This window comes from Dyella soli (genome assembly GCF_054482295.1).
Genome location: NZ_JBTFFU010000001.1, coordinates 1,691,571 through 1,919,744, shown reverse-complemented (window position 1 = coordinate 1,919,744; position 228,174 = coordinate 1,691,571). Strand labels below are relative to the sequence as shown.

Genomic DNA, 228,174 nt, shown 5'->3' with positions numbered 1-228,174 from the left:
GACATAATTGTTGGTCACGATGCGCTGCATCTCGGCCATGCTCTTGGCGGGCGCCAGCAGCTTGCCGTCCTGCATGGCCTGCGCGTACTTGTTGGCAGCGGCGGTGAAGCTGATCGGGCCGCTCAGCTTCTGCCAGCCGGCGGTGAGCGTGCACACTACCAGCCAGGTCGCCGGGATGCCGGGTACCAGCACGTAACGCTCGCGCTTGAGCTTGACCGTGACCACGGTGGCCAGCATCAGCGCCACCGCCGCCAGCATCTGGTTGGCGATGCCGAACAAGGGCCACAAGGTGTTGATGCCGCCCAGTGGATCGACCGCGCCCTGGTACAGGAAGTAACCCCACAGGCCCACGCAAATGGCCGTGGCGAGCAGGTTGCCGGTCCATGATTCGGTGTGTTGCAGCGGCTTGTACACCAGGCCCGCGATCTCCTGGATCATGAAGCGGCCCACGCGCGTGCCGGCATCCACCGTGGTCAGGATGAACAGGGCCTCGAACAGGATCGCGTAGTGGTACCAGAACGCCATCATGCCTTCGCCCGGGATGATGCCGTGCAGCAGCTGGGCCATGCCCACCGCCAGCGTCGGCGCACCACCGGCACGGCTGAGCACGCTCTTCTCGCCAATGTCCCTGGCGGTGTTGAGCAGGTCGTCCGGCGTCACCACGAAGCCCCACTGGCTGATGGTGGTGGCCGCCTGTTCCGCGGTGGTGCCGATCAGCGCGGCGGGCGAGTTCATGGCGAAGTACACGCCGGGATGCAGCGACGCGGCGGCGACCAGCGCCATGATGGCGACGAATGCCTCCATCAGCATGCCGCCGTAGCCGATCATGCGTGCCTCCGCTTCGCTGCTGATCAGCTTGGGCGTGGTGCCCGAGGCGATGATCGAATGCCAGCCCGACACCGCACCGCAGGCGATGGTGATGAACAGGAACGGGAACAGGTTGCCCTGGAACACCGGGCCGGTGCCGTCGATGAAGCGGGTCACCGCCGGCATCTGCAGGGTCGGCGCGGCCAGGAAGATGGCCAGCGCCAGCAGCATGATGGTGCCGATCTTGAGGAAGGTGGACAGGTAGTCGCGCGGTGCCAGCAGCAGCCACACCGGCAGCACCGAGGCGCAGAAGCCGTAGGCGATCAGCAACCAGGCCAGCGCCCGGGCATCGAAATCGAACACCACCGACCAGGTCGGCGACGCGGCGACGGCCGCACCGAACCAGATCGACGCCAGCAGCAGCACCAGGCCGATAATGGAGACCTCGAGGATCTTGCCGGGACGCAGCCAGCGCAGGTAGATGCCCATCAGCAGGGCGATCGGGATGGTGCAGGCCACGGTGAAGGTGCCCCATGGGCTGTGCGTCAGGGCCTTGACCACCACCAGGGCCAGCACGGCCAGCACGATCATCATCAGTACCAGCACGCCGAACATGGCGACCACGCCGGCGACCGGGCCCAGTTCGTCGCGCAGCATGTTGCCCAGCGAGCGGCCATCGCGGCGCACCGAGAGACCAAGGATCATGAAGTCCTGCACCGCGCCGGCGAACACCACGCCAAACAGGATCCACAAGGTGCCCGGCAGGTAACCCATCTGGGCGGCCAGCACCGGTCCCACCAGCGGGCCGGCGCCGGCGATCGCGGCGAAGTGGTGTCCGAACACCACCCAGCGGTCGGTGGGCACGTAGTCGAGGCCGTCGTTGCGCAGCACGGCCGGCGTGGCCCGGCTCGGGTCCATGCGCAGCACGTTGTCATTGATGAACTTGCCGTAGAAGCGGTAGCCGATCACGAAGACGGCGATGGCTGCAGCGACCAGCCAGATGGCATTGATGGGTTCGCCGCGGCGCAGGGCGACCACGCCCAGGCACCAGGCCCCCACGATGGCGATCACTGCCCACAGGATTTTTCCTGCCGGGCTCGGTTTGACGGCGACGGTATGCATGCGCATTGGCTCCTGGACAGTCCCCCGCAAGGGTCGTCCCGGCCGTCCCGGGGGTCAATGCCATTATGCGCCCGCCACTATTAGCCTTTGGTCGAATGCCGGCCCGCCACGACTGCGCGTGCGTGGGGTCTGGCGCGTAAACTGACCGCCCCGGCGGATGGTCACCGGCGACCGGCGAACTGGCGAAAGGAGAAGCTTCGATGATCCGCGAGATCCTCAAGATGGGTGATCCCCGGCTGTTGCGGGTGGCGCCACCGGTGCCTGACGCGATGATCGGCAGTGCGGGCCTGGATGCGCTGATCACCGACATGTTCGACACCATGCACGACGCCGGCGGCGTGGGCCTGGCGGCGCCGCAGATCGGCATCGACCTGCAACTGGTGATCTTCGGATTCGACAGCTCCGAGCGTTACCCGGACGCGCCCGCGGTGCCGCGCACCGTGCTGCTCAACCCGTTGATCACGCCGCTCTCGCAGGACATGGAAGAAGGCTGGGAGGGTTGCCTCTCGGTGCCGGGCCTGCGCGGGGCGGTCAGTCGCTACACCCTGATCCGTTACCAGGGCCTGGACCCCAAGGGCGAGCGCATCGACCGCAATGCCGAGGGCTTCCACGCACGGGTCGTGCAGCACGAGTGCGACCACCTGATCGGGCGCCTGTACCCGTCGCGCATCACCGACTTCAGCAAGTTCGGCTATACCGACGTGCTGTTCCCGGGCCAGGACCCGGGCGCGGACGAGTGAGCGCTTTCCCTCCCCTTCGGGTCGCCCGGAGGGAGAGGGAGCCAAAAAGCCTTGCGTCATCCCCAAAATGTGGCAAACCTACGCGCTGGCCCGCCGCTGGCGGCGGGCACGGCATTCACGTCGCCCGCGGGCGGCCACCAGGGGAACACCAACATGACGGGTAGACTTTCGTGAGCGGCAATCATCCAGGCACCGAGTCGCGCAAGGAACTGACCGTCCGGGGTCTCATCCTCGGCGTCCTGATCACGGTGGTGTTCACCGCGGCCAACGTGTTCTTCGGCCTCAAGGCAGGCCTCACGTTTGCCACCTCGATTCCCGCCGCCGTGCTCTCCATGGCGCTGCTGCGCGGGTTCAAGGACTCGACCATCCAGGAAAACAACATCGTGCAGACGATCGCCTCGGCGGCCGGCACGTTGTCCTCCATCATCTTCGTGCTGCCGGGCATGATCATGATCGGCTGGTGGACCGGCTTTCCGTTCTGGATCTCGTTCGCGATCTGCGCGCTGGGCGGCATCCTGGGCGTGATGTATTCGATCCCGCTGCGCCGCGCACTGGTGACCACCTCGGACCTGCCGTACCCGGAAGGCCTGGCCTGCGCCGAGGTGCTCAAAGTGGGCAGCGGCGACGAGGCGAATGCCGACAGCGTGGAAGAGGGCCGCGCCGGCCTGCTCGCCGTGTTGTGGGGCTCGATCGTCTCGGCGGTGTTTGCCGTCGTGGTGGCCACCCAGGTGTTTGCCAGCGACGTGGTGCAGTACTTCCGCGTCGGCAACAAGGGCGCGGTGAGCGGCTACGACTTCAACCTGTCGTTTGCTCTGTTCGCCATCGGCCACCTGGTGGGCCTGTCGGTCGGCATCGCCATGCTCATCGGCGCCCTGATCGGTTGGGGCTGGGGCGTGCCGCATTACTCGTTGCTGGCGCAGGCCTCCGGTACGGTGGCGGACCTGGCCCAGGGCACCTGGAGCCACAAGGTGCGCTTCGTCGGCGCCGGCGCCATCGGCGTCTCGGCGATCTGGACGCTGGCCAAACTGGTCAAGCCGGTGATCAGCGGCCTCACGTCGGCCATGGCCGCTTCGAAAGTGCGCAAGGCCGGCAAGGCCGATTCGCTGCCGCGCACCGAGCGCGACATTCCGATCGGCATCGTGGGCCTGATCACGCTGGCCTGCTTCCTGCCGATCGGCTGGCTGCTCGGCTATTTCGGCACCACCAGCGGCCTGGGTGACCACGTGGCGGTGCTGGCCATCGGCGGCGTGGCGTTCGTCGTGCTGATGGGCTTCTTCGTGTCGACGGTGTGCGGCTACATGGCCGGCCTGATCGGCTCGTCCAACAGCCCGCTGTCGGGCGTGGGCATCCTGGTGGTGATCGCCGCCTCGCTGCTGCTGGTGGCGTTCGTCCAGCCGCATGTGGCTCCGGAGGCGGGCAAGGCGCTGGTGGCGTTCGCGCTGTTCATCACCTCGGTGGTGTTCACGGTGGCGGCCATCGCCAACAACAACCTGCAGGACCTCAAGACCGGCCAGCTGGTCGACGCCACGCCGTGGCGGCAGCAGGTGGCGCTGGTGATCGGCGTGGTGGCCGGCGCCGCGGTGATTCCGCCGGTGCTCGACCTGCTCAACAAGGCCTATGGTTTTGTCGGCGTAGCGGGCGTCGGTGCGCATGCGCTGCCGGCGCCGCAAGCCGGGCTTATTTCGGCGCTGGCAAACGGTGTAATCACCGGCAACATCGACTGGAGCCTGATCGTCACCGGCATCTGGATCGGCGTGGCGATCATCATCGTCGACGAGATCCTGGCGCGTACCACCAAGCACATGCGCATCCCGCCGCTGGCGGTGGGCCTGGGCATCTACCTGCCTACGGTCAGCACGCTGATGGTGGTGGTGGGCTCGGTGGTCGGCTGGTATTTCGACCGTCGCGCGGACCGTGCCGCCAAACCGGAAGCCACCAAGCAGCTGGGCGTGCTGCTGGCCTCGGGCCTGATCGTGGGCGAGAGTGTGATCGGCGTCGTGATCGCCTTCATAGTCGGCCTGTCCGGCAAGGGTGCCCCGCTGGCCCTGGTCGGCGAGGGTTTCGCCGGCGCGGCGCAATGGATCGGCGGCATCGCCTTCGCGGCGATCGTCTTCGTGCTCTATCGCTGGGTCGCCCGGATGGCCAGCGGGTCGAATAGAAAGGCCTGAGCCGAACGGTCGCGGCCTACCTGAAGGGGCCGCGACCAGATGTCATCCACCCATGGCACGATCGAACAGGAATGCGCCTTGACCGGCTATCCTAGGCGGTCGCAGCGAAGTCTTGCGCGATGGTCGATGTGGAGGCGGTAAACGCGTGGTGGAGCAGACAGGGGTGGATGCCCCGCAAACCGGGGACACGCTGGTTCGACCTGGCCTGATGGCCAGGCTGCGTCGGCTCGCCGGTCCGCTGCTTTCGGTGGCGATGCTGTGCCTGGCGCTGTGGGCGCTGCACCGGCTGGCCAGCGAGGTGAGCTACCGCGAAGTCGCCCGCTACGTCCACGGCCTGGAGAACTACCGTGTCGCCCTGGCCGTGCTGCTCACGGCGGGCAGCTACGGGGTGATGATCCTGTACGACTGGTTCGGCCTGGCGCATATCGGCAAGCGCCTGCCGGGCCCGCAGGTCAGCCTGATTTCCTTCATCAGCTATGCCTTCAGCAACGCGCTGGGCATGGCGCTGCTCATCTCCGGTTCGATCCGCTACCGCTTCTACATCCAGGCGGGCCTTTCCACCGCCGAGGTGGCAAGGGTCGTGCTGTACTGCACGCTGAGCTTCTGGCTTGGCCTGTGTGCGCTGACCGGCGTGACCTTGCTGCTGGTGCCGGTGCCGCCGTCGATACCGCTGTCGAACTGGCGGCTGCCGGTGGCGGCGGTGCTCACGCTGATTCCGCTGCTGTGGCTGCTGGGCAACCTCCTGCTGCGCCGGCCGCTGCGCGTGTGGCGCTGGCGCCTGAGCATGCCCTCCACGCAGACGGCGGCAAAGCAGATCATCACCGGTGCGGTGGACTGGGGCCTGGCCGCCTACGTGCTGTACCTGCTGATGCCCAACGACGTCGATACCGGCTTCGGGCATTTCCTGGCGATCTTCGTGCTGGCGCAGATCGCGGGCCTGGTCAGCCACGTGCCGGGCGGGCTGGGTGTGTTCGAGGCAGTGATGCTGGCGGGCTTCGGCGCCACCGGCAACCAGGGCCTGGAGGCGCCGATCCTCGGCGCGCTGGCCGCGTATCGCCTGATCTACTACTTCCTGCCGTTGTTCGCCGCCACCGTGGTGGTGCTGTGGCGCGAAGCGCGCGGCCTGCGCCAGAAGGCGCTGCTCGCGCCATGGTTCACCGGCCTGCTGCCGCCGTTCTTCGCCGGCCTGACGCTGGTGTCGGGCGCCGTGCTGCTGTTCTCGAGCGCAACCTCGGCCTTGCCCACGCGCATGGCGATCCTGCGCGACGTGTTGCCGCTGGCGGTGCTGGAAGTCTCCCATTTCCTCAGCAGCGTGGTCGGCATGATGCTGCTGATCCTGGCGCGCGGCCTGCAGCGCCGGCTGGATGCGGCCTACGTACTCACCCTGGTGTTGCTGGTGCTGGGTGCGGTGCTGTCGCTGCTGAAGGGCATCGACTATGAGGAAGCGATCCTGCTGGCGCTGCTCGCGCTGGCGCTGGCGCCCGCGCACGAGCTGTTCTATCGCCGTGCCTCGCTGTTCAGTGCGAGCTTTTCGTGGGGATGGATCATCGCCATCCTGGCCGTGCTCGGCTGCGCCGGCTGGCTGGTCGGCTTCAGCTACAAGCATGTGGAATACAGCAACAACCTGTGGTGGGAATTCAGCTTCTATCACGGCGGCGCGCCGCGCGCGCTGCGTGCGCTGGTCGGTGCCGCCGCCGCCGGCCTGCTGTTCGCGCTGGCCAACCTGATCCGGCCGGCGCGGCCCGACCTGCAACTGCCGGGCGAGGCCGATCTGCAGCGCGCGCTGCCGCTGATCAAGAACTATTCGTCGGCGCAGGCGCATCTCGCGCTGATGGCCGACAAGACGCTGCTGTTCGACCCGGAAGGCAAGGCCTTCATCATGTACGACGTCGAAGGCCGCAGCTGGGTCGCCATGGGTGACCCGGTCGGCGAGTCGGAGGAAGCGCGGCGCGAGCTGGTGTGGACCTTCCGCGACCAGTGCGAACGCGCTGGCGGCTGGCCGCTGTTCTACCAGGTGCGCCCGGAAGACCTGGACCTGTATCTCGAAACGGGCATGAACCTGCTCAAGATCGGCGAGGAAGCGCGCGTGCCGCTGGCCAGCTTCAACCTCGACGGCAAATCGAAGAAGGTGTTGCGCAACACCATCAACAAGCTGACGCGCGAAGGCCTGCGGATGGAGGTCATTCCGGCCGAGGCAGTGCACCCGCTGCTGCCGCGCCTGAAGCGCATTTCCGATGCGTGGATGCGCGACAAGCGCGTGCGCGAGAAGGGCTTCTCGCTGGGCACGTTCGATCCCCATTACCTGGTACGTACGCCCATGGCGCTGGTGTGGCAGGGCGAGGAGCTGGTGGCGTTCGCCAACCTGTTCCTCACCGACAGCAAGGAAGAGGCTTCGCTCGACCTGATGCGCCACCTGCCCGACAGCAGCTCCGGCATCATGGATTTCCTGTTCGTGGAACTCATGACCTGGGCCAGGCTGCAGGGCTACCAGTGGTTCAACCTCGGCATGGCGCCGCTGTCGGGCCTGCAGAACCGCCGCAGCGCGCCCTTGTGGAGCCGCCTGGGCGCGATGTTGTTCGGTCGCGGCGAGCGCTTCTACAACTTCCGCGGCCTGCACAAGTACAAGGACAAATTCGACCCGGTGTGGGAGCCCCGCTATCTGGCGGTGCCCAACGGGATCGCCTTACCACTGGTCTTCGCCAACCTGGCGAGCCTTATCTCGGGTGGACTCTCAGGCATGGTGCGCCGTTGAAACGATTCTGGAAGTGGGCCGTGCCGGTCCTGGTAGTCGCCGCGGCGGCAGGCATGTGGGCGTGGCAACCATGGCATCACGCCAGCATGGACGAGTCGATGGTGACGGTGCCGGCCAAGGCCGGCGTCACGCCGCTGCCCGGGCGCGAGGACGTGGTGGCGATCTTCTATTCCGGCGATGGCGGCTGGCGCGACCTGGACCAGTCGCTGGGCAAGATCATTGCCTCGCATGGCATCCCGGTGGTCGGGGTCAGCCTGCTGCAGTACTACTGGCGCGAGCGTTCGGCGGCCGACTCGGCGGCTGACCTCGATGCACTGATCGCGCGCACCGTGGCGCAGGGCGGCAAGCAGCGCATCTGGCTGATCGGCTTCTCGTTTGGCGCCGATGTGCTGCCTTCGATCGTCGACCAGCTGAGCCCGGAAGGGCGCGCCCGCATCGCGCAGATCGTGATGCTGTCTCCCAGCAAGGACGTCAGCTTCGAGATCGAAATGGAAGGCTATATGCGCGAGGGCTGGTGGAAGACCCATACGCAGGACTTCTTCCAGTGGGTCAACCCGGTGCATCACTCCGGCGCCAAGGCGCCGCTGCTGGCCTTGGATGGCCGTCCGCCGGTGGTGTGCTACTACGGGCTGGACGACAAGGACGACACCGTCTGCGCCGAGCCGAACCTTCCCGACTGGATCACCGTCTACGCGAAGAAGGGCGACCACCACTTCGACTACAACTACGAAGGACTGGCGCAACAGATGATTCACGACCTGCCGGCCGCGCGCTGACAGGCATGCGCCCGATGTCGGCGGCCGGCTGCGGGGCGCCACCGCGATGCCGGTGCCCGGGCAGGTAGTGCCCTAGGTCACCATCGGCGACCGTCAGCGGAAACGATTGATGGTGTCGCGCAGTTCGATCGCCGCCAGGCGTGCGGCCTGCGCAAAATCCTCGCCGCTGCCGGCGTAGAGAATGGCGCGCGAGGAGCTGATCATCAGCCCGGTGCCATCAGCACCGCGGCCGTGCTTCAGCACCGCTTCGACGTCGCCGCCCTGCGCACCGATGCCCGGCACCAGCAAGGGCATCTCGCCGACGACGGCGCGGACCTTGCCCAGTTCTTCCGGCCAGGTGGCACCGGTCACCAGGGCGCAGTTGCCGTTGGCATTCCAGTCGCGCGCGATGGTTTCGGCGACGCGCAGGTATAGCGGCTGGCCGCCGCAGTCGAGCGCCTGGAAATCCGCGCCGCCCGGATTGGACGTGCGGCACAACAGGATCACGCCCTTGTCGGCACGGTCGAGGAACGGCTGGATCGAGTCGCGGCCGAGATACGGATTGAGCGTCACCGCATCCGCGCCAAAACGATCGAACGCTTCGGTGACGTAATGCTGCGCCGTGCTGCCAATGTCGCCGCGCTTGGCGTCGAGGATCACCGGCACGCCGGGATGCCGGTCGTGGATATGCGCGATCAGCCGTTCCAGTGCATCTTCCGCGCGCAACGCGGCGAAGTGGGCGATCTGCGGCTTGTACGTGCAGACCACGTCGGCGGTGGCATCGACGATGGCACGGCAGAATTCGAACACCGCGTCCGGGTGGCCCTTGAGGTGCGCGGGGAATTTTGCCGGCTCGGGATCGAGACCGACGCAGACGAGAGAGTCATGGTCAGCCCATGCCTGTTGCAGGGATTGCATGAAGTGCATCGGGTTCTCCTCGCTGCTCGGTTCCCTCTCCCCTCCGGGGAGAGGGTAGGGTGAGGGGACAATCTTGCGGTATCGCTGATCTGAATCGCGTTCTTTTGGGGGTTGGGGCCAACCGTGGCCCCTCACCCCAGCCCTCTCCCCGCAGGGGAGAGGGAGCAACGGCGCGCTTACGCCAGCTTCTTGTACTTCACGCGATGCGGGCCGGCCGCCTCGTCGCCCAGGCGGCGCTTCTTGTCGGCTTCGTACTCGTTGTAGTTGCCGGGGAAGAACTCGACATGCGAGTCGCCTTCGAACGCGATGATGTGCGTGGCAATGCGGTCCAGGAACCAGCGGTCATGCGAGATCACCATCGCGCAGCCGGGGAACTCCAGCATCGCGTCTTCCAGCGCGCGCAGCGTTTCGACGTCGAGGTCGTTCGACGGTTCGTCGAGCAGCAGCACGTTGCCGCCCTGCATCAGGGTCTTGGCCAGGTGCAGTCGACCGCGCTCACCGCCCGACAGGCTGCCGACCATCTTCTGCTGGTCGGTGCCCTTGAAGTTGAAGCGGCCGATATAGGCGCGCGACTGCAACTCGTAGCGGCCGATGGTGATGATGTCGGCGCCGTCGGAGATTTCCTGCCACACGTTCTTGTTCGGGTCGAGGCTGTCGCGCGACTGGTCCACGTAGGCCAGCTGGACGGTGTGGCCCAGCTTCACTTCGCCGGCGTCCGCCGTTTCTTGGCCGGTGATCAGCTTGAACAGGGTGGACTTGCCGGCGCCATTGGGGCCGATCACGCCGACGATGGCGCCGGGCGGCACCTTGAAGCTCAGGTCGTCGATCAGCAGGCGGTCGCCGAACGACTTCGACACGCCCTTGAACTCAATCACTTCCTGGCCCAGGCGCTCGCCCGGCGGAATGTAGAGCTCGTTCGTTTCGTTGCGCTTCTGGTACTCGACCGAGTTCAGCTCTTCAAAGCGGTTGATACGCGCCTTGCCCTTGGACTGACGGCCCTTGGCCGCCGAACGCACCCACTCGAGCTCGCGCGCGAGGGCCTTCTGGCGACCCTTTTCGGCCGCTTCTTCGCGGGCCAGGCGCTCGCTCTTCTGCTCGAGCCAGTCGGTGTAGTTGCCCTTCCACGGAATGCCGCGGCCGCGATCGAGCTCGAGGATCCACTCGGCCGCGTGCTCGAGGAAGTAGCGGTCATGGGTGACCGCCACCACGGTGCCGGGGTAGTTCTGCAGGAACTGCTCCAGCCAGTCCACCGACTCGGCGTCCAGATGGTTGGTGGGCTCGTCGAGCAACAGCATGTCGGGCTTGGACAGCAGCAGGCGACACAGCGCCACGCGACGCTTTTCGCCACCGGACAGCGGGCCGATCTTGGCGTCCCACGGCGGCAGGCGCAGTGCGTCGGCGGCCACTTCGAGCTGGCGCTCCAGTGCGTGGGCGTCGTTCACCGCCAGTATGTTTTCCAGCTCCTGCTGTTCCTTGGCCAGTTTGTCGAAGTCGGCGCCTTCCTCGGCATAGGCGGCGTAGACCTCGTCGAGGCGCTTCTGCGCATCGAGGATCACCGACACGCCTTCCTCGACCGCTTCGCGCACGGTCTTCTCCGGATCGAGCTGCGGCTCCTGCGCCAGGTAGCCGACCTTGATGCCCGGCTGCGGACGGGCCTCGCCCTGGAAGTCCTTGTCCACGCCCGCCATGATCTTCAGCACCGTGGACTTGCCCGCACCGTTCAGGCCCAGCAGGCCGATCTTGGCGCCCGGGAAGAAGCTCAGCGAGATGTCCTTGATGATCTGGCGCTTGGGCGGAACGATCTTGCTGACACCGTTCATGGTGTAGATGTATTGCATGGAGCCTCCGGCGGCGTGCACGACGCCGGCCGCAGGGGGCTGGCGGTGCGAACTTCAGTGGATAACAAACCGCGCATTATAGCGGCTTGTGGAGCGCTGCCGGTGACATCGGGGCGGCGGAGGGCGGTTGCCGCCCTACCGCCCGCAGCAGGTCAGCGCTCGCTGTCCAGCGAAGCCATGCCCTGGCTGTTGTAGCGCTCGCCGGCAGCGGCGCCGGGCGGTACGGCCCGCTCGATGGCGGCCAGATCGTCCGCATCCAGGTCCACGTCAATCGCCACCAGGGCCTCCTGCAGGCGCGCCCGGCTGCGGGCACCGACCAGCGGGACGATGTCCTCGCCCCGGGCCAGCACCCAGGCGATGGCCAGCTGCGCCACGCTGATGCCGCGCGCGTCGGCCAGTTGGCGCAGCGCGTCGACCAGGCTGAGGTTGTGGGTCAGGTTGCCGCCCTGGAAGCGCGGGCTGTGCGTGCGGAAGTCGCGGGCGTCGGTGCCGCGATCCGCCGACCAGTGCCCGCTGATCAGGCCGCGCGAGAGCACGCCATAGGCGGTGATGCCGAGGCCCAGCGCGCGGCAGGCGGGCAGGATCGACGGCTCGATGCCGCGCGAAATCAGCGAATACTCGATCTGCAGGTCGGCCACCGGCAGCACGGCGTTGGCGCGGCGTATCGTCTCGGCCCCCACCTCGGACAGGCCCAGATGGCGTACGTAGCCGGCCTTCACCAGGTCAGCGACGGCACCCACGGTGTCCTCGATCGGCACGTTGGGATCGAGCCGGGCCGGGCGGTAGATGTCGATGTAGTCGACCCGCAGGCGCTGCAGCGTATAGGCCAGCGCGGTCTTCACCGCTGCCGGACGGGCGTCGTAGCCCAGCCAGTCGCCGGCGGGGCCGCGCTGGGCGCCGAACTTCACGCTGAGCTGGTAGCTGTCGCGTGGCCGCCCGGCCAGGGCGTCACCGATCAGCAACTTGTTATGGCCCATGCCGTAGAAGTCGCCGGTGTCGAGCAGGGTGACGCCGGCGTCGAGCGCGGCGTGGATGGTGGCGATGCTTTCGCCGCGGTCGGCCGCGCCGTACATGCCGGACATGCCCATGCAGCCGAGGCCGAGGGCGGAAACCTTGGGGCCGTGCCGGCCGAGGCTGCGGTACCTCATGGGGATCACTCCGTCGGGTTATCCCCGTATGCTGCGCCCGGGGCCGGGCTGCCGGCATGTGCCGCTACCGGGTTCAGGAACGGCCGGCGGCACAAGATCTGCGGGAATCGGGCGGATATGGCCCCAAGGGGCTGGGGGCGGTACACTTTCTCGTTCAAACCCGCAAGCTTTCCCACGAGGTCAGGATGTTTCCGAAGCACGAGACGATCGCCGGTTATGACAATGAACTGGCCCAGGCCATGGCCGACGAAGCCCGTCGCCAGGAAGACCACGTCGAACTCATTGCCTCGGAGAACTACGCCAGTCCGCGCGTGATGGAAGCGCAGGGCAGCGTGCTGACCAACAAGTACGCCGAGGGTTACCCGGGCAAGCGCTACTACGGTGGCTGCGAGTTCGTGGATGTGGCCGAACGCCTCGCCATCGAGCGCCTCAAGCAGCTGTTCGGCGCCACCTATGCCAACGTGCAGCCGCACTCCGGCTCGCAGGCCAACCAGGCTGTGTATCTCGCGCTGCTGCAGCCGGGCGACACCATCCTGGGCATGAGCCTGGCGCACGGCGGCCATCTCACCCACGGCGCCAAGGTCAATATCTCCGGCAAGCTGTTCAACGCCGTGCAGTACGGCGTGAACGAGATGGGCCTGGTCGACTATGACGAGGTCGAGCGCCTCGCCGTCGAGCACAAGCCGAAGATGATCGTGGCCGGCTTCAGCGCCTATTCGCAGGTGATGGACTGGGCACGTTTCCGCGCCATCGCCGACAAGGTGGGCGCCTACCTGTTCGTCGACATGGCCCACGTCGCCGGCCTGATCGCCGCTGGCGTGTACCCGAGCCCGGTGCCGCATGCGCACGTCGTCACCTCCACCACGCACAAGACCCTGCGCGGCCCGCGCGGCGGCATCATCGTCGCCAAGGACGCCGGCGAAGAGATCGAGAAGAAGCTGCAGTCGATCGTGTTCCCCGGCATCCAGGGCGGCCCGCTGATGCACGTGATCGCCGCCAAGGCGGTGGCCTTCAAGGAAGCGCTGGAGCCTTCGTTCAAGGCTTACCAGGAGCAAGTGGTGAAGAACGCCAAGGCGATGGCCAAGACCTTCATCGAGCGCGGCTACAAGATCGTTTCCGGCGGCACCGAGAACCATCTGATGCTGGTGGACATGATCGGTCGCGACATCACCGGCAAGGACGCGGAGGAGGCGCTGGGCAAGGCGCATATCACCGTCAACAAGAACGCCGTGCCGAACGATCCGCGCAAGCCTTTCGTCACCTCGGGCCTGCGCGTGGGCACGCCGGCCATCACCACCCGCGGCTACCGGGAAGCGGACGTGGTCGAGCTGACCCACTGGATCTGCGACGTGCTGGATGCGCCGACGGACGAGGCCGTGCTGGCCAAGGTCCGCGACAAGGTGACGGCGCAGTGCCACAAGTTCCCGGTGTACGGCTGAGAGCAATCAACGAGTGAAGAGGAGTGGGTCGTGAGTAACCAGGCATCGTCCCGTTTCTCGCTGCTCATTCCGCACTCCTAGACCCATGCATTGCCCCTTCTGCCAGCACGAAGACACCCGCGTGATCGATTCACGCCTTGCCGAGGACGGCGCCACCGTGCGTCGCCGTCGCGAGTGTCCCCACTGCGGCGAGCGCTTCAACACGTTCGAGACGGCGGAACTCAAGCTTCCCACCATCGTGAAGAGCGGCGAGCGCCGCGAGCCCTTCGACGAACGCAAGTTGCGCGTGAGTTTCGAGCGCGCGCTGCAGAAGCGGCCGGTGCCGACCCACTCGGTGGACGCGGCCGTGCGCGAGATCGTCAATGACCTGCGCCGCAGCGGCGAGCGGGAAATTCCCTCGCGCCAGCTCGGCGAGCTGGTGATGCGCGAGCTCAAGCAGCTGGACCAGGTGGCTTACGTGCGTTTCGCCTCGGTCTACCGCAAGTTCGAGGACGTGCAGGCCTTCCGCGAGGAAATCGAGAAGCTCGAACGCGACCTGCCGGAACTGGAGGCGCTGCAGCTGTCGCTGCTGGGCGAGAGCGTGGCACGGCGCAAGAAGTCCTGAGCCGTGACCCCTCTCCCTTTGGGAGAGGGGTTGGGGTGAGGGTGCGGGGCTTGCGTAGTCTTCCAATCCCGCGCTCCGCCCGAACCCTCATCCGCCTGCGACCAAAGGGAGTCCCCGTGGGACCGGCACCTTCTCCCGGAGGGAGAAGGGTTGCTTCGATCGATGTTGCTTTTGCCCCTCTCCCGCGGCGACCCGAAGGTGGTCCCTGTGGGAGAGAGGGGTTGGGGGGAGGGTACGGTCCCGCGAAGACGTCCAGTCAAAGCGGGCTCTTCTGCTAGCCTCCCGCCAGCACCCACCCCTCACCTTAGTCCCCTCCCCGGAGCGGAGAGGAAGCCAGAGTCGAGCCATGACGCACGCCTTCACTGCCCTCGATCACGCCCACATGGCGCATGCCTTGCGCCTGGCCGGGCGCGGCCTGTACACCACCCAGCCCAACCCGCGCGTCGGTTGCGTCATCGCCCATGGCGATCAGGTGGTGGGGACCGGATTCCACCAGCGCGCAGGCGAGCCGCACGCCGAAGTGTTCGCGCTGCGCGAGGCGGCTGAGCGGGCGCGCGGTGCCACCGCGTACGTGACGCTCGAACCGTGCGCCCACCATGGCCGCACGCCGCCGTGTGCCGATGCGCTGGTCGCCGCCGGCGTGGCACGCGTGGTGGTCGCCACGGAAGACCCGTTCCCGCAGGTCGCCGGTCGCGGCATTGGCAGGCTGCGCGACGCCGGCATCACGGTGGATACCGGCCTCATGCGCGAGCCGGCACGCGAGCTCAATATCGGCTTTTTCAGTCGCATCGAACGCGGGCGGCCCTGGGTGCGCGTCAAACTCGCGATGAGCCTGGACGGGCGCACGGCGCTCGCCGATGGCCAGTCGAAGTGGATCACGGGCGAGGCCGCGCGTACCGACGTGCAGCGCTGGCGCGCCCGCAGTTCGGCCATTCTCACGGGCTACGGCACGATCGCCGCGGACGATCCTCGACTCACGGTACGCCTGCCCGACGGCGAAGCCTTCGCGCCGCCCCTGCGCGTTCTGCTCGACAGCCGGCTGCGCACGCCGCCGGACAGCCATGTGCTGGATGGCGAGGCGCCTACGCTGATCCTGCACGATGTCCAGGCGACGCCGCATGACGAGCGCCTGCGCAAGGCCGAGCTGGCCGCCGTGGGCATGCGCGACGGCGCCATCGACCTGATGGCCGCGATGAAGGAGCTGGCCCGCCGCCATTGCAACGAAGTGCACGTAGAGGCGGGCCCGACCCTCTGTGGCGCCTTGTTCGCCGCCGGGCTGGTCGATGAATTGTTGATCTACGTCGCACCCTTGTTGCTCGGCGACAGCGGACGGCCGCTGCTGTGCCTTCCGCCACTGGCAGACATGGCGGACCGCTGGAAACTGCGCACCGTTGATCGCCGTACCATCGGTGACGACATGCGCCTGCTCATGCGTCCCGTCGCCTGAGGCGCGCCACCCGCCATCGACACCACAGGTACCAGGCATGACCCAGCCGCAGCCCATGCAGACGAGCGTATTGACCGACGCGGAGCGCGCGCTCTTCCGCGAACAGGGCTACCTGGTGCGCAAGATCCTCGACGACGCACAGGTGGCTCGCTATGTCGCGGCCGTGGACGACGCGCGTCGGGCGCGCGGCGATGCGCAACGGATGAGCAACCTGCAATTCCTGCAGCCGGGCAAGGCGATCCGCGGCATCCAGGACATCATCTGCAATGCCGATATCCTGGCGGCGTGCCGGGACCTGCTCGGTGACGGCATCGTGATCGACGGCGCCTCCCTGTTCTACGGCGAGGCCGGCATCGACTATCGGCAGGGCTGGCACCGCGACGTGCTGCAGGTGCCGGACGAGCAGATCGACACGGCCTGGTTCAGTGACGACTACGCGTACAACTACGTGCAGATGAACATGCCGCTGACCGTGGACGGTTGCCTCTGGATCGTGCCGGGCAGTCACCGCCGGCAGCTCAACGCCGAAGAGCGCGCGGTGTTCGGCAACACCGAAAAGATGGCGCCGGTCGATGCGCCGGAGCTGAGCGGCGGCAGGCAGCTCGTGCTGCAGCCCGGCGAGGCGGTGTTCTACAACAACTATGCCGTGCATCGCGGCTATGGCGGCGTGCTCCAGGACCGACGCATCACGATCCACCTCGGGTTTCATTCGCGCATGCGCCCGCCGACCCTGCACTTCGGCGTGCTCGATCACACCGAGTACACGCTGGACTACCTGTCCTCATTGGCACCGGACGTGCGCGAAGCCTTGCGCGCCCACCTGGTCGAGCGTGCCAAGCATCCCGAAGTGAACGTGTTTCACGCCTATCACCAGCAGTTCCTCGGCAAGGAGTTCAAGACCACATGACAGGCGAGACGGCCATTCGCTGGGGCATCATCGGTTGCGGCAACGTCACCGAAGTGAAGAGTGGGCCGGCCTTCGGCAAGGTGCCCGGTTCATCGCTCGTCGCCGTCATGCGCCGCGATGGCGACAAGGCGCGCGACTATGCGCAGCGCCACGGCGTGCCCCGCTGGTACGACGATGCGGCCAGGCTGATCGATGATCCCGAGGTCAACGCGGTTTACGTGGCCACGCCGCCATCGACGCACAAACCATACGCGCTGATGAGCATCGCCGCGGGCAAGCCGGTGTACGTGGAAAAGCCGATGGCGATGGATCACGCCGAGTGCGAGGCGATCATCCGCGCCGGCCGCGACGCGAAGGTGCCGGTGTTCGTCGCCTATTACCGCCGCCGCTTGCCGCGTTTCCTCAAGGTGCGCGAACTGATCCATGACGACCGCGTGATCGGCACGCCGCGCATCGTCAACACGGTGCTGCACGAGCCGCACCACCCGCGCTATCACGATCCGGCGAATCTGCCGTGGCATGTGCGACCGGAAATTTCCGGCGGCGGCGTATTCATGGACATCGGCTGCCATACGCTGGACATCTTGGACTGGCTGTTCGGGCCCATCGCCTCGGCCAGTGGCCAGGCCAGCAACCAGCTGGCCGCGTATCCGGTCGAAGACACTGTCGCGATGTCGTTTGCGTTCGGCAACGGCGTGCTCGGTACCGGCCTGTGGCACTTCGGCAGCTACGGGCATCACGACCAGATCGAAGTGGTGGGCGACCGCGGCCGCATCTCGTTCGCCACCTTCGGCGATGGCCCGATTCGCGTCGAAAACGCCGAGGGCGTGCAGGCATACCGCGTCGCCAATCCGCTGCACATCCAGCAACCGCTGATCGAGACCATCGTGGCCGAGTTGACCGGGCACAAGGGCGCCTGCCCCTCGACGGCCGAGAGCGGGGCGCGGACCAGTTGGGTGATGGACCAGGTGCTGCGCGACTATCGGCGGGCGACCGGGCAGGCGATGGGCCTGTAACCCCTGGCCGCCAGAGCGGCACTCACGCGAGGGGCGACACATTGTTCTCCGCGGCGGACACTGGCCGAACGGCCGCGGCCCGGGAAGGTGTTAAACTCACCCCGCTGGTTCGCCGGCACAACGACAACGACGTCTTCAGGGCGGGGTGTGATTCCCCACCGGCGGTAGGCACCTTCGGGTGTGAGCCCGCGAGCGCTTCCGGTGTTCCCGGAAGGTCAGCAGATCCGGTCCGATGCCGGAGCCGACGGTTGGAAGCTGGCGACAGCCTCCAGATAGTCCGGATGAGAGAAGACGGTATGGTGCACGCCCTCGTGGGCGCGCGCCTGCCAGACGCCTTGGGGCGTTTTTCGCATGCTCACTACGCGGGAAACGTTTCATGTCCAAGCATCGTCACAGCCAATTCGCCACCTTCGGCCGGGAGGTGCGCTGATGTTTACCGGCATCATCCAGAGCGTGGGTCGCATCGCGCGGCTCGAACCCCGTGGCGGCGACGTGCGCCTGCACGTGGACACCGCCGACCTCGATCTCGCCGACGTCCAGCTGGGCGACAGCATTGCCGTCTCCGGCGTATGCCTGACCGCCGTGACGCTGGAGCCACGCGGATTCAGCGCGGATGTCTCCAACGAAACGCTGTCGCTGACCACGCTGGGCAAGCACAAGGCGGGCGATCCGGTGAACCTGGAAAAGGCCCTGCGCCTGGCCGACCGCCTGGGCGGCCATCTCGTCTCCGGCCATGTCGATGGCGTGGGCAAAGTGGTGTCGATCACCCCGGACGGCCGCTCGCTGCGCTGGGTGTTCGAGGTGCCGGCGGCCTTGTCGCGCTATATCGCGGCCAAGGGCTCGATCTGCATCGATGGCACCAGCCTTACCGTCAACGAAGTGGCCGGGCATCGCTTCGGGGTGAACCTTATTCCCCACACGGTGGAACACACGGCCTTCCATGCACGCCGGGCCGGTGACGCGGTGAACCTCGAAGTGGACGTGGTGGCGCGCTACATCGAGCGGCTGATCGCCAGTGGCGATGCGCCGCGTATGGACGAGGCGTTCCTCAAGCAGCACGGCTTCGCCTGACACCCTCTCCCTGCGGGCGAGGGTGCGGCGCTTGCGTGAGCCTGCACATGGCGCTCCGCCCGCACCCTCATCCGCCCTTCGGGCACCTTCTCCCGAGGGGAGAAGGAAAAACCACACGGAATCCGACTCATGAGCTTCAACACCATCCCCGAAATCCTCGAAGACATCCGCGCCGGCCGCATGGTCGTCATCCTCGATGACGAGGACCGCGAGAACGAGGGTGACCTGATCATGGCTGCGCAGATGGTGCGGCCGGAAGACATCAACTTCATGGTGCGCGAGGCGCGCGGCCTGGTCTGCCTGACCCTGACCGAGCAGCGTACGCGCCAGCTGGGCCTCCGGCCCATGGTGGTCGACAACACCTCGCCGTACCAGACCAATTTCACCGTCTCCATCGAGGCGGCCGAGGGCGTCACCACCGGCATCTCGGCCCACGACCGCGCGCGCACCATCCAGGTGGCGGTCAAGTCCGACGCGAAGCCGCAGGATCTCTCGCAGCCGGGTCACATTTTTCCGCTCACGGCGCAACCGGGTGGGGTGCTCACCCGCGCGGGGCATACGGAAGCAGGCTGCGATCTTGCCGCGCTGGCGGGGCTGGAGCCGTCGGCCGTGCTGATCGAGATCCTGCACGAGGACGGTTCGATGGCGCGCCGTCCCGAGCTGGAGGTCTTTGCGAAGAAGCACGGTCTGAAGATCGGCAGCATCGCCGACCTCATCCGCTACCGCCTCGAAACCGAGAAGACCGTGCAGCGGGTGCATGAGGAGGACGTGCAGACCGAGTTCGGCCCGTTCCGCCTGGTTGCCTATCGCGATGCCATCCGCCATGGGCTGCATTTCGCGCTGGTGCGCGGCACGGTGAGGGGCGGCGCGCCGGTGCTGACCCGCGTGCATGTGCGCAACACGCTGTCCGACGTGCTGCATCTGCAGCGCGATGACCTCGGCCTTACCGTGACCTCGGCCCTGCGCCGCATCGCCGACGAAGGCAGCGGCGCCTTGCTGGTGCTCTCCGGCGAAGACACCGCCGATGCGCTGCTGCGACGGCTCAACCGGCAGCCGTCCGCGCAGGCGCCGGAAGAAGCCCAGCAGCAGGAGTGGCGCCAGCTTGGCTTGGGCGCGCAGATCCTTGCCGACCTCGGCATCCGCCAGCTGCGCGTGCTCGGCACGCCGCGCAAGATGGTGGGCCTGGGCGGGTTCGGGCTGGAAGTGGTCGAGTACGTTTGAGCGGGCCGATGGCAGGCAGCTCCGGGCGGCGAGGGGTCTGGCCCTATCCCGCCCCACGGGCGCCATGTTTCCATCGGCATACTCCACGACGTCCCATCACGCGCTGACACCATGACCCGAATCCGCCTGATTGCCCCCTCCGGTTACCCGCACGACCGCGACGCCATGACGCGTGGCATCGCGCGCCTGCAAGCCGCCGGCTGCAGCGTGGACGGGCAGGAGGTGCTCGACCGGGTCGAGCATCGTTACGCCGGCACGGACGCCGAGCGCGTGGCCGACCTCAACCGGCTGGCCATCGCGCCGCACTTGCCGGACATCGCGCTGGCGGTGCGCGGCGGCTACGGCGCCACGCGACTGCTCGAGCACATCCATTACGGCGCGTTGCGCGAGCGGCTGACCGGCAGCTCCACCCTGCTGGTCGGGCACAGCGACTTCACGGCGATCCAGATGGCGCTGCATGCCCGGAGCGGCCTGGTGACCTTTGGCGGGCCGATGCTCGGTGCCGATTTCGGGGCGCCCGAGCTGAACCCGCTGATGTGGGAACACTTCTGGCGCGCCGCCGGTGAGCCCGAAGCCACTGCCAGCTGGGTCTCGCCCGCGGCCGCCGACCTGGACGTCGAAGGACCGCTGTGGGGCGGCAACCTCGCCCTGGTGTGCAGCCTGCTTGGCACGCCGTATTTCCCCAACATCGAGGGCGGCATCCTGTTCGTCGAGGACGTCGGCGAGCCGCCGTACCGCATCGAGCGGCTGCTGTACCAGCTGCACCTTGCCGGTGTGCTCGATCGCCAGCGCGCGCTGGTGCTGGGGCATTTCACCCACTGCCGGCCGCACGGCTACGACAACGGCTACGACATCGACGCGGCGTTCGCGCACATCAGCGCGGTGGCGCACGTACCTGTGGTGCGCGGCATGCCCTTCGGCCACGAGCCGGACAAGTTCACCCTGCCGTTTGGCGTGCCGGCCCGGCTGCGCGTGGCCGCCGGGCAGGCCAGCCTGGCGTTTCGCGGCCATCCGCACCTTTCCGGGGCGGTTTCCCGGCCCGATCCGGGCAAGTTGCCCCAAATCCCGTAAAATATCCGGCCCGCATGGGCCACCGAGCCCTCAGGAAGCGCATACCCATGAAGATCATCGAAGGCGATTTCGCCACGCCCAAAGGCCGTTTTGCCATCGTCGCCGGCCGTTTCAACGGTTTCGTGGTCGAGCCCCTGGTGGCCGGCGCGCGCGACGTGCTGGTCCGCCATGGCGTGAAGGACGAGGCGATCGAGCTGATCCGCGTGCCTGGCGCCTGGGAAATCGCACTGGCCGCGCACAAGGTCGCCAACTCCGGCAAGTACGACGCGGTCATTGCGCTGGGCGCCGTGATCCGCGGTTCGACCCCGCATTTCGACTTCGTGGCCGGCGAGTGCGCCAAGGGCCTGGCCCAGGCGGCTTATGCCTCCGGCGTGCCGGTGGCGTTCGGCGTGCTGACCACCGACAGCATCGAGCAGGCCATCGAGCGCTCGGGCACCAAGGCCGGCAACAAGGGCGCCGATGCGGCCATGGCCGCGCTCGAGATGGTCAATCTGTACGGAAAGCTGTGATGAACCAACGTCCGGAAGGCATCGATCTGGCCGCACGCTCGCGTGCCCGCCGCCGCGCGCTGCAGGCGTTGTACGCCTGGCAGCTCAGCGGCAGCCACATGAATGCGGTGATCGACCAGTTCCGCCACGAGCAGGACATGGAAGTGGCCGACCTCGAGTACTTCGAGGATCTGCTGCACGGCGTGGAAAAGCACATCGACGCCATCGACGAGAGCCTCAAGCCGTACGTGGACCGCGAGGTCGGCCAGATCGACCCGATCGAGCGCGCTGCCCTGCGCCTGGCCGCGTACGAGCTGAAGTACCGCCCGGACGTGCCGTACCGCGTGATCATCAACGAGGCCATCGAAGTGACCAAGCGCTTCGGCGCCGACCACGGCCACAGCTACGTCAACGGCGTGCTGGACAAGCTGGCCGGCGTGTTGCGCACCACGGAAAAGCGCGGCTGATGCCCGGCGACCACGGGCGCGTGGACGAGGGGCTGGTACCCGTCATCGAGACCGGACGCTTGCGCCTGCGCGCACATCGTGCCGATGACCATGCCGCCTGCGTGGCGATCTGGTCCGATCCGGAGGTCACGCGCTATATCGGTGGTCGCCCATTCACCGGCGAGGAAGTGTGGAAGCGCCTGCTGCAGTACCTCGGCCTGTGGAGCCTGCTCGGTTACGGTTACTGGGCGGTCGAGGAAAAGCACAGCGGCCGCTACATCGGCGACATCGGCTTTGCCGACTTCTGGCGCGACATGCAGCCTTCGCTCGAGGGCATGCTGGAATTCGGCTGGGTGCTGGCGCCGCATGCGCACGGCCAGGGTTACGCGAGCGAGGCGGTCGGTGCCGTCGTCGCCTGGAGCGAGCAGCACCTGGCGGCGCGCCGTGCCGTGTGCATCATCGCCCCGGAAAACCTGCCGTCGATCCGCGTGGCCGAGAAGGCAGGTTTTCGCCTGTGGCTGGAAACCACTTATCACGGCAGTCCCACGCTGGTCTTCAGCCGTTAACCGCGGCAGCAGCGCCTGCCGCTCCATACAGGTCGCAAGCCATGGAATTTCGCCTGATCGACCGCATCCGCGAACGCACCGCCCAGGGGCGCGAGGATGTGAAGCTTGGCATCGGCGACGACGCCGCGCTGGTCGCGCCGCCCGCGGGGCAGGAGATCGCCATCGCCATCGACACCATGGTCGAGGGCGTGCATTTCCCGCGGGGCACGGCGCCAGCCGACCTTGGCTGGAAGTCGCTCGCGGTCAATCTTTCCGACCTGGCCGCGATGGGCGCCAGCCCGGCGTGGGCCTTGCTGGCACTGACCCTGCCATCCGCATCGAGTGAAGGCATCGAGCAATTCATCGATGGCTTCGCCGAGGGTTTTGCGCAGCTCGCCCAGCCGCATCGGCTGGCCCTGATCGGTGGCGATACCACGCGGGGCACGTTGACGGTGAGCGTGGCCGTGCACGGCTTCGTGCCGCCCGGCCAGGCCCTGGCCCGTGGCGGTGCGCGTAGCGGCGACGTGGTGCTGGTCACCGGCACGCTCGGCGATGCGGCCGCCGGCCTGCAGTTGTTGCAGCGGGGCGCGCGGGTGGACGAGGGGGACGGTCGCGCCGCCTTCCTGATCGAGCGCCTCCATCGCCCGACGCCACGACTGGCCGCCGGCCTCGCCCTGCGTGGCCGCGCGACGGCCTGCATCGACATCTCCGATGGCCTGGTCGCCGACCTGGGCCATGTCTGCGCGGCGAGCGGCCTGGGCGCGGAGATCGATGCGCCGCTGTTGCCGCGTTCGTCGATGCTGCTTGGCGCCTTCGATGAAGCCGCCGCGCGCGACTTCGCGCTCAGCGGCGGCGATGATTACGAGCTTTGCTTCACCGTGCCCGCCGCCAGGGTCGCCGATGTGCAGACCGACCTGGCGCGCCTGGGTTGTGGCGCCACGCGGATCGGCCGCATGGTCGATACGCCAGGTGTGCGCGTTCGCGACGAGCACGGGCGCTGGCTGGAAATCACCCGCCACGGCTGGGATCATTTCGCGCCATGAGCGACAAGAAAACGCTGACCCCCGCGCAACGCTCCCTGCTGCTCGCCACGCCCGCAGGCTGGCTGGCCTGCGGCCTGGGCTCGGGACTCGCGCCGGTCGCGCAGGGGACGTTCGGCTCGCTGGCTGCCGTGCTGCCGTGGCTGCTGCTGCGCACGTTGCCGCTGCAGCTCTACGTGTTCACCGTGGTGGTGGCGTTCGTGCTTGGCGTGTGGGCGTGTGGCGTGGCCGGCCGTGCGGTGGGCGTGGACGATCACCGCAGCATCGTGTGGGACGAATTCGTCGGCCTGTGGATCGCGCTGGTTCCCGCGCTATACGCGCCGTGGTGGAGCGTGGTGGTGGGCTTCGCCCTGTTTCGCCTGTTCGACGTGTGGAAGCCCTGGCCGATCGGCTGGCTCGATCGTCGCCTCAAGGGCGGGCTGGGCGTGATGATGGACGACGTCGTGGCCGGTGTGTTCGCGGCCTGTCTGCTCGGCGCGCTGCTGCACCTGTTGTAGCCACACGCGTTCGTTGCCGCGGCCGCCGCTGATCGCAAGTTGCTGCGACTGAAGGCGGTGCCCGGCAGCCCTTCGTTGCCTGGCCGAGCCACCGTCGGCGCGACGCGCCTTGCGCGTTCCGTCGGGCTTTGTGCATGATCATGCCGCAGCGTTTCGTTGCTGCAGCGGGGTGGCACGGCACGCGCCGGTGCAGCCCCGACTGCACGGCCTGCTCGACCACGCAACAGCAGTTTGCACCCAGGGGGAAGTCAATGAATGTCGTTGCAAAGAGCCTGTTGGCTCTATGTGCAGTAGCGCCCATGGCAGGCGCGACCGTTGCGCAGGCTGCGGAAGTTTCGGGCAGCGCCCAGGCGGTTTCCGTCGGCACGGCGCTGCACGACAAGGAAGCCTATATGAACCAGCAGTACTCGCCTGACACGCTGCCCAAGAACGTGCTTGACCTGGTGCAGCGCAGCGGTGCGAAGCCGTCGAACTTCAAGCGCATTGCCATCGACTCGAAGATCGTGATCGACAAAGTCGGCGCGGCCGTGCCGATGTCGTCGGAAAACGACAGCCTGTATCTGAATGCCGGCCATGGCCTGGTGAAGCACCTGAGCGTGTCCAAGTTGAACGGCTTCGAGCAGGCGACGGTGTTCGCGCTGAGCTATCGGGGCTTCATCGACCTGCGGTCGCAGTCGGTGCTGGTGGGTGCGGCGACCATGCCGGCTTTTTCGGAGACGACCAACATCTCCCATTTCGACGCGGCGATGGAAGCTGCCCATTCGACCTACTCGGCAACCCAGGCGTACAGCACGCCCGGATCGGCCCCGGTGGGCGTCCAGTACGAATGCACCGCGGGCAACCCCTATCCGGCCTCGCAGCTCAACCCTGACATTGCCGGCTCCGCGCACGATGTCGATTGCCAGTCGCTCAACGTCAACGGCATCGTCACGGGCACCGTCCGCTACAGCTACCTGGAGCAGTACGGGCTCGCCATCATCCTGCACACCAAGTCGGTCAACATGGAGACCAGCAAGACGGTCACCAGCTTCAAGGCGGAGTAACGCCTTCGCAAGCGAGCGAAGCCTGCAACAGCGCACGGCGTGGCGGCAGCACGACGCCGCCACGCGTCTCCCACGGCGCAGCGGCCCCGCCATCGCACGGCACGCCGCGGGGCGAGTCGGCTGACGTTATAGTGTCGCCCCGGCCGCGCCGATGCCTGCGTCGCCGTACCTGCGCACACAACAAGCCAAAGGGAATTCGATGAGCCGCCTTCCGGGACTGGATCTGCTGCGCGCCATCGCCATCGTGTGGGTGATGATTTTCCACTCCTACATCATCGGTGGCTGGGGTCATTTCGGCGGGGTGGAAAGCTACGGCTGGATGGGCGTGGACCTGTTCTTCGTGCTCAGCGGCTACCTGATCGGTTCGCAGCTGCTCAAGCCGCTGGCGGAGGGCCACACGCTTTCGTTCACCGATTTCTACCTGCGCCGCGCCTTTCGCATCCTGCCCGTGTATCTGCTGGTGGTGGCGGTTTATTTCCTGTGGCCGGCTTTCCGCGAGGCGCCGGGGATCCAGCCGCTGTGGCAGTTCCTCACCTTTTCGGTGAACCTGCTGATCGACGCGCAGCACCGGCTGGCGTTCTCGCATGTGTGGTCGCTGTGCGTGGAAGAGCATTTCTACCTGGTGTTTCCGCTGCTGGCCTGGTGGCTGACGCGCCGGCCGTCGGTCACCGTGTTCGCGATCGCGTGTGCGGTCGTAGTGGCTTCGGGCATGGTCGTGCGTGGCTACGTCTGGCTGCATGACATGGCGCCGCTGCGGGCGAGCGGCGACGAGGTGACGTTCGGACGCTACTTTCTCGAACGCATCTACTACCCGACCTGGTCGCGCCTCGATGGCCTGCTCGCCGGTGTGGTGCTCGCCGTCATCAAGGTCTACCGGCCCTCGATGTGGGCACGCTGGCAGCTTCGCGCCAACAGGGTGCTGGTGGCCGGCCTGCTGGTGATCGCGGCGTCGATCGGCCTGTTCCAGGACCGCGTCGGCCTGGCAGCCACCCTGCTGGGATACCCGCTGCTGTCGCTGGGGTTTGGCCTGCTGGTGTTCAGCGGGGCAGGCGAGCACGGCATGCTCGGCCGGCTGAGGATTCCCGGCGCCGGCTGGCTCGCACTCGCCTCCTACAGCCTGTACCTCTCGCACAAGGGCATCTTCCATCTGGTGCAGGCCACGTTTGGCCCGTCGCTGGATGGACACGGCGTGCTGAGCTTTGCCGGCTACGCCGTGGCGGTGCTGGCGTCGGGGGCCTTGCTCCACTACGGCATCGAGCGGCCCTGCCTGCGCCTGCGTGACCGTTGCCTGCAGGCGCCCGCCAGCACCCCGCGGGAGGTTCCCGTGGGTGGGGCCACGGATGCGGCGTAGGGCGGCCAGCCGTCCGTCGGTGCAGGCGGCTCCCCCGGATGCCCGCTGTTTGGACGTCCATCCCGCGTGACCGATGGTGTCATTTGCAACCATGAGGGCACCTGGCCAGCGCTGTACCTAAGCACAATTCCTATAGCCAGCGCCGGCCGGCTAGGGCAGTGTTATGGCCGGTCGAGTCCACCGGCGGGACGCCAGTCCATGGCCTCGGCATGCCGATCTTCGCAGGCCGCGCATAGCCTTCTGCTGATCGGCGCGCTGCTCACCATGGTGCCGGGCGTCCCCTCCTGCGGCTGCGTTGGCGCTGCCTGAGGCCCTCGCTTGCAAGTCGGTGGATTTCTGGCGTGGGCTGTCGCCCGATGCCGGCTCCGGCGTGTGCTGAACGCGCCGGTGGCACCCGTCAGGGGTTCCATGTCTCAACGAGTTGAGGGCTCTGGCCCTACAGGGGGTTCCCATGCGCAGGCTTCTTCAGGTTGCAGGTCTGATTGCGTTGTTCCTGCTCGTGCCGCTGTCGGTATCGGCGGCTGGTGCACCGCAGGGACCATGCCGGCTGATCGACCCGTCGACGTGTCCCAGCGCCAGCGAGCTGGTGCGGGCACAGGGTTTCGTGTCCGCGCTGGGGCACTTCACGGGGGCGGCGAAGGTCAGCTACTTCAAGTCCGGACGCTCGCTCAGCGAACAGGCACTGTACGGCCTGGGCGGCGAGTCGCAGAACGTCGTGCAGCTGTCGGACAAGCGCTATCTGTTCGCCGCCTGCCCGTCACGCGATTGCGGCGGCATTGCCGCGGCCATCGTCGTCAACGAGTTCGGGCAGATCCAGGCCGTGGGTTTTTCCAGCTTCCACTGCGAGTCGGCGTGTGACGATTACCGCCATCTGGACTTCTATTTCCGCAAGGGGGGCGAGGACGACACCGTCCTTGCGGCGCTGAAGGCCTGGGGTACCAGCGAGCAGCTGCGCCGCACGCTGCGGCGGCCGGAGGCGGACGAGGGCATCGAAAGCCGAATGGACGTCCATTACCTGCCGTAATCGCATGGACGGCGCTGGCGACGGATGTCGCCAGCGCCGTCAGCGCGTTCAGGCGCCCTTGGCCTCGAGCACGATCCGGTAGCGCGCCTTGCCGTCTTCAAGGTGCCTGAGTGCCTCGTTGACCTGGTCCATCGGGAACAGCTCGATCTGCGGGCGCACATCGTGGCGCGCGGCGAACGCGAGCAGGGTGGCGATGTCGACCGGCGAACCGGTCGGCGAACCCGAGACCTCGCGCTCGGTCATGATGAGCGAGAACGCCGGCACCGGAATGGGTTCGAGCACGGCGCCGACCACATGCATGCGGCCGCGGGGAGCGAGCGTGTTGAGCAGCGCGTTCCAGTCCAGTGGCACGTTCACGGTCACCAGCAGCAGATCGAGCGAGCCGGCGATGGCGCTGATGGCGTTGGCATCACGACTGGCCACCACGTGCTGCGCGCCGAAGCTGCGCGCTTCGTCTGCCTTGGCCGGGGTGGAGGTGAAGGCCGTGACGTCGCAGCCCCAGGCGCGGGCGAATTTCACCGCCATGTGGCCCAGGCCACCAATGCCGACGACGCCGACGCGCGCACTCGGGCTGATGCCGTACGCAAGGAATGGCTTGAGCACCGTGATGCCGCCGCACAGCAGCGGACCGGCGCTGGCCAGGTCGATACCGTCCGGCAGCGGGATCGTCCACGCCCAGTGGGCGCGCAGCTTGTCGGCGAAGCCGCCATGGTGGCCGCCGATGGTCGGCACTGCCGCAGCACAAAGGTTCTGGTGGCCGGACAGGCACTGGCGGCAGTGCATGCAGCTCTCCGCGTTCCAGCCGATACCCACCCGCTGGCCAAGCGTGAGGCCTTTCGCCTGCGGTCCCAGGGCCGTGACGCGCCCGATCACTTCATGTCCGGGCACGAACGGAAAGCGCGACATGCCCCACTCGTTGGCGATCATCGAGACGTCGGAATGGCAGATGCCGCAGTAATCCACCGCCACCTCGACTTCCTCGGCGCCGAGCGGTCCGAGATCGAACGAGGAGAGGACCAGCGGCTGGCCCGCCTGCTGAACCGCCCAACCCTGCATATGTGACATGGCGAGACTCCGTTGGCGTGGGTGCTGCAGTGGCAAGCGGGTGAGCTTAGGTCGGCGCGCGTCGGCGCCGCGTATAGGCTTGGCCGGCGTCCCGGCGATGGACGAAGGCCACGCGCTCTTGGCATGCTGGTCCATCCCCACGAAACCGGAGCACCCCCGTGCAATATCGACGTCTTGGAAAATCCGGGCTGCAACTCTCCGCCCTGTCGTTCGGCGCCTGGGTGACGTTCGGCAAGCAGGTGGGGCGCTCGCTGGCGCGCGACCTGCTGGCGATGGCCTACGACCACGGCATCAACTTCTTCGATAACGCCGAGACCTACAACAACGGCGTCGCCGAAACCCTGATGGGCGACGTGCTGGCCGATCTGCGCTTTCCACGCGACAGCTATTGCGTGTCGAGCAAGGTGTTCTTCGGCGCGGTCGACAGTCCGCGGCCGACCCAGCGCGGTCTGTCGCGCAAGCATGTGATCGAGGCCTGCCACCAGGCGCTGGAACGCCTGCGCGTGGAACACCTCGACCTGTATTTCTGCCACCGCCCCGATCCGGATGCGCCGATCGAGGAAACCGTCGCTGCGATGGATACGCTCGTGCGACAGGGCAAGGTGCTGTACTGGGGCACCAGCGAATGGCCGGCCGAGGCGATTGCCGAGGCGCATCGCGTGGCGCGCGAGAACTATCTGTTTGCGCCGGTGATGGAGCAGCCGCAGTACAACTTGCTGCATCGCGAACGCGTGGAGCAGGAATATGCGCCGCTCTACGACACCTACGGCATGGGTACCACGATCTGGTCGCCGCTGGCGTCGGGCCTGTTGAGCGGCAAGTACAACGACGGCCTGCCTGCCGATGCGCGTCTCGCGCAGCCGGGCTACGAATGGTTGCGCGAGGCCGTACTGGAGAGCGGTGGCGACCGGCTCGACAAGGTACGCCGGCTGGTACCGATCGCCGCCGACCTGGGTGTGTCGATGGCGCAGTTGTCCATCGCGTGGTGCCTGGCCAATCCGCACGTTTCCACCGTGATGCTGGGGGCCAGCCGGCTGGAGCAGCTGGAGCAGAACCTGGGCGCGCTCGAGGTGGTGGGCAAGCTGGACGCGGGCGTGCTCCGGAGAATCGAGCAGGCGGTGGCCTGAGTCGCGGCAGGGGGCTGGCAGCGCACGCGCTGCCCGCCAAGTGCCATGGGTCGCCCGCGTTCCGCCCGCGGGTGGCCGTTCGGTGGGCCAGGGCTGCATCGATGCTGGGTCGCTGCCACTGCCTCCTGGAGGGACCCCACGCATGAAGCCTTTGATCCGTTGCATGGTTTTCGCTTGCCTCGGCGCCGTCGCGGTTGCCGCGGCGCACGCCGAGCCTGCCGCGTGGAGCCAGCCGCAGAAACCCTTCCGCATCCACGGCAACACCTACTACGTCGGTACGCGTGGCCTCAGCGCGATCCTCATCGCTTCGCCGCAGGGGCTGGTGCTGATCGACGGTCCGCTCGCGCGCAATACCGCGCAGATCGAGGCCAGCATCAAGGCGCTTGGCTTCCGCCTGACGGACATCCGGGTGATCCTCAACACGCATGCCCATGGCGATCACGCCGGCGCCGTGGCCGCGCTGGCACGCGACAGCGGCGCCCGCGTGCAGGCGAGCGTGGCGGGAGCGAAGGCGCTGATGCTGGGCGGCAATGATCCGGACGATCCGCAATTCGGCGATGCGCCGACCTTTGCGCCGGTGGCGTCGGTGATGACGGTGCCTGATGGCGGCAGCGTGCGCGTGGGTGACACCGTACTCACCGCGCACTACACGCCGGGCCACACGCCAGGCAGCACCACCTGGACATGGCAGTCATGCGAGGCCGGTCGCTGCCTGTCCATGGTCTACGCCGACAGCCTCAGTGCGGTGAGTGCGGATGGCTATCGCTTCACCGACGATGCCGCGCATCCGCGGCGCGTGGAGGAGTTCCGCCACAGCATCGATGCCATCGCTGCGCTGCCGTGCGACCTCCTCATCACACCCCATCCGGACCAGAGCGCCTTCCTGGAAAAAGTGGCGCGCCGCGACGCCGGGGTAGCGCCTGATCCCGTGGTCGACGCCGGTGCCTGCCGGGCCTATGCCGCGGCAGGCCGCGCCGCCCTGGAGGCGCGCCTGGCCAGGGAGCGGGCCGCGGCGCCCGGTCCAGGCCAGGCCGGACACTGAATCGCGGGCACGCGCGGCGCCGCAGGCAGTTGACACTCAAATGAGAATTATTATCATCTGATCGTCACTTCCAGATGCGGAGCATCACCATGTCGACGAGCGTGCTTTCCCTGCCGACGGGCGCGAATGCGCCAGGCCATGCGCTGCCCGTGCCCGGCCTCAAGCCGGCGACCATCGCCGGCCTCGGCGCCGTGCGGCGCGTCTCCAGCCAGCTGCTGCTCAAGGGCGAGCGCGAACTGGTCATCCAGCACCAGGGCAACGAGTACCACCTGCGACTCACCCGCAACGACAAGCTGATCCTCACCAAGTAACCCGGTTCCCTCGAGGACAGTTGCACGGGCAGGGATGCCCATCCGCCTGCGCCCGATCTTGCGGCCGGGCATCACCCAAGGCCTATCGCCACGCCGTTCCTGCGGAACGCCAGCCGGGTCGCTCCCACCGGAGAATGACGATGTTTGGCTGGCTCGCACACACGCTCGCACCCTTCTGTCCCGACCACGGCACGGCGGCCTGGCCGGTCAGCCGCTGCGCGGTGTGGATGTCGGGGCCCGAGTTGATGGCCCGCCTGCCGCTGCTGGGCGCGGTGCTGTACCTGCGCGCCGGCCCGCTGTAGCACCATGCGTTGCCCGCGCCGGTCGGCTGGCTGGTGGCGCGGCGCGAACTGGCACCTCTGTTGCGCACCCGGCAGCTTGTCGCCTGCAGCCTGATCGGCCGCGATGGCCCGCGCGAATGGATCGACTGCATCGATGCCAGCGGTCGCCCCTGCGCACGCCTGCACCTGCTGCCCGACACCGACTACCTTGCCTGGGACGCCTTGCTCGTGCAGGGGCAGGCGCTGCCGCCGGCCTCGTTGCAGCACGAGCGGCTGTCGTGGCGCGCGGCCGGCGCCGAGCTGCTGTCGTTCCGGCGTCGTCGGCTTGGTGCGCTGCAGCTGCTGGAGGCGGAACCCTTGCCCCGGGTCTCGCCGCTCGGTCGGAGTATTGCCCGTGACGTGGCGCGCGCCGCGGCGGTGGAGCTCGAGCCGGCCCCGGGGTGACCGTCCGGGGCCGGCCTGTCCGCCTGTCCGTGCTTCTGTCCGCGGACAACTGTCCGCGCCGCCGGGTGTCCCGTAACAGATTGATAGTACAGCCATAAATCATCGCCTGGCGCTTGGCACGCCGCTTGCTGACAAGGGTCAGGGGCCGCGCTGTCCGTGGCCAGGGACACATCGATGATTCGTGACACCTCCGCCCAAGACCGGCTGGTCGAGGTCAAACCCAATCGCAAGCGTCGCTTGCTGCTGATCGGCGGTGGCGTGGCCGTGCTCGCGTTGCTGGCCGTGTTTGGCCCGCGCATCGGTCGCCTGTTCTCGGCCGACGCCTCGGTGAGCAGCTCGCGCCTGGCCTTCGCCACGGTGGAGCGCGGCCCGTTCGTGCGCGACATCGCCGCCGAGGGCAAGGTGGTGGCGGCGGTGAGTCCCACGATGTACGCGACCTACGGCGGCGCCGTCACCATGAAGGTGCACGCGGGCGACGCGGTGAAGAAGGGGCAGGTGCTCGCCACCATCGACAGCCCCGAGCTGACCAACAAGCTGGCGCAGGAGCAGAGCGCCGCCGATGCCATGCAGGTCGACTACATGCGCGCGCAGATCGACGCCCGCAAGAAGCGCGGCGAACTGCAGAAGGCCTACGACAACGCGCAGATCGACCAGCAGAGCGCCGAGCGCGACCTGGCGCGCTACCAGAAGGCGTTCACGCAGGGCGCGGTGCCAAGCATGAACGTGGACAAGGCCAAGGACGAGCTGCAGAAGTCCAGGATCACGCTGGCCCATGCCAGGGCCGACCTCGGCACCGACAACGACAGCCTCAACTTCGACATCCAGTCCAAGAAGCTCGCGCACGATCGCCAGCTGCTGCTGGTAAAGGACCTGCAGCGCCAGGTGGACGACCTCAACGTGAAGTCGCCGGTGGACGGCCAGGTCGGCCAGCTGTTCATCGCCGAGCGCGCCACCGTGGCCAAGGACGCGCAGCTGCTGAGCGTCATCGACCTGTCCGCGCTCGAAGTGGAAATGAAGGTGCCGGAAAGCTTCGCGCGCGACCTCGGCATTGGCATGGGCGGCGAGATCAGCGGCAACGGCAGCACCTGGAAGGGCCTGGTCAGCGCCATTTCGCCCGAAGTGGTCAATGGCGAAGTGGCCGCGCGGCTGCGCTTCGACGGCGCCACGCCCAAGCAGCTGCGCCAGAACCAGCGCCTGTCGGTGCGCATCCTGCTGGACAAGCGCGACAACGTGCTCACCGTGCAGCGCGGCTCGTTCGTGGACGAATCGGGCGGCAGCTACGCCTACCTCGTGCGCGACGGCATCGCCGAAAAGCATCCCATCCGCGTCGGTGCCAGCAGCATCGACAAGGTGGAAATCCTCGATGGCCTGAAGGTAGGCGACAGCATCGTGATTTCCGGCACCGACAGCTTCAAGGGCGCGGCCCGCGTCGCCATCAGCAACTAACCACCACCGAAGGACGTAACCATGCTCAAGATGACTCACCTGTCCAAGGTCTACCGCACCGAAGTGGTGGAGACCTACGCGCTGCGCGATTTCAACATCAACGTGAACGAAGGCGAGTTCGTTGCCGTGACCGGTCCCTCCGGCTCGGGCAAGACCACCTTCCTCACCATCGCCGGCCTGCTGGAAACCTTCACGGGCGGCCAATACCACCTGGACGGCGTCGAGGTCAGCAACCTCAACGACAACGAGCGCTCGAAGATCCGCAACGAGAAGATCGGCTTCATCTTCCAGGCGTTCAACCTGATCCCCGACCTCAACGTGTTCGACAACGTCGAAGTGCCGCTGCGCTACCGCGGCATGAAGGCGGCCGAGCGCAAGCAGCGCATCATGGACTCGCTCGAGCGCGTGGGCCTGGCCTCGCGCGCCAAGCACTACCCGGCGGAACTGTCCGGCGGCCAGCAACAGCGCGTGGCCATTGCGCGCGCGCTTGCCGGTTCCCCGCGCCTGCTGCTGGCGGACGAACCGACCGGCAACCTCGATACGCAGATGGCGCGTGGCGTGATGGAGCTGCTGGAAGAGATCCATCGCGAGGGCGCCACCATCGTGATGGTGACGCATGACCCGGAACTGGCGGCCCGCGCGCAGCGCAACGTGCACATCATCGACGGCCAGGTGGTCGATCTGGCGGAAGACCCGCGCTTCCACCAGGCCGTGCACTCGGCACGCGCCAACTCGCCGGCCTGACGCAACCGCCACCACCACGCCTCCCGCCACGGCGGGAGGCGGCTTCCCCCTTGTGAAGGACGACCATGTTCGCCTACTACCTCCAGCTTGGTTTGCGCAGCCTCAGGAAGAACCCGCTCTTGACCCTGCTGATGGTGCTGGCGATCGGCTGCGGCGTGGCGGCGTCGATGACCACCTACTCGGTGTTCCGCGCCACCTCCAACAACCCGATCCCGCAGAAGTCCGCGCAGCTGTTCGTGCCCCAGATCGACAACTGGGGGCCGGATGCGCTGAAGGACAACAAGGGCGAGCCGCCCAACGCGATGACCTACACCGACGCCATCAACCTGATGCGCGACAAGCGCGCCACGCGGCAGACGGCCTTGTTCCCCGTGGCGATGGCGATCGTGCCGGCGGATCCTTCCATGCTGCCGTTCCGCGAAACCAGCTACGCGTGGTATGCCGACGCGTTTCCGATGTTCGACATTCCGTTCCTTTACGGGCATGGCTGGACGGCCGACGAGGATGCGTCGCACGCCGCGGTGGCGGTGATCGGCAAGGCGCTCAACGAAAAGCTGTTCAATGGCGCCAACAGCGTGGGCCGGAACATCAGCCTCAACGGTCGCGACTACCGCATCGTGGGCGTGACGGCCAAGTGGAACCCCGAGCCGGTGTTCTACGACGTGACCAATACCAATGGCTTTGATGATCCGATCGAAGTCTTTGTCCCGTTCACGCGCGCCGTGGAGCTGCAGTCGCCGAGCAACGGCAACAACAACTGCAGCAAGGATCCGGGCAAGGGTTGGGATGCATGGATCAAGTCCGAATGCGTCTGGCTGGGCTTCTGGGCGGAACTGCCCACGACTGCACAGGCCGATGCCTATCGCCAGTACCTCAATGGCTACGCCGCCGAGCAGCAGCGCGCCGGCCGTTTCAACTGGGCGCCCAACACGCGCCTGCGCAACGTGACGGAGTGGCTGGATAACCAGAAAGTCGTGCCGCAGGAGGCCAAGGTCTCGCTGCTGGTGTCGCTCGGCTTCCTGCTGATCTGCCTGGTGAACACGGTCGGCCTGCTGCTGGCCAAGTTCATGAAGCGCGCGTCGGAAATCGGTGTGCGGCGTGCCCTGGGAGCGACGCGCAAGGAGATCTACCTGCAGTTTCTGATCGAGGCCGCCGCGGTCGGCCTGGCCGGCGGCGTGGTGGGCCTGGTGCTCACGGGTGTGGGAGTGATGGGCATCTCCCTGGTGTTCGAACCGGACATTGCCAAGCTCGCCACGCTCGATGCCTCGCTGGTGCTGCTCACCATGCTGCTTGCCGTGCTGGCCACGGTGCTGGCGGCCTTCTATCCCACGTGGCGCGCCGCACAGGTGCAGCCGGCGTGGCAGCTGAAATCCAACTGAGGCGACGACCATGCTGCAGATCAAGCCCATACTCGCCGCGCTCAAGCGCCACAAGGCAGGCACTGTCCTCATCGCCATGCAGATCGCCCTGACCCTGGCGATCGTCTGCAATGCGATCTTCATCATCCATCAGCGACTGGATCGCGTGCAGCGCCCCACCGGCATGGTGGAAAGCGATCTCATGGCCATCCAGAGCCGCTTTGTCGGCACCGAGGAAAACAAGGCCTCGCCGCTGATCAAGGCCGACCTCCAGGCACTGCGCCAGCTGCCGGGCGTGCAGGACGCGGTATCGCTGAACTCCTATCCGCTGCGCGGCGGTGGCTGGTCCACCGGCGTGCGCACCGACCCGGATGCGAAGAATTCCAAGGCGCATACCACGCAGTACTTCGGTGACCAGCACGCCTTGCCGACCATGGCGCTCAAGCTCATCGCCGGACGCAACTTCCGCCCCGACGAGATCGTGGAAGCCGATCCGCAGGCGGTGCCCGATCCGGCCGTGATCATCGTGAGCAAGGCGCTGGCCGAGAAGATGTATCCGGAAGGTTCGGCGCTGGGCAAGGTGATCTACATCGGCGACTCCAAGTCGCCCAGCACCATCGTGGGCATCGTGGAGCGCCTGCAGGTGCCGTGGAATGGCACCTGGTCGGACTCGTTCTACGAGAACTCGCTGATCCAGCCCGTGCAGCTCACCAGCTCGTTCACCAACTACCTGATCCGCACCAGGCCCGGCCAGCTGGCCGACGTGCTGAAGGCGGCGCCGGCGGCGCTGGTGAAGGCGAACCGCATGCGGGTGATTCCCTCCGAGCGCGGCGTGCGCAGCTTCGCCCAGGTGCGTGAATACGCGTACAAGGGCGACCGCGGCATGGCCATCCTGATGGGCGTGGTGTGCCTGGTGCTGCTGGGCATCACGGCCGCGGGCATCGTCGGCCTGACCAGCTTCTGGGTCGGCCAGCGTCGCAAGCAGATCGGCGTGCGGCGCGCGCTGGGTGCAACCAAGCACGACATTGTCAGCTACTTCCTCACCGAGAACCTGCTGATCGGCATGGCCGGCGTCGTGATTGGGGCCGTGCTCGCGATCGGCATGAACCTGTGGCTGGTGACGCAGTTCGAGATGGCGCGGTTGTCGGTCGTCTACGTGGTGGTGGGCGTGGTGACGCTGTTGCTGCTGGGGCAGGGCGCCACGCTGGCGCCGGCCATGCGCGCCTCGCGGGTGTCGCCGGTGGAAGCCACGCGCTCGGTCTGACCGGCGCGTGGTGAAGCAAGACACAGATCTGGAAGGCCTGGCGGGAAACATGAGGTAACGATGAGCGGCATGTTTGTGCACAACTTGCGACTGGGCGTGGCGAGCCTGCGCCGCAATCCGTTGCTGACGGCGCTGATGATCATGTCGATCGGCTTCGGCGTGGCGGCATCGATGGTGACGTATGCCGTGTTCCGCGCGGTGTCGGGCGACCCGATACCGCAGAAGTCGTCGCAGCTGTTCGTGCCGCAGATCGACAACCGCGGTCCCCAGTACAACCGCCACGGCGAGCCGCCGGATGCGCTGAACTACACCGACGCGATGGCCCTCATGCGTGCCCACAAGGCACCTCGCCAGACCTTGCTGTTCCAGGTGGGCCTGTCGGTGATGCCGGAAAACGCGCACAAGATGCCGTTCAAGGCCACCGGCTATGCGACCTATGGCGATTTCTTCCCGATGTTCGACGTGCCGTTCCAGTACGGCACCGGCTGGGGTGTCTCCGAAGACGATGCGCGCGAACCGGTTGCGGTGATCAGCCGCAGCCTCAACCAGAAGCTGTTCGGTGGCGAGAACAGCGTCGGCCGGCGCATCACGCTGGACGATCGCCAGTACCGCATCGTGGGCGTGACCGAGAACTGGGACCCCAAGCCGCGCTTCTTCGACATGTTCAGCGGCAATGCCTTCGCCGACCCGTCGCAGATCTATATTCCGTTTACCCACGCGGTCGAACAGAAGATCGATACCTACGGCAACAACAGTTGCGGCAGCGACGGCAAGCGCGGTGACGACTGGGACAGCTGGCTGCGCGGCGAGTGCGTGTGGATCAGCCCGTGGGTGCAGCTGGATACGGCCGCGCAGGTCCAGGCCTACCAGCAGTTCCTGCAGGGCTACGCGGAGGAACAGCGGCGCGCGGGCCGCTTCAACTGGGCGCCCAACAATCGCCTGCGCGACGTGCATGCCTGGCTCGACTACGAACACGCGGTGCCGCCGGAGAGCCGCATCTCGCTGTCGCTGGCGCTGGGCTTCCTGGTGATCTGCCTGGTGAACACGATCGGCTTGCTGCTGGCCAAGTTCATGCGGCGCGCCCCGGAGATCGGCGTGCGCCGCGCGCTGGGGGCGTCGCGTGGGGCCATCTACCGGCAGTTCCTCGCCGAGGCGGCGATGGTCGGCCTCGCCGGCGGCCTGCTGGGGATGCTGCTGACGGGTGCCGGGATCATGGGCATCGGCCTGGTGTTCGAGCCGCAGATCGCGCGGCTGGCGCACCTGGACCTTTCGCTGGTCGCGCTGACCCTGCTGCTGGCGATCGCGGCGACGGTGCTGGCGGCGTTCTATCCCACCTGGCGGGCGGCGCAAGTGCAGCCTGCCTGGCAACTGAAGTCCAACTGAGGCGAGGAGCGAACCGTGCAGATCAAGCCGATTCTTTCCGCGCTGCGTCGACACAAGGCGGGCACCTTCCTGATCGCGATGCAGATCGCGCTGACGCTCGCCATCGTCTGCAATGCGCTCTTCATCATCCAGCAGCGCGTGTCGCACCTGTCCGAGCCGAGCGGCCTGGACGAGGCCAACATCTTCATAGTGCAGAACGAGTGGGTGGGCTCGTACACGTCCGAACAGGCCGATGCCAAGATTCGCGAGGACCTTGCGGTGATGCGCCAGATTCCCGGCGTGGCCGAGGTGACGCCGAGCAATTCCTACCCGCTGCGTGGCGGCGGCTGGGACGACAGCGTGAAGCTCAAGCCCGACCAGTTGCAGGACACCTCGGGGGCGACGATCTACTTCGCCGATGACCACTTCATCGATACCCTGCGCCTGAAGCTCATCGCCGGCCGCAACTTCCGTGCGGAGGAAATCACCCGCATGGACATGCGCGATCGCCTGAGTCCGCCGGTCGTGATCGTGACCCGGGCGCTGGCGGAGAAGCTGTTCCCCGGTGGCGAGGCGGTAGGCAAGACGATCTACCTGATCGGCGGTCCGGCCACCATCGTCGGCGTGGTGGAGCTGCTGCAGGCGCAAAGCGTGGAACGCTGGGCATCGGGCTTCGCCTATCGCTCGGTGCTGATCCCCAAGCGCCTGGCGGTATCGCTCGGCACGTTCTACATCGTGCGCACGCAACCGGGCCAGCTCGACGCGGCGATGCGCGCCACGCCCAAGGCCCTGTTCGAGCACAACCCGCGCCGCATCATCAATGACGAGGATGGTGTGCTGAGCTTTGCGCAGGTGCGTGCCAAGGCCTATGAGCGCGATCGCGGCATGGCCATCCTGATGGGCGTGATCTGCATCGCGCTGCTCGCCATCACGGCGGCGGGCATCGTGGGCCTGACCAGTTTCTGGGTGGGCCAGCGGCGCAAGCAGATCGGCGTGCGCCGCGCGCTGGGCGCGACGCAGCAGGACATCCTGCACTACTTCATGACCGAGAACCTGCTGATCAGTTCCGGCGGCGTGCTGGTGGGCGCACTGCTGGCCGTGGCGATCAACCTGTGGCTGGTCACGCGTTTCGAGATGCACCGCCTGTCGCTGCTGTACCTGCTGATGGGCGTGGTGATCCTGTTGTTGCTGGGACAAGGGGCGGTACTGGCGCCGGCGCTGCGCGCCTCGCGAGTGCCGCCGGTGGAAGCCACGCGGTCGGTGTGACCGCGGGGCAACGGAGAGGGGAAACGTATGTTCGGCTATTACCTGGACCTGGCGCTGCGCAGCCTCAAGCGCAACAAGATACTGACGGCGCTGATGGTGCTGGCCATTGCGCTGGGCATTGGAGCCAGCATGACCACGCTCACCGTGCTGCATGTGCTGTCGGGCGATCCGCTGCCCGGCAGCAGCGGCACGCTGTTCTATCCACAGCTTGATCCGCGCGACATGGATGGCTACGAGCCCGCCAAGCCGCCGCCGGAACAGGTGACCTGGATCGACGGCATGAACCTGCTGCGGTCCAAGCGCGCCGACCGGCAGGCACTCATGACCGGCGGCGCGGTGCCGGTGCAACCGGCGCAGTCGAGCCTGGATCCGTTCTACAGCGATGCGCGCTACACCAGCAGCGACTTCTTCGCGATGTTCCAGGTGCCGTTCCTGTACGGGCGCGGCTGGAGCGAGGCGGACGACAACAGCAAATCGCGCGTGGTGGTGATCTCGCGCACGCTCAACGACAAGCTGTTTGGCGGCAAGGACAGCACGGGCCAGACGCTGCGCATGAAGGACACCGCCTTCCGCATCGTCGGCGTGCTCGACAGCTGGCGCCCCAATCCCCATTTCTACGACCTGAACATGGGCAATTATTCGGCGTCCGAGGATGTCTTCGTGCCGCTGAGCACGTCGCGCGACGTGCGCTTCGAACACAACGGTTCCACCGACTGCTGGGGCACGGGCGGCGGTTCCGACGAGCACGCCGAAACGCAGCCGTGCGTGTGGCTGCAGTTCTGGGTGCAGTTGGACAGCGCGACCAAGGTGGCCGCATACAAGGAATACCTGACCCACTACGCGCAGGAGCAGAAGACGCTGGGGCGCTTCGAGCGTCCGGTCAACGTGCGCCTGCCGGGGCTGATGGCCTGGCTGGACATCAACAAGGTCGTGCCCGGCGACGTGCGCCTGCAGACCTGGCTGGCCTTCGGTTTCCTGCTGGTGTGCCTGGTCAACACGGTGGGCCTGATGCTGGCCAAGTTCCTGCGCCGCTCGGGGGAACTGGGCGTGCGGCGTGCGCTGGGTGCCTCCAAGCGCGAAGTGTTCTCGCAGTTGCTGGTCGAGTCCGGCGTGATCGGCCTGGCGGGCGGCTTCGGTGGCCTGCTGCTGGCATTCCTCGGGCTGTGGCTGGTGCGACGCCAGCCGTCCGACTACGCCGCGCTGGCGCACCTCGATGCGTCGATGCTGCTGATCACCTTCCTCCTGGCGCTGGGTTCGAGCCTGCTGGCGGGCCTGCTGCCCGCCTGGCGCGCCTGCCAGATCACTCCCGCGCTCCAACTGAAGAGCCAGTAAGGACGACGCCATGGACATCCTTCCCATTCTTTCCACGCTCCGCCGCCACAAGATCACCGCGTTCCTGGTGATCATCGAGATCGCGCTGACCTGCGCCATCGTGTGCAACGCGGTGTTCATCATCAGCCAACGCCTCGAACGCATGAACATGCAGAGCGGCGTGGACGAGCACCGCCTGGTGCATATCGCGCTGGCCGACATCGGCGCCAGCAAGGACCAGAAGGCGCGCGCGCTGGAAGACCTGGCCGCGCTGCGGCAGATTCCCGGGGTCTCCGACGTGGCCTCGGTCAACGAGGTGCCGTTCGGCCGCTCGTCGTCGAACGGCGGCATCAAGCTCGACCCCAAGCAGCGCCTGTCCACGCTCAACGCCACCATGTATTCGGGCGAGAACATCGTGCAGGCGCTGGGCGCCCAACTGGTGGCCGGCCGCGACCTGAGGTCGGACGAATACAAGGATTTCGACGATGTGGTGAAGGCGGCCGAAACCAAGGACGCCAAGTCGATTCCCCACGTGATCCTGATCACGCAGAAGATGGCCGAGCGCCTGTGGCCGGGCCAGCAGGCGCTGGGCAAGCAGATCTATCTTTCCGACTATCCGCTGACCGTGGTGGGCGTGGTGAAGGAGCTGGTGCGGCCGTCGATCTGGGACGACGCGGCCGCGAGCTACAGCATGATCCTGCCGATGCGCATATCCAACGGCGAGTTCGTGATCCGCACGGTTGCGCCACAGGACCGCGAGCGCGTGCTGGCCGCCGCGCTGGCCAAGCTCAAGCAGATCAACCCGCACCGGGTCGTGCTCAAGAAGCATGTGTTCGACGACATGCGCCATGAGTTCTTCCAGAATGACCGTGCCATGGCCGGCCTGCTGGTGGGCGTGTGCGTGGCGCTGCTGATCGTGACGGCGCTGGGTATCGTCGGCCTCGGCAGTTTCTGGGTGGCGCAGCGTCGTCGGCAGATCGGCGTGCGTCGTGCGCTGGGGGCCACCCGTCGCAATATCCTGCATTACTTCCAGACCGAGAATTTCCTGCTCGCCACCATCGGCATCGTGCTCGGCATGGTGCTCGCCTACGGCATCAACCTGCTGCTGATGGTGCACTACGAGCTGCCCCGCCTGCCGGCGATCTATTTCCCGGTCGGGGCCCTGTTGCTGTGGGCCATCGGCCAGCTGGCCGTGCTGGGCCCGGCCATGCGGGCGGCGGCGGTACCGCCGGTGGTGGCCACCCGGTCGGTATAGTCTGACCGGCAACCAACGTGCCGAACCATGCGGTTCGGCACGGGTTGTGCCATCGCGGGCCATGGACAATAGGCCCATCTCAACCCCAGAGGTGCATGCATGAAGATCGGACCGCGAATGATGTTGGCGGGTGTGTTGATGACGGTCGCCTGTGCGACTGCCGTGCAGGCCGCTCCGGCGGACGTTCCCACGCGCGTCAAGGCGCTCAACGACCTGCTTGCCGAGCAGTGGCAGCACACGCTGGAAACCGCGCCGGAGTTCGCGACGATCCTGGGCGACCTGCGCTACAACGACCGCTGGAGCAATGCATCGCTGGCGCAGCAGCAGGCCGAGTACGCCAAGACGAAGGACTTCCTCAAGCGCTTCCAGGCCATCGATACCAGCGGCTTTTCCGATGAGGACAAGCTCAACCAGCAGCTGATGGTTCGCCAGCTGCAGGACGCGCTCAAGGCGCATGAACTGAAGATCGACGAGATGCCACTGGAACAGATGAGCGGCGTGCACCTGCGACTGGCCGGCTTCGTCAGCTCCATTCCGTTCGACGACGCCAAGGAGTACGAGGACTACCTCGCGCGCCTGAAGGCGGTGCCCGCGCTGTTCGATCAGGTGATCGACGTGGCGCGCCAGGGCCAGAAGGACGGCATGATGCCGCCGAAGTACCTGCTGGAAAAAGTCGTCACGCAGATCGACAGCATCGGCAAGCCGGCCGGCATGGACAGCGTGTTCGCCGAGCCGCTGAAGCATTTCCCCAAGTCGGTCTCGGCCGCCGACCAGAAGCGCCTGCACGACGCAATCCTGGCTGCCATCGACCAGCAGGTGCGTCCTGCCTATACCAAACTCGGCCAGTTCGTGGCCAAGGATTACGCACCGCACGGTCGCACCCAGCCGGGCGTGTGGCAGTTGCCGAACGGTGACGCGATCTATCGCTTCCAGGTGGAGCAGATGACCACCACCAAGGAGAGCCCCGAGCGCATCCATGAGCTTGGCCTGTCCGAGGTCAAGCGCATCGAAGACGAGATGACGGTGATCGGCAAGTCGCAGGGTTTCAATGACCTGGCCAGCTTCCGTGCCTCGCTCAAGACCAACCCCAAGACGCACCCGACCTCGCGCGAGGACATCCTCGACCACTACCGCACCTACATTGCAGGCATGCAGCCGCAGCTGCCCAAGCTGTTCGGCCTGTTGCCCAAGACCAAGGTGGAAGTGGTGCCGGTGGAGGCCTTCCGCGAGAAGGAGGCCGCCGGCGCCGAATACCAGCAGGGTACGCCGGACGGTTCGCGGCCGGGCAAGGTGTTCGTCAACACCAGCGACTTCGCCAACCGCAGCCTGCTGACCATCGAGTCCACCGCCTATCACGAAGGCGTCCCCGGCCATCACATGCAGATCGCCATTGCGCAGACGCTGCCCGGCCTGCCGCCGTTCCGCCAGCAGGCCGGCTACAACGCCTACATCGAGGGCTGGGCGCTGTATGCCGAGCGCCTGGGCAAGGACATCGGCTTCTACAAGGACCCGCTGTCCGACTACGGCCGCCTGTCCGACGAACTGTTGCGTGCCGATCGCCTCGTGCTGGACACCGGCGTGCACTACAAGCACTGGACGCGCCAGCAGATGGTCGATTTCTTCCATACCCACTCCAGCCAGGACGAGCCGGACGTGCAGGCCGAAACCGACCGCTACATCACCTGGCCGGGCCAGGCGCTGGCGTACAAGATGGGCCAGCTGAAGATCCTGGAGCTGCGTGATCGCGCGAAGAAGGAACTGGGTGACAAGTTCGACATCCGCGCCTTCCACGACGAGATCCTCGGCGGCGGCGCGCTGCCGCTGGACGTGCTCGAGGCGCGCGTCGACGCCTGGATTGCCTCGGTGAAGGCCGGCAAGGCGCCGGCGCACGCGGCCAAGGGCTGAGGCTCGCCCTGCGTCCTCTCCCCGCCGGGGAGAGGACGGAGGTGAGGGGCGGGTGCTTGCGATGACGCCTGGTCGAAGCGCGCTCCGATCAAGCATTCTCGCCAGATTGACCCCTCACCCCGACCCTCTCCCCGGAGGGGAGAGGGAGGTGCCCCGGCGACGAATTGTTCCGAACGTGTCAACCTTTTGGCGTGGAGCTGCATCCACGTCTACATGTGCAAGCGACGAATGCGAACCGTACTGATCATCGACGACAACCCGGCCGTGGGTGAGGCGCTTTCGCTGGCGCTCTCCCTGCACGAGATCCGCCCGCTGATCGCGCTGACGCCCGAGCAGGGCCTGGCGATGCTGGAGAGCGAGCGGATCGATGTCGTGATCCAGGACATGAACTTCACCGCCGACACCACCTCGGGCGAGGAGGGCATCGCGCTGTTCCGCGCCATCCGCCAGCGCCACACCGACCTGCCGGTGATCCTGCTGACCGCATGGACGCATCTGGAAACCGCGGTGGAACTGGTCAAGGCAGGCGCCGCCGACTATCTCGCCAAGCCCTGGGACGACGCCAAGCTGCTGGCCACGGTGGAGAACCTGCTCGAGCTTTCCGAATCCACGCGGGAAGTCGCTCGCGCGCGCAACGAACGCCGTCGCCGACGCGAAGACCTGCAGCGTCGCTACGACCTGGACGGCATCGTGTTCGCTTCCGAGGCAATGGCGCGCACGCTGGAGCTGGCTTGCCAGGTCGCGCGCTCGGAAGTGCCGGTCTTGATCACCGGCCCCAATGGCGCGGGCAAGGAGCGCATCGCCGCGATCGTGCACGCCAATTCGGGCGCCCGGCGCGGCGCCTTCATCGCGGTGAACTGCGGCGCGCTGCCCGGTGAGCTGATCGAAGCGGAGTTGTTCGGTGCCGAAGCGGGCGCCTATACCGGCGCCAACAAGGCACGCGAAGGCCGCTTCGAACTCGCCGACGGCGGCACCCTGTTCCTGGACGAAATCGGCAACCTGTCGCTGTCCGGCCAGGTGAAGCTGTTGCGCGTGCTGGAGACCGGCCAGTTCGAGCGGCTCGGTTCGGGGCGCACGCGCCACGTGAAAGTCCGCGTGCTGAGCGCGACCAATGCCGACCTCAAGGCGATGATCCGCGCGGGCACCTTCCGCGAGGACCTCTACTACCGCCTCAACGTGATCGAAGTGAACCTGCCCCCGCTGGCCGAGCGCATTGACGACATCCTGCCGCTGGCCGAATTCTTCCTCGACGGCCGCGCCGAGCTGGGCGATGCTGCGCGCGACGCGCTGCTGTCCTATCCGTGGCCCGGCAACGTGCGTGAGCTCAAGAACGCCATCGAGCGCGCCGCCCTGCTGGCCCATGATGGCCGCATTGCGCCCGAACAGCTGAACCTGCCGCAGCTTGGCCCGTCCGTCGTGCGCAACCTCGACGAGCCCAGCCGCGAATCGGTCGAGGCCGCGCTGGAAAAGGCCGGTGGCGTGGTCAGCCGCGCGGCCCAGGCCCTTGGCCTGTCGCGCCAGGCGCTGTACCGGCGCATGGAGCGCTACGGGCTGGCCCAGGCCTGAGCATGGGCCTGCCCAACGGCAACGCGCGCGTGGCATGGACGCCGGGCCGTGGCGCGGCCGTCCGCGCTTGCCCGGCAGGGCCGGCAGTCACGATTGCCGGCGACCGCGATGGCGAGGATGATGTCGGCTGTGCCGATGGAGTCCGCCATGCGCTGTCGCCACCTGATGCTGATGACCAGCCTGCTGTGCGCCAGCGCCGCAGCGCAGGGCGTCGTGCCACCGGCAGGGCAGGCCAGCGACCACTGGAACGCGCCGGCGCCAGCCACCACCGCTGCAGGTGCCTATCGCGACGCGCTGAGCGCGGCTGCGGCCGATGCCGGGCGCTTCAAATTCAGCAGCCAGCCGCCCAGGGACAATGCGCCGCCCGACCAGACGCCGATCCGCGTGATCATCAACAATGGCCACGGTCCCCATGTGAATTGCGTGCCGATGGGAGCTTACGGCGCGTGCCATTGAGTCCGCTTCACCTCACCGGAATGCCTGCATGCTGCGCGGCCTGAGTTCGCTCGAGTCGCGCATGGTGCTTCTGCTTGGCCTGGCCGCCGTGTCCGGCGCGCTGGTGTACGCCGGCGTCACCCAATGGCCGTTGCCGCAGGTGCTGGCGTGGATGCACCAGGACCTGGGCGTCAATCTCGGGGCGCCCGGGCGATTCGGTTTCTATGGCGGCCTGCTGGTTTCGGTGGTGCTGCTGCTGCCCTTGTCGCTCTGGCTGGGGCACCGCGTGATCTCGCCGATCACCAAGTTGCTGCGCGCGCTGGAAGGCGCCGTGGCGAGCTATCGCGACGGCGATTTCAGCTTTTCCATCGTGTCGTCACGTCGCGACGAACTGGGTGAGCTGATCCGCATGCACAACGCACTGGGGCAGACCCTGCGCGAACAGCGCCAGCACCTCGCGCAGCGCGAACTGCTGCTCGACACGGTGGTGCAGAACACGCCGGTGGCGCTGGTGCTCACCGATGCGAGCGGACGTGTCACCTACGCCAATATCGCGGCGCGCCACCTGTTCAACGAAGGCCGCACGCTGCACGGCCTGGACTTCATGGACCTGCTCAGCGGCGCCCCCGAAGCGCTGCGCCGGGCGGTCGCCGGCGGCGAGGATGCGCTGCTCAGCGTGGAAATGGATGGCGGCGAGGAAACCTTCCATCTGTCGCAACGCAGTTTCCGCCTGCAGGGCAGGCCCCACCGCCTGCAGCTGTTCCGCCGCATGACGCGCGAGTTGTCGCGACAGGAAGTGGCCACGTGGAAGCGCGTCATCCGCGTGATCAGCCATGAGCTGAACAACTCGCTGGCGCCGATTTCGTCACTGGCGCACTCGGGCGCGGAACTGGCAAGGCGTGGCGACACCTCGCGCCTACCGGGCGTGTTCGCCACCATCGGCGAGCGCGCGCGCCACCTGCACGGTTTCATTGCCGGCTATGCGAGCTTCGCCAAGCTGCCGGCGCCGCAGCCGTCGACCATCGTGTGGCAGGCATTCCTCGACGGGCTGTCGCTGCATTGCCGGTTCCAGTTGCGCGGCAGCATGCCCGAGCAGCCGGGCTGGTTCGATGCGGCGCAGATCGAGCAAGTGCTGATCAACCTGATCAAGAACGCGCATGAATCGGGCAGCGCCGCCGACGAGGTGAGCCTGTCGCTGGCGGTGATTGCCCGCGACCTGCGCATCGAAGTGGCCGACCACGGGCCCGGCATGAGCGAAACGGTGCTGGCGCAGGCACTGCTGCCGTTCTATTCCACCAAGCGCTCGGGCACCGGCCTGGGCCTGGCCCTGGCGCGCGAGATCGTGGAAGCCCACGGCGGCCGCATCGCCCTGGCCAACCGCGAAGAGGGCGGCCTGCGCGTCAGCCTGCTCCTGCCGCTGGGGCCGAAGTAGGCCGTTATCGCGGAAGCGGGCACTCACCTATACTCCGGCCATCTTTCATGGATGTGGGGATCGGGCAATGGGTCAGCTGTTCGCGTTGGTGATAGTCGTCGTGGCGGTGATCGTGCTGGCGAAACTGGTCCGCATCGTGCCGCAGGGTTACGAATGGACGGTGGAGACCTTCGGGCGCTACACGCGCACGCTCAGCCCGGGCCTGCATTTCCTCATCCCGGTCTACCAGACGGTCGGACGCCGGATGAACATGATGGAGCAGGTGCTCGACGTGCCCTCGCAGGACGTCATCACCAAGGACAACGCCGTGGTGCGCGTGGACGGCGTGGTGTTCTACCAGGTGCTGGACGCCGCCAAGGCCGCCTATGAAGTGGCCAATCTCGAACAGGCGGCGCTGGCGCTGGTGATGACCAATATCCGCACCGTGCTCGGCTCGATGGACCTGGACGAATCGCTCAGCCAGCGCGATGCCATCAACGCCAAGCTGCTGCGCGTGGTGGACGAGGCGACCCACCCATGGGGCGTCAAGGTCAACCGCATCGAGATCAAGGACATCGCGCCGCCGCGCGACCTGATCGATTCGATGGCGCGCCAGATGAAGGCCGAGCGCGAGAAGCGCGCCAACATCCTCGATGCCGAGGGCTTCCGGCAGGCGGCGATCCTCAAGGCCGAAGGCGAGAAGCAGTCGGTGATCCTCGCCGCCGAGGGCGAGAAAGAGGCCGCCTTCCGTGCGGCCGAGGCCCGCGAGCGTTCGGCCGAGGCGGAAGCGAAGGCAACCTCGATGGTCTCCGAAGCGATCGCCAACGGCAACGTCAACGCGCTCAATTACTTCGTCGCCAACAAGTACGTCGAGGCGTTGAAGGAAATGGCCAACTCGCCCAACCAGAAGATGCTGTTGCTGCCGATCGAAGCCACCGGCATCCTCGGTTCGCTCGCGGGCATCGCCGAACTGGCGAAGGAATCGATGAGCCAGCAGCAGGCCGGCGGCGCCCGTCGCGTGCCGCCGGCGATGGGCTGAGCGGGGCACGATGATGGAAGACCTTGCCCTGCATTACTGGTGGTGGATCCTCGCGCTGGTGTTGATCGGCGTGGAGGTCGTGCTGCCTGGTTACTTCATGCTGTGGATCGGCATCGCCGCCGGCGTCACCGGCCTGGCGGTGCTGCTGGCGCCCGGGCTGTCCATGCTGGGCCAGGCCTTGATCTTCGTCGCGCTGGCCTTCGTGTCGTGCGCCGTCTATTGGTACGCCGTGCGCCCGAAGCTGATGCGCCACGAGCCGGGCGACGCGCGACTCAATCGCCGTGGCGAACAGAGCATCGGCCAGCGTTACGTGCTGGCCGAGGCCATCGTCAACGGGCGTGGCAAGGCGAAGGTCGGCGACGGCTTGTGGCTGGTCACCGGGCCAGATCTGCCGGCAGGCAGCACGGTGGAGGTCGTGGGTGTCGACGGCACCACGTTGCGGGTGAGGGCGGCGCCGTAAGGCGCGCCCTCCATGGCCACGCCGGCGTGTTCCGGTGAAGGACGACACTGACAACCGCCATGCCAATCAGTTCTACTAACGGCATGTCGAACGCCTTCCTCATTCCCGACGTTTCGTCGCCGCGCGCGGCGGCCTGCCGGCGGTCGTGCGTGCCATGACCCATCCCGCCGTCGTCACGCCGCCGGTGCTTGCGCCGCTCCATACGCGCATTGCCTTCCTGCTGGAACTGGCCCGTCGCCTGCACCAGTACGGAACCGCGGCGCCACGCCTCGAAAGCGCGATCGCCGGCGCGGCGCAGCGCCTGGGGCTGGTCGCGGACGTCTGGTCCAGCCCTACGGCAATCATCATTTCCTTCACCGACCTGGCCCAGGGCGAGCAGGACGTGGCGCAGGTCACGCAGGTGATGCGGCTGGCGCCGGGCGACGTGAACCTGGCGCGGCTGTGCGACGCCGATGCGATCGCCGACAAGGTCATCGCCGGCGATCTCGAGTTGCGCGAAGGCTTTCGCCTGCTGCGCGACCTCGGGCGCCCCGAAACGCGCCGGGCGCAGGCAGGCGTGACCGCCAGCTATGGCCTGGCCGCGGCGGCGGTGGTGGCGCTGCTGCTGCACAGTTCCTGGGCCGACCTGCTGACCTCGGCCCTGATCGGCCTGATCATCGGCTCGATTACCGTGCTGTCCGCGACGCGTCCCCGCCTGGCCGTCGCCAGCGAGGCGATCAGCGCGCTGGTGGCCGCGGTCATCGCCATCATGGTCAGCCAGTTCGTGGTGCCGCTGGCGATCAAGTCGGTGATCCTGGCCGGCTTGATCGTGCTGATGCCGGGCATGGCGCTCACCACTGCCGTGCGCGAGATCTCCAGCCAGCACCTGGTGGCCGGTGTCGCCCGCATGGGTGGTGCGATTGCCACGCTGATCAAGCTCACCTTCGGCACTGTGGCGGGTACCCAGCTCTGCCATGCGTTTGGTGTCGAAGGCCGTGACTACGCGCTGCCGCCGCTGCCCGCCTGGACCGACTATCCGGCCTTGCTGATCGGCGCCTTCGCGTTCGCCATTTCCTTTCGCGCCGCACGCCGCGACTGGCTGGTGGTAATGGCCGCGGTGGTGCTCGGTTACCTGGCCACGCGCTGGGGCGGTGCGTTGGCGGGCAAGATTCCGGCGGCGCCGTTCGGCGTTTTCCTGGGCGGCCTGACGCTGAGCGGACTGGCCAATGCCTATGCGCGTTTCGTGCAGCGGCCGGGGGCCATCATTCGCGAGCCCGGGATTATCCTGCTGGTGCCGGGCAGCGTCGGTTTTCGCAGCGTGTCCTATTTGCTGGAGCGCGATACCACGCTGGGCATGGATACCAGCCTGTTGCTCATGACGCTGCTGATAGCGCTGGTGGCAGGGCTGTTGTTCGGCGACCTGTTGATAGCGCCGCGCCGTTCACTCTGATGCGCATGCCCCAATGAAAAACGCCGGCAGCTTGCCGGCGTTTTTTCATGGGTGGACCGATGGCGATCAGATCGCCAGGTCTTTTTCCTTCTTGCCGGCCTTCAGCGCGTCATTGAACCAGCGCGGGCGCTTGCCGCGGCCGGACCAGGTCTGTTCCGGATCGGCCGGGTTGCGGTATTTCGGTGCCACGGTAACGCCGGTACGACGCACCTTGGCGCGGCCGTGGCCGAAGATGTCCTCAAACGTATAGCCCTCGGCCTTGATCAGCGCGTGGATCTTCTCGCGCAGCTTGCCCACCTTTTCCTTGCGCAGTTCGTTCTGGCGCAGCTGGGCCTTGTTGATCAGGTCATTGAGCTGATTGTGATTGAGGTTCTTGATATCGACTGCCATGGGCAACTCCCGGGGAGTGGGTATTTGGCTGCGTGATCAGGCACTGCGATGCGTGCAATGCCTCCATTAAGAGCTTTTGATTCTCACCGATATATATTCCCAATGCAAAGCGGGATCTGCCATTGGGCCAGGCGGGTAAATCCCATAATGGTGGCCCTGATGGGGAGTGGTCGGCCATTCCGGCATGCTGCAGTTAATCGGTAAATGCCGGGGAGCGGGTTAATGCGGCGCATCGCGACGGCTGCGGCGAGGCAATGGCGAAAATGGAAACGGCCGCTTGCGCGGCCGTTTCAACGGGTGATTTCCGATTATCTCAGCCCAGCAATGCGAACAGCTCGTCCTGGGTAATGGCGCGCGCTTCCGCCTCGTCACGGGCACGGTATTCCAGCGTACCAGCCGCCAGGCCGCGTTCGCTGATGACCACGCGATGCGGAATGCCGATCAGCTCCATGTCGGCGAACATGGCGCCGGGGCGCAGGCCGCGGTCATCCAGCACGGTTTCGACGCCGCGCTGGGTCAGTTGCTGGTAGAGCGCGTCGGCGGCCTGGGCGACTTCCGGCGAGTTCTTGGGGTTGATCACGCAGACCGCCACGCGCCACGGCGCCATCGCCTCCGGCCAGATCACGCCGGCGTCGTCGTGGCGCTGCTCGATGGCGGCCGCGACGATGCGGCTGACGCCGATGCCGTAGCAGCCCATCAGCATGACCTGGGCCTTGCCGTTCTCGTCGAGCACGGTGGCCTTCAACGCCTCGGCGTACTTGCTGCCGAGCTGGAACACGTGGCCGACCTCGATGCCGCGGGCCATGCGCAGCGTGCCCTTGCCGTCCGGCGAGGGATCGCCCTCGACCACCTTGCGGATGTCTTCCACGCGGACCACGCGCGCGTCGCGGTCCCAGTTGGCGCCCGTGTAGTGGGTACCGTCCTGGTTGCCGCCGCAGACGAAGTCGGCGAGCACGGCCGCGCTGCGGTCGACGATCACCGGAATCCCGGCCGGGAGGCCCACCGGTCCGATGAAGCCCGGGCGCGTGCCGGTGAGGGCGAGGATTTCCTCCTCGGTGGCCAGCACGGATTCGCCCGGCATCTCGGCCAGCTTGCCGGCCTTCACTTCATTGACCTCGTGGTCGCCGCGCACGCACAGGGCGACCAGGCCATCGGTGCCGCGCACGATGATGGTCTTGACGCACTGCTGCGGCGCGACCTTGAGGAAGGCCGCCACGTCGTCGATGGTCTTCTGCGTCGGCGTGTCCACGCGCTGCAAGGCCGCGGCCGGGGCAGGGCGCGCGTCGGCGGGTGCCAACGCCTCGGCCTTCTCGATGTTGGCGGCGTAGTCGGAGCCGTCGGAGAACGCGATGGCGTCTTCGCCCGATTCGGCCAGCACCTGGAACTCGTGGCTGGCGTTGCCGCCGATGGCGCCCGTATCGGCCTGCACGGCGCGGAACTTCAGGCCCAGGCGGGTGAAGATGCGCGCGTAGGCCTGGTACATCGCGTCATAGGTCTGCTGCAGCGATTCCTGCGAGAGGTGGAAGGAGTAGGCGTCCTTCATCAGGAACTCGCGTGCGCGCATCACGCCGAAGCGCGGGCGGATCTCGTCGCGGAACTTGGTCTGGATCTGGTAGAAGTTGACCGGCAGCTGCTTGTAGCTCTTGAGTTCGTTGCGCGCGAAGTCGGTGACCACTTCCTCGGCCGTGGGCGCGTAGCAGAACTCCTGCTCCTTGCGATCCTTGATCTTCAGCAGCTGCGGACCGAACTTGGCCCAGCGGCCGCTTTCCTCCCACAGTTCCTTGGGCTGGATGGTCGGCATCAGCATTTCGACGGCGCCGGCACGGTCCATTTCCTCGCGCACCACGGTTTCCACCTTGCGCAGCACGCGCAGGCCCAGCGGCGACCAGTTGTACAGGCCGGCGGCGAGCTTGCGAATCATGCCGGCGCGCAGCATCAGCCGGTGGCTGGCGATTTCGGCGTCGGCGGGGACTTCCTTGACGGTGGCCAGGTGGAATTGGCTAAGGCGCATGCGAGCGGATCCGGCGGAGAAAGAGGCCGATTATAACGATCCGCGGCGCTTACTCCGCAGGCGGGGCCATCATCGGTGGCCCCGCCCGAGCCCGGGCCTGGCCGGGCGGTTCAGCCGCCGGAGCAGTACTGCTGGTATTGCGCCTCGGCAGTGGACTGCTGCTGCTTGCGCTGGTCGGCGCTCATCACCTTCTGCTGGCCACCGTCCTGCATGATCACCGGGCCGCTGGCCTTCAGCGTCTCCATATTGGCCTTGAGCGAGGCGCACAGCTTGGTGCGGTTCTCCGGGGTATCGGCCATCGGCTCGGTGTTTCGCTTCGGCACGACCTCGGAGCCACCCTCGGCACCGGCCTCGTTGTTGGCGGCGGGAGCCGGCGCCACCAGCGGTTCCACCGTGCCGGTGGTGGTCACCTTGCTGTACTTGGTGCCTTGCGGCGGGGGCGCGTCGGAGTAGTGCACGGTGCCGTTGGCATCGGTCCATTTGTACGCCTGGGCGACGACCAGGGGCGCTGCGAGGAGCAATACAGCGGCGATCAGCGGGCGACGCATGGTGTTCTCCAGGGCTTGAGACAGGGTGCGCATTAGTTAACACCCCCTCTGTCAGGACTCAAGCGGCGGATGGTTTACACTGCGCGCATTCCGTCACGGATTGATTCATGAGCGACAGTACGCCAGTCCGCGTCCCGCGGCACCGGGGCATTTACCTGCTCCCGAACCTGTTCACCACCGGTGCGATGTTCGCGGGCTTCTACGCGATCATCGTGAGCATTGCGGGAGATTTCAGCGCGGCGGCCATTGCCGTGTTCGTGGCCGCCTTGCTGGACGGCATGGATGGCCGGGTGGCCAGGCTGACCGGCACCCAGACCGAGTTCGGCGTGCAGTACGACTCGTTGTCCGACCTGGTCAGTTTCGGCCTGGCGCCGTCGCTGGTGATGTACACCTGGTCGCTGTCCGCGCTGCGTGACTTCGGTCCGACCTGGGGCAAGATCGGCTGGGCCGCCGCATTCATCTACGCGGCCTGCGCCGCGCTGCGCCTGGCGCGCTTCAACACCCAGGTGGGCGTGATCGACAAGCGCTATTTCCAGGGCCTGGCCAGCCCGGCCGCGGCCGCGGTGTGCATGTCCTTCGTGTGGAGCATGGACAAGTTCGGCATCCTCGGCGAGGAACTGTGTTTCGTCACGCCGGTGATCGCGATCGTCGTGGGCCTGCTGATGGTCAGCCGCTTCCGTTACTACAGCTTCAAGTCGCTGCCGATGGGCGATGGCCGGGTGCCGTTCCTGTGGATCATCGTCGGCGTGCTGGTGCTGGTGCCGTTCTTCATCGATCCGCCGCGCGTGCTGTTCGTGGTGTTCACGCTCTACCTGTTGTCCGGCCCGGTGATGACCCTGTGGGGTCGCGCCACCCGCCGCCGGCGCCGCGGGGCCGCCTGACCATGGCCGCGCTCGCGCAAGCCTCGCCGGCCCACCGTGAGCGCCTGCTGCGCGCCCTGGGCGTCACGCCCTGGGTGCGACGGGTACCGGCCGTGCCTGTCGTGGCCGGCGAGCCTGCGGCCGCAGCCGTCGCCAGCGGGGCTCCGGGCGATTGCGCGGTGCTGCTTCCGGCCGGCTGTTCCGCGCGTGAGCTGGATCTGGTGGGTCGCGCCCTGATGGCCTTTGGTCCCGCCGTGGCGCGGGCGCCGCGCTTCGAAGTGACCCAGGGCCAGTTGCCGGCCGTGCCCGAGGTGCGGGCCTATCTGGTGTTTGGCGAGGCCCAGGCACATGCGCTGGGCCGGGAACTGCCCGCCGCGGCCCTGGCCCGCGCCCATATCGTGCTGGCCGACGAGCCGGCTGGCGTACTGGCCTCCGGAGCCGGCAAGCGCCGTCTGTGGAATGCGCTGCGCAGTCTGCGGCGCGCCTTGGCCCTGCCGGTGGAGTAACCCTGCATGGTCGCCGTGCCCCGTCCTGTCGCCGAGATCCGCGCCATGCGCCGCGAGGACCTGCCGGTCGTCGCCCAGATGGAGGCCGCGTCCTACGAATTTCCCTGGACGCAGGGCATCTTCGGCGACTGCCTGAAGGCCGGCCATCCATGTTGGGTGATGTGGGTGGAAGGCGAGATCGCCGGCTATGGCGTGCTGTCGGTGGCCGCCGGCGAGGCGCACGTGCTCAATGTCTGCGTCGGCCCTGCCCATCGTGGGCTGGGCCTGGGGCGGCTGCTGATGCGCCGCCTGATCGATATCGCCCGCTGGAATGGCGCGACGCGCGTGTTCCTCGAGGTGCGGCCGTCCAATCCGGTGGCGCAGCAGCTTTACGCGGCCATGGGCTTTGGCGAGATCGGCCGGCGACCGAAATACTACCCGGCCAGGGACGGGCGCGAAGACGCCATCGTGATGGCGCTGGATCTGTTGCCGGCGTAGCGCTGCGCTAGCCCCTTCTACCCTTTGGGGGAGAAGGTCGGGATGAGGGGGCGGGTGGTCGTGGTGGCTTGGATCGGCGGTGATCGGGTGGCCCTTTCTTTCGCTTCGTTCCCAAGCCGTGTCGCCAGTGTGCCGCCTACGCGGCGGGCGTTTCGACCTCCTGCCGGAGGCCGAGTCACTTTTCTTTGCTGGCCCACGGACGCGCAGGAGCGCGGGCGAACGGCGAAGCCGGCCCGAAGGGCGGAGGGCAGGATGCCCGGAGTCAGAGAAAAGCAACCCAAAGAAATGGCCTGACGAGCTCGTGGCAAAGGGTTGGATACAGGCCCGAACGGTCTTCGGGCCCCGACGCGGGACGCCTCCGCCTCTGCGCAGCCGCTTCACTGCAACGCGCCATGGCGTTGAGGACTTGAAGCGGAGAGCTGCGCTTTTGCTCCCTCTCCCCGCCGGGGAGAGGGAGTAAATCGCTACTTAGCCAAGCTTCTGCGCCTGCTCGCGCAAGGCGTTGAGCTGGACGCCCCAGTCGGCGATGCGCTGGCGTTCCTGCGCCACCACCTCGGCTGGCGCGTTGGCCACGAAGTTGGCATTGCCCAGCTTGCCTTCGCACTTCCTGATCTCGCCCTCGATGCGGGCGATTTCCTTGCCCAGCCGCGTCTTCTCGGCGCCCAGGTCGATCAGGCCGGCCAGCGGAATCAGCACGCGCATCGAACCGACCACCGCCGCGGCGGCAGCCGGTTCGTCGGCGCCGGCTTCGATCCACTGCGGCGCCTCGACGCGGGCCAGGAAGCTGATCTGCGCGGCGAACTTGGCGGCGCGCGCGCGATCCGTGGCATCGCCGTCGGCCAGCAGCAGGGGGATGGTCTTGCCCGGGGCGATGTTCATTTCCGCGCGGATGCGGCGGATGCCGCTCAGCACGTTCTTGAACCACTCGATCTCGGCGGTGGCCGCGTCGTCCGCAGTGATCTCGTCGGCGCGCGGCCACGGCCGCTGCATCAGGCCCTCTTCGGTGAGGGCCAGCTTCGGCGCCACCGACTGCCAGATCTCCTCGCTGATGAACGGCACGATCGGGTGCAGCGCGCGCAGGATGGTCTCGAGCACGACCAGCAGGGTGTGGCGCGTGGAAGCCGCAGCGACGGCGTCATCGCCGTTCAAGGCCGGCTTGGACAGCTCCAGGAACCAGTCGCAGAACTCGTTCCAGGTGAACTCGTACAGCTCCTGCGCGAGCAGGTCGAAGCGGTAGCTGGCGAAGTGCTGCTCGACGTCGATCAGCGTCTGCTTGAGGCGCGTGAGGATCCAGCGCTCCGCTTCCGTCACCGGCTGTGAGCCCCTCTCCCCCCGGGAGAGGGGTTGGGGTGAGGGTACGGCAGTGCCGGAAGCTTGCGCGCTGGCCGAACCCTCTCCCGATGGGAGTGGGGATTCAAGGTTCATCAGCACGAAGCGCGCCGCGTTCCACAGCTTGTTGCAGAACGCCTTGTAGCCTTCGGCGCGCTTGATGTCGAAGTTGATGGTGCGGCTGTAGCTGGCCAGCGCGGCGAAGGTGAAGCGCAGCGCATCGGTGCCGATGGCGGGAATACCGGCCGGGTAATCCTTGCGGATGCGCTTCTCGACCTTTTCGCGCACCTGCGGGATCAGCAACGACCTGGTCGACTTGGCGACCAGGGGTTCCAGCTCGATGCCGTCGATCAGGTCCAGCGGGTCCAGCGTATTGCCCTTGGACTTGGACATCTTCTGGCCTTCCGCATCACGCACGATGGCGTTGATGTAGACCTCGCGGAACGGCACCTTGCCGGTGAAGTACTTGGTCGCCATCACCATGCGTGCGACCCAGAAGAAGATGATGTCGAAGCCGGTGACCAGCACGGCGCTGGGCAGGAAGATCTGGTCGTTTGCCCAATTGGCGACGACTTCGCCACGCTCGTTCTTCACCGGGCCATCGGCCGGCCAGCCGAGCGTGGAGAATGGCCACAGCGCCGAGCTGAACCAGGTGTCGAGCACGTCGTCGTCCTGGCGCAGCGCGCCGACCGGCGCGACCGTGGCATGCGCACGCGCGTCGGCCTCGTCCTCGCCCACGAAGATGTTGCCGGCCTCGTCATACCAGGCCGGGATGCGATGGCCCCACCACAGCTGGCGGCTGATGCACCAGTCCTGGATGTTGTCCAGCCACTGTGTGTAGGTGGTGCTCCAGTTCTCCGGAACGAACTTGATCTCGCCGCCGCGCACGGCATCCAGCGCCGGCTCGGTGATGGCCTTGCGGCCGCCCGGACGGCCATCGGCCTGCACCTCGGAGGTGAGGTCGAGGAACCACTGGTCGGTCAGCATCGGCTCGATCACCGCGTCCGAACGCTGGCTCACCGGCACCTGCAGCTTGTGCGGCTTGGTCTCGACCAGCAGGCCGGCGGCCTCAAGATCGTGCAGCACGGCCTTGCGCGCCTCGTAGCGGTCCATGCCGCGGTACTTCTCCGGCGCGTTCTCGTTGACCTTGGCGTCGAGCGTGAAGATGTTGATCGGTGCCAGGTTGTGGCGCTGGCCGATGACATAGTCGTTGAAGTCGTGCGCCGGGGTGATCTTCACGAAGCCGGTGCCGAACTCGCGGTCGACGTAGTCGTCGGCGATCACCGGGATTTCGCGGCCGGTCAGCGGCAGGCGCAGCAGCTTGCCGATCAGGCGCGCATGGCGCTCGTCTTCCGGGTGCACGGCCACGGCGACGTCGCCGAGCATGGTTTCCGGACGCGTGGTGGCGACCACCACGCTGTCGCTGCCGTCGACGGTCGGGTAACGGATCGACCACAGGTGGCCCTCGCGCTCGACGTTGTTCACTTCGAGATCGGACACGGCGGTGCCGAGCAGCGGATCCCAGTTCACCAGGCGGTTGCCGCGATAGATCAGGCCGGCGCGATACCAGTCCACGAACACCTTGCGCACGGCGGCGGACAGGCCTTCGTCCATGGTGAAGCGTTCGCGCGACCAGTCGGCGGCGGCGCCGATGCGGCGCATCTGGTTGGTGATGGTGGAGCCGGATTCTTCCTTCCACTTCCACACGCGTTCGACGAATGCTTCGCGGCCCAGGTCATGGCGCGTGCGGTCGTCGACGGCGAGCTGGTTCTCCACGATCTTCTGCGTCGCGATGCCGGCGTGATCGGTGCCCACCTGCCACAGCGTGTTCATGCCGCGCATGCGCTGGTAGCGGACCAGCATGTCCATCACGGTCTGCTGGAATGCATGGCCCATGTGCAGCGTGCCGGTAACGTTCGGCGGGGGCAGCAGGATGCAGTAGGGCTCGCCACGACCGGAGGGCTTGAAGTCGCCGCTGGCTTCCCAGCGGGCATACCACTTCGACTCGATCAGGCTGGGCTCGAAACTCTTGTCCATCGGGGGCTCGCGGTTGCACGCCGGGGTTGGCGCGACGGGATTGGCGTGAAAGGGTCGATTGTACGGGCGGGGGGCGTGGGGTGCCAAAGGCACCGCTCTTTTGCGCCCTCTCCCCGCCGGGAAGAGGGCTGGGGTGAGGGGTCGGGGCTGGCCCAAACGCCTGATTGAAATATGGGGGCTTTTCTGTGGGGCAGGAGGCGCTCCCGCGAGCACCCGCCCCTCACCCCGGCCCTCTCCCCTCAGGGGAGAGGGAGAAAGCGTCAGCCGCGCAACTGCCGCCCGTAGGCGTGCACTTCGTCCACCAGCACCTTCACGTGCTCGGGTTCCACCTCGGGGGTGATGCCGTGGCCCAGGTTGAACACGTGGCCGGGGTGGTTGCCGTAGCTGTCCATCACGCGGCGGACTTCACGGCGGATCACTTCCGGGTTGGAGCGCAGCACGGCCGGATCCAGGTTGCCCTGCAGCGCAACGCGCCCGGCCACGGCCTGGCGGGCATCGGCCAGGTCCATGGTCCAGTCCACGCCCAGGCCGGCACAACCGGTGTCGGCCATGGCGGCCAGATGCTGGCCGGCGCCCTTGGAGAACAGGATCACCGGCAACTCGCGGCTGTGCGCATCGGCCTTCAGGGCGTCGACCACCTGGGCCATGTAGCGCAACGAGAACTCGCGGTACGGCGCGGGGCCGAGCATGCCGCCCCAGGTATCGAACACCATCAGCGCCTGGGCGCCGGCGGCGGCCTGGGCCATCAGGTAGGCCGCCACGGACCGGGCCAGGGTCTCCAGCAGCTGATGGGCCAGGGCCGGATCGTTCCAGCACATGGCCTTGAGCTGGGCGAAATCGCGCGAGCCATGGCCCTCGACCATGTAACAGGCCAGCGTCCACGGACTGCCGGAGAAGCCGATCAGCGGCACCCGGCCATGCAGTTCCTGGCGGATCAGCCGCACCGCGTCCATCACATAGCGCAGCTCGCCTTCCATGTCGGGCACGCCGAGCTTGCCGATGTCGGCCTTCGTGCGTACCGGATGGGCGAACTGCGGACCCTCGCCATGGGCAAAGCTCAGCCCCAGGCCCATCGCGTCTGGAATGGTGAGGATGTCGGAGAACAGGATGGCCGCGTCCAGCTCGAAGCGCTCCAGCGGCTGCAGGGTCACCTCGCAGGCGAGCTGCGGGTTCTGCGCCAGCGCCATGAAGCTGCCGGCACGGGCGCGGGTGGCGCGGTATTCGGGCAGGTAGCGGCCGGCCTGGCGCATGACCCACACGGGCGTGGTGTCGGTGGCCTCGTGGCGCAGGGCACGCAGGAAACGATCGTTTTTAAGCGCTTCAGTCATGGGTGAACCTGGGTAGGGGGAAGCGGGCAAGGGCAGGGCGGAGCGAGGGAGCACCATGGCGTCGGGCGATGAAGCGCGCGCCGTGGCCGGTGCCCTCTCGCTACTCACTCCTCATCACGCACTCCTCAGGAGCCGTACGGGCCATCCAGGCCCTGGCTGAACATCAGGCGGAAGCCGCGCTTGAGCTGTGCGTCCCGCGCCTTCTCGAAGGCGGCGATGGCGTCGTCCCGTTCCAGGAACTGCTCGCGCTTGAGCGTGGCCTTGCCGCCCTGTACGCCCGTTTCGCGATACAGCGTCCAGCCGCCAAGCAGGTCCTGCTCCAGCACGATCTGGACATAGCGCGGCGCCTCGGTGGTGGCGGGCATGGCTTGCAGGTAGAGGCGCATGGATGTCTGGCGTCGAGGGTGGCGGAAGGTGGCCGCAAGGCCTGCATTCTAGAAGGCCAGCGGCATGGTAGCGAGCGCGGCCTCGCCGCAGGCGCGCCCGCGCTCAGCCGGTGGCGGCCCGGAGTACCGACAGCACGGCCTGTTCGTCCACGCCGCCAACGATCTCCGCGCGGCCAATGCCGCGCCACAGGATCAGCCGCAGCGTGCCGGCCAGATTCTTCTTGTCCAGCCGCATCAGCGCCAGCAACTGGGCCGGGTCCATGCCGGCGGGGATGGCGGTGGGCAGGTCCAGCGCGGCCAGCAGGCGATGCAGGCGCGCCGTGTCGGCCGCCCCGCTCATGCCCAGGTGCTCGGAAAGCCGGGCCGCCAGCAGCATGCCGACGGCGACGCCCTCGCCGTGCAGCAGCACGCTGTACTTGCCGGCGGTTTCCAGCGCGTGGCCGAAGCTGTGGCCGAGATTGAGCAGGGCGCGTTCGCCCTGTTCGGTTTCGTCGCGGGCCACCACGCCCGCCTTGTACTGCACCTTGCGCGCGATGGCTTCGATCAGTGGCGCCGTCTCGCGCGCCATCAGCGCGGCGGCATGCTGCTCCAGCCATGCGAAGAAGGCGGGGTCGCCGATGGCCGCGCCTTTGACCACTTCGGCGAGACCCGCGCGGTATTCGCGATCGGGCAGGGTGGCCAGCGTGTCGGTGTCGGCCACCACGGCGCGCGGCTGATGGAAGGCGCCGACCAGGTTCTTGCCGGCCGGCAGGTTCACGCCGGTCTTGCCGCCCACCGAAGAATCGACCATCGACAACAGCGTGGTGGGCATCTGGATGAAATCGATGCCACGCATCCAGCAGGCCGCACTGAAGCCGGCGAGATCGCCGACCACGCCACCGCCCAGTGCCACCACGCAGGCATCGCGCGTGGCGCCCAGCTGGGCCAGCGCTTCCAGTGCACGGCCGACGTTGGCGAAGGTCTTGTGCGCCTCGCCATCGTCGAGCAGGAACGATGACCAGTGCAGGCTATCGAGTCCTTCCGCGACGCGATCGAGATACAGCGGCGCCACCGTCGTATTGCTGACTACCAGCGCATGCCGCCCGCGCAAAGCGCTGCGCCAGCGGACGTGATCACCCAGCAGCCCGGGGCCGATCGAGACGGCATAGCTGCGGCTACCCAGGGCAACTTCGATGGTGCGCAGACGGGAGTCGGTGGTCGTCGTCATGCGGCGTGCTGGCGCTGCCAGTGCTGGTCGATCAGGAGGATGCTGCGCGCGCTCGCGGCGTGGACGTGCTCGTGCGCACCGGGAATCACCAGGTCGGCGATTTCCTCGTAAAGCGGCGTGCGCTGGTGCGCCATCGCTTTGAGACGTTCCGCGCGATCGCTGCTGGCCAGCAGCGGCCGTTGCCGGTCCTGGGCGAGCCGCTCGAGCTGTTGCGCCAGGGTCGCCTGCAGCCACAGCACATAGCCGCGTTCGGCCAGCGCGCGGCGATTGGCAGGATCAAGCACCGCACCGGCACCCGTGGCCAGCAGCACGCCGCGGCGACGGCTGCACTCGTCGAGCAGCTGGTTTTCGCGCTGGCGAAAGCCGGCCTCGCCTTCAATCTCGAATACCGTGCTCACCGGCACGCCACACTGGCGCTCGATCTCCTGGTCGAGATCGACGAAGCTCAGACCATAATGCTCGGCAAGCCGACGTCCGATGGACGTCTTGCCGGCCCCGGTGGGCCCGACGATGAACAGGTTGCACGATGGATTCATGGGCGAATGCTAGCAGGCGCGAAGGCGCACGGCAGGGCGTGCCGGCGCGGTGGCCGGCATGAGCGGGCGCGTGCTGATCGCCGGCTGCGGCGACGTCGGCCTGCGCGTGGCGCAGCGGTTGCTGGCGCGCGGTGACGAGGTGTGGGCCCTGCGCCGCAGCGTCCAGGCGCCCGATGCCGGCGGCATCCGCTGGCTGGCGGGGGACCTGACGCTGCCCGAGTCCTTGCGCGGACTGCCGCACGGCATCACCCGGCTGGTGTACCTGCCGGCCCCGGATGCGCGTGACGCGGCCGCCTATCGTGCGGTCTTCGTCGATGGCCTGCGCTACCTGCTCGATGCGCTGGATAGCAGAGTTCTCGAGCGCGTGCTGCTGGTGTCTTCGAGCGCCGTCCATGGTGAACACGGCGGGGCATGGGTCGATGAAACCACCGCGCCCGACCCGCCGGGATTCAATGGCGCGGTGCTGCTGGAAGCCGAGCGCTGGCTGGCCGCGCAGCCGCTAGCGTCCGTCGTGCTGCGCCTGGCTGGCCTGTACGGACCGGAGCGGCTGCAGTTGGTGGAACGCCTGCGGGCAGGTGTCGTGCGGGTGCCGCGCGAAGTGCCGCACTGGGCCAACCGCATCCACGTGGACGACGCGGCGGCGGCCATCGTGCATCTGCTGTCGCTGCGCGCGGCGATGCCGCTTTACCTGGGCGTCGACGACACGCCGCTGCCACTGGACGTGCTCTACGACCACCTCGCTGCCATCATCGGCGCACCGAGACCGGCCGACGGCCCTGCGCCGCCGGGCGTGGGAAGCAAGCGCCTCAGCAATGCGCGACTGCGTGACAGCGGATTCGTGCCGCGCTGGCCCGATGCGCGCGAAGGCTATGCGGCCTTGTTGCAGCATGCCCGTTGAATTCGGCATCACTTCGTCATCCCGGCATGCGCCGGGCTGACCGTCAAGACAAGACACGTCCATCCCAGGAGGAAACCCCATGCCCGCCAGCATTCCATTCCACATGGTCACCACCAGCAACGATCTTCCCGGCTACCGCATCGTGCGCCCGATGGGCATCGTGCGCGGCATCACGGTGCGTTCGCGCAGCGTGATCGGCAACCTCGGCGCGGCGCTGCAGACGCTGGTGGGTGGCAATATTTCGATCTACACCGAGCTGTGCGAGAAAGCGCGCGAGGAAGCGTTCGAGCTGATGCTGCGCCACGCCGCCCAGCATGGCGCGAACGCGGTGATCGCCATGCGCTATGACGCCAACGACGTCGCCGAAGGCGTGACCGAAGTGCTCGCCTACGGTACCGCGGTGATGGTCGAACCGATGGGCTGACGATCAGCCGTGGTGGAGGGCGAGTACGTGGCGGTGGTCGTCGTACTCCACCATCGTATCGGCCAGCTCGGGCAGGGTGGCCAGCGCGTGGCGGCTCAGGCGTTCGAAATGGGCCAGGAAGCGCGCCATCGCTTCGGCCTCCATCGCCAGCGGCGCGTGGCGGGCCAGCAGTTCCTGCTCCTGCTCGCTGCGCCACTTGCGCACGATGTCCCAGCGCGGTGCCTGCAGCACGATCAGGGCATCGAGCTTGCGCCACAGCGGCTGATAGGCGCGCAGCTGCTTGTTGACCCAGTGGCGCCAGGCGCCTTCGGGGTCTTCGCTGCGCTCCAGTTCGTTGACGGGTGCGTCCAGTGCCGACTGCAGCTGGGGGCGGACGCCCAGCGCCCAGCCTTCGAGGATCACCAGCTTGGGCGGACGCGTGACCCGGGGCCAGCGCGAGGGCGCCATGCGCGTGTCGCGGCCCTTGTCGAAGCGCGGGTAGTCCACCGGCAGCTTTTCCGAAGCCTGCGGCAGCGCGGCGAGCACCGACAGCAGCAGCTCGATCTCGTGGGTGCCCGGCACCCCGCGGGTACGCAGCAGCGGATGGACCTGCTGTGCCAGCAGCTCGCGCTCGCTGCGCGAGTAGTAGAAGTCATCCAGCGACAGCACTTCCGCGGCCCAGCCGCGTGCCTCGGCCTGCAGCTTCATTTCCCTGGCCAGCGTGCTCTTGCCGCTGCCCTGCAGGCCGGAAAGGCCCAGCAGGTAGGGGCGCCTGGCACGGGCGATGCGGCCGGCGTACTGATCCAGCAAGTGCCCCGCCAGGGTTGAATTCTGCGTGCTAGCATCTGGAGACATGTACGCCATGATGGCGCGCGTCCGCCACGATTCAAGACCCAATGCTGAAACAAGAGATTCTCGACACCTTTCTGCAACTGCTGGACGAGGCCGCTGCGGGAGGGGAACCCGAGCCTACCTCGATGAACCTGGCCACGGTCGATGCCGCGGGCCGCGTGAGCTCGCGCATCGTGCTGCTCAAGGGCGTCGACGAGCGCGGCTTCCGCTTCTACACCAACTATGAAAGCGACAAGGGTGCCCAGCTCGAGGCGCATGCCCAGCTGGCCCTGTGCATTCACTGGAAGCGGCTGCGCGAAGGCGTGCAGGTCCGCGTCGAAGGCGTGGCCCGCAAATTGCTGCCCGAGGAGTCGGACGCCTACTTCGCCTCCCGTCCGCGGGCCAGCCAGCTGGGTGCCTGGGCCTCGCTGCAGTCGCAGACGCTGCCCGACCGCGAGACCTTTCACCAGCGCTTCGCGCGCTATGAACACGAATTCGAAGGCCGCGACGTGCCGCGTCCGCCCCACTGGGGCGGCTACGTGGTGGAGCCGGACATGGTCGAATTCTGGTACGGCGCGGAGTTCCGGCTGCACGAACGCGAACGCTGGAGCCGTCACGGCCAGACCTGGACCCACCGTCTGCTCTATCCTTGAGCGTACGACCCCGCCATTGGGAGGCATGAAGCATGCGTGCAGCGCCCGCCGATCACGTCGCCCAGAATGGCTTTGTCGTGCACACGCGCGGCCGCGGCTTCACCGAGATCACCGACAAGGTCGGTGACCTGGTGGCGGCCAGCGGCGTGCATACCGGCATCGCCCATGTCTTCAGCCCGCACACCAGCTGTTCGCTGCTGATCAGCGAAAACGCCGACCCGACCGTGCGCGAGGACCTGGAGCGCTGGCTCACGCGCGCGGTGCCGGACGGCGACACCATCTTCCGCCACGACGAGGAAGGCCCGGACGACATGCCCGCCCACGTGCGGGCCATGCTGACCGGCGTGAGCCTGGTGGTGCCCGTGCACGCGGGACGCGTGCAGCTGGGCACGTGGCAGGGCATCTATCTATGGGAGCACCGCCTTGATCCGCACCAGCGCAAGATCACGGTGACCGTGCTGGGACATTGAACGCGTGACCGAACAGCACCGCAACGCCGACGCTTACCCGCAACGCATCGTCTGCCTGACCGAAGAGCCGACCGAAGTGCTTTACGCGCTCGGCGAAGAGCATCGCATCGTCGGCATTTCCGGCTTTACCGTGCGTCCGCCGCGGGCACGCAAGGAGAAGCCGAAGGTCTCGGCCTTCACCAGCGCCAAGATCGACGAAATCCTCGCCCTGCAGCCGGACTTCGTGGTGGGCTTCTCCGACATCCAGGCCGATATCGCCCGCGAGCTGATCAAGGCGGGCGTCGAGGTATGGATCAGCAACCATCGCGGCGTCGACGGCATCCTGGCGTATATCCGCCGGCTCGGTGCCATGGTCGGCGCGGCGGACAAGGCCGATGCCTATGCCCGGCAGGCGGAACAGCACATCGCGCAGGTGCAGGCGGCCGCCGCGCAGTTCCGGCAGCGTCCGCGCGTCTATTTCGAGGAATGGGACGACCCGCTGATTACCGGCATCCGCTGGGTGGCCGAGTTGGTGCGCATCGCCGGTGGCGATGACGTGTTTCCGCAGATGGCGGCCGAGTCGCTGGCGAAGCATCGCATCCTGGCCGACCCGGGCGAGGTCGTGCGGCAGGCGCCGGACATCATCTTCGGCTCCTGGTGCGGCAAGCGTTTCCGCCCCGAGAAGGTGGCCGCGCGTACCGGCTGGGAGTCGATCCCGGCGGTGCGCGACGGCGCCATCCACGAGATCAAGTCACCGCTGATCCTGCAGCCGGGGCCGGCCGCCCTGTTCGACGGGCTCGACGCGCTGCATGCGGTGATTGCGCAGTGGGTGGAACGCCGCGGCGGCTGATGCTGCCCGTGCGCCCGTGGTGCGGCAAGCGGGTTCGTATCCGGGGAAGGCAGGAAGCACCCACTTCGCGTCACTGCCCGGGCGCCAGGTGGCCGCTTGCCCCGGGCCTGGCGGCCCGGGGCAGCAAGACGGCCAGCGCCGGATTACCAGATGCGCACGCGCTGCGTTTCCGGCCGCCACATCGGCTGGCCCGGCTTCACGTCGAACGCCTGGTAGAACTCGGGGATATTCGACAGCGGCCCGTTGACGCGCCACTTGGCCGGTGCATGCACGTCGCTGAGCAGGGACTGGCGCAGCATCGCTTCACGTTCCTGCGACAGCCAGCCCAGCGCATAGCCTAGGAAGAATCGCTGCAGCGGCGTGTAGCCGGCAATCTTCTCGCCCTTCTTGAATTGCTCGGTCTTGTGGAACGCATCGAGGCCGATCATCAGGCCGCCGAAATCGGCGATGTTCTCGCCCAGGCTCGCCTCGCCGTTGATGTGCAGGCCGGGCAGCGGTTCATAGGCATTGAACTGCTTCACCATCACGTCGGCGCGCTGCTTGAAGCGGGCGGCATCCTGCGCGGTCCACCAGTCGGTCAGGTTGCCCTTAGCGTCGAACTGCCGTCCCTCATCGTCGAAGCCATGGGTGAGTTCATGCCCGATGGTGGAAGCGGCGACGTAGCCGTAGACCACTGCGTCATCGATCTGGTTGTCGGCAAACCCGGGGATCAGGAACTGCGCCGCCGGCAGCACGATCTCGTTGTTGGACGGGTTGTAGTAGGCGTTGTAGGTCTGCGGGGTCATTTCCCATTCGGCGCGGTCCACCGGCTTGCCGAACTTCGACACCATGTCGTTGAAGGCCCAGCGCTGCGCATTCATCATGTTCTGCGCATACGACTCGCGGCCGATGGCCAGCGCCGAATAGTCCTTCCACTTGTCCGGATAACCCACCTTCTTGGTCACGGCGGCGAGCTTCTCGTGCGCCCTGGCCTTGGTTGCGGCGCTCATCCAGTCAAGGCGGTCGATGCGCTCGCCGTAGGCCGTGCGGATCGCCTCGACCATCGCGTTGTAGCGCTGCTTGCTGTTGTCCGGGAAATAGTCCTTCACGTAGATACGGCCGAGGATCATGCCCATGGCCATGTTTTCGGCGTTGATCGCACGCTTCCAGCGCGGCTTCTGCTCCTTCTGGCCCGCGAGCACGCGACGGTAGAAATCAAAATGCTCGTTGTCGATGTCCTGGCTCAGGAAGCTGGCATAGGCATCGGCCAGGTGCACGCGCAGGTAGTCGCGCAGCACGGAGGGCGGGGTCCGGGCGAGCAAGGCCTGCAGGCCCTTGAAAAACTCCGGCTGGCCGACGATCACCCTGCCCGCCTGCAGGTTCCAGCCGCGCAGGCGGTCGTTCCACGCGATGGCCGGTGTGTATTTGCCGGTCAGGTCCGCGGGCGACATCTTGTTGTAGTTCTTCTCCGGATCGCGCAGCTCGGCGAGCGGTCGCGACACCTTGGCCAGCGCGGTCTCGAAAGCCATCACCTGGGTCGCGCTCTGGCGGGCCGCGGCGTCGGCCGTGCCGAGCAGGCGGAACATGCGGTGCAGGTGCTCCACATAAGCCACGCGCGCCTTCGCCACGCCCTGTTCGGTGTTGAAGTAGTAATCGCGCTCCGGCAGGCCCAGGCCACCCTGGCCAAGGTGGACGGCCATGACATCACTGGCCTTTTCGTCCTGCGAGACGCCGGCGTCGAAGAACACGTCCACGCCCAGCGGCTGCAGGGCGAAGGCCGCATCCAGCGCCGAATTGACGTCGTGCACGGCGTCGATGCGGGCCAGCTCGCCCTTCAGCGGCGACAGTCCCAGCCGGTCGGCCAGGGCCTGGTCCATGGCGGTGGTCCAGAAATCGCCGACCTTCTGCTCGTCGCTGCCGGCGGCGGCCGACTTCTGTGCGGCGGCCGCCTCGCTGATCCGGCGCAGCTTCGCGTAGAGGTCGTCCTGCACGACCTGGCCGATGCCCCACTGCACTTCGGCGGCCGGAATCGGGTGGCTCTTCAGCCAGCCGCCGTTGGCGAACGCGAAGAAGTCGTCGCCGGGTTTGACCGTGGTGTCGATATTGGCGGCCACCACGTCGGGTTTCACCGCCGGCGGTGCGGCCGTGGTCGCGGTGTCGGCGGCCCAGGCGCAGGACATGCTGGCGGCGATGCCGAGCGCAAGCAGGCAGCGGCGGAAGGAAGGCGAAGTCGTGTTCATGGCGGGACTTCCGTGGGTGGGAAAGGCAGGCAGGCGGACAGGAAAGCTCAGAGGCCCATGGCCAGGCGCGTACCCAGGTCAGCCAGCGGCGACACCAGCAGCAGGCGGGCGAGGATCAGCACGATCATCACCGCCCACGGCGCGAAGTCGAGGCCGCCGGCGACCAGCCTGCCGCGCAACGGGCGCAGCAGGGGATCGATCAGGCTGCCGGCCAGGCGGTAGACCGGATGGTAGTGCTCGACCTGGAACAGGCTCATCAGCGACCAGATGAAGATCAGCACCACGTAGAACATCAGGATGAAGTCGAGCGTATCGGCTACCGACAGCAACAGCAGGCCGCCGACATGCGGGAACAGGCCGGTCAGCGCGAACAGCACCACGCGCTTGGCCAGCATGATCAGCCACACCAGCAGCAGCGCGGCGACGTTGATGCGGCGCCAGTTGGGTATGGCCCGCCGGATCGGGGCCAGCAACGGGTTGGTGGTGCGGTAGACGAACTGGCTGAGCGGATTGTGGAAATCCGCGCGACTGGCTTCGGCCAGCAGGCGCAGCACGAACAGCGCGGCGGCGGCCCCAAAGGCCAGTTCCAGCAGGAACGACAGGGCGTTGACGAGATAGCTCACGGGGCAGGATCCAGGGCTGCGGCCAGTTCGCCGCCCCGGCGCGTGGCGGCGGCCACGGCATGGGCGACGACCTGGCTGAAATGGTCGGCGGCAAAACTTTCCAGGGCGGCTTGCGTGGTGCCGTGGGGTGAGGTGACGCGCTGGCGCAGCACGCCGGGGTCCTCGCCGCTTTCGACCAGCATGCGGCCGGCCCCGAGGCAGGATTGGGCGGCCAGCGCACGCGCCACCTCGCGCGGCATGCCCTGGGCGAAGGCGGCGTCTTCCAGTGCCTCGACCAGGGCAAAGAAATAGGCCGGGCTGGAGCCGGCGATGGCGGTGACCGTGTCCATCAGGGATTCGTCGTCGATCCACTGGGTCAGGCCGACGGCGCCCATGATGTGCTGGGCCAGGGCGCGCTGCTCCGGGCTGACCCGGCGGTTGGCGCACAGCCCGCTGGCGCCAGCGCCGATCAGGGCCGGCGTATTGGGCATGCAGCGCACGATCGGCAGGGCATGGCCAAACCAGCGCTCGATCTGGTCGATGCGCACGCCGGCGGCGACCGAGATCAGCAGCGGTCGCCGGCGCGGCAGGATATCCAGCAGTTCGGTGTGGATCGCCGGCATGATCTGCGGTTTGACGGCCAGCACGAGCACGTCCGCATCGGCCGCGGCGAGGCGGTTTTCGGCATAGCAGGCGACCCCGAACTCCCGGCCCAGCTCCTGGCGTGCGTCCGCCCGGGGCTCGGCCACCGTCAGGGTAGAGGCGGCCACGCCGGTCTTGAGCAGGCCGCCGATCAGGCTGCGCGCCATGTTGCCGCCACCAATGAATGCAATACGTGCCATGCAGGTTCCTCGCCAATGCGGGCGCTACCTTACCGGAGCCAGGGGCTGGCCGTCCCGTGGCGGAAGTGCGGGTGCCAGCGCCGTGGCCGCGGACCTTCTGCAAACCCGGTTCCCACTTTCGACAGTAGGGCTTAGGAAAGACTGGTGGCCCGGGCCTTGCCGCGAGTAGTATCGGCGCGCTGCATGGGGAATCGGGTTTGGACCGTTCGGACGGCATTCGTGCGCTTGCGCCGCGGTGCCGCGTCCATGGATAACCCCACCCGTGCGGTCAGCCGCAGCATGCCATCCAGATGATCGGGTTGAGGGGAACGCCAGATGGATATCGCCGAACTACTAGCCTTCTCGGTGAAGAACAAGGCCTCGGACTTGCACTTGTCCGCCGGCCTGCCGCCGATGATCCGTGTGGACGGCGACGTGCGCCGCATCAACATCCCGGCGCTCGAGCACAAGCAGGTGCACTCGCTGATCTACGACATCATGTCGGACAAGCAGCGCCGCGACTACGAGGAATTCCTCGAGGTCGACTTTTCGTTCGAGATTCCCGGCCTGGCGCGATTCCGTGTCAACGCCTTCAACCAGAACCGCGGTTCCGGCGCGGTGTTCCGTACCATTCCCTCCGAGGTGCTCACGCTGGAGGATCTCGGCGCGCCGCCGATCTTCCGCGAGCTGATCGAGCAGCCACAGGGCCTGATCCTGGTCACCGGCCCGACCGGCTCGGGCAAGTCCACCACGCTGGCCGCGATGGTCGACCACATCAACAAGAACGAATACGGCCACATCCTCACCATCGAGGATCCGATCGAATTCGTGCATACCTCGCAGAAGTGCCTGGTGAACCAGCGCGAGGTGCATCGCGACACCCACGGCTTCAACGAGGCGCTGCGTTCGGCGCTGCGCGAAGACCCGGACTACGTCCTGGTGGGCGAGTTGCGCGACCTTGAAACCATCCGCCTGGCGCTGACCGCCGCGGAAACCGGCCACCTGGTGTTCGGCACCCTGCATACGAGTTCGGCGGCCAAGACCATCGACCGCATCATCGACGTGTTCCCCGCCGGCGAAAAGCCGATGGTGCGCTCGATGCTGTCCGAATCGTTGCGCGCCGTCATCTCGCAGTCGCTGCTGAAGAAGGTGGGTGGCGGCCGCCTGGCGGCGCACGAGATCATGGTGGGCATCCCGGCCATCCGCAACCTGATCCGCGAAGACAAGGTGGCGCAGATGTACTCGTCCATCCAGACCGGCCAGCAGTACGGCATGCAGACGCTGGACCAGAACCTGCAGGACCTGGTCAAGCGCGGCCTGGTGACCCGCCAGCAGGCGGCGAGCTATGCGCGCAACAAGGACATCTTCAAATAAGCGGTTGGTCGTTTGAGTTGAAACCCAGAGGGTCCGTGCCATGAGTGATTTCGATTTCACCTCGTTCCTGAAACTGATGGTGCACAAGAAGGCGTCGGACCTGTTCATCACGGCCGGCGTGGCGCCCTCGATGAAGGTGCAGGGCCGCGTGGTGCCGATCACCCAGAGCCCCTTGTCCGCGCAGCAGTCGCGCGACATGGTGCTGAACGTGATGACGCCCTCGCAGCGCGAGGAATTTGAAAAGACCCACGAATGCCAGTTCGCCATTTCGGCACAGGGCGTGGGTCGCTTCCGCGTGTCGTGCTTCTACCAGCGCAACTGCGTGGGCATGGTGCTGCGACGGATCGAGTCGAAGATCCCGACGATCGAGGAACTGAGCCTGCCGCCGGTGATCAAGCAGCTGGCGATGACCAAGCGCGGCATCATCATCTTCGTGGGCGGCACCGGTACCGGTAAGTCGACCTCGCTGGCGTCGATGATCGGCTATCGCAACGCCAACTCGACGGGCCACATCATCACCATCGAGGACCCGATCGAATACGTGCACAAGCACGAAGGCTGCATCATCACCCAGCGCGAGCTGGGCATTGATACCGACAGCTGGGACAACGCGCTGAAGAACACGCTGCGCCAGGCGCCCGACGTCATCATGATCGGCGAAGTGCGTACGCGCGAGACGATGGAGCACGCGATCAACTTCTCCGAAACCGGTCACCTGTGCCTGTGCACGCTGCATGCGAACAACGCCAACCAGGCGATGGACCGCATCCTGCACTTCTTCCCGGAAGACCGTCGCTCGCAGTTGTTCATGGACCTGTCGCTCAACCTCAAGGGCGTGGTCGCGCAGCAGCTGATTCCCACGCCCGACGGCAAGGCGCGCCGCGTCGCAGTCGAAATCCTGCTGGGCACGCCGCTGGTGCAGGACTACATCCGCCAGGGCGAGATCCACAAGCTCAAGGAAGTGATGAAGGAATCCACCAACCTGGGCATGAAGACCTTCGACCAGAGCCTGGTCGAGCTCTATCACGCAGGCGAGATCTCGTACGAGGACGCCCTGCGTCACGCGGACAGCTCCAACGAAGTGCGCCTGCGCATCAAGCTCGCGCAGGGCGGCGACGCGCACACGCTTTCGCAAGGCCTGGATGGCGTGGAACTGGAAGAGACGCGCGACTCGCAGAACTTCAGCGGCGGCCTGCTGCGGCGCTGATCCGCTACGACGGACGGGCAAGAAGAAGGAGCCCCTTGGGGCTCCTTCTTTGTTTCAGCTGCCGCCAGTCGCGGCGTGCGAGCGCTTACTTGGCGGTATCGCTGACCATGAGGCCACTGGAGTCGACGCTCTTCACGCCCTTCACTTTCTTGGCGACCTGCTCGACCTTCGCCTTCTCCGTGGCGCTGATGGCGGTACCGGTCAGGTTCACCACGCCGTCCATGGTGGACACCGAGATGTCGGTGCTCTTGACGCCCTTGGTCGAGGCCAGCTCGGACTTCACCTTCGTGGTGATCCATGCATCGGCCGTCTTGTCGGGAACCGTCTGGTTGTCCGATGACTTCATCGCTGCGTCCTGTGCCGCAACCTGCGCGAACGGTACGGCCGAGAAGGCGGCAACGAGGCCGGCGGCGATCAGCGTCTTGCGAAACAGGTTGTTCGTACGCATGGGAATCTCCGGTGGTTGGGGAGCTCTGTCAGGGACAGACGGTTGCCACGAGGTCGTAGCCTCCGTGGATCCATGGAAGCAGCCGGCACATGAATCACCGATGGCTGGTGGCCGGAACTGTTCAGTGCGCGATTACGATTGCGAAGGGCGGGTGTTTTTGGCGTTCGCTGGCTGTTCGAAAGAAGCTGCACGCGGCATGTGACGCAAGCCGCATTTTCCGGCGCCCCGCAACGCCGTGGCTGACGCCAGCATGACGTTTGCGCACGCGTAAACCGCGAGCGTTTCTGGTGTCGGTAAATCTCTTGTGAAACGTCCGGTCATCCGGCACATTGTTCGAAGAAAACATTGAGTCACGGGCTTGATTTCGGGGGGAGTCATGGCCGAGTTGGAAGTTCGGTTGCTATCCGAACGCCGGGAAGGCTTGCTGGTGGAACTGGGCCGCATCGTCAGCGAGCACGACCACGTGCTGGTGCGCCAACGACTGCAGCCGGATGCACGGGGCACGAGTCTTACGCTGGTTTTGCGCGGGCCCGACGAGCGTCGGGCCGCGCTCGAGGGCGCACTGGGCGCACATCCCAGGGTGATTCGCTACGAGTCCACGGGCTGCCTGCCCGAGGTGGCCGCCGTGCCGCCGGTCCATGAGGTGGTGGTCGAGCCGGAGCGGGTGCACGGTGTGCCACGCGCGCTGGGTTTCGGCATGCCGTCCGGGGCCGATGTCGCGCGGGTCGAGCGGATGTTGCCCAACCTCGCCAAGGACTACCCGCGGATTTTTCCGTGGCTGATCAATCTCGAGTACGCCGTCAACGCCGAGACGCGGGAGGCCTCGCTGCATCTCGCTGGCCGGCGGGCGGGCGCCTGGGTGTTCCGCCGTGACTTTGCGCTGGGCGCGCGGCTGCCGGTCGGCGATGCACTCCGCCGCATCGCCCTGCCGGCCCTGCGCGAACTGGTCGCCGCAGACTTGCGCGGCGAGCAGCTGCATATCCGCGGCTGCCCGCTATGCCAGCCGGGCGGCCTGTCGGGCGACCGCTTTTTCTGCGGCTTCATCGAGGGGCTGCTGGCCGACGCCGTGACCAGCGCCATGCCGGCGGTCAACGAGGTCAGCTGCCACTGCCACGGTTCGCCGGAGTGTGTGTTCGAACTTGCTCCGTGAGGGCTGCGGCCATGTCGCCGCGCTTCATGGGGCCTGGGCAATCGATTCGACGGAGGGATTTCATGCAGGACATGCATCAGCATTACAACTACATGTTGGTTGGTCTGTCGTACGCCGTGTCGGTATTGGGTTCTTTTACTGCGCTGCAGTTTGCGCTCGGCATTCCGTTGGCGCGCACGCCCGGACAGCGGTGGGGCGCCACCCTCGCCTCCGGCATGGCCATGGGCGGCGGCGCCATCTGGGCCATGCACTTCATTGCCATGCTCGCCTGCAGCATCGGCGCGCAAGCGACCTATGACGCGGTCCTTACCGCCATTTCCGCGCTGATCGCCGTGGTGACGTGCTCGCTCGGGCTGGCGATTGCCGGCAGCGCCCACTTCCGCTGGATCCACCTGCTGGGCGCGGGCACGCTGATGGGCCTGGGCGTGGCGGGCATGCATTACCTGGGCATGTCGGCGATGCTGATGTCGGCGCAGGTGACCTATGACATCTGGCTCGTGGCGTTGTCGGTGGCCGTGGCCATCGTGGCGTCGATGGCGGCGCTGTGGCTCGCTTTCAACCTGCGCGGCAAGCTGCAGATGCTGGGCAGCGCGCTGGTGATGGGCGCCGCCGTTTGCGGCATGCATTACACGGGCATGGCCGCCGTAACCTTCAGCCAGGGCGACATGCTGCCGGCCGGTTTCGACCAGGGCCTGCGCGGCGACCACCTGGGCCTGGTGATCTTCGTCATCGTGATGGTGTTGCTGGTGCTGGCACTGGGCCTGAGCATCGTGCGCCAGTACCGGCGGGCGGCGCTTTCCATCTGATGCAATGAAAACGGGGCGCCAGGGCGCCCCGTTGGTGTCGTCGCTGCGCTGCCGGAGTTACTTCAGTTCGGTCTGGTAGGTGACCACCAGGCCATCGCTGGCCATGATCGCGTCGCCACCGATCGCCTTGATGCGTGCGGCGTCGGCCCGCATCGTCTCGATCTGCGCCCTGGACCCCGCGGCATTGGCTTTCGCCGCGGCCGCGGCATCGGGGTTGTCAGCCGGGGTGGAGGCCGCCAGTTCGGCCATGCGCTCGGCCCTCTGCGCCATCGCGTTGGCCCATGCGACGTACATGTCGCCATTGACGTGCAGGCGACCCAGGCGGCCGGCATCACCGGTCCGCGCACCCAGCGTTTCGCCGAGCTTGCCGTCTTCGCCCGGGCCCACGGCCAGTGCCAGCGCCTTCGGACCCATGGCGACCCACACCGGTGTACCCAGTGGTGCGGTGAAGTCCGCGGGCAGGGCGACCGGCTTGCCGTCGTTGGTGACCTTGAGCTGGGCCAGGCTGGGGCTCAGCATCTGGCCCATGGCCAGCAGCGCAGCCGGGTTCGAGGTTCCGACCAGGATGCGGCCGCTGAACTTCGGCAGCTCTTCGGCATGGCTCGCATCGAAGCTGTCCAGCGCCACGCGCACGCCGAGCAGGTCGCCCACCGGCGGCACCGCCGCCTGCTGCGACAGCGAGCCGATCTTGGCGAAGCCGTCGTTGAGGTCGGCCAGGGCAGGGCAGGCAAACGGCTTGGCTGCCACGGCGTCGGCCTGTGCGCCCAGGAACGCGCGCAGCTGCGCCACCGGCAGGGCGAGGCTGAGATCGAACGGTGCGGCGCTGGCGCCGCCGAGGCCCGGCAGCTCCACCTTCAGGCCGGAGAAGGCCTTGGTGATGTCGTCGGCCAGCGCCATGTCCCAGCGCAGGTCCTGGTGCTTTTCGTCGAGCCTGGTATAGCCAAAGCTGACCGACGGGATGCGCGTGGCGATGCGCGCGGCCTCACCTTCGCAGCTTGGCGTCACCTGCAGCTGGTTGGCCACCGGCTCGCCGGTGCGGGCCGATTCGGCCTCGGCACGCGCCTTGCGCAGCGCATTGAACATCGGGTCCTTGCCGCCGAGCGCAAGCGGCAGCGCGCGCGCCAGGTCGAGCTCACCGATGGCCCAGGGCTTGTAGTCCTTGGCTTTGGCGAGTTTGTCCAGGCGACCGTCGTCCTGCAGGTTCTTGGCCGGGCGGTCCATGCCGATGGCCAGGCGAAGCGTGGCCTCCGACGCGTCGGCGGGCAGCATCGTGGCCACGGCCTGCTTGCCGATGACCGCGATGATGACCTGCAGGCCGGTCTCCGCGGACACATGCCTGCGATAGCTCTGGGCGCCGATGGTGGCGGTGTCGAACGCCTTGCCATAAGCCTTTTCGAGGCGCGCCACGAAGGCGTCGAAGGCCTTCGGGTCGATCAGTTCGAAGCGGACCACGGGCGACAGCCCGAGGCCGTAGAAGGCCGAGCGACCCTTGATGTTGAGGCCTGCATTCTGCGCAAACGACTCGATGGTCCTGCCGTCGAGCTCGGCAATGATCGCCCGGAGCAGGCGCGCCGAGTCCGGATCCCTGTCGTCCATTTCATCCGCGCTGGCCTTGAGCTGCACCAGCTGCGCGGGCAGCTGGGCGTTGGCCTGCGCGAGCAGCGCCTTGCGGGTGTCGTCGTCCAGCACGTCGAGGTTGGCCACCACGTAAGGCGTGTCGGCCGGTACGAAAGCAAGCGGAGCGTCCTTGTCTTTGTGATGGCATGCAGCCAGCAGCACGCCGGCGAAGCCCAGCGCCACGAAGCGCATCGTCGATCGCATGTCTATTCCCTTGATTCAGATGTGATGTTGCGGCGCACATTATGCCCGCATTCGGCCGGTGCCGCGGTGCACCTGGGCCGGCAGCCGCCGGGGTTGCGGGCCCGGACGGGCCCGCCGCTTCAGCGACCGAGGACCTCGGCCAGCACGGCCATGCGCACGAACACGCCGTTGCCCACCTGTTCGAGGATGCGCGATTGCGGCCCGTCGGCCACTTCCGTGGCGATCTCGATGCCGCGGTTGAGCGGGCCCGGATGCATCACCAGCGCACCCTTGGCCGCGCGCTCCAGGCGGCGGTTGTCGAGGCCATAGCGGGTGAAGTAGGCGGCCTCGTCGGGCAGGTCGGTGGCCACCATGCGCTCCTTTTGCAGGCGCAGCATGATCACCACGTCGGCGCCTTCGACCGCGGCATCGAAGTCGTCGGTGATGACGCAACCGGGAAACTCCTCCGCCTCGGGCATCAGGGCGCGCGGTGCGCACAGGCGGATTTCCTTCGCGCCCATGGCGGTCAGCGCATGCACGTCCGAGCGCGCCACGCGCGAGTGCTTCACGTCGCCGCAGATCACCACGGTGAGCTTGCTGAAGTCCGGGCGATGCTGGCGGATGGTGAGCACGTCGAGCAGGCCCTGGGTGGGGTGCGCGCGGTTGCCGTCGCCGGCATTGATCACCGAGACGCCACTCATGGCGTGGCGCACCAGTTCTTCGGGCGTGCCCGAGACCTTGTGGCGCACCACGATGGCGTCAAGGTGCATCGCTTCGAGCGTGTGCAGCGTGTCGAACAGCTCCTCGCCCTTGCTGGTGGAGGAGAAGCCGATATCGAAATTGATCACGTCGGCACCGAGCCTGCGCGCCGCCAGCTCGAACGAGGTGCGGGTGCGCGTCGACGGCTCGAAGAACAGGTTGAGGATGGTGCGGCCGCTCAGCAGGTCGAGCTTGCGCGTGCCGTGGGCGCAGCCATCCCGCATGGTTTCCGCGCGATCGAGCAGGCGCTCGATGGTGGCGCGGGGCAGGTTTTCCAGCGTGGTGAGATGGCGCAGGCGTTGGCTCATGAGGGGCGGGTCGTCAGGTGGGCGGGTTAGCGGTCGAGGGCCGCGGGCGGAGACGAGGCCAGCCAGCGCTCCAGGATCACGGCGGCGGCTTCGGCGTCGATGGTGGCAGCATCGCGGCGTTTCTTCAGCCCCGCGGCGCGCGCACTGGCAAAACGCTGCGCTGCCTCGCGCGAGCTGTGGCGCTCGTCGGCCAGCTCGACCGGCAGGCCGTAGCGCTGGCCCAGCTTGTCGGCCAGGCGGCGGGCGCCGCGACTGGCGGGCTGCTCCTCGCCGTCCAGCGTGAGGGGCAGGCCGACCACGAGGGTGTCAGGCATCCATTCCCGGCGCAGCGCGTCGAGTCGGGTCCAGTCGGGATCGCCGTCGCGCACGGCGATGGCGGCGATGGCGCGCGCGCTGCCGGTGAAGCGGTTGCCCACGGCCACGCCGAGCAGGCGGCTGCCGTAGTCGAAACCGAACACACAGCTCATGCGTGTCCCGCGTAGCCGGGCAACTGCAGCGGGTCCACCCCGACCAGGCCGGCGGCCGCGCTCCAGCGCTCCTCCAGCGGCGTATGGAACACCACGCGCTCGCTGGCCTCGACGGTGAGCCAGGTGTTGTCCTTCAGTTCCTGCTCCAGCTGGCCGGCGCTCCAGCCGGCGTAGCCCAGCGCCATCACCGCCAGGCGCGGGCCCTCGCCATTGGCCATGGCCACCAGGATGTCGCGCGAGGTGGTGACCGACCAGTCGCCATTGATGCGGTAGCTCGACTCCCAGTGGCCCGGTTCGCGATGCAGCACGAAGCCGCGCTCCTGGTCCACCGGGCCCCCGATCAGCACGGCGGCGTCGGCGAGCTCGAGGTCGTTGCAGTCGAGCTTCATCTGGGCCAGCACGTCGCCCAGGCGGTATTCGGATAGCTGGTTCACCAGCAGTCCCACGGCACCGTCTTCATCGTGCTGGCAGATGAAGGCCACGCCACGCGAGAACGGCGGTTCCGCCAGGCTGGGCATGGCAATCAGGAAATGGCCGGCTAGCGATGGCGGTTGGGGGATGGAGGCGATCATGCCGCCATTGTAGAACCTGTTCGCTGCCACCCCATAGCGCGATCGTCGATGATCTTTCGCCCGCCGCGCGCATGGCGTGAATGCGTCGTGAGAGCTGGCCGGCCGGATCAGCGGCTGCGCAACACGTCGTTGGGCGTGAATTGCCAGGTGCGCGTGATGTTCAGCTCGTCGATGTGGTCCTTGTCCTCGGGCACCGTGGGAAACGGCGCGGCCAGGCGCACGATGCGCTGCGCGGCAGCATCCAGCAGCGGTTGGCCCGAGCTATGCACCACCTCGATCGCCTTGACCGAGCCGTCGCGGCCGAGGGTCACCGTCAGCAGCACGTCGCCATGCAGTCCGCGGCGGCGCGCCTCGTTGGGGTAATTGAGGTTGCCCACGCGCTCCACCCGGTCGACCCAGCCGCGCATATAGGCGGCATAGGCGTATTCCTTGGTGTTGGCCGAGATGAACTTTTTCTTCGGGCGCTTGGCGTACTGCTCGTTGCGGTCGCGCACTTCGGCGGCGAGCTGCGCCATTTCCTGCTTGCGCCGGATCTCGCTGGGCGATTCGGGGAGGTCCTGCGGCGTCTGCTCCAGCCTGGCGCTGCTGGTGTTCACGCTCAGCCGGCTGTTGCCGGTGGTGGTGAGCAGCTTGTCCGGGGTGGCCTCCTGCGGGCGCGGCGCGCTCGCCTCGACCGGCTGCGGCGCGACGCCGGCATCCGCCTTGGGGATGGGGCCGGACACCAGCTGCGACGGCCGCGCCGCCTTGTCGCTTTCGCCGCCGCCGCTGTTGTTGGCCTGGGCCAGGAAGTCGGCCTTGTCGGGCGCCTCGCGGTTGGCCACGTCCACCAGGGTCACGTCGAGCGTGGGCAGGCCCGGCTTCGCCTTCACATAGGTGAAGGTGATGCCGAGCACCAGCACGCCATGCAGCAACAGGGAGAAAAGCAGGGTGGCGCCGATCATGTCGGCACCGGTGCGGACAGCAGGTTGGCTCACGCAGCGCGGGTTCCGGTTCGGGTGTGCTCGATGACGTCGAACAACTGGCCGGCAATATTAAGCCCGAACTGGGCGTCCAGTTCGCGCGCACAGGTCGGCGATGTGACGTTGATCTCGGTGAGGTAGTCGCCGATCACGTCCAGCCCGACGAACACCAGCCCGCGACGGCGCAATTCGGGGGCAATCTGGGAAACGATCCAGCGGTCGCGGTCGCTCAGCGGCACGCCGACGCCGCGCCCGCCCGCGGCCAGGTTGCCGCGGAAGTCGCTGCCCTGCGGGATGCGGGCCAGGGCGTAGGGCACCGCTTCGCCATCGATGACGAGGATGCGCTTGTCGCCCGAGGTGATCTCGGGAATGTATTTCTGCACCATGGTGAACTGGCGATGCGCCCCGTGCGGGCCGGCGGCGATCAGGGTCTCCAGCATGGAGTTGAGGTTGCTGTCGCCCGCGCTGACCCGGAAGATGCCGCGCCCGCCCATGCCGTCCAGCGGCTTGAGCACGACTTCGCCATGGGTCGCCACAAACGCACGCAGGTCGGCGGCATCGCGGGAGACCAGGGTGGGGGCCATGCACTGCGGAAAATGCATCGCGAACAGTTTCTCGTTGCAGTCGCGCAGGGCCTGGGGGCGGTTGACCACGGTGACGCCGGCGCGCTCGGCCAGCTCGGCCACCATGGTGTCGTAGACGAACTGGGCGTCGACCGGCGGGTCCTTGCGCATGAGCACCACGTCCATCTCGCGCAGGTCGCGCCAGCGCGGCTCCTCGAGCATGAACCAGCCGGACGCGTCGTCCCGCACCGAGAGCGGGGCCAGCCGGGCCCACGGTTCGCCGCTGCGCGCCGCCAGGTCGCCCTGTTCCATGTAGAACAGCCGGTGCCCGCGCCGTTGCGCTTCCAGCAGCATGGCGAAGGTGGTGTCCTTGGCGATCTTGATGCAACCGATCGGGTCCATCAGCACGGCGACCGAAAGGGTCATCGTCATTCTCCGGTAGTAGATCCAGTTCACGATCCCCGCCCGGCACTGACCAGGCGAGAGCGTGCGAGTGTATGTCGAGACGCGGCCCAGGTGCCCGCTCAGGGGTTTCCTGCGCCTCCGGGGCGACCCGGCGCCGGTGGCGGCAGGTCGGCAAGCGACGCAAGCGACCGGCTGCACGGGTCGATGGAAGGGCATGCAAAGGCGTCGACGGATCGCCCAATTCAACGACGCAAGGCGCTTCACATGAGATTTCAGCTTGACGTCACGTCGGGCAGGCGGTAAACAGCAACGCAGAGTGCCTGCCGGCTGAGTTGATCGGTGTCGTAGGAAACTTTGCGTTTTTCGGACCATTTATGTGGCTGACGGCCTGGTGCCGGCAGCTGCGCGATTTACCTGAGCCTGGGGCGGGTCGCAGGGGGGTGTTGTGAACTTGAATACCAGTGGAAATGGCCTGGCCGGTCTGAAGGTCATGGTTATCGATGACTCCAAGACCATCCGGCGCACAGCCGAAACCTTGCTTAAAAAAGAGGGTTGCGACGTGCTGACCGCCGTGGACGGCTTCGAGGCGCTCGCCAAGATCTCCGACCAGAAGCCTGCGATCATCTTCGTCGACATCATGATGCCGCGCCTCGACGGCTATCAGACCTGCGCGCTCATCAAGAACAATCCGCAGTTCCGCGGCACGCCGGTCATCATGCTCAGCTCGAAGGACGGTCTCTTCGACAAGGCTCGCGGGCGCATCGTGGGCGCGGAACAATATCTGACCAAACCGTTCACGCGAGATGAACTGTTGGGTGCCATCCATCGACATGTCAGCACGGTGTAATACCGGCGACTACAGGGTCTGAGGGGGACCTGTGGCCAATATTCTCATTATCGACGACTCGCCGACCGACGTGCGCGTGTTCACCACGCTGCTCGAACGCGCGGGTTACCAGGTCGACTCTGTCGGCAACGCCGAGGAAGGCATCGAGCGCGTGCGCGCGCAGCTGCCCGACCTGGTCATCATGGACGTCATCATGCCCGGTATGAATGGCTTCCAGGCGACGCGCACGCTCACGCGTGACCCGGTGACGTCCGCCGTGCCCATCGTCATGATCACCACCAAATCGATGGAGACCGACCGCGTGTGGGGCCTGCGCCAGGGTGCGCGCGCCTTCATCACCAAGCCGGTCAACGAGAAGGATCTGCTGGCCTGCATCAACGACCTGCTGCCGAGCGCGGCCTGAGGCGATGATGAGCCAGACCGCCACGCTCTCGCCCTTCGAAATACTGGCCCGTTACGAACGACTCTCGCTGGCGCACGCTTCCGATACGCCCGAGAAGCTGGAGGCCCCGGGCCTCTGGCGCGGCATCGGTTTTCGCGCCGGTAGCCGCCTGTTCGTCAGCGGCATCGACGAAATCAGCGAGTTGCTGGCGGTACCGGCGCTGACGCCGGTGCCGGGTACCCAGGCCTGGCTGCTCGGGGTGGCGAACGTTCGCGGCAACCTGGTGCCGGTCATCGACCTGGCACGCTTCCTGTTCGGCGACCGCACGCAGCACACCGAGCGCACCCGCCTGCTGGTCGTGCGCCAGGGCGCAGGCAGCGTGGCACTGATGGTGGATGAAGTGTTCGGCCAGCGTACGGTCGATGCCGAGCAGCGCCGGGCTTCGCAGCAGGAAGACGACCCGCGCCTGGCGCGGTTCGTCGAAAATCGCGTGGGTGAGCCACGGCTGGCCGTGTTCAGCATGGGCAAGCTGGTGCGCGCACCGGACTTCCGTCAGGCTGCGGCCTGACCAGGCAACTGTTCAATCAAGGGTAGGACCGGCGCGACACGGCCGGAATCAGGGCGATGATCCGACGCCTTCGCCGGCAAGGGCGGCGGGGTGTAGACGGGCGAGGTGAACGAAATGAGCACTACAGGGGGCGTGGGCAAGGAGCGGGGCTATACAGGCCTCATCATTGCGCTGGTCATCGCGATCGGATTCGCGGGTGTGGACTTCGTGATGCTCAACATCAGGAACAGCGAGGATCGGCAGGCTATCGCCCTGACCACGCAGATCCAGGTGTTGTCGCAGCAGACCGCCAAATACGCGCTCGAGGCGGCGGACGGCAACGTCGACTCCTTCAAGGAGCTCGAAACCAACCGCAATGCCATTGACTCGGCCGTGCAGCACCTGAACAAGGGCGACGACAAGAGCGGCATGCAGCCGTATGCCGACAACAACGCCACGCCGGCCGGTCGTGCCGTCGCCGCGTTGTCCAATGCCTGGGGCCAGCTCGACGCCGACATCGGCAAGATCCTGTCCAACAAGGCCCTGGTGCTCGACTCGGCGCAGCGTGCCGGTACCCTGTCGCGCGAACTGCCCCTGCTCAACTCGAGCATGGAGCAGGTGGTGAACATCCTGCAGCAGCGCGGCGGCAGCGCGGAGCAGACCTATACGTCCGCGCGCCAGATGCTGCTGGCTGACCGCATGATCCGCCGAGTGCAGGAAGTGCTGCAGGGTGGCGATGCCTCCCAGCCGGCCGCTGACGGCCTGGCGCGTGACGGCCAGCTCTACGGCTCGGTGCTCAAGGGCCTGCTCGAGGGCAACACCGAAGTGGGCGTGCGCTCGATGGGCGACACCAACGCACGCAAGATCCTCACCGACATGCAGTCGCAGTGGGAGAACGTGCAGGACCCGGTCGGCAAGCTGGTCGGCGCCGCGGGCAACCTCAGCGAAGTGAAGCGGGCCGGCAACCAGGCCTCGCTGGATTCGCAGAACGTGCTGCTGCGCGCGAACGAACTGGCCGACCAGGTCGGCAAGCTGCCGCTGCGCCGCCTGTTCCCGAACGTGTGGTGGGGCGTGCTCGGTGCCTTCGGCGCAGTGGCCTTCATCGTCGTGCTGGTGGTCCAGCTCGTTACCGACCAGCGCCGCCGCTTCCAGGACAGTGCCGAACTCAACCAGCGCAACCAGGAGGCGATCATGCGCCTGCTGGACGAAATGGGCTCGCTCGCCGAAGGTGACCTGACGGTCAAGACCACGGTGACGGAGGACATCACGGGCGCCATCGCCGACTCGGTGAACTACGCCATCGACGAGCTGCGCACCCTGGTGACGACGATCAACGAAACGTCCGAGCAGGTGTCGTCCTCGGCCCAGGAAACGCAGACCACCGCGCGCCACCTGGCCGAATCCGCACAGCACCAGGCGCAGCGCATCAGCACGGCGACCACCGCGATCAACCAGATCGCCAGCCTGATGGATACCGTGTCCAAGGACTCCGCCGAATCGGCCGACGTGGCCGAACGCTCGGTGAAAATCGCCTCGCGCGGCGCCGAAGTGGTGCGCGAGACGATCTCGGGCATGGACTCGATCCGCGACCAGATCCAGGAAACCTCCAAGCGCATCAAGCGCCTGGGCGAGTCCTCGCAGGAAATCGGCTCGATCGTGGAACTGATCAACGACATTGCCGAGCAGACCAACATCCTCGCCTTGAACGCCGCCATCCAGGCAGCGTCGGCGGGTGAGGCTGGCCGCGGCTTCGCGGTGGTGGCGGACGAAGTGCAGCGACTGGCAGAACGCTCCGCCAGCGCAACCAAGCGAATCGAAACGCTGGTGCAGACGATTCAGTCCGACACCAACGAAGCGGTGAACTCGATGGAACAGACCACCGCGGAAGTGGTGGCCGGTGCCCGCCTGGCGGAAGATGCCGGTAGCGCACTGGGTGACATCGAGCGCGTGTCGCACGACCTGTCCGCGCTGATTCAGAACATCTCCACCCAGGCGCGCCAGCAGTCGACCGCTGCAACGGACATCTCGGTATCGATGAACGCGATTCAGGAAATCACCTCGCAGACCTCGCAGGGCGCAAGCCAGACGGCCGACTCGATCGGTTACCTGGCCCAGCTGGCGAGTGACCTGCGGCGTTCGGTGGCCCACTTCAAGCTGCCGGGCTGACACAAAACGTTTTTCACAGGGGGCAACCTCGACGGTTGCGTGACAAACCGTTACGTGGCCGGTGAGAGGGGCGCATGAGACTTCAAGACCATATCGATTTCACCACCCTGCAGTGGGTCAAGCCAGAGCTCGACGAGACGCTGGCATCCGCCCGCGAGGCGTTGGAGTCCTACGTCGACAACCCGGGCAACCGGGATGCCATGCGTTCCTGCGCCGACAGCCTGCACCAGGTGCAGGGCACGCTGCGCATGGTCGAGCTGTATGGCGCGGCCATGGTCACCGAGGAGATGGAGACACTCGCCATCTCGCTGCTCGAGGACCACGTCGCCGACCGCGAGGACGCCTATGCGGCCCTGATGCGCGGCCTGATGCAGCTGCCCGACTACCTCGAACGCCTGTCCGGCGGCCATCGCGACGTGCCGGTGGTCTTGCTGCCGCTGCTCAACGACCTGCGTTACAGCCGCGGCCAGCAGGCGCTGCACGAGTCGGCGCTGTTCAATCCCAATCTTGAGCTGGCGCTGCCGGCGCAGGCGCCCGTGGCCGCCCATGACGCGGCGCCCGAGCGCCAGCGCAATGAAGTGGCCACGCTGCGACTGCGCTTCCAGCAGCAGCTGCTGTCATGGTTCCGCGGACAGGACAACGGCCAGCAGCTGACCGGCATGGTGCAGACGCTGGATGCGATCACGGCGCGCTGCCACAGCGTGCCCGGGCGTCGCCTGTGGTGGATCGCCGCCGGCGTGCTCGAAGGCGTCCAGCAGGGTGCATTGCGCAACCAGGCCAGCGAAGTGCGACAGCTGATCGGCAAGGTCGATCGGAGCATCCGCCAGCTGGTCGAGCAGGGCGAAGCCAGCCTGCGCGGCGGCGACGCCGATGAACTGGCGCGCAAGCTGCTGTACGTGGTCGGCCAGGTGAAGCAGGGCAGTCCACGCATGGAGCTGCTGCGCCAGACCTATGCGCTCGACGCACTGCTGCCGGAAGCGGGCGAAGTGGAACATGCCCGTGGTTCCATGTCCGGCCACAACCGGGCCCTGCTCGATTCCGTGGCGAAGGCGCTGAAGGACGACCTGCTGCGCGTGAAGGAATCGCTGGACCTGTTCCTGCGCCAGACCGACGCCGATCCGACGCAGCTGGCCAGCCAGACCGAAGTACTCGATCGCGTGGGCGACACCCTGGGCATGCTGGCCCTGGGCGTGCCGCGCCGCGTCGTGAACGAGCAGCGCCGCGTGCTGGACGAAATCGCCAACCGCGTGCGCGCGCCTGACGAAGAGCTGCTGCTCGACGTCGCCGGTGCCCTGCTGTACGTCGAGGCGTCGCTGGACGACCACATCGAAAGCCTGGGTGCCGACGAGGAAAGCGTGCCGGAAGGCAGCGCGACGGCGATGCTCCCGCGCAGCGAGGCCCGCCACATCCTGGCGACGCTGATGCACGAGGCGACCGCCAACACCGGCAAGGTGAAGGAAGCCATCGTTGCCTACGTCGAGTCGGGCTGGCAGCCGCAGCAGCTGGCCGAGGTCGGCGGCATGATGGACGAAGTGGCCGGCGCGATGCGCATGCTGTCGGCGCCGCGCCCGGCCGAACTGGCCGAAGGCATTGGCCGCTTCGTCGGCAATGAACTGCTGGCGAGCCGCCGCGTGCCGAGCAGCGCGCAGATGGATCACCTGGCCGATGCGCTGGCCGCGCTCGAGTACTACCTCGAAGCGGCGCGCGAGCATCGCGGCGGCCTGGAGCACATCCTCGACGTCGCCGAACATAGCCTCAGCACGCTCGGCTACTGGCCGCCGCCGGCGGCACGCCCGGCGCCAGTGGCTACGCCGGACGAGGCACCCGAGCACGTCGCGCGGGCCGCGGACGCAGCGCTTACGGCTGCGCTGGCGAACCAGCCGGAGCTTTCCGAGACGGTCAGCCTTGCCCATGGCGAGGATCTCGCCGGCCTCATCGTCGGCCACAGCGAAACACCGGCCCCCCATGCCCACGAGCTCACGGGCATGCGGCTGGCCGACACCGAGCATGTCAGTCCGCAGGAAGCTGTCCAGGGCAGCGACGAGGACTGGATCGAGATCGAAGAGGAAATCGTCGAGCAGGTGCCGGCAGGCGGCGCATCGCACGCCGAGGCGGGCTTCCAGTCCAGCACGGCCGGCATCGACGACGACATCCGCGACATCTTCCTGGAGGAAATGCAGGAAGAGATCGACAGTCTGCATGCCGCCCGCCAGGCTTGGCTGGCCGATCCGCTGCAGCTCAACGCCATCACGCCGATCCGCCGCTCGTTCCACACGCTGAAGGGTTCCGGACGCCTGGTCGGCGCCACCTTGCTGGGCGAGTTCGCCTGGAAGGTGGAGAACATGCTCAACCGCGTGCTGGACCAGTCGATCCCGCCGCACGAAGGCGTGCAGGCACTGGTCAGCGCGGCAGTCGATGCGCTGCCGCAGCTGCGTTCCTCCCTGATGGGCGAGAGTGCACTGACCGCGCCGCTCGGCGCCATCATGGACACCGCCGAGCGGCTGTCCGCCGGCCAGGAAGACGCCCGCATCGCGGACATCGCGCCCGCCGCGATGGAAACCGTGCGTCGCATCGTGCGTCGTCGCGTACCGCGGTCCGAAGCCGCCGCGGCCGGCATTCCGTCGGCGAGCCTGGCCAACATCGAAACCACGCCGGCGGCACCCGCGGCGCCTGCCAGCGACATCATCGAAGCACCGGTGATGCCGCCGATCGACCCGGTGCTGCTGGAAATCCTGCGCAGCGAAGTGGCGCAGTACCTGCAGACCATTCGCACCACGATCAACCGGGTGGACGGCGAACTGCGCGTCGACGACGGCCTGCTGCGCGCCGTGCATACGCTGCATGGCGCCATTGCCATGGTCGACATTCCGCTGCTGACCCAGCTGCTGTCGCCGCTGGAGAGCCTGCTCAAGCGCCTGCGCGCGGCGAACCAGCCGCTGTCGGAAGAGGGCGTGCACCTGCTGAGCCAGAGCGCGGATGCGGTCGATCACGTGATGGGGCAGTTTGACGCGCCGTCGCCGCAGCTGCCGGACATCTCGGCGCTGATCCAGCGCCTGGCCGAGCTGCGCGACAGCCAGCCGGAACCGCAGGTGGCCCACGTGCTGTTCGAGCCGCATGCGGACGATCTCGCCGAATCGATCGTGCCGGCCAACGACGCCGAGCAGGAGAGCATCCTGGCGGCCTCGCTCGATGCGGCACTTTCCGATGCTTCCGGCCACGCGGCCCGGAGCGCGGTCGACACCGTGGCGCCGGCGACCTCGTCCGATAGCTATGCCGACGAACTGATGGCCGCCCTGGGCGAGTTCGATCTCGACGCCCACCTGCCATCGGCCGAACATGCGCCGCTGTCTACCGAAGCCACCGGCGAAGCCGCTGCCAGCGGCGCCGACGAGGACGATTTTGCAGCCGCCTTTGCCGACTTGCTGGACGACGACGTGGTGGGGCTGGATCAGCCGACGCACGACGTCGTTGCCAGCAATATCGGCGATGCCATCGCGCTTGATTTCGAACTGGACGATGCCGCCCTGACCGAGTCCGTCGACGAGGCGATTGACGAGATCGCTGCAGTCGATGCCGCGCCGGCCACCCATGACGAGCCTGTCGTCGAGGAGCCCGTCGAGGCGCCCGTCGCCTTGGTTGAAAGCGTGCAGCATGCCGTCGGGGAAGTTGCCGACGAGCCGCAGGCAGTCGAGGCGGCGACGCCCGAAGTGCTCGACGGTCCCGACGTGCTGTCGCCCAGCGAGATCGATCCGGACTTGCTGGAAATCTTCATCGAAGAGGCACGCGAACTGCTCGACCATTCCGACGGCGTGCTCGCCCAGTGGCGTGCCGAGCCGTCGGCGATCGAGTGCGTGGCCGAACTGCAGCGCGACCTGCATACCCTCAAGGGCGGCGCGCGCATTGCCGGGCTGGTGCCAGTCGGCGACCTGACCCACGCCATCGAAACCGCGCTGGAGCGTCCGCTGCAGCCCGAGTCGGCGCACATCGGCGAACTCATTGCCGCGCTGGAGGCTGGCTTCGACCAGTTGCACGGCATCGTGCAGCGCGTCTCGCAGGGCCATTCGGTTGCCTATCCGCGCGCCATGATCGAACGCTTCGTGGCCATGGCCGGCGAATCGGGCGGTGTGACGCAGGCGGCGCCGGCGTCGGCGACGATTGTGCCGTTCCCGGAACGCTTGAAGCTGCCCGAGCTGTTGCCGGAAGAACGCGAAGAAAGCACCAGTGCGCCGCAGGAACAGATCCGCGTCCGCGCCGAACTGCTCGACACGCTGGTCAATCATGCGGGCGAGGTGGCGATCTACCGTTCGCGCCTCGAGCAGCAGGTGGCCGGCTATCGCTTCAACCTGGTCGAACTCGACCAGACCGTGCAGCGACTGCGCAGCCAGCTGCGCATGCTGGAAATCGAAACGGAAGCGCAGATCATCGCGCGCTTCCAGCGCGAGCACCGCGAAGCAGGCATGGCGGTGTTCGACCCGCTCGAGCTCGACCGCTTCTCCCAGCTGCAGCAGTACTCGCGCGCACTGGCCGAGTCGGTATCCGACCTTGTGTCCATCCAGGGCATGCTGGACGAACTGACCCGCCAGGCCGAGACGCTGCTGATCCAGCAGTCGCGCGTGAGCTCGGAACTGCAGGACGGCCTGCTGCGCACGCGCATGCTGCCGTTCGACACCATGGTGCCCAACCTCCGCCGCACCCTGCGCCAGGCGGCGCAGGAAGAAGGCAAGAGCGCCCAGCTGTACGTGGAGGGTGCCCACGGCGAAATGGATCGCAACCTGCTCGACCGCATCAAGGCGCCGTTCGAGCACATGCTGCGCAATGCCGTCGCCCACGGCATCGAGTCGCCGGCCGAACGTCGCAAGGCGGGCAAGCCGGCCGAAGGTGCCGTGCGCATCCGCGTGGCCCGCGAAGCCACCGAAGTGGTGGTGCGCGTGACCGACGACGGCCGGGGCCTCGACCGCGAGGCAATCCGCAAGCGCGGCATCGAGCGCGGCCTGATCCGCGCCGACGCCAGGATCAGCGATGACCAGGTGCTCGCGCTCATCACCCAGCCCGGCTTCTCCACCGCCAGCGCGGTGACGCAGCTCGCTGGCCGCGGCGTGGGCATGGACGTGGTCGCCAACGAGATCAAGCTGCTCGGTGGCGCCCTCTCGATCGAGTCGAAGGGCGGCGAAGGCACCACCTTCGTGCTGCGACTGCCGTTCACGCTGGCGGTGACCCAGGCCATCCTGGTCCGCATCGGTGAAGCCACGTTTGCCATCCCGATGACCTCGGTGCAGGGCGTGGCGCGCATCAGTCCGGACGAACTCGCCCAGCGCCTGGCCCAGCCCGAGCCGACGTTCTCCTATGGCGGTGAGGAATACGACATCCACGAATTGTCCGAGTTGCTCGGCATCGTGGGTGGCCACGGTGGCGACGAAGAGCAACTGCCGCTGCTGCTGACGCGTGCGGGTGACCTGCGCGCCGCGATCCGCATCGACGGCGTGATCGGTTCGCGCGAGATCGTGGTGAAGTCGGTGGGCCCGCAGATCAGTTCGGTGCCGGGCATCCTCGGCGCCACGATCATGGGCGATGGCTCGGTGCTGATCATTCTCGACCTCGCGCCGCTGGTTCGTTATGGCATGACGCGTCGCCTGCAACGCCTGGAAGAGGGCCTCAGTGCCGCCATTCCGGTGGTGGTGGAAGAGGTGCGCGTCCGACCGCTGGTGATGGTGGTCGACGACTCGATCACCATGCGCAAGGTCACCGGCCGCGTGCTGGAGCGCCACGAGTACGAAGTCACCACGGCGAAGGACGGTATCGACGCCATCGAGAAGCTGCACGAGCGCGTGCCGGACCTGATGCTGCTGGACATCGAGATGCCGCGCATGGACGGCTACGAACTGGCGACGCACATGAAGGCCGACCCACGCCTGCGCGACGTGCCGATCATCATGATCACCTCGCGTACCGGCGACAAACACCGCCAGCGTGCGTTCGACATCGGCGTGGACCGTTACCTCGGCAAGCCGTACCAGGAGGCCGAGCTGCTGGTGCAGATCGGTGAAGTGCTCGAGCAGCGTGCCATGGAGTCGCTCAATGACTGAATCGGCCACCGCGGTTGCACTCCTGTTCGACGACCAGGAGTTGGTTGGCCAATTGCGTGACGCGCTGCGCGAGCGCGGCGCGCGGATCGTGCACGAAGGCGCACTCTCGACGTTCAGCCGCGAAATGCTGATCGGCACGGGCGCCGAAGTAGTGGTGGTTAACCTCGACGAAGATGCCGACGAGGATCTCGACCGCCTGCATGACGTGATCGAAGGCGACCGGCCGCGCGTCGTGTTCAACGACGCCCAGGCCAGCCGACGCCTCGATGGCTGGGATCGCGCGCGCTGGGCGCGCCACCTGGCCGTGAAGGTCATGGCCCAGGGTGACCTCGATCCGCCGCGCCCGCAGGACGCACCGCAGGTCCCGGTCGTCGAGGAAGCGGAGCTTGCGGCGACGCCGGTGGAAGCGGTCGACGCCGTCGCCATTGCGCCGGCCGTGACGCCTGACGTGGCTATCGCGTTCGAGCCGGTGACCGGGCACGACCCGCTGCCGCTGGAAGGCACCGAAGCCGTGGCCGAATCCGAATCGCTCGCGGCCGAACTGGAGGCCTTGCTGGCGGCCGACGAGCCGCTTGCGGCGGAAGACGACTTCGGCACGGGCCTCAAGTTTGCTGCCGAAGACGAACTGCCGCCGCTGCACGACGGACACTTCGACGTCGACGCGCTGATGACGCAGGGCCCTGCGCCGGTCGAACCGGCCGGGCAGGACTCGATGGTCGTCGCCATGCCGTCGTTCCAGCTCGACCACCTGGCGCTGGCGCCGCTGGATGAATCCTTCATGCCGGCCGCTGCCGCGTCGGTCGAGGCGCCCGAACTCGTGCGCGCGCCCAGCTTCAGCGGCGCGTCGAGCTGGGCGCTGGTGGAAGACGACGAGGTGCCCGTGGCAACGGCCGAGCGCGCGATGCCGTTCAACATCGAAAAGCTCAGCGCAGCCGAATTTCTCGCGCCCGACGGCGGCGACGCCGCGGATTCCGCCATCGAGCCGGGCATGAGCCTCGAGCTGGTGTCGATCGAAGAAGCCATTGCGCCGGTGATCAGCGAGGGCAGCCACGAAATGCTGCTGGACGACCTCGACGTCGCGATCGGCCGCATCCTCGTGCTCGGCGCCGCCGCGGACAGCACTGACGCCGTGTGCGCATTCCTGTCGCGCCTGCCGGGCAATCTGCGCATGACCGTGCTGCACGTCCAGCATCTGGGCGGCAAGCCGGTCGATGCCCTGGCCGAAAAGCTGGCGCAGCACAGCGCCTTGCCGGTCCAGGTAGCGGCAGCGGGCGTCCGAGCGCGCGCCGGCGAAGTGCTGGTCGTGCCCGAACACTTGCAGGCACGGGTCTATCGCGATGGTCGCGTCGACCTGCGTCCGCTGGACGGCGAGGACATGCAGAGCCTGCCGATCGATGCCAGTTTCACCATGGCTGCCAACGTGTTCGGTCGCAGCGCGCAGGCCATCGTGTTTGCCGGCCACGCCAACGATGCCGTGGGCGGCTGCCAGGCCATCCATGACAGGGGTGGCCAGGTGTGGGTCGAGGCGTCTATGGACGGGCATTTCGCCGATATGGTGAGCGGCATCGAAGCCGAGCGCCTGAGCAGTTATTCCGGCACGCCAGCCGAGCTGGCGGCGCGCCTGGTCGAGGAGATGTCTATGGAGGGCCGGCGATGAGCGAACTACCGCTACCCCGTGAAATCCGCTGCGTGCTGGTGCCAGTCGGCAGCCTGCGCCTGCTGCTGCCCAATGCCACCGTGGCCGAAGTCATCACGCTGCCGACGCCCGAGCCGGTCGAAGGTGCGCCGTCGTGGCTGCTCGGCCGCATCGCGTGGCGTGGCTGGCGCGTGCCGCTGTTGTCGTTCAGCACCCTTGCCGGTGCGGGCGAAGGCGACGGCGAGCAGGCCGTGCGCGTGGCCGTGCTCAAGGCACTGAGCGGGCATGCCGAGTTGCCGTTCGTGGCCGTGATCACGCAGGGTTTCCCGCGCCTGACCACGCTCAACGCCGAACTGATCATCCCCACGCACGATGGCTCACCGTTGCCGCCGGGCGTGAAGGCGCAGGTGCTGGTCCGCGACGACGTCGCGGTCATCCCGGACCTGGAAGGCATCGAGGCCGAACTGGTCGAACTGCTCGAACTGGCCGGCTGAAGCGGCACTGCCCGGCGGCTAGACGTCGCCGTGCAGGGCCTGCAGGGCCGCCAGGGCCGCCAGCCCGGCGGTTTCCGTGCGCAGGATGCGGGGGCCGAGCCGAAGTCCGCTGAAACCCGCTTCGGTGAGCGCGGCCACGTCGCGCTGGCCCAGTCCGCCTTCGGGACCCACCACCAGCATGCCGCCAGCCGGGCCGAAGCGAAGCTCGCCCGGCCGCTGCGATCCTTCGGGCAGCAGCGCCAGGCGCACCGAGCCGTCATCCGGCAGCGCCCGCAGCCAGGCGTCGAGCGAGACCGCCGGGGTCACTTCCGGCACGCGGGCCCGGCCGCTCTGCTCGCAGGCGCTGGCGGCAACGGCACGCCAGTGGGCCAGTCGCTTTTCGGAGCGACCGGCATCCAGCTTCACCTCGGAGCGCTCGGTGAGCAGCGGCACGATGCGCGCCACGCCAAGCTCGGTTGCCTTTTGCACGATCAGGTCCATCTTCTCGCCGCGGGCCACGCCCTGCGCAAGGGTCAGCGGCAGCGGCGACTCGTTGTCGACCGCTTGCGACGACTGCACCTGCACCGTCACCTCGCGCTTGCCGACGGCCTGGATCACGGCCGGATAGTCGAAGCCGTCGCCGTTGAACAGCGTGATGCCGTCGCCCGCCACCAGCCGCAGGACCCGCACCACGTGCTCGCCGGCCTGGGCAGGCAGGCCCAGCTCGAGGCCGGCGGCAAGCGGTTGGTCGACATGTATGCGGATCGTGCGCATGAAGCGTTCTAGTCGGCAAAGAAGCGAGCATAACGTGACGTGCCGTGCGTCGTCCCGCTGCGACTTGCGGGGCGAAAGCTGAATGGGCGGGAGATCGCCCTGCACAGGCAATTGCCTGCCGGACGTCACAGGCGCAGCATGCAAGCAGGCCCGATCCTGTCCCCGGAGGCGGAGACCATGAACAAACCCAGCCAACCCATCCTTCTGGCCGTGCTCGTCGCCTTCGGCATGACGACGGCCGCCATCGCGCAGGATGCCACCCAGCCAGCCGCCGACAGCGCGCACATGCACGCCTTGCCGGAGGGCCAGGTCAGTCCCTACGCGCCCGCCAAAGTGGCCCAGCAGCCCTTGCCCAAGCCGGGTGACCGCAGCTGCCTGCAGACCACGGGCAGCCTGATTCCGGCCAAGCCGGGCACGTGCCTGCCGGTCCATGGCAACAGCTACACCCAGGACGACATCAAGCGCACCGGCGAGCCCAACACGGCCCGGGCACTGCAGATGCTCGACCCGAGCATCACCGTGCGCGGCGGGCACTGAAGCGGTCCGCCGCCGTGCCGTGACGGGTCAACCCGCCACGGCCTGCTCGATGCCGGCCACGGCCACGTCGACCAGCTGGTCGATCTGTTCCGTCGTCACGACGTAGGGTGGCATCAGATAGCTGATGTCGCCCAGCGGGCGCAGCAGCGCACCGTGCGCGAGCCCATGCAGATACACGCGCAGGCCACGCCGCTCGGACGGCGGGAACGGGCGCCGGCTGGCCTTGTCGGCCACCAGCTCGACCGCGGCGATCATCCCCGTCTGGCGCACGTCCGCCACGTGCGGGTGGTCCTTCAGCGGGGCCAGTCTGGCCGCCATGTGTGCCGCGAGGTCGCGGTTGCGCGCGAGCACCGGTTCCTCGCGAAAGATGGCCAGCGTCTCGAGCGCCACGCGGCAGGCCAGCGGGTTGCCGGTGTAGCTGTGTGAATGCAGGAACGCCTTGCCGGCGCTGTACTCGGAGTAGAACGCCTCGTACACCCGGGTGGTCGTCAGCACCGCGGACAACGGCAGGAAGCCGCCGGTGAGCCCTTTTGACAGGCACATGAAATCCGGCGACACGCCCGCCTGCTCGCAGGCGAACATCGTGCCGGTGCGGCCGAAACCCACCGCGATTTCATCGGCGATGAAGTGCACCTGGAATTCGTCGCACAACTGGCGCAGGCCGGCCAGGTAATCGGGGTGGTACATGCGCATGCCACCGGCGCATTGCACCAGCGGCTCGACGATGACTGCACACACTTCGTGGGCGTGCCGCTCCAGCAACTGCCGCAGCTCGCCCAGGCGGCGGCGTGCCACCTCGGCGGCGCTCTCGCCAGGCTCGGCTTCGTAGGTGTCGGGTGAGGGCGCCAGGATCGGCGTGAGCAGCAGCGGGGCATAGGTCTTGCGATAAAGCGCCACGTCGCTCACCGACAGCGCACCCAGGGTTTCGCCGTGGTAGCTGCCGGTGAGCGCGATGAAGCGCGTCTTTTCGCCGTGTCCCTGGTTGAGCCAGTAATGGAAGCTCATCTTCAGCGCGACTTCGACCGCGGCCGAGCCGTTGTCGGCATAGAACACCCGTTCCATGCCGGGCGGTGCAACGCGCACCAGTTCTTCGGCCAGCGCCACCGCCGGCTCGTGGGTAAAGCCGGCGAAGATCACGTGCTCGAGCGTGCGGGCCTGCTCGGCGAGTGCCGCCGCAATGCGCGGATTGGCATGCCCGAACAGATTGGTCCACCACGAGCTGATGCCATCGAGATAGCGGCGCCCGTCAGTGCCGATCAGCCAGGCGCCTTCGCCGCGCGCAATGGGCACCATCGGCACCGTCAGGTGGTCGTGCATCTGCGTGCAGGGATGCCAGAGATGGCTCAGGTCGCGACGCACCAGGGCGTCGGCAGCGGGGAACGTGTTCATCCGGCTATGATCGGCGTTTCTGGCGTATACGCTCAAGTCTTGAACCCCAGGGAGCCGGTTTGAAGCATTGGCGCACTGCACTGGTCGGCCTGCTGGCCCTGCTGCTGACTGGTTTTGCCCTGTTGTGGTTTCTGCCCGCGAGCTGGGCGATGCCGCTGCTGGCGCCACGCTTGAACGGTGTGCGCCTGAGCGATGTCAGCGGCTCGCTGTGGGACGGTGCGGCAGGGCAGGTGCTCTCCGCCAGGAACGAAAACCTCGGCCGCGTGAACTGGCAGCTGTCGCGGTTGGCCCTGCTGGGCGAGCAACGACTGCGCGTGGACATGCATGGCCCCCGGCTCGACTTCACCGGCAGCATGGAAGGTGGCAGCGCCACGGAGGCCGTGTGGACGGACGTCCAGATGCGTGCCGACCTTGGCCTGTTCGGCGCGGCTGCCAGCCTGCCCGGCGGGCAGGCTCGCGGCACGCTGGCGATGACGGCCGGGCACGTGCGCCTGAGTGGCGGCTGGCCGCTGGAGATGGATGCGAGCATCACCTGGCAGCCAGCGGCGATGCGCGTGCCGCGGCTGGGCGAGCTACCGCTCGGCACGCTGTTGTTGACCCTGCATTCGAGCAAGGGTGTGGTCGAAGGCACGCTGCACGACGACGGCAGCGGTCCGCTGCAGGTCGCCGGGCGGTTGCAGCTGAGCCCGCTGGGCCGACGGTTCACGGCCGAGGCGAAACCGCGCGAACCGAATGCGGGCTTGCAACGCTGGCTGTCCGGCCTGGGTACCACGGACGCCCGCGGTGTCACGCACATCAACTACAGCGGCGGCCTGGCCGCCGCCCTACCCGAGGGAAAGCGATGAGCGAACTGAACCTGCCTCACGCGCTGCAGGCGGCACGCGATGCGGCGCAGGCCGCTGCCGAGGTGTTGCGGCACTACTGGAAGCGCGGCGTCGACATCGAGCTGAAGAGTGACGACACGCCCGTCACGGTGGCCGATCGCGAAGCCGAGCTGGCCATCCGGCGGGTACTGCAGAAGGCGCTGCCCGAAGCCTCCGTCTATGGCGAGGAGTTCGGGCGCGAAGAAGGCAACCATGAGCTGCTGTGGCTGGTCGATCCGCTGGATGGCACCAAGAGCTTCGTGCGCCGCACGCCGTTCTTCTCCACCCAGATCGCACTGATGCAGCGCGGCGAGTTGGTGCTAGGCGTCTCCAGTGCCCCGGTCTATGGCGAGACGATGTGGGCCAGCGTGGGCGGCGGCAGCTGGTACGAAGGCGAATGCGTGCACGTGGCGGCCACCGACAGCCTGTCGCAGGCGTCGTTGTCCGTCGGCAATATCAAGTCGCTGACCGCCGATGCCCGCTGGGACGTGCTGGGCGCGCTCATCCGCGGGAGCAATCGCATTCGTGGCTACGGCGATTTCTGCCACTACCACCTGCTGGCGCGCGGCAGCCTGGACCTGGTGCTGGAATCGGACGTGAACATCCTCGATATCGCGGCTCTGGCGGTGATCGTGCGCGAGGCCGGTGGCGTGTTCACCGACCTGGATGGCCAGGCCTTGACGCTGGACACGCGCAGCGTGCTCGCCGGTACGCCGGCACTGCACGAAAGCGTGCTGTCACGGCTGCGTCAGGCCACGAAGGGATAGAATGCCCCGATGCGCAAGCCACCCATCATCCATTCCGCCCAGGACGTGCGTGACAGCAGTTTCCTGCATGTCGAGCGCCTCGACCTGGAGTTTTCCAACGGCGAACGCCGCATCTACGAACGGCTGAAGGGCAGTGGCCTGGGCGCCGTCATCATCGTGCCGATGCTCGATGACGAGACGGTGTTGCTGGTGCGCGAGTACGGCGCCGGCGTGGGCCGCTACGAACTGGGCCTGCCCAAGGGGCGCCTGGATCGCGACGAGACCGTGGAGCAGGGCGCCGATCGCGAACTGAAGGAAGAGATCGGCTATGGCGCGCGCAAGCTGAAAATCCTGCACAACCTGTCGTTGTCGCCGTCTTACATGACGCACATGGCGCACGTGGTGCTGGCGCAGGACCTCTACCCCGAGCGCCTTGAAGGCGACGAGCCGGAGGAACTCGAGGTGGTGCCCTGGAAGATGGCCGAGCTGCACACGCTGATTGCGCGCGATGAAGTCACTGAGGGGCGATCCATCGCGGCCTTGTTCATGGCGCGCGAATACCTTGCCGGACGGTTTCTTCCCACATGAGCAACGCTCCTTTTTCCACGCTGCTGCAACAGGTCGCCACGATTGCCCGCGATGCCGGTGCAGCCATCCTTGAGGTGTACGGCGACGACTTCGAAGTGCAGCGCAAGGACGATCATTCGCCGCTGACCGCCGCCGACCTCGCCGCACAACAGGTGATCACGGCCGGGCTGGGGCGGCTTGACGGCGTGTTGCCGGTGATCTCCGAGGAGGCGCGCGCGGCGCCGTGGTCGCAACGGCGTGAATGGCAGCGCTACTGGCTGGTCGATCCGCTCGACGGCACGCGCGAGTTCGTCAAGCGCAACGGCGAATTCACCGTCAACATCGCGCTGATCGAACACCACCAGCCCGTGCTCGGCGTGGTGCTGGCGCCGGTGACGGGCGAGCTGTATGCCGCGGCCCGCGACCAGGGCGCCTGGATGCAGGCGAAGCAGGATGCCGCCTGGCAACGTATCGGTACCCGCGCACTGGCGCAGCCGCCGGCCGTGGCCGGCAGCCGCTCCCACGGTGGTGCCGGCACTGCCTTGCTGCTGCAGCTGATCGGTGACGACTACGAGACCAGGTCGCTGGGTTCCTCGCTGAAATTCTGCCTGTTGGCACGCGGTGACGCGGACGTCTATCTGCGCCGCGGCGCCACCAGTGAATGGGATACCGCGGCGGCGCAGAGCGTGCTGGAGGAAGCCGGCGGCGCCGTGCTCGACCTCGCCGGCGAGCCGCTGCGCTACAACCGCGGCGACTCGCTGATCAATCCGGAATTCATCGCCGTCGGCGACCTGGCCATCGACTGGAAGGCCCGCCTTGCGCTGGCTGACCTGGACGCCCCATGAGCGACGCGGTGCGGCACGGCCTCGACGACCTGCTCGCCATCATGGCGCGCCTGCGCGATCCGCAGGACGGCTGTCCGTGGGACGTGCAGCAGGACTTTGCCTCCATCGCGCCGTATACGATCGAAGAGGCCTACGAGGTCGCCGACGCGATCGACCGCCTGGACTGGCGCGACCTGCGCGACGAGCTGGGCGACCTGTTGCTGCAGGTCGTCTTCCACGCGCAGATGGCCAAGGAAGCCGGGCTGTTCGATTTCACCGATGTAGCCCACGCGATCAGCGACAAGATGGTGCGACGCCATCCGCATGTGTTCGGTGCCGAGCGTTACGACGATCTGGACGCGCAGAAGCAGGCGTGGGAAGACATCAAGACGGCCGAACGCGCCGCGCGGGGCGAAAGCCACGACGACAGCGCACTGGCCGGCGTCTCGCGCGGCCTGCCGGAGTGGAAACGCGCCCTCAAGCTGCAGGAGCGCGCCGCGCGCGTCGGTTTCGACTGGCCGGACGAGCAGCCGGTGATCGCCAAGCTGCTGGAGGAGGTCGAGGAGGTACGCGTCGAATTCGCCGATGGCCGCGATCCGCAGCGCCTGCAGGACGAGATCGGCGACGTGCTGTTCGTGGTGGTGAACCTGGCACGACACGGCGGCGTGGACTTCTCGCAGGCATTGCGCCACGCCAACGCGAAGTTCGAACGCCGTTTCCGCCGCATGGAACAACTGGCGCGCGACCAGGGTGACGGCCTGGCGGAGCGGGACCTGGCGGGGCAGGAAGCGCTCTGGCAGCTGGCCAAGCGCATGGACGAACCGTCGAGCTGAAAAAGAGGCACGGGCTCTGGGGTTCCCGTGCCTCAGGGCAGGACGCCGCCTGTGCCGGCGGCATCGGTTCTTCTTCTGGTTATGGCTGGCTGGCGGTCGCCGCGGCGGGTTTCGCCGGCGCGTGGCGCTGTTCCCATTCGCTGCGCATCTTCTCGAATTCGGCGCGTCGCCTGGCATCGTTGGCCAGGTTCTCGTCGAGGCTCTTGCGCAGCGTCGCAATCGCCTGGTCCGGGTTGGCGGGCGCCATCTGCGCGCGGGCCAGGTGGTGGTAGACGTAGGTGCGCACGCCCGGATCCTGTGACTTGGCCAGCACCTCGTTGTAGAGGGCCGGCAGCTCCTTGGCACGACCGCTCGCCAGGTACAGGCGCTCCAGTGCGCGCAGGTCCTCGATGACCGCCGAACCCGGGCCGCCCATGTGGTGGCCGTCCATGCCGGCATGGCCCATGCCAGCACCGCGGCCGCCCATGAAGTCGTGGTCGTGGCCGCCGTCGTCGCCCGGCTGGGCAGCCTTGGCGGCAGGTGCAACCTTGGCCGGGGGCGCGGCGGGTGCGGCAGCCTGGGCCGAGGCGAAGGTTGCGGCGCCGGCCATGAGCATGGCCAGGCCGGAAGCGAGCAAGGTCTTGCGCTGCATGATGAGTGACTTCCACGATGGATGTGCTGGCAGGAACGTACCTGGGGGCCAGCGCGTTGACCGTGGCGGAAGTCATGGCGGGCAGCCTTCAACCTTTTCGCTGCCGGGCACATCCCATCAGCGTCCGTTCACCAAGGAGTCCTTCATGCGCCGTCTTCTGCTTGCCGCTCTTCTCCTCGCCCCGCTGGCTTCGCAGGCGGAGGATTGCAAATACCAGGCGCCACGCAACCTGACGCTCGACCTCAACGGCGTGCGTTCGGTGCAGGTCGACCTGCACAGCCACGACCTGCACGTGAGCGGCAGCGAAAGTGCCAAGGGTGGCCAGCTGACCGGGCGCGCCTGTGCCTCCGATCCCAAGCTGCTCGACGAGCTGACGGTGACGCAGCGACGCGAGGGGGATCGCCTGATCATCGAGGCGGGTTCCAGGGGGCGCATGGTCATCAGCATGTTCGGGCGCAGCTACGACAACCTCGAACTGGACCTGCAGCTGCCGGCACAGATGCCGGTGGTGCTCAACGTCGGCTCGGGCGATGCCTGGGCCACCGGCCTGACGAACCTCGAGGCCCAGGTGGGTTCGGGCGATGTCCACGTCAGCAGGATCAGTGGTCCGTTCTCGGCCAGCATCGGTTCGGGCGACGTGGACGTGCACGACGTCGGCACCCTGGACGTTGGTTCGGTCGGTTCGGGCGACTTCAAGGTGGATGGCGTTCGCGGCGATGCGCGCGTGGGCAGCGTCGGTTCCGGTGACGTTTCGATCGTGCGCGTCGGCGGCAACGTGCGCGTCGACACGCTGGGTTCCGGCGACCTGCGCGTGCGCGACGTGCACGGCGACTTCAGCGTGGGCGCCAAGGGTAGTGGCGACGTCAGCCACTCCGGCGTGCAGGGCAAGGTCAAGGTGCCGCGCGAAGACGACTGACGCCGGTTACGCGCCCAGCCAGCGGTACACCCAGTACACCAGCGGCGCGCACACCAGCAGGAAGGGTATCGACACCAGGTGGAACAGCCGCGCCCCGTGCGGCTGTTTCGCCAGTCGCAGCGCGATCAGGTTGGCGAGTGAGCCGATGGCCAGGCCGAAGCCGCCCACGTTCACGGCCACGGCCAGCGCCATGGCGTGCGGCGCATGACCGAGCAACAGCACGGTGGCCGGCACGTTGCTGATCACCTGCGAGGCGGCGATGCCGCTCACATAGAGCGTGAGCGGGTGGTCCAGGTCGGGGCCATCGAGCGCGTGTTGCACCATGGCCAGTTCGGCGAAGTGCCCCAGCCCGAGGAAAATTGCGGCGAAGGTCGCCAGCAACAGCCAGTCCACGCGTGCCAGCGTGCCGCGCTCCAGCAGCGCAAACGGCACCAGCAGCAGGGTTGCCCCGAGCACGGCGTGGCCGCGCTCCATCATCATCACCATGCTCAGCAGCGCCAGCATCGACAGGCCGGCCTGGGCGATCGACACCGGGTGGCCGTCGACGTCCTCGGCATGCACGTGCACCCGACCCTTGGGCATCCACAGCAGGGTCAGCGCAGCCACCATCAGGAACATCGTGGCGAATGCGGGCAGCATGGCGTGCACGAAGCGCAGGAAGGGCAGGTGGTCGTACTGCCACAGCAACAGGTTCTGCGGGTTGCCGATCGGGCTGAGCGTGGAACCGGCATTCACCGCCAGCGCCTCGAGCACGACCATGCGCATGACGGGCAGGTTGGAGATGGCGCCGATCGCCAGCGTCAGCGGCACGATCAGGAACAGGCTCACGTCATTGGTCAGCACCATCGACAGCAGGGCCGTGGTGCCGACGAGCATCAGCGCCAGCCCGCGCACCGAGTGCGCGCGTGCGATCAGGGCCGCTGCCGCGTGCTGCACCAGTCCGCTGTCGCGAATGCCCTGGATGCAGACGAGCAGGCCCAGCAGGCCCGCCAGGGTCGGCAACTGCAGCCAGCGCTGGTGATCGGCAAGCGGGCGCGGGTCGGCCACGGCCAGCACGACGGCGAGCAGCGCGAAGCACAGCAGCAGCCGCTCCTGCCTCAGGCGGCTAATCCAGGGGCGTAAGGCATTCATGCCGGCGCGGGGTGCCGGAACGGGAGGGTCATGCGATGGACTCCGGTGCGGATCGCGGCCAGTCGAGCAGATGCTCAGCTCTCCCGCAACAGACGCATGGGCGACGTGCGGCTGACCCGTCGCGTGCCGGCCAGGCCCAGCAGCATCACCACCACTGCCGCCCCGAGTGCGGACAGCACCAGTGGCAGCAAGGGCGGCACGAAGTTTTCGATGTGGAAGATCGCATGGCCTAGCCACAGTCCGGTGCCGGCCGCGCCAGCGGCGGCGGTGAGGCCGGCCACCAGTCCCAGCAAGGCGAATTCGCAGGCGGCAGCGGCGCGCAGCTGCACGCGCCGCGCGCCGAGCGTGCGCAGCAGGGCGGCTTCGTGGCGACGCTCCTGCGCGCTTGCCGCGAGCGCGGCGGCCAGCACCAGCGCCCCGGCCAGCAGGCTGAAGCCCAGCACCCAGCGCACGGCGGCGCCGACCCGGTTCACGATGTCGCGCACGCGGTCGAGCATGGCGTCCACATCGATCAGGCTGAGGTTGCTGTAGTCGCGCGACAACTGCGCCAGCGCCTCGGTGTGGCCGGCGGGGAGGTAGAAGCTGGCGATCCAGGTGTGGGGCAGGCGGCTGGCGTGGGCCGGGTCCAGCACCAGGAAGAAGTTGACCCGGAACGAACTCCAGTCGACGCGGCGGATGCTGCCCACGCGCGCCTCCAGATGCCCCTCGCCGACGTCGAAGCTCATGCGGTCGCCCACCTTCAGGCCGAACATGTCACGCCACATGGTGTCGATGGACACTTCGGCCTGCGCCGGACGGTCGCCATGCCAGCGCCCGGCAACCACTTCGTTGCTGGGCGGCAGCTCGCCGGCCCACGACAGGCGCAGCTGGCGATCGGCCCAGTCCCTGGCGCGCTCGTCCTTGAACTGCAGCCGGTCGAGCGGATGGCCGTTGATGGCGGTGAGCTTGCCGACGGCCAGCGGGAGCATGTTGAGCTTGTGGCCGTCCATGCGGGCAAGTGCCTGCGCGAAGCCGTCGCGCTGGTCGTCCTGCAGGTTCAGCACGAACCAGTTGGGCGTATCGGCGGGCAGCTCGCTGCGCCAGCCTTCCAGCAGGGCCGGGGCGACGATGGCGAGCAGCAGCAGGGCGACCAGCCCGAGGCTGAGCGCGGTCGCCTGCAGCAGGCTCATGCCCCGCCGGCGGGCCAGTGCGGCCAGCCCCAGTCGCAAGGCAGGGTGGGCGCCGGGGGCCACGCGCCGCGCGACCCACAGCAGCAGGGCGGCCAGCAGCGCCGCGACCACCGCCACGCCGAGCAGGCTCACCGCGAGGATGCCGGCCAGTTTCGCCGAGCCGCTCTGGCTCCAGATCAGCAGCAGCGCCACCAGCGCCGGCACCAGGTACAGCGCATCAAAGCGCCGCACGCGCCGCGCCGCGCTTTCGCGGAACACGGCCACCGGCGGCACCTCGGCCAGCCGCGCCAGCGGCGGCAGTGCAAAGCCGGCCAGCACGGCCAGGCCGATCAGCGCGGCCGCGGCGGCGGGGCCCAGCGGCAATACGGTGGGCACGGTGGCGAACAGCTGGCTGGCGAAATGCCAGCTCAGCTGGGCCAGCCCCAGCGCGATGAGGGAGCCAAGGATCACCGCCGGCATGGCCAGCAGGCCCAGCGTGCCGACCAGCAGGCCAAGCACGCGTCGGCGTGGCGTACCCAGGGCGCGCAGCAGGGCCACTTCATGGGTCTTGCGGCGCGCATAGCGCTGCGCGGCGAGCGCAATGGCCACGCCGGCCAGCAGGGCGGAAAGCAGCGCCGTGAGCCGCAGGAAGGCGCTGGCGCGGTCAAACGCACTGCGCATGCGTTCCTGGGTCTGCTCGGGCGTGATCAGTTCGGCGCCCTGCGGCAGCGCCCGGGCCTGTACCCAGTCGCGCCAGCCCTGCACGGCAGCGGGCTGGCCCGACACCAGCAGGCGATGGCGCGCGCGACTGCCCACGCCGAGCAGGCCCGCCTGCGCCGCGTCGCTGACGTTCATCAGGGCCCGCGGCGCCATCGCCACCAGTTCGCCGCCATCGGGCTGGCGCAGCAGCTCGCCGGCGATGCGCAGCTCGCGGCCGCCCAGTTGCACGACATCGCCCAGCCTGAGCCCGAGTGCGACCAGCGCGCGATGATCGAGATAGACCGTGCCGGCTGCGGGCCCGTTGCCGGCATGGCTGCCGCCGCGGGCGTCCCGCAGCTCCAGCGTGCCGCGCAACGGGTACGAGGCATCGGTGGCCTGCACGTCCAGCAGCTGGCTCTGGTTGTTGGCGAAGGCCACGCTGGGGAAGCTGGCGCCCTGGGTGACGTGCAGGCCGCGCTGCGCCGCCTGCGCCGCGAACGTCGGTGGCAGCGCCTGTGGCGAACTGATGCCGAGGTCGCCACCGATCAGTTCGGCCGCGCTGGCCAGCACGCCGCGCTCCATGCGCGTGGCCAGCGTGGCGACCACGCCCAGCGCGACCACGGCCAGTACCAGGGAAGCGCCGAGCGTGCGCAGCTCGGGCAGATGCCATTCACGGCGCAGGGTGCGCAGCGACAACGCCAGCAGCTTCATGCGCGCCCCCCGGTCACGGCGCCACCACCGTCGCCGGACGGGACGGCGTGATGACGCGTCCATTGTCCAGTTCCACCTGGCGGGTACAGCGCGCGGCCAGCCGGGGATCGTGCGTCACCAGCACCAGCGTGGTGCGGTGGTCGTGGTTGAGATCGAACATCAGGTCGCTGATGTGGTGGCCGGTGCGCTGGTCGAGGTTGCCGGTGGGTTCGTCGGCAAACAACAGCCGCGGGCCGTGCACGAAGGCGCGCGCGATCGCCACGCGCTGCTGCTCGCCGCCCGAGAGCTGCGCCGGGTAATGGCGCCGCCGCGGCGTCAGCCCCACCGCCGCCAGCGCCTCGCGCGCCCGTGCCCGCGCGTCGTCGCGGCCTTCCAGCTCCAGCGGGAGCATGACGTTTTCCTCGGCGGTCAGCGCAGGCAGCAAATGGAACGACTGGAACACGAAGCCCACCAGCCGCCGCCGCAGGTCCGCCCGGGCTTCCTCGTCCAGGCGCTCCAGCGCATGCCCGTCCAGCGCGATATGGCCACTGCTGGGCAGGTCCAGCCCGGCCAGCAGGCCGAGCAGGGTGGTCTTGCCCGAGCCCGAGGCGCCGACGATGGCGAAGCTCTCGCCCTCGCGTACCTGCAGCGAGACGCCGGTGAGAATATCCAGTCGCCCTTCGGGCCCCTGGACCGACTTGCTAACATCGACCGCGTCCAACAGGACGTCCCGGGATAACACGGAGGCATTACCACTCATGCGTCGTTTCCTTTGCTGGCCGGCTCTGCTGAAGCCGGCCCTGTGGGGGCTCGTGCTGTTGGGCGCCGTCGGCGCCGCCCATGCGGCCCCGCCGAAATCCGTGCTCGTGCTTGGCGACTCGCTGTCCGCCGCGCACAACATTCCGGTCGAGTCCGGCTGGGTGCATTTGCTGGGCGACCGCCTGTCGAAGATGGAGCCGGCCTGGACGGTGGTCAATGCCAGCATCAGCGGCGAAACCTCGCTGAGCGGTCGAAACCGATTGCCGGCGCTGCTGGACAAGGTCCATCCGGGGGTGCTGGTGATCGAACTGGGCGCCAATGACGGCCTGCGCGGCCTGCCGCTGGCCTCGCTCCACGACAACCTGGCCGCGATGATCGATGCCGGCCAGAAAGCCGGTGCCCGCGTGCTGCTGGTAGGCATCGAGCTGCCGGTGAACTACGGGCCGCAGTACCGGGACGGCTTGCGCGCCGTGTATGCCGGGCTGTCGCGGGAGAAAAAGACCGCCCTGGTGCCCTTCCTGCTCGAGGGCGTGGCCCTGCGGCCCGAGCTGATGCAGGAGGATGGCCTGCACCCGGTTGGCGCCGCGCAGCCGCAGGTGCTGGACAACATTTGGAAGGCGCTCGGGCCGCTGTTGCGCTAACGTGAACATGGTCACAACCCGCTGTGAATCGTGATGGCCGGATTTCACGTGGCCCTCACGATGCGGATCGTTAGCTGTTCACCTTTGTGAAGTCTGCTTCAGGAGGTAAGGATGAGCTCACGCGACGAACAATCAGGATTGATCCTGCTGGTGGAAGACAACCGCCAGATCGCTGAAATGGTCGGCGAGTTTCTCGAGCGCCGTGGCTACTCGGTCGACTACGCCGCCGATGGTGTCAGTGGCTTGCACCTGGCCGTGTCCAACAGCTACGACGTGGTCGTGCTCGACCTGATGCTGCCGGGCATGGACGGCCTTGACGTCTGCCGCAAGCTGCGCCGCGACGCCAAGAAATCCACGCCCGTGCTGATGCTCACTGCGCGCGACACGCTGGAAGACAAGCTGGTCGGCCTGGAAGCCGGCGCCGACGATTATCTGGTCAAGCCGTTCGAAGTACGTGAGCTGGAAGCACGCCTGCGCGCGCTGATCCGTCGCGACCGACGCCAGGTGTCCACCGAGATACTCACCGTGGGCGACATGACGCTCGACACCGCCACCTTGCGTCTCGTGCGCGCGGGGCAAGAGTTGACGGTCTCGCCGATCGGGCTGAAGTTGCTGGCCATCCTCATGCGCGAATCACCGCGCGTGGTGAGTCGGCGTGATATCGAGCGCGAGATCTGGGGCGACACGCTGCCCGATTCGGATACCTTGCGCTCGCATCTCTACAACCTGCGCCGGGTGATCGACAAACCGTTCGAGCGCCCGCTGTTGCATACCATCCACTCCGCCGGTTATCGCCTTGCCGATCTCGAATCCGAGGTGGCCTCCGCGTCACAGCCGGCATGACCGTGCCTGCGTGAATTGATTATGGTGAGCAGGGGCCGTTCCCAGCCTATGGGCGCGTTCCGCCGTGGCCTGTTCCACAGGCGCATGGCAATCATCTTTGGCCTGCAACTGCTGGCCATCGTGATCACGTGCCTGATGGGCATCTACAACGTCGCACCGGTGGGTGCCGTGCTCACGCTGATCGTGATCATCAGCGCGCTGGCCTGGTTTGCGGTGCGACGGCAGTGGGCGCCGGTCAGGCGGCTGGCGCGCGCGGTCAGCCATTGGGAGGAGGACCTGTCGCCCGACCTGAGCCATTGGCACCCGGACAAGTTGCCCGACCCCACCGATGCCGACGTGGCGACGCTGGCGAGCAGCCTGTACGGCTTCGCCAGCCGCATCGATGGCTACAGCCAGCGCGAGCGCAACTTCACGCGTGATGCCAGCCATGAACTGCGCAGCCCGCTCACGGTGATCAAGATGTCCGCCGACATGCTGGCCGACGACCTGTCACTGGGTGAATTCGGCCAGCGCTCCGTGCAGCGCATCAAGCGTTCGACGCGCGAAATGGAGGCGCTGGTCGAAGCGTTGCTGATCCTCGCGCGTGAATCGGACAACGGCCTCACCGAAGAAGACTTCGTGGTCAACGACGTGCTGCGGCATGAATTGCCCGACGTGCTCGAGATGCTGGAAGGGCGTCCGATAACCATCGAGCTGGAGGAGCCCGCCCGCTTCGTTCTGCACGGCTCGCCCCGGGTCTTCGCCGTGCTCTGCTGGCAGCTCATCCGCAATGCCTGCCAGCAGGCCGAAGGCGGCACGGTGGTGATCGCGGTGATGCCGGGCGTGGTGACGGTGACGCATCGTGGCGAAGCGCCGGCGCCGTCGGCCGCGAACCGGCATGGCTTCGAGCTGGCCATTGCCCAGCGCATCAGCGAGCGTTTCCACTGGCCGCTGGAGCTGCAGACGCGCGAAGACCGCAGGCACATCGCGCGGATCAAGTTTCCCGAGTCGATGCCGGCCGCTGCCTAGTCAGGGCGCGCTGGCCTCACGCGAGGAGGCGACCAGCGCGCTGCGTGCCGGTGCGGCCGTCACTGCCGCAGCGAGGCGCTCACTGCAAACGCACACCCGGTCTTCGCCTTGACGTCATCCAGCGTCACGCCGTCGTGCAGCTCGAGCAGGGTGAGGCCCTTGCCCTTCTCGACCGCGAACACGCACAGGTCGGTGATGATCAGGTCGACGCACTCCTTGCCGGTGATGGGCAGGTCGCACTGATCCTTGATCTTGGGCGAGCCGTCCTTCGCGGTGTGCTCCATCAGCACCACCACGCGCTTCACGCCACTGACCAGGTCCATGGCGCCGCCCGGACCCTTCACCATCTTGCCCGGTACCATCCAGTTGGCGAGGTCGCCGGTGCAGGACACTTCCAGGCCGCCCAGGATCGACAGGTCGATGTGGCCGCCGCGGATCATCGCGAACGATTCCGCGCTGGAGAAAAAGCTCGAGCCGGGCAGGGTGGTGATGGTCTGCTTGCCGGCGTTGATCAGGTCCGGGTCGACATGCGCGTCATCCGGAAACGGACCGATGCCGAGCAGGCCGTTCTCCGACTGCAGCGTGACGTCCATGCCCGGCGGAATGTAATTGGCCACCAGGGTCGGGATGCCGATGCCCAGGTTCACGTAGAAACCGTCCTGCAGCTCCTTCGCCGCGCGTTGCGCCATGGCGGTGCGGATCGGGCTTTCCTTGCCGGTGTTGGCGCCGGCCACGGTGCGGAACTCGATGCGCTTCTCGTACGACGGACCCTTGATGATGCGGTCGACGTAGATGCCCGGCACGTGGACATTGTTCGGATCGAGCGTGCCCACCTCGACCAGTTCTTCCACTTCGGCCACGCAAAGCTTGCCGCAGGTGGCGATCATCGGATTGAAGTTGCGCGCCGTTTCGCGGAACACCAGGTTGCCCAGGCGGTCGCCCTTCCATGCCTTGACGATCGACACGTCGGCGTGGATCGCTTCCTCCAGCACGTATTCCTTGCCGTCGAACAGTTTGGTTTCCTTGCCTTCGGCCAGCCTGGTGCCGAATGCGGTGCGCGTATAGAAGCCGGGGATGCCGGCGCCGCCCGCGCGCAGTTTCTCGGCCAGGGTGCCCTGCGGCACCAGGTGCAGCTCCAGCTCGCCTGCCAGCACCTGGCGCTCGAATTCCTTGTTCTCGCCCACGTAGGAGGCGTACACGCGCTTGACCTGGCGGGTCTTGAGCAGCGGCCCCATGCCGAAATCATCGACGCCGGCGTTGTTGCCGACGATGGTCAGACCCTTGGTGCCGGCCGCCAGCAACGCGGCGATCAGGTTCTCGGGGATGCCGCACAGGCCGAAGCCGCCGGCGGCGATGGTCATGTCGTCGAACAGCAGCCCGTCGAGAGCTTCCGCCGCGCTTGCATAAACCTTGTCCATTGCGATGCCTTCTTGCAGGGAGTGCCAGCTGCCAAGGATACGACGGAATGATGGCCGCTTATGCCTTCCGACGGTCGCAGGGCCGCCGGATGCCTCCCTCGTGGCCCCGGGTGCGCATGGCGCCCATCGCAAGCCATACGGGCGCGTGTCGAGGGGGCTGGTCGTTATACTTGCCCTCATTGTCCCGGGGAGTGCCGTCCGTGAAGTCCAGCCGTCTCGTCGCCGCCGTCGCAGCGCTGGGCATCGCGTCCATGAGCCATGCCTCCGCGCCGGTGCTGGTGATCCACGGTGGCGCCGGCGTGATCAAGCGCGAAATGAGCCCGGCCAGGGAAAGGGCGGTACGCGCGGCCCTGACGCTGGCGCTGAAGAACGGCTACGCCCAGCTGAAGGCCGGCAAGCAGGCCATCGATGCGGTGACGGCGGCAATCACCGTGCTGGAGGACGATCCCAACTTCAATGCGGGCAAGGGCTCGGTGTTCACCCATGACGGCAAGAACGAAATGGATGCCGCCGTGATGGACGGTTCCACGCTGGAGGCCGGTTCGGTGGCGGGCGTGCACCGCGTGAAGAATCCGATCCTGCTGGCGCGCGCCGTCATGGAGAAGTCGCAGCACGTGATGCTGGTCGGCGATGGTGCCGAAGAATTTGCCCGCGAGGTGGGCGTCGAGCTGGTCGATCCGTCCTATTTCCGCACGGAAGAGCGCTGGCAGCAGCTGCAGAAGGCCTTGCGGGAAGACGCGGGGCATGCAAAGCATACAGACGTCGAGACGGCCAAACACTTCGGCACGGTCGGTGCCGTGGCGCTCGACCTCCAGGGGCATCTGGCGGCGGGTACGTCCACCGGTGGCATGAACGACAAGCGCTTCGGGCGGGTGGGTGACTCGCCGCTCATCGGTGCCGGCACCTATGCCAATTCCGGCTGCGCCGTGTCGGGCACGGGCTGGGGCGAGTACTACATCCGGACGGTCGCCGCGCACGAAGTGTGCATGCGCGTGACCCAGATGCGCGTGCCGCTCAAGCGCGCGGCCGCCGAAGTCATCAACCAGGAAATCCCGTCCATGGGCGGCAACGGCGGGGCCATTGCGCTGGATGCCGACGGCCATGTGGCGATGCCGTTCAACACGGACGGCATGTACCGCGGGTGGATCGGCGCGGACGGCGTGCCGCACGTGGCGATCTATGGCGACGAGAACGACGGTACCGCCGATCCGTTGCCGTCCGGCGATTCGTCCGGCTCGCCCTGAACCAGGCTGCGGGACGCCGTGGCGGCCCGCGCATGACGATCAGTCCTCGCTGTCCGGGCGCTCGCGCACCGGGTGCTTGCTGAGCTTGCGCTGCAGGGTGCGGCGGTGCATGCCGAGCCGGCGCGCTGTTTCGGAGATGTTGCCGTCGCATTCGGTCAGCACGCGCTGGATGTGCTCCCACTCGAGGCGGCGCAGGGCCAGCGGTGCCTCGGGCGCGTCCACGACATCGTCGTCCGCGCCGCCGGCATCGCCGTCGAGCAGGGCGCGGACCACCGCATCGGCGTCCACCGGCTTGGCAAGATAGTCGTGCGCGCCCCGCTTGATCGCTTCCACCGCCGTGGCGATCGACGCATAGCCCGTCAGCAGCAGCACGCGGATTTCCGGCACCATCGCCTGCAGTTCCGGGATCAGCCGGAGCCCGTTTTCGTCGCCCAGCTTCAGGTCGAGCACGCAGTAGCGGGGTTGGTGCCGGCGCGTCAGCGCGCGGGCCTCGTCGGCGTTGCTCGCCGTGATGACTTCAAAACCGCGTGAACTGAGCGCGCGCGCCAGGACCCGGGCAAACGTGACGTCGTCATCGATGATCAGGAGTTGCTGGTCACTCATGGGGTTCTCCACCGGCCAGGGGCCGCATGCGCCCATTGTTGCCGGTGCGACAACGCATGCACATGGGGCGATGTGCCTCTGTGGCTATCTGCCGCAGCAATTATGGCGCCGCGATCACCGCGAGCGGTAGCCGCAGCGTCATCTGTGCGCCGTGCTCGCTGTTGCTGGTAGTCAGTTCACCCTCGAGGCGCTCGGCGGTTGCCTCGGCGAGTGCCAGTCCGATGCCCAGCCCGGTTTGCTTCTGCGACTGGCCCAGCACGGCAAGTTCGCCGGTGGCGGAAAAGCCCGGCCCCTGGTCGCTCACGATCAGTTCCAGCCAGCCGCCATCCCGGCGAGCCGTCAGCGCCACGGCCTGGGACTGGTTCATGGCGGAGGCATCGGCCGCATTGTTGAGCAGGTTGAGCAGGGCGTGGCGCAGGCCCGGCGGCGTACGCAGCATGATGCGTGCCGCGTCCTTGTCCTGGGTGAGGGTCAGCTCGGCTTCCGGCCGCAACAGCTGGAAGCGTTCCAGGCAGCCGTGGATGAAGCTGGCGAGAGTGATCTGCTCCGGCTCCTGCGAGAGCTGGGCCTTGCCGAAGGCGACCATCTCGCGAAGGATGGTGCGGCAGCGGTCGACCTGGCCTTCCAGCAGGGCGAGATCGTCCGCCAGCGCGGCATCGCCGACATGCTCGCGCCGCAGCTCCGGCAGCAGCGTGCGCATGGTCGACAGCGGCGTGTTGAGTTCGTGCGCGGCACCGGCGGCCTGGGTGGCGATGGCGAGAATGCCCTCGTCGCGCAGCGCCCGCTCACGCACGCGCTGGACCTCCAGCTGCTGCAGGCGCACCGCGCGCGCCAGGCGGTTGATGAAAAAGCCCAGCAGCAAGGCCATGATCACGAAGTTCACGCCCATGCCGACCACGTGCAGGGAAAAGCCGCCGGATGTTCCGCCCATCGGCACGGGCAATGGCACGTACCAGAACAGCAGCACGGCGTAGGCGACGCCGGCAAGCGCCGCCACCGCCGACACGCCGCCCACCGACAGTGCCGCGGCACCGAGCGCAATGGGCACCAGCAGCAATGCGATGAACGGATTGCTCGCGCCGCCGGTGAAATGCAGCAGGTAGCCGAGGATCAGCGTATCCACCGCCACATGCACGATGGTTTCCCATTCGCGGATAGGCCAGGGCTGGGCGAGCCGCCACGCCGCGAACACCGCGAACACCGCGAGCACGCCGATACCCACCAGCAGCGGCAGCAGCGGGATATTGAGTTGCATCCACAGCGCACAGACCAGCACGGCCGAGCTCTGGCCGGCGATGGCGCAGATGCGCAGCCAGGCCAGGCTGCGAAACAGGGTACGAGGGCCGATGCGCTGCTGTGAGGTAGGGCGTTTCATGGGCGCGATACTAGCTTCTTCTTCCCGTCGCCTCAGCCGGCGGGCGCAGGCTACCGGCGAAAAAAAAGCCACCACGGGGCACGCCCCGGGTGGCTTCAATGACCTTGCCCTCGCGCTGGACAGGGAGAGGGTCGACGGGTCAGACCTCTTCGCTATGCACGGCCGGCAGCGGCAGCTGCGCGCCGGCGTGGCTGCGCGAGAGGCGGTTCATCAGCGGCAGCATCACCACGGCAATCACCGTGCAGGCAATGCCCACGAAGCCGAGCTTGTTGAACAGGCCGATGTAGATGTTGAGCGATTCGACCGGGTTGCTGATGTTCTCCGGCATGGCGGCGAGATTGGCCACCACGCTGCCCAGGTACTGCGAGATGCCCACGGCCACGTAGTACGCACCCATCATGAAGCCACCCATGCGCGCCGGCACGTAGCGGGCGATCATGGCCAGGCCCAGGCCGCTCACCAGCAGTTCGCCCAGCGAGTAGAAGCCGTAGCCCCAGACCATCGTCCACGACGACACCTGGCCATCGACCGCGCTGAGGGCGCCAAAGCCGTACATGAAGAAGCCGAGCGCCACGGCACCGAAGCCGAGGGCGAACTTGAACGCCACCGACGGATCCTTGCCCACGCGGCCGAGGCCGTTGTAGATCAGCACCAGCACCGGGCTGAGGATCACGATCCAGATCGCGTTGAGGTTCTGGTACTGCTCCGGGATCCAGTTGAACAGGTGGGTGCCGAACAGGTCGAACGAGAGGTTGACGTTCTTTTGCGCGAACAGGTTCAGCGATGTCGCCATCTGCGCATAGAAGATGAAGAAGAAGATCGTCTGCACGGTGAGCACGAGTGCGGCGATCAGGCCGGCGCGTTCGCTTTTCTCGGCACCGCGGATCAGGTGCACGAAGATGCCCAGGATCACGATGCCGGCGAGGTACACGCAGATCTTCGCCGCCAGCAGGCTCTGCAGGATGAAGGCCGACACCGCGACCAGCACCAGCGATGCGGCCACGAGGGCGAGCACGCGCCCGGCCTGCACCGGCCTTTCGTCGGACGGCGAACCGATGTGCGCCAGCGTGCGGTACATCAGCGAGTAGTTGGCCAGGCCCAGCGCCAGGCCCACGGCGCAGGCGCCGAACGCCGTGTGCCAGCCCATGGCGTCGCCGTAGTGTTCGCCCACGTAGTTGCGGATCCACGGCGTGGCCGTCATCGAGACCATCGAGCCGATGTTCACCGCCATGTAGTAGATGGTGAACGCGCTGTCGATGCGCACGTCGTCGCCCTCGTAGATCTTGCGCACGAGGTTGCCGGCGTTGGGCTTGAAGAAGCCGTTGCCGACGATGATCACGCCCAGCGCGCAATACAGCAGGGTGGGATTGTTCGAGGGAATCCACAGCATCGCGTAACCCAGGGCCAGCACGACGGCGCCGGTCACCATGGTGCGGCGGGTGCCGATCAGCTTGTCACCAACCCAGCCACCGATGGCGGGCGTGGCGTAGATGAGCGCGGCGGCCGCGCCCCACACCAGGTTGGCCTTGGTATCGATGAAGCCGAGCTTCTTCATCATGTAGGTGACCATCAACACCTGCATGCCGTAGAAGCCGAAGCGCTCCCACATCTCGATCAGGAAGACGGTGCTGAAGGAGCGGGTCTGGGAGACCGCTGGATTCTGGGTTGCCATTCAATTGTCCGTACACGGTTCATACAACGGCCACGGGTGGCCGGCTCGCGCAACCCGGAACTGGGTCACAAAGTGCCGAAGGGTAACCTATCCGTCATTCAGGACACGTTGCGCTGCCGCACGAAGGACGGGCGGGTCGGCGCGTGCGGGGCGCCTGTGGCATCATTCGCCGCTTGTGCCCGCCGTTTGCGGGCGGGCGGCCCGGCCGCCATCTCAAGAGGAACGATATTCCATGGCCGCCACCGGTTTTCGCGGACCCCGGCAAATCTGGAACGCCTTCAAGTGGTCGATGAAGGGCCTGCAGGCAGGCTGGCGCCACGAGGCGTCGTTCCGCCTGGAAGTGTGCCTGGCCGTGGTGCTGGTTCCGCTCGGGCTGTGGCTGGGCCAGGGCGGGCTGGAAAAGATCGCCCTGGTGATGTTTCCCATGCTGGTGCTCTCGGCCGAACTGCTCAATTCCGCCGTCGAGGCCGTGGTGGACAAGGTCAGCCCGGAATTCCACGAGCTGGCCGGACGGGCCAAGGACATGGGCTCGGCCGCGGTGTTCCTGCTGCTGGTGATGACGGCCCTGAGCTGGGGCCTGGTGCTCGCGCCGCGCTGGTTCTGAAGCGGGCGCCGGGCCTAGTGGCCTGAGCCGGGGTCCTTGATGGCTTGCACGTCACCCACCGACACCGTGCCGGTCCAGACGCTGTCACGCACCTTGAAGTACAGCTCGGGTTGCCAGCGCCAGGCGGCGTAGAAGTCGCCGCTGCAGCCTGCGATGGGGGCGCCGTAGATGGTGTTGCCGCCGCATGGGGGTGCCGGCCCCCCGGGTGCGATCGTCATCGTCGGGATGCCCAGGTAGTGATCGATGGTTTCGGCGCGGGCCATGCGCAGCTCGCGGATGATGCGCGGCTTGGCGACCGGGTCGCCGTACGGGGCGTAGAGCGTGTCCTGCAATGCCCTGGCACGTTCCCGCTGGCCGGCGTCGAGCTGGTTCCAGATGGCGTCGCGGGTGGCGACGAATTGCGGGAAGTTGCGTTCCGCCGCGATGGCGACCCAGGCATAGGCCGCGACGGGGTCCTTGGCGACGCCTTCGCCGTTGAGATACATCAGGCCGATGCAGAGCTGCGAAAGCTTGTCGGCATAGCGCGCACTGTCGAGGAAGCGCGTCATCGCCTTGGCGTAGTTGCCGTTGGCGTAGTAGTTCATGCCGGTGTACTCGCCGAATTCGTCCGGATGTCCCCAGGTCGACGAGCGGGCCATGGCGGCGAGGATTTGCCGGGACAGCGGGTCGTCCATGGATGCCGCCGATGCGCCGGACGCGGATCCCGCCAGCACCACCAGGGTCAACAGGCCTGTACCGATCAGCTGCCGCATGGCTTGCTCGCCTCCTGCGATCGTCTGGCAACACGGGAACGGCCGCCGCAGGGGCCTGGGCGGCGGCCCCATGCTAGCCGGCGAGCGTCACCGGCCGGTGAAGACGGTCGATTGCGCCGCTGCGCGGGCAGTGTTGCAATGGCGCTTCCATTGGACGGGAGCAGACTCATGAAACTTCTTCGTGCCCTTGCATTGCTGCTGGTCGCCGCCGGCCTGTCGGGCTGCGGTTACAACGCCATCCAGCGCCAGGACGAGGCAGTCAAGGCGGCCTGGTCCGAAGTGGTCAACCAATATCAGCGCCGTGCCGACCTTGTGCCCAACCTGGTCAACACGGTGAAGGGCTATGCGCAGCACGAGGAAAAGGTGCTGACCGAGGTGACCAATGCCCGCGCCAGGGTGGGCAGCATGCAGTTGACGACGGATGACCTGAACAATCCGCAGAAGCTGCAGCAGTTCCAGCAGGCCCAGGGTGAACTCTCCAGCGCGCTGTCGCGGCTGATGGTGGTCAAGGAGAACTACCCGCAGCTGAAGGCCGACGGTTTGTTCCAGAACCTGCAGGCACAGCTGGAAGGCACCGAGAACCGCATCACGGTGGCGCGCAATCGCTACGTGCAATCGGTGCAGCAGTACAACTCGATGATCCGCACCTTCCCCAACAATCTCACCGCCAAGATGTTCGGCTACCAGGTCAAGCCGAATTTCACGGTGGAAAACGAGAAGGCGATCTCGACGGCGCCGACGGTCGATTTCGGCAACACGCCCGCGCCTGCCGCTTCGGCGCATTGACGTGATGCGGCGCGTGACGCGCCTGTTGTGGGTGCTGGCGATGGCCTGCTGGCTCTCGCCGGCACTGCTGCATGCCGCTGACGACGTGCCGAGGCTGGCGCGCCACGTCACCGACCTGACCGGCACGCTCACGCCCCAGCAGGTGGACCAGCTCGACGCGCAGCTGGTGGCGCTGGAGAAGGCCAAGGGCGCCCAGCTGGTCGTGCTGATGGTGCCGACCACGCAGCCGCAGGATATCGCCGAGTATTCGCTGGCCGTGGCCGAAGCCAACAAGATCGGCCGCAAGGGCACCGATGACGGCCTGCTGCTGCTGGTGGCCAAGAACGACCGGCGCGTGCGCATCGAAGTGGGCTATGGCCTGGAAGGCGCCGTGCCGGATGCGGCGACGGCGCGCATCATCCGCGAATACATCGCGCCCAGGTTTCGCGCCAACGACTACTTCGGCGGCATTGGCGACGCGGTGGGCGCGCTGACCCAGCTGGTCAATGGCGAGGCCTTGCCGCCGCCGGTGGAAAGCGCCAATCGCGAGCGACATGGATCCGGCTTCGGCCATGCCTTGCTGATCGGCGTGTTCGCGGCCTTTTTCCTGCGCAACCTGTTCGGGCGTTCGGCCATCTGGTTGCGCACGCCGTTCGGCGCGGCGATCACCGGCGGGCTGGTCTGGTTGCTGGCGGCCTCGGTGGGTGCGGGCATCATGGGCGCGCTGATCGGTGGCGCGCTGATGCTGTTGCCGGCGGGTGCCGGACGCTCGATCGGTGGCGGCGGCTGGGGCGGTTTCGGCGGTTTCGGCGGCGGTGGTTTTGGCGGCGGCAGCGGCGGCGGCTTCGGTGGCGGCGGCTTCAGCGGCGGTGGCGGCAGTTTCGGCGGTGGTGGTTCGTCGGGGAGCTGGTGACATGGCGCGCATGCAACGTTTGCTGATGAACCTGTTCGACGGCTGGTTCCAGTTGCGTCGCCGGTTTCCACAGAGCCTGCTCGACGAGATGGCGCAGGCCATCGGCGAGGGCGAGCGCGGGCACCGCGGCGAGATTCGCTTCGCCATCGAATCGCGCCTCGCACCGCTGGCCGTGCTGGAAGGGCTCGATGCGCACCAGCGCGCGCGGCAGGTATTTGCCCAGCTGCAGGTGTGGGACACCGAGCACAACAGCGGCGTGCTGCTGTACGTGCTGATGGCCGAACATCGCATCGTGATCATTGCCGACCGCGGTATCGCCGCCGTGGTGACCCAGTCGGAGTGGGACGCGATACGCGACCACATGCTCGCGCGCTTTGCGCAGGGCGCCTGGCGCGACGGCTGCCTCGAAGGCATCGCCGAAGCGCATGCACTGCTGCGGCGCCACTTCCCGGGCAACGACAAGGCCAGGCCCGACGAGTTGCCGGACCAGCCCGTGCTCCTCTGATGCGCTGACCGCCGGCGGCCTGGCCGCACTTGCGCGCTGTCGTTCCGCGCAAAAAAAAGGCGGGCCCGAAGGCCCGCCTCATCCGGAAGTCCGGCTCTTGCGAGCTTAGAACTTCTGGTTGTACGACACGTAGAAGTAACGGTCGATGTCGAACGCCGGGTTGTACGGCGAGCTGCCGGTGCCCGAGGTGGTGACCGCGTAGTAGTACGGACCCTTCTTGTTGAAGATGTTGTTCACACCAACGCTGAAGGTGCCCTTCCACGGGGCGGTGTAGCGGAACTGCGCGTCGTTGAACGCGACCGAACCCTTCTGGCTCACGCCCACGCCTTCCAGCGCCGGGTTGGTGTAGGTCGGCATGTTGCATTCCACCGTGGCGGTGTAGCACTTGTCCTTCAGGCCCGAGTAGTAACGGACCGTCCAGCTCGCGCCGAACTGCTTCCAGTCCCAGTCGAGCTGCAGGTTCGAGCGCAGGCGGTACATGCCTTCTTCGCCGAACAGGCTGGTGCTGCTGGTCATGAAGCCCACGTGGTTGACCGGCGTGGCGCCCGGACCGCTGACCGTTTCGTACTTGGTCAGGTAGGTGCTGTCCGAAGCGATGCGGAAGCGGCCGAACGAGGTTTCCGGCAGACGGTAGTGGATACCGACGTCGTAGCCTTCGGTCTTCAGCGTGCCGAGGTTGGCCAGGCTCTCATTGAGCGAGTTGATCGAGCCAGCCACCAGGTTGGAGGTGGCGGTCGGCGTGCGCGTAAAGCGGGAGCAGTACGACGGATCGTTCTGCACGTAGCACAGGTTGACGATGTCGTTGGCATCGACGGCCGAGATGATGTTCTTCACGTAGATGTTGTAGTAATCCACGGTGAAGTCCAGGCCTTCCACCTGATGCGGGCTGTAGACCAGGCCCAGCGTACGGGTGATGGAGGTCTCCGGCTGCAGGTTCGGATTGGAACCGGACAGGAAGGCCACCGGCGTCTGACCACCCGCCGAGCTGCTGATCTGGGCGCCGGCCTGGTCGATCTGGCGATAGTTCGCCGGCACGCCGGCAGCGGAGCAGCGCTGTGCCACGGCCGAGTTGGAAGCGGCTGCACCGAACTTGGTGTCGCACGGATCCAGGAACGACTCGAAGCTCTGGCCGGTGCCGCCGTACAGGTCGCTGATGGTCGGCGCACGGAAGCCTTCGGCCCAGGTACCGCGGACCAGCAGGTCCGCGAACGGACGCCAGCGGAAGCTGTACTTGTTGTTGGTCGTGCTGCCGAAGTTGCTGTAGTGCGAGTAACGGCTGGCGACGTTCAGGCCCAGTTCCTGGGCACCCGGCAGGTCACGCAGCAGCGGCACGTCGAGCTCGGCGTACGCTTCGTTGGTGTTGTACGCACCGGAGGTCGGGGCGCTGGCCAGGTTGGTGGTCAGGCCGGCCGAGTCGGCGGCGTCCGGACGGAAGCTGCCCTTCTCGCCACGATGCTCCACGCCCACGGCCAGGCTGACCGTGCCGGCCGGCAGGTCGAACAGGCCACCGGAGACGTTGGCGCTCCAGTCGGAGGTGTAGCTGGTCTGGCGATCGGTGCTGATGTGGTTGACGTAGTTCCACACCGACTGCGGCGTACCGCCCGGGCCGGCGAGGATGTTCCACGGCACGCAACCGGCGGCGACATCAGACGGGTTGGCGCACTGCAGCTGGCCGTTGACGACGGACGTCGGGCCCAGCGCCGCGCGCGCGTTCGGCAGGAAGATGTTGCCGGTGGTGGTCTGCTTGATCTTGTTCTGGTCGTAGGTGAAGCCCGCGTCCCAGCTCCAGTCATGGTTCAGGAACTGGAAGTAGCCTTCGGCGCCCAGGTCGATGTGCGCCAGCTTGGAGTTGGCCCAGGTGACACGCGGCATTTCAACCGTGCGGCGGAAGAACTCCACGTCCTGGCCCGGGAACGGGTTGTACGCGTTCTGGCCGCTGATCACGACCGGGTCGTCAGCCACGCCGGACTGGAACGGATAACCGGCCAGCTGGCTGGAGGTGTCGCGCGTGCTGTAGCTGGCCGCACCACGCAGGGTGATGTTGTCGGTGAGCTTGTAGCGATCCTGCACGTACAGGTTCTTCAGCTTCGAACCGGCGCGGAAGGTCATGTCCTTCTGCGTGTTGTACTTGTCGGCCGTGCTGGTCGGGTCGTACAGGTGGTAGTTGGCCAGGTTGCCGGTGGCGGTCGAACCGTGGTTGATCACGTACTGGGCACCGGTGTTCGGATCGACCACGCGGCCCCACGGGCCAAGGCCCAGGCCAGCGTTCGGGTGGCGCGGTCCCTGCGCATAGCTGGTCTCGTCGCGCTCCTTGTTCCACATCGGATCGGTGTCCTGGTACGCGGCGCCGACGATGATGGAGTTCTTCTCGGTGCTGTGGCCCCAGGTGAAGTCGTAGTTCTGGGTCTTGCCGTCGCCCTTGCCGTTCTCGCCGAAGTAGACATTGGCTTCGGCGCCGTCGAACTTCTCCTTGGTGATGATGTTCACCACGCCGCCGATGGCGTCGGAGCCATAGATCGAGGACGCGCCATCCTTGAGGATGTCGATGCGATCGATCATGGAAACCGGGATGGTCGAGAGGTCGGTCAGGCCGCTGAGGCTGGTGCTCCAGCGACGGCCATTGACGAGCACCAGGGTGCGCTGCGAACCGAGGTTGCGGATGTTGACGTAGCGGCCGCCCACGTCGGCGCCCGAGGACAGCGTGTCCTGCGGGGTGATGTCCGGAGTGCCGGCCGACGGCATGCGGGCCAGGATGTCGTTGACATTGGTCAGGCCGGTCGCCTGGATCGCGGCGCGATCCATGGTGAAGATCGGCTGCGAGGTTTCCACGTCCACGCTGCGAATGCGCGAACCGGTAACGGTGACGGTCTCAAGGCTCTTGGGCGAGGACTGATCAGCCTGGGCGGGGGCAGCATCCTGTGCGGCGACCGACCACGTCTGCAGCACGAGCGCCGCGGCGATGGCAGTAGCCAGCAGTGTCTTTTGCTTCATTGTTTTGAAACTCCGAACAAAAAATAGCCGTCAGCCAGCGCGCGAGGGCTGGGCATCTGGATATGGGGAAAGCGCGTAGCGCCCTGGGGAGGGGCCTGCACGCCGTGGCATCGCCGGACTTGGGGGACAAGCGATGTAAGTCCGAAGTTAAAGCAAAGTGACGGGTGCGTGCAACCCGATTGCCATATTCAGCTGCTAGTGGCAAGAAAAGTTCCCTCAAGGTCGCGCGCGCTTTCGCCGCCATTCAATGCGGGCCTCGAGAGCCCTGCTGCCGGGGCGTGGACTGAAAGGCCACCGGTCTGCCCGTGCTCGCGCGCGATGCCGCCGCAATCCATGCATGCCCGCGCAGCGTCGAGGGTCACTTGTCGGGCGCGGCCCGCTACACTGACGCTTTGACGCCGCCACGCTTGCCCATGACGCAGCCTTACACCGTAGCCATCGACCCCGTCGCCTTTCACCTGGGGCCATTGCAGATCCACTGGTACGGCCTGATGTATCTCTGCGGTTTCCTGGGCGCCTGGAGCCTGGCGGAGTACCGCCGTCTCAAGGGCCGCCTGCCGGCGACGCGCGATGCGCTGGGCGACCTGGCGTTCTACGCGATGATGGGCGTGATCGTCGGCGGCCGCGTCTGGTACATGCTGTTCTACGCCGACATCCACTGGATCTGGACCGACCCGCTGGCGCTGTTCCGGGTCTGGGACGGCGGCATGAGTTTCCATGGCGGGCTGCTCGGCGTGCTGGCCGCAGGCTTGTGGTGGTCGCGGCGGCACGCCATGCATTTCTTCGACACGGTGGATTTCGTCGCGCCGCTGGTGCCGATCGGCCTGGGGCTGGGGCGCCTGGGCAACTTCATCAACGGCGAACTGTGGGGCAAGCCCAGCGACGTGTCGTGGGCGATGATTTTCCCGAATGCGCACGCCTCCGACGTCGAATGGGCCGCCACGCATCCGCAGTGGCAGGCCACGCTGGCGCAGTTCAATGCGCTGCCGCGGCATCCTTCGCAGCTGTATGAAATGCTGCTCGAGGGCGTGGTGATGTTCAGCGTGTTGCTGCTGGTGTCGCTGAAACCGCGGCCGCGTTACCTGGTGTCTGGCCTGTTCGGCCTCATGTACGGCTGCTTCCGTTTCGGCGTGGAGTTCGTGCGCGTGCCGGACCCGCAGCTCGGCTATCTGGCCTGGGGCTGGCTGACCATGGGGCAGATCCAGTCGCTGCCGCTGATCATCGCCGGCGTGGTGCTGCTGGTGATGTCGCGCAAGGCGCCGACGCTTCGTCCCTACACCGTTTCGCTTCCCGGCAAGGAGTAAGCGCATGCGCGCCTATCTGGATCTGCTGCAGCACGTGCTTGACCATGGCACCGAAAAGGCCGACCGCACGGGCACGGGTACGCGCAGCGTGTTCGGCTGGCAGGTGCGCTTCGATCTGGCCCGGGGTTTTCCGCTGGTCACCACCAAGAAGCTGCACCTGAAATCGATCATCCACGAGCTGATCTGGTTCCTGCAGGGCGACACCAATATCGCCTATCTCAAGGAACACGGCGTCAGCATCTGGGACGAGTGGGCTGACGCGCAGGGCGAGCTTGGCCCGGTCTACGGCAAGCAATGGCGCGCATGGCCGACGGCCGACGGCGGCGTGGTCGACCAGATCCGCTGGGTGGTTGACGAGATCCGTCGCAATCCCGATTCGCGTCGCCTGCTGGTGAGCGCGTGGAACGTGGGGGAACTGCCGAAGATGGCGTTGATGCCCTGCCACGCACTGTTCCAGTTCTACGTGGCCGACGGCAAGCTGAGCTGCCAGTTGTACCAGCGCTCCGGCGACATCTTCCTGGGCGTGCCCTTCAACATCGCCAGCTATGCGCTGCTGACCCACATGATCGCGCAGGTGTGCGGCCTGGGCGTCGGCGACTTCGTCCACACGCTGGGCGATGCGCACCTGTACAACAATCACATCGAGCAGGCGCGCCTGCAGCTGTCACGCGAGCCGCGCCCGTTGCCGCGCCTGCAGCTCAATCCCGAGGTCCGCTCGCTGTTCGATTTCCGGTTCGAGGACATCGCCATCGCCGGCTACGAACCCCATCCCGCGATCCGGGCGCCGGTGGCCGTGTAATTTGATCGGCCAGCGGCATGAGGGGCGTGGCTGCGTCAGCGCATCCTGCTAAGATCGGCCGGCGCGGCGCCATCGGCCCGGCGACGCGAGCCGTCCCACTTGTCGATGATCAAGGATTTCCATGGCCATTTCGCTGATCGCCGCTCTGGATGAGAATTTCGCCATCGGCCGCAAGGGGCAGCTCCCCTGGCACCTGCCGGACGACCTGCGCTGGTTCAAGCAGCTGACCCTCGGCAAGTACGTGCTGATGGGGTACAACACCGCGGTGGCCGTGGGCCGGCCGCTGCCGGACCGCACGAACCTGGTGCTCAGCCGCAAGCATGAGGCGCCGTTTCCGGGCCAGATCACCGTGCGTTCCCTGGCCGAGGGCGTGGCCCGGGCCGGCGGTACCGGCCTGATGGTCATCGGCGGTGGCGAGGTGTACGCCGAAGCGCTGCCCAAGGCCAAGCGGCTCTACCTCACCTGGGTCAACGCCGCTGTCGACGGCGCCGACACGTTCTTCCCCGGCGTGCATTTCAGCGACTGGACCGAAGTCTCGCGCGTCCATCACAAGAAGGACGCCGAGCACGCCTATGACTTCGACATGGTCGAATACGTGCGCAACGACTGACCGCGGCGGTTTACCGTTGTCTTCCACGGGTGAACGGCCGATGCACGTGATGGCCGGCGTCATGCTCGATGGCCGTGGCCGCGTGCTATTGGCGCAGAGGCCACCTGGCAAGCATCTGGCCGGCCTGTGGGAGTTTCCGGGCGGCAAACTGGAGGACGGCGAGGCGCCCGCGGCGGGCCTGGTCCGCGAGCTGCGCGAGGAACTCGGCGTGGAGGCGGAAGTGGCCGGTCCGCTGATCCGCGTACCCTGGCGTTATGGCGACAAGTCGCTGCTGCTGGACGCGCGGACCGTCACCCGCTGGCAGGGCGAAGCCGTGTCGCTGGAAGGGCAGGCGCTGCAATGGCGCGATCCGGCGCACGTCGACGTCGCCATGCTCGCGCCCGCCGACCGGCCTATCCTGCGCGCCTTGCAGCTGCCGCAGCGCTACCCGATCACGCCCGCCGACGTACCGGTCGAAGCCTTCGATGCATGGCGGCGCCGGCTGGACGAGGCCATGCTGCGGGGCGAACGCCTGATCCTGCTGCGCTTTCCCCTCTGGCCGCGCGAGCGGGTGCGCGAACTGGCGGCGAGCCTGCTGCCGGCGGCCCGCGAGCACGGAGCGAGCCTGCTGCTGAGCGGCGATGTGGAGGGCGCACGCAGCCTGGGTGCCGGTGTCGGCGTGCAGCTCAAGGCTGCCCAGCTGGATGCCCTGGTCGAACGACCGCTGCCCCTCGATCAGTACGTAGGCGCCAGTTGCCACGACGCCGGGCAATTGCTGCAAGCGACATCGCTGGCGGACTTCGCCACGCTGTCGCCGGTAGCGGCCACGGCCTCGCACCCCGACCACCCGCCCCTGGGCTGGGAGCGGTTTGCGACGATGGTCGAGGCGGCTTCGGTTCCCGTCTATGCCCTGGGCGGCATGACGGCCGGCGATGCCGCGATGGCGCGCCGACTGGGCGGGCAGGGCATCGCGGGGATCCGTGGCTTCTGGTGACTGCTCTCAGCGGCCGGCGGCGAGCGCCTTGTAGCGCGCATGCAACTGGGCGACGGCGTGGTCGAGCCGCGCCTCGTCACCATCGTTCTCGATGACGTCGTGCGCCAGCGCCAGGCGATGCGTGCGCCTGGCCTGGCGCTCGATCATGCGCCTGGCCAGGGCCTCGTCGATGCCATCGCGCTGCATCAGGCGCTCGAGCTGGACGGCTTCGGGAGCGTCGACCACCAGCACGCGGTCCACCCAGCGATAGTGCTCGATGTTTTCAGCCAGCAGCGGAATCGCCAGCAGGCAATAGGGACCACGGTCGGCCAGGGCACGCTCGTGCAGCCAGCTGCGCACGCGCGGATGAGTGATCGCCTCCAGCGCGCGGCGCGCTTCGTCGTCGCCAAAAACGCGCTGGCGCATCGCGGCGCGATCGAGCTGGCCGCCCGCATCGAACACGCCATGGCCGAAGCGCGCGAGCACGGCGGCCAGGCCATCCGTGCCTGGCGCGATGACCTCGCGGGCGGCGACATCGGCGTCATAGACGTGGATACCGATGGCCTCGAAGCGCCGCGATACGGCGCTCTTGCCGGCAGCGATGCCGCCGGTCAGGGCGATCACGTAGCTGCGGCGCGGCTCGCTCATCGCAGGCCCGTCCATTGGGCGTAGTGCGACCACAGCCAGTCGCCGGCGACGAACCAGGTCCAGCCCGCCGCCGCAATGAATGGGCCGAACGGCATGGGAATGTCGCGCCCATGCTTGCGCAGCCCGATCAGCGCGCCACCGGTCAGCGCACCGATCAGCGACGACAGCAGGATCACCGGCAGCAGGGCGGCCGGCCCCATCCAGGCACCCAGCGCGGCCAGCAGCTTGAAGTCGCCATAACCCATGCCTTCCTTGCCGGTCACCAGCTTGAACAGCCAGTACACGCTCCACAGGCTGAGATAGCCGATAGCCGCGCCCACGATCGCCGCGGGCGGCTGCACGAACATCGGTAGCAAGGCGAGCAGCAGGCCCAGCCAGAGCAGCGGATAGTTGAGCTGGTCCGGCAGGTATTGGGTGCGAAAGTCGATGCCCGCCAGGGCGATCAGCATCCAGGTGAACACCAGTCCGGCGAGGGCCGGCCAGGTGGGCCCGAACTTCCACACGATCACCGCGCTGAGCACGCCGCTCAGCAGCTCGACCAGCGGGTACTGGATGGAAATGGGCGCCTTGCAGTAGCGGCAACGGCCACGCAGCAGCAGCCAGCCGAACAACGGAATATTGTCCCGTGCCGCGAGGCGATGCTTGCAGTGCGGGCAGTGCGAAGGTTCGCGAACGATGCCAGGCGGCAGCACCTTTTCTTCGGCTTCAAGCTCGAGCGTGTCGAGCGCATCCAGTCGCCATTCCGCCTTCATGCGTTCCGGCAGGCGCAGGATCACCACGTTGAGGAAACTGCCGACCAGAAGGCCGAACACGCCTGCGGCGAGGATCCAGGCCCAGAGGGGAAGTTCGAGCATGTGCGGTTCCAGAGGCTATAAAAAAAGGCCCCCCTCCCAGCGGGAGAGGGGCCTGGATGCGAGAGCTTACACGGTGCCTGCGAGCTTGAAGATCGGGAGGTACAGCGAGATCACCATGCCGCCCACCAGCACGCCGAGGATCACCATGATCAGCGGTTCGAGCAGGCTCGAGAGCGTGTCGACCGCGTTGTTCACCTCTTCCTCGTAGAACTCGGCGACCTTGAACAGCATGTGGTCCAGCGCGCCCGATTCCTCGCCGATGCCGACCATCTGCACCATCATGTTGGGGAACAGGCCCGTCTGGCGCATGGACAGCTGCAGCTGATGGCCGACGGCGACGTCCTCGCGCATCTGCTTGACGGCCTCGCCATAGACAATGCTGCCGGTGGCGCCGGCCACCGCGTCCATCGCTTCGACCAGGGGCACGCCCGCGCGAAACGTCACGCCCAGCGTGCGTGCGAAACGGGCCAGCGCCGACTGGCGCAGGATGTTGCCGATCACCGGCAGTCGCAGCATCACGCGGTCGAGGAAATGGGCGAATTTCGTCGAGCGCTGCTTGGCCATCATCAGGGCGACGACGCCACCGACGATGCTGCCGATGACCAGCCACCAGTATGACTTCATGAATTCGGAGGCACTGATGACCACCTGGGTCGGTGCCGGGAGTTCCGCGCCCGCATCCTTGAAGGTCTGCGAGAACACGGGAACCACGAAGAGCAGCAAGACCATGCTGACGAGCAGTGCCACCACCAGCACCATCACCGGATAGAAAAGTGCCTTCTTGATCTTGGCCTTGATACTCTCGGTGCGCTCCTTGTAGGTGGCGACCGTATCGAGCACCGTGTCGAGCACACCGGCCGATTCGCCGGCGTGGACCAGGTTGCGATAGAGCTCGTCGAACTGCACCGGGTACTTGCCCAGTGCTTCATGCAGGGCCGAACCGCCCTCGATGCCCTGCTTCACATCGTTGAGGATGTTCTTGAAGCGGATGTTCTTCTGGCCGTCGGCGATGATCTCGAACGACTGCACCATCGGCACGCCCGAGGCCATCATGGTGGCGATCTGGCGACTGAAGATGGCGACATCGCGCGGTGTGACCGTGCTGCCGCTGGCGCCGAACAGGGGCTTGCCCCGTTCGCGCACGGTCTGCGGATTCATGCCCTGGCGGCGCAGCTCGGCCTTGACCAGCGAGGCGTTCTTCGCGGGCATTTCGCCCTTCATACGCTTGCCGCGCTTGTCCAGCGCGACCCAGTCGTACGTGGTCATCTTGCTGATTTCGGCACGCTGGGCGCCGAGCGTCTTCACATTCTTAGCGGTGGCGGTGGCCGTGGCCATTGCGATTCCCCCTGCTGGTACGGTCGGGTCGCCTTACGATGGCGACTACCTGATTTTGCAGCTTAAGTCATTCCCGTAGAGCAATTCGTGGCACCGGGCGCATCTTTGGTGTGACGAAAGGCCCTGTCTGGCCAGGCCGGACCTCAATCCTTGGTGACGCGATCGATCTCGGCGAGGCTGGTGACGCCCTTCTTGACCTTGAGCAGGGCGGACGCGCGCAAGTCGTTGATGCCCGCCTTGCGGGCGACCTCGGCGATCTGGAGTGCATTGCCGCCCTGCAGGATGATCTTCTGGATGTCCTCCAGCATGGGCATCACCTGGTAGATGCCGACGCGGCCCTTGTAGCCCTCGTTGCAGCTGTCGCAGCCGCGCGCCTCATAAAGGGTCAGGCCCGCATCGATGTCTTCCTGGGTGAAGCCGGCCGCGAGCATGGCCTGCGGCGGCAAGTCCATCGGCTTCTTGCACTCGTGCAGCCGGCGGGCCAGGCGCTGGGCGATGATCAGGGTCACCGACGAGGTGATGTTGTAGGGCGCAATGCCCATGTTCATCAGTCGCGAAATGGTCTGCGACGCATCGTTGGTATGCAGGGTGGAAAGCACCATGTGACCGGTCTGGGCGGCCTTGACCGCGATCTCGGCGGTTTCCAGGTCGCGGATTTCGCCCACCATGATGATGTCCGGGTCCTGGCGCAGGAAGGAGCGCAGGGCCGCGGCGAAGGTCATGCCGCGCTTCACGTTCTGCTGCACCTGGTTGATGCCTTCGACGCGGATTTCCACCGGATCCTCGACCGTCGAGATGTTCCGCTCGGCCGTGTTGAGGATATTCAGCGCCGTATAGAGCGACACCGTCTTGCCGGAGCCGGTCGGTCCGGTCACCAGCACCATGCCATAGGGCTTGTGGATGGCTTCGAGGTAGAGCTGCTTCTGCACGTCCTCATAGCCCAGCGCATCGATGCCCAGCTTGGCCGCCGAGCCGTCGAGGATACGCATCACGATCTTCTCGCCGAACAGCGTCGGCAGCGTGCTGACGCGGAAGTCCACCGCGCGGCTCTTGGACAGGTTGAGCTTGATGCGGCCGTCCTGCGGCACGCGGCGCTCGGCGATGTCCAGGCCCGCCATCACCTTGATGCGGGAGGAAATGCGGGCGGCCAGCTTCATCGGCGGGCTGGCCACGGCGCGCAACATGCCATCCATGCGCAGGCGCACGCGGTACTGCGTCTCGAAGGGTTCGAAATGAATGTCCGAGGCGCCGCGCTTGATCGCGTCGACCAGGATCTTGTTGACGAACTTGACCACCGGCGCGTCGTCGTTGGCGGTGGCGTCGATGCCGGTGGACTCGGCCTCGTCGTCGCCGCTTTCCAGGGCCAGGTCGTCGAGATCGCCGCTGCCCATGTCGGGCACCGCGTTGCTCATGGCGTTGAGCAGGGTCTCGATGGAGCGAAGCAACTGCCCGCGCTCCACCAGGATCGGTTCCACCATGCAGTTGGAGTGGAACTTGATCTCGTCCAGCGCATGCGACTGCATGGGGTCGGCGATACCCACGAACAGGCGTTTGCCGCGCTTGAACAGGGGCAGGGCGTGGTGCTTGTTGACCAGCGCCTCGCTGATCAGGTTGATCGGCATGTTGGCCGGGACCAGGGCGCTCACGTCCATCATCGGCATGCCGAACTCGTCGGAGGCGATGCGGGTGAGGCGGGCGCTGTCCACCAGATTGTGGTCCAGCAGCCACGCGGCGAGCGTGGTCTTGTGCTGGACCGAATCGGCCATTGCCTTGCGCACGTCGGCTTCGGGCAGCACATCTTCCGAGACCAGCCTGCGCGCCATGCCCGACAGGCCTGCGAGCGAGGGTTGCATTAGCGTAGACATAGCGATTTGGCTCAGCCCCCTGATTGACTGGGAATTTACCCCAGTTGGGCGGGTAGGTCACGCAGCAGCGACGGGGGGCTGTTTCGAAGGTGATGGGGTGCACAGATCGCCCGCCGCCGCTGGCGTCCAGTTGAAGTCAAGCAACAGACATGCCCAAACTGGCCATTCGGGCATGGACCTTCCCATCTGGTTGCGATAGAAATGCCGCTTTCGCCCAGAGACCTCAGCCAGTGTCCAATATTGAATCGCAGCCTCCTTTCCTGGTCTTTGGCGCCCCTCGTATTGAGGAGGCTGAGATTGCCGAGGTAGAGGCCTGTTTGCGGTCAGGCTGGCTGGGGACCGGCCCGCGTGTGGCCCAGTTCGAGCGGGATTTTGCCGCCTGGCGGGGTGCACGCCCGAGCCAGGTGGCTGCGGTCAATTCCTGTACTGCGGCGTTGCATGTGAGCCTGGTTGCCGCAGGCCTGGAGCCGGGCAGCGAGGTCATCACCACGCCGCTTACGTTCTGCGCCACGGTCAACGCCATCCTGCATGCCGGGCTGACACCTGTGCTGGCGGATGTGGACCCCATCACCCAGAACATCGACCCGGGTGCCATCGAGGCAGCCATCACGCCGCGCACGCGGGCCATCCTGCCGGTGCACTTTGCCGGCCGTCCCTGCGCCATGGATCGCATCATGGCGATCGCCGAGCAGCACGACCTGGTCGTGATCGAGGACTGTGCCCACGCCATCGAGACCGAATTCCGGGGGCGGGCGGCCGGCACCTTCGGCGATTTCGGCTGCTACAGCTTCTATGTCACCAAGAACGTAGTGACCGGTGAGGGCGGCATGATCCTTGGCCGGGACGAGGAGCGCATCGCCCGGGCCCGCATCCTGGCCCTGCATGGCATGAGCAAGGACGCCTGGCATCGATTCAGTGACAAGGGTTACCGGCATTACCAGGTGGTGGAGTGCGGCTTCAAGTACAACATGATGGACCTGCAGGCGGCGATCGGTATCCATCAGCTGGCCCGCGTCGAGCAGAACTGGCTGCGCCGGCGCGAGCTGTGGCAGCGTTATGACGAGGCCTTCGCGGGCTTGCCGCTGGGCCTGCCGGCGGCGCCTGAGGCGGATACGCGGCACGGCTACCACCTCTACACGATCATGGTTGACGAGGCGCAATGCGGCATCAGCCGGGACGATTTCCTCGAGGCGATGAATGCCCAGCGCATCGGCACCGGCGTGCACTACCTGTCGGTGCCGGAGCATCCTTACTACCAGGAGCGCTTTGGATGGCGCCCCCAGCAGTGGCCGAACGCCATGCGATTGGGGCGCCAGACAGTCAGCCTCCCGCTGTCGCCAGCCATGTCTGACGAGGATAGCGATCGCGTCATCTCCGCCGTGCGGACACTGATCAAGGGTTGACCCGGGGGAAGGCTGGCGACGCCCTCGACTCACGGTGCATCAACCGTCAAATCTGCCTCAATTTGCCAGCCATCCTCAGGTTATGATTCCGCGTCACTATCGGGGGAACCCTCTTGAGTCGCCTCAGCATTGTCCTGCCCGCCAAGAATGAAGGCGCGGCACTGAAAGACCTTTTGCCCCGTCTTCGGGCTGCCCAGCCTGAGGCAGAAATCATCGTGGTTGACGATGGTTCTGATGACGATACTCGCGACATCTGCAAAGCCAGCGGCGTTCTCTGTCTGTCTTCACCCTATTCGATGGGTAACGGTGCTGCCATCAAGCGAGGGGCGCGAGCAGCCAACGGCGACATCCTGGTCTTCATGGATGGCGATGGTCAGCACGATCCAGCCGATATTGCGCGCCTCCTGGAGAAGCTGGACCAGGGCTTCGATATGGTGGTTGGCGCTCGTGACTGGAGTAGTCAGGCCGGCGTGGGACGCGGCGTGGCCAATACCATCTACAACTGGCTGGCTACCCGCATGACCGGCCACACGGTTGCCGACCTGACCTCAGGTTATCGCGCAGTGCGCGCAGACCGATTCCGTGAATTCCTGCACCTGTTGCCGAACGGCTTTTCCTACCCCACAACCAGCACCATGGCCTTTTTCCGCAGCGCCTATCCGGTCGCCTACGTGCCGATCAAAGCAGCACAGCGGGTAGGCAAGAGCCATATCAAGCCGATTCGCGACGGTATCCGCTTCTTGCTTATCATCTTCAAGATCGCCACGCTTTACTCGCCGCTGAAGCTGTTCGCTCCGGCGAGCGTCCTGTTCTTCCTGCTTGGTTGTACGAACTACGCCTGGACCTTTGTTCATGGTGGGCGCCTGACGAATATGAGCACCTTGCTGTGGAGTGCATCGGTCATCATTTTTCTGATCGGCCTGGTGTCGGAGCAAATCACTTCACTGACTTACGTTCGCCCCAACAGGACATGAAGTGGCTGCGATCATCGTTGGGCTGGCTCAAGACCACTCCCATTCACCCGCAATGGCTGCTGGGTCGGAGGCAGGTGCCGACGGGCGTCTCTGAAGTCATGGGCAGAATGCTTGATGTCGGCGCAGCGGACCAGTGGTTGAAGGCCCACTGTTCAGGCGCCGTGGACTATGTGGCCCTCGACTATCCAGCCACCGGGCGCGATCTCTACGGCTCTCGTCCGCACGTGTTCGCCGACGCTGCATCGATTCCATTCGCGGACGCCTGTTTTGACGGCGTTTGTTGTCTTGAAGTGTTGGAGCATGTGCCGAATCCCTTGAATGTCATTGTCGAGATTTGCCGGGTCCTCAAACCGAGTGGGCGGGCATGGGTTTCAATGCCATTCCTGTACCCCCTGCATGATGCTCCGTACGACTTTCAGCGATTCACGGAGTATGGATTGCGTCGTGACGCGGAGCGCGCCGGGTTGAAGGTGGTATCGATCACCAAGACGGGGCACGCAATTCGCGCTGCGGGCCTGCTGGCGTCTCTTGCGATAGCAGGCGGCGTATACGAGCGTCGAGGTGTGGTGGGAATTCTGTTGTTGCCGGTAGCCATGCTGGCCGTACTCGTCGTTAATTTGACGGCGTCGCTCGCCAGCCGCCTTTGGCCAGATTGGGGCCCCATGGCGACGGGCTACGTCATGGAGGTTCGCAAACCTTGATGCGCGACACGTTGTTAATCGTCACGACTTCCTTCCCGCAGGCCGGTGACGGTAGCGAAGCGGCAGGTGCCTTTGTTGCAGATGTGGCATCGGAACTCGCCGCGAGGGTGCCGGTGAGAGTCGTGGCGCCGGGGGAGCGGGCGGGAGTCGATGCGCCGATGGGAGCAGTGCAGGTTCGTCGATTCACTTCGCCGGGCCGCCCCTTGTCATTGCTGTCTCCACTGCGCGTGACCGATTGGCCGGCCATCGTTGGCACGCTTGGCTCACTCCGGGCCGAGACTTTGGCCGCGAGTGGCGATGGCCGAGTGGCCCATGTCCTTGCCTTCTGGGCATTGCCTTCGGGCTGGGCGGCATTGGAGGCTTCGCGGAGACATGGCGTGCCCTACTCGGTGTGGGCGCTGGGCAGCGACATTTGGACGCTAGGGAAGACTCCCATCGTGCGATCGGTGCTGCGCAAGGTCATCAGGAATGCTTCGCATCGCTTTGCTGACGGCCTGCGCCTCGGACAAGATGCCGAGAGCATCAGTGGTTGCCCGTTTGAGTTTCTGCCTAGCACGCGACGCCTTGATCAGGTGCGAACGCGACCTCTCGCGAGTGCACCACCTTATCGCCTGCTGTTTCTCGGTCGCTGGCATCCCAACAAGGGAGTCGACTTGTTGCTCGAAGCCATGGCGGAGTTGGACGAGGGTAGTTGGTCTCGGATTGCCGAGGTGCACATCGCTGGCGGTGGACCACTGGAAGGCCTCGTGCGTGATCGAGTCGAGGCGCTTCAGGGAATGGGGCGGCCCATTAGGTTGAGCGGATTCCTCGATCGTGATGAGGCGGCGCATGCTTTGGGCGAGGCGGACTTTTTGCTTCTTCCATCGCGAATAGAGAGCATTCCGGTCGTTTTTTCCGATGCTATGAAAATGCAGTTGCCGGTCATTTCAATGCCTGTCGGCGATTTGCCCCATCTGATGGCCGAGCATCATGTCGGTGTCGTGGCCAATTCCGTTGACTCCAGGTCTTACGCGGAGGCCATTCGCAGTGCTCTTGGCGAGGCTCCTGAGCGCATGCGTTCGGCCATGCTTGACTGCGGGAAGAGATTTTCCATGGATGCAAACAAGCTGTGTCGAACGCTTGGCCTGGTGGACTCCTCCACCCAGGAGAACGCATGACGGAGCGCGGTTACCAGTACGGGTTCTCGAAGGGGAATGCGGCGATGCACGCCGTCGAAGGAAGGCAACGCAAGGCGCTGACCATGCTCGCCGTCCTTGAAGAAGCGCTCGGCCCTGAGCGATTGGCCAGGGCCAGAGTTTTGAACGTGGGGTGTTCAACAGGAATCATTGATGAGGTGCTGTCCACGCGCGTGGCGCACTCAACCGGCATTGACATAGACCAGGACGCCATCGAGCTTGCGAGGGAGCGTTGCTCCGCCGCCAACACCTCGTTTGAGGTTGGTGATGCCATGTCGCTGGACTTTCCAGATGGCAGCATGGATATCATCATTTGCTCCCAGGTTTACGAACACGTTCCCGACCCCGTGCAAATGATGAGAGAGATACGCCGCGTTCTGGCAGCAGACGGCGTATGTTATTTCGCCGCGACAAATCGTTGGTGCGTCATCGAGCAGCATTACAAGTTGCCGTTCCTGTCGATTGTTCCTGTGAGCTGGGCGCATAGATACCTGCGAATTCTTGGAAGGGGCCGTTTCTATCACGAGCGTCATTTGACACTTTTCGGGTTGCGCCGCTTGACTGGCGAATTTCTAGTCAATGACTTCACCTCTAAAGTCCTCGCGGACCCGGATCGATATGGCACGCGCTATATGGTGAATTCGAGGCTTAAGGGTATCGTTGCTGGACTCTGGGTGCATTTGGCCTATTGGTGTTTTCCCGGATACGTCTGGGTACTCAGCAAGCGCGGTTAGGTTGCGGCGAATCCGGCGCCGGCCAGAATGTCGAGAGGGAGGAATTGATGGCGGACCAAATACGGCACGGCATATTTCTCATCATTGAAAAGCTGCTTCGTTGGTGTATCCACCCGAAGCTGCGCGGGCGTCTGCTTGCGCTGTTTGGCGCACAAATAGGACGAAATGTCCGTGTCAGCGAGTGTCAGTTCATCAATCTGCGCCAAGGCTTTTCAAACCTAGACTTGGGAGACGATGTTTTCATTGGCCCAGGCTGCCTTATCGACCTCGAGGGTAGGGTCATCCTTGGGAGAGGTGTCACGCTTGCGCCGCGGGTCCAGGTCATCACCCATAGCGACCCTGGCGAGCGCCACGCGTCGCCATTGGCTAACCATTTCCCGAAGACGACCTATACGGTTCGAATTGGCTCCTATTCTTGGATAGGGGCGGGCGCAACCATCATGTCGGGTGCTTCAATTGGAGATTTCGTAGTTGTGGGCGCCATGACCCTGGTGATCACCAATCTGGACAGTGGCGCCGTGTACGTAGGTGTGCCTGCGCGCAAGACGCGGCTCCTCGACCTATCTTGATGCACGATGCCCGATGATCGGCTAGAGGGTCCGGCTACGGAGCCCCTTGGACAAGGCGCTTCGGGCCTCGACGATCGCAACGATCGCCGCGGCAAGCATGTCGGGCAAGGTTAGCGTCACTCGCGCGATAATGGCGATGGCTGCAAGAGACTTCACGTCTGCTGACACTCCGAGTTTGCTGGCGAGATAGACAAAGGCCACTTCCCTGACGCCCAGGCCACTCGGGACGACAATGGCGATCGTCCCTGCAACCCAGGCCAGGCAGATGCTTGCTGCGCCCACGATGAGGTCATTGCCGCCGTAACCGGTGGTTGCGATGAGCAGTGCAAAAATGGATGCCAGCATGATCATTGAGTGAATGGCGGCCCACATGAATAGCCGTCCAACTTCACGAAAGCTCGAGTCACTGGGGGTGGCTGATAGTTCTTTGCCAAAGACCCTCGCAGTGCGGCTCACAAGCCGGGCGAGCCAAGCGGACGAGGCGATCGCTGCGGAGAACAACCACCCGGCGCAGGCCACCAGGCATCCAAGTGCTGCACTGTGGCAATAGACAAGCAGGCCAAGGCCCGTTGAGCCAACAGTCATCATGAAGAACACACTCGTGTCGATGCCAGCCAGGAATAGACTGCCGACACGCGTGCTGCCGATCAGTTGTGCTTGAAGCAGGGCACCCCAGATGTTGCCCGGGATGTACTTGGTGACTTGAACGACCAGCTGCAGGTAACAGGAAATTCGGGCCTGAATTTCGATGCCGCTTTGTTTCAGAAAGCTTTGAAAGGGCATTCCGGTCAAATAGTTCGACAAGAGCGCCAGCAACGTTGAAAGGGCAAGCAGCCATGGATTGGTCGAGGTCACGACATGCCAGATGGGTGCCCGGTATTGCCATGCCGCCAGGAGTAGCGCGGCGAGTGCAGCGGCTGTAAGTGTCGCGCGGGCCATCCTGCGCCAGCCACGACGGACCGGGAGGGGCATGGGCGTTGTGCGGGGGTCGCTCAAGTTAGCTAGTAGTCCAGTTTGAGAGTATCAGCAGCTATCGATCTGGCGGTTTGGGCGGGCGAGCGCAATTCACCGCGTCCTGACGAGTTCACGAGAAGTTATCGATCCTGTTGCGCAATGGCGCGACTCAATTCGCTGACCGTGACATCAAGCTGGCCCCCTATATTCAGCTGCCGCAAGCCGTTCAAGGCCGCCCGCGCCTCATCCGTGCGCTCCTGGGCCAGGAGCATGCGAATTTGCGTGAGGCGATATGCCGACTCCTTCGGGGCCGTCTCTACGGCCATGGCAATCATGTGCTGGCCCAGTGCGCGGTCCCCGAGGACGTTCCATGCGTAATCACTGTACATCGCGAGCAGACGTGCGGTTGGATGGGGGTGAGAAAGTGCTGCAAGGTAGGCTGCGACCATCCTGTCGTGAGGTAGGTCGCACTGGCCGTCATGCGCGCACTGGGTCAACGCCCCCAGAGAGCTTTCATCCTGTACTCCCGGCTTGCGATCCTTGAGCTTGGTGATCATGGCGTCCCACCATTGGTCGTCCAACGGCAGATGCATGCGGGAATTCATGAAGATCAAGGCTTGTAGCGGCAAGATTGACGAATTGGGAATGCTCGCTGCCTTCTGAAGTGCCTCGTTGGCCAACACGGTAAAACGAGATTTCGGATCGTACTTGGAGTAGATGATGTAGGTGCGGCCGAGTTCGTATTGCGCACGGGGGGACTCGGGTCCACGTGCCGCCAGTTCGATCGCCAGCCGCAAGGGGTTGCCCCATGCCTGGGCGGTGATGGCGGTCATCCCAGTCCACCAAAGAAAAAGACACGCGAGCAGGGCGCGACGAGCGAGTCTGAGGCGAACTGGGCTGACCCCTATGCCAGGTGGCCCGATCAACAATGGCACTACTGCGAGCAAGACACCAAAGCTCGCAAAATAGTTGCGATGTTCATAGACCAACTCGAGTGGCAGGACGGTTCCAGTGAGCACGTGACAGGCAAGAAAAAGCAGGATGCCAAGCGCTGCCAGAGGTTGGCGAAAGCGAAGCCAAATGGACATGACCAGCAGGGCGATCAAGGCGACGAAGCTGGCCAGCGTTGTCCAGGGGGAAAGCAGGCCGGAAGAAATGCGAAAATTGTCGTGGTAGAAGGAAAGTTCACTCGGCGCTGGCCATAGCGTCCACTTGAGATAGCCGATGACGATTCGGCACTCGCTAAGCAGTCGCGTGCGCAGCGTGAAGTCGCGGGTCGTCCAGGCTTCCGACTGTAGAAGGCCTGGGAGCAACCAAGCCAACCCCACAAGCATCGGCAACAGAAGCAGGACGAGAAACAGCCCAACGACACGCCTGTCCCGTCCATTGGACCCGCTACTGCGAAACTGGAAAAGCACCCATTCGACGAGCAGCGCATACAAGGGCAGCATGACGGCTGTTTCCTTGGCGAGCAGGCCGAGAAGCGTTGGTAGCGTGATGCTGGTGACGCACAGCAGGAGCCCTCGTTCAGTCCATGCCGGTGACGGCTGGCCATCCTCCGGCAAGGCCGTGCGCCTGTGCTCGCGTTGCATGCTCATCCGCCCCTTTACGTAGCCGAGCAGGCCCGCGAGCACGAACAGGTTCGCCATGCTTTCCATGCGCTGAACCACATAAAGGACAGCGGTCAGGTTGATAGGTAGCAGGAGCCAGGCAGCCGCAATCAATGCGGCAAGCAAGCCGTCTTCGGCGCGAAACGCGGAAGCCGACGGCATCGTCCGGGTGCGCCATGGACTGCGAGTGGCAGTGCACAGAGTGCGCGTCAGCAGGAATGCCAGGACGCCATTGAGCAAGTGGATGACCAGGTTGGTGACCTTCATCCAGTACGGATCAAGGCCCGTCATCAGGTAGTTCAATGCAAAGCTCAGCGACGCGAGAGGCCTCTTGAACTCACTGGATGGTGATGAAAGTGCGGCACGAATGAGTGAGGGGAAGCTTGAATCCGACGGCTGGACACCTTTGTTGTCGACGATATTGGGATAGTCATCGAACACATAAGTGCCGGACAGGCCGGCACTATAGATCGCGCCAGCAATGACCAGTGCAATGGCGATGACAAGCCAGCCGGCGTCTCCACGACGTCGAAAACTGATTGTGAACATGCGGAGTACGGAATTCATTGGCCTTGGGTAACCTGTCGAGCAACGTCTTCAGCGAGAGTGGCACGTAATTGGGTGAGCTCATTGCCCCAATAATTCTGTCGCTCGAGCACCCATGCATGAATCCGCGCCATGCTCGGCGCAGGCTTCTGTTCCCGCTGGCGGATACGCGCGTAATAGTCCAGATGCGCCAGTCCCTGGCCCGGAAAACCTTGCGCTCCAAACAGCGCGGCTTGACGGAGTGCGATCGCCGCTCGAACCTCCTGCTCCAGCGACTTGTCGAAATCGCTCAGCGCGGCTGCCGCATCGCCTCGCGCCAGCGCAATGCGACCTCGCAGATAATATAGATCCTGCCGGCGGCCAGCGTGTTCCATGAGCTCTTGGTTTTCGAAGGCGGCGTCAAGCAGCTTTTGCAGATTGTCCAGACTGGCCTGGGGGCAGGTGGGTGTTGCCGCCTGGGCTATCGCACCCTCGAACCAGCTTGTGAGAAGACCGCCAGGATCGCGCGAGGTGGCCAGAGATGCCTGGGCCGCAGTCAGTGTCGCGGTGGTCACGGTGCCCTGCTGGCACTCGGCGGCGAGCAGATTCAGGGTCAGCTGCGGTTCGCTGGGGTGCATTTGGAGTGCCGACCGGAGCCTGGCCACGGCCCGCTCCGGGTGACCGGCGCCCATTTCCGCCTGCGCCGCGTTGGCTTGCGCCCGTGGCGAGTCGGGATTGAATCGGGCCCACAGCAGGGCCTGGTCATGCGGATCACCCCATAGCTCTGCCCGTGCATGAGTCATCAGCGCCAGCATGGCCACCAGGGCCAGCGCGAAGGCGATGCGATATTTCCCGAATGCGGGATGGGCGAGGGACAGGCGAACCCGTGGGCGGCTGGCTTCGTCTTCCCGTGGCGCTGTCCCGCGCCTGATGCCACACAGCCATAGCGCCAGGGGCCAGAACATCAGCATGGCCGGAAGGTAGTTGCGGTGTTCGAAATACAGTTCCAGCGGAATCGTGCTCGACTCCAGCGACTGGCCGACAAAGTAGAACAACAGGGCCGTGGCGAGGGCGGGGGCTTTCCTGCGCGACAGCCAACCACCCGCGATCAATCCAATGACTCCCAGCAGCGCGGGCAGCGTGGTTGCGGGTGACCACAGCGACGACGATGCCTGGATCTGGTCGTTGAACAATCCGGCGGTAAACGGCCGGGGCAACCAGAGCAACTCCAGGTAGTCCATCAGCACGCGCGGCTCGGTCAGCAGGCGCTGACCCAGGGTCCAGGGACGGATGCCAGCGACACCGTGCGAAAATCCCTTGATGGCTTGCTGTATCAGATAGCCTGCCGTGAGCAACGTCGGCAACCAGGCGAACACGTACATCGCCAGGCGATAGGCTTGTGGGGAAGAGGCTGTGCTTGTGTCGTTGGATGCGTGGTTCAGCGTCGCGGCACCTCCCATGTCACTGGACCGCAACAGCGCGTACTCGATCACCAGCGCCAGCGACGGCAGCAGCAGGCCATTGGCCTTGCTCAGCACGGCAAGCACGGTGCAGGCGCCAAGGCCAAGCGCGATCCAGGCCAGTCCGGCCGCACGGCGCCCGCCAAGAAGCGCGGCCCGGCCGTGCAGCCACGCCAGCAGGCCGAGCAGGGTGAACGTGGCTGGCAGCATCGCTTCGCGCTGCACGATATACAGCGTGGTCGACAGCAGGAGCGGGTGGAGCAGCCAGAGGCCGGCGCCCAGCAAGGCAGCGAGGTCGATACGCAGGCGAAGCGCGGCGGATTCCACTGACCCCAGCGCGTGGCCCAAGTTGCGCAGCAGCAGAGTCAGCAGGGCGCCGTTGAACAGATGCAGCAGCAAGCTGGTGCGCTTGAACGGCAGCGGGTCGGCGGGCCAGTCGCGGGCATCAAGCAGAAAGCTGAGCAAGGCCAGCGGGCGACCGGTGGGGTCGGCCTGCCCGGAGGTGATATAGCGCCAGAACGCTGCCCAGCCGTGGACGGGGCCTTCGGCGCCGAGCGCAGGCAGGTTGATAAAGTCGTCGAACAGGAAGCCGCCATGAAGGCCCGGCAGGTAGGCCCATGTAGCCACAATCAACAGGCTGCAGGCGGTCAGCGCAATGAGAAGTCCACGGCTGCGTGGCATGGATGGCCCTGGCTCAAAAGAGAAGGGCCGCACCGGGCGGCCCTTCGGGATCAACTTGAAGCGATGCTGCGATTAACGGCAAACCGTCGGCAGATACTTCGGGTCGACTGTGGTGCCTGCGGAAGCCTTGCAGCTCCAGGAAATGCTACCCGCGTTGGTAATCGCAGAATAGACGAGCAGCTTGTTCAGGATCTTCGAGTTGGCGTCTGGCTGGTTGAAAGTCGCAGTGATCTTGCCATTGTTGGCGACGGCAACCGACGTCACGTACTTGCCGGCGATCGAAACGGCAGTGGCCAGGCCTGCCGAAGCGTTTACAGTCGGGAACGCGCCCTTATTGCTGTAAAACTCTGCGAAGGCCGTCTTGGCGCCATCGCTGAGCACCGCGCCTTCCGAGACCTGCGTGCGGATCACGTAGTCCTGGTAAGCCGGGATGGCGAGCGCGGCGAGGATGGCAATGATCGCAACCACGATCATCAATTCGATAAGGGTAAAACCCTTCTGGATGGTCTTCATGGTGATTCCTCTGTTTTGGTTAGCTAACCGTAGGTACTGCCCCCTGAGCCCCAGTCCCGAATCCCCCTAGGCGGGATTGGTTCCCAATACTTGCGGTCGGAACGACCAGGAAGCTCGCGACAACTGAAGCAGCTTATATGCCATTGTTGCCGCTTTGATATTCCCGCATAAGCGGGGGTTCTTTCATTGTGCACGTCGTCACGAATGCCCACAAGCAGGGCTACGCATGGGGGTTGTGTTCGTCAAAATGCGACCGGTGTAGCAGGTTGCTCCATGTGGTTGCCAGGGGCACCAAGTGACGTTTTTTGTCAGTTTGGGCGCTTGGCGGCCGTCGGTGTCACGGTAAGGCGAGGCTCCAGCCCGACCACGCGCTTATGCCAGGGATGGCTGGCAGCGGTGCTCTGCTATCGCTGTGCCGGCGATCAGGGACGGCAGACCGTGGGCAGGTATTTCGCGCTCAGCGTGCTCGGTGTACAGGTCCAGGCGATGCTACCGGCATGGGTAATTGGCGACAGCACCAGCAGCTGATTCTGGATCTGCTGGTTTGCCTTGGGGCCATGGAAGGTGACCTGAATCTTGCCGCCCGTCGCATCCACATTCGATACGTAGTTGCCTGCGATGGACGCGGCGGACACTAACCCCGCCGAGCGGTTGCTGGGCGGCAGGCGCCCGGTGTTGGAAAAGAAATCCCATACAGCCGCCTTTGCCCCGGTCGAAAGACTGATGCCTTCCGAGACCTGGGCGCGAATCGCATAATCCTGATAAGCCGGAATTGCCAGGGCGGCGAGGATCGCGATGATTGCCACGACGATCATCAGCTCGATCAAGGTGAAGCCGGCGGAAAGGCGCTGGCGCAGCATGGTGGATTCCCCTGTTGGTGTCCCCTTGGGGACGCACGTTTTGTACCAACCATGCGGCGTGCTGACGCCAGGGTGGCGTGGAGGGCCGGTTGTCTTGGAATTTTGTGACGCAGGCCGCGCTATGGCGGGATCGGGGGCTTCCAGACGGCCGGGTCCGTTGCGCCCATCCCTGCATCACCCCGTGGTCACCGCCATCGCCAGCAAGCCTTCGAGCCCCCGCAGGCGGTGTTAGCCGCTTGGCATGCTTGAAGTGGGCGGCAGCGTTTGCCGCCCCCAGGGCAGTGCACCAGAGTGGCCGCCCCACCGGAACAGCATCCTGCGTACGGGGCCGTAGCTTGCACTGCGCGCCATGGGCTCTTACCGTCAGCGTTTTCGCAGCACCCCGGGAACCCTCCATGAAACCCTTGTTTGTCGCGCTGGCGCTCGCGCTGGCCACTACCTCCGCCGTGGCGGCCGAGGTCGAAAGCCACGGCCCTCACCCGTTCAACATCCATGACCTGGTGATGATGGACCGTGTTGGCGACCCTCAACTGTCGCCGGACGGCCGCTACGCGCTGTATACCGTGCGTGCGACCGACTACGCGGCCAACAAGGGCGTCACCTCGATCTACCTGCTCGACCTCGAGAAGGGCGGCGAGCCGGCCAAACTGGTCGACAAGGCGTCCGATCCGCGCTGGGCGCCGGACGGCAGTGCGTTCTATTACGTTGCCCCGAAAGACGGCGTGGCGCAGCTGTGGCGCCGACCGCTGGGCGCCGGCGGCAAGGCCGCGGACGCGCAGGCCGTGCCGGTCACCCATGCGCCGATCGACATCGACGGCTACAAGCTGTCGCCCGATGGCAAGAAGGCGCTGCTGACCTTCGGCGTGTTCACCGACTGCGCCGACCTGGCCTGCACCAAGGGGCGCCTGGACGCCCGCGCCGCCGACAAGGCTTCGGGCACGGTCTACAACAAACTGTTCGTGCGCCACTGGGACACCTGGGCCGACGGTCGTCGGGCGCAGCTGTATATCACTGACCTCGACAGCACCGAGGGACAGCCGGTACTGCTCAGTCGCGGCATCGATGGTGACGTGCCGAGCAAGCCGTTTGGCGACGACGGCGAATTCAGCTTTTCGCCGGATGGCAAGACGGTTTATTTCGGCGCGCGCATCGCCGGCAAGACCGAAGCGTGGTCGACCAATTTCGACGTCTATACCGTGCCGGCCGACGGCTCGGCCGAGCCGCGCAATCTCACTGCCGCCAACGAAGCGTGGGATGCCTTCCCGGTCGCCTCGCCGGATGGCAAGACGCTGTACTACCTGGCGATGAAGACGCCGGTGTCCGAGGCTGACCGCTTCGGCATCATGGCGCTGGACCTGGCCACCGGCCAGAAGCGCGAAGTGGCGCCGAACTGGGACCGCTCGGCCGGCGGCCTGCAGATTTCCGGCGATGGCAAGACGCTCTACGCCACCGCTGACGACAACGGCCAGCACCCGCTGTTCGCCATCGACGTGGCCAGCGGCAAGGTCACCACCCTGGTCACCGAGGGCGATGTCGGTGCCTATGCGCTGGGCAAGTCCCGCCTGCTGGTGCAGCGCGACGACCTCCGGCGCTCGGCCGACCTGTACGTGGCCGACCTGCATGGCAAGGGCCTCAAGCAGGTCACGCACTACAACGCCTCCCGCCTGAAGAGTGCGCAGATGGGTGCGCCGGAGTTCTTCACCTTCAATGGTTGGAACAACGAGACCGTACAGGGCTATGTGGTGAAGCCGGCCAACTACAAGGCAGGCAAGAAGTACCCGGTGGCCTTCATCATCCATGGCGGCCCGCAGGGTGCCATGAGCAATGGCTGGAGCTACCGCTGGAATCCGCAAACCTACGCGGGCCAGGGTTTTGCCGTGGTCACCATCAATTTCCACGGTTCCACCGGCTATGGCCAGGCCTTCACCGACTCGATCTCGGGTGACTGGGGCGGTAAGCCGCTGGAAGACCTCAAGGCTGGCTGGAAGGCCGCGCTGGGCAAGTACAGTTTCCTCGACGGCGATCGCGCCTGTGCGCTGGGTGCCAGCTACGGCGGTTACATGATCTATTGGATCGCCGGCGTGTGGAACGAGCCGTGGAAGTGCCTGGTCGACCATGACGGCGTGTTCGACGCGCGTGCCATGTACTACGACACCGAAGAACTGTGGTTCGAGGAACGCGAGAACGGCGGTCCGCAGTACCTGCACCCCGAGAACTACGAGAAGTTCAACCCGGTCAACCACGTCAAGGACTGGCGCGTGCCGATGCTGGTGGTCCACTCCGCCAAGGACTTCCGCATTCCCGACACGCAGGGCCTGGGCGCCTTCACGGTGCTGCAGCGTCGAGGCATTCCCAGCCAGTTGCTGCACTTCCCCGATGAGAACCATTGGGTGCTCAAGCCGCAGAACAGCGTGCAGTGGCATGAAACGGTCAATGCGTGGCTGAAGCAGTGGACGGCGCCGGAGACGGCGAAGTCGTCCTCCAAGTAAGCGAAAAGGCGGCCTCCGGGCCGCCTTTTTTTTTCGAGGTGCGCAGCCGCGCCGGACGGCTAGCCGGGCCCCGTCAAAGCCACTTGGCGCGCTTCAGGAAGGCGTAGATGCCGCCGACCAGGGTGATCACCAGCACGATGATCAGCGGGTACGCCCACGGCTTGTTGAGCTCGGGCATGTGCGAGAAGTTCATGCCGTACCAGCTGGTGATCAGCGTGGGCGCCGCGAGCATGGCCGCATAGCCGGCCAGGCGCTTCATCACTTCGTTCTGGCCGAATGTCACCAGCGACAGGTTGACGTTGATGGCCGCGGCGAGCATCTCGCGCATGGCGCTGATGGATTCGTTGACGCGGAACACGTGGTCGTACACGTCGCGGAAATAGGCGCGCAACTCATCGGGTATCAGGTGCGGATGCATGCGCACGAGCTGGCTGATGATGTCCTGCAGCGGCGCGACGGCGAGGCGCAGGGTCATCAGGTCGCGCTGCATGTCGTAAAGGCGCCTGACCGTGCTGCGCTTGAAGGTGTCGGAGAATATGTCCTTCTCCAGCTCCTGCAGTTCCTCGCGGAAGTCGCGCACGATGGGCAGCAGGTTGTCGACCACGAAGTCGAGCACGCCGTAGAGGCCGTAGCTGGGTCCAAGCGCAAGCAGGTCGGGGCTGTGTTCGCAGCTGCGTCGCGCCGGCGCATAGGAAAGCGAGGCACCGTGGCGCACCGTCACCAGGTAGCGCGCGCCCATGAAGATATGTGTTTCGCCGAAGGCGATGTGCCCGCTCACCAGCTGGGCCGTCTGCACCACGATGAACAGCGAGTCGCCGTAGGTTTCGATCTTGGTGCGCTGATGTGCGTGCTGGGCGTCTTCGATGGCCAGGTCATGCAGGTCGAATTCCTCCTGCAGCTTGTCCAGCAGTGGCTCGTCCGGCTCATGCAGCCCCACCCAGACAAACGTGTCGGTCGCCTTGAGCACCTCGCTGATCTCGTCCAGGCCGATGTCGCCGATGCGCTGGCCGTCGAAACGGTAGGCGACGCAGTTGACCACCATCGAGCCGCGGGTCGCAGGGCCAACTGGCATGGAAGGAAGTGATGACGACATGGAGTGCATGATGCCTCTTCTCCGTCGTCCGGGGCAATTTCACGTTTCCGGGTGGCCGGGCGCCGCCGGGCGGGCCTAGACGCTATGATCCAGTCCATCAAGGGGTGTGGTCTGAAGAATCGATGAGAGCGAACGAGTATCGGCTGGGCTTCCGCGGTGATATCGAGGGACTTCGAGCTGTTGCAATCATGCTGGTACTGGCCGCCCATGCCGGCGCGTCTTGGTTCGCAGGTGGGTTTGTCGGCGTGGACGTGTTCTTCGTCTTGTCCGGCTATTTGATTACCGGATTGCTAGTGCGGGAGGTAGCAGACACGGGACGTATCCGGTTTGCGGATTTCTACCTGAGGCGCCTGCGCCGACTCATGCCGGCGCTGGTTGTCATGGTCGCCATCTCGTCGACGGTGGCCGCGGTGGTGCTGGCGCCCGCGGAGCAGCTCGAACAGTCGAGTGCGGCCGCCATGGCCGTCTTGTGGCTGAGCAACATCCATTTTGCGCTGGCGCAACTGGATTACTTTGCCGCTGGTTCGGACAGCAACCTGTTCCTGCATACCTGGTCGCTTGGCGTGGAGGAACAGTTCTATCTGCTATGGCCAGCCTTGCTGGTTTGGGTGCTCGGGCGGGATCTGGGGACGCCGCACGTTGCTCGCCTGAAGCTGGCGATGGTGGTGGTGGCTACGCTGAGTTTTATCAGCTGCCTGCTGCTCACTCCGCGCTTTCCCCAGCTTGCCTTCTACATGATGCCGATGCGTGCCTGGCAATTCGCCGTGGGCGCGCTCGTCTGGCTTCATTGCAGCAGGGGGACGTCCGCCGAGGGCAATCCGGGAGCCGCGGAATCGGTCGTGGCCATCAGGCGCTGGACAGGCTGGCTGGGACTGCTGGTGATCCTTGGCTCTGGGGTCATGTTCAATGCCTCCATGTCTTATCCAGGCTGGCGCGCCTTGCTTCCTACGGCGGGTGCTGCAGCCGTCTTGTGGGCGGGCTTGGGCGAACATCGGCACGGCGCGCCCGGGCTACTCGCGTGGTGGCCACTGCAGGCGATGGGTAGGGTGTCCTACTCGTGGTACCTGTGGCATTGGCCAGTGCTTCTGCTGGGCTTGGCCATCACTGGATCTCACAGCCCCTGGGTTCGCGGAGCCGAAATACTGGCTTCACTAAGCCTGGCCGTCGGTTCGTATCGGCTGGTCGAGTCGCCCGTCCGCCATCAGGAGTACTGGCTGAAGCACCGTCGCGTCGCTTTGATCGCGGCAGTTGGGGCGATGCTCGCCGCCAGTGTGCTTTCCATGCATTGGTACACCTCCGCCCTGGTCAGGACACAGACGCCGGAGTCGCAGCGCTATGCAAGCGCCCGCGTTGATGCGCCGCCCATCTACGCCATGGGGTGCGATGACTGGTTTCACAGTGACAGGGTGCTGATGTGCACCTTCGGCTCAAAGGATGCCGCCCACACGACAGTACTCATGGGTGACAGTATCGCCGGCCAGTGGTTTCCCGCGCTTGCCGGCATCTTTGATCGGGCTGACTGGCGTGTGATCGTCCTGACCAAGTCCTCCTGCCCCATGGTGGACGAACCACTCTTCTATGCACGTATTGGGCGCGATTACACCGAGTGTTCGTCCTGGCGGCGGCAAGCACTGCAGCAGGTGGCGGCGATCAAGCCCGATGTCGTCGTGTTGGGTACGGTATCTACCGTGGCGTTCACGCAGCCGCAATGGACCGATGGTACGGCGCGCGTGCTGAGTTCGATCAGTCATGCTGCGGGTCGCATCTATATCTTGCGCAGCACGCCGCATCTCCCTTTTGACGGCCCCAATTGCCTGGCCAGCCACGCCGGACGCCCGAAGTGGTTGGGTGCTCTGCAAGTCTGCGATGCGCCGGCTTTCGATGACCATGGACAGCAGGTGTTTGAGTGGTTGCAGCAGGCGAGCGCCCGATTCGCCAACGTGCGGACCATTGATCTGACTGACCAGATCTGTCCGCAGGGACGTTGTCGCGCAGAATTGAATGGCGAGGTGGTTTTCCGCGATTCACAGCACCTGACGGCGAGTTTTGCCCGGTCGCTTGGACCTGAGATGGAGAAGCGGATGGGACTGACCGATTTCGCCGCGCCGCACGCGGTCAACGACGCTGCAACACTTCACTGAAGTCGCTCCGTGAGAGGAGCAGCCCTCCGGTTACTTGGAGGGCTTGCGCGAAGTCCAGGCCAGCGCCAGCCAGCAGGGCAGTGCGAACAGCAGCCATGGCTGGTTCTGTTGCACGATGCCGGGCAGCAGGTGCAGGCCGATGGCGAGCAGCGCGGAGAGCAGCTGGATGGTCATCACCACCTGGGCCAGGCGCGACGGCGCCACGCCGCGGCGCGCGCGCCACACCGCACGCAGCAGCACGAATGCCAGCGGATTGAACAGCAGCAGATTGGCGTTGGCCCATGCCGAGTGATGCGTGGTGAGCGTCCACAGCACCAGCAGGGCGAGACCCACCAGGCCGGCGAGCACCAGGTACAACGAGGCGAGCAGCGCATGGACGGTGGGCGCGGTGCGGGCCGACAGCACTAGCAGAACGGCAAAGACCAGTCCCGCCAGCGCGAGGGGCAGGCGAAGATCCGGTGCGCGATCCGGCGGCGGTACCAGCCGGTTCGGCGACAACAGTTGTTCGGCCTGCACCAGGGGGCGCGTGCCGCCCATGCCGTCACTGACCTGCACATGGCTGCTTTCGCTCTGCAGCACCATCGGCAGGAAGCTTTCCTGCCATGCGTTGAGCGGCTGGTCGGCGTAGGGGCCCAGGCCCAGGTCGAGGATGAGCATCAGCCATGCCTCGTTGCTCATCAGCCGCGCGGTCTGCTGGCGGTAGGTCATGCCGCCGGCGCGCGCCTCGAGTTGCCGCTTGAGCGTGCCGCCCAGCGCCTTGTCCAGCGCGTCGCGCACGCGGGTTGCGCAATTGTTGATGTAGTAGTCGTAGGGATAGCGCACGTTTTCCGGGCGCAGGTTCCACAGCAGGAAATCGCGCAGGTCGGCTGCCTGCGACGGCGTGAAGGCGAGGCGCTGGCGCGTCACGGAGCGGCCGACGCTGGCGTAGTACTGCTGGTCCACCTCGCTGGGCGCCGCGTCCATCATGTAGTGCATGCGTCCAGCGGCGAAGTGGAGCAGGAAGCCGCTCTCGTCGAAATCGAACACGCCGTAGTTGAACGTGACCTCCTCGCCGCTGACGCTGTCGCGCAACTCGATGGCGTCATGGCCGAAGCGCTCCCAGTACGTTTCGCCGGGCCCGTAGGTGACCAGCGAAACCTCCAGGTTGGCGCCCGGCGCACTGGCGATGCCGGCGTGCGCGCGCGGCGTCCACCCGAGCAGGCAGCACAGCAGCAGCACGGCGACGCCGGAAAGGAGCCGCCGCAGCGCGTGTCGGTGTGCCGGTGCCGGCATCCTGCCCGTGGCACGCACGCTCAGGCTTCCGTCCGCCGGATGACGCGGAACGCCTGGACGCGCCGGTCGTCCGCCTCGGTGACATGGAACAGGTAGTCGCCGATGGCGATTTCCTCGCCTACCTCGGGCAGGTGGCCAAACTCGGAAGTGCACATGCCGCCCACGGTGTCGAACTCCTCGTCCGAGAAATCGGCGCCGGCCTGTTCGTTGAAGTCGGCGATCGGCGTGAGCGCGCTGACCACCCAGCCGCCACCCGACTGCTCGTGCATGAGCTTGGGCTCTTCCTCGTCATCGTGCTCGTCGTCGATCTCGCCGACGATCTGTTCGAGCACGTCCTCGATGGTGATGAGGCCGGCGACGCCGCCGTACTCGTCCACCACCAGCGCCATGTGATTGCGCGTATGGCGAAACTCCGCCAGCAGCACGTTCAGGCGCATCGATTCGGGAATCAGCACGGCAGGACGCAGCACGCTGCTGATGTCGAAGTGGTCGCCGTCGCCGACGAACTTCAGCAGGTCCTTGGCGAGCAGGATGCCCAGGATCTCGTCCTTGTCCTCCCCATGGACGGGGAAGCGCGAATGGCCAGAGTCGACGACCGTGCCGAGGATGTCGGACAGCGGCGCCTCGGCCGACAGCATCACGATCTGCGAGCGCGGGACCATGACGTCGTCCACGCTGAGCTCAGTCACCTTGATGGCGCCCTCGACCATGGTGAGGGTGTCGTTGGACAGCAGGCCATTGGCCTGGGCCGTGCGCAGCTCGTCGATGAGCTCTTTCCGGTTGCGCGGCTCGCCGGAAAACAGGTGGCCCAGTCGATCCCACCATTTGCGGTGGGCCGGGCCGCTGGTACTGCCAGGGTCCTCGTTCATTACTCTTGCGGGTGCAGCCCAATGCGGGGCGGGACCCTGAGTCTAGCGGAAAATCCGTGACGATTCAGGAACAAGCGGGCGAGGCCCGGGCAAGGCGGGGCAGGCAGCGACCGCTACGGCGCGCCTCAAACGCAGGGGCGCCGGCGCTGGCTCAACGGTCGCTGGCCGTGGCGGGTCGCGCCGCTGGTGCCTTCGCGACGCCCGCCGTGCCGTTGCGGACATCGCTCCAGCCGCCGCCCAGGGCCTTGTAGAGGTTGACCTGGTTAACCGCCTGGTCGAGCTGCAGGCTGACCAGTTTCTGCTGGGCGGCATAGAGCGAGCGCTGGGCATCCTGGGTCGCGATGTAGTCGTCCAGGCCTTCCTTGAAGCGCACCTGCGAGATCCCGTAGACGTGCTGCGACTGGTCCACCAGCTCCTGCTGCGCCTTGAGCTCGGGCACGATGTGGTCGCGCACGGCCAGTGCGTCGGCGACCTCGCGGAAGGCCTGCTGCACCGTGCCCTCGTAGGCGGCGGTGGCGCCGCCATAGCGCGCCTTGCTGGCCGACAGCTCGTTCTTGTTCCGGCCCCAGTCCAGCAACGGCATCGCGGCGGAGGCGGCGCCATTCCAGGCCAGCGAGCTGGCGCCGAACAGGTTGGAGAGGCTGCCGCTCAACACGCCCAGCGCAGCGGTCAGCGCGATATTGGGGAAGAACGCGGCGCGGGCGCGACCGATGTCCGCATTGGCCGCCCGCAGGCGATCCTCGGCGGCCAGGATGTCGGGGCGACGGTCCAGCAGCGAGGACGGCAGGCCAGCCGGCACGTCGGTCAGCAGGGGCGCCTGCCACAGGCTCGGGGTGGCGTAGCTGGGCGGCAGCGGCTGGCCGATCAGCACGGTCAAGGCGTTGATGTCCTTGGCGATGCGGGTGCCCATGTCCTCCACATCCACCTGCGCCGTGTTCACCTGGGTCTGCGAGCGGCGCATGTCGAATTCCGACACGCCGCCGTCGCGGAAGGCCTTCTGCATGACCTCCGCATGCTGCTGCTGTGCGGCCAGCGTCTGCTGCGCCAGCTGCAGCAGGGCGCGGTCGGCATTGAGCGAAAGATAGGCATTGGCCACTTCGCCGATCAGGGCCATCCGTGCCGCCTGGTAATCGGCGGCGCTGGCTTCGGCCAGCTTGCCCGACGCATGCACATAGGCGCGCTGGCGGCCGAAGAAATCCAGCTCATAGCTGGTCATGCCGGCCTGCACCTGGTAGGTGTTGAAGGTGGACGCGCTGCCGCGGTTGTTCTGGATGGGCCCGAGCAGGCCGTTGCTCGGTTGCTGCGTCATGCCGGGCAGGCGCTGGCGACCGGCATAGCCCTGCAGGTCGATCTCCGGGAACAGGCTGGAACGGGCCACGCCATAGCCGGCGCGCGCCTCGGCCATGTTGGCGGCGGCCACGCGCAGGTCGCGGTTGTTGCCCAGGGCGATCTCGATCAGTCGTTGCAGCACGGGATCCTTGAAGAACTCGCGCCAGCCCAGGTCGGCCGCTTGCGCCGGCGCCTCGGTCGCGGTGGTGTGCGCCGGGTAGCTGTCCGGCACGGGCATGGACGGACGCTGGTAGGTCGGCTCCATGCTGCAGCCGGCCAGCAGGCAGCCGGCGAGGGAGGCGGAAAGGATCAATGGCTTCATGAAGGTCTCCGGGGTCATCGCGGCGGAGCGGGAGAGATGCCGGCCAGGCGCGCCAGCTGCAGGAAGGCGCGGAGCGGGCGCGCCTTGACCGGGATGTTGTGTGGCGCCTGGCTGAAGATCAGCGCGATCAGGCGGTGCCGCATGCTCTCGTCGGTTTCAAAGCGCACGCACAGGCGGCGCTTGGTGTGGCGCGCCACCCGCGCAGGCACCCAGCCCACTTCGGGTACGCGCACGCTCAGTCGCTCGCCAGGGGCCGGAACCACGCCGCCGCGACGCAAGGCGGCACCGCTGAGCGAAATGTCGATGAACTCGCTGGCTTCCTCGTGGTCGCCCTGCCGCCAATGGGCAGTGCGCCGGAACGGGAAGCGCTCCTCGCGGCGCAGTCGCGGCAGGTCGACGCAGGCCATGATCGCGGCGAGGTCCAATACCAGGGCGATCAGGGTCCAGCCGAGGTTGAACAGGGTGCCGTCGCTCATCTGCGCATGCAGCATCGTGTTCACCGCGCCGGCCTGCAGGCAGACCATCAGCAGGATGAAGAAGCCCGCGTGTTTCCAGTGCACCACCACCTTGCTCCGGTCGAGCCCCTTGGCGGTGACCTTGAATGGACGTCCAAACGGACGGAGCAGCGCGGAGATCATGGTCATGGTCACGGCATAAGCCGCCACCAGCTGGGTCACCTCGGTGAAGATGGGAAGTGTCTTGCGGTCGGTGATCCACGGCCCGTAGAACCAGAAGCCGATCAACGCCGGCAGGCCGTAGAACAGGAACTGCCCCGGCGTCGTGTAGAACGCCGCGATGCCGAAATACCAGTACAGCACCGGCGCCACCAGCATCAGCAGCAGGAATGGCTTGCCGATCCAGTGCAGCATGCCGTGCGCGTAGTGCAGGCGATCCACCAGGCGGTAGCCGTCGCCGCGCAGCGGACCTTCCTTCAGCATGGCCACCTGCATGGTGCCAAGGCACCAGCGGCCGCGCTGGTTGATGTATTCGATCAGCCCTTCCGCAGACAGCCCGACCGACAGTCGTTCGTTGAGCCAGCGGGTGATGTGGCCGCCCTTGCGCAGCAGGTAGGAGGTATGGATGTCCTCGCACACACTGTCCGTGGGGAAACCGCCCGCCTCGGTGATCGCCTGGCGCGACACCACGAACGAAGTGCCGACGCAGAAGGCCGAATCCCAGGCGTCGCGCGAGGGCTGGAATACGTCGAAGAACACGCGCTGCTCGTCCACCCAGCTGTCGGTGGCACCCAGGTTGTGCTGGATCGGATCGGCGTTGTAGTAAAACTGCGGCGTCTGCACCAGCGCCACGCCGGGCTCGGCGAACAGGCCGAGGATGCGGTAGAGGATGTTCCTCTGCGGCGCGAAGTCCGCGTCCAGCACAAGGATATATGGCGCATTGGTGTGTTGCGCGGAGAGCCTGAGCCCATTGTTGAGATTGCCCGCCTTGGCATGCGTGTTGTCGGGCCGGCGCGCGTAGTTCACGCCGAGCCTCGTGCAGTAGTCGCGCAGCCAGTCGCGTCGGGTGTCGTCCAGCACCCAGATGTTGACCTGTGGATAGTCGATCGTCTTGGCGGCGACGATGGTCTTTTCCAGGATCTCCAGGTCCTCGTTGTAGGTGGCGATGAACACGTCCACCGCCGGCACGCGGCTTCCGGCCGCGCGCAGCCGCGCTTCGCCGGCGTCGGCCTGCGGACGGTTGTCGCGGCGACGCACCATCACCGCGATCGCTGCCAGCGTGTAGATGATCGAGACCATCTCGAAGGCGTAAAACACATAAGCCCACACGCTGGCGACGCCGTGGCTGGCATCAGGCAGCGTTTCTGCGCTGCGCCAGACCGCGTAGCGCAGCAACAACGCGCCGGAGAACACGCCGAACACCAGCCGGTCGAACGCGCGACGCGGATTGGCAAAGCGCGCCATGCCGATGCCCAGCAGCGCGGTCAGGCCAAGCACCTGGAGCAGGCTCATCAGATCGACGGGAGGGCTCATGTCGGGTTCTCCGTGCGGGCGATGGGGCGGCCGGTGAATGGATTCCAGCCTTTGGCCGCCAGTGCGGCCCAGGCGGTCGCGCCCAGATGGGGCAGGTGGTAGTAGAAGAAGTCGGCGTAGGTCGAGTCCGGGCCGATCGCAAAGTCGGTGGCAATGCGCGGTTGCGGCGTGGCGTAGAGCATGCCGCCGCTGCCGCGCTGGTCGGCGATCAGTCGCCACAAGCTATCGGGCACGGGTTTGCCGCTGGCTTGCAGGGCCGCGGCCACCTGCGCGCTGCCTTCGGTCCATACGCCATCGGGCTGGCGTCGATAGCCGTAGCCATCGCCGCTGCGATGCTGTGAATCGATCCACGACCAGACCTGGTTCCACTCGGCCGGGTGCGGGTTGAACGCAAGCAGGGGCCATGCCTGTGCATCCAGCCCGGACTTGTCGCGCGACAGCGTGCTGCCGTCGTCCAGCGTGCCGACCAGGAAGCGATGCCCGGTGTTGTCCCACATCGACTGCACGAACGCTTCGGCCAGCTTCGCCTGCTGCGCGAGGTCCGCGTCATGACTGTCGCGGCTGGCCCAGGTCGCAGCGGCATAGACGTCCAGGTTGTGTTCGGTCGCCTTCCAGTGCTGCGCGCGCTGGGCGTTGTCATAACCAAACAGGCCACCCTCGTAAGCAGGCGGGGCCGCACCGCTGGCGTGGGCCTGGATCCAGCGCAGCTGGGCCACCGCGGCGTCCAGATAGCGCCGGTCATGGCTACTGTCGTAGACGGTCAGCAGCAGCAGCGCGGCCCACGCGACATTGCCGGTGGCGGTGCCCGTCTGATACGGATCCTGACTCCAGTAGTTGCCGCGCGTCTCCCAGTAACCGGGCAGTTCGACCTTGCCGCCGCTGGCGACTCCGCCACGATAGGCGTTGCGCAGCCGCCCGTCCCTGAAGCTCGGATCGTGGGATGCCGCAAGCAGCAGTGCATCGGCGATCCGCCGCGCCTGCGCCGGGCTCCCGCAGGCGGTGAGTGCGATGCCGGCGAGCGCGTTGTCGTAGACGAAGGCAACGTTTTCAAGCGCCCTTGCCGAGCCCGGCTGCAGCCCGGGGTAGCTTGGCAGCAGCATCGGGCCGTCGCCTGGCATGGCCGCTGCGGCCGCGCGCAAGGCAGTGCAACTGCTGTCCGCCAGCTGCTGTACGGCGTCAGTGGAAAGCGCGGGGCGGGATGCGACGGCGCTCAGCATCAGGGCGAGGCTTGCAAGGTGACTCCATCGCATGGACATGGCGGCCTCCTTCGATCAGGTTCAGCGCAGGCTCGCCGTCACACTGCGGCCTGGCGTGCAGGGCGGTTGGCCCGAATGGGCGGCGTCGAAGTCGTCCCATTGCGCGAGCGCATAGACCGAACCGTCCTCGGCATAAGGAAACGGCGCGCTGTAGCTGTTCTGCAGGGATTCTTTCGCCGTGGGCAGCAGCTGGCTGATGTGGGCGCTGTGCGGCTGTCCGGCCTGGTCGATCTGCACGCGCAGTCGGGTGCCGACATTCAGGCGCCCGGCCATGCGCGCCGGGAATACCGCCACGACATCGGTCTTGCTGCAGTCGGTGGCGCGCACCAGCGTGGCGCCGGCCGCCACCTGGGTGCCAATCGGTGCGACGACCTCTTGCGCGGTGCCGGTCGCATAGGCCTTGACCGCATAGTCGGAGAGCGCACGCACGCGCTCGTCCTCGTGGGCAATCAACTGGTTGAGATTGGCCAGCTGGGTGGTCAGCGCATCGATCTGGGCCTGTTCGTCCTTGATGTTGTTCTGCAGGTCGGCCTGCCGTTGCATCAGTTGCGGCAACTGGGTGTTGCTGCCTTCGCCGCTGGAGACGTAGACCCCGCGCTGGGCGGCATCGATGCTCGCGCCGATCCGGTGAGCATTCTGGTCCAGCGCATCGGCCTCGCTGCGTGCTGCGTCGGCCTGGGCACGCGCCGCCGAGACGGTGGCCGCGCTGACTGCGCCGTCGCGCTGCAGGGCCATGGCGCGCGAATACTTGGTATCGAGTTCGGACAGCTTCGCGGCAGCGGCATCCTGCTGGGCCTGCAGCGAGGCATAGCTGCCCTTGAGCTGCGCCACGTTGGCGTGCTGGTACTGCTGATACTGGTTGCCGACGTATTCCAGCATCCGCTGGTCGGCCTCGATGCGATGGTTGAGATCATCGAGGCGACCCTGCAGATCCAGTCTCTGGGTGAGCAAGGTGGTCAGTGCGTCGCGCGCGACGGTGCTGTTCCTCACGATGGCGATGGTCTGGCCGGGTGCGAGCGGTTGTCCGTCCTGCGCGTACAGGGCACTGACGGTGCCGCTGATCGGCGTGGTGATCAGCATCGCCGGTGCATTCAGCACGGCGCGCGTGGCACTGGTGGAAACCCATGGCTCGACCAGGGTGGACAGCAGCAGCCACGCGATGAATCCCATCAGGCTGTAACCGGCCAGGCGCGGAATGAAGGCGAGCGGAGACTTCCGAATGGGAGCGAGCCTGCCGGGTGGTGCGGCGGCATGGGGCATGCGTTCGGTAGGCAGCAGTTCGGTCTTCAAATCATTCGCCTCTGGCAATCGACGTCGTGCAGACGCCTGCGCCCGTGCGCCAAGGCAGGGCGGGAGAGCACATCCCAAGTGGGATGGCGGCCGATGGTTGAGATCCGGAAGGAGTGGCTTACGTGCCGCGAATCGTCGGGGGCGACGGTTCCTGATTGATGCGATGCGTCAGTTCCGGACCGACACAGGAATAGACCGTCGGCGATGAACCTCGCCTGTCTTTAGCCTTGGAGATGCTCAGAATCAGTTAGATCGCAGTTCAAGAAATGAAGTTGCTTGACCCGGCGTTGACACGTGATCGACATGTCGATGACGCGTTGCGGCATGACTTGAGACCGTACCGTGACAGTGATCGGTGATGCGTGGCGTGGTCGACGCGCGAAACGCATGGCGACGTGGCCCGGATGGTCGTCCACCGGGACGACGCGGCGCGTCGTGGCTAGTTTTCGCCGTCGGCGGCGTAGGGATCGGCGATGTCAAGGCTGGCCAGGATGCGCTTTTCCAGCGCCTCCATCGCCTCGGCCTCGGCGTCCTCGATGTGGTCGTAACCGAGCAGGTGCAGTACGCCGTGCACGGTCATGTGGGCCCAGTGATTGCGCGACGCCTTGCCTTGCTCCTGCGCTTCGCGGGCGACCACGGGGGCGCAGATCGCCAGGTCGCCGATCAGCGGCAACACCACGCCCGGCGGCAGCTCGGCGGGGAAGGACAGCACGTTGGTCGCATAGTCCTTGCCCCGGTAGTCGCGGTTGAGCGAGCGACCTTCGGCTTCACCGACGATGCGGATCGACAGTTCGGTGGCCTTGCGCCGCCGCGCGCCCCGCAGCGTGGCTTCCACCCAGGTACGGAAGGAGGCGGTCGCGGGCACGCCCTTGCGCGGCGCGGCGTAGCCAACCGCAAGCAGCAGCGTCGAGGCGCTCACTTGGGCGGCTCCTCGGAGGCCTGTTCGAAGGCTTCGTAGGCACGCACGATTTTCGCCACCAGCGGATGGCGCACCACGTCGCGCGAAGTGAAGAAGGTGAAGCTGATGCCATCGACGCCGCGCAACACTTCGATTGCGTGGCGCAGCCCCGAGCGGACGTGGCGCGGCAGGTCGATCTGGCTGACGTCGCCGGTGATCACCGCCACCGAGCCAAAGCCGATGCGCGTGAGGAACATCTTCATCTGCTCGACGGTGGTGTTCTGCGCCTCGTCGAGGATCACGTAGGAGTCATTGAGCGTGCGTCCGCGCATATAGGCCAGCGGCGCGATCTCGATCACGTTGCGCTCGATCAGCTTGGCGACTTTTTCGAAGCCGAGCATCTCGTACAGCGCGTCGTACAGGGGGCGCAGGTACGGATCGACCTTTTGCGAAAGATCGCCGGGGAGGAAGCCGAGCTTTTCACCGGCCTCCACCGCGGGGCGCACCAGCAGCAGGCGCTGCACCCGGTTGGCCTCCAGAGCTTCCACCGCGCTGGCCACGGCGAGATAGGTCTTGCCGGTGCCGGCAGGACCCACGCCGAAGCTGATGTCGTGCGTGGTGATGGCGTGCAGGTAGCGGGCCTGGTTGGGGCCGCGGCCCTTGATGACGCCGCGTTTCACCTTGATGGCCACGTCCTGCGCGCCTTCGGCCGCGTCATTGACGATCGCGTCGATGCCCGATTCGGCCAGGTGCAGGTTGATCTTGGCGCCGGTCAGGGACTCGCTCGCGGTGCCCTCGTAGAGTGCACGCAGCACTTTTTCGGTGGCGCGCGCGGCGTCTTCCTCGCCGATCACCTGGAACAGATTGCCGCGATGGTCGATTTCAACGCCCAGGCGCAGCTCAATCTGGCGCAGGTGCTCGTCGAACGGGCCGCAGAGATTGGCGAGCCGCGCGTTGTCTTCCGGCTCGAGGGTGAAGTCGCGTTGGTTCAGGCCGTTGCTCATGGGAAATCAGAGGTGTCGATGCATCACGTAGACGTCGGTCGGGCCCTGCGCCGCGTGGCGGAACGCGCCCGGCACCTGGCCGACGATGCGGAAACCGTGGCGCTGCCAGAGGCGCACGGCGGTGGTGTTGGTCGAGACGACAAAGTTGAACTGCATGGCGGTGAAGCCAGCGTCGCGGGCCTGGGTCAGCGAATGCTCGCACATGGCCGACGCCACGCCCTGTCCGCGCGTGGCGGGCGACACCATGTAGCCGGCATTGGCCACGTGGTCGCCGAGGCCGGGCTGGTTGGGCTTGAGCATGTAGCAGCCAAGCACGAGCTTGCCGCGCTCGGCGACGAAGCAGCGGCTCGGCGGCGTCGCCCACCACTCGCGCGCCTGCTCGAAGCTGAGGTCGGGCGGATAGCTGTAGGTGTCGCCGGCTTCGACCACGCTGCGAAACAGCGGCCACACCAGCGCGAACTCCTCGGCGCCGATTTCCCTGACCGTCAGCGGGGCCGTCACGATGCCAGCGCGACCGCGTCGTCCGCCAGCTTCACGCGTCCGCGCAGCGAGTTGCTCATGGCATCGGTGATCACCACGTCGATGAACTGGCCGATCATGCGCGCGTTGCCGGGGAAGTTCACGTAGCGCATGTTCTCGGTGCGGCCGGTGAACTCGTTCGGGTTCTTCTTGCTGACTTTCTCCACCAGCACGCGCTGCACGGTACCGACCATGGCCTCGTTGATCTGGCGCGCGTTCTCGTTGAGCGTGGCCTGCAGGCGGGCAAGGCGGGCGTGCTTCACCTCGGACGACGTTTCGTCGGTGAGGTTTGCCGCCGGCGTGCCGGGGCGCGAGGAGAAGATGAAGGAGAAGCTCTGGTCGAAGCCGATGTCGCCGACCAGCTTCATGGTCTTCTCGAAATCGTCATCCGTTTCGCCGGGGAAGCCGACGATGAAATCGGAGGAAACGCAGATGTCCGGGCGCACTGCGCGCAGCTTGCGGATCTTCTGCTTGAACTCCAGCGCGGTGTAGCCGCGCTTCATCGCGGCGAGGATGCGATCGGAGCCGGCCTGCACGGGCAGGTGCAGGTAGTTGGCCAGCTGCGGCACGTTGGCGTAGGCCTCGATCAGCGAGTCGGAGAACTCCAGCGGATGCGAGGTGGTGAAGCGGATGCGGCCGATGCCGTCGATCTGCGCGATGGCGTGGATCAGCACCGCCAGGTCGGCGCTGCCGCCGTCGTGCGTCGGACCGCGGTAGGCGTTGACGTTCTGGCCCAGCAGGTTCACTTCGCGCACGCCCTGGCCGGCCAGTTGCGCCACTTCCACCAGCACGTCGTCGAACGGACGGCTGATTTCCTCGCCGCGGGTGTAGGGCACCACGCAATAGGAGCAGTACTTGGAGCAACCTTCCATGATCGACACGAAGGCGGTCGGGCCTTCGGCGCGTGGTTCGGGTAGGCGATCGAACTTCTCGATCTCCGGGAAGCTGATGTCCACCTGCGGCTTGCCGCTGGCGCGCTGCGCCTCGATCAGCTCGGGCAGGCGGTGCAGGGTCTGCGGGCCGAACACCAGGTCGACGTACGGCGCACGCTTGATGATGTCCTGGCCTTCCTGCGAGGCCACGCAGCCACCCACGCCGATCAGCACGGGCTTGCCGCCCTGCTTGTGCTCCTTCCATCGGCCGAGCTGGCTGAACACCTTTTCCTGGGCTTTCTCGCGGATCGAGCAGGTGTTGATCAGGATGACGTCCGCCTCGGATTCGTCCTGGGTCAGTTCCAGTCCATGCGAGGCCTTGAGCACGTCGGCCATCTTGGCCGAGTCGTACTCGTTCATCTGGCAACCGTGGGTTTTGATGAAAAGCTTGCCGGTCATGGGTCTTGGTACCGTGGTCCTGGGCGCCGGGGGATGGCCGCCGAACCGCACAGTTTACGCGTCCAGGGTCATGCCCGCCAGCTGAACGGCCAAGCCTGATCAAGCACTTGCGTGGTCACCGGGCGGCCGGGCCAGGGTGGTCCGGGCGGCAAATTTGTCCCGCCGCACGAAATGACCGCGTCCTGCTTGGCGTCGGCGGTGGCAGGGGGCACACTGCCGCCAGGCCTGTGGCCCGGCACGTAGGCGCGCAGGGGAGTGCGGAAGGGGAATGTATGTGGGTGCATGACCGGGTGACGGCCGCAGCAGTGGCGCGGCTTCCGACGGGGACAGTGTGACCAGCCCGGCTCGGCTGCCGACGGGGCGGCGCGTCCTGCTCAGGGCAGCGGCCGCTTGCCTGGCGGTGCTGTGCCTGCTCGCCCTGCCGGCCCGCAGCCATGCCGGCGCGCTGTATCGCTGTACCGGTGGCTCGGGAGAAGTGGTGTTCAGCAGCAGTGCGGCCGGCTACAGCGGTTGCGTCCGCATCGCCGGCACGCCGGAGCCTGCCCGCCGCAAGCCCGCACCCAGGGTGACGGCACCGTCGCTGGCCGGCGTGCAGGGCAGTGCCGAAACCTCGGCGCGCTCCCCGTCCAGCCCGCCCCCGGCCAGCGAGGCGTCGCTGGCCCGGGTCCAGGGAGGCGTGGAAACCACGGCGCGGGTGGCCGGGTCATCCGCGTCGTCAGGGTCGTCGGGGGTGCCCGGGCAATGGAACTACAGCGAGGCCCCGAAGCCCGCCACCAGCGTGGCGGCGGAGCCGCCGGCACCGACGGGCGATCGCGTGCTGCGCGGGGCGGTGTATCGCGTGGTTCGCCGGGACGGCAGCGTGGAATACACCAACCTGCGTCCCGCCGAACAGCAGGGTCGCGCCGTCACCATGCTTTTCAGCTACATCGCGACCTGCGTGGCGTGCAACCTGCACTCGACCATCCGCTGGGACTCCGTGGCGCTGAACCTGACCGACTATGCCGAAGTCATCCGCGTGGCCAGCGTGGAGTCGGGCGTGGACGAGGCTTTCCTGCGCGCCATCATCCATGCCGAGAGCGCGTTCAATCCGCGGGCCATGTCCCTCAAGGGCGCCCAGGGCCTGATGCAGCTGATGCCGGGCACGGCGCTCGACATGGGCGTCAAGGATGCCTTCGACACCGCCCAGAACATTCGCGGTGGCGCACGTTACCTGGGCTTGCTGCTGCATACCTTCAGGGGCGACGAGCGGCTGGCCGCCGCGGCCTACAACGCCGGGCCCGGGGCCGTGCAGCGGTACAACGGCGTGCCGCCGTTTGCCGAAACCCAGGTCTATGTCGACCGCGTCGGCACCTTGCGCAAACGCTACAGGCAGGCCATCCGTCCGGCCGCGACCCACGCGCCGGCCGTGGCGGGTCTCTCAACCATCCAGTGAGGCGGTCGGCGTCAGCGGCGGGCGCTGCGCCAGGATCACTTCGGTATGGAAGGGCGTGCCGTTGCGAAGCCCCGAAACCTGGACCTTGCTGCCGGGCTTGAGCGCGGCCTCGTGTCGCCGCAGGTCGGTGGGGTCGACGATGTCGTCGCTGCCGATGCGCAGCAGGATGTCGTGCGGCTGGATGCCCGCCTGCGCGGCCGGGCCGCCCGGATAGATGTCCGTGACCTGGGCGCCGCGCGCGGCCGCGGGCAGGCCGCTGTCCGCCGCCACGGGTACGAAGGTGTAGTCCGCGCCCATCCATCCACGCACGACGCGCCCCGTGTCGATGATCTGGTCCAGCACCTTCTTGGCGTTGGTCACCGGGATGGCGAAGCTGATGCCTTCGGCATTGGCGGCCTTGCCGATCAGCAAGGTGTTGATGCCAACCAGTTCGCCCTCGGTATTGACCAGGGCGCCACCGGAGTTGCCGAGGTTGATCGCCGCATCGGTCTGGATGAAGTCCTCCGGGCTGGCACTGCTCAGCTGCCGGCCAATGGCACTGACGATGCCCATGGTCACGGTCTGGTTGAGCCCGAGCGGATTGCCGATGGCCAGCACTACGTCGCCGGTGCGCACCGGGTCGTGGTTGGCGATATGGATGACCGGCAGGTTGCTGGCATCGATCTTCAGCACGGCAAGGTCGGTCTCGATATCCGCACCCACGACCCTGGCCTTGGCCACGCGCCCGTCGTAGAGCAGCACCTGGATGTCGTCGGCGTTGGCGATCACATGGTTGTTGGTGAGCACGTAGCCCTGGCTGCTGACGATCACGCCCGAGCCGAGGCTCTGTTCGCGGCGCTTGTAGGCCGGGCCGGCGGGCCGGCCGCCGAACAGGCGCTGCAGCACCGGATCGGTGTACATCTGCACGGCCTGTTCGGTCACCATCTTGTTGGCATAGATGTTGACCACCGAGGGCGCGGCACGGGCCACCGCGTCGGCGTAGGACACCGGGCCGCTCGCACGCGCCGGGGCGGTGGACATGCCGGGCGACTCGGCGCCCGCGCCCTGCATGCCGAAGCGGGCACGCAGGTTGTTGCCGACGCCGGGCCACACCAGGCTGATCACGAACGCGACCGCCAGCCCGAGGACCACGAAGCGGGCGATGAAGGCGAGCGTGCCAGCGGCATGTTTCATGTCGTTATGTGATTCGTGACAAGGCGTTGGGACGATGAGTGGACGAAAGCGGCTGGCGCCGTGGTTTTATTGTACGAGGCAGGCCCTGACGCTACACTAACGCGATTTTTGCGGGTGCCGGATTTCGCTGGCGCTTGCGAAGCGGGTCGCTCCGGGTTCACCGGGTGCGCGAGGTGACCGGAAGCGAAGGCCGTGGTTGTGTACCGCTACACTGCCTGCCGCGCTGGTGCCTCGTGCCCTTGATGTCCCGGAGTGCAGGGGTGGTTCGCAGCGCATGTTCCCGCTGCCTGACGTCGCGACTCGCTTGGCAAGCACCTGTGGAACTCCAGTTCCGCGTCTCAATGGCATTATGTACCGGAGAGCCTGATGGCGAACGAAGTCGTCGATCACGGCCGCCGCCGCTTCCTGACAGCAACCACGTCCGTGGTTGGTGGAGTAGGAGTCGTCGCGGCAGTCGTGCCCTTCATCAAGTCGTGGGAACCCAGTGCGAGGGCCAAGTCCGCAGGTGCCCCAGTCACTGTCGACATCAGCAAGATCGAGTCAGGCCAGAAGGTCACCTACCCGTGGCGTGGCCTGCCGGTCTTCGTGGTCAATCGCACCAAGGAGCAGCTCGACGCGCTGCCCAGCCAGAACGCCCGCCTGGTCGACGCCAAGTCGGACAGCGGCTCGGCCGACCAGCAGCCCAAGTACGCGCAGAACGAAGCCCGCTCCATCAAGCCCGAATGGCTGGTGCTGGTCGGCCTGTGCACCCACCTGGGTTGCGTGCCCGACTTCGTCCCCGTGATGAAGCCCGAGCCGTTCGACCCCGAGTGGAAGGGCGGCTTCTACTGCCCCTGCCACAAGTCGCGCTATGACATGTCCGGCCGCGTCTACCAGGGCGTTCCGGCGCCGAAGAACCTGCTGGTGCCGCCGTACCACTTCGTGGACGACACGCACATCCAGATTGGCGTGGATCCGAAGGAGGCCGGCTGATGGCTAACGTATTCACGCGCCTCGGCGACTGGGTCAATGAGCGAGCCCCCGGCCTGATGCCGGTGTATCGCAAGCACATGACCGAGTACTACGCGCCGAAGAACTTCAACCTTTGGTATTACTTCGGCGTGCTCGCCATCGTGGTGCTGGTCAACCAGATCGTCACCGGCATCTTCCTCACCATGAACTACAAGACGAGTGCGGCGGAAGCCTTCAACTCGGTCGAGTACATCATGCGTGACGTGGAGTGGGGCTGGCTGATCCGCTACATGCACTCCACCGGCGCCTCGCTGTTCTTCGTGGTGGTGTTCCTGCACATGTTCCGCGGCCTGATGTACGGCTCCTACCAGAAGCCGCGCGAACTGGTGTGGCTGCTGGGCATGCTGGTGTTCCTGGTGCTGATGGCCGAGGCCTTCATGGGCTACGTGCTGCCGTGGGGCAACATGTCGTTCTGGGGCGCCAAGGTGATCATCTCGCTGTTCGGCACCATCCCGTTCATCGGCGGCAGTCTGGTCGAGTGGATCATGGGCGACTACCTGCCTGCCGACGCCACGCTCAACCGCTTCTTTGCGCTGCACGTCATCGCGCTGCCGCTGGTGCTGCTGTTGCTGGTGGTGCTGCACATCTTCGCGCTGCACGAAGTGGGTTCGAACAATCCTGACGGCGTCGACATCAAGCACGGCCCGAAGGGCAATCGCTGGAATCCGGAGAAGCCGGCCGACGGCATTCCGTTCCACCCGTACTACACCGTGCATGACCTGGTGGCGGTGGGCTTTTTCCTGATGATCGCGGCATTCATCATCTTCTTCTCGCCGACGGTTGGCGGTTGGTTCCTGGAGCATGACAACTTCATCCCGGCCAACAACCTGGTCACGCCGACCCACATCAAGCCGTCGTGGTACTTCACTCCGTTCTACGCGATCCTGCGCATGATCCCGTCGTTCTTCGGCACGGCCTTCTGGGGCGTGCTGGGCATGTTCGGCGCGATCGCCCTGTTGTTCCTGCTGCCGTGGATCGATGCGGGCAAGGTGCGCTCCATCCGCTATCGCGGCACCGGCTTCAAGGTCGCGTTGCTGACGTTCGCTGGCTCGTTTATCGGCCTGGCCCTGGTGGGCGCGGGCGTGGTGGGCGAGAAGCTCGTCGAGTGGGCTCCTACGGATGCGACCTTCTGGGAGAACACGTTCGGTCGCGTGATGACGTTCCTCTACTTCGGGTACTTCGTGTTCCTGTGGTGCTACACGCACTTCGGCTGGGAAAAGACCAAGCCGGTCCCGGAGCGGGTGGTGTTTGACCATGACTAAGCGACCGTCCCTGATGAAGAAAACCATTTCCTCGCTCGCGCTTGCGCTCGGCCTGCTGGTCGGCACCACTTCGGCGATGGCGTCGGAAGAGGGCGGCCTGCCCTCGGCCGGCACCAATGTCCGCGACCAGGCTTCGTTGCAGCGCGGCGCCAAGCTGTTCTTCAACTACTGCGTCGGTTGCCACTCGCTGAAGTACGCGCGCTATTCGCGTATCGCCGAGGACCTCGGCCTCAGCGAAGACGAGGTGATGAAGAACCTCAACTTCACCGGTGCCAAGTTCGGCGACGTGGTGATTTCGCACATGCCGGAGGATTCGGCCCAGCAGTTCTTCGGCAAGGCACCGCCGGACCTCTCGCTGGAAGTGCGCGCCAAGACCGCCGACTGGGTCTATGGCTACCTCAACTCCTTCTACCTGGACCCGACCCGTCCGGTGGGCTGGAACAACGCGGTGTTCGCCAACGCGTCCATGCCCAACCCGTTGTGGGAGCTGCAGGGACTGCAGACCGCGGTGAAGAAGGAAGGCGGCGACGAGGTCGAAAAGCTCGAGCTGACCCAGCCCGGCAAGCTCACGCCGGCCCAGTACCAGCAGGCCACGCGCGACCTGACGGCCTTCCTGGAATACGTGGCCGAGCCGGCCGCGCTGCAGCGCCAGCGTTACGGCATCTGGGTGCTGCTTTTCCTGGCGGGCTTCACTTTCCTGGCATATCTGCTAAAGAAGGAATATTGGAAGGACGTCCACTGAGGCGTCGTGCCATAGCCTGAGGTACGGCGGCCTAGTGCCGCCGTACGCGCTTAATGTCGATGGGGAGATCGCGCATGGTCCAAAGCGCTCGTTCGCGTACCGCACTCACCCTGTACACCACCGCGGATGGCATCCAGTGCCACCGCACCCGGTTGGTGCTCGCCGCCAAGGGCGTCAGCTACGAACGGGTGCAGGTCGACCCGGCCAGGCCGCCCGAAGACCTGTTGGACCTGAACCCTTACGGGACCACGCCGACCCTGGTCGACCGTGACCTGACCCTCTACAACACGGCCGTCGTCTGCGAGTACCTGGACGAGCGCTACCCGCACCCGCCGTTGATGCCGATCGATCCCTTGTCCCGCGCCCGCCTGCGCCTGGCGACCGTGCGCATCGAGCTGGACTGGCTGCCCGAGGTGGACGCGATCCGCGCCGGCGGCCGGCCGGCCGATGCCGCCCGCAAGCGCCTGCGGGAGCATCTGCTCGCTTCACTGCCCCTGTTCAAGGCCTCGCGGTTCTTCCTCAATCCCGAGATGAGCCTGACCGACTGCCTGGTGGCGCCGGTGGTCTGGCGCCTGCCCTGGCTGGGCGTGGACCTAGGGCGCGAGGGCAAGCCGATCCTCGACTATGGCGAGCGGCTGTTCGCCAGCCAGGGATACGCGCGCAGCATGACGGCGGAAGAAAAGGCCATGCGGCCCTGAGCCAACGGGGCGGCCCCCGGGGGAAGGGGCCGACCGCTTTCCCGCCCTTGTGGCACTGCAGCATCGACGCTACGGGCCCGCCGGCGTCCGGGGCGGGCTTTGCGCCTTTATCCCGGCCGCGGTTGGCATACACTCCATCGAACTCCCGGCCGGGCCAGGGCCGGACCCCGCCCTGGCCCAGTCATCAACAGGTTTCTGCATGACCGACGACAAGCTTCCGCCGATGTCCTCCAATCGCCCGTATCTGCTGCGGGCGATCTACGACTGGATCTCCGACAACAATCTCACCCCCTACGTGCTGGTGGATGCGGGGCGCGAGGGGGTGAAAGTGCCCCCCCAGGTCGTCAAGAACGGCCAGGTGGTGCTGAATCTCGCCATGCGGGCGGTGGCGAACCTGGACCTGGGCAATGACTGGATCAGTTTCCAGGCGCGCTTCTCCGGCGTCAGTCAGAACATCCATATCCCGATTCAGGCCGTGCTGGCGCTTTACGCGCAGGAAAACGGGCAGGGCATGATGTTTCCGGCCGACGAGGGTGGCGACAATCCGCCGCCGTCGTCGCCCGATCCGGACGACACGCCGCCCACGCCGGAGGGTGACGACGCCGGCGACAAGCCCAAGCGCAGCGCGCCGTTCCTGCGGGTGGTCAAGTAACCAGGGGACGGCCGCCTCAGTGGAGGCGGTTGTCGTCGCGCATGCGGGGGCGCAGCGGAACGACATTGCTCTCCCCGGCGGGCGGCACGTGATCCGACCGGGTCCCCGGCAGATGACTCTGGATGGTGGGCAGGCTCAGGCCGGTCAGTGTGCGGCCGATCATCCAGAGCCGTCCCGGTTCGCGGTCGTTGCCGTCGATGCTCACTTCAAAGGTGTAGCAGCGTTCCAGCAACCAGCCGCCATGCACGCGACGCGGCCGCAGGCTGCGCAGCCCCACGCTTTCGTCGAGCAGTTGCAGGCCGTGCTGGCGGCATTGTCCGCGTGCCTCCTGGGTCGCCAGCTCGCGGGCGCGGCTGAGCTTCAGCCACAGTCCGATTATCGACAGCAGCACCAGCAACAGGAACAGGTCCGATAGTTCGCTCATGGCTTGAGAGTGTAGCCGTCGCCGGCCGCTTGCAAGGCTCGCGGCGGGGAGATGCGCATGGATGCCCGGCCCGTGCGGCCGGACTCAGTCCAGTTGCAGGCGCAACGACAGGTCGACCGCCCGCACGTGCTTGGTCAGCGCGCCCACCGAGATGAAATCCACGCCGGTGCGTGCGTAGTCGCCGATGGTGGTCAGGTCGACATTGCCGGAAATTTCCAGCTGCGCGCGGCCCTTGGCGATGGCGACCGCCTCGCGCATGAGCGGCAGGGAGAAATTGTCCAGCATGATGCGGTCGGCGCCGGCGGCGAGTGCCTGCTGCAGCTCGTCGAGGTTCTCCACTTCGATTTCCAGCAGCAGCGACGGATGCAGTCGCCGCGCCGCCGCGGCTGCCGCGCCGATGCCACCGGCGGCGATGATGTGGTTCTCCTTCACCAGGATGGCGTCGTAGAGGCCCACCCGGTGATTGTGGCCACCGCCGCAACGCACGGCGTATTTCTGGGCCAGGCGCAAACCGGGAACGGTCTTGCGGGTATCGAGCACGCGTACGCCGGTGCCGGCGACCGCCGCCACGTAGGCCGCCGTCGTCGTGGCCGTGCCCGACAACAGCTGCAGGAAATTGAGTGCCGTACGTTCGGCGCTGACCAGCGGCCGGGCCTTGCCGCGAAGCCGGCAGATCACCGAGCCGGCGCTGGCGCGGTCGCCGTCCTGCAGCGTCCATTCGATCTGCACGTCCGGGTCGAGCTGGCGGAAGCTGGCGTTGAACCAGCCGATGCCCGCCATCACCGCATTCTCGCGACAGGTCAGGGTGGCATGGGCCAGGGCATCGGCCGCAAGCAGGTCGGCGGTGGCGTCGCCGCTGCCGATGTCTTCGGCAAAGGCACGCTCGACGTCCGCCCGAATCAACTCGGGCGAGGGTGAGGCAGGGGCGTTTGAAGTCATTCGGTCGCGGGGCTGTTCGCCGTGGCGGGCTGGCTGAGGCGGCCGACGATGGCATCCATCGCGCGGTCGAACAGGGCCGTGGAATCGAGCACGCGGGCCGTGCCGCCGGTGAGCGCGGAGGCCAGTTCGTGCGGGGCGTAGTCAGCCACTTTCAGGCCACGCCGGTTCACGAACAGGTAGCGGCCGCTCATGGGGCTGATCCACGAGAGCTTGGCGCGCTCGATGGCTTCCGGGTCGGACAGGAACTCCAGCCACGTACCGGGCTTGAGCTCGGCGATCAGCAGCATTTCCGGGGTATCGAGCGCCGGTTCCGGCTGCGGCTCGGACCGGTCCAGCTCGGCCTCGGACTCCGCGATCGGCTGGATGCTCTCGGGAATGGGCAGCGAGGTGGATTCCTCCACCGCCTGCACCTCGGCCTCCGGCACGGCTTCGCCGAGCTGGTGGCGGTAGTAGGTATGCAGCTGCGCCAGCAGGCGGTCAATGTCGCTTTCCTGGAACGCCACGTTGGCCAGGCCGCGGCGCAGCGAGCGCTCGATGCCCGGCAGCATCTGGCGCAGCGCGCGGCGCTCGTCGAGCGTGCGGGCCGGCTTGGTGCTGTCGATGAAATCGTTGGCGAAGCGAAGCGCGTCGCGGAATTCCGGCGACTCCTCGCCCTGGCGCAGGATGGTCAGCACCAGGTAGTTGGCCCACGCGCGCGACAGGATCCCGTGGATCAGCGGCGGCAGCGTATGGCCGTCGATGCGGCTGAGGATTTCGCGGGCGGCGCGACGGCGCGCCTGTTCCAGCTTCTCGCGGCCGCGGGTCGACTCGGCCACGCGCTGTTCGGCCAGTTCGGCGCGGCGGCGGCTGATGTCCTGGAATTCCTGCAGCTCGACGCACAGGCGCTCGAAGATGGTCAGGTCGTCGTCGAAATCCTGCAGCAGGCGGTCGACGATGGACTTGATCTTGTCGTGCAGGCGGTGGTCGCGATCGGATTCGGTCGACCAGCCCTTGGCGGCATCCGCCAGGTTGTCGAGCAGGCGGCGCGCCGGATGCTGGCGGTGCGCGAACAGCTTGCGATCGAGGATCGCCGCCTTGAGGTAGGGAATCTGCAGGCGTGCCAGCAGCACCTGCATCTCGGTCGGCAGGTTGCGGTCCTCGAGGATGAACTCGAACAGCATGCCGACCAGATCGATGGTGTCCTCGTCGATGGTGGACACCTGGCTGGGCCGTTCGCCGCGCAGCGAGCCGATCTGCGACAGCAGGTGCTCCTTGAGTTGCTGTACTTCGCTGGCCAGCTCGAGGGCATTGCTGGCATGCAGCGGCAGCTGCTGATTGATCGCAGCCTGGCTCTGCAGCACGCTGAGTGCGCCAATCAGTTCGTTCGCGCTCGGCATCTGCATGGCGCCGACGGGCATGCGCCCCGCATCGCCGCCGCCACGGCGGGCACTGAACAGGGCCCGCAGCGTCTGCAGCAGCTCGTTCGACGCGGCGCCCTCGTCCTCGGCCAGGAAGGCGGCCTCGGCTGTCTCGCCGCCGGCCGGTGCCGCGGAGGCACCGCCCTTCGCGGCATTGCCGCCGCGCGCCACATCGTGGCGGAGCTGCGGCAGCACGCCGGCACGGACCAGCTCGCCGTTGATCTCCTGATAGAGCTCATCGAGCGAAGCCAGCACATAACGGTCGAACAGCTTGTAGATGATGAGCTTGACGCGCATTTCCGCGGACAGCTCGCGCATCGCCTGGCGGAAAGCCTGGGAGAGCACGGCCGGTCCGACCGGGTTGCTGGAGTCTTCGATCTGGATGCCGCCGTAGATCACCGACAGGCGCTGGTTCACGGCGAACAGTTCGCGCGTGAGGCGCGTTTCGTTCTTGCCGATCATGCTGGTGATGGCCAGCGACTCTTCCAGTTCGTTGTCCGCGACCAGCGAGAGCTCCACCGAGCCGATCGGCAACACCGACCCGCCCTGGCCGCCGGCGCCACCGCGGTAATTGGCGGCAAAGTCGCTGAGGTCGCGCGAGACCTGCGCCAGGAAGCTGCGCTCGACCATCGGACGGCGCTTGCGCACTTCGCGCATGCCGTCGAAGTAGTGCATCTGCGCGGCGTTGTTCTCGGCTTTTTCGGCCAGATCGAACAGGGCATCGTCGACATGCTCGAACATGCCGTTGATCAAGATCTGCAGGCGACGGCCCGCGATGTCCCGGACATTGTTCAAGAGGGCGCCTCCGCGCTCGCTGGAAGGGTCCAGGCGCTGGCTCAGGCTGACGATATTGGAAGGTTCACTGGCGTCTTTCATCGCCCCACCCCTGAAGTGATGCCGACGCGCGATCAGGTCAGCCCGTCGCGACAATAGGCGATCCTACAATAAGCGAAAACGGGACGCGCCGCCATGCGCTCGGTCGCGCTATGGCACATGGCCTAGGGGGCCGCACGGACTTGCGCCGGCGGCCATGCCGGCGCCTCAGGCGGCGGCTGGAAAGTCCCGCAGCTGGGTGGTTCCGATGCCTTCTTCCGGCAGCATCACGGGGATGCCGTCGTCGACCCGGTAAATGACCTTGCGATCGGTGGTTATAAGGCCTTCGGCCAGTGCGGCGCTGACGGCCACCCCGGCCACGCTTTCGACCTGCCCGTTGCCGATGGCGGCATTGAGGGCTTCGAGCTCGGCCCGGCTGAGGGGGCGGACGGGGGACTTGCTGACCGGGCAGCAGAGAATATCGAGCAGGCGTTTGTCCATGGGGAGCGGGATCGTGCCGAAACGCGGAAAGTCCGTACAATAACCCCTTTTGGATGGCTTGGGTCATGACGTCGACTTCCCTCCCGCCGCGCGTCGGTGTCGTGATGGGCTCCCGTTCGGACTGGGAAACCATGGAGCACGCGGCCAGCGTGCTGAATGAACTGGGCGTCGCGCACGAAGTGCGCGTCGTCTCCGCGCATCGCACGCCGGACCTGCTCTTCCAGTACGCCGAGGAAGCGGCGGGCCGTGGCATCCAGGTCATCATTGCCGGCGCCGGTGGCGCGGCCCATCTGCCAGGCATGCTCGCGGCCAAGACGCGCTTGCCGGTGCTGGGCGTGCCGGTGCAGTCCAAGGCGCTCAACGGCATGGACTCGTTGCTGTCCATCGCCCAGATGCCGGCGGGCATCCCGGTCGGCACCCTGGCCATTGGTCGCGCCGGTGCCGTCAATGCCGGGCTGTTGGCGGCCTCGGTACTGGCCCTGCACGATCCGTCGCTGGCGACGGCGCTGGATGCCTATCGCGCACGCCAGACGCAAAGCGTGCTCGATGCCCCGGATCCGCGCGCGTGACGATCCGTCGCCAACCCGTACTCGGCATCCTGGGCGGCGGGCAGCTCGCCCGCATGCTGGCGCTGGCCGCCGCGCCACTGGGCGTGAAAACCCTCGTGGTGGACAGTGCGGCCGATGCCTGCGCCGGCCAGGTGGCACCCCTGGTGAAGGCCGACTGGACCGACTTCGAGGCGCTGGGGCGCTTCGCCGGGCAGGTCGACGTGGTCACCTTCGATTTCGAAAACGTGCCGGCGGACACCGCGCACTGGCTGGCCGACAAGGTGGCCGTGTTTCCCGCGCCGCGCGCCCTGGCGGTAGCCCAGGACCGGCTGGCGGAAAAGACCCTGTTCCTCGAATGCGGCCTGCGCACCCCCGAGTTCCAGGCCATCGATACCCGTGCTGACCTGGACCAGGCACTGGCGACCATCGGGGCGCCGGCCATCCTCAAGACCCGCCGGCTCGGTTACGACGGCAAGGGCCAGTTCCGCATCAAGACCCTGGCCGATGCCGATGCGGCCTGGGCCGCGCTGGGCGCGCAGGCGGCGGCGCACGGCCTGATCCTCGAGGCGTTCGTGCCGTTTGACCGCGAACTGTCGGTGATCGCCGTGCGCGGGCGCGACGGTGATTTCCGCACCTGGCCGCTGACCCAGAACTGGCATACCGACGGCGTGCTTTCCCTTAGCCTGGCACCGGCGCCGGACATCGAGTCCCTGCAGGCGCGTGCCACTGGCCTGGCCCGCACGCTGGCGGAAAAGCTGGAATACGTCGGCGTGTTCGCGCTGGAGCTGTTCGTGAAGGATGGCGAGCTGCTCGGCAACGAAATGGCACCGCGGGTGCACAACTCCGGCCACTGGACGATCGAAGGTGCGCTGACCAGCCAGTTCGAGAACCACGTGCGTGCCGTGCTGGGCCTGCCGCTGGGCGACACTTCGGCCCGCGGCTTGTCAGCCATGTTCAACTGGATCGGCGAATTGCCCGATGCGGCCCCGGTGCTCGAGGCCGTGGATGCGCACTGGCATGACTACGGCAAGCAGCCGCGCGCCGGTCGCAAGGTCGGGCATGCCACGGTGTGCGCGATGGATGCGCGGCAATTAGTGGATCGACTTGCCGGCATCGCGCACGCGTTGCACCGCGATCAGCAGGCCGATCCGGCGGTACGCCAGCTCGGCTGATCGGAACCCCCAAAAAAAAGACGGAGCCGTTGCCGGCTCCGTCTTCGTTTTCCGGTCAGGGCTATCAGGCCAGGTTCTTGGCCGCGAAATCCCAGTTGACCAGGTTCCAGAACGCCTCGAGGTATTTCGGACGGGCGTTGCGGTAGTCGATGTAATAGGCGTGTTCCCACACGTCGCAGGTCAGCAGCGGCTTGTCGCTGCCGGTGATCGGCGTAGCCGCGTTCGAGGTGTTGACGATGCCCAGCGAGCCGTCGGCACGCTGCACCAGCCAGGTCCAGCCCGAACCGAAGTTGCCCACGGCCGACTTGGTGAATTCTTCCTTGAACTTCTCGACCGAGCCGAAGGCCTTGGCGATGGCGTCGGCGAGCTTGCCGGTCGGATCCTTGCCGCCGTTCGGGCTGAGCGAGTGCCAGTAGAAGGTATGGTTCCAGATCTGGGCGGCATTGTTGAACACGCCACCGGACGACTTCTTGATGATGTCTTCCAGCGAGGCGCTTTCGAACTCGGTGCCCTTGATCAGGTTGTTGAGGTTGGTCACGTAGGCCTGATGATGCTTGCCGTAGTGGTATTCCAGCGTCTCGGCGGAGATATGCGGCTCGAGCGCGTTCTTTTCATAGGGCAAGGGGGGGAGTTCGATCGCCATGAGTTGGCTCCTGGGCGTTGGCTGAGGAAAGAAGCCGGGTCGGGCAGGCCATAGGGGCGGCCACCGACGCACGACTGATACACTATCGATCTGCGCGCATTGTAATGATGAATTCCAAGACTATGGACGTTAACGAGCGAATCAAGGCCGTACTGGCCGATCACGCCATCGTGCTCTTCATGAAGGGCACGCCACAGTTCCCCATGTGCGGCTTTTCCAGCCGCGCCGCGCAGGCGCTCAAGGACGCCGGCGCGGACTACCATGCGGTCAACGTGCTGGCGGATCCCGAGGTGCGCGCCGCGCTGCCTCACTACGCCAACTGGCCCACCTTCCCGCAGCTCTTCATCGAGGGCGAGCTGATCGGTGGCTGCGACATCATCGAGGACCTCAAGGCCTCCGGTGAGCTGGCGCGCATGGTGGCCGACGTGGCCGGAGCATCGCACTGATGGCGCTGCCCCTTGCACGTCTGCCGCAAGGCTGGGCGCCGGTTGGCCACGCGCTGGCCGGCCGGGTGGTGCTGGTGACGGGCGCCTATGGCGGGCTGGGTGCTGCCGTGGCGCGCTCGGCCTCGCGTGCGGGCGCCACGGTGGTCATCACCGGTCGCCGCAAGCGCCAGCTCGAGCAACTCTATGACGCGATGGTCAGCGAAGGCCTGCCCGAGCCGATCATCCATCCGCTGGACATGGAAGTGGCCACGCCGCGCGACTATGAAGCGCTGGCCGATGGCCTCGCGCGTGATTTTGGACGTCTGGACGGCATCGTGCACGCGGCGGCTAGCTTCAACGGACTCACCCCGCTGGCCGTGCACAAGCCGGACGACTGGCTGCGCGCGCTGCACGTGAATGTCTCCGCGCCGTTCGCGCTGACCCAGGCATGCATGCCGCTGCTGCAGAAATCGGAAGACAGTGCCGCGGTGTTCGTGCTGGATGACCCTGCGCTGATGCAGCGCGCGCACTGGGGCGGCTACGGCGTGTCCAAGGCGGCGCTGGAGCGCTTCGTCGAGATCCTGCACCAGGAAACCGAGAAGACCCCGCTGCGCGTGCATGCGCTGTTGCCCGGGCCGATGCGCACCACCTTGCGTCGCGCGGCCTATTTTGGCGAAGACACCACCGTCCAGCCGTTGCCGGATGCGGCGGCCGATGCGGCGGTCTACCTGCTTGGCGCCCAGGCGCGCGCTGCGCGTGGCGCGGTGCTCGACCTGCGTCCAGCGGCATGACGGCGCGACAGGAGCGGCACTGAATGGAAGCACAGATGACCACGCTGTCGGCGGCGATCCTGCTGTTCCTGATCATGGATCCGCTGGGCAACATCCCGATCTTCCTCAGCCTGCTGAAGGACGTGGCGCCCAAGCGCCGCCGCCACGTGATGGTGCGCGAGCTGCTGATCGCCCTGGGCGTGCTGCTGGTCTTCCTCATCGGCGGCCAGCACATCCTCAAGCTGCTGCAGCTGCGGCAGGAGTCGATCAGCATTGCCGGCGGCATCGTGCTGTTCCTGATCGGCATCCGCATGGTCTTTCCGCCGGCCGATGGCGGCGGCATCTTCGGCAAGCCGAGCGAGGGCGAGCCGTTCATCGTGCCGATGGCGATTCCCGGCGTGGCCGGCCCTTCGGCCATGGCCGCCTTGCTGCTGCTCACCAATACGCAGCCGGGCCGCACCGCGGACTGGGCCATTGCCTTGCTGGGTGCCTGGCTGGCAACGGCGGTGATCCTGCTGTTCTCGACCTACCTGTACCGCTGGCTGGGGGACAGCGTGCTCACCGCGCTGGAGCGCGTGATGGGCATGCTGCTGATTGCGCTGTCGGTGCAGATGTTTCTCAGCGGCGTGGCGGCCTACCTGCATCTGGCCGTTTGAAACGCGGCCGCTGCCGGCCGCGTGATCTTTCGGACCTCTCCGCATAACCTTGCTGTCATAATCCGCTACCAGCATTCGGGATAATTCCCAGGAGGCGGTCATGCTCAGCGTTGAACAGACCCTCACCGAACGTCTGCCGTGGTTGGCGCAGCACCCCCTGATCCGCCGGCCGGTCGCCGGCATGCTGGGCCGCCTGGCCGATCAGGATGGTTTCAACCGCACGCTAACGGCGTTGGGGGAGGTCGAAGGCTTCGACTTTGTCGAACGCTCCCTCGAACTGCTGGGCGTCAGCTACCACGTCAATCCGCGCGAACGCGAGCACATCCCCGTCGAGGGCGGGGTGCTGATCGTCGCCAACCATCCGCTGGGCATGATGGATGCGCTGGCCCTGTTGCAGCTGGTCGGCTCCGTGCGCAGCGACGTACGCATCCTCGCCAACGACTGGCTGATGTCGATCCAGCAACTGGACAAGCTGTTGTTGCCCGTCGATGTCTTCGGCAAGGGCGCGGCTTCGCGCATGCGCGACATCTATCGCGCTCTGGAGCAGGGCGAGGCGTTGATCGTGTTTCCCGCCGGCGAAGTGTCGCGCATGGGTCCCGGCGGCGTCAGGGACGGCCGCTGGTCCGATGGATTTGCCCGCCTGGCGATGCGTTCCAAAACGCCGGTGCTGCCGATCCACGTGGCAGCACGCAATTCGGCCATGTTCTATGGCCTGTCGATGCTGGCCAAGCCGTTGAGCACGGCCATGCTTCCGCGCGAAGCCATCTCGCCGGTCAGCCGGCGCATCGGTTTCAGCGTGGGCGCCCTGGTGAGTGCGGACGAGCTGGCCCAGCACAGCGGCGACTCGGCCCAACGCGCCGCCAAGTTGATGCGCCGCCATGTGTATCGGGTGGGGCGGCATCGCGGACTGATCTTCGGCGGGCAGGCGCCGCTGGCGCATCCGGAACCGACCGATCGCGTGGCAGCCGAACTGCAGGCGCAGGCCGAGAAGCTGGCTGACCTCAATGACGGCAAGCAGATCCTGCTGTTCAAGGGCACCTCGGACAGCGTGGTGCTGCGAGAGATCGGTCGCCTGCGCGAACTGACCTTCCGCAAGGTGGGCGAGGGTACCGGCGCACGTCGCGACCTGGACGCCTACGATCCGCATTACGAGCACCTCGTGCTGTGGGATCCGAAGGTGCTGCGCATCGTCGGCTCCTATCGCTTCGGCCATGGCGGGCACCTGATCGACGAACGCGGCCTGGCAGGCCTGTACACCTCCAGCCTCTTCAGTTATTCGCCGGCGCTGGAATCGCGGCTCGCGCAGGGGCTGGAGCTGGGCCGAAGCTTCATCGCGCCGGCGTACTGGCGGTCGCGGGCGCTGGATCAGCTGTGGCAGGGCATCGGCCTGTACCTGCAGCGCCACCCCGAACTGCGCTACCTGTTTGGCCCGGTCAGCATGTCGGTCAACTTGCCGCGCGAAGCGCGCGAGTGGATTGCCGCGGCCCATCAGCACTACTTCGGCGCGCCGGGCCTGGCATCGGCGCGGCAGCCGTTCGTGGTGTCGCCGGCGGTGATCGACCTGGTGCGCGATGCGCTCGCCGGCCTGGATCCCGCCGAGGGACTGGGCAAGCTCAAGCATCACCTCGATGCGCTGGGCGTCAGCCTGCCGGTGCTGTATCGCCAGTATGTCGACCTGGTCGAGTCCGAAGGCGTGCAGTTTCTGGATTTCGGTGAAGACCCCGGATTCTCCGGCTGCGTCGACGGTCTGGTGATGCTCGACCTGGCCACGCTCAAGCCGGCCAAACGCGCGCGTTACCTGGGCAAGTGAGAGGATCGGTGGCACGCATGAACGCGTGCCTCGTCGCGCGGATACCGGCGCCCGCGTGAACTGCCAGCTGACGGTTCGCTGTCGATCGACGCGCGAACCGTGATCGTTCGGTAAATATCCTGTAAAATTCCCCTGCAATGCTGACCGCATTGGCTGGTGCGCCTCAGGGTGTTTCCGCGTCATCGGCCAATCGCGTCTGACTGAATTCGTAATTTCACCCGATCTTCGCCGGTCGGGTTTTTTTACGCCTGGAGGAAACGCTTAAAATTACGTTAAATGGCATGAAATTGCGTTTGCCGCCAATCAGTTGCGCGTGTTCTTTCGATCGCTCGAAAGATTTTCCTGCCGGGCGTTAGCCCCTTTCCCCTCACCGTTTGCTGGCTGCCTCCGGGCAGTCGGCTCACGCCAATTTCGCAACTTTCGGAACTGTCGATGATGAAACGAAACCACCTTTCCCTGGCGATCGCTGCCGTCTTCTGTCTGGCCGCCGGCGCCGCTTCCGCGCAGGATGCAGCCACCCAGGACGGCCAGCCCGCCGCCAACAAGGAAGCGGCGCAGCGCACCAGCGTGTCGAGCACCTCCAACACCACCACGTCCAACGACACCAAGCGCGTGCAGCAGCTGAACACGGTGACGGTGGAAGCGCAGAGCCTTTCGCTCGGTGGCGGCCTGATGTCGGTGCAGACGGCGCCCAAGGCGGTTTCAACCATCGGCCGCGATGCGATCGTGAAGGCTCCGCCGGGCAGCAACTTCACCCAGATGATCAGCAGCATCCCGGGCGTGAACTCGTCCACCGATGACGTGACCGGCCTGTCGGACGGCAACTATTCGATCCGCGGCTTCAGCTCCAGCGAAATCGGCATGACGGTGAACGGTGCGCCGATTACCGACTCAGGCAGCTATGCGGTGTTCGCCACCGAGTACGGCGACTCGGAGAACTACGGCGACATCACCGTGTTGCAGGGCATTCCCGACGTGGACATGCCCGACTCCGGCGCGGCCGGTGGCCACATCGCCTGGGCAACCATCGATCCCACGCATACCGCGGGCCTGGACGTCACCCAGTCGGTGGGTTCGCATGACTATCGCCGCACCTTCGTGCGCCTGAACACCGGCGACCTGGGTCCGGTGCGTTCGTGGCTGTCGTACTCGGACAACTCGGTCGACAAGTGGCGCGGCGCGGGTGACCTGAAGGTCACCAAGGTGGAAGGCAAGTCGCTGTGGACGATCGACGACAACAACTCCGTCAGCGCCTCGCTGCAGTACAACCGTGAAGTGCGCAACAACTACTTCAGCGTGGGCAAGGCCGACGTCGAGAAGCACGGCTATTTCTACGACTACGACACCACCTATACGCCGGGCGACAGCCAGTACTACCAGCTGCACACCAATCCGTTCCGCAACTACATGGCCAGCCTCGACGGCGAGTTCAAGCTGGCCGACACGCTGCGCCTGTCGGTCGTGCCGTACTTCCAGTTCGGCGACGGCGGCGGCGGCACGGGCAACTCGTTCTTCGCCGAGACCACCAACTCGACCTTGAACCAGTACGAATCGGCGCACCAGGATCTCAACCAGGATGGCCAGATCGTCACCGGGCCGAACGGCAAGAAGGCCCTGGTGTATGGCTTCAGCAGCAGCACGACGTATCGCCCCGGCGTGGTGGTGAAGTTCAACCAGGACCTGAGCCTCAACAACTCGCTCGAGTACGGCTTCTGGTACGAGCGCTCGCGCCAGCAGCAGAACGACGCGTTCAGCATGGCCAGCTGGGCCACCGGCGTGCCGAACAATATCTGGGGCGACTCCGATTTCGTGTTGTATCCCGATGGCCAGGTGCAGCGCGCCTACCAGGAATACACCACGACGGAGATCAAGAAGGGCTTCATCACCGACACCTGGACGCCGAACGACCAGTGGATGTTCAGCGCCGGCGCGGCGTACCTCCACGTGGACCGCGCCGGCTTCGCGTATGAGAACCCGGGCTCGGCCGGTGGCTTCGGCAAGGCCTTTGGCGACGCCGACCTGTCGGGCACCTACCACAAGGTGACGCCGACCCTCGGCGTGAAGTACTCGCCCAACGAGAACAACCAGTTCTACTACGGCCTCGGCGAGACCTTCCGCGCACCGCCCAATGGCGCCGTGTTCCTCAACCAGATCACCGGCACGGCGGCCAACAAGCCGGAGTCTGCATGGAACAACGACCTGGGCTATCGCTTCTACGGCGACCGCTTCTCGGTCAACACGATGATTTACCGCAGCAACTTCAACAACAAGACCATCTCGGCCAAGGACCAGCTCACCGGCGAGCCGGTGTACACCGAGATTGCCCGCGTGAAGCAGCAGGGCTTCAATGCCGAAGCGAGCTTCAACTTCACGCAGCAGCTGAAGCTCTACGGTTCGTACAGCTACACGCAGGCCACGGTGGAAAGCGACCTCAATGCCGGCAAGAACAAGGCAGGCATGTACGTGTACTACCCCACCGACGGCAAGCAGCTGTTCAACACGCCGCGCAACCTGGTGTACACGGCGCTGAGCTATGACAACGGCCCGCTGTGGATGAGCATCTATGGCAACTACCACAGCTCGATGTACGGCGATTTCATGAACACCGAGAAGGTGGGCGGCTACAGCACCTTTGGCGTCAATGCCGGCTACAACTTCTCCGACTGGGCCAGCTGGTTCCGCAAGCCCTACATCAAGTTCAACGTGGCCAACATCACTGACCACCACGCCTTCACCAACGCGAACAATGCGGGGGCCTTCCTCGCCAACAACAGCGCGGGCTACCTGGGTCCGGACGGCAAGCCGCTGGCGACGTCGGCTCCGTACTACTCGCTGCTGGAACCGCGGACTTTCATGGTGACGGTGGGCGCTTCGTTCTTCTGATCGCCTGTTACCACCCGTCCGATCGAAACCGGCGCCGCGAGGCGCCGGTTTTTTTGTGCCCGGGCGGAGTCTCCGGCCCGGTCAAGAGCTTGCGCCAGCTCGCGCCAGGTTCGTGCGGAATTGTGAGAAATTCGTCAAATCTTTACGAATTTGTAATATATTACGCCTACATTCGTCGTGATGGCTCAGGCCGGTGGCTTTCTCCGAGCGCCCCGAGCTCATCAAATAATCTAGGGGAATCAGCCGCTTAAGACGGTGGCGGAGAGGCATGGGATCTCTCTGTGCTGATCCCATGCCTTTTTTTGCGAATTTCTCAGGGATCGAATCTCGATGAACCACTCTTTGCGCACGAAACTCCTGCCGCTGGCTATCGCCACGTTGCTCGCCGCTTCGCCCGTGCTGGCGCAGGACACCTCCTCTTCGATCAGTGGCCGCGTGCTCGACGCGAACGGCCAGCCGGTTGCCGGCGCCACCGTGCAGATCGTGCACGAGCCGACCGGCACCACCAAGACCACCACCACCGATGCCAGCGGTCGTTACTCGGCCCAGGGCCTGCGCGTGGGCGGCCCGTTCGACGTGAAGGTCAACAAGGACGGCGTGAACACCGAGCAGGACAATGTCTACCTGCAGCTGGCCCAGGACACCGCCGTCAACCTGACGGTCGGCGCCTCCGCGGTGGCCGCGAAGGATCTTTCCGGCGTGACGGTGTCGGCGACCGCGCTGTCGCAGACCTTCACCCCGGACAACAAGGGTCTGTCGACCAACGTGTCGCGCCGTGAGCTCGACGCTACGCCGACGCCGGGTCGCTCGATCCAGAACGTCGTGCGCCTCGACCCGCGCATCACCATCACCGACCGCGCCCGTGGCGAAATCTCGGCCGTCGGCCAGAACAGCCGCTACAACAACGTCACCGTCGACTCGATCAGCGCGAACGACCCGTTCGGCCTGAACGCGAACGGCCTGCCGACGCTGGGCACGCCGATCTCGCAGGACACCATCGAGGAATACAACATCTCGACGGCGAACTATGACGTGGGTACGCGTCGCGGCCTGGGCGCGAACATCAACGCCGTCACCAAGAGCGGTACCAACGACTTCCACGGCTCGGTGTACTACGCGTTCCAGAACACCGACATGATCGGCAACAACGAGCTGGACAAGGAGTACGCCGGCTTCAGTCGCCAGTGGACCGGCGGCGCCACCGTGGGCGGCCCGATCATCAAGGACAAGCTGTTCTTCTTCGCTTCGGTGGAAAAGAGCGAGCAGGTCGGTTCGGGCAGCCCGTACGGTCCGCAGGACTCGGGCGCGGCCACGCCGATCAAGGGGCTGACCAACGCCCAGGTGCAGCAGGTGCGTGACATCGCCGCCAAGTACGGCCTGACCGACATCGGTTCGGTGGGTGGCGGCAATTCCAACCTGATCGACAAGCGCTACCTCGGCAAGATCGACTGGAACATCACCAACAACCATCGCGCGAGCCTGACCTACAGCGAGACGAAGGAAAACAAGCCGGTCATCACGGGCAGCACCACCAAGCTCGTGCTGTCCAGCGGCTGGTACAAGACCAACGTCGACAACAAGAGCTACGCGCTGCACTTCTACGATGACTGGTCCGACATCTTCTCGACGGACACCACGCTGTCGTACGCCGATTTCGCGCAGAACCGCGGTCCGTACAACGGCGTGGCGATGCCCGACATCACCGTTTACCCGGTGGCGTTCGGTGGCCCCGCGGTGGAGTTCGGTACCGAATTCTCCAGCCAGGCCAACGTGCTGAAGGTCAAGACCACCAATGCGGCCTGGGCCGGCACCCTTTATCTGGGCGACCACACGCTGAAGGGTGGCTTCGACTACGAAAAGGACAAGTACTACAACCTGTTCCTGCAGAACTACTTCGGTAGCTACATCTTCGAAGATGTCCCGGGTCCGAAGGGCACCACCGGCCTGGCCAACTTCGCCGCCGGCCAGTACTACCAGTACCGCTACAACCGCCCGGCCAACGGCCTGGCCCTGGACGACGTGGCGGCGCGCTACAACCTCAACCAGTGGGGCGTGTTCCTGCAGGATACCTGGCAGGTCACCAGCAACCTGTCGCTGCAGTACGGCGTGCGCGTCGACATCCCGCTGATGGACGACCAGCCGCTCTACAACGCCAAGTTCGCGGCGGCACCGGGCGTCAACCCGGCCACGGGTGCGGCGACGGGCGGCTTCGGTCGCACCAACCAGACCACCATCAACGGCAACCGCGTGGTGCAACCGCGCATGTCGTTCAACTATGCGTTCAACACCGAGCGCATGACGCAGCTGCGTGGTGGCGCGGGCCTGTTCGTGACCAACCAGCCGGGCGTGTGGCTGGGCAACATCTTCTCCAACTCGGGCATCACCCAGACCCAGTACAACTGCGGTCCGACCCAGGCCGCGCCCTGCAACGGCGCCAATGGCGTGCCGCTGCCCGCGTTCAGCCCGGATCCGCATGCCCAGAACAACGGTGCAGGCGGCGCCGGCCAGATGACGGTCAACACCATCTCGCCGGGCTGGAACATCCCCACCGCGTGGAAGTTCAGCCTGGGCGTCGATCGTGAGCTGCCCTGGTACGGCCTGATCGCCACGGCCGACTGGGAACACATCGACCAGCGCGATGCCATCTGGTTCCAGAACCTGAACCTGGGTGCGCCGACGTTCGTGACCCCGGATGGCCGCAACTCGTACTACAAGGTGCAGGGCCTGGATCCGACCGGCAAGGGCCAGTCCGTGCGCGCCAACGCCAACCCGGCCTTCTCGGGCCAGGTGATCAACCTTGCCAACACCAGCAAGGGCAGCGCCGACAGCATTGCGCTCTCGCTGCGCAAGCCGTTCTCGGAAGACTGGTCGGGCATGGTCGGCTTCACCTGGAGCCATGCGACCGAGGTGAACCCGGGCACGTCGTCGGTGGCGAACTCGAACTACAGCAACAACTACGTCTACAACTCGAACGAGAACGTGGCCAGCACGTCGAACTACTCGATTCCGCGTCGCGTGATTGCGTCGCTGAACTGGCAGCACCGCTTCTGGGGTGACTACAACAGCAGCGCCAGCATCTTCTTCGATGGCCATTCGGCGTCGCCGTACAGCTGGACGTTCGGCAATGACTCCAACGGTGACGGCTACACCAACGACCTGGTCTACATCCCGCGTCCGGGTGACGTCGAGTTCCGTCCGGGCACCAGCCAGGCGCTGATCGACTCGTTCTACGCGTACATCCAGAAGAACGACTACCTGAAGGACCACCAGGGTGAAGTGGCTCGCCGCAATGCGGACCGTGCCGGCTGGATCAACCAGATCGACCTGAGCTTCAGCCAGGAAGTGCCGGGCCTGTTCAAGGGCAACAAGGGCATCATCCGCCTGGACGTCTACAACTTCACGAACATGCTCAACAAGCATTGGGGCATCGAGAAGCGCGTGGCGTTCCCGGGCGGTCGTGCACTGGCCGACTACTACGGCATCGACACCAAGACGGGCAAGTACATCTACAACATCGACTGCGGCGGCAAGCCGTCGTGCACCAATTACACCCAGGGCAATGGCTACCAGCCGCTGCCGGTGCCGACGTACATCAACAACAACGACGACCTGGCCCAGCGCTGGTCGGTGCTGCTGACCCTGAAGTACACCTTCTAAGCGCATTTGCCTGCGAAGGTTTGAAGTCTGGCCGGCGTCCGCGAGGGCGCCGGCTTTTTATTGGGTGAACGGGGCGAGACCGGGCGACTTGACCCTGCCATGCCCGGCGCGGGAAGCTACACGGTCCGCCAAGTTCCGTACGGACGTACAAGCCGCGAGGGCGCGGCCAGGAGAATGTTTCGATGAACGACATCCAAGCCGGCAAGTCCGGTCGAGCCGCCACCGTCAGCGCGCGCATTTCGCCCGCCGGTGGCCTGGACATCCTGTCCCGCAACGAAGTCGCGCGCCTGCGCGACGCCAGTGGCTCGGGACTGCACGCCCTGCTGCGCCGCTGCGCGCTGGCGGTGCTGACCTCGGGCAGCATGAGCGACGACCCGCGCACCATCCTCGAGCAGTTCCCCGACTTCGACATCCAGGTACTGCAGCAGGACCGCGGCATCAAGATCGAGCTGACCCACGCGCCGGCCCAGGCGTTCGTCGACGGCCAGATCATCCGCGGCATCAACGAATTGCTGGTCGCCGTGGTGCGCGACATCGTCTACGTCTCCACGCAGATGGAGCAGGGCAACTTCGACCTCGACGACAGCGTGGGGTTGACCCACGTGGTGTTCGAGATCCTGCGCAATGCGCGCATCCTCAAGCCGCAGATCGATCCCAACCTGGTGGTGTGCTGGGGCGGCCATTCGATCTCGCGCGACGAGTACGAATACACCAAGCAGGTGGGCTACCAGCTCGGCCTGCGTGGCATGGACATCTGCACGGGTTGCGGCCCGGGCGCAATGAAGGGCCCGATGAAGGGCGCCACCATTGCCCACGCCAAACAGCGCCGTCGCAGCAACCGCTACATCGGCATCACCGAGCCGGGCATCATCGCGGCCGAGTCGCCGAACCCGATCGTCAATCACCTGGTGATCATGCCGGACATCGAGAAGCGCCTCGAGGCGTTCGTGCGCATGGGCCACGGCATCATCGTGTTCCCGGGCGGCGTCGGTACGGCCGAGGAAATCCTTTACCTGCTGGGCATCCTGCTGCACCCGGACAACGCCGGCACGCCGTTCCCGCTGATCCTCACCGGGCCGAAGCAGTCGGCGGCGTACTTCGAGCAGATTGACCGCTTCCTGCGCCTTACCCTGGGTGACAGCGTGGCCCAGCATTACCAGATCGTCGTCGACGATCCGGCCGCCGTGGCGCGCGCCATGGTTCGTGGCATCGACAAGGTGCGCAACCATCGGCTGGACAACAAGGACGCGTTCTTCTTCAACTGGGCGCTCAATATTCCGTATGCGTTCCAGTTGCCGTTCCGTCCGACCCATGAAGCGATGCGCGGGCTGGCCATCCATCGCGATCGCCCGCGCCATGAACTGGCGGCGGACTTGCGCCGCGCCTTTTCCGGCATCGTCGCGGGCAATGTGAAGGAAGAGGGCATGCGTGCCATCGACGAACATGGTCCGTTCGACATCGACGGCGACGGCGATGTCATGCGCGCCCTGGACGAGCTGCTCAAGGCGTTCGTCGTGCAGCACCGCATGAAGCTTCCGGGCGGTACGGCCTACGAGCCTTGCTACCGGGTGATCACGGACAAAGCGGTCCACTGAAGGCGTTTTCATGGCGCCAGACGTCTTGACAGCCCGGCGCTGGATATTCAAACTATCCAGCTCACCCCGCCCGAATAGCTCAGCTGGTTAGAGCACTTGACTGTTAATCAGGGGGTCGCTGGTTCGAGTCCAGCTTCGGGCGCCAAATAAGAGTTCCAAGACGTCTCATGCCGTCCTGAAACCGTAAAGAAACCCGCCATTTAGCGGGTTTTTTTATGCCCGCTCGTCCAGATTCGTCCAGCTCCGTCCCAGGACATCGCCACCTTTGGGTGAGTAACTTTGGGAGTAACATCGCCCCTACCCATGCAGCCCAGTACCTGGAAGAGCGCAAGCGCATGATGCAGGCGTGGGCGGACTATTTGGATGGATTGAGGGCTGGTGGGAAGGTTGTAGCCATTGGGAGAAAGGCCGGCTAGGCAGCGTCCAAATGGCGCAAACAGGCCCCACAAGGGGGCCTGCCTACTGCGGGCGCTATATCAATCGGAGAACAGCGGATTCAGCACCGTGACGTCAGCTCATCTCTAGTTTCAACGTGTCCGAAAATCGGAGCGACGTCAACGGCATCTGTGCTGGCGCAGTGGTTTGATCCTCCGTCCAGCTTCATCTACTCCGAATCACCGCCCGTGATCGCTACTTGATCTGCTTAACGAGGAGATGCCTGGCCGTCATTGACAATTTGGCGCAGCCATTTGAGCGTGTGCGGGTGACCAGTGATGCCAATGAGCCAGTAGCGACACGGCTGGAACAATTGCTGTGTCGAGTAGTGGTCAAATCCGCCGGCGACATCATTGCGTACGAAGAAGGCGTTTACGCCGCTCAAATTGCAGGAAACGAGCCGATATCCATGGGGCTCTAGAATGTCCACCCATGACTGCAGCGTGGCTCCGTAGTAATCATCGAAGGCCCATTGATGTTTCGGGTTGTATTTCATCACCAGTCGTGTGGGTGGAGGAAATTTTCCGTTGTACTCAACGCAAATGAGCTTTGGCTTTATCGTCTTCAGGGCGTCTTCGACAAGATAGGCGTCGTTTCCATCAGTATCGAACGAAAAGAAATCGATATCTTCCGTGCCTAAGAATTCACGAAATTCCTCAACTAGAGCCTGGCTGTTGTCCAGATTGATGAAAGCGTGACGCGCCAACAGACATGAATTATTAAGCGTGCCAAGTTCTTCTTCGATGTGCCGAATATGCGCGTCGTCGCCGTCGACCCAGCAACCTCGGTATCCGTCCAGAAGCAGCTGGTGAGTGTTGTTCTCCAGGCCATTGGCGCAACCTACTTCGATGAACGTCTTGCTGAGATCAGCGACATCAGCAATGCGCCGCAAGCACTCGCGGATGATGCCGTCCTCGTCACACTGTGAAAAGGAATTCCATCCGTACAGTGCTGGATTAGTCGGTGTTGTCGACCGGACATCACGGCGCCAGATCTCGATTTCTTCGATTGAGCTTTGCTTCACGCGCAATGGTCCTTGTAAAGGGGGATCGGCAGATCATGGGGCGATCTGGATCGATGATGCCATCACATTGCGCGGATGCGTAGGCCCTGCCTTGGGCTAGGCGGCAATATTGGTTGATTCCAAGGCTAGGTAGGCGTCGGGGAAGCTGAGTGCCAGCCAGGCACTGCCCAGCTATCATCGTAGCTTGCGCCATATCGATGGAAGCTCTGTGGGCTCGTTCCGACTTCTTCTTGCAATAGCGGTTTTAATTTCACATTCGGGCTATTGGTTCCATGGTGCAAGCCAGGGTGTCGTGGCTGTCGTTTCGTTTTTTGTCATAAGTGGCTACGTGACGACGGCTCTGATCGAGAAGCACTACAACGATATAGCCAAGACTCCAGCATTCTTACTCGACCGCGTAATGCGTCTCTTCCCACAGTACTTGTTTTATCTCGTCATCTGTATTGTTCTCATCTGGATGGGGAAGGGGGAAATCGCGCCATGGCTTAGCATTTCGCCACAGGCTGTGGCAATGAACGCCCTCATGGTCCCAACCAATTTCTACATGCTGAGCGACTGGGTTCAGCCGATGAACCCGCCGACCTGGACGCTTGGTCTCGAGTTCACGTTCTACATCCTGGCTCCGGCCCTGATCCTTTGGCGATTTCGGACTACGTCGTTTGTCCTTTCGTTCGTTGTCTTTCTTATGGCTTTTTATGGAGTCATAGACACAGACATGTACGGCTATCGCTTGATAGCCGGGACTCTGTTTATTTTCTTGTGCGGTAGCTTTATGCGGACATCCGCAACACGCACTCAGAGAATTCTTGTTGGCGCAGCATGGATTGCATCCTGGGGCCTTCTTGGAGCCATCGTCCTCACTTCCCGGTTCGATGCTCACTACAACATCGAGATGGTTGTTGGACTGATCATCGGCATACCGGCGGTCGCGTTGTTATCGAAGGTCCGGTATAGAAGGCTGGATGAAGTGTTTGGAAATATCAGCTATGGCGTGTACCTGAACCACTTTCCGATCCAATGGGCGCTAGCATTGTGCGGGTTGTGGACTGACGGGTGGCCTGCGCGAATTCTCCTGATTGTCTTAGCGTTTGGTGTGTCTTGGCTCACCTACACGTGTATAGAGCGACCAGTCATTCGTGCTCGCCACCGACTCCGTAGGCAGGCTCAGGTGGAGGTGTTGCCTGTGGTTGACGTCGAGGCATCCTAGCCAGTTCTTTAACCTTCAAGCCTGGGCTGGCCAGAAGTAGATGGAGGGGCGGCCATGCACACTTGAGGCGAGAGGGAGGGCATTTCCCTGTCTCCCGCGCTCGCGATTTCCCGGCTCACGGCGCGTGGCTGGGTTCGCACTGTTGCCGGGACTCAATCGCTGATCAGTCTCTACCTTCTGGCGATGTGGGCACTTGCGCAGTTTGGTCGCCCGTTTGATTAGCCCCCTCCCAGGCGTCAGCTGCCTTCGAGCGTGTCGCATACAGCTGTAGGTTGAAGACCGGTGCGTCCGTAGGAAAAGGCTGACGGCATGCAAAATGTGATAGAGCTGGCTTTGCGCGAGCTCTTGATCGCGGGGAGACGTCGGACCTCTTGCGGCCCCTATCCAGCGGCCTGCAACATGTGAGAGGCCAACTTGGACCGGGCCTCACTCTCTTCCGGTGGAATTGCGCGGCCGACCTCACGTCGTGGAGTCTGGCGAGGTGGAGTTGCGGAACTTGATTGGCAAGAACCTGTCGGTGACTCTGCACTCGCAACGAGACTGCCCTACCGAGGCACCATGCGTTCTCAAGCCTCCTAACCCATCAGCAAGGACGATCATTGATGAAAAAGCCCAAAACAATTGTGGTGGCCGTAACTCTCGTCATCTCATCGGCATCCGCCATGGCCATGGCGCAAGACGGACAATTCTTCATCAACGGCAATCTAGGACAATCCAATTTCAGCAATTCGCTCACCGGCGGCTGGGATAAGACCGATACGCAGGGTGCGCTTCGCCTGGGATACGCCTGGCATGGCGTGTGGGACTACGGCATAGAGGCTGGTTACGCCGATCTGGGGCAAGCGAGCCAGCGTGGCAGCTACAGTTACACCGACTTGAACGGCAAGACCCAGCAGGCCGCCTATCAGGGCTCATTTTCTGCTCGCGGATGGCTGCTGGGTGGCAACCTGAAATACAACTTCAACCCATCGTGGTACTTGTCAGCACGTGGTGGCTGGTTCCAACCCAGGACGACATCCAAGTATTCGTCTTCAGGCATTGCGCTTCGGCAGTCGCAAAACATCACCCAGGACTATTTCGGGCTTGGTGCGGGTTACAACGTTTCCAGATCGTGGAGCCTGGGCATCGGCTACGACTACTACGATCTTGGTCGTGACTTCGGACATGTCAACGCCTATTCCGCCACGGCGGAATTTCGGTTCTGACTTGCCGGCGTCCGTGTAGATGGCCATCGACGACAGCGTGAATTTGGACCTGATGGGCGAGGAAGACTGACATCACGCCGCCTCCCTGATGCCATGGAGAACACAATGGGTGATGTTTCGTCAATCAAGCTCGAAGGCAAGGACTGGCTGACGGAGCCGGAGGCAGCTTGCTACTGCGGCGTTAGCCTGCGCAAGTTCCAGACGGATGCGCCCCATCTTCCTATCAGGCCGCGCCGCTTCATGGGCAAGAAGCTCTACGAGAAGGCCGCGCTCTATGCGGCAATCTCTAACAGTCCTTTTTGGCATCAGGGCACGGAAATTCCAGCAGCGAGACCAGCAATGCCCATTTCGGGATTGTCACCCGATCTTGCCCGTCGGCTCCGACCCGAGCCGTTACGGCCATTCAAGCCGCGAAAGAAACAGACGTGATGGTCATGCGGCCTATCAATAGCCACTTGAAATCAATCTAGTTCGGCGTATTGTCTAGTTGTCGCCGCCAATTCGGCGACCAGGTTTGGCGACCTGAATTTCAGACGGCGCAACGGCGCCTAAGGCGCTTTTTTTGTGCCCGTTGCGCAGTACGCCCGTTTCTATGGTGGGCGTGTAGGGCAGCCTTCGGGCTGCCGGTATCCGTTTGAGCCGGTTCGCCAACCCTGCACGTCCGCCACCCTTGCCGCAAAGGTTGGGGTGGTCCATCCATCTGATCGCGCAGTCGGATCGAGCCAGCGTCCCTTCGCGATATCATGATCTCCTCGGCGCACTCGACCACCGAAGACGAAGCCCATGAGCCTAGAAAACGCGGACAACGTCGTCCTAAACGCCCCACCCATTAAAGACTTCCCTGACGATTATTTCGCTCAGCACGATGAAGATGTCCGAGTCTTGGTGAACCACTTTCCTTTGATGGGAATATCCACGCCCGAAGAAGCGTCAAGGCTGGTTGCGCTTGAGCTTGGCGCTGGGGTTGGCATGCACTCTGGACTGCTCAGCAGTCATTTCGGGCGCGTTCTCGCGACCGACATTTTCAAGTACACCGCTTTGCGCGGCGGCACTTTTGCCGCCCATGTGGCGGCAGAACATCAAAAGCACGGCTTTCCCTTCCATGCCGAGCGGATCGACTTCATCACATCTAGCGCGATGGACCTAATCCTGCGCGATAACCTGGCCGACATTGGCATCTCGATCAACACCTTCGAGCACATCCCTGATCCCGGTGCCGCTCTCAATGAACTCCTGAGATGCGTAAAGCCTGGTGGCTACCTCTACATCCAGTTCGATCCGATCTGGACGGCGGATACCGGGTCACACTTCCTGAACTATGTGCCCGAGCCATGGGGACACTTGGTCTATTCCCAAGCGGAGTTCGTTGCAAAAATGCGCGCCGCTGGCGCAGAGGAATACGAGGTTGCCAGCTTCACCGATGGCATCAATAAGCGGCGCTATGCTTACTTCCAGCAGATCCTCAGCGACGGCGAGTCCAAAAAACGGTTCATCGTAGTGAGCAAGACGCTGCCCGAACACTGGTGGGGCGTGGTTGACCCCAGCCATACGAGTCATCCCTTCATGCGGAAGGCGCTCGACCTTGGATATACCGAGCAAGAGCTGATGACTCGCGGCATGCGCTGGGTGCTTCGCGTTTCCTAGCCTGCAGCGGTGGTCGTGCCCGAGGCGCTGTAGCTAGATGAGAACGCCCGTTGCACCGCCTAGCACAATGGCCATGTGGTTTCCTTTGAGCCTGACTGTTGGGCTGCGTTATAAGAGAGCTCAATGCCCGTACGGGTTCTTGGTGCCTTCCTTACCCGTATAGGGATTCACGTTCCCCTTGGTCGACCAGTTGTTCAGCTTCGTTTGGTCGGGAGCCGTGCGGTAGTGAGCTGGAACGTAGGTGCCGGTCTTCGTCGTATGGCCACTGACATGGACGGGCGACGAAGTATGGCCGCTGCTATGGCTGCCCCTAGCCAGGGTGGCGGTCGGCAACACAAACGCCGCCAAGACCAGCCCAGCCAGTACTGAGAGCGTGGCGATCCGCTTCATGAGTTTTCCCCTGTGAGTGATATGCACCTTGAGTGCTGCCCGAATATAGGGCTATAGGGGAGCCTGATCCTTACCACCTGCGGCGTAGTCCCCCGAGCTATCTGACGTCATAAAAGGAAGTCCACCCCACCCCGGCCTTCCAGGCAGATCCTGCCGATCGGTCACCAAGGCCAAAACGGGAGTACTTGGCCCTTTTGTGAGTAACTTTGAGAGTAACTTTTGCTCGGAAACCTGAAGACTGGCTAAATCGCTTGATTTGTGAGTCCAGCTTCGGCGCCATATTCGACAAGGCCTTGCAGCGATGCAGGGCCTTGTTTTTTTTGTCTCCGTGGCGGGCGACCACGGTCTCAGCCGCCGTGGGCGCAGCGCTCGGCCTGTTCGGCGGTGGCGGTGGCGCTGCGAACGCGACCGGAATTGGCCACGACGACCCCCAGCGCACCGTCGGCGCGACCTTGCCGGCACAGCGTGAAGGTGACGGTGCTGCCGCCGGCGCTTCCGTCCGCCTGGAAGCGGACGTTGCGGCGGCCGGCGGTACTCAGGATGGTCAGTCGGGCATAGCCCCCGCTTGCGCGTGAAGGCGGCCCATCGAGCTGGTCGGTGCGACCGCTGCGGTAGTGCCCGGATAGCCAGCCGTCCTCCCAGTTCAGGCCATCGACGCAATGCTCCCCGTCGCGGGAAGGGCAGAGCATGGCCCGACGGCCGCTGTGGGCGGCCAGTGCGCGCGCATGCCCGAGGGCGGCCAGCAGATCCGACTGCGCGGCCTGCAGCTGGTTGCGGCTCAGCAGCTGGCCCAGCGCCGGCGCGGCCATGCAGCTGAGAGCAAGTACGATGGCGGCGCACACGATCTGCTCGATCAGGGTGAAGCCGTCCTGGCCTCGTCGATGCTTCATGCGCCACTCCCTGCGCCATCCGAACGCGCAGGCTAATCCGGCGATCGGGTGGCGGCAGTCGTCGCTGCACGCGCCGCATGTCCCAGCCTGCTGACACGCGCTGTCAGCAGGGCCGATTTAAAATGCCGTCAGGCACCCGCATGTGACCGTCATGACCGAGCGTTTCGAACTCGTTTCCCCCTACAGCCCATCGGGCGACCAGCCTGAGGCCATCCGCAAGCTCGCCGAGGGTTTCGAGTCCGGCCTGGCGGCCCAGACCCTGCTTGGCGTCACCGGCTCGGGCAAGACCTACACCATCGCCAACGTGATCCAGCAGGTGCAGCGCCCGACCATCGTGATGGCGCCGAACAAGACCCTGGCGGCGCAGCTGTATGGCGAGTTCAAGGAGTTCTTCCCGCACAACGCGGTGGAATACTTCGTCAGCTACTACGACTACTACCAGCCGGAAGCCTACGTCGTGGCGTCGGACACCTTCATCGAGAAGGATGCGTCCATCAACGAGCACATCGAGCAGATGCGCCTGGCCGCGACCAAGGCGCTGCTGTCGCGCAAGGACTCCATCATCGTGGCCACCGTGTCGGCGATCTATGGCCTGGGCGATCCGGAAGACTATCTCTCGCTGCGTCTGATCCTGGCCAAGGGCGAGCGGATCGACCAGCGCGCCCTGATCCATCAGCTAACCGAGCTGCAGTACACGCGCAACGACATGGAACTCAAGCGCGGCACGTATCGCGCGCGCGGCGAGGTCATCGACGTGTTTCCCGCCGAGTCGGAAACCGAGGCGCTGCGCATCGAATTGTTCGACGGCGAAGTGGAGAGCATGTCGCTGTTCGATCCGTTGACCGGCGAAACCATCCGCAAGGTGCCGCGCTACACGGTGTATCCGCGCACGCACTATGCGAGCACGCGCGAGAGCGTGCTCAATGCCATCGAGACCGTGAAGGTCGAGCTGAAGGAACGGCTGGAGCAGCTGTACAAGGACAACAAGCTGGTCGAGGCGCAGCGCCTGGACCAGCGCACGCGCTTCGACATCGAGATGATGGCCGAGGTGGGCTACTGCCAGGGCATCGAGAACTACTCACGCCACCTGACGCGTCGGGGTCCGGGCGAACCGCCGCCGACGCTGTTCGACTACCTGCCGGCCGATGCGCTGCTGGTGGTGGACGAATCGCATGTCACCATTCCGCAGCTGGGCGCCATGTACAAGGGCGACCGCTCGCGCAAGGAGACGCTGGTGGAGTTCGGTTTCCGCCTGCCGTCGGCGATGGACAACCGGCCGCTGCGCTTCGAGGAATGGGAGCGTCGCGCGCCGCGCTCGATCTACGTCTCGGCCACGCCCCGCGAGTACGAATTGCAGAAGTCCGGCGACGCCATCGTCGAACTGGTGGTGCGCCCGACCGGCCTGGTCGACCCCGAGGTCGAAGTGCGCCCGGTGCGCACGCAGGTCGACGACCTGCTGGGTGAAGTGCACAAGCGCGTCGCCATGGGCGACCGCGTGCTGGTGACGACGCTGACCAAGCGCATGGCCGAGAATCTCACCGAGTATCTGAATGAGCACGGGGTCAAGGTGCGCTACCTGCATTCGGATATCGAGACGGTGGAGCGCGTCGAAATCATCCGCGACTTGCGCCTGGGCGAGTTCGACGTGCTGGTGGGCATCAACCTGCTGCGCGAGGGCCTGGATATGCCCGAGGTGTCGCTGGTGGCGATCCTCGATGCCGACAAGGAAGGCTTCCTGCGCTCCACGGGTTCGCTGATCCAGACCATCGGCCGCGCCGCGCGCAATCTGCGCGGCAAGGCGATCCTCTACGCCGACAACATCACCCGCTCGATGAAGGCGGCCATGGACGAGACGGCCCGCCGCCGCGAAAAGCAGGAGGCTTACAACGTGGCGCACGGCATCACGCCACAGTCGGTGGTGCGACGCATCGCCGACATCATGGAGGGCGCGCGCAGCGAAGGGGCGTCGCGTGGCCGCGGCGGCCGTGGCGAGCGCCGTGCCGTGGCGGAGAAGGGCGCCGAGTACGCCGGACTCAGCGCCGATCAGGCTTCGGTCATGATCAAGAAGCTGGAGGCGCAGATGTACAAGCACGCCGAGAACCTGGAGTTCGAGGAAGCCGCCCGCCTGCGCGACCAGATCCACCAACTACGCGAGCAGGCCCTGCGTTGAACCCGGTGTGGCGGGGATGGTTGTCGACCGGCGCCTGCTCACGTATACTGCGCGGCTCGCGCGGTACGCCGTGCGAGATTCGGGCGGTTAGCTCAGCGGTAGAGCACTACCTTGACATGGTAGGGGTCACAAGTTCGATCCTTGTACCGCCCACCAATTCGTAACCCGTTGATCGAGCGGGGCAAAAGGGAGGCCCGACGGGGTCTCCTTTTTTGTTTCTGGCCTAGAGAACGTTCACAAAATAAGCCCCTCGTTCACAGCATGCAATGGGCACAGAGTGAACGGAGATAGGGCATGCACATGCTTCAGTGTGCATGGGTGGGCCTAAGTGGCTGTCCCTCTTGGAAAGAACCCTACCTAGTGAAGGTAGGAGCACATGTGCCATGTGCCCTTCGGCTGCGCCTCAGCTCTACCGCTGAGCTAACCGCCTACCTCTTGTCCCGAATTGCCCGGAATCCTCTGAGGGGTAGAGCGGGGGTTACAGCCCTGATCCCTGAGCGTTCTAGCTTGCTTCGCAAGACCCTCACGCTCCTGACTCCGCCGGTTCTGTCCTTCCGTGGGAAGTCTCTCAGGCGGTTCCTCCATCAGGGAGACATCAACGATACAGTGGCCATCGAAGGACAGCGCACGGACGGCGGCACCTTGTCACTCGGCTTCGAGGCTGAGGGCAGGGCTATATCCGCTACAGGGTTAGCCACGTCGATAAGAAGCTCTCGCTTGGCGAACCTGAAGAACCGAGATAAGAAGGCAAGCTGAGTCCTGACAGTGGATGACTTCACCCTCTTCAGGCGGTCCAGCTTGAAGTCATTGACTATCTGAGGAGTGATCTCATGGAGAGCCTGAGGGAAGGCTTCCGAGAGCTGCTTGATGATCACCAGAGCGTGGTCATAGCTCCCTTTGCCCCTGAGCTTCGACTCCCTGTAGGCCATGCCTAGGGTGTAGACGGTGTGCGTCCTGTGCTGCTTGGTGGCTGCTTCTTGCTCGGCTGCCCATGACCTGGCTTCAGCTTCTGTGGGGAAGGTCTTAGACTTCGCGGCCTGACCCTTGATGCGTACTTGTACGTTCCAACTGCCACTAGGAAGAGAGCGGACATTTGCCATGTTGTGAACTCCTGAGGTGTGCACGGGAGTTCTCTAGAGGCCAAGTCCAACCTAAGATCATGGAAAATAAGGGTTTTCTTGACATCGTAGGGGTCACAAGTTTGATCCTTGTACCGCCCACCAATACCGATGAAACGGCGCGGGCCTCGGGCCCGCGCCGTTTCTTTTTGCGCGAAGGGAGCAGTCAATGACCTACCTGTGGATCAAGAGTTTTCATCTGCTGTTCGTCATGGCCTGGATGGCCACGGTGTTCTACCTGCCGCGGATCCTGGTGAATATCGCCGAGGCCGGCGACGAGCCGGCAGTGCGCGCAAGGCTGGTACTGATGGGGCGCCGCCTTTACCGCTTCGGGCATCACATGTTCGGCATGGCGTTCCTGTTCGGCCTGACCCTGTGGCAGGGCTGGCGGGTGTTTCCTGCGCTGTTGCCAAACGTAGTGGCCTCGATGCACTGGATCGATGCCAAATTGAGCCTCGTCGCGCTGCTGTTGGCCTATTTCATCTGGGCCGGTCGCCTGCTCGGGCGCGGCGGGCAGGGTGTGGCGCCGCCCTCGTCAAAGACCCTACGCCTCATCAACGAACTGCCGGTGCTGGTGTTGCTGGGCGTGATTTTCCTGGTGATCGCCAAGCCGTTCTGAGCGGGAGATCGTGAAGGGTGGCGGGCGAGTGTCTCGCCCGCGTTTCCCGCGCCACGGCACTCACCGGTCGAAATACTCCCGATACCACGCCACGAAGCGCGCTACGCCGTCTTCGATGGAGGTATGCGGTGCGTAACCGACGTCGCGCCGCAGCGCGGAGACGTCGGCCCAGGTGTCGGGCACGTCGCCAGGCTGCATCGGCAGCAGGCGCTTCTCCACGGTGCGGCCCAGGTGCTGCTCCATCAGCTCGATGAAGCGCAGCAACTGCACCGGCTGGTCGTTGCCGATGTTGTAGACCCGATAGGGTGCGCTGGATGTGCCGGGGTTGGGATGCAGCGCGTCGTACGCCGGGTCCGGCAGGGCGACATGGTCGAGCGTGCGGATCACGCCTTCGACGATGTCGTCGACGTAAGTGAAGTCGCGGCTGTGGTTGCCGTAGTTGAATACGTCGATCGGTTCGCCACGGCTGATGCGGTCCGCGAACAGCATCGGCGACATGTCGGGTCGGCCCCATGGCCCGTAGACGGTGAAGAAGCGCAGGCCGGTGGTGGGCAGCTCGTAAAGATGGCTGTACGTATGCGCCATCAGCTCGTTGGCCTTCTTGCTGGCGGCGTACAGGCTCACCGGGTGATCGACCGCGTCCTGGATGCCGAACGGCAGCTTGCGGTTGGCACCATAGACCGAACTGGACGAGGCGTAGACCAGGTGTTCCACCTTGCCGTGCCGGCAGGCTTCCAGGATGTTGACGAAGCCGACCAGGTTGCTCTGCACATAGGCCTGCGGGTTCTTCAGCGAATAGCGGACGCCGGCCTGGGCGGCGAGGTTGACCACGCGCTGTGGCCTGAACGTCCCGAAGGCGCCGTTCACGGCGTCCGCATCGGCGAGGTCGGCGCGCAGGTGGGTGTAGTTCGGGTGCCGGGCGAAGCGCGCCAGGCGGGCTTCCTTCAACGCCGGATCGTAGTAGTCGTTATGGTTGTCGATGCCATAGACCTCGTCGCCGCGTGACAGCAGGCGTTCGGCCAGCGCGGCGCCGACAAAGCCGGCCGTGCCGGTCACGAGAATGCGCATGGGGGAATCTCCGGGGACGGTCCGGCCATTTTATCGCTCCCGCGCGGGATGGCACGGCGCGGCGGACGCTGAATTGACAGCGCACTCTGGGCTAAACTAGCGTTCTGCTACAAACCCTCGGAGACAAGGTGGCTCGCGCGAATGCGCCGGTCGAGCGTGTGACATGGCAACTACGACCTTCCAACGCTGATTTCGCCACGCCTTGTCTTGCAGGAAGGGCGCATGGCGCTCTTTTTTTTGGGCTTTATTCGCGCCCGCCCCGGGTGGGCAGGGCAATACCGGCCAGCCACGGCCGGACTCTTCACTAAAGAGCACGCTCCGGCTGGAGTGTGCACACAGGTACGGACATGATTGAGATCACGCTACCCGACGGCAGCAAACGCCCCTTTGAGCACCCGGTGACGGTGCAGGATGTCGCTGCCTCCATTGGCGCGGGCCTGGCCAAGGCCACGCTGGCGGGCAAGGTGGACGGCAAGCTGGTGGATGCCAGCTTTTCGATCGACCGCAATGCCAGCCTTGAGATCGTCACTGAAAAGAGCCCGGAGGCGCTGGAAATCCTGCGCCACTCCACCGCCCACCTGCTGGCGCAGGCCGTGCAGCGCCTGTATCCCGGCGCGCAGGTCACCATCGGCCCGGTCATCGACAACGGCTTCTACTACGACTTTGCCTACGAGCGCCCGTTCACGCCCGACGATCTGGTGAAGATCGAGGCGGAGATGGAAAAGATCGTCAAGGAAGGCCTGCCGGTAACGCGCAGCGTGAAGTCGCGCGACGAAGCGGTCAGTTTCTTCCGCGGCCTGGGCGAGGAATACAAGGCCGAAATCATCCAGGGTATTCCCTCCAACGAGGAGCTCTCGCTCTATTCGCAGGGCGAGTTCACCGACCTGTGCCGCGGCCCGCACGTGCCCAACACGGGCAAGCTGCGCGCGTTCAAGTTGATGAAGGTCGCCGGCGCCTATTGGCGCGGCGATTCCAACAACGCGATGCTCACGCGCATCTACGGCACCGCCTGGCTCAGCGACAAGGACCTCAAGGCCCACCTGCACCAGCTGGAAGAGGCCGAGAAGCGCGACCATCGCAAGATCGGCAAGGCGCTCGACCTGTTCCACCAGCAGGAAGAAGGTCCGGGCATGGTGTTCTGGCACCCGAACGGCTGGGCCATCTGGCAGCAGGTGGAGCAGCACATGCGCCGCGTGTACCGCAGCAGCGGCTACCAGGAAGTGCGTTGCCCGCAGGTGCTGGACGTGTCGCTGTGGAAGAAGTCCGGCCACTGGGACAACTATCAGGAAAACATGTTCTTCACCGAGTCGGAGAAGCACACGTTCGCCCTGAAACCGATGAATTGCCCGGGCCACGTGCAGATCTTCAACACCAGCCTGCACAGCTACCGTGAACTGCCGGTGCGTTACGGCGAGTTCGGTGCCTGCCATCGCAACGAGCCTTCGGGCGCGCTGCACGGCATCATGCGCGTGCGCGCCTTCACGCAGGACGACGGCCACATTTTCTGCACCGAGGCGCAGATCGAATCCGAAGTGACGGCGTTCCACCAGCAGGCCATGAAGGTCTACGGCGACTTCGGTTTCGAGGACATCGGGCTGAAAATCGCGCTGCGCCCGGACAAGCGCATCGGCAGCGACGACGTGTGGGATCGCGCCGAGAACGCCCTGCGCGCCGCGCTCGCTGCGGCCGGCGTGAAGTGGGAAGAATTGCCGGGTGAGGGCGCCTTCTACGGCCCCAAGATCGAGTACCACATGAAGGACTCCATCGGCCGTGCCTGGCAGGTCGGCACCATGCAGGTGGACTTCATGATGCCCGAGCGCCTGGGTGCCGAATACGTCGACGAGAATTCACAGCGCCGTCACCCGGTGATGTTGCATCGTGCCATTGTCGGCTCCATGGAGCGTTTCATCGGCATCCTGATCGAGCACCACGCCGGGTTGTTGCCGGCCTGGCTGGCGCCGATCCAGGCTGCCGTGTTCAGCATCACCGACGCCCAGGCCGACTATGTCCGCGAAGTGACGCAAACCCTTGTCGATAAAGGTTTCCGCGTGCAGGCCGATTTGCGCAATGAGAAGGTCGGCTATAAAATCCGCGAACATACGTTGCAGAAAGTCCCTTACCTGCTGGTGGTCGGAGATCGCGAGAAGGAATCAGGGGCCGTTTCCGTGCGTACGCGTTCGGGCGAGGACCTCGGCAGCATGCCGCTGGCCGCGTTTATCGAACGCCTGGAAGCCGAAACCCGCCGCTAAGCGCGCGGGACGGCACTTTTAAGAACTCTTCTGGAGGATTGTGGTATCGCTACCACCGACACAAAGGGCAATCGCCGTAACCTTGAGATCCGTGTCCCGCGCGTACGCGTGATCGGCGCAGATTCCGAACAGCTCGGCATCCTTACCCGCGACGAGGCGCTGGCCTTGGCACAGGAAGCGGGCATGGATCTGGTCGAGATCCAGCCAAACGGCGACCCACCGGTCTGCCGCATCATGGATTACGGCAAGTTCAAGTTCGAAGCCCAGAAGAAGGCCCAGGCGGCCAAAAAGAAGCAAAAGCAGGTTGAAATCAAGGAAGTGAAGTTCCGTCCGGTCACGGACGTGGGCGACTACCAGATCAAGCTGCGCAACATGCTTCGCTTCCTCGAGGAAGGCGACAAGGTCAAGGTCACCATCCGCTTCCGCGGCCGCGAAATGTCCCACCAGGACCTCGGCCAGAACCTGGCCAAGAAGATCCAGGAAGACGTGGGCGAGAACGGCGTGGTGGAGTCTTTCCCCCGCCTGGAAGGCCGTCAGATGGTCATGATGATCGGCCCCAAGAAGAAGCAGTAATCGAAAGAGCGGCCTGAGGGCCGCTTTTTTCTTCTGCGGCCGCCGAAGCTCCGAGCCGAAGCCGGCTTTTCCCTCTCCCCTCCGGGGAGAGGGCAGGGTGAGGGGCGGGTGCTCGCGGTAACCTCTCCAACCCTTCTTTCCGGTGTGAGCCGGAATGGCGTTGCGGGCGGCCATGTACTGAGGCTAGGCCGGCCCCTCACCCCAACCCTCTCCCCGCAGGGGGGAGGGAGTTGGACTGCGGCAAGCATCAAGGCTGGCAAATCCCCCCATCCCTCCGTATAATCGCCGGTTCGACCCATACGGACGGGTCGTGAACCGATCGTGGCAGGACGGAAAGCGTGGCCCAGCGGGTCACCGCCAGATCAGTCAGAAACCGGGGTCCCAATCCCCACTCAAGGAGCATTCCGATGCCCAAGATCAAGACCAACCGGGCGGCCGCGAAGCGTTTTCGCAAGACCGCATCGGGCAAGTTCAAGGCCGGTCACGCCTTCAAGTCGCACATCCTGACCAAGAAGTCGACCAAGCGTAAGCGCGGTCTCCGTGCCACCAACCACGTCAAGGCTTGCGACACCAAGGGTGTAGCACGCATGTTGCCGTACTTGTAAGGCGAGGAGATAAACCATGGCTCGTGTAAAGCGTGGCGTTACCGCCCGTCGTCGTCACAAGAAGATCATTGGCCGCGCGAAGGGTTACTACAACGCCCGTCGCAAAGTCTTCCGCGTTGCTAACCAGGCCGTCATCAAGGCCGGTCAGTACGCCTATATCGGCCGCAAGCAGCGCAAGCGCCAGTTCCGCGCGCTGTGGATCGTGCGTATCAATGCTGCCGCCCGTCAGTTCGGCCTGTCCTACAGCCGCCTGATCAATGGCATGGCCAAGGCCGGCATCACCGTCGACCGCAAGGTGCTGGCTGATATCGCCGTGCACGACATCAAGGCGTTTGGCGCGATCGCAGAAAAGGCGAAGGCCAGTCTGGCCGCTTGATCGTCCGGCGCACTGCGCACTGACGATATGATGTGATCAAGCGGGGAGGAGGCCAAACGCCTCCTCCCCGTTTTTGTTTGGGTTGCTCGCGACTTTGCTTCCTCTCCCTCCGGGGAGAGGACTGAGGTGAGGGGACACGACTTGCCCCGATTCTCAATCGAAGCACGCTTCGAACCAGCGATATCGCGAGAGTGGCCCCTCACCCTGCCCTCTCCCCGAAGGGGAGAGGGGAAGCAGCGAGAAGCGCATCTCTATGGACGATCTGGATAGCCGCGCCGCGCAGGCGCTGGCCGATATCGAAAGGGCCGACACGCTCGAGGCGCTCGATGCGCTGCGCGTGGGCCTGCTGGGCAAGAGCGGCATCGTCACCGCCGCGCTTAAGGCGCTGGGCGCGCTGTCGCCCGACGAGCGCAAGGCGCGTGGCGCCGAGGTCAACCGGGTCAAGGACCGCCTGGCCGATGCGCTGGCCGCCCGCAAGCAGGTGCTCGAGCAGGCTGAACTCGATCGTCGCCTCGCTTCCGAGAAACTCGACATCACGCTGCCCGGCCGCGACGGCGAGCGCGGTGGCATCCACCCGATTACCCGTGCGCTCGAGCGCATCAGCGCGATCTTCTCGCGGCTGGGCTACCAGCGCGCCGACGGTCCTGAAATCGAGGACGACTGGCACAACTTCGAGGCGCTGAATTTCCCGCCGCATCACCCGGCGCGCGCCATGCACGACACCTTCTATTTCGGCGACGGTCGCCTGCTGCGCACGCATACCTCGCCGGTGCAGGTGCGTTCGATGCAGGGGCGCCAGCCGCCGATCCGCATCATCGCGCCGGGCAAGGTCTATCGTAGCGACTCGGACCAGACCCATTCGCCGATGTTCCACCAGATCGAAGGCCTGCTGGTCGACGAGACTTCCAGCTTCGCCGATCTCAAGGGCACCCTGGCCGAATTCATCCGCGCGTTCTTCGAGCGCGATTTCGAGATGCGTTTCCGTCCCAGCTATTTCCCCTTCACCGAGCCCTCGGCGGAAGTGGACATCCGTTGGGATGCCGAAGACGGCAGCACGCGCTGGCTGGAAGTGCTCGGCTGCGGCATGGTGCATCCGAACGTGCTGAAGAACTGCGGCATCGACCCGGAGCGCTATACCGGCTTCGCCTTCGGCCTGGGCGTGGAGCGCTTCGCGATGCTGCGCTACGGCGTCTCCGATCTGCGCGCGTTCTTCGAGAACGATCTGCGCTTCCTCAAGCAGTTCGCCTAATTCGCGGCAGGAATCGACACGCATGAAATTCTCCGAGAACTGGCTGCGCGAACTGGTCGAGATCCAGGCTGACCGCGCGGCCCTGGCCCATGCGCTGACCATGGCGGGCCTGGAAGTGGAAGAGATCACCCCGCTGGGCGAAGGCCTGGATGGCGTAGTGGTGGGCGAAATCGTCGGCGCCGAAAAGCACCCCGAAGCCGACCGCCTGCAGGTGTGCAAGGTGGACGCGGGGCAGGGCGAGCCGCTGCAGATCGTCTGCGGCGCGCCGAATGCGCGCGTGGGCATCAAGGTGCCGTTGGCGATGGTCGGTGCGACTTTGCCGGGCGGCATCAATATCAAGGGGGCCAAGCTGCGTGGGGTGGAGTCGTTCGGCATGCTGTGCTCGGCCAAAGAGCTGGGCATCGATGCCGATGCTTCCGGTCTGCTCGAACTGCCGGCCGATGCGCCGGTGGGCAAGCCGCTGGCCGCCTATCTTGGCCTGCCCGATGCCAGCATCGAGCTGAAGCTGACGCCAAATCGGCCGGACTGCCTGGGCCTCTACGGCCTGGCGCACGATGTGGCGGCCTTGTTCGGCAGCCGCGTGAAGACGGGCGAGCAGGCCGCCGCGCCGGTGGCCAGCGACGCGCGTCGTGGCATCCGCCTCGAGGCCGGCGCCGATGCGCCGCGTTACCTCGGTCGCATCATCGAAGGCATCGATACCAGGGCGCGCACGCCGTTGTGGCTGGCCGAGCGCCTGCGCCGCGCGGGCCTGCGCCCGATCAGCGCCGTGGTCGACGTCACCAACTACGTGATGCTCGAACTGGGCCAGCCGCTGCACGCCTTCGACAACGACAAGCTGCAGGGCGACATCGTGGTGCGGCATGCGCGCGCCGGCGAGACGCTGAAGCTGCTCGACGGTTCGGAGGCGAAGCTCGACGAGGGTTTCGTGCTGATCGCCGACGAGCGCAGCGGCCTCGCCGTGGCCGGCGTGATGGGTGGCTTCGATTCGCGCGTCACCGATGACACGCACAATGTCTTCCTGGAATCGGCGCATTTTGCGCCTGCCGCCATCATGGGCCGTGCACGCAAACTGGGCATGCACACCGATGCCTCGCATCGCTTCGAGCGCGGCGTCGATCCGGCGCTGCCGCAACGTGCACTGGAACGCGCCACCGAGCTGCTGCTGTCGATCGCCGGCGGCAGGGCGGGCCCGGTGCTGGTCGCCGAAAACCTTGCCGACCTGCCGCAGCCGGCCACGGTCGTGCTGCGTCGGGCGCGTCTCAAGCGCGTGCTCGGCATTGAAGTAGCCGACGCCGAAGTGGCGCGCATCTTCACCGCGCTGGGCATGGCGGTCGAAGCGCAGGCGGATGGCTGGCGTGTCACCGCGCCGAGCAGCCGTTTCGACATCGAGCGCGAAGAGGACCTGATCGAAGAGGTCGCGCGCATCCATGGCTACGAAAATATTCCCACCCACACGCCGGCCGGCGCGCTGACCCTGGCCGTGGAAGCCGAGGCCCGCCTCAACGAGCTGGCCGTGCGCGAGCAGCTGGCGGCCCGTGGCTACTACGAGGCGGTCAACCTGGCCTTTGTCGGCCACGACCTGCTGCAGCGCTGGGGCATGACCGGGCAGCTGGTGCCGCTGGCCAACCCGCTGTCGGCCGACCTGGCCGTGATGCGCCCCTCGCTGCTGCCCGGCCTGATCGTGGCGCTGTCCCACAACCGGGCGCGCCAGCAGGAGCGGGTGCGCCTGTTCGAGCTGGGCCGCGTGTTCCGTATCGACGCCGCAGCCGCCGCCCGCAAGGACGCCCCGACCGAGACCCCGACCCTGGCCATGGTGGCCTGCGGAACGGCCCAGGCCGAGCAGTGGGGCGAAGCCGCCCGCACGCTCGACTTCCATGACCTCAAGGGTGACCTGGACGCGCTGATCGCCTGGGGTGGCGAGCCGTGGCGCTGGGCCGTCCATGCCGACGGCCTGCCGGCCTGGCTGCACCCGGGCCGTGGCGCCCGGGTCACCCGCGACGGCGTCACCGTGGGCTACCTCGGCGCCCTGCACCCGCAGGTGGCCAAGGTCCTGGATCTGGGCGCCGATGTCCACGTGCTGGAGCTGGAGCTGGAGCCGGTGCTGGGCCGGCGCCTGCCCAAGGCGGAGCCGGTGCCCCGCTTCCCGTCCGTGCGGCGGGATATCGCCATGGACGTCCCGGAAGAGGTCAGCTGGTCACAAGTTGAGCAGGTCGTGCGCCAGGCCCTGGGCGGACAGCTCAAGGAGCTGCGCCTGTTCGACCGCTACAGCGGCAAGGGGGTCGAAGCGGGCCGAAAGAGTCTCGCTATGGGCTTGATTTTACAGGACGCTTCACGCACCCTTACTGACGACGACGCCGACCGTAACATACGTGAAGCAGTCGCAGCGTTGGAGACGGCATGCAAGGCGAGATTGCGAGGATAAGATGGCGCTGACCAAGGCGGAGATGGCAGAGCGCCTTTTCCTCGAAGTTGGCCTCAACAAGCGTGAGGCAAAAGAATTCGTGGACGCCTACTTTGAGGTGGTCCGCGAAGCACTGGAAAAGGGTGAACAGGTCAAGTTGTCCGGCTTCGGCAATTTCGACCTGCGACAGAAGAACCAGCGACCGGGGCGCAACCCCAAGACGGGAGAGGAGATTCCCATCTCCGCCCGCCGGGTGGTGACGTTCCGACCGGGTCAGAAACTCAAGGTGCGAGTCGAGGGCTATGCTGGACCAAGGGAATAACACCGAACTCCCCGCCATTCCGGCGAAGCGCTACTTCACCATTGGTGAGGTCAGTGACCTGTGCGGCGTCAAGCCCCACGTGCTGCGCTATTGGGAGCAGGAATTTCCCGCCCTCAATCCGGTCAAGCGCCGCGGCAACCGCCGTTATTACCAGCGCCACGATGTGCTGATGATCCGGCAGATCCGCGGCCTGCTGTACGACGAAGGCTTCACCATCACCGGCGCCCGCGCGCGGCTGGAAGGCCCGCAGGCGCGCATGGAGTCGAGCATCTCCCACCAGATCGTGCGCCAGGTGCGCATGGAACTGGAAGAAGTGCTGGCGCTACTGCGTCGCTGAGCAAGCTCTAAGGCTTCCGGTACTACCGGCTCAGCTGGTAGACTAGTCGTCTTGCCGATCATCGGGGCGTAGCGCAGCCTGGTAGCGCATCTGCCTGGGGGGCAGAGGGTCGTGGGTTCGAATCCCGCCGTCCCGACCAATCGGCAATGTCAGATTTACGGGTCAGCCACGCTGACCCGACTTGTCTCGCGAGTTCTTCGTTGAGCGGCAGCAAAGATGTGCTGCGATCCTTCCTCTTGAACTTGTTCGCCGGACCACCGGTAACCCATGACAGTGTCCTAATGTCACCCGGCGCACAGTGGGCGGGTCGGGCACATTCCTGTGGCCGGCGATAGCCGCCGTACGCGGTCGAGGCCGTGATCATGATGACCGCAGCAGTCAAATCACCGCATGCACCTGCGCCCCTGCGAGGGCCATGGCAGGAACTGACCATGCGGGTTGCCCGCTATTTCGGCGTGCTCAAGCCGGAGTTGGCTCCGGTGCCGTTGACGCACAGGCAAGTGCTGCTGGCGGCGCAGGACAAGTGCAAGGCGGAGGATCGCGCACGGCGGCTTGAGCTGGTGCGCCAGGTGCGTGCTGGCAGTCGTGTGCGGCCGTAACGCGGCTTCCTTGCACTGGTGGCCATGGCGCTGATGCGTGGCGCTGCTTGATCTCCGGCAGGCGCAGCGAGGCGTCGATCCTCGCATGGAGTTCCATGCGAACTACGTGGCCGGAAGCACGGGCGAACGCGTCACACTTTCCCTGCGCGATGCGCGTCGACAAAGGATTTCGCCTGCTCGAGCATCCACGGGCCAAACGCATCTCCGCCCAGGCGGGTACGCAAGCCGGGATAGGGTTGATAAAGCACTTCGTCGCCGGCAAGGGTGACAGTGAAGCTTTCACCGATGCAGCGGATCAGATAACCGCAGTAGCGGAACGTGGTCTTGTCGATGACGGATGGAATGGTCATAGGTGTCCATGGCGAGGGAGGCTGCACGTAGCTGGACGGCGATGGCACCGCTCAGTGCAGGCGGTGGTACCAGAGGGACTCCATGCCTCGCATGGTGATGCAGACCTGGGTCCGGCTTAACGCGATGAGGTGTTGCTCAAGCAGGTGGCGCATATCGGCGAAGTGGCCCGGCACGAGTACCGAGACCGGGCTGCGCACACGGATGCTGCGCAGAAGCACCCACTGATCGGGTGTCAGCAGCGACGGTGGCGCGGTGTGGTCCGGCGCCGGGGCTTGCAGCGCGACCGACAGCGCGGCCATCAGGCTGGCGACGGGTGCCTGGAGCGAATGCGGGTACATGCAGGATGCCTCCGAACGTGGATCGGTAGGGCATTGCCGGGCGGACTTTCGCCTTGGTGCGAATCGCGACGATGTAGTGATTCGATCACGGGCCAGCCGTCTGGAACGCATGGAGCCGTGTCGGAACGTGCTCGCAGGGCGGCGCGTCCATCACGACCGAGATCAACTTTGCGCAGACGGATGCCGGGCGGCGCTTGGTTGAGGCCAGGCCTGCTCCCGATGAAGGCGAGGAGTAAGTCGAGGGTGGCGGACCTGATGCAGGCGTCAGCAACACCCAGTCCGTTGAGCCTACTCCTTCCCGCGGACAGTTTTGTTATGCGATCTGGCGAGCGTTGTAACTTGCCCGCAGGAGGACTAGCGTGGGCAGACACCCCGGCAGGCAACTCTCATGAGTTCCATCAGCGTCGAAACGTGGGCACTCGGGCCGGATACCGACGGCCAGTGGCAGGGCCACTGGAACCTGGTGACTGCGGGTGAGGCGATTCCCGGTCGGTATGGCCAGACCAGCTATCGCTATCGCTCCGAAACCGAGGCGCGTGGCGCGGCCATGGGCCTGGGCAAGATGGACCGGCGCAACATGCGGGCCATCCTGCGCGTGTTTCGCCGCCGCTAGGCGAGGTTCCGGGTCAGTACAGCACGCGACTGCGCAGCGTGCCCGGAATCGCGGCGAGCTGGTCCTTCAGTACGCCGGACTGCCGTTCATCGGCGGCCACGTCGATCACCACGTAGCCCACTTCGCTGTCGGTCTGCAGGAACTGGGCGTCGATGTTGATGTTGCCTGACGAGAACAGTTCGTTGATGCGCGAGAGCACGCCGGGCACGTTGCGGTGGATGTGCAGCAGGCGTCGGCTGCGCGGGTGCTCGGGCAACGACACTTCGGGGAAGTTCACCGCCGACAGGGTCGAGCCGTTGTCGCTGTAGCGCACCAGCTTGCTGGCTACTTCGATGCCGATATTGTCCTGGGCTTCCAGCGTGCTGCCGCCGATGTGCGGGGTGAGGATGACGTTGTCCATGCCCACCAGCGGCGAAACGAAGGCGTCGTCATTGCCCTTGGGCTCCACCGGGAACACGTCGACCGCGGCACCTGCCAGATGGCCCGAGCGCAGCGCGGCGGCCAGCGCGTCGATGTCGACCACCGTGCCACGCGAGGCATTGATGAGCAGTGCGCCTTCGCGCATGCGCGACAGCTGGGCGACGCCCATCATCATCTGGGTCGCCGGCGTTTCGGGCACGTGCAGGGTCACCACGTCGGCGCGTTCCAGCAGGTCTTCGAGGCTGTCGGCGGCGCGCGCGTTGCCCAGCGAGAGCTTGGATTCGATGTCGTGGAAGATCACCCGCATGCCGAGGCTTTCGGCCAGCACGCCGACCTGGGTGCCTATGTGGCCGTAGCCGACGATGCCCAGCACCTTGTCGCGGGCCTCGAAGCTGCCGGCCGCCGACTTGGTCCAGCCGCCGCGATGGCATAGCGCGTTCTTCTGCGGAACGCCGCGCAACAGCATGATGGTCTCGGCGATGACCAGCTCGGCCACGCTGCGGGTGTTGGAGTAGGGCGCGTTGAACACGGGCACGCCGAGGCGGCGGGCGGCGCCCAGGTCCACCTGGTTCGTGCCGATGCAGAAACAGCCCACGGCAATCAGCCGTTTAGCCTGCTGAAGCACGTCGTCCGTCAGATGGGTGCGCGAGCGGATGCCGACGATGTGGGCGTCGGCGATGCGGGCCTTGAGATCGGCCTCGGGCAAGGCTTTTTCATGGAATTCAAGCTGGCTGTAGCCGGCGCGATGGAAGGCATCCACGGCGCTGCGGCTGACACCTTCAAGCAGGAGCACCTTGATGTCTTGTTTCGGGAACGAGGTCTTCATGGGCCGTTGCGCAGGAGAGGACGACTTCACTATGCCAGACCTCGGGACGTTTTTGCGGCATCGCAGCACTGGACGCTGCGGCCCGCCGCTGGCAGGCTGGCCCTTACCGTGGGGACCGCTTTCATGACCGATGCTCGCCTGGCCGACCTCATCCACCGGCTGCCCAATCTTCGCCTGCTGACCGACCCGGCCGACCTGGAGCACTACGGGCGCGACTGGACCCGGCGTTGGACGCCTAAACCGCTGGCCATCGCGCTGCCCGCCGAAGTCGCCGAGGTGCAGGCCATCATGGCCTGGGCGAACGAGCAGGGCGTGGCGATCGTGCCCTCGGGCGGGCGCACCGGGCTCTCCGGCGGGGCGGTGGCGGCCAGCGGCGAACTGGTGTTGAGCGTGGAGCGGATGAACCGCGTGCTGGGCTTCGATGCGGTCGACCGCACCCTGAGCGTGCAGGCGGGCATGACCTTGCATGCCGTGCATGAGGCGGCGCGCGAGCACGGCCTGGTCTATCCCGTGGATTTCGCCGCCCGCGGTTCCTGTTCCATCGGCGGCAATATCGCCACCAACGCGGGCGGCATCCGGGTGATCCGTTACGGCAATACGCGCGAATGGATCGCCGGGCTCACCGTGGTGGCCGGCAATGGCGAACTGCTGCAGCTCAATCGTGGCCTGATCAAGAATTCCAGCGGCTACGACCTGCGCCAGCTGATGATCGGCTCGGAGGGCACGCTGGGCGTGGTGGTCGAGGCGAGCCTGCGGCTGACCGATCCGCCGCCGCCATCGCAGGTGATGTTGTTGGCCCTGCCGGACATGGACGCGCTGATGGCGGTGTTCGCGCTGTTCCGGGCGCGGCTCACGCTGCAGGCGTTTGAATTCTTCACCGATGCCGCCCTGAAACACGTGCTGGCGCACGGCGCGCAGCGCGCCATCGACGGCGAGCATCCGTATTACGTGGTCACCGAGTTCGACGCTGACGAGGCATCCCGGGACGCCGCGCTGGCGGCCTTCGAGCTGGGCATGGAGCGTGGCTGGATCAGCGATGGCGTGATGGCGCAGAGCGAGGCGCAGGCCGCCGCGCTGTGGCGGCTGCGCGAAGGCATCACCGAGAGTCTGTCGCCGCATCGCCCGTACAAGAACGACATTTCGCTGCGCATCAGTGCCCTGCCGGCCTTCCTGCAGGAAATCCAAAGCCTGCTGGCGCGGGAATATCCCCACTTTGACGTGGTGTGGTTCGGCCATATCGGCGACGGCAACCTGCATATCAATGTGCTGCGTCCGGCCGAGCTGGCCGAGGACGACTTCATCGCGCAGTGCGAGCGCGTCACCAGGTTGCTGGCCGATACCCTGCAGCGCCATGGCGGCAGCATCTCGGCGGAGCACGGCATCGGGCTGGTGAAGCGGGCCTATCTGGGCAGCACGCGCAGCGAGGCGGAGATCGCCTTGATGCGTGGCGTGCGGCAGGTGTTCGATCCCAGGGGCATCCTCAATCCGGGCAAGCTGTTCGAATAGGCCGGGACGTCTGCGCAGGCCCCGCACCCCGCCCACGGGCGGCCCTAAGGCGGCGCTAAGGCGGTTGGGGCATGCTCAGCGGACCTTTGGCCCGGATGGCTCCGACCATGCAAAGACCTCTACGCATCGCCCTGGCCTCGGCCCTGCTCGTGCTGGGCGCCTCCCACGTGGCCGCGGCTGCGCCGCCGGCCGACTACCGCGTGCTGTCACGCCTGCCGCTGGGTGGGCCGGGCGGCTGGGACTACCTGACTTTCGATGCGCAGCACCGCCACCTGTTCGTGAGTCGTGGCGATCGCGTGCAGGTGGTCGACGTGGACCAGGACAAGCTGATCGGCACCATTCCGGGTACGTCCAGCGTCCATGGCATTGCCTTGGACCCCGAGCTCGGCCGCGGCTATACCAGCAACGGGCAGACGGCTTCGGTGACGGTGTTCGACCTGGCCTCGCTGGCCGTGCTCGCCACCATCACCGGCACCGGCGAGAAGCCCGATGCCATCCTCTATGACGCGTCGTCGAAGCACGTGCTCACCTTCAACGGCAAAGGGCATTCGGTCAGCGTGATTGACCCGGCGCGCAACGCGGTGGTGGCGACCATCGCGCTGGCGGGCAAGCCCGAGTTCGCGGTGACCGACGAGGCGGGTCATGTCTATGTGAACGTGGAAGATCGCGCCGAGCTGGTGAAGATCGACAGCCACAGCAACGCCGTGGTCGCCAGCTGGAAGCTGGGCAAGTGCGAGTCACCCAGCGGGCTGGCCATCGACACGGCCAAGCACCGGCTGTTCTCGGTGTGCGACAACCAGCTGATGGCGGTGGTCGATGCCGACAGTGGCCGGCTGGTGGCGAGCGTGCCCATTGGCGAGGGTCCGGACGCGGTGGTGTTCGACGCGGGCTCGTCCATGGTGTTCAGCTCCAACGGCGAAAGCGGCACGATCACGGCCGTGCATCAGGACGATGCCGATCACTACAGCGTGGCGGCCACCATTCCCACGCAACCGAGCGCGCGCACGCTGGCCCTCGACGCGCAACGGCACCGCCTGTACCTGTCGGCGGCACAGTGGGTGTCGCCGCCGGCCGCCGGCGGTGGCCGGCCGGCGATGGTGCCCGACAGTTTCACGGTGCTGACGGTGGGGCGTCCCTGACGCCTGCACCGCCGCCAGCGGGGAGCCGTGCTAGCCTTATTGGCCGTCCCCCGTTGGTTCAGGAGCATGAGCATGTCGCAGGCGCTGCGTACCCTTTATCCAGAGATCGAGCCGTTCGACAGCGGCATGCTCAAGGTCTCCGAGCTGCACACGATGTACTACGAGCAGAGCGGCAATCCGAACGGCAAGCCGGTGGTGTTCCTGCATGGCGGCCCCGGCGGCGGCACCAACCCGAAGTGCCGTCGTTTCTTTGATCCGGCCGTCTATCGCATCGTGCTGTTCGACCAGCGCGGCTGCGGCAAGTCCACCCCGCATGCCGAGCTGACCGACAACACCACCTGGCACCTGGTCAACGACATCGAGCGTTTGCGCACGCACCTCGGCATCAACCAGTGGCAGGTCTTCGGCGGTTCGTGGGGTTCCACGCTGGCGCTGGCCTATGCACAGACCCATCCGGATCGCGTCACCGAGCTGGTGCTGCGCGGCATCTTCATGCTGCGCCGCTGGGAACTGGAATGGTTCTACCAGAAAGGCTGCGATGCGCTGTATCCGGATGTGTGGGAGTCGTACCTCAAGGCCATCCCCGAAGCCGAGCGCGGCGACCTGATGAGTGCCTACCATCGCCGCCTGACCAGCCATGACCCGCAGGTGCGCCTGAATGCGGCGCGCGCCTGGTCGGTCTGGGAGGGCGCCACCAGCTATCTGTGGCAGGACCCCGGCTATATCGAGTCGAGCGGCGAGGACGAGTTCGCACTCGCCTTTGCGCGCATCGAGTGCCACTACTTCGTGCACGGCGGCTTCTTCGAGCACGACGACCAGTTGCTGCGCAACGTGGAGCGGATCCGCAAGATTCCGGCCGTGATCGTGCAGGGGCGTTATGACGTGGTGTGCCCCATGCGCAGTGCGTGGGACCTGCATCGCGCCTGGCCGGAAGCCGACCTGCGCATCGTGCAGGACGCCGGCCACTCGGCCTTCGAACCGGGCAATATCTCGGAGCTGGTGCAGGCGACGGATCGTTTCCGCGGCTGATGGTCCGTGGTGCGCGCAGCGGCCCGGATCGGGCCACGGGCGCGCGCCTACGCCGTGGCGCCTGCACGCACGAAGACGTGCAGGCCGCCGTTGGCGCGTTTCGCGTGGCGCTTGGCCCGGGCCGCCAGCGTGGCGATCGATTGCACGCGCTGCGGCAGCGGTGGCGAGAGTTCGACCGCGCCCATGACCACGGTGGTGAAGGGAAAGAACTGCGTCTGGCCGCGCCGGTCCTTGCCGCGCAGGCCGCCACGCGCGATATCGTCGGGGTCGAACAGCAGCGGCGCGCGCGCATTGAATGCCGTGATGATGCGCCGGCATCGCGCAGCCCAGTCGGCGCTCTGGAACAGCACCACGAAATCGTCGCCGCCGATATGGCCGACGAAGTCGAGCGCGCCGTCCACGTGCTCGCTCAACAGGCTCGACAACAGGCGGATCATCTCGTCACCGCGCGAGTAGCCGTAGTGATCGTTGAACGGTTTGAAATCCGTCAGGTCCACGTGCACCACCGCGAATCGCTCACTGCCATCGAGCAGGCGCTCGAGGTGTTCGGTGGTGGGGATATTGCCGGGCAGGAAGGTCAGCGGATTGGCATGGCGTGCGGCGTCAATGCGCAATTCGCTGACGCGACGCACGAGGGCCTCGCCGGTGCCCAGCCCGCGATACATGCCGGCATGGGTAACGATGAAACCGTCGCTGAGGTAACGCTGGTCCTGTCCGCGCAGCACGTCGGCCAGGCTCTCGAGGCTGCGCTGTTCGTCGCAGACCAGCGGTGCGGTGTTCATCAGAGCCGTGCATGACTTTCGCGCCAGCAGTTCGCGTGCGAAAGGCTGGGCCATGCGTTCGTTGACAAGACGGCGGTTGATCAGCCCGATCGGATGTCCTTCCCTCACCACGGCCACGGCGTGCAGTTCCGGGTGATCGACGAACAAGGCCATGACTTCCTCGTTGGTCTGCCCCGGATCGACCGAGGGCGCTTCGAGCAGGAGGTGGCTGACTTGCGTCGGGCGTTGCGTGATCGGGCCGCGCGGGCGCGGTGGCACGGAAACCGACAAGGTGCGCAGCACCTGCTTTGCTTCGGCGCTTGCTTCCATGACGGGCACCGGCGCCGGCCGACCGATCAGGAAGCCCTGTGCATAGGGAATGCCGAGGTCGCGCAGCAGGCGCAGGTCGGCCGGATCCTCCACGCCTTCACCGACCAGGTCGGTTCCCAGTGTCTCGGCGACCTGGCACAGGGCGCGGACGATGGCGAGCCGGCCCGCGCTGCGCGACAGGCCATTGATGAGGTAGCGGTCGATCTTGACGACGTCCGGATGGATCTCGTTCCACATCTCGAAGTTGGAGTGGCCGTTGCCGAAATCATCGAGCGCGATGCGCATGCCGTGCGCGCGCAGGTAGCCCAGTGCGTGTGCCAGGCGCGCCGGATTTTCCACCACGTCGCGCTCGGTCACTTCGATGGTCACGCGCGCCGGGTCCAGCCCGCTGGCCGTGAGCGTGGCCAGCACGTCGTCCGGGCGCAACGCGTCTTGCAGGATCGCGTGCGCGCTGAGGTTCACCAGCAGCCTGCCGGTGCTGGCATGCGCCACGAATTCTTGGCAGATCGTGCGTGCCGCATGCAGCTCCACGTCCGCGAGGCGTCCCTCCGTGCGCGCGAGGTCGAGCAGGTCGAGGATGGAAAAGTCGGCAGGCATGAAGGCGCAGCGGCTCAGGCCTTCGTGCCCGACCACTTCCAGCGTGTCGGCGCGCACCAGCGGCTGGAACACCGGCGTGAGGCTTCCGGCGGCGAGGGCACGCTCGAGCATGGCACGCCTGGATTCGGTGCGGAGGAGGTTGGCTGTCATGCCCTGGCCGTGGTCAGGCTGCCGCGGCAGCCTGATGCATGCGCGTCACTGCGGGTGGGGGCGGTGCGTCATGCGCCTGCCCGTGGTGGTCGTGCCGGTCATCGGGCAGAACGAAGTAGGCAACCTGGCGCAGCAGCGCCTCGGCGTCCGTGGCCAGCTCGCGACCGGTGACGTTGATGTTCTCCACCAGGCCGGCATTGGCCTGGGTGATCCGGTCCATCTCGGTGACGGCGCGGTTGACCTGGGTAATCCCGCTGACCTGCGACTGGCCGGCGCCCGACATCCGCGAGACCAGGCCCGATACGCGCGTGATGCTCTGCAGGATGCCGTCCAGCGACTCGCCGGACCGCGCGACCTTCATCCGTGCGACGGCCGCGGCCTCGGTGCTGCGCGTGGCGAGCCGGCGGATCTCCTGGCCGGCCTCCACGCACTTGCGGGCGAGTTGGCGCACTTCGGCGGCCACCACCGCAAATCCACGCCCGCGCTCGCCGGCATGGGCCGCCTCGATGGCAGCATTGAGCGAAAGCAGGTTGGTCTGGAAGGCGATGCTGTCGACCAGGTCGACGATCTCGGCAATGGCGTGGCTGGCCTGCTGGATGTCGTGCATGGAATCGGAAGCTTCGTCGGCGACCTGGCGACCCTGGTCGACGTGATTCACGGCCTCGCTCGCCGCGTGGGCGGCGCCGTCGGCATGTCCCGCGCCTTCCACGGCCGTCTGGGCCATGTGCGCCATCGAGCTGGCGGTCTGCTCGAGGCTGGCGGCCTGCGCCTGGGTGCGCTGGCTCAAGGCCTGGTTGTCGTGTGCAAGACGATGGGCGCGCTCGTCTACCGAGCGGGCACTGGCGCGTACCTGGACCAGCACGTCAGTCAGTTGTGCATCCATCGAGGCGAGCGCGCGCAGCAGCCGGCCGAGTTCATCGTTCACGCCGACATCCACGCGCTCGCCCAGCGCGCCCGAGGCGATGCGCTGCGCCACCTGCATGGCGAGGTCCAGCCGCCGCATCAGCGTTCGCATCAGGGTCACGTCCAGCACGACGACCAGCAGCAGCGTCATGCCAAGCAAGGCGAGCAGGATGATCATGCCCTGGCGATCGGCCTGGCGCTGCCTCTGCACCTGGTCGTTGCCCTTGGCCAGCGCGGCCTGGAACAGGTTGCCGAAGTCGCTCTGCAGCGGCTCGTAGGCGGGTTGCACTTCCGTGCTCAACTTCAGCGCGCCCAGCTCGAACTGGCCGGCATCGAGCAGGGCTAGCGTTTCGTCGATGGTGCGGTCGGCTTCCGCACGATGCCCGGCGGTGAGCTTCAACGCCTGGGCCTGTTCCTGTGCCAGCTCGCTGGCCAGCAAGGGCCTCCAGTGGCGTTCGGCGTCCACGCGATCGGCATGGATGCGCGTGTGTGCGTCCTCCACTGCCGACGGCAACTGCGAAAGCACCGCATGCACCAGTACCTGCAGGCTGCTGTTGTAGTCGTTCTGCAAGCGGCCGACATCGGCCACCGGGCTGAGCGAGCCTTCCACGAGGCTCTGGATGCGGGTATCGGCACGGTGCAACTGCACGACGCCGGCAGCGCACATCACGGCGAGCAGGCCGAGAATGGACAACAGGCGCAGCAGCAGGCGCTGGCGCAGGGTCAGTCCGTAGATCCACGAGTGTCGGTTGAACATGGGGTCGTCTGGTGAGGGCACTGCATGTGCTGTCGGCTCACCGCGCTGCAACTTTAGCTGCCGATGGCAAAAAAGAGCAGTTAAAACAATTCGTTAGGTTGTTGTCTGGCGGGCGGAAAGCTGCGGCAAAAATGTCATGCCGAGATGACGTTCCGATGACTTTTGTGCGGCACTTCCCATTACCCCCACGGAACTAAGGCCCCGCCGCGGGCGGCGAGGCCGGTGTGTGGAAGCAAGGCGGAAGACGCGAAGGAAGGTCAGGCCGCCGTTCCGGCAGCAGTGGCGTGTGGTCCGCCCGAGGCCGGTCGTCCGGCGCCTGCTCAGCTGGCTGGCAGCGGCTTGGTGCCGAAGATCTTGTCGCCGGCGTCGCCGAGCCCGGGCAGGATGTAGCCGTGTTCGTTGAGCCGCTCGTCGATGGCGGCCGTATAGATCTCGATGTCGGGATGGGCAGCCTCGATCCGCTTGAGCCCTTCGGGCGCCGCCACCAGGAACAGTCCCTTGATGCGCCTGCATCCGGCGGCCTTGAGCATGTCCACCGTGGCCACCAGGGTGCCCGCGGTGGCCAGCATGGGGTCGACGATCAGCGCGATGCGTTCGTCCATGCGACCGGTGAGCTTTTCGTAGTAGGTGACGGGTTTGAGCGTTTCCTCGTCGCGCTGCAGGCCGACCACGCTGACCTTGGCTGCGGGAATGAGGTCGAGCACGCCCGGCAACATGCCAAGGCCGGCGCGCAGGATCGGCACGATGGTGATCTTCTTGCCCTTGATCTGGTGCACGGTCAGCGGGCCAGCCCACCCTTCGATGGATTGCTCGATGGTCTCCAGGTCCTTGGTGGCCTCGTAGGTCAGCAAGGCGGCGACTTCGGAAGCGAGCTCGCGGAATTCCTTGGTGCTGATGCCGGCACGGCGCATCAGGCCAAGCTTGTGCTGGATGAGCGGGTGGCGGACTTCGACGATCTTCATGCGGGACCCCGGCGGCGAAAGCTGGCGCGATTGTCGCCTACGCCGCGTGGCGGGCACAAAAAGGGTGTCGGGCGTCGCCGGCACCCTCATGGCTTAAACCATGGATTTAGTGCGCAGCCGGGGCCGCGTCGCCCTTCAGGCAGGTGCTCATGAACTCCTTGCGGGCATCGCCCTTGAGCGACTTGGCCTGCGGATCGGCATTGCAGGACTTCATCTTCTCCTGCTGCGTCTGCTTGGCCGGGGCGGCCGGTGCCTCGCCCTTCAGGCAGCTGCTCATGAACGTCTTGCGGTCGTCACCCTTTTTGCCGGTCGCCTGCTTGTTGCAGTCGGCCATGCGTTGCTGCTGCGAGTTGGGTGCCTTGGCGGCTGCACTGCTGCTGGCAGCCGGCTCCGCGGCAAAAGCGGTGGAGGCGGCAAAGGCCAGCGCAACGCTGGCAATCATCAGGCTCAAACGCGAGGACATGTGCGTACCCTCCTGGGATGACCGGCTGCTGCCGGTGGCGCAAGTCTATGCTCGCCGGTGCATCGGGCGGGAGGGGGCAGGGCGACCTGCGGTGCGCTGCGTTCAGCATCGTCGCAGGTATCGACCCGGCGTCAGGCCGCTTCGGCCTTGAGCTTGCGTGGGCCTTCCAGCAGCGCCTGGCGCACGTGCGACACCACCAGGTCCACTTCGGCGCTGGTCACCAGGAAGTGGGGGGTGAAACGCAGCGAGTTGGTGCCGCCATGGATCACGCCCACGCCACGCTCGCGCATGTATTCCTCGATGGACTCGGCGCCATAGCACTTGAACTCCGGCGCCAGCTCGCAGGAGAACAGCAGGCCAGTGCCCTGCACCTTGGTGATGAGGCCGCCGAGTTCGTTCTTCAGCGCATTGAGCTTGTCGACGAACTCATGGCCACGCACGCGGATGTTGTCGCGCACGTCGGCGGTCAGTTCGCCGAGCGTCGCCAGTGCCACGTCCAGGGCGCGCGGGTTGGCCGTCATCGTGTTGCCGTAGATGCCCTTGCGGTAAAGGCCGGCCGTGCGCTCGCTGACTGCCAGCACCGACAGCGGGTACTGGCCCGCGTTGAGCGCCTTGGAGAACGTTTCCATGTCCGGCGGCGCGAGCTTCTCGAAGCCCGGGTAGTCGGTGATCGACAGCACGCCATGCGCGCGCAGGCCCGCCTGGATGGAGTCGACCAGCAGCAGGCTGCCATGTGCTTCGGTGAGCGCGCGGGCCTTCTGGTAGAACTCGGGTGTCACCGCGCGACCCGGATCGCCTTCGCCCATCACCGGTTCGAGGAACATCGCCTCGATGAACCAGCCATGCTTCTCGGCATCGGCGAATGCCGCTTCGAGCTGCGCTACGTCGTACGGCTGCACGGTCAGCAACGTGTCTTCGTTGCGGTAGCTGGCCAGGTGCTGCAGGTAGGTCTTGCGCGTGGAGTCGGAGTACAGCGCCGGCTTGTCGGTGCGGCCGTGGAACGCACCCTTCACCGCGAGGCGCTTGATGGTGCGTCCCGCGTGGCGGCCGCCGGCATCGGTCATCAGCTTGGCGTTGACGTCCGCGATGCGGCAGGCCAGGCCGACCGACTCCGAACCGGAATTGAGGCACAGGTAACGCGTGTAGGGATTGCTGCCGCGGTTGCGGCCCAGTTCGCGATCCATGGCCTGGGTGAAGCGCATCTGCGAGATGCTCGGCGTCATCACGTTGGCCATCACTTGCGGACGCGCCAGCGCGGCATCGATGGCCGGATGGTTGTGGCCGAAGCCGAGCATGCCGTAGCCACCGTTGTCGTGGATCACCGCACCCTTGAGGCTGACGACCCACGGGCCACGCGCTGCGGCCGGCAGGTAGCGGTTGATGGCGTCGTCCGGATAGAAATTGACGAACTCGGCCTGCGACTGCGCCAGCTGCTCCGCTTCGTCGAGCCTGAGGAAATCACCCAGTTCCGCACGCAGCTCGCGATGGCGCGCGACGGCTTCCTCGATCGCCTGGGCCAGCTGCGGATGGCTGGCGGCAAAGCGTTCGATGGTGGCGTCGTCCAGGCCGGTGGTCTGCGGCGCTCCGCCGAATTCGCGCAGTTCGCGCAGCTGATCAATCACGCCCATGGGTTTCTCCTCAAGATCGACTGGCCCGCCGTCCCGCTGGCATGCGCGTCGATGTGTCAATGAATGCATGGTGGAAACGCGTCAAGACCCAGCGTCTCCACGGCTCGCGAGAGCCATTGCCGCACTGCGTTCCAACGGGGATGTGGCAGTGCAACGGCCACCTGAGCATAACCCGGCCGTGTCGCCGCCGGTACCCCGGGTGACGCTTGTCACCTGCGTTGGCTGACGCTGGCGACTGCGGGCAAATCCTTGCCGCGCCTAGCATGGCGGCCAAGGAGGAGGGCCCATGACACAGCAGCTTACCGCGGTCGCCAGCCTGGCTGGCGCAGTCAAACGTTACGGCAACTTAACGGCGCTGGACGGTCTCGACCTCATGTTGCACCGCGGCGAACTACTCGCTTTGCTGGGTCCCAACGGCGCAGGCAAGAGCACGGCGATCGGCTTGCTGCTCGGGCTGACGCGTGCCGATGCCGGACGCGTGGAGCTGTTTGGCAGGGATCCGCAGCATATCGAGGCGCGCCGGCGCGTGGGCGTGATGCTGCAGTCGGCGAACCTGCCTTCCACGTTGAGCGTGGCGGAACTGTTGCGCCTGACCATGAGCTACTACCCCGCGCCGCGAACGCTGGCCGAAACCGCGGAGCTGGCCGGGGTCAGCGACCTTTTGCCGCGTCGTTACGCCGGGCTGTCGGGTGGTCAGCAGCGACGCGTGCAATTCGCGTTGGCCCTGTGCGGGCGCCCCGAGTTGCTGTTTCTGGACGAGCCGACCGTCGGCATGGACATCGACGCGCGGCAGAAGCTGTGGACGGCCATTCGCGCGCTGGTCGCGGAAGGCTGCGCCGTGGTGCTCACCACCCATTACCTCGAGGAAGCCGAGGCGCTGGCGCAGCGCGTGGTCGTGCTGGCCAAGGGGCGCGTGCTCAGCGAGGGCAGCGTCGATGCATTGCGCTCACGCGTTTCGCTTGCCCGCATCCGCTGCGTTAGCGACCTCGACGCCGGCGCCATTGCCTGCCGGCCGCATGTATCCGCGGTGGACAGTGATCGCGGCCGATTGGATATCCGCACCGATGCGCCGGAGAGCGTGCTGCGCCGCCTGCTGGATGCAGACCCTGGCTTAGCTGGACTGGAAGTGCTGCGCGCCGGGCTCGCCGAGGCGTTCACCGAAATGACCCGCGAGCCGATGGAACAGGAGGCCGCCTGATGGATGCCGACCACACGATCATCTGGTCCACCGGCGATGGCCGCATGTCCTGGCGTTGCGAGCTTGGCGCCTATGTCGCCGAAGCACGCAGCGAATGCCTGCGCTATTTCCGCGCGCCGGGCTTCATGCTGCCGGTGATGCTGTTTCCGACCATGTTCTACCTGCTGTTCGGCATCGTGATGAATCATGGGGGCAACGCCGATACGGCCCGCTACCTGCTCGCCAGCTACGGTGTGTTCGGCGTGATGAGTCCGGGCCTGTTCGGCTTTGGCGTGTCGATCGCGGCCGAGCGCGACAATGGCCTGCTGATGCTCAAGCGTGCGCTGCCCATGCCTGCAGGCGCCTACCTGCTGGGCAAGATGCTGATGGCGATGCTGGCGGCCGCCGGGGTGGTCGCGGGGCTGCTCGTGATGGCGGTCGGCCTGGCGCACGTGAGCATCTCGGTGGCGCAGGCCGGCCTGCTACTGCTCACCGGCATGCTTGGCGTGCTGCCGTTCTGTGCCATGGGCATGTTCGTCGGCGTGCTGGTGAAGGGGCAGGGGGCGCCGGGCGTGCTCAACCTGATCTACCTGCCGATGTCGTTCCTGTCCGGCCTGTGGATTCCGCTGCCGATGCTGCCGACGGTGTTGCAGAAGATCGCCCCGCTGTGGCCGAGCGCGCATCTGCAGCCGCTGGCACTGGCCGCGCTTGGCCTCGCTCGCGTCGCCGTGTGGCCGCACGTGCTGGTGCTGGCGGGGTACACCATTGCCTTCTGCCTGCTGGCGGCGCGGCGCCTGCGGCGGGTCGGTTGAAGTAGCATGTCGGGACAGCGTCAGCGCTCAAGGGAGGTGGGGACCGTGCGCCAATCCATACGTGCCTGGTTCAATCCTGCGCCGGATTCGCTGGTGGCCTACAACGTGCGCAAGGGCAAATCGCCCTGGCTGGATTCGGTGCACCTGTTGTGGTCGTTCTGGGTCTTCCTGGTTCCCGCCTTCGGCGAATTCACCTGGACCTGGGTATGGCTGACCCTGCTGAGCTATCCGGCCTTCCTGCTGCTGTACGCCAAGTGCTGCGTCTCCTCGCGACGCGAGTCCTATCGCTATGCGCTGGTGCTCATCGCCATGACGTTCGCGTTGTTGCCGTGGTATCCCAGCGCGCTCACCTACTTCGTCTATGGCTGCGTGATGCTGTGCAGCGCCCGCATGAGCCTGCGCCACTACATGCAGGCGCTCGCCGTGCTCAACGTGGCGTGCCTGACCGAGGCGTGGCTGCTGCACTACCCGTGGCAGGCGGTGATATCGATCCCCTTCACTACCTTCGTGGTCGGCATGGTGGTGAACGCCGAGCGCATCAGCGAGGAGAAGGACGCCGAGCTGCGCCTGTCCCACGACGAGGTGCGCCGGCTTGCCGCCACGGCCGAACGCGAACGCATCGGCCGCGACCTGCACGACTTGCTGGGCCACACGCTTTCGCTGATCACGCTGAAACTTGAGTTGTCGCGCAAGCTGTTCGACCGCGACCGCGACAGCGAGGCGGCGCGGCGCGAAATGGAAGAGGCGGAACGCGTGGCGCGACATGCGCTGTCCGAAGTACGTGCCGCCGTCAGTGGCATCCGGGCCACCGACCTTGCCGCCGAGCTGGCCGCAGCGCGCCTGATGCTGGAATCGTCGGCGGTGACGCTCGAGTGCGGCGAGCTGCCGCCGTCGCTGCCGGTGGATGTGGAGCGCGGCCTCGCGCTGGTGTTGCGCGAGGCGGTCACCAACATCGCGCGCCACGCACGCGCCACGCAGGCACGGGTCACCACCGTCGTCGTCAACCACGTGCTGCGTCTGTGCATCGAAGACAATGGACGCGGCGGTATCGACGGCCATGGCAATGGACTCAACGGCATGCGCGAGCGTGTGCGGGCGTTGGGCGGCACGCTGGACATCGAATCGCCCACCGGCCTCGGTACGCGCCTGGTGATCAGCGTGCCGCTGCGGGTGCGCACGCTGCCGTGGGACAAGGGCGCTGCGCCTGCGCCGCAAGAGGCGGTCCAGGCAGCGCGGTGGACCGGGCAGGAACGGCAGGCCACATGATCGTCGGCGGGCAACGTGCGTCTGCGGGAGCGGCGCGCGGCTTATCAACCAGGCAGGGCATCGACACATGCAGATCAGCGACGACGGAACGCGCGGCACGCAGGGCCGGAACATGGGCAGGCATTCGCGCTTCGGGTGGCCATCGCGACTGGACGCCAGGCGCACGAGCATGACCGGCGGGAGCGCCGCATGATTCGGGTGATGCTGGCCGAAGACCAGGCCATGGTGCGCGGCGCATTGTCCGCACTGCTGAACCTCGAATCGGATATCGACGTGCTTGGTTCGGCCGCCGATGGCGAGGAAGCGTGGCGCGAGTTGCAGCGCCTCAAGCCCGACGTGCTGGTGACGGATATCGAAATGCCTGGCCTGACCGGGCTGGAACTGGCCCAGCGCATCCAGCGCCACGCATTGCCGATGAAGGTGATCATCGTGACCACGTTTGCGCGCCCCGGCTTCCTGCGCCGCGCACTGGATGCGGGCGTGTCCGGCTATCTGCTGAAGGATGCGCCGGCCGAGAACCTCGCCGAGGCGTTGCGCATGGTGCACCGGGGCGGCCGCGCGATCGATCCGCAGCTCGCGCTGGAGGCGTGGTCCGAAGCCGACCCGCTCAACGATCGCGAGCGCCAGGTGCTGCGCCTGGCCGGCGAAGGGCAGTCCGCCAATGACATCGCCAGCCAGCTCAACCTCTCGCATGGCACCGTGCGCAATTACCTGTCCGAGGCCATCGGCAAGCTGGGCGCCACCAATCGCATCGAGGCGTACCGGCTGGCGCGCCAGAAAGGTTGGCTCTGATCCGACCGCGTGGCCGGGCGCACGAGTCGGCAAAGCGGTGCGGCAACAAGGCTTGAGGCGCGCGTGGCCCCGGCGAATCAGGGTTTTGCGCGATAATGTCCTATTCGACGTTCAAGCACCGCCGTGAAGAAAACCGATTTTGATTTCGAACTCCCGCCCGAGCTGATCGCCCAGGCGCCGCTGGCCGAACGCTCGGCCAGCCGCCTGCTGGTGCTCGACGCCGAGGCACAGTCGCGCCAGGACCGCCTGTTCCGTGACCTGCCCGAGTTCCTGCGCGAAGGCGACCTGCTGGTGTTCAACGACACCCGCGTCCTGCCCGCGCGGCTGTACGGACGCAAGGAGACCGGCGGCGCGGTGGAGATCCTGATCGAGCGGGTCACCGGTGCGCACGAGGCGATGGTGCAACTGGGCGTGAGCAAGAAGCCGAAGGAGGGCGGCCGCATCGAGCTGGCCGATGGCAGCCATGCCACCGTGCTCGGGCGCGAGGGCCAGTTCTTCCGCCTGCGCTTCGAGTCGCCCGATTCCCTTGAGCGCCTGCTGCTGAAACTCGGCGAGATGCCCTTGCCGCCGTACATCGAGCGCCGCGCCGACGCCAGCGACATGGAGCGTTACCAGACGGTGTTCGCGCGTGAGCCGGGCGCGGTGGCCGCACCGACCGCGGGCCTGCATTTCGACGAGGCCATGCTGGCGCTGCTGCGCGAGCGCGGCGTGCAGTTCGGCTACGTGACCCTGCACGTCGGGGCCGGAACGTTCCAGCCCGTGCGTGCGGAAGAGCTCAAGGATCACCAGATGCACCGCGAGTGGCTCAACGTCGGCGCGAGCCTTGTGGAGCAGATCCGCCGCACGCGAGCGGCAGGCGGCCGGGTCTTTGCAGTGGGCACGACCGTGGTGCGCGCACTGGAAAGCGCCAGCCGTGACGGCGAGCTGCAGCCCTTCGCCGGCGAAACGCAGATCTTCATCTTCCCCGGCTACAAGTTCAGCAGCATCGACGGCCTGCTGACCAACTTCCACTTGCCGCAATCGACCTTGCTGATGCTGGTGTCGGCGCTGGCGGGGCGCGACTTCATGCTCGAGTCGTATCGCCACGCGGTGGAGCAGAAGTATCGGTTCTTCTCGTATGGCGATGCGATGTTGATCCTGCCGCAGTCCCCATAAGCACCGGGGCTCACTCCCTCTCCTCTCCGGGGGAGGTTTGGGTGAGGGGCGGGTGTCTGAATCTGCCGCGTGGCGGTGATCGGGCTCGCCTCCGGCGGGGTTCCGACGACCTGCCGGTCGCCGGGTCACTTTTCTTTGCTTGCTCAAAGAAAAGTAACCAAAAGAAAGAGCACCCCGCTTGGCGCTTGCCGGGCCGATGGCCCGGCAAGTCCGTGAGGGCCGGCCGGGCTTTTCGACGGGGCTCCTGCCCCGACGAAAAGGGATCGACATCCCTGTCGATCCCCCTGCGGGCCTGATCGTCCGTCCCTCACCGCCGCACAGGGGCCCCGCACGTCAAAAGCCGAAGGCTCGAGCAGCGCGGAGCGCTGCTCGAGCCTTCGGCTTTTGCTTTTGACTTTGCTCTGGGGGGTTGCCCTTCATGTCCCCTGTGGCGCGGCGGGCGGGTGGAGGCAAAAGCCCGAAGGGTGGCCGGCAGGGATGCCGGCCAGTTTGTCGTCAGGGCAGGAGGCCCTGTCGACAAACCGCCGGAACCCGCCCGCGCACCTGGAGGGCGTCAGCCCGGAAGGCGCGCCATCGGGGTGGCCTCTCTTTTGGTTACTTTTCTCTGGCCAGACAGAGAAAAGTGACCCGGCCTCCGGCAGGAGGTCGGAAGCCCGCCGCAGGCGAGCCCGATCGCGTCGGCGCGACACCGGAAGGTGTGACATCGAGGTGGCCTCTTTTGCTCTGGCCGGACCGAGAAAAGTAACCCGGGCCGCGGCAGCGGCTCGGAAGCCCGCCGTCCCACAGGGACTCCCTTCCGCCGCAGGCGAGCCCGCCGGCGATTACGCGACAACCGAACCCCCAGTCTCTGGATGACCAGCGCCGCTGTTATGAGGCTCGTCCTGCATTCGCAGGAATGACGAGCGAGAAGCGGGTGCGCTATACGCCTGTTTGAGCGCCGCAGAGCCGACAAAAAGCGACCAAACGCCCCCCTCCAAAGCACGAATCCCCCGAACACGCGATAATCCCCCGAATGACTTCCATGACTTTCGAACTCCAGGCCACCGATGGCGCGGCCCGTCGCGGCCGTCTCACGTTTGGGCGCGGCACGGTGGAAACGCCGGCTTTCATGCCCGTGGGCACCTATGGCTCGGTGAAGGCGATGACGCCGCGGGATATCCGCGAGGTCGGCGCCGAGATCATCCTTGGCAATACCTTTCACCTGTTCCTGCGCCCGGGGCTGGAGGTCGTGGAGCAGTTCGGCGGCCTGCACAAGTTCATCGGCTGGGACAAACCCATCCTCACCGACTCGGGCGGCTTCCAGGTGTTCTCGCTGGCGCACAAGCGCAAGATCACCGAGGAAGGCGTGGCGTTTGCCTCGCCGGTGGATGGCTCGAAGGTGTTCCTGTCGCCGGAAGAATCGATGCGCATACAGAAAGTGCTCGATTCGGACATCGCGATGATCTTCGACGAATGCACGCCGTACCCGGCCACCGAGAAGGTCGCCTCCACCTCGATGGAGCTGAGCCTGCGCTGGGCCGAGCGCTCGCGTCGCGCATTCGATGACCTGAAGAATCCCAACGCGCTGTTCGGCATCGTGCAGGGCAGCGTGTACGAGAACCTGCGCCGTCGCTCGGCCGAAGGCCTGGTCAACATCGGATTCGACGGCTATGCCGTGGGCGGCCTCGCCGTGGGCGAGCCGGAAGCCGAGCGCAACCACACGCTGGACTTCACCGTGCCGTTGCTGCCAGCAGACAAGCCACGCTACCTGATGGGCGTGGGTCGGCCCGAGGACATCGTGGAGGCCGTGCGCCGCGGCATCGACATGTTCGACTGCGTCATGCCCACCCGCAATGCGCGCAATGGCTTTCTGTTCACCGACGAGGGCACGCTGCGCATCCGCAACGCGAAGTTCGCGCTCGATACCCGGGTCATCGAGGAAGGCTGCGACTGCTACGCCTGCAGCAACGGCTTCAGCCGTGCCTACCTGCGGCACCTGGACCGCTGCAACGAGATCCTCGGCAGCCAGCTCGCCACCATGCACAACCTGCGGCACTACCAGCGGTTGATGGCAGGGCTGCGGCAAGCCATCGCCGCCGGCCAGCTGGATGACTTCGTGGCGGCCTTCTATGCCCGGCGCCAGGCTGGCGTCGCGGCCTAGCTTCCGACCTGGCTCCCGGCCCTGGACGGCCGGTCAGGGCAGGGGACTTGGGAGCCCGGGCCGTCGCTTCCCGGTCGATCCCCTTGGAAAGCGCGCTGCCCGCCGCCAGAACTGCTGGCGGGGCGGCCTTGTGGCGCATGCAGGGCCCGGGGGCGCGTGGCATAATCCACGGTTCTTTTATCAGGTGTTGGCAGAAAATCCTGCCGGCACCGCCACTTACGAGACAAGCTGATGAATCTTCCGATGTCCTTCGTGATCGCCCAGGCGGCTCCGGCTGCTGGTGGCGCCCAGGCACCGAACCCGCTGATGACGTTCCTGCCGCTGATCCTGCTGTTCGTGGTGTTCTATTTCCTGATGATCCGCCCGCAGATGAAGCGCCAGAAGGAGCACCGCAACATGGTGTCGGCGCTGGCCAAGGGCGACGAGGTCGTCACCAACGGCGGCATCGCCGGCAAGGTGGAAGAAGTTGGCGAGAGCTTCATCACGGTGGAAATCGCGCCGAACGTGAAAATCAAGCTGCAGAAGGGTGCCGTGCAGCAAGTGCTGCCCAAGGGCACGCTGAAGTCGTCCTGACGGCTTGCCGGGGCGGAGGGGTCCCGGCCTACAAGAAGCATTGCTCGCCGTGGCCTGCCTCGCGCCGCGGCTTTTTGACGGATTCAAGGCATGAGTGATTTTCCACGCTGGAAATATGCGCTGGTCGCCATCGTACTGGTGCTCGGCATTGTCTATGCGTTGCCCAACGTGTTCCTGCCGGTGCCAGCCGTGCAGGTCACCGGCAACCACGACGCGGTGGTCGACGAGGCGCTGAAGCAGAAGGTGCTGGCCGCCCTGGCGCAGCACCAGATCGTGCCGGGCAACATCTCGGTCACGCAGGACGCCACCAAGGGCGACCAGCTGATCGCCGGCTTTGCCAATGCCGACGTACAGAAGACCGCGCTCGACGCGATCAAGCTGGCGGTGGGCGACAACTACACCGTGGCCGTGAACCTCGAATCGACCGTGCCGCGCTGGCTGCGGGCCATCGGCGCGACGTCCATGCCGCTGGGCCTCGACTTGCAGGGTGGCGTGCACTTCCTGATGGAAGTCGACCAGAACGGCATGATCGACAAGCAGGAAACGCGTTATGCGGACGACATCCGCAGCCTGCTGCGCGAAAAGAACATCCGCTACGACTCGGTGGCGCGCAACGGTACGCGCGGCCAGGGCGTGACCGTGGTGTTGCGCTCGGATGCCGACCGCACGGCGGCAGCCAACGCGATCGCCGTGGAATTCCCCGACATCGCGGTCAAGGACGGCGCCGCCACCGCGGACCGCTTCGTGATGACTGCGGCCATCAAGCCGGACAAGTTGCGCGACATGTCGCTCAACACCATCCGCCAGAACCTCACCACGCTGCGCAACCGCATAAACGTGCTTGGCGTGTCCGAGCCGATCATCCAGCAGCAGGGTGAAAACCGCATCGTGGTCGAGCTGGCCGGCGTGCAGGACACCGCCGAAGCCAAGAAGCTGATCGGCGCGACCGCCACGCTGGAATACCGCGCCGAAGGCGGCACCGACGCACAGGCTGCCGAAGCGGCCCGCAGCGGCACCGTGCCGCCCAACGCGCGACTGTTCTACGAGCGCGGCTCGCGTCGCCCGATTCTGCTGAACAAGCAGGTCATCGTCACCGGCGACCAGCTGGTGAATGCGACCAGCACGTTCGACCAGCAGTCCGGTTCGCCGGCGGTGTCGGTCGAGCTCAACGCCGCTGGCGCCAAGAAGATGCTGGACTTCACCAGCGGCAACGTCGGCAAGCGCATGGGCGTGGTGTACGTGGAGACCACGTATGACGTCCAGACCGTCGACGGCAAGGAAGTGCGCACGCCGAAGGTCACGGAAGAAGTGATCAACTACGCCACCATCAACGGCGTCTTCAGCAAGAACTTCCAGACCACGGGCCTGCGCAGCCCCAAGGAAGCCTCCGAGCTTTCGCAGCTGCTGAGGGGCGGTTCGCTGGCTGCGCCGGTGTATATCGTCGAGGAGCGCGTGATCGGTCCCAGCCTTGGCCAGGACAACATCCAGAAGGGCCTGCGCGCCGTGCTGATCGGCCTGGCGCTGGTGCTGCTGGCGGCGGCCATCTACTACAAGCTGTTCGGCCTGGTCGCCGACGTGGCGCTGTTCTTCAACCTGGTGATCCTGGTGGCGGTGATGTCGGGCATCGGCGTCACCCTGACCATGCCGGGCATCGCCGGTATCGTGCTGACGCTGGGCATGGCGATCGACGCCAACGTGCTGATCTGCGAACGCGTGCGTGAAGAACTGCGCAACGGCTCCACGCCGCTCGCATCGATCCGCGCGGGTTACGAAAAGGCATGGGCCACGATTCTCGACGCCAACGTCACCCACCTGATCGCCGCGCTGGCGCTGACCACCATGGGTTCGGGCCCGATCAAGGGCTTCGGCGTGACGCTGCTGATCGGTATCCTCACCTCGATGTTCACCTCGGTTACCGTGACGCACGCGATTACCGCGGCGATCCACGGCCATCGCAAGCTCAAGACGCTGTCGGTCTGAAGAGGAACAGGCACACATGGAAATCTTCAACCACAACAGCAATATCAACTTCCTCGGCATGAGGAAGTTCAGCGTCGGCATCGCCATCGCGCTGATCGTCGCCTCCATCGCACTGATCGCCGTGAAGGGCCTCAACTACGGCCTGGACTTCACCGGCGGCGTGTCGCTGGTGGTGGACTACGACCAGCCGGTGCAGATCGCCGATGTGCGCGAGGCGCTGACCAAGGGCGGGCTCGAGAATGCCGTCGTGCAGAGCCTGGGCGGCTCCAAGGAAGTGTCGATCCGCATGCAGCCCAAGGATGATCCGGGCTCGCTCGACGCCAGCGGCAAGGTGAACCTGGACAAGATCGCCGACGACGTCACCCGCATGCTGCGTGCCAGCCGCCCCGACGCCAAGCTCAAGAGCCGCGACTACGTCGGTTCGCAGGTGGGCGAGGAACTGCGCAGCGACGGCATCATCGCGGCCATCGTCGTGGTGCTCGGCATCGGCCTCTACCTCGGCATCCGCTTCGAGTGGCGCTTCGCCGTGGCGGCCATCGTCACCGAGTTCCACGATGCGCTGGTGACGGTGGGTGTGTTCGCGCTGGTGCAGCGTGAGTTCGACCTCACGGTGCTGGCCTCGGTGCTGGCGGTGATCGGTTACTCGATCAACGACAAGGTGGTGGTGTTCGACCGCGTGCGCGAACTGTTCCGCCTGGCCCGCAAGGCCGAGCCGGAGGAGATCCTCAACCGCTCGATCAACAACACGCTGTCGCGAACCATCATCACCGCGCTGTTCACCGCCATCACCATGGCCGCGCTGTTCTTCTTCGGTGGCCCGGTGGTGCATGGCTTTGCCATCACGATGCTGATCGGCATCCTGGTCGGCACGCTGTCGTCGATCTTCGTCGCCAGCCCGATCCTGCTCTGGCTCGGCGTGTCCAAGCAGGACCTGATGCCCAGGACCAAGGAAAACCCGGAGCTTGCACGCCGCCCGTAAGCGCGGCGCCGCAAACGCCAGATGGAAAAACGGCCCGGAACATTCCGGGCCGCTTTTTTTTTGGAGCTTGCGTATGCCGAGGCGGGTCCCGCGAGAGCTCAGGCCGCGGTGGCATCCTCGGTGACGCCGGCAGCCGTGGCGGTCTGGTCCGCCGGGGACGCGTGGGGCGCCTGATGCGTGGCCGGCTGCATCACGTGGTGGCCAAGCGCATGCAGGTCGAGCTGCTCGACCGGGATCGGCACGTAGTCCGGGCCGAACGCCACTTCGCCGAACTTCCAGCCGGCCGGCGAACGCACCGCACCCCAGAAGCGCCGGAAGGCGTTCCAGTGCAGGCCGATCAGGTTGTGCTCGTTGTCTGCATCGACCATCGGATCACCGACGCCGGTGGGGCGCGGCGGTTCGT

Annotated in this window: 205 protein-coding genes, 3 tRNA genes and 1 riboswitch (2 of these 209 running past the window's edge); of the genes, 132 read left to right on the top strand and 76 right to left on the bottom strand. The window is 66.0% G+C overall.

The features are described from left to right. A protein-coding gene (locus ACXU4B_RS08875) for a carbon starvation CstA family protein (protein ID WP_131409683.1) crosses the window boundary here: on the bottom strand, positions 1-1,929 show its 5' portion. The gene continues 147 nt to the left of window position 1, outside the view; 1,929 of the gene's 2,076 nt are visible here — the first part of the coding sequence; the start codon lies at positions 1,927-1,929; its stop codon lies beyond the left edge, outside the window. Between the two features lie 200 nt (positions 1,930-2,129). On the opposite strand from ACXU4B_RS08875, the gene def reads away from it, so the two are divergent. The 4 genes from def (at position 2,130) to ACXU4B_RS08855 (ending at position 8,365) form a co-directional block, all read left to right on the top strand. Continuing rightward, a complete protein-coding gene (gene def, locus ACXU4B_RS08870; protein ID WP_131409681.1) occupies positions 2,130-2,669 on the top strand; it encodes a peptide deformylase in 540 nt (179 codons plus the stop codon). A gap of 170 nt (positions 2,670-2,839) precedes the next feature. After that, positions 2,840-4,837 (top strand): OPT family oligopeptide transporter, encoded by a 1,998-nt coding sequence (locus ACXU4B_RS08865; protein WP_131409680.1) that lies wholly within the window; start codon positions 2,840-2,842, stop codon positions 4,835-4,837. Positions 4,838-5,000: 163 nt separating this feature from the next. Beyond that, positions 5,001-7,589: a bifunctional lysylphosphatidylglycerol flippase/synthetase MprF gene (mprF, locus tag ACXU4B_RS08860; protein ID WP_240734053.1), complete on the top strand. Its 2,589-nt coding sequence runs from the start codon at positions 5,001-5,003 to the stop codon at positions 7,587-7,589. Positions 7,590-7,609: 20 nt separating this feature from the next. Then, entirely contained in the window at positions 7,610-8,365 is a 756-nt protein-coding gene (locus ACXU4B_RS08855; protein WP_458910856.1) for an AcvB/VirJ family lysyl-phosphatidylglycerol hydrolase, read from the top strand. 93 nt (positions 8,366-8,458) lie between these two features. Here the strand turns inward: ACXU4B_RS08855 and pyrF are convergent, their stop codons facing one another. The 3 genes from pyrF to ACXU4B_RS08840 form a co-directional block, all read right to left on the bottom strand. Further along, complete coding sequence (pyrF, locus tag ACXU4B_RS08850; protein ID WP_131409676.1) at positions 8,459-9,271, bottom strand: orotidine-5'-phosphate decarboxylase; 813 nt, start codon at positions 9,269-9,271, stop codon at positions 8,459-8,461. Positions 9,272-9,438: 167 nt separating this feature from the next. After that, positions 9,439-11,100, bottom strand: coding sequence for an energy-dependent translational throttle protein EttA (gene ettA, locus ACXU4B_RS08845; RefSeq protein ID WP_131409674.1), 1,662 nt, complete (start codon positions 11,098-11,100; stop codon positions 9,439-9,441). 152 nt (positions 11,101-11,252) lie between these two features. Further along, entirely contained in the window at positions 11,253-12,248 is a 996-nt protein-coding gene (locus ACXU4B_RS08840) for an aldo/keto reductase (protein WP_131409672.1), read from the bottom strand. A gap of 185 nt (positions 12,249-12,433) precedes the next feature. Between ACXU4B_RS08840 and glyA the strand changes: the two genes are divergently transcribed. The 16 genes from glyA to ACXU4B_RS08760 all read left to right on the top strand — a co-directional run bounded on the left by glyA (position 12,434) and on the right by ACXU4B_RS08760 (position 27,458). After that, positions 12,434-13,687, top strand: a complete 1,254-nt coding sequence (gene glyA / locus ACXU4B_RS08835) for a serine hydroxymethyltransferase (RefSeq protein WP_131409670.1) — start codon at positions 12,434-12,436, stop codon at positions 13,685-13,687. An 85-nt stretch (positions 13,688-13,772) separates the two neighbouring features. After that, positions 13,773-14,291 (top strand): transcriptional regulator NrdR, encoded by a 519-nt coding sequence (gene nrdR, locus ACXU4B_RS08830; protein WP_131409668.1) that lies wholly within the window; start codon positions 13,773-13,775, stop codon positions 14,289-14,291. 346 nt (positions 14,292-14,637) lie between these two features. After that, complete coding sequence (ribD, locus tag ACXU4B_RS08825; RefSeq protein WP_240734052.1) at positions 14,638-15,738, top strand: bifunctional diaminohydroxyphosphoribosylaminopyrimidine deaminase/5-amino-6-(5-phosphoribosylamino)uracil reductase RibD; 1,101 nt, start codon at positions 14,638-14,640, stop codon at positions 15,736-15,738. Between the two features lie 37 nt (positions 15,739-15,775). After that, a complete protein-coding gene (locus tag ACXU4B_RS08820; RefSeq protein WP_131409666.1) occupies positions 15,776-16,645 on the top strand; it encodes a phytanoyl-CoA dioxygenase family protein in 870 nt (289 codons plus the stop codon). Further along, a complete protein-coding gene (locus tag ACXU4B_RS08815; protein WP_131409664.1) occupies positions 16,642-17,661 on the top strand; it encodes a Gfo/Idh/MocA family protein in 1,020 nt (339 codons plus the stop codon). Before ACXU4B_RS08820 ends, ACXU4B_RS08815 begins: the two co-directional genes overlap by 4 nt. Positions 17,662-17,788: 127 nt before the next feature. Then, positions 17,789-17,958: riboswitch (FMN riboswitch) on the top strand. Positions 17,959-18,090: 132 nt separating this feature from the next. Beyond that, the gene (locus tag ACXU4B_RS08810) at positions 18,091-18,732 is read left to right on the top strand and encodes a riboflavin synthase (protein WP_131409662.1); all 642 of its coding nucleotides are present in this window, start codon (positions 18,091-18,093) and stop codon (positions 18,730-18,732) included. A 129-nt stretch (positions 18,733-18,861) separates the two neighbouring features. After that, complete coding sequence (ribBA, locus tag ACXU4B_RS08805) at positions 18,862-19,953, top strand: bifunctional 3,4-dihydroxy-2-butanone-4-phosphate synthase/GTP cyclohydrolase II (RefSeq protein WP_131409660.1); 1,092 nt, start codon at positions 18,862-18,864, stop codon at positions 19,951-19,953. 111 nt (positions 19,954-20,064) lie between these two features. Next, positions 20,065-21,024, top strand: coding sequence for a muramoyltetrapeptide carboxypeptidase (gene ldcA / locus ACXU4B_RS08800; RefSeq protein WP_131409658.1), 960 nt, complete (start codon positions 20,065-20,067; stop codon positions 21,022-21,024). A 47-nt stretch (positions 21,025-21,071) separates the two neighbouring features. Beyond that, on the top strand, positions 21,072-21,533 hold the full coding sequence (ribH, locus tag ACXU4B_RS08795) for a 6,7-dimethyl-8-ribityllumazine synthase (RefSeq protein WP_131409656.1): 462 nt from the start codon (positions 21,072-21,074) through the stop codon (positions 21,531-21,533). Continuing rightward, positions 21,533-21,979 (top strand): transcription antitermination factor NusB, encoded by a 447-nt coding sequence (nusB, locus tag ACXU4B_RS08790; protein ID WP_131409654.1) that lies wholly within the window; start codon positions 21,533-21,535, stop codon positions 21,977-21,979. The genes ribH and nusB overlap by 1 nt, the downstream gene beginning before the upstream one ends. Beyond that, a complete protein-coding gene (locus ACXU4B_RS08785; protein ID WP_131409652.1) occupies positions 21,979-22,524 on the top strand; it encodes a GNAT family N-acetyltransferase in 546 nt (181 codons plus the stop codon). Before nusB ends, ACXU4B_RS08785 begins: the two co-directional genes overlap by 1 nt. Before the next feature lie 41 nt (positions 22,525-22,565). After that, the gene (gene thiL / locus ACXU4B_RS08780; RefSeq protein WP_131409650.1) at positions 22,566-23,546 is read left to right on the top strand and encodes a thiamine-phosphate kinase; all 981 of its coding nucleotides are present in this window, start codon (positions 22,566-22,568) and stop codon (positions 23,544-23,546) included. Then, positions 23,543-24,040: a phosphatidylglycerophosphatase A family protein gene (locus ACXU4B_RS08775; protein ID WP_131409648.1), complete on the top strand. Its 498-nt coding sequence runs from the start codon at positions 23,543-23,545 to the stop codon at positions 24,038-24,040. Before thiL ends, ACXU4B_RS08775 begins: the two co-directional genes overlap by 4 nt. A 299-nt stretch (positions 24,041-24,339) precedes the next feature. Next, positions 24,340-25,083 (top strand): hypothetical protein, encoded by a 744-nt coding sequence (locus ACXU4B_RS08770; protein ID WP_131409646.1) that lies wholly within the window; start codon positions 24,340-24,342, stop codon positions 25,081-25,083. Between the two features lie 199 nt (positions 25,084-25,282). Further along, positions 25,283-26,434: an acyltransferase family protein gene (locus ACXU4B_RS08765; protein ID WP_131409644.1), complete on the top strand. Its 1,152-nt coding sequence runs from the start codon at positions 25,283-25,285 to the stop codon at positions 26,432-26,434. 451 nt (positions 26,435-26,885) lie between these two features. After that, entirely contained in the window at positions 26,886-27,458 is a 573-nt protein-coding gene (locus ACXU4B_RS08760) for a hypothetical protein (protein ID WP_131409642.1), read from the top strand. 48 nt (positions 27,459-27,506) lie between these two features. Here ACXU4B_RS08760 and ahr read toward each other — a convergent pair whose 3' ends face one another. Next, the gene (ahr, locus tag ACXU4B_RS08755; protein WP_131409640.1) at positions 27,507-28,523 is read right to left on the bottom strand and encodes an NADPH-dependent aldehyde reductase Ahr; all 1,017 of its coding nucleotides are present in this window, start codon (positions 28,521-28,523) and stop codon (positions 27,507-27,509) included. A gap of 158 nt (positions 28,524-28,681) precedes the next feature. Here ahr and ACXU4B_RS08750 point away from each other — a divergent pair, with 158 nt between their 5' ends. The 20 genes from ACXU4B_RS08750 to ACXU4B_RS08655 all read left to right on the top strand — a co-directional run bounded on the left by ACXU4B_RS08750 (position 28,682) and on the right by ACXU4B_RS08655 (position 49,979). After that, positions 28,682-29,650: a potassium channel beta subunit family protein gene (locus ACXU4B_RS08750; protein ID WP_131409638.1), complete on the top strand. Its 969-nt coding sequence runs from the start codon at positions 28,682-28,684 to the stop codon at positions 29,648-29,650. A gap of 163 nt (positions 29,651-29,813) precedes the next feature. Then, positions 29,814-30,692: a subclass B3 metallo-beta-lactamase gene (gene bla, locus ACXU4B_RS08745; RefSeq protein WP_458910855.1), complete on the top strand. Its 879-nt coding sequence runs from the start codon at positions 29,814-29,816 to the stop codon at positions 30,690-30,692. A gap of 89 nt (positions 30,693-30,781) precedes the next feature. Continuing rightward, positions 30,782-31,003 (top strand): hemin uptake protein HemP, encoded by a 222-nt coding sequence (hemP, locus tag ACXU4B_RS08740; protein WP_240734051.1) that lies wholly within the window; start codon positions 30,782-30,784, stop codon positions 31,001-31,003. A gap of 140 nt (positions 31,004-31,143) precedes the next feature. Continuing rightward, positions 31,144-31,305, top strand: a complete 162-nt coding sequence (locus ACXU4B_RS08735; RefSeq protein ID WP_165583168.1) for a hypothetical protein — start codon at positions 31,144-31,146, stop codon at positions 31,303-31,305. Between the two features lie 9 nt (positions 31,306-31,314). Continuing rightward, on the top strand, positions 31,315-31,728 hold the full coding sequence (locus ACXU4B_RS08730) for a hypothetical protein (RefSeq protein WP_131409634.1): 414 nt from the start codon (positions 31,315-31,317) through the stop codon (positions 31,726-31,728). Between the two features lie 174 nt (positions 31,729-31,902). Further along, positions 31,903-33,174: an efflux RND transporter periplasmic adaptor subunit gene (locus tag ACXU4B_RS08725; protein ID WP_131409632.1), complete on the top strand. Its 1,272-nt coding sequence runs from the start codon at positions 31,903-31,905 to the stop codon at positions 33,172-33,174. Positions 33,175-33,195: 21 nt separating this feature from the next. After that, positions 33,196-33,918 (top strand): ABC transporter ATP-binding protein, encoded by a 723-nt coding sequence (locus tag ACXU4B_RS08720; RefSeq protein ID WP_131409630.1) that lies wholly within the window; start codon positions 33,196-33,198, stop codon positions 33,916-33,918. Positions 33,919-33,983: 65 nt separating this feature from the next. Beyond that, entirely contained in the window at positions 33,984-35,297 is a 1,314-nt protein-coding gene (locus ACXU4B_RS08715) for an ABC transporter permease (RefSeq protein WP_131409628.1), read from the top strand. 10 nt (positions 35,298-35,307) lie between these two features. Then, the gene (locus ACXU4B_RS08710; RefSeq protein WP_131409626.1) at positions 35,308-36,540 is read left to right on the top strand and encodes an ABC transporter permease; all 1,233 of its coding nucleotides are present in this window, start codon (positions 35,308-35,310) and stop codon (positions 36,538-36,540) included. A gap of 69 nt (positions 36,541-36,609) precedes the next feature. After that, a complete protein-coding gene (locus tag ACXU4B_RS08705) occupies positions 36,610-37,923 on the top strand; it encodes an ABC transporter permease (RefSeq protein ID WP_131410488.1) in 1,314 nt (437 codons plus the stop codon). A 15-nt stretch (positions 37,924-37,938) separates the two neighbouring features. Further along, a complete protein-coding gene (locus tag ACXU4B_RS08700) occupies positions 37,939-39,168 on the top strand; it encodes an ABC transporter permease (RefSeq protein WP_131409624.1) in 1,230 nt (409 codons plus the stop codon). Between the two features lie 27 nt (positions 39,169-39,195). Then, positions 39,196-40,500: an ABC transporter permease gene (locus ACXU4B_RS08695; protein ID WP_131409622.1), complete on the top strand. Its 1,305-nt coding sequence runs from the start codon at positions 39,196-39,198 to the stop codon at positions 40,498-40,500. 10 nt (positions 40,501-40,510) lie between these two features. Continuing rightward, a complete protein-coding gene (locus tag ACXU4B_RS08690) occupies positions 40,511-41,734 on the top strand; it encodes an ABC transporter permease (RefSeq protein WP_131409620.1) in 1,224 nt (407 codons plus the stop codon). A 99-nt stretch (positions 41,735-41,833) separates the two neighbouring features. After that, positions 41,834-43,639, top strand: coding sequence for a DUF885 domain-containing protein (locus tag ACXU4B_RS08685; protein ID WP_131409618.1), 1,806 nt, complete (start codon positions 41,834-41,836; stop codon positions 43,637-43,639). A gap of 228 nt (positions 43,640-43,867) precedes the next feature. Then, complete coding sequence (locus ACXU4B_RS08680) at positions 43,868-45,205, top strand: sigma-54-dependent transcriptional regulator (RefSeq protein WP_131409616.1); 1,338 nt, start codon at positions 43,868-43,870, stop codon at positions 45,203-45,205. A 147-nt stretch (positions 45,206-45,352) separates the two neighbouring features. After that, a complete protein-coding gene (locus tag ACXU4B_RS08675) occupies positions 45,353-45,661 on the top strand; it encodes a hypothetical protein (protein ID WP_131409614.1) in 309 nt (102 codons plus the stop codon). Positions 45,662-45,689: 28 nt separating this feature from the next. Beyond that, positions 45,690-47,072 carry a sensor histidine kinase gene (locus ACXU4B_RS08670; protein WP_131409612.1) on the top strand — a complete coding sequence of 461 codons (1,383 nt, stop codon included), beginning with the start codon at positions 45,690-45,692 and terminating at the stop codon, positions 47,070-47,072. Between the two features lie 67 nt (positions 47,073-47,139). Further along, on the top strand, positions 47,140-48,090 hold the full coding sequence (locus ACXU4B_RS08665; RefSeq protein ID WP_131409610.1) for an SPFH domain-containing protein: 951 nt from the start codon (positions 47,140-47,142) through the stop codon (positions 48,088-48,090). 13 nt (positions 48,091-48,103) lie between these two features. After that, complete coding sequence (locus ACXU4B_RS08660; RefSeq protein WP_131410486.1) at positions 48,104-48,550, top strand: NfeD family protein; 447 nt, start codon at positions 48,104-48,106, stop codon at positions 48,548-48,550. Between the two features lie 154 nt (positions 48,551-48,704). Continuing rightward, positions 48,705-49,979, top strand: coding sequence for a threonine/serine exporter family protein (locus tag ACXU4B_RS08655; protein WP_131409609.1), 1,275 nt, complete (start codon positions 48,705-48,707; stop codon positions 49,977-49,979). A gap of 66 nt (positions 49,980-50,045) precedes the next feature. Here ACXU4B_RS08655 and ACXU4B_RS08650 read toward each other — a convergent pair whose 3' ends face one another. The 3 genes from ACXU4B_RS08650 to ACXU4B_RS08640 form a co-directional block, all read right to left on the bottom strand. After that, the gene (locus ACXU4B_RS08650) at positions 50,046-50,369 is read right to left on the bottom strand and encodes an H-NS histone family protein (protein WP_131409608.1); all 324 of its coding nucleotides are present in this window, start codon (positions 50,367-50,369) and stop codon (positions 50,046-50,048) included. Positions 50,370-50,682: 313 nt separating this feature from the next. Beyond that, the gene (locus tag ACXU4B_RS08645) at positions 50,683-52,380 is read right to left on the bottom strand and encodes a proline--tRNA ligase (protein ID WP_131409607.1); all 1,698 of its coding nucleotides are present in this window, start codon (positions 52,378-52,380) and stop codon (positions 50,683-50,685) included. 110 nt (positions 52,381-52,490) lie between these two features. Continuing rightward, on the bottom strand, positions 52,491-52,928 hold the full coding sequence (locus tag ACXU4B_RS08640) for a DUF4124 domain-containing protein (RefSeq protein ID WP_131410483.1): 438 nt from the start codon (positions 52,926-52,928) through the stop codon (positions 52,491-52,493). A gap of 107 nt (positions 52,929-53,035) precedes the next feature. Here ACXU4B_RS08640 and ACXU4B_RS08635 point away from each other — a divergent pair, with 107 nt between their 5' ends. Genes ACXU4B_RS08635 through rimI form a run of 3 tightly spaced genes read left to right on the top strand, consistent with a single transcriptional unit; the run spans position 53,036 to position 54,771 of the window. Beyond that, entirely contained in the window at positions 53,036-53,809 is a 774-nt protein-coding gene (locus ACXU4B_RS08635) for a CDP-alcohol phosphatidyltransferase family protein (protein WP_131409606.1), read from the top strand. Then, entirely contained in the window at positions 53,767-54,294 is a 528-nt protein-coding gene (locus tag ACXU4B_RS08630; protein ID WP_425481389.1) for a hypothetical protein, read from the top strand. The genes ACXU4B_RS08635 and ACXU4B_RS08630 overlap by 43 nt, the downstream gene beginning before the upstream one ends. Before the next feature lie 6 nt (positions 54,295-54,300). Beyond that, positions 54,301-54,771, top strand: a complete 471-nt coding sequence (rimI, locus tag ACXU4B_RS08625; protein WP_131409605.1) for a ribosomal protein S18-alanine N-acetyltransferase — start codon at positions 54,301-54,303, stop codon at positions 54,769-54,771. Between the two features lie 468 nt (positions 54,772-55,239). On the opposite strand, the gene ACXU4B_RS08620 is transcribed toward rimI, so the two are convergent. The 5 genes from ACXU4B_RS08620 to ACXU4B_RS08600 form a co-directional block, all read right to left on the bottom strand. Further along, positions 55,240-58,137 carry a valine--tRNA ligase gene (locus ACXU4B_RS08620; protein WP_131409603.1) on the bottom strand — a complete coding sequence of 966 codons (2,898 nt, stop codon included), beginning with the start codon at positions 58,135-58,137 and terminating at the stop codon, positions 55,240-55,242. Positions 58,138-58,397: 260 nt separating this feature from the next. Further along, on the bottom strand, positions 58,398-59,465 hold the full coding sequence (gene hemE / locus ACXU4B_RS08615; protein WP_131409601.1) for a uroporphyrinogen decarboxylase: 1,068 nt from the start codon (positions 59,463-59,465) through the stop codon (positions 58,398-58,400). Between the two features lie 125 nt (positions 59,466-59,590). Beyond that, complete coding sequence (locus ACXU4B_RS08610) at positions 59,591-59,851, bottom strand: WGR domain-containing protein (RefSeq protein WP_131409599.1); 261 nt, start codon at positions 59,849-59,851, stop codon at positions 59,591-59,593. 103 nt (positions 59,852-59,954) lie between these two features. After that, positions 59,955-61,058: a 3-dehydroquinate synthase gene (aroB, locus tag ACXU4B_RS08605; RefSeq protein WP_131409597.1), complete on the bottom strand. Its 1,104-nt coding sequence runs from the start codon at positions 61,056-61,058 to the stop codon at positions 59,955-59,957. Then, positions 61,055-61,594, bottom strand: coding sequence for a shikimate kinase (locus tag ACXU4B_RS08600; RefSeq protein WP_131409595.1), 540 nt, complete (start codon positions 61,592-61,594; stop codon positions 61,055-61,057). The genes aroB and ACXU4B_RS08600 overlap by 4 nt, the downstream gene beginning before the upstream one ends. A gap of 58 nt (positions 61,595-61,652) precedes the next feature. Here ACXU4B_RS08600 and ACXU4B_RS08595 point away from each other — a divergent pair, with 58 nt between their 5' ends. Together ACXU4B_RS08595 and ACXU4B_RS08590 are read left to right on the top strand one after the other, a co-directional pair. Then, on the top strand, positions 61,653-62,492 hold the full coding sequence (locus ACXU4B_RS08595) for an NAD-dependent epimerase/dehydratase family protein (protein ID WP_131409593.1): 840 nt from the start codon (positions 61,653-61,655) through the stop codon (positions 62,490-62,492). 79 nt (positions 62,493-62,571) lie between these two features. Beyond that, positions 62,572-62,916, top strand: a complete 345-nt coding sequence (locus tag ACXU4B_RS08590) for a YbjQ family protein (protein WP_131409591.1) — start codon at positions 62,572-62,574, stop codon at positions 62,914-62,916. A 3-nt stretch (positions 62,917-62,919) separates the two neighbouring features. Here ACXU4B_RS08590 and ACXU4B_RS08585 read toward each other — a convergent pair whose 3' ends face one another. Beyond that, the gene (locus tag ACXU4B_RS08585) at positions 62,920-63,750 is read right to left on the bottom strand and encodes a kinase (RefSeq protein WP_131409589.1); all 831 of its coding nucleotides are present in this window, start codon (positions 63,748-63,750) and stop codon (positions 62,920-62,922) included. Positions 63,751-63,791: 41 nt separating this feature from the next. Here ACXU4B_RS08585 and pdxH point away from each other — a divergent pair, with 41 nt between their 5' ends. Genes pdxH through ACXU4B_RS08570 form a run of 3 tightly spaced genes read left to right on the top strand, consistent with a single transcriptional unit; the run spans position 63,792 to position 65,678 of the window. Further along, positions 63,792-64,379: a pyridoxamine 5'-phosphate oxidase gene (pdxH, locus tag ACXU4B_RS08580; protein WP_131409587.1), complete on the top strand. Its 588-nt coding sequence runs from the start codon at positions 63,792-63,794 to the stop codon at positions 64,377-64,379. A gap of 32 nt (positions 64,380-64,411) precedes the next feature. Beyond that, positions 64,412-64,849, top strand: a complete 438-nt coding sequence (locus ACXU4B_RS08575) for a secondary thiamine-phosphate synthase enzyme YjbQ (RefSeq protein ID WP_131409585.1) — start codon at positions 64,412-64,414, stop codon at positions 64,847-64,849. 4 nt (positions 64,850-64,853) lie between these two features. Then, the gene (locus tag ACXU4B_RS08570) at positions 64,854-65,678 is read left to right on the top strand and encodes a cobalamin-binding protein (RefSeq protein WP_131409583.1); all 825 of its coding nucleotides are present in this window, start codon (positions 64,854-64,856) and stop codon (positions 65,676-65,678) included. A 143-nt stretch (positions 65,679-65,821) separates the two neighbouring features. Here ACXU4B_RS08570 and ACXU4B_RS08565 read toward each other — a convergent pair whose 3' ends face one another. Genes ACXU4B_RS08565 through proC form a run of 3 tightly spaced genes read right to left on the bottom strand, consistent with a single transcriptional unit; the run spans position 65,822 to position 69,341 of the window. Beyond that, complete coding sequence (locus tag ACXU4B_RS08565; protein WP_131409581.1) at positions 65,822-67,897, bottom strand: M13 family metallopeptidase; 2,076 nt, start codon at positions 67,895-67,897, stop codon at positions 65,822-65,824. Between the two features lie 47 nt (positions 67,898-67,944). Further along, the gene (locus ACXU4B_RS08560; RefSeq protein WP_131409579.1) at positions 67,945-68,520 is read right to left on the bottom strand and encodes a YggT family protein; all 576 of its coding nucleotides are present in this window, start codon (positions 68,518-68,520) and stop codon (positions 67,945-67,947) included. Then, entirely contained in the window at positions 68,517-69,341 is an 825-nt protein-coding gene (proC, locus tag ACXU4B_RS08555) for a pyrroline-5-carboxylate reductase (RefSeq protein WP_131409577.1), read from the bottom strand. The genes ACXU4B_RS08560 and proC overlap by 4 nt, the downstream gene beginning before the upstream one ends. A gap of 315 nt (positions 69,342-69,656) precedes the next feature. Between proC and ACXU4B_RS08550 the strand changes: the two genes are divergently transcribed. Further along, on the top strand, positions 69,657-70,694 hold the full coding sequence (locus tag ACXU4B_RS08550; protein WP_131409575.1) for a type IV pilus twitching motility protein PilT: 1,038 nt from the start codon (positions 69,657-69,659) through the stop codon (positions 70,692-70,694). A gap of 40 nt (positions 70,695-70,734) precedes the next feature. Then, entirely contained in the window at positions 70,735-71,901 is a 1,167-nt protein-coding gene (locus ACXU4B_RS08545; RefSeq protein ID WP_131409573.1) for a PilT/PilU family type 4a pilus ATPase, read from the top strand. Between the two features lie 85 nt (positions 71,902-71,986). Here ACXU4B_RS08545 and ACXU4B_RS08540 read toward each other — a convergent pair whose 3' ends face one another. Continuing rightward, positions 71,987-72,349, bottom strand: coding sequence for a BON domain-containing protein (locus tag ACXU4B_RS08540; RefSeq protein WP_131409571.1), 363 nt, complete (start codon positions 72,347-72,349; stop codon positions 71,987-71,989). A 376-nt stretch (positions 72,350-72,725) separates the two neighbouring features. On the opposite strand from ACXU4B_RS08540, the gene ACXU4B_RS08535 reads away from it, so the two are divergent. Together ACXU4B_RS08535 and ACXU4B_RS08530 are read left to right on the top strand one after the other, a co-directional pair. Beyond that, positions 72,726-73,499 carry a hypothetical protein gene (locus tag ACXU4B_RS08535; protein WP_131409569.1) on the top strand — a complete coding sequence of 258 codons (774 nt, stop codon included), beginning with the start codon at positions 72,726-72,728 and terminating at the stop codon, positions 73,497-73,499. Between the two features lie 62 nt (positions 73,500-73,561). Further along, a complete protein-coding gene (locus ACXU4B_RS08530; RefSeq protein WP_131409567.1) occupies positions 73,562-74,305 on the top strand; it encodes an MHYT domain-containing protein in 744 nt (247 codons plus the stop codon). Positions 74,306-74,362: 57 nt separating this feature from the next. On the opposite strand, the gene ACXU4B_RS08525 is transcribed toward ACXU4B_RS08530, so the two are convergent. The 6 genes from ACXU4B_RS08525 to gshB all read right to left on the bottom strand — a co-directional run bounded on the left by ACXU4B_RS08525 (position 74,363) and on the right by gshB (position 80,159). After that, complete coding sequence (locus ACXU4B_RS08525) at positions 74,363-76,126, bottom strand: hypothetical protein (protein ID WP_131409565.1); 1,764 nt, start codon at positions 76,124-76,126, stop codon at positions 74,363-74,365. Positions 76,127-76,245: 119 nt separating this feature from the next. After that, positions 76,246-77,172, bottom strand: a complete 927-nt coding sequence (locus ACXU4B_RS08520) for an aspartate carbamoyltransferase catalytic subunit (RefSeq protein WP_131409563.1) — start codon at positions 77,170-77,172, stop codon at positions 76,246-76,248. A 26-nt stretch (positions 77,173-77,198) separates the two neighbouring features. Beyond that, positions 77,199-77,639 (bottom strand): Holliday junction resolvase RuvX, encoded by a 441-nt coding sequence (gene ruvX / locus ACXU4B_RS08515; protein WP_131409561.1) that lies wholly within the window; start codon positions 77,637-77,639, stop codon positions 77,199-77,201. Continuing rightward, on the bottom strand, positions 77,636-78,211 hold the full coding sequence (locus ACXU4B_RS08510; RefSeq protein ID WP_131409559.1) for a YqgE/AlgH family protein: 576 nt from the start codon (positions 78,209-78,211) through the stop codon (positions 77,636-77,638). The genes ruvX and ACXU4B_RS08510 overlap by 4 nt, the downstream gene beginning before the upstream one ends. Before the next feature lie 107 nt (positions 78,212-78,318). Further along, positions 78,319-79,185 carry an energy transducer TonB gene (locus tag ACXU4B_RS08505; protein ID WP_240734049.1) on the bottom strand — a complete coding sequence of 289 codons (867 nt, stop codon included), beginning with the start codon at positions 79,183-79,185 and terminating at the stop codon, positions 78,319-78,321. After that, complete coding sequence (gshB, locus tag ACXU4B_RS08500) at positions 79,182-80,159, bottom strand: glutathione synthase (protein WP_131409557.1); 978 nt, start codon at positions 80,157-80,159, stop codon at positions 79,182-79,184. The genes ACXU4B_RS08505 and gshB overlap by 4 nt, the downstream gene beginning before the upstream one ends. A gap of 469 nt (positions 80,160-80,628) precedes the next feature. Between gshB and pilG the strand changes: the two genes are divergently transcribed. The 7 genes from pilG to ACXU4B_RS08465 all read left to right on the top strand — a co-directional run bounded on the left by pilG (position 80,629) and on the right by ACXU4B_RS08465 (position 92,293). Further along, positions 80,629-80,985 (top strand): twitching motility response regulator PilG, encoded by a 357-nt coding sequence (gene pilG, locus ACXU4B_RS08495; protein ID WP_114238650.1) that lies wholly within the window; start codon positions 80,629-80,631, stop codon positions 80,983-80,985. A 31-nt stretch (positions 80,986-81,016) separates the two neighbouring features. Next, positions 81,017-81,388: a response regulator gene (locus tag ACXU4B_RS08490; RefSeq protein ID WP_131409555.1), complete on the top strand. Its 372-nt coding sequence runs from the start codon at positions 81,017-81,019 to the stop codon at positions 81,386-81,388. A gap of 7 nt (positions 81,389-81,395) precedes the next feature. Beyond that, positions 81,396-81,935, top strand: a complete 540-nt coding sequence (locus tag ACXU4B_RS08485; protein WP_131409553.1) for a chemotaxis protein CheW — start codon at positions 81,396-81,398, stop codon at positions 81,933-81,935. A gap of 114 nt (positions 81,936-82,049) precedes the next feature. Further along, positions 82,050-84,080, top strand: a complete 2,031-nt coding sequence (locus ACXU4B_RS08480) for a methyl-accepting chemotaxis protein (protein WP_131409551.1) — start codon at positions 82,050-82,052, stop codon at positions 84,078-84,080. Between the two features lie 74 nt (positions 84,081-84,154). Continuing rightward, complete coding sequence (locus ACXU4B_RS08475) at positions 84,155-90,163, top strand: Hpt domain-containing protein (RefSeq protein ID WP_131409549.1); 6,009 nt, start codon at positions 84,155-84,157, stop codon at positions 90,161-90,163. Next, on the top strand, positions 90,156-91,820 hold the full coding sequence (locus ACXU4B_RS08470; RefSeq protein ID WP_131409547.1) for a chemotaxis protein CheB: 1,665 nt from the start codon (positions 90,156-90,158) through the stop codon (positions 91,818-91,820). The genes ACXU4B_RS08475 and ACXU4B_RS08470 overlap by 8 nt, the downstream gene beginning before the upstream one ends. Beyond that, positions 91,817-92,293 (top strand): chemotaxis protein CheW, encoded by a 477-nt coding sequence (locus ACXU4B_RS08465; protein WP_131409545.1) that lies wholly within the window; start codon positions 91,817-91,819, stop codon positions 92,291-92,293. Before ACXU4B_RS08470 ends, ACXU4B_RS08465 begins: the two co-directional genes overlap by 4 nt. Positions 92,294-92,311: 18 nt before the next feature. On the opposite strand, the gene ACXU4B_RS08460 is transcribed toward ACXU4B_RS08465, so the two are convergent. Beyond that, positions 92,312-93,046, bottom strand: coding sequence for a 16S rRNA (uracil(1498)-N(3))-methyltransferase (locus ACXU4B_RS08460; RefSeq protein ID WP_131409543.1), 735 nt, complete (start codon positions 93,044-93,046; stop codon positions 92,312-92,314). A 177-nt stretch (positions 93,047-93,223) separates the two neighbouring features. On the opposite strand from ACXU4B_RS08460, the gene ACXU4B_RS08455 reads away from it, so the two are divergent. Then, entirely contained in the window at positions 93,224-93,583 is a 360-nt protein-coding gene (locus tag ACXU4B_RS08455; RefSeq protein ID WP_240734048.1) for a hypothetical protein, read from the top strand. Between the two features lie 27 nt (positions 93,584-93,610). Here the strand turns inward: ACXU4B_RS08455 and ACXU4B_RS08450 are convergent, their stop codons facing one another. Next, a complete protein-coding gene (locus ACXU4B_RS08450) occupies positions 93,611-94,972 on the bottom strand; it encodes an adenosylmethionine--8-amino-7-oxononanoate transaminase (protein WP_131409541.1) in 1,362 nt (453 codons plus the stop codon). A gap of 59 nt (positions 94,973-95,031) precedes the next feature. Here ACXU4B_RS08450 and gspN point away from each other — a divergent pair, with 59 nt between their 5' ends. Genes gspN through mazG form a run of 5 tightly spaced genes read left to right on the top strand, consistent with a single transcriptional unit; the run spans position 95,032 to position 98,805 of the window. After that, positions 95,032-95,817, top strand: coding sequence for a type II secretion system protein N (gspN, locus tag ACXU4B_RS08445; protein ID WP_131409539.1), 786 nt, complete (start codon positions 95,032-95,034; stop codon positions 95,815-95,817). Next, positions 95,814-96,602, top strand: coding sequence for an inositol monophosphatase family protein (locus tag ACXU4B_RS08440; protein WP_131409537.1), 789 nt, complete (start codon positions 95,814-95,816; stop codon positions 96,600-96,602). Before gspN ends, ACXU4B_RS08440 begins: the two co-directional genes overlap by 4 nt. A 9-nt stretch (positions 96,603-96,611) precedes the next feature. Next, a complete protein-coding gene (nudE, locus tag ACXU4B_RS08435; protein ID WP_131409535.1) occupies positions 96,612-97,169 on the top strand; it encodes an ADP compounds hydrolase NudE in 558 nt (185 codons plus the stop codon). Further along, positions 97,166-97,993, top strand: a complete 828-nt coding sequence (cysQ, locus tag ACXU4B_RS08430; RefSeq protein WP_131409533.1) for a 3'(2'),5'-bisphosphate nucleotidase CysQ — start codon at positions 97,166-97,168, stop codon at positions 97,991-97,993. The genes nudE and cysQ overlap by 4 nt, the downstream gene beginning before the upstream one ends. Next, positions 97,990-98,805, top strand: coding sequence for a nucleoside triphosphate pyrophosphohydrolase (gene mazG / locus ACXU4B_RS08425; RefSeq protein ID WP_131409531.1), 816 nt, complete (start codon positions 97,990-97,992; stop codon positions 98,803-98,805). The genes cysQ and mazG overlap by 4 nt, the downstream gene beginning before the upstream one ends. 79 nt (positions 98,806-98,884) lie before the next feature. Here the strand turns inward: mazG and ACXU4B_RS08420 are convergent, their stop codons facing one another. Continuing rightward, the gene (locus ACXU4B_RS08420; protein ID WP_131409529.1) at positions 98,885-99,436 is read right to left on the bottom strand and encodes a hypothetical protein; all 552 of its coding nucleotides are present in this window, start codon (positions 99,434-99,436) and stop codon (positions 98,885-98,887) included. 145 nt (positions 99,437-99,581) lie between these two features. Here ACXU4B_RS08420 and ACXU4B_RS08415 point away from each other — a divergent pair, with 145 nt between their 5' ends. Beyond that, positions 99,582-100,352 (top strand): DUF4097 family beta strand repeat-containing protein, encoded by a 771-nt coding sequence (locus ACXU4B_RS08415; protein WP_131409527.1) that lies wholly within the window; start codon positions 99,582-99,584, stop codon positions 100,350-100,352. 6 nt (positions 100,353-100,358) lie between these two features. On the opposite strand, the gene ACXU4B_RS08410 is transcribed toward ACXU4B_RS08415, so the two are convergent. The 3 genes from ACXU4B_RS08410 to ACXU4B_RS08400 all read right to left on the bottom strand — a co-directional run bounded on the left by ACXU4B_RS08410 (position 100,359) and on the right by ACXU4B_RS08400 (position 104,780). After that, complete coding sequence (locus ACXU4B_RS08410) at positions 100,359-101,483, bottom strand: SLC13 family permease (protein ID WP_131409525.1); 1,125 nt, start codon at positions 101,481-101,483, stop codon at positions 100,359-100,361. A 74-nt stretch (positions 101,484-101,557) separates the two neighbouring features. Then, positions 101,558-104,041, bottom strand: coding sequence for an ABC transporter permease (locus ACXU4B_RS08405; RefSeq protein ID WP_131409523.1), 2,484 nt, complete (start codon positions 104,039-104,041; stop codon positions 101,558-101,560). Between the two features lie 13 nt (positions 104,042-104,054). Continuing rightward, entirely contained in the window at positions 104,055-104,780 is a 726-nt protein-coding gene (locus ACXU4B_RS08400) for an ABC transporter ATP-binding protein (RefSeq protein ID WP_131409521.1), read from the bottom strand. Between ACXU4B_RS08400 and ACXU4B_RS08395 the strand changes: the two genes are divergently transcribed. From ACXU4B_RS08395 to ACXU4B_RS08385, 3 genes are all read left to right on the top strand, one after another. Further along, on the top strand, positions 104,779-105,420 hold the full coding sequence (locus tag ACXU4B_RS08395) for an arylesterase (RefSeq protein ID WP_131409519.1): 642 nt from the start codon (positions 104,779-104,781) through the stop codon (positions 105,418-105,420). The two genes, ACXU4B_RS08400 and ACXU4B_RS08395, sit on opposite strands and share 2 nt — an antisense overlap. 111 nt (positions 105,421-105,531) lie before the next feature. Then, positions 105,532-106,263: a response regulator transcription factor gene (locus tag ACXU4B_RS08390; RefSeq protein WP_131409517.1), complete on the top strand. Its 732-nt coding sequence runs from the start codon at positions 105,532-105,534 to the stop codon at positions 106,261-106,263. Positions 106,264-106,347: 84 nt separating this feature from the next. After that, positions 106,348-107,271 carry a sensor histidine kinase gene (locus ACXU4B_RS08385; protein ID WP_338069384.1) on the top strand — a complete coding sequence of 308 codons (924 nt, stop codon included), beginning with the start codon at positions 106,348-106,350 and terminating at the stop codon, positions 107,269-107,271. Between the two features lie 59 nt (positions 107,272-107,330). On the opposite strand, the gene ACXU4B_RS08380 is transcribed toward ACXU4B_RS08385, so the two are convergent. Beyond that, positions 107,331-108,689, bottom strand: coding sequence for a 3-oxoacid CoA-transferase (locus ACXU4B_RS08380; RefSeq protein WP_131409513.1), 1,359 nt, complete (start codon positions 108,687-108,689; stop codon positions 107,331-107,333). A 251-nt stretch (positions 108,690-108,940) separates the two neighbouring features. Between ACXU4B_RS08380 and ACXU4B_RS08375 the strand changes: the two genes are divergently transcribed. Then, positions 108,941-109,933, top strand: coding sequence for an isoaspartyl peptidase/L-asparaginase family protein (locus ACXU4B_RS08375; RefSeq protein WP_131410475.1), 993 nt, complete (start codon positions 108,941-108,943; stop codon positions 109,931-109,933). 39 nt (positions 109,934-109,972) lie between these two features. Here ACXU4B_RS08375 and ACXU4B_RS08370 read toward each other — a convergent pair whose 3' ends face one another. The 3 genes from ACXU4B_RS08370 to ACXU4B_RS08360 all read right to left on the bottom strand — a co-directional run bounded on the left by ACXU4B_RS08370 (position 109,973) and on the right by ACXU4B_RS08360 (position 113,583). Further along, a complete protein-coding gene (locus ACXU4B_RS08370; protein ID WP_131409511.1) occupies positions 109,973-110,536 on the bottom strand; it encodes a response regulator transcription factor in 564 nt (187 codons plus the stop codon). Between the two features lie 100 nt (positions 110,537-110,636). Beyond that, complete coding sequence (locus ACXU4B_RS08365; RefSeq protein WP_131409509.1) at positions 110,637-111,911, bottom strand: ATP-binding protein; 1,275 nt, start codon at positions 111,909-111,911, stop codon at positions 110,637-110,639. 139 nt (positions 111,912-112,050) lie between these two features. Next, positions 112,051-113,583 carry a peptide MFS transporter gene (locus tag ACXU4B_RS08360; RefSeq protein ID WP_131409507.1) on the bottom strand — a complete coding sequence of 511 codons (1,533 nt, stop codon included), beginning with the start codon at positions 113,581-113,583 and terminating at the stop codon, positions 112,051-112,053. Positions 113,584-113,815: 232 nt separating this feature from the next. On the opposite strand from ACXU4B_RS08360, the gene ACXU4B_RS08355 reads away from it, so the two are divergent. Continuing rightward, positions 113,816-114,187, top strand: coding sequence for a diacylglycerol kinase (locus ACXU4B_RS08355; RefSeq protein ID WP_131409505.1), 372 nt, complete (start codon positions 113,816-113,818; stop codon positions 114,185-114,187). A gap of 14 nt (positions 114,188-114,201) precedes the next feature. On the opposite strand, the gene ACXU4B_RS08350 is transcribed toward ACXU4B_RS08355, so the two are convergent. Next, positions 114,202-114,939: a sel1 repeat family protein gene (locus ACXU4B_RS08350; protein WP_240734047.1), complete on the bottom strand. Its 738-nt coding sequence runs from the start codon at positions 114,937-114,939 to the stop codon at positions 114,202-114,204. Between the two features lie 168 nt (positions 114,940-115,107). On the opposite strand from ACXU4B_RS08350, the gene ACXU4B_RS08345 reads away from it, so the two are divergent. Genes ACXU4B_RS08345 through ACXU4B_RS08335 form a run of 3 tightly spaced genes read left to right on the top strand, consistent with a single transcriptional unit; the run spans position 115,108 to position 117,122 of the window. Beyond that, entirely contained in the window at positions 115,108-115,725 is a 618-nt protein-coding gene (locus ACXU4B_RS08345) for a LemA family protein (protein WP_131409503.1), read from the top strand. A 1-nt stretch (position 115,726) separates the two neighbouring features. Continuing rightward, complete coding sequence (locus tag ACXU4B_RS08340) at positions 115,727-116,617, top strand: TPM domain-containing protein (RefSeq protein WP_205746540.1); 891 nt, start codon at positions 115,727-115,729, stop codon at positions 116,615-116,617. A 1-nt stretch (position 116,618) separates the two neighbouring features. Then, a complete protein-coding gene (locus ACXU4B_RS08335; protein WP_131409501.1) occupies positions 116,619-117,122 on the top strand; it encodes a TPM domain-containing protein in 504 nt (167 codons plus the stop codon). A 105-nt stretch (positions 117,123-117,227) separates the two neighbouring features. Here the strand turns inward: ACXU4B_RS08335 and ACXU4B_RS08330 are convergent, their stop codons facing one another. Next, the gene (locus tag ACXU4B_RS08330) at positions 117,228-120,113 is read right to left on the bottom strand and encodes a TonB-dependent receptor plug domain-containing protein (protein WP_131409499.1); all 2,886 of its coding nucleotides are present in this window, start codon (positions 120,111-120,113) and stop codon (positions 117,228-117,230) included. Between the two features lie 413 nt (positions 120,114-120,526). Between ACXU4B_RS08330 and lgt the strand changes: the two genes are divergently transcribed. From lgt to ACXU4B_RS08310, 4 genes are all read left to right on the top strand, one after another. Further along, positions 120,527-121,417, top strand: a complete 891-nt coding sequence (gene lgt, locus ACXU4B_RS08325) for a prolipoprotein diacylglyceryl transferase (protein ID WP_131409497.1) — start codon at positions 120,527-120,529, stop codon at positions 121,415-121,417. Between the two features lie 4 nt (positions 121,418-121,421). After that, complete coding sequence (locus tag ACXU4B_RS08320; protein ID WP_131409495.1) at positions 121,422-122,216, top strand: thymidylate synthase; 795 nt, start codon at positions 121,422-121,424, stop codon at positions 122,214-122,216. Between the two features lie 121 nt (positions 122,217-122,337). Continuing rightward, positions 122,338-122,826 carry a dihydrofolate reductase gene (locus tag ACXU4B_RS08315; RefSeq protein WP_131409493.1) on the top strand — a complete coding sequence of 163 codons (489 nt, stop codon included), beginning with the start codon at positions 122,338-122,340 and terminating at the stop codon, positions 122,824-122,826. A 40-nt stretch (positions 122,827-122,866) separates the two neighbouring features. After that, a complete protein-coding gene (locus ACXU4B_RS08310) occupies positions 122,867-123,799 on the top strand; it encodes a Nudix family hydrolase (protein WP_131409491.1) in 933 nt (310 codons plus the stop codon). Between the two features lie 6 nt (positions 123,800-123,805). Here ACXU4B_RS08310 and coaE read toward each other — a convergent pair whose 3' ends face one another. From coaE to pilB, 4 genes are all read right to left on the bottom strand, one after another. After that, positions 123,806-124,426: a dephospho-CoA kinase gene (gene coaE / locus ACXU4B_RS08305; protein WP_131409489.1), complete on the bottom strand. Its 621-nt coding sequence runs from the start codon at positions 124,424-124,426 to the stop codon at positions 123,806-123,808. Beyond that, positions 124,423-125,280, bottom strand: a complete 858-nt coding sequence (locus tag ACXU4B_RS08300) for a prepilin peptidase (protein ID WP_131409487.1) — start codon at positions 125,278-125,280, stop codon at positions 124,423-124,425. Before ACXU4B_RS08300 ends, coaE begins: the two co-directional genes overlap by 4 nt. Before the next feature lie 66 nt (positions 125,281-125,346). Then, the gene (locus ACXU4B_RS08295) at positions 125,347-126,615 is read right to left on the bottom strand and encodes a type II secretion system F family protein (protein ID WP_131409485.1); all 1,269 of its coding nucleotides are present in this window, start codon (positions 126,613-126,615) and stop codon (positions 125,347-125,349) included. A 143-nt stretch (positions 126,616-126,758) separates the two neighbouring features. Continuing rightward, positions 126,759-128,480, bottom strand: a complete 1,722-nt coding sequence (gene pilB / locus ACXU4B_RS08290) for a type IV-A pilus assembly ATPase PilB (RefSeq protein WP_131409483.1) — start codon at positions 128,478-128,480, stop codon at positions 126,759-126,761. 230 nt (positions 128,481-128,710) lie between these two features. Here pilB and ACXU4B_RS08285 point away from each other — a divergent pair, with 230 nt between their 5' ends. The 6 genes from ACXU4B_RS08285 to ACXU4B_RS08260 all read left to right on the top strand — a co-directional run bounded on the left by ACXU4B_RS08285 (position 128,711) and on the right by ACXU4B_RS08260 (position 134,036). Then, positions 128,711-129,883, top strand: a complete 1,173-nt coding sequence (locus ACXU4B_RS08285) for a DegT/DnrJ/EryC1/StrS family aminotransferase (RefSeq protein WP_240734046.1) — start codon at positions 128,711-128,713, stop codon at positions 129,881-129,883. Positions 129,884-129,996: 113 nt separating this feature from the next. Beyond that, the gene (locus ACXU4B_RS08280) at positions 129,997-130,857 is read left to right on the top strand and encodes a glycosyltransferase family 2 protein (RefSeq protein ID WP_131409479.1); all 861 of its coding nucleotides are present in this window, start codon (positions 129,997-129,999) and stop codon (positions 130,855-130,857) included. After that, complete coding sequence (locus ACXU4B_RS08275) at positions 130,854-131,558, top strand: class I SAM-dependent methyltransferase (RefSeq protein ID WP_131409477.1); 705 nt, start codon at positions 130,854-130,856, stop codon at positions 131,556-131,558. Before ACXU4B_RS08280 ends, ACXU4B_RS08275 begins: the two co-directional genes overlap by 4 nt. Further along, the gene (locus ACXU4B_RS08270; RefSeq protein ID WP_131409475.1) at positions 131,558-132,715 is read left to right on the top strand and encodes a glycosyltransferase; all 1,158 of its coding nucleotides are present in this window, start codon (positions 131,558-131,560) and stop codon (positions 132,713-132,715) included. Before ACXU4B_RS08275 ends, ACXU4B_RS08270 begins: the two co-directional genes overlap by 1 nt. Further along, complete coding sequence (locus ACXU4B_RS08265; protein ID WP_131409473.1) at positions 132,712-133,467, top strand: class I SAM-dependent methyltransferase; 756 nt, start codon at positions 132,712-132,714, stop codon at positions 133,465-133,467. Before ACXU4B_RS08270 ends, ACXU4B_RS08265 begins: the two co-directional genes overlap by 4 nt. Positions 133,468-133,514: 47 nt before the next feature. Further along, the gene (locus tag ACXU4B_RS08260) at positions 133,515-134,036 is read left to right on the top strand and encodes an acyltransferase (protein WP_131409471.1); all 522 of its coding nucleotides are present in this window, start codon (positions 133,515-133,517) and stop codon (positions 134,034-134,036) included. A gap of 21 nt (positions 134,037-134,057) precedes the next feature. On the opposite strand, the gene ACXU4B_RS08255 is transcribed toward ACXU4B_RS08260, so the two are convergent. From ACXU4B_RS08255 to ACXU4B_RS08235, 5 genes are all read right to left on the bottom strand, one after another. Next, a complete protein-coding gene (locus ACXU4B_RS08255; RefSeq protein ID WP_165583167.1) occupies positions 134,058-134,975 on the bottom strand; it encodes a lysylphosphatidylglycerol synthase domain-containing protein in 918 nt (305 codons plus the stop codon). A gap of 155 nt (positions 134,976-135,130) precedes the next feature. Beyond that, the gene (locus tag ACXU4B_RS08250; RefSeq protein WP_240734045.1) at positions 135,131-137,167 is read right to left on the bottom strand and encodes a hypothetical protein; all 2,037 of its coding nucleotides are present in this window, start codon (positions 137,165-137,167) and stop codon (positions 135,131-135,133) included. Then, positions 137,164-139,266 (bottom strand): tetratricopeptide repeat protein, encoded by a 2,103-nt coding sequence (locus tag ACXU4B_RS08245; protein ID WP_131409467.1) that lies wholly within the window; start codon positions 139,264-139,266, stop codon positions 137,164-137,166. The genes ACXU4B_RS08250 and ACXU4B_RS08245 overlap by 4 nt, the downstream gene beginning before the upstream one ends. A 72-nt stretch (positions 139,267-139,338) precedes the next feature. Then, positions 139,339-139,779: a pilin gene (locus tag ACXU4B_RS08240; RefSeq protein ID WP_131409465.1), complete on the bottom strand. Its 441-nt coding sequence runs from the start codon at positions 139,777-139,779 to the stop codon at positions 139,339-139,341. Between the two features lie 422 nt (positions 139,780-140,201). After that, positions 140,202-140,639 carry a pilin gene (locus tag ACXU4B_RS08235; protein WP_131409463.1) on the bottom strand — a complete coding sequence of 146 codons (438 nt, stop codon included), beginning with the start codon at positions 140,637-140,639 and terminating at the stop codon, positions 140,202-140,204. 395 nt (positions 140,640-141,034) lie between these two features. Here ACXU4B_RS08235 and ACXU4B_RS08230 point away from each other — a divergent pair, with 395 nt between their 5' ends. Beyond that, a complete protein-coding gene (locus tag ACXU4B_RS08230) occupies positions 141,035-143,128 on the top strand; it encodes a dipeptidyl-peptidase 5 (protein WP_131409461.1) in 2,094 nt (697 codons plus the stop codon). Between the two features lie 73 nt (positions 143,129-143,201). On the opposite strand, the gene corA is transcribed toward ACXU4B_RS08230, so the two are convergent. Beyond that, the gene (gene corA, locus ACXU4B_RS08225) at positions 143,202-144,200 is read right to left on the bottom strand and encodes a magnesium/cobalt transporter CorA (RefSeq protein WP_425481387.1); all 999 of its coding nucleotides are present in this window, start codon (positions 144,198-144,200) and stop codon (positions 143,202-143,204) included. A 143-nt stretch (positions 144,201-144,343) separates the two neighbouring features. Between corA and ACXU4B_RS08220 the strand changes: the two genes are divergently transcribed. After that, positions 144,344-146,362, top strand: coding sequence for an acyltransferase family protein (locus ACXU4B_RS08220; RefSeq protein WP_131409457.1), 2,019 nt, complete (start codon positions 144,344-144,346; stop codon positions 146,360-146,362). Between the two features lie 30 nt (positions 146,363-146,392). Here the strand turns inward: ACXU4B_RS08220 and ACXU4B_RS08215 are convergent, their stop codons facing one another. The 10 genes from ACXU4B_RS08215 to miaB form a co-directional block, all read right to left on the bottom strand. After that, complete coding sequence (locus ACXU4B_RS08215; protein ID WP_131410467.1) at positions 146,393-147,634, bottom strand: lipoprotein N-acyltransferase Lnb domain-containing protein; 1,242 nt, start codon at positions 147,632-147,634, stop codon at positions 146,393-146,395. 20 nt (positions 147,635-147,654) lie between these two features. After that, positions 147,655-148,503, bottom strand: coding sequence for an HlyC/CorC family transporter (locus tag ACXU4B_RS08210; RefSeq protein WP_131409456.1), 849 nt, complete (start codon positions 148,501-148,503; stop codon positions 147,655-147,657). A gap of 151 nt (positions 148,504-148,654) precedes the next feature. Beyond that, positions 148,655-150,154, bottom strand: a complete 1,500-nt coding sequence (locus ACXU4B_RS08205; protein ID WP_165583166.1) for an efflux transporter outer membrane subunit — start codon at positions 150,152-150,154, stop codon at positions 148,655-148,657. Between the two features lie 14 nt (positions 150,155-150,168). Further along, positions 150,169-152,142 carry a glycosyltransferase family 2 protein gene (locus tag ACXU4B_RS08200; protein ID WP_131409452.1) on the bottom strand — a complete coding sequence of 658 codons (1,974 nt, stop codon included), beginning with the start codon at positions 152,140-152,142 and terminating at the stop codon, positions 150,169-150,171. Continuing rightward, the gene (locus ACXU4B_RS08195) at positions 152,139-153,398 is read right to left on the bottom strand and encodes a hypothetical protein (protein WP_205746539.1); all 1,260 of its coding nucleotides are present in this window, start codon (positions 153,396-153,398) and stop codon (positions 152,139-152,141) included. Before ACXU4B_RS08195 ends, ACXU4B_RS08200 begins: the two co-directional genes overlap by 4 nt. A 21-nt stretch (positions 153,399-153,419) precedes the next feature. After that, complete coding sequence (locus ACXU4B_RS08190) at positions 153,420-154,688, bottom strand: HlyD family efflux transporter periplasmic adaptor subunit (RefSeq protein ID WP_131409450.1); 1,269 nt, start codon at positions 154,686-154,688, stop codon at positions 153,420-153,422. Positions 154,689-155,127: 439 nt separating this feature from the next. Further along, complete coding sequence (gene ybeY / locus ACXU4B_RS08185; RefSeq protein ID WP_131409448.1) at positions 155,128-155,607, bottom strand: rRNA maturation RNase YbeY; 480 nt, start codon at positions 155,605-155,607, stop codon at positions 155,128-155,130. Continuing rightward, on the bottom strand, positions 155,604-156,590 hold the full coding sequence (locus ACXU4B_RS08180; protein WP_131409446.1) for a PhoH family protein: 987 nt from the start codon (positions 156,588-156,590) through the stop codon (positions 155,604-155,606). The genes ybeY and ACXU4B_RS08180 overlap by 4 nt, the downstream gene beginning before the upstream one ends. Before the next feature lie 6 nt (positions 156,591-156,596). After that, complete coding sequence (locus ACXU4B_RS08175) at positions 156,597-157,091, bottom strand: GNAT family N-acetyltransferase (RefSeq protein ID WP_131409444.1); 495 nt, start codon at positions 157,089-157,091, stop codon at positions 156,597-156,599. Continuing rightward, positions 157,088-158,440 (bottom strand): tRNA (N6-isopentenyl adenosine(37)-C2)-methylthiotransferase MiaB, encoded by a 1,353-nt coding sequence (gene miaB / locus ACXU4B_RS08170; RefSeq protein WP_131409442.1) that lies wholly within the window; start codon positions 158,438-158,440, stop codon positions 157,088-157,090. The genes ACXU4B_RS08175 and miaB overlap by 4 nt, the downstream gene beginning before the upstream one ends. A 331-nt stretch (positions 158,441-158,771) precedes the next feature. Here miaB and ACXU4B_RS08165 point away from each other — a divergent pair, with 331 nt between their 5' ends. After that, entirely contained in the window at positions 158,772-159,872 is a 1,101-nt protein-coding gene (locus tag ACXU4B_RS08165; RefSeq protein WP_338069383.1) for a lytic transglycosylase domain-containing protein, read from the top strand. Here the strand turns inward: ACXU4B_RS08165 and ACXU4B_RS08160 are convergent. Further along, positions 159,858-161,045 (bottom strand): S1C family serine protease, encoded by a 1,188-nt coding sequence (locus ACXU4B_RS08160; protein WP_131409440.1) that lies wholly within the window; start codon positions 161,043-161,045, stop codon positions 159,858-159,860. The two genes, ACXU4B_RS08165 and ACXU4B_RS08160, sit on opposite strands and share 15 nt — an antisense overlap. A 366-nt stretch (positions 161,046-161,411) precedes the next feature. On the opposite strand from ACXU4B_RS08160, the gene petA reads away from it, so the two are divergent. From petA to ACXU4B_RS08135, 5 genes are all read left to right on the top strand, one after another. After that, the gene (petA, locus tag ACXU4B_RS08155) at positions 161,412-162,017 is read left to right on the top strand and encodes a ubiquinol-cytochrome c reductase iron-sulfur subunit (protein WP_131409437.1); all 606 of its coding nucleotides are present in this window, start codon (positions 161,412-161,414) and stop codon (positions 162,015-162,017) included. Then, positions 162,017-163,318, top strand: a complete 1,302-nt coding sequence (locus ACXU4B_RS08150) for a cytochrome b (RefSeq protein ID WP_131409435.1) — start codon at positions 162,017-162,019, stop codon at positions 163,316-163,318. Before petA ends, ACXU4B_RS08150 begins: the two co-directional genes overlap by 1 nt. Then, the gene (locus ACXU4B_RS08145) at positions 163,311-164,060 is read left to right on the top strand and encodes a cytochrome c1 (protein WP_425481386.1); all 750 of its coding nucleotides are present in this window, start codon (positions 163,311-163,313) and stop codon (positions 164,058-164,060) included. The genes ACXU4B_RS08150 and ACXU4B_RS08145 overlap by 8 nt, the downstream gene beginning before the upstream one ends. A gap of 74 nt (positions 164,061-164,134) precedes the next feature. After that, a complete protein-coding gene (locus tag ACXU4B_RS08140; RefSeq protein WP_131409433.1) occupies positions 164,135-164,758 on the top strand; it encodes a glutathione S-transferase N-terminal domain-containing protein in 624 nt (207 codons plus the stop codon). A 199-nt stretch (positions 164,759-164,957) separates the two neighbouring features. After that, entirely contained in the window at positions 164,958-165,410 is a 453-nt protein-coding gene (locus tag ACXU4B_RS08135) for a ClpXP protease specificity-enhancing factor (protein ID WP_240734043.1), read from the top strand. Between the two features lie 16 nt (positions 165,411-165,426). On the opposite strand, the gene ACXU4B_RS08130 is transcribed toward ACXU4B_RS08135, so the two are convergent. The 4 genes from ACXU4B_RS08130 to ACXU4B_RS08115 form a co-directional block, all read right to left on the bottom strand. Beyond that, complete coding sequence (locus tag ACXU4B_RS08130) at positions 165,427-165,834, bottom strand: DUF3301 domain-containing protein (protein WP_131409432.1); 408 nt, start codon at positions 165,832-165,834, stop codon at positions 165,427-165,429. Between the two features lie 84 nt (positions 165,835-165,918). After that, entirely contained in the window at positions 165,919-166,773 is an 855-nt protein-coding gene (gene nadC, locus ACXU4B_RS08125; RefSeq protein ID WP_131409430.1) for a carboxylating nicotinate-nucleotide diphosphorylase, read from the bottom strand. Further along, positions 166,770-169,046, bottom strand: coding sequence for a DUF1631 domain-containing protein (locus ACXU4B_RS08120; RefSeq protein ID WP_131409428.1), 2,277 nt, complete (start codon positions 169,044-169,046; stop codon positions 166,770-166,772). The genes nadC and ACXU4B_RS08120 overlap by 4 nt, the downstream gene beginning before the upstream one ends. Before the next feature lie 165 nt (positions 169,047-169,211). Next, positions 169,212-169,484 carry a Trm112 family protein gene (locus tag ACXU4B_RS08115; protein ID WP_131409426.1) on the bottom strand — a complete coding sequence of 91 codons (273 nt, stop codon included), beginning with the start codon at positions 169,482-169,484 and terminating at the stop codon, positions 169,212-169,214. A gap of 65 nt (positions 169,485-169,549) precedes the next feature. On the opposite strand from ACXU4B_RS08115, the gene purE reads away from it, so the two are divergent. After that, positions 169,550-170,053, top strand: coding sequence for a 5-(carboxyamino)imidazole ribonucleotide mutase (purE, locus tag ACXU4B_RS08110; RefSeq protein WP_131409424.1), 504 nt, complete (start codon positions 169,550-169,552; stop codon positions 170,051-170,053). Next, positions 170,050-171,204 carry a 5-(carboxyamino)imidazole ribonucleotide synthase gene (locus ACXU4B_RS08105; RefSeq protein ID WP_131409422.1) on the top strand — a complete coding sequence of 385 codons (1,155 nt, stop codon included), beginning with the start codon at positions 170,050-170,052 and terminating at the stop codon, positions 171,202-171,204. Before purE ends, ACXU4B_RS08105 begins: the two co-directional genes overlap by 4 nt. A gap of 64 nt (positions 171,205-171,268) precedes the next feature. Here the strand turns inward: ACXU4B_RS08105 and sodB are convergent, their stop codons facing one another. Beyond that, on the bottom strand, positions 171,269-171,847 hold the full coding sequence (sodB, locus tag ACXU4B_RS08100) for a superoxide dismutase [Fe] (RefSeq protein ID WP_131409420.1): 579 nt from the start codon (positions 171,845-171,847) through the stop codon (positions 171,269-171,271). Positions 171,848-171,969: 122 nt separating this feature from the next. Here sodB and grxD point away from each other — a divergent pair, with 122 nt between their 5' ends. From grxD to ACXU4B_RS08060, 8 genes are all read left to right on the top strand, one after another. Continuing rightward, complete coding sequence (grxD, locus tag ACXU4B_RS08095; RefSeq protein ID WP_131410457.1) at positions 171,970-172,293, top strand: Grx4 family monothiol glutaredoxin; 324 nt, start codon at positions 171,970-171,972, stop codon at positions 172,291-172,293. Then, a complete protein-coding gene (locus ACXU4B_RS08090) occupies positions 172,293-173,063 on the top strand; it encodes an SDR family NAD(P)-dependent oxidoreductase (RefSeq protein ID WP_131409418.1) in 771 nt (256 codons plus the stop codon). The genes grxD and ACXU4B_RS08090 overlap by 1 nt, the downstream gene beginning before the upstream one ends. 35 nt (positions 173,064-173,098) lie before the next feature. Continuing rightward, entirely contained in the window at positions 173,099-173,698 is a 600-nt protein-coding gene (locus ACXU4B_RS08085) for a YhgN family NAAT transporter (protein ID WP_131410455.1), read from the top strand. Between the two features lie 100 nt (positions 173,699-173,798). Continuing rightward, positions 173,799-175,508 carry a bifunctional ornithine lipid synthase OlsF gene (gene olsF, locus ACXU4B_RS08080; protein WP_131409416.1) on the top strand — a complete coding sequence of 570 codons (1,710 nt, stop codon included), beginning with the start codon at positions 173,799-173,801 and terminating at the stop codon, positions 175,506-175,508. A gap of 435 nt (positions 175,509-175,943) precedes the next feature. Further along, positions 175,944-178,391, top strand: coding sequence for a TonB-dependent receptor (locus tag ACXU4B_RS08075; protein ID WP_131410453.1), 2,448 nt, complete (start codon positions 175,944-175,946; stop codon positions 178,389-178,391). Between the two features lie 330 nt (positions 178,392-178,721). Then, complete coding sequence (locus tag ACXU4B_RS08070; protein ID WP_131409414.1) at positions 178,722-182,048, top strand: TonB-dependent receptor; 3,327 nt, start codon at positions 178,722-178,724, stop codon at positions 182,046-182,048. Between the two features lie 182 nt (positions 182,049-182,230). Beyond that, positions 182,231-183,643 carry a nucleotide 5'-monophosphate nucleosidase PpnN gene (gene ppnN / locus ACXU4B_RS08065; RefSeq protein WP_131409412.1) on the top strand — a complete coding sequence of 471 codons (1,413 nt, stop codon included), beginning with the start codon at positions 182,231-182,233 and terminating at the stop codon, positions 183,641-183,643. Between the two features lie 68 nt (positions 183,644-183,711). Further along, positions 183,712-183,788 (top strand) — tRNA-Asn (locus ACXU4B_RS08060). Positions 183,789-184,286: 498 nt separating this feature from the next. Here ACXU4B_RS08060 and ACXU4B_RS08055 read toward each other — a convergent pair. Beyond that, the gene (locus ACXU4B_RS08055; RefSeq protein ID WP_131409411.1) at positions 184,287-185,102 is read right to left on the bottom strand and encodes a hypothetical protein; all 816 of its coding nucleotides are present in this window, start codon (positions 185,100-185,102) and stop codon (positions 184,287-184,289) included. 208 nt (positions 185,103-185,310) lie between these two features. Between ACXU4B_RS08055 and ACXU4B_RS08050 the strand changes: the two genes are divergently transcribed. The 4 genes from ACXU4B_RS08050 to ACXU4B_RS08035 all read left to right on the top strand — a co-directional run bounded on the left by ACXU4B_RS08050 (position 185,311) and on the right by ACXU4B_RS08035 (position 189,158). Then, positions 185,311-186,309, top strand: a complete 999-nt coding sequence (locus ACXU4B_RS08050) for an acyltransferase family protein (RefSeq protein ID WP_165583165.1) — start codon at positions 185,311-185,313, stop codon at positions 186,307-186,309. Positions 186,310-186,911: 602 nt separating this feature from the next. After that, complete coding sequence (locus ACXU4B_RS08045) at positions 186,912-187,514, top strand: outer membrane protein (RefSeq protein WP_131409407.1); 603 nt, start codon at positions 186,912-186,914, stop codon at positions 187,512-187,514. A 105-nt stretch (positions 187,515-187,619) separates the two neighbouring features. Continuing rightward, the gene (locus ACXU4B_RS08040) at positions 187,620-187,943 is read left to right on the top strand and encodes a hypothetical protein (protein WP_131409405.1); all 324 of its coding nucleotides are present in this window, start codon (positions 187,620-187,622) and stop codon (positions 187,941-187,943) included. Positions 187,944-188,297: 354 nt separating this feature from the next. After that, on the top strand, positions 188,298-189,158 hold the full coding sequence (locus tag ACXU4B_RS08035; protein ID WP_131409403.1) for a class I SAM-dependent methyltransferase: 861 nt from the start codon (positions 188,298-188,300) through the stop codon (positions 189,156-189,158). Positions 189,159-189,278: 120 nt separating this feature from the next. Here the strand turns inward: ACXU4B_RS08035 and ACXU4B_RS08030 are convergent, their stop codons facing one another. Beyond that, positions 189,279-189,548 carry a hypothetical protein gene (locus ACXU4B_RS08030; protein WP_131409401.1) on the bottom strand — a complete coding sequence of 90 codons (270 nt, stop codon included), beginning with the start codon at positions 189,546-189,548 and terminating at the stop codon, positions 189,279-189,281. Between the two features lie 347 nt (positions 189,549-189,895). After that, on the bottom strand, positions 189,896-190,438 hold the full coding sequence (locus ACXU4B_RS08025; RefSeq protein ID WP_131409399.1) for a GspH/FimT family pseudopilin: 543 nt from the start codon (positions 190,436-190,438) through the stop codon (positions 189,896-189,898). Between the two features lie 151 nt (positions 190,439-190,589). Here ACXU4B_RS08025 and uvrB point away from each other — a divergent pair, with 151 nt between their 5' ends. Then, positions 190,590-192,608 (top strand): excinuclease ABC subunit UvrB, encoded by a 2,019-nt coding sequence (uvrB, locus tag ACXU4B_RS08020; RefSeq protein WP_131409397.1) that lies wholly within the window; start codon positions 190,590-190,592, stop codon positions 192,606-192,608. Positions 192,609-192,689: 81 nt separating this feature from the next. Further along, positions 192,690-192,764 (top strand) — tRNA-Val (locus tag ACXU4B_RS08015). Positions 192,765-193,192: 428 nt separating this feature from the next. Here the strand turns inward: ACXU4B_RS08015 and ACXU4B_RS08010 are convergent. Beyond that, a complete protein-coding gene (locus ACXU4B_RS08010) occupies positions 193,193-193,708 on the bottom strand; it encodes a hypothetical protein (protein WP_205746538.1) in 516 nt (171 codons plus the stop codon). Between the two features lie 187 nt (positions 193,709-193,895). Between ACXU4B_RS08010 and ACXU4B_RS08005 the strand changes: the two genes are divergently transcribed. After that, on the top strand, positions 193,896-194,345 hold the full coding sequence (locus ACXU4B_RS08005) for a CopD family protein (protein ID WP_131409395.1): 450 nt from the start codon (positions 193,896-193,898) through the stop codon (positions 194,343-194,345). 60 nt (positions 194,346-194,405) lie between these two features. Here the strand turns inward: ACXU4B_RS08005 and ACXU4B_RS08000 are convergent, their stop codons facing one another. After that, entirely contained in the window at positions 194,406-195,413 is a 1,008-nt protein-coding gene (locus ACXU4B_RS08000; RefSeq protein WP_131409393.1) for an NAD-dependent epimerase, read from the bottom strand. A gap of 347 nt (positions 195,414-195,760) precedes the next feature. Here ACXU4B_RS08000 and thrS point away from each other — a divergent pair, with 347 nt between their 5' ends. The 10 genes from thrS to ACXU4B_RS07950 all read left to right on the top strand — a co-directional run bounded on the left by thrS (position 195,761) and on the right by ACXU4B_RS07950 (position 204,124). Next, on the top strand, positions 195,761-197,662 hold the full coding sequence (gene thrS, locus ACXU4B_RS07995; RefSeq protein ID WP_131409391.1) for a threonine--tRNA ligase: 1,902 nt from the start codon (positions 195,761-195,763) through the stop codon (positions 197,660-197,662). Between the two features lie 45 nt (positions 197,663-197,707). Next, entirely contained in the window at positions 197,708-198,235 is a 528-nt protein-coding gene (gene infC / locus ACXU4B_RS07990) for a translation initiation factor IF-3 (protein WP_338069387.1), read from the top strand. 407 nt (positions 198,236-198,642) lie between these two features. Next, positions 198,643-198,840 (top strand): 50S ribosomal protein L35, encoded by a 198-nt coding sequence (rpmI, locus tag ACXU4B_RS07985; protein ID WP_038615747.1) that lies wholly within the window; start codon positions 198,643-198,645, stop codon positions 198,838-198,840. Positions 198,841-198,856: 16 nt separating this feature from the next. After that, positions 198,857-199,216 carry a 50S ribosomal protein L20 gene (gene rplT, locus ACXU4B_RS07980; protein WP_131409389.1) on the top strand — a complete coding sequence of 120 codons (360 nt, stop codon included), beginning with the start codon at positions 198,857-198,859 and terminating at the stop codon, positions 199,214-199,216. A 253-nt stretch (positions 199,217-199,469) separates the two neighbouring features. Further along, positions 199,470-200,465 carry a phenylalanine--tRNA ligase subunit alpha gene (pheS, locus tag ACXU4B_RS07975; protein ID WP_131409387.1) on the top strand — a complete coding sequence of 332 codons (996 nt, stop codon included), beginning with the start codon at positions 199,470-199,472 and terminating at the stop codon, positions 200,463-200,465. Positions 200,466-200,487: 22 nt separating this feature from the next. After that, positions 200,488-202,887: a phenylalanine--tRNA ligase subunit beta gene (gene pheT, locus ACXU4B_RS07970; protein ID WP_131409385.1), complete on the top strand. Its 2,400-nt coding sequence runs from the start codon at positions 200,488-200,490 to the stop codon at positions 202,885-202,887. Position 202,888: 1 nt separating this feature from the next. Next, positions 202,889-203,188, top strand: coding sequence for an integration host factor subunit alpha (gene ihfA, locus ACXU4B_RS07965; protein WP_019467382.1), 300 nt, complete (start codon positions 202,889-202,891; stop codon positions 203,186-203,188). Then, positions 203,169-203,525, top strand: coding sequence for a MerR family transcriptional regulator (locus ACXU4B_RS07960; protein ID WP_131409383.1), 357 nt, complete (start codon positions 203,169-203,171; stop codon positions 203,523-203,525). The genes ihfA and ACXU4B_RS07960 overlap by 20 nt, the downstream gene beginning before the upstream one ends. A 62-nt stretch (positions 203,526-203,587) precedes the next feature. Beyond that, positions 203,588-203,664 (top strand) — tRNA-Pro (locus tag ACXU4B_RS07955). A 292-nt stretch (positions 203,665-203,956) separates the two neighbouring features. Next, positions 203,957-204,124 (top strand): hypothetical protein, encoded by a 168-nt coding sequence (locus tag ACXU4B_RS07950; protein ID WP_165583164.1) that lies wholly within the window; start codon positions 203,957-203,959, stop codon positions 204,122-204,124. Between the two features lie 131 nt (positions 204,125-204,255). Here ACXU4B_RS07950 and ACXU4B_RS07945 read toward each other — a convergent pair whose 3' ends face one another. Further along, positions 204,256-204,474, bottom strand: a complete 219-nt coding sequence (locus ACXU4B_RS07945; RefSeq protein WP_131409381.1) for a hypothetical protein — start codon at positions 204,472-204,474, stop codon at positions 204,256-204,258. 51 nt (positions 204,475-204,525) lie between these two features. After that, a complete protein-coding gene (locus tag ACXU4B_RS07940; protein ID WP_131409379.1) occupies positions 204,526-204,813 on the bottom strand; it encodes a hypothetical protein in 288 nt (95 codons plus the stop codon). A 388-nt stretch (positions 204,814-205,201) separates the two neighbouring features. Between ACXU4B_RS07940 and ACXU4B_RS07935 the strand changes: the two genes are divergently transcribed. Continuing rightward, on the top strand, positions 205,202-205,426 hold the full coding sequence (locus tag ACXU4B_RS07935) for a hypothetical protein (RefSeq protein ID WP_131409376.1): 225 nt from the start codon (positions 205,202-205,204) through the stop codon (positions 205,424-205,426). A gap of 13 nt (positions 205,427-205,439) precedes the next feature. Here the strand turns inward: ACXU4B_RS07935 and serA are convergent, their stop codons facing one another. Beyond that, complete coding sequence (gene serA, locus ACXU4B_RS07930; protein ID WP_131409373.1) at positions 205,440-206,672, bottom strand: phosphoglycerate dehydrogenase; 1,233 nt, start codon at positions 206,670-206,672, stop codon at positions 205,440-205,442. Positions 206,673-206,795: 123 nt separating this feature from the next. Here serA and ACXU4B_RS07925 point away from each other — a divergent pair, with 123 nt between their 5' ends. From ACXU4B_RS07925 to pip, 3 genes are all read left to right on the top strand, one after another. Further along, on the top strand, positions 206,796-208,178 hold the full coding sequence (locus tag ACXU4B_RS07925; protein ID WP_131409370.1) for an FAD-binding oxidoreductase: 1,383 nt from the start codon (positions 206,796-206,798) through the stop codon (positions 208,176-208,178). 107 nt (positions 208,179-208,285) lie between these two features. After that, positions 208,286-209,317 carry a YncE family protein gene (locus ACXU4B_RS07920; protein WP_131409367.1) on the top strand — a complete coding sequence of 344 codons (1,032 nt, stop codon included), beginning with the start codon at positions 208,286-208,288 and terminating at the stop codon, positions 209,315-209,317. Between the two features lie 72 nt (positions 209,318-209,389). Further along, positions 209,390-210,346 (top strand): prolyl aminopeptidase, encoded by a 957-nt coding sequence (pip, locus tag ACXU4B_RS07915; protein WP_131410451.1) that lies wholly within the window; start codon positions 209,390-209,392, stop codon positions 210,344-210,346. Between the two features lie 47 nt (positions 210,347-210,393). On the opposite strand, the gene ACXU4B_RS07910 is transcribed toward pip, so the two are convergent. From ACXU4B_RS07910 to ACXU4B_RS07890, 5 genes are all read right to left on the bottom strand, one after another. Then, complete coding sequence (locus tag ACXU4B_RS07910) at positions 210,394-212,145, bottom strand: GGDEF domain-containing protein (RefSeq protein ID WP_240734041.1); 1,752 nt, start codon at positions 212,143-212,145, stop codon at positions 210,394-210,396. Positions 212,146-212,197: 52 nt separating this feature from the next. Then, positions 212,198-213,844 carry a methyl-accepting chemotaxis protein gene (locus ACXU4B_RS07905; RefSeq protein ID WP_131409362.1) on the bottom strand — a complete coding sequence of 549 codons (1,647 nt, stop codon included), beginning with the start codon at positions 213,842-213,844 and terminating at the stop codon, positions 212,198-212,200. Positions 213,845-214,164: 320 nt separating this feature from the next. Further along, on the bottom strand, positions 214,165-214,806 hold the full coding sequence (gene upp, locus ACXU4B_RS07900) for a uracil phosphoribosyltransferase (RefSeq protein ID WP_131409360.1): 642 nt from the start codon (positions 214,804-214,806) through the stop codon (positions 214,165-214,167). Between the two features lie 106 nt (positions 214,807-214,912). Next, complete coding sequence (locus ACXU4B_RS07895) at positions 214,913-215,269, bottom strand: PsiF family protein (RefSeq protein ID WP_131409357.1); 357 nt, start codon at positions 215,267-215,269, stop codon at positions 214,913-214,915. Positions 215,270-215,400: 131 nt separating this feature from the next. Then, complete coding sequence (locus ACXU4B_RS07890) at positions 215,401-216,897, bottom strand: aminotransferase class III-fold pyridoxal phosphate-dependent enzyme (RefSeq protein WP_131409354.1); 1,497 nt, start codon at positions 216,895-216,897, stop codon at positions 215,401-215,403. Between the two features lie 286 nt (positions 216,898-217,183). Between ACXU4B_RS07890 and ACXU4B_RS07885 the strand changes: the two genes are divergently transcribed. From ACXU4B_RS07885 to secF, 9 genes are all read left to right on the top strand, one after another. After that, a complete protein-coding gene (locus ACXU4B_RS07885; RefSeq protein ID WP_131409351.1) occupies positions 217,184-218,095 on the top strand; it encodes an ABC transporter ATP-binding protein in 912 nt (303 codons plus the stop codon). Continuing rightward, on the top strand, positions 218,095-218,886 hold the full coding sequence (locus ACXU4B_RS07880) for an ABC transporter permease (protein ID WP_131409348.1): 792 nt from the start codon (positions 218,095-218,097) through the stop codon (positions 218,884-218,886). Before ACXU4B_RS07885 ends, ACXU4B_RS07880 begins: the two co-directional genes overlap by 1 nt. Positions 218,887-218,931: 45 nt before the next feature. After that, positions 218,932-220,152 carry a sensor histidine kinase gene (locus ACXU4B_RS07875; RefSeq protein WP_240734040.1) on the top strand — a complete coding sequence of 407 codons (1,221 nt, stop codon included), beginning with the start codon at positions 218,932-218,934 and terminating at the stop codon, positions 220,150-220,152. Between the two features lie 189 nt (positions 220,153-220,341). Continuing rightward, complete coding sequence (locus ACXU4B_RS07870; protein ID WP_131409344.1) at positions 220,342-220,944, top strand: response regulator transcription factor; 603 nt, start codon at positions 220,342-220,344, stop codon at positions 220,942-220,944. Positions 220,945-221,067: 123 nt separating this feature from the next. Further along, positions 221,068-222,099 carry a tRNA preQ1(34) S-adenosylmethionine ribosyltransferase-isomerase QueA gene (gene queA, locus ACXU4B_RS07865; RefSeq protein WP_131409341.1) on the top strand — a complete coding sequence of 344 codons (1,032 nt, stop codon included), beginning with the start codon at positions 221,068-221,070 and terminating at the stop codon, positions 222,097-222,099. A 1,012-nt stretch (positions 222,100-223,111) separates the two neighbouring features. Then, the gene (tgt, locus tag ACXU4B_RS07860) at positions 223,112-224,239 is read left to right on the top strand and encodes a tRNA guanosine(34) transglycosylase Tgt (protein WP_131409339.1); all 1,128 of its coding nucleotides are present in this window, start codon (positions 223,112-223,114) and stop codon (positions 224,237-224,239) included. A 231-nt stretch (positions 224,240-224,470) separates the two neighbouring features. Next, the gene (yajC, locus tag ACXU4B_RS07855; RefSeq protein ID WP_131409336.1) at positions 224,471-224,812 is read left to right on the top strand and encodes a preprotein translocase subunit YajC; all 342 of its coding nucleotides are present in this window, start codon (positions 224,471-224,473) and stop codon (positions 224,810-224,812) included. A 90-nt stretch (positions 224,813-224,902) separates the two neighbouring features. Further along, the gene (secD, locus tag ACXU4B_RS07850; protein ID WP_131409333.1) at positions 224,903-226,792 is read left to right on the top strand and encodes a protein translocase subunit SecD; all 1,890 of its coding nucleotides are present in this window, start codon (positions 224,903-224,905) and stop codon (positions 226,790-226,792) included. A 16-nt stretch (positions 226,793-226,808) separates the two neighbouring features. Continuing rightward, complete coding sequence (gene secF / locus ACXU4B_RS07845) at positions 226,809-227,771, top strand: protein translocase subunit SecF (protein ID WP_131409331.1); 963 nt, start codon at positions 226,809-226,811, stop codon at positions 227,769-227,771. 98 nt (positions 227,772-227,869) lie between these two features. Here the strand turns inward: secF and ACXU4B_RS07840 are convergent, their stop codons facing one another. Next, positions 227,870-228,174, bottom strand: partial view of a sterol desaturase family protein gene (locus ACXU4B_RS07840; protein WP_205746537.1) — the 3' portion only. 829 nt of this gene lie beyond the right edge of the window; only the last 305 of its 1,134 coding nucleotides appear in the window; its start codon lies off the right edge, out of view; it ends in the stop codon at positions 227,870-227,872.

Bases quoted from the DNA above. Each gene is read 5' to 3' on its own strand.
- nusB (WP_131409654.1), top strand. From the start codon at position 21,533: ATGAACCAACGTCCGGAAGGCATCGATCTGGCCGCACGCTCGCGTGCC.
- ACXU4B_RS08460 (WP_131409543.1), bottom strand. From the start codon at position 93,046: ATGCGCACGATCCGCATACATGTCGACCAACCGCTTGCCGCCGGCCTC.
- ACXU4B_RS08575 (WP_131409585.1), top strand. From the start codon at position 64,412: ATGCGTGCAGCGCCCGCCGATCACGTCGCCCAGAATGGCTTTGTCGTG.
- ACXU4B_RS08785 (WP_131409652.1), top strand. From the start codon at position 21,979: ATGCCCGGCGACCACGGGCGCGTGGACGAGGGGCTGGTACCCGTCATC.
- ACXU4B_RS07940 (WP_131409379.1), bottom strand. From the start codon at position 204,813: ATGTACCCGCATTCGCTCCAGGCACCCGTCGCCAGCCTGATGGCCGCG.
- ACXU4B_RS08260 (WP_131409471.1), top strand. From the start codon at position 133,515: ATGGCGGACCAAATACGGCACGGCATATTTCTCATCATTGAAAAGCTG.
- ACXU4B_RS08450 (WP_131409541.1), bottom strand. From the start codon at position 94,972: ATGAACACGTTCCCCGCTGCCGACGCCCTGGTGCGTCGCGACCTGAGC.
- ACXU4B_RS08675 (WP_131409614.1), top strand. From the start codon at position 45,353: ATGCGCTGTCGCCACCTGATGCTGATGACCAGCCTGCTGTGCGCCAGC.
- thiL (WP_131409650.1), top strand. From the start codon at position 22,566: ATGGAATTTCGCCTGATCGACCGCATCCGCGAACGCACCGCCCAGGGG.
- ACXU4B_RS08475 (WP_131409549.1), top strand. From the start codon at position 84,155: ATGAGACTTCAAGACCATATCGATTTCACCACCCTGCAGTGGGTCAAG.
- ACXU4B_RS08655 (WP_131409609.1), top strand. From the start codon at position 48,705: ATGACCCATCCCGCCGTCGTCACGCCGCCGGTGCTTGCGCCGCTCCAT.
- ACXU4B_RS08140 (WP_131409433.1), top strand. From the start codon at position 164,135: ATGGTCCAAAGCGCTCGTTCGCGTACCGCACTCACCCTGTACACCACC.
- ACXU4B_RS08725 (WP_131409632.1), top strand. From the start codon at position 31,903: ATGATTCGTGACACCTCCGCCCAAGACCGGCTGGTCGAGGTCAAACCC.
- olsF (WP_131409416.1), top strand. From the start codon at position 173,799: ATGCTCAGCGTTGAACAGACCCTCACCGAACGTCTGCCGTGGTTGGCG.
- ACXU4B_RS08735 (WP_165583168.1), top strand. From the start codon at position 31,144: ATGTTTGGCTGGCTCGCACACACGCTCGCACCCTTCTGTCCCGACCAC.
- gshB (WP_131409557.1), bottom strand. From the start codon at position 80,159: ATGACCCTTTCGGTCGCCGTGCTGATGGACCCGATCGGTTGCATCAAG.
- ACXU4B_RS08635 (WP_131409606.1), top strand. From the start codon at position 53,036: ATGAGCGACAGTACGCCAGTCCGCGTCCCGCGGCACCGGGGCATTTAC.
- ihfA (WP_019467382.1), top strand. From the start codon at position 202,889: ATGGCGCTGACCAAGGCGGAGATGGCAGAGCGCCTTTTCCTCGAAGTT.
- ACXU4B_RS08315 (WP_131409493.1), top strand. From the start codon at position 122,338: ATGGCCATTTCGCTGATCGCCGCTCTGGATGAGAATTTCGCCATCGGC.
- nadC (WP_131409430.1), bottom strand. From the start codon at position 166,773: ATGACTTCAAACGCCCCTGCCTCACCCTCGCCCGAGTTGATTCGGGCG.
- ACXU4B_RS08205 (WP_165583166.1), bottom strand. From the start codon at position 150,154: ATGAAGCCATTGATCCTTTCCGCCTCCCTCGCCGGCTGCCTGCTGGCC.
- ACXU4B_RS08595 (WP_131409593.1), top strand. From the start codon at position 61,653: ATGAGCGGGCGCGTGCTGATCGCCGGCTGCGGCGACGTCGGCCTGCGC.
- ACXU4B_RS08640 (WP_131410483.1), bottom strand. From the start codon at position 52,928: ATGCGTCGCCCGCTGATCGCCGCTGTATTGCTCCTCGCAGCGCCCCTG.
- ACXU4B_RS08550 (WP_131409575.1), top strand. From the start codon at position 69,657: ATGGATATCGCCGAACTACTAGCCTTCTCGGTGAAGAACAAGGCCTCG.
- ACXU4B_RS08030 (WP_131409401.1), bottom strand. From the start codon at position 189,548: ATGAAGCGGATCGCCACGCTCTCAGTACTGGCTGGGCTGGTCTTGGCG.
- ACXU4B_RS08365 (WP_131409509.1), bottom strand. From the start codon at position 111,911: ATGAAACGCCCTACCTCACAGCAGCGCATCGGCCCTCGTACCCTGTTT.
- ACXU4B_RS07925 (WP_131409370.1), top strand. From the start codon at position 206,796: ATGACCGATGCTCGCCTGGCCGACCTCATCCACCGGCTGCCCAATCTT.
- ACXU4B_RS08530 (WP_131409567.1), top strand. From the start codon at position 73,562: ATGCAGGACATGCATCAGCATTACAACTACATGTTGGTTGGTCTGTCG.
- ACXU4B_RS07960 (WP_131409383.1), top strand. From the start codon at position 203,169: ATGCTGGACCAAGGGAATAACACCGAACTCCCCGCCATTCCGGCGAAG.
- lgt (WP_131409497.1), top strand. From the start codon at position 120,527: ATGACGCAGCCTTACACCGTAGCCATCGACCCCGTCGCCTTTCACCTG.
- ACXU4B_RS08010 (WP_205746538.1), bottom strand. From the start codon at position 193,708: ATGGCAAATGTCCGCTCTCTTCCTAGTGGCAGTTGGAACGTACAAGTA.
- ACXU4B_RS08330 (WP_131409499.1), bottom strand. From the start codon at position 120,113: ATGAAGCAAAAGACACTGCTGGCTACTGCCATCGCCGCGGCGCTCGTG.
- ACXU4B_RS08520 (WP_131409563.1), bottom strand. From the start codon at position 77,172: ATGAGCCAACGCCTGCGCCATCTCACCACGCTGGAAAACCTGCCCCGC.
- ACXU4B_RS08075 (WP_131410453.1), top strand. From the start codon at position 175,944: ATGAAACGAAACCACCTTTCCCTGGCGATCGCTGCCGTCTTCTGTCTG.
- glyA (WP_131409670.1), top strand. From the start codon at position 12,434: ATGTTTCCGAAGCACGAGACGATCGCCGGTTATGACAATGAACTGGCC.
- ACXU4B_RS08820 (WP_131409666.1), top strand. From the start codon at position 15,776: ATGACCCAGCCGCAGCCCATGCAGACGAGCGTATTGACCGACGCGGAG.
- ACXU4B_RS08090 (WP_131409418.1), top strand. From the start codon at position 172,293: ATGGCGCTGCCCCTTGCACGTCTGCCGCAAGGCTGGGCGCCGGTTGGC.
- pyrF (WP_131409676.1), bottom strand. From the start codon at position 9,271: ATGCACTTCATGCAATCCCTGCAACAGGCATGGGCTGACCATGACTCT.
- ACXU4B_RS08355 (WP_131409505.1), top strand. From the start codon at position 113,816: ATGGCCGCCACCGGTTTTCGCGGACCCCGGCAAATCTGGAACGCCTTC.
- hemE (WP_131409601.1), bottom strand. From the start codon at position 59,465: ATGACTGAAGCGCTTAAAAACGATCGTTTCCTGCGTGCCCTGCGCCAC.
- ACXU4B_RS07920 (WP_131409367.1), top strand. From the start codon at position 208,286: ATGCAAAGACCTCTACGCATCGCCCTGGCCTCGGCCCTGCTCGTGCTG.
- ACXU4B_RS08565 (WP_131409581.1), bottom strand. From the start codon at position 67,897: ATGAACACGACTTCGCCTTCCTTCCGCCGCTGCCTGCTTGCGCTCGGC.
- ACXU4B_RS08250 (WP_240734045.1), bottom strand. From the start codon at position 137,167: ATGAATTCCGTACTCCGCATGTTCACAATCAGTTTTCGACGTCGTGGA.
- ACXU4B_RS08115 (WP_131409426.1), bottom strand. From the start codon at position 169,484: ATGGACAAACGCCTGCTCGATATTCTCTGCTGCCCGGTCAGCAAGTCC.
- sodB (WP_131409420.1), bottom strand. From the start codon at position 171,847: ATGGCGATCGAACTCCCCCCCTTGCCCTATGAAAAGAACGCGCTCGAG.
- ACXU4B_RS08540 (WP_131409571.1), bottom strand. From the start codon at position 72,349: ATGCGTACGAACAACCTGTTTCGCAAGACGCTGATCGCCGCCGGCCTC.
- ACXU4B_RS08775 (WP_131409648.1), top strand. From the start codon at position 23,543: ATGAGCGACAAGAAAACGCTGACCCCCGCGCAACGCTCCCTGCTGCTC.
- ACXU4B_RS08145 (WP_425481386.1), top strand. From the start codon at position 163,311: ATGACTAAGCGACCGTCCCTGATGAAGAAAACCATTTCCTCGCTCGCG.
- ACXU4B_RS08070 (WP_131409414.1), top strand. From the start codon at position 178,722: ATGAACCACTCTTTGCGCACGAAACTCCTGCCGCTGGCTATCGCCACG.
- proC (WP_131409577.1), bottom strand. From the start codon at position 69,341: ATGGCACGTATTGCATTCATTGGTGGCGGCAACATGGCGCGCAGCCTG.
- ACXU4B_RS08390 (WP_131409517.1), top strand. From the start codon at position 105,532: ATGAGCTCACGCGACGAACAATCAGGATTGATCCTGCTGGTGGAAGAC.
- ACXU4B_RS07895 (WP_131409357.1), bottom strand. From the start codon at position 215,269: ATGTCCTCGCGTTTGAGCCTGATGATTGCCAGCGTTGCGCTGGCCTTT.
- ACXU4B_RS08335 (WP_131409501.1), top strand. From the start codon at position 116,619: ATGGCGCGCATGCAACGTTTGCTGATGAACCTGTTCGACGGCTGGTTC.
- nudE (WP_131409535.1), top strand. From the start codon at position 96,612: ATGCGCAAGCCACCCATCATCCATTCCGCCCAGGACGTGCGTGACAGC.
- purE (WP_131409424.1), top strand. From the start codon at position 169,550: ATGACGTCGACTTCCCTCCCGCCGCGCGTCGGTGTCGTGATGGGCTCC.
- ACXU4B_RS08645 (WP_131409607.1), bottom strand. From the start codon at position 52,380: ATGCGCCTTAGCCAATTCCACCTGGCCACCGTCAAGGAAGTCCCCGCC.
- pip (WP_131410451.1), top strand. From the start codon at position 209,390: ATGTCGCAGGCGCTGCGTACCCTTTATCCAGAGATCGAGCCGTTCGAC.
- ppnN (WP_131409412.1), top strand. From the start codon at position 182,231: ATGAACGACATCCAAGCCGGCAAGTCCGGTCGAGCCGCCACCGTCAGC.
- aroB (WP_131409597.1), bottom strand. From the start codon at position 61,058: ATGACGACGACCACCGACTCCCGTCTGCGCACCATCGAAGTTGCCCTG.
- ACXU4B_RS08650 (WP_131409608.1), bottom strand. From the start codon at position 50,369: ATGGCAGTCGATATCAAGAACCTCAATCACAATCAGCTCAATGACCTG.
- ACXU4B_RS08485 (WP_131409553.1), top strand. From the start codon at position 81,396: ATGAGCCAGACCGCCACGCTCTCGCCCTTCGAAATACTGGCCCGTTAC.
- ACXU4B_RS08150 (WP_131409435.1), top strand. From the start codon at position 162,017: ATGGCTAACGTATTCACGCGCCTCGGCGACTGGGTCAATGAGCGAGCC.
- ACXU4B_RS08000 (WP_131409393.1), bottom strand. From the start codon at position 195,413: ATGCGCATTCTCGTGACCGGCACGGCCGGCTTTGTCGGCGCCGCGCTG.
- ACXU4B_RS08840 (WP_131409672.1), bottom strand. From the start codon at position 12,248: ATGAGGTACCGCAGCCTCGGCCGGCACGGCCCCAAGGTTTCCGCCCTC.
- ACXU4B_RS08350 (WP_240734047.1), bottom strand. From the start codon at position 114,939: ATGCGGCAGCTGATCGGTACAGGCCTGTTGACCCTGGTGGTGCTGGCG.
- ACXU4B_RS08610 (WP_131409599.1), bottom strand. From the start codon at position 59,851: ATGCGCCTCTACCTGCAAGCCATGCCCGCCACCACCGAGGCGCCGCGC.
- secF (WP_131409331.1), top strand. From the start codon at position 226,809: ATGGAAATCTTCAACCACAACAGCAATATCAACTTCCTCGGCATGAGG.
- grxD (WP_131410457.1), top strand. From the start codon at position 171,970: ATGGACGTTAACGAGCGAATCAAGGCCGTACTGGCCGATCACGCCATC.
- mazG (WP_131409531.1), top strand. From the start codon at position 97,990: ATGAGCGACGCGGTGCGGCACGGCCTCGACGACCTGCTCGCCATCATG.
- ACXU4B_RS08035 (WP_131409403.1), top strand. From the start codon at position 188,298: ATGAGCCTAGAAAACGCGGACAACGTCGTCCTAAACGCCCCACCCATT.
- ACXU4B_RS08470 (WP_131409547.1), top strand. From the start codon at position 90,156: ATGACTGAATCGGCCACCGCGGTTGCACTCCTGTTCGACGACCAGGAG.
- ACXU4B_RS08680 (WP_131409616.1), top strand. From the start codon at position 43,868: ATGCGAACCGTACTGATCATCGACGACAACCCGGCCGTGGGTGAGGCG.
- ACXU4B_RS08300 (WP_131409487.1), bottom strand. From the start codon at position 125,280: ATGCTCGAACTTCCCCTCTGGGCCTGGATCCTCGCCGCAGGCGTGTTC.
- ACXU4B_RS08720 (WP_131409630.1), top strand. From the start codon at position 33,196: ATGCTCAAGATGACTCACCTGTCCAAGGTCTACCGCACCGAAGTGGTG.
- cysQ (WP_131409533.1), top strand. From the start codon at position 97,166: ATGAGCAACGCTCCTTTTTCCACGCTGCTGCAACAGGTCGCCACGATT.
- ACXU4B_RS08005 (WP_131409395.1), top strand. From the start codon at position 193,896: ATGACCTACCTGTGGATCAAGAGTTTTCATCTGCTGTTCGTCATGGCC.
- ACXU4B_RS07890 (WP_131409354.1), bottom strand. From the start codon at position 216,897: ATGGGCGTGATTGATCAGCTGCGCGAACTGCGCGAATTCGGCGGAGCG.
- ACXU4B_RS08600 (WP_131409595.1), bottom strand. From the start codon at position 61,594: ATGAATCCATCGTGCAACCTGTTCATCGTCGGGCCCACCGGGGCCGGC.
- ACXU4B_RS08120 (WP_131409428.1), bottom strand. From the start codon at position 169,046: ATGAAAGACGCCAGTGAACCTTCCAATATCGTCAGCCTGAGCCAGCGC.
- ACXU4B_RS08415 (WP_131409527.1), top strand. From the start codon at position 99,582: ATGCGCCGTCTTCTGCTTGCCGCTCTTCTCCTCGCCCCGCTGGCTTCG.
- ACXU4B_RS07870 (WP_131409344.1), top strand. From the start codon at position 220,342: ATGATTCGGGTGATGCTGGCCGAAGACCAGGCCATGGTGCGCGGCGCA.
- ACXU4B_RS08670 (WP_131409612.1), top strand. From the start codon at position 45,690: ATGCTGCGCGGCCTGAGTTCGCTCGAGTCGCGCATGGTGCTTCTGCTT.
- ACXU4B_RS08385 (WP_338069384.1), top strand. From the start codon at position 106,348: ATGGCAATCATCTTTGGCCTGCAACTGCTGGCCATCGTGATCACGTGC.
- pdxH (WP_131409587.1), top strand. From the start codon at position 63,792: ATGCTGAAACAAGAGATTCTCGACACCTTTCTGCAACTGCTGGACGAG.
- ACXU4B_RS08420 (WP_131409529.1), bottom strand. From the start codon at position 99,436: ATGCAGCGCAAGACCTTGCTCGCTTCCGGCCTGGCCATGCTCATGGCC.
- pheT (WP_131409385.1), top strand. From the start codon at position 200,488: ATGAAATTCTCCGAGAACTGGCTGCGCGAACTGGTCGAGATCCAGGCT.
- ACXU4B_RS08395 (WP_131409519.1), top strand. From the start codon at position 104,779: ATGCGTCGTTTCCTTTGCTGGCCGGCTCTGCTGAAGCCGGCCCTGTGG.
- ACXU4B_RS08660 (WP_131410486.1), top strand. From the start codon at position 48,104: ATGGAAGACCTTGCCCTGCATTACTGGTGGTGGATCCTCGCGCTGGTG.
- ACXU4B_RS08590 (WP_131409591.1), top strand. From the start codon at position 62,572: ATGCCCGCCAGCATTCCATTCCACATGGTCACCACCAGCAACGATCTT.
- coaE (WP_131409489.1), bottom strand. From the start codon at position 124,426: ATGAGCGAGCCGCGCCGCAGCTACGTGATCGCCCTGACCGGCGGCATC.
- rimI (WP_131409605.1), top strand. From the start codon at position 54,301: ATGGTCGCCGTGCCCCGTCCTGTCGCCGAGATCCGCGCCATGCGCCGC.
- ACXU4B_RS07905 (WP_131409362.1), bottom strand. From the start codon at position 213,844: ATGTTCAACCGACACTCGTGGATCTACGGACTGACCCTGCGCCAGCGC.
- ACXU4B_RS07935 (WP_131409376.1), top strand. From the start codon at position 205,202: ATGAGTTCCATCAGCGTCGAAACGTGGGCACTCGGGCCGGATACCGAC.
- ACXU4B_RS08135 (WP_240734043.1), top strand. From the start codon at position 164,958: ATGACCGACGACAAGCTTCCGCCGATGTCCTCCAATCGCCCGTATCTG.
- ACXU4B_RS08525 (WP_131409565.1), bottom strand. From the start codon at position 76,126: ATGCGATCGACGATGCGCTTCGTGGCGCTGGGCTTCGCCGGCGTGCTG.
- uvrB (WP_131409397.1), top strand. From the start codon at position 190,590: ATGACCGAGCGTTTCGAACTCGTTTCCCCCTACAGCCCATCGGGCGAC.
- ribBA (WP_131409660.1), top strand. From the start codon at position 18,862: ATGAGCTTCAACACCATCCCCGAAATCCTCGAAGACATCCGCGCCGGC.
- ACXU4B_RS08210 (WP_131409456.1), bottom strand. From the start codon at position 148,503: ATGAACGAGGACCCTGGCAGTACCAGCGGCCCGGCCCACCGCAAATGG.
- ACXU4B_RS08685 (WP_131409618.1), top strand. From the start codon at position 41,834: ATGAAGATCGGACCGCGAATGATGTTGGCGGGTGTGTTGATGACGGTC.
- ACXU4B_RS08620 (WP_131409603.1), bottom strand. From the start codon at position 58,137: ATGGACAAGAGTTTCGAGCCCAGCCTGATCGAGTCGAAGTGGTATGCC.
- ACXU4B_RS07950 (WP_165583164.1), top strand. From the start codon at position 203,957: ATGCGGGTTGCCCGCTATTTCGGCGTGCTCAAGCCGGAGTTGGCTCCG.
- pilB (WP_131409483.1), bottom strand. From the start codon at position 128,480: ATGTCTACGCTAATGCAACCCTCGCTCGCAGGCCTGTCGGGCATGGCG.
- secD (WP_131409333.1), top strand. From the start codon at position 224,903: ATGAGTGATTTTCCACGCTGGAAATATGCGCTGGTCGCCATCGTACTG.
- nrdR (WP_131409668.1), top strand. From the start codon at position 13,773: ATGCATTGCCCCTTCTGCCAGCACGAAGACACCCGCGTGATCGATTCA.
- ACXU4B_RS08410 (WP_131409525.1), bottom strand. From the start codon at position 101,483: ATGAATGCCTTACGCCCCTGGATTAGCCGCCTGAGGCAGGAGCGGCTG.
- ACXU4B_RS08215 (WP_131410467.1), bottom strand. From the start codon at position 147,634: ATGCCGGCACCGGCACACCGACACGCGCTGCGGCGGCTCCTTTCCGGC.
- ACXU4B_RS08085 (WP_131410455.1), top strand. From the start codon at position 173,099: ATGACCACGCTGTCGGCGGCGATCCTGCTGTTCCTGATCATGGATCCG.
- ACXU4B_RS08710 (WP_131409626.1), top strand. From the start codon at position 35,308: ATGCTGCAGATCAAGCCCATACTCGCCGCGCTCAAGCGCCACAAGGCA.
- ACXU4B_RS08130 (WP_131409432.1), bottom strand. From the start codon at position 165,834: ATGAGCGAACTATCGGACCTGTTCCTGTTGCTGGTGCTGCTGTCGATA.
- corA (WP_425481387.1), bottom strand. From the start codon at position 144,200: ATGCCAGTTGGCCCTGCGACCCGCGGCTCGATGGTGGTCAACTGCGTC.
- ACXU4B_RS08045 (WP_131409407.1), top strand. From the start codon at position 186,912: ATGAAAAAGCCCAAAACAATTGTGGTGGCCGTAACTCTCGTCATCTCA.
- ribD (WP_240734052.1), top strand. From the start codon at position 14,638: ATGACGCACGCCTTCACTGCCCTCGATCACGCCCACATGGCGCATGCC.
- ACXU4B_RS08345 (WP_131409503.1), top strand. From the start codon at position 115,108: ATGAAACTTCTTCGTGCCCTTGCATTGCTGCTGGTCGCCGCCGGCCTG.
- ACXU4B_RS08690 (WP_131409620.1), top strand. From the start codon at position 40,511: ATGGACATCCTTCCCATTCTTTCCACGCTCCGCCGCCACAAGATCACC.
- ACXU4B_RS07880 (WP_131409348.1), top strand. From the start codon at position 218,095: ATGGATGCCGACCACACGATCATCTGGTCCACCGGCGATGGCCGCATG.
- ettA (WP_131409674.1), bottom strand. From the start codon at position 11,100: ATGCAATACATCTACACCATGAACGGTGTCAGCAAGATCGTTCCGCCC.
- hemP (WP_240734051.1), top strand. From the start codon at position 30,782: ATGTCGACGAGCGTGCTTTCCCTGCCGACGGGCGCGAATGCGCCAGGC.
- ACXU4B_RS08380 (WP_131409513.1), bottom strand. From the start codon at position 108,689: ATGGACAAGGTTTATGCAAGCGCGGCGGAAGCTCTCGACGGGCTGCTG.
- ACXU4B_RS08320 (WP_131409495.1), top strand. From the start codon at position 121,422: ATGCGCGCCTATCTGGATCTGCTGCAGCACGTGCTTGACCATGGCACC.
- ACXU4B_RS08815 (WP_131409664.1), top strand. From the start codon at position 16,642: ATGACAGGCGAGACGGCCATTCGCTGGGGCATCATCGGTTGCGGCAAC.
- ACXU4B_RS08275 (WP_131409477.1), top strand. From the start codon at position 130,854: ATGAAGTGGCTGCGATCATCGTTGGGCTGGCTCAAGACCACTCCCATT.
- petA (WP_131409437.1), top strand. From the start codon at position 161,412: ATGGCGAACGAAGTCGTCGATCACGGCCGCCGCCGCTTCCTGACAGCA.
- ACXU4B_RS08510 (WP_131409559.1), bottom strand. From the start codon at position 78,211: ATGATCGCCTCCATCCCCCAACCGCCATCGCTAGCCGGCCATTTCCTG.
- ACXU4B_RS08665 (WP_131409610.1), top strand. From the start codon at position 47,140: ATGGGTCAGCTGTTCGCGTTGGTGATAGTCGTCGTGGCGGTGATCGTG.
- ACXU4B_RS08180 (WP_131409446.1), bottom strand. From the start codon at position 156,590: ATGAGCAACGGCCTGAACCAACGCGACTTCACCCTCGAGCCGGAAGAC.
- ACXU4B_RS08810 (WP_131409662.1), top strand. From the start codon at position 18,091: ATGTTTACCGGCATCATCCAGAGCGTGGGTCGCATCGCGCGGCTCGAA.
- ACXU4B_RS08535 (WP_131409569.1), top strand. From the start codon at position 72,726: ATGGCCGAGTTGGAAGTTCGGTTGCTATCCGAACGCCGGGAAGGCTTG.
- ACXU4B_RS08405 (WP_131409523.1), bottom strand. From the start codon at position 104,041: ATGAAGCTGCTGGCGTTGTCGCTGCGCACCCTGCGCCGTGAATGGCAT.
- ACXU4B_RS08245 (WP_131409467.1), bottom strand. From the start codon at position 139,266: ATGCCACGCAGCCGTGGACTTCTCATTGCGCTGACCGCCTGCAGCCTG.
- yajC (WP_131409336.1), top strand. From the start codon at position 224,471: ATGAATCTTCCGATGTCCTTCGTGATCGCCCAGGCGGCTCCGGCTGCT.
- ACXU4B_RS08715 (WP_131409628.1), top strand. From the start codon at position 33,984: ATGTTCGCCTACTACCTCCAGCTTGGTTTGCGCAGCCTCAGGAAGAAC.
- ACXU4B_RS08455 (WP_240734048.1), top strand. From the start codon at position 93,224: ATGAACAAACCCAGCCAACCCATCCTTCTGGCCGTGCTCGTCGCCTTC.
- ACXU4B_RS07945 (WP_131409381.1), bottom strand. From the start codon at position 204,474: ATGACCATTCCATCCGTCATCGACAAGACCACGTTCCGCTACTGCGGT.
- ACXU4B_RS08235 (WP_131409463.1), bottom strand. From the start codon at position 140,639: ATGCTGCGCCAGCGCCTTTCCGCCGGCTTCACCTTGATCGAGCTGATG.
- ahr (WP_131409640.1), bottom strand. From the start codon at position 28,523: ATGTCACATATGCAGGGTTGGGCGGTTCAGCAGGCGGGCCAGCCGCTG.
- miaB (WP_131409442.1), bottom strand. From the start codon at position 158,440: ATGACCGGCAAGCTTTTCATCAAAACCCACGGTTGCCAGATGAACGAG.
- ACXU4B_RS08040 (WP_131409405.1), top strand. From the start codon at position 187,620: ATGGGTGATGTTTCGTCAATCAAGCTCGAAGGCAAGGACTGGCTGACG.
- ACXU4B_RS08310 (WP_131409491.1), top strand. From the start codon at position 122,867: ATGCACGTGATGGCCGGCGTCATGCTCGATGGCCGTGGCCGCGTGCTA.
- ACXU4B_RS08230 (WP_131409461.1), top strand. From the start codon at position 141,035: ATGAAACCCTTGTTTGTCGCGCTGGCGCTCGCGCTGGCCACTACCTCC.
- ACXU4B_RS08770 (WP_131409646.1), top strand. From the start codon at position 24,340: ATGGCAGGCGCGACCGTTGCGCAGGCTGCGGAAGTTTCGGGCAGCGCC.
- ACXU4B_RS08760 (WP_131409642.1), top strand. From the start codon at position 26,886: ATGCGCAGGCTTCTTCAGGTTGCAGGTCTGATTGCGTTGTTCCTGCTC.
- ACXU4B_RS07910 (WP_240734041.1), bottom strand. From the start codon at position 212,145: ATGCTCGAGCGTGCCCTCGCCGCCGGAAGCCTCACGCCGGTGTTCCAG.
- ACXU4B_RS08400 (WP_131409521.1), bottom strand. From the start codon at position 104,780: ATGAGTGGTAATGCCTCCGTGTTATCCCGGGACGTCCTGTTGGACGCG.
- ACXU4B_RS08765 (WP_131409644.1), top strand. From the start codon at position 25,283: ATGAGCCGCCTTCCGGGACTGGATCTGCTGCGCGCCATCGCCATCGTG.
- serA (WP_131409373.1), bottom strand. From the start codon at position 206,672: ATGAAGACCTCGTTCCCGAAACAAGACATCAAGGTGCTCCTGCTTGAA.
- ACXU4B_RS08695 (WP_131409622.1), top strand. From the start codon at position 39,196: ATGTTCGGCTATTACCTGGACCTGGCGCTGCGCAGCCTCAAGCGCAAC.
- ldcA (WP_131409658.1), top strand. From the start codon at position 20,065: ATGACCCGAATCCGCCTGATTGCCCCCTCCGGTTACCCGCACGACCGC.
- bla (WP_458910855.1), top strand. From the start codon at position 29,814: ATGGTTTTCGCTTGCCTCGGCGCCGTCGCGGTTGCCGCGGCGCACGCC.
- ACXU4B_RS08440 (WP_131409537.1), top strand. From the start codon at position 95,814: ATGAGCGAACTGAACCTGCCTCACGCGCTGCAGGCGGCACGCGATGCG.
- ACXU4B_RS07885 (WP_131409351.1), top strand. From the start codon at position 217,184: ATGACACAGCAGCTTACCGCGGTCGCCAGCCTGGCTGGCGCAGTCAAA.
- ACXU4B_RS08465 (WP_131409545.1), top strand. From the start codon at position 91,817: ATGAGCGAACTACCGCTACCCCGTGAAATCCGCTGCGTGCTGGTGCCA.
- ACXU4B_RS08025 (WP_131409399.1), bottom strand. From the start codon at position 190,438: ATGAAGCATCGACGAGGCCAGGACGGCTTCACCCTGATCGAGCAGATC.
- pheS (WP_131409387.1), top strand. From the start codon at position 199,470: ATGGACGATCTGGATAGCCGCGCCGCGCAGGCGCTGGCCGATATCGAA.
- thrS (WP_131409391.1), top strand. From the start codon at position 195,761: ATGATTGAGATCACGCTACCCGACGGCAGCAAACGCCCCTTTGAGCAC.
- ACXU4B_RS08200 (WP_131409452.1), bottom strand. From the start codon at position 152,142: ATGAGCCCTCCCGTCGATCTGATGAGCCTGCTCCAGGTGCTTGGCCTG.
- ACXU4B_RS08360 (WP_131409507.1), bottom strand. From the start codon at position 113,583: ATGGCAACCCAGAATCCAGCGGTCTCCCAGACCCGCTCCTTCAGCACC.
- def (WP_131409681.1), top strand. From the start codon at position 2,130: ATGATCCGCGAGATCCTCAAGATGGGTGATCCCCGGCTGTTGCGGGTG.
- ACXU4B_RS08240 (WP_131409465.1), bottom strand. From the start codon at position 139,779: ATGAAGACCATCCAGAAGGGTTTTACCCTTATCGAATTGATGATCGTG.
- ACXU4B_RS08265 (WP_131409473.1), top strand. From the start codon at position 132,712: ATGACGGAGCGCGGTTACCAGTACGGGTTCTCGAAGGGGAATGCGGCG.
- ACXU4B_RS08480 (WP_131409551.1), top strand. From the start codon at position 82,050: ATGAGCACTACAGGGGGCGTGGGCAAGGAGCGGGGCTATACAGGCCTC.
- rpmI (WP_038615747.1), top strand. From the start codon at position 198,643: ATGCCCAAGATCAAGACCAACCGGGCGGCCGCGAAGCGTTTTCGCAAG.
- ACXU4B_RS08370 (WP_131409511.1), bottom strand. From the start codon at position 110,536: ATGAGTGACCAGCAACTCCTGATCATCGATGACGACGTCACGTTTGCC.
- ruvX (WP_131409561.1), bottom strand. From the start codon at position 77,639: ATGAGCTGTGTGTTCGGTTTCGACTACGGCAGCCGCCTGCTCGGCGTG.
- ribH (WP_131409656.1), top strand. From the start codon at position 21,072: ATGAAGATCATCGAAGGCGATTTCGCCACGCCCAAAGGCCGTTTTGCC.
- ACXU4B_RS08705 (WP_131410488.1), top strand. From the start codon at position 36,610: ATGTTTGTGCACAACTTGCGACTGGGCGTGGCGAGCCTGCGCCGCAAT.
- ACXU4B_RS08545 (WP_131409573.1), top strand. From the start codon at position 70,735: ATGAGTGATTTCGATTTCACCTCGTTCCTGAAACTGATGGTGCACAAG.
- ACXU4B_RS08270 (WP_131409475.1), top strand. From the start codon at position 131,558: ATGCGCGACACGTTGTTAATCGTCACGACTTCCTTCCCGCAGGCCGGT.
- ACXU4B_RS08195 (WP_205746539.1), bottom strand. From the start codon at position 153,398: ATGTCCATGCGATGGAGTCACCTTGCAAGCCTCGCCCTGATGCTGAGC.
- rplT (WP_131409389.1), top strand. From the start codon at position 198,857: ATGGCTCGTGTAAAGCGTGGCGTTACCGCCCGTCGTCGTCACAAGAAG.
- pilG (WP_114238650.1), top strand. From the start codon at position 80,629: ATGGTTATCGATGACTCCAAGACCATCCGGCGCACAGCCGAAACCTTG.
- ACXU4B_RS08375 (WP_131410475.1), top strand. From the start codon at position 108,941: ATGAGCCATGCCTCCGCGCCGGTGCTGGTGATCCACGGTGGCGCCGGC.
- ACXU4B_RS08585 (WP_131409589.1), bottom strand. From the start codon at position 63,750: ATGTCTCCAGATGCTAGCACGCAGAATTCAACCCTGGCGGGGCACTTG.
- ACXU4B_RS08255 (WP_165583167.1), bottom strand. From the start codon at position 134,975: ATGGCCCGCGCGACACTTACAGCCGCTGCACTCGCCGCGCTACTCCTG.
- upp (WP_131409360.1), bottom strand. From the start codon at position 214,806: ATGAAGATCGTCGAAGTCCGCCACCCGCTCATCCAGCACAAGCTTGGC.
- ACXU4B_RS08220 (WP_131409457.1), top strand. From the start codon at position 144,344: ATGAGAGCGAACGAGTATCGGCTGGGCTTCCGCGGTGATATCGAGGGA.
- tgt (WP_131409339.1), top strand. From the start codon at position 223,112: ATGACTTCCATGACTTTCGAACTCCAGGCCACCGATGGCGCGGCCCGT.
- ACXU4B_RS08160 (WP_131409440.1), bottom strand. From the start codon at position 161,045: ATGAAACATGCCGCTGGCACGCTCGCCTTCATCGCCCGCTTCGTGGTC.
- ACXU4B_RS08295 (WP_131409485.1), bottom strand. From the start codon at position 126,615: ATGGCCACGGCCACCGCCACCGCTAAGAATGTGAAGACGCTCGGCGCC.